199 protein-coding genes and 6 tRNA genes (2 of these 205 cut by a window edge) are annotated in these 230,053 nt (G+C 68.5%); 70 read left to right on the top strand and 135 right to left on the bottom strand.

From position 1 onward, the window contains the following. Together treY and treZ are read left to right on the top strand one after the other, a co-directional pair. Positions 1-719, top strand: the end of a protein-coding gene (gene treY / locus ACFQY2_RS05655; RefSeq protein WP_378744672.1) for a malto-oligosyltrehalose synthase. It extends 1,630 nt beyond the left edge of the window; the window shows 719 of its 2,349 coding nt (coding positions 1,631-2,349); its start codon lies beyond the left edge, outside the window; it ends in the stop codon at positions 717-719. Continuing rightward, positions 716-2,482, top strand: a complete 1,767-nt coding sequence (treZ, locus tag ACFQY2_RS05650; RefSeq protein WP_378744671.1) for a malto-oligosyltrehalose trehalohydrolase — start codon at positions 716-718, stop codon at positions 2,480-2,482. The genes treY and treZ overlap by 4 nt, the downstream gene beginning before the upstream one ends. Positions 2,483-2,509: 27 nt before the next feature. On the opposite strand, the gene ACFQY2_RS05645 is transcribed toward treZ, so the two are convergent. The 14 genes from ACFQY2_RS05645 to ACFQY2_RS05580 all read right to left on the bottom strand — a co-directional run bounded on the left by ACFQY2_RS05645 (position 2,510) and on the right by ACFQY2_RS05580 (position 18,369). Beyond that, positions 2,510-3,796, bottom strand: coding sequence for an ABC transporter ATP-binding protein (locus tag ACFQY2_RS05645; protein ID WP_378744670.1), 1,287 nt, complete (start codon positions 3,794-3,796; stop codon positions 2,510-2,512). 204 nt (positions 3,797-4,000) lie between these two features. Next, complete coding sequence (locus ACFQY2_RS05640) at positions 4,001-4,576, bottom strand: TetR/AcrR family transcriptional regulator (protein WP_378744669.1); 576 nt, start codon at positions 4,574-4,576, stop codon at positions 4,001-4,003. Positions 4,577-4,660: 84 nt separating this feature from the next. Next, positions 4,661-5,014 (bottom strand): hypothetical protein, encoded by a 354-nt coding sequence (locus ACFQY2_RS05635; RefSeq protein ID WP_378744668.1) that lies wholly within the window; start codon positions 5,012-5,014, stop codon positions 4,661-4,663. 112 nt (positions 5,015-5,126) lie between these two features. Further along, positions 5,127-6,557, bottom strand: coding sequence for an amidohydrolase family protein (locus ACFQY2_RS05630; protein WP_378744667.1), 1,431 nt, complete (start codon positions 6,555-6,557; stop codon positions 5,127-5,129). A gap of 44 nt (positions 6,558-6,601) precedes the next feature. Further along, positions 6,602-7,339, bottom strand: a complete 738-nt coding sequence (locus tag ACFQY2_RS05625; protein WP_378745036.1) for a GntR family transcriptional regulator — start codon at positions 7,337-7,339, stop codon at positions 6,602-6,604. A 79-nt stretch (positions 7,340-7,418) separates the two neighbouring features. Beyond that, on the bottom strand, positions 7,419-8,237 hold the full coding sequence (locus ACFQY2_RS05620; protein ID WP_378744666.1) for a hypothetical protein: 819 nt from the start codon (positions 8,235-8,237) through the stop codon (positions 7,419-7,421). Next, positions 8,234-9,796: a hypothetical protein gene (locus ACFQY2_RS05615; protein ID WP_378744665.1), complete on the bottom strand. Its 1,563-nt coding sequence runs from the start codon at positions 9,794-9,796 to the stop codon at positions 8,234-8,236. Before ACFQY2_RS05615 ends, ACFQY2_RS05620 begins: the two co-directional genes overlap by 4 nt. Before the next feature lie 57 nt (positions 9,797-9,853). After that, positions 9,854-11,164 carry a 2Fe-2S iron-sulfur cluster-binding protein gene (locus ACFQY2_RS05610; RefSeq protein WP_378744664.1) on the bottom strand — a complete coding sequence of 437 codons (1,311 nt, stop codon included), beginning with the start codon at positions 11,162-11,164 and terminating at the stop codon, positions 9,854-9,856. Next, positions 11,161-12,318, bottom strand: a complete 1,158-nt coding sequence (locus tag ACFQY2_RS05605; RefSeq protein ID WP_378744663.1) for an amidohydrolase family protein — start codon at positions 12,316-12,318, stop codon at positions 11,161-11,163. Before ACFQY2_RS05605 ends, ACFQY2_RS05610 begins: the two co-directional genes overlap by 4 nt. Before the next feature lie 70 nt (positions 12,319-12,388). Continuing rightward, entirely contained in the window at positions 12,389-13,210 is an 822-nt protein-coding gene (locus tag ACFQY2_RS05600) for a carbohydrate ABC transporter permease (RefSeq protein ID WP_378744661.1), read from the bottom strand. Positions 13,211-13,213: 3 nt separating this feature from the next. Further along, on the bottom strand, positions 13,214-14,215 hold the full coding sequence (locus tag ACFQY2_RS05595; RefSeq protein WP_378744660.1) for a carbohydrate ABC transporter permease: 1,002 nt from the start codon (positions 14,213-14,215) through the stop codon (positions 13,214-13,216). Positions 14,216-14,234: 19 nt separating this feature from the next. Then, positions 14,235-15,500: an ABC transporter substrate-binding protein gene (locus ACFQY2_RS05590; protein ID WP_378744659.1), complete on the bottom strand. Its 1,266-nt coding sequence runs from the start codon at positions 15,498-15,500 to the stop codon at positions 14,235-14,237. Between the two features lie 401 nt (positions 15,501-15,901). Beyond that, a complete protein-coding gene (locus ACFQY2_RS05585; RefSeq protein WP_378744658.1) occupies positions 15,902-16,585 on the bottom strand; it encodes an N-acetylmannosamine-6-phosphate 2-epimerase in 684 nt (227 codons plus the stop codon). Positions 16,586-16,761: 176 nt separating this feature from the next. Further along, the gene (locus tag ACFQY2_RS05580; RefSeq protein ID WP_378744657.1) at positions 16,762-18,369 is read right to left on the bottom strand and encodes an MFS transporter; all 1,608 of its coding nucleotides are present in this window, start codon (positions 18,367-18,369) and stop codon (positions 16,762-16,764) included. A gap of 145 nt (positions 18,370-18,514) precedes the next feature. Here ACFQY2_RS05580 and ACFQY2_RS05575 point away from each other — a divergent pair, with 145 nt between their 5' ends. From ACFQY2_RS05575 to ACFQY2_RS05540, 8 genes are all read left to right on the top strand, one after another. Next, positions 18,515-19,453, top strand: coding sequence for a sugar-binding transcriptional regulator (locus ACFQY2_RS05575; RefSeq protein WP_378744656.1), 939 nt, complete (start codon positions 18,515-18,517; stop codon positions 19,451-19,453). After that, positions 19,450-20,844, top strand: coding sequence for an FGGY-family carbohydrate kinase (locus ACFQY2_RS05570; RefSeq protein ID WP_378744655.1), 1,395 nt, complete (start codon positions 19,450-19,452; stop codon positions 20,842-20,844). Before ACFQY2_RS05575 ends, ACFQY2_RS05570 begins: the two co-directional genes overlap by 4 nt. A 144-nt stretch (positions 20,845-20,988) precedes the next feature. Continuing rightward, entirely contained in the window at positions 20,989-22,554 is a 1,566-nt protein-coding gene (locus ACFQY2_RS05565; RefSeq protein ID WP_378744654.1) for a sugar ABC transporter ATP-binding protein, read from the top strand. Then, entirely contained in the window at positions 22,551-23,540 is a 990-nt protein-coding gene (locus tag ACFQY2_RS05560) for an ABC transporter permease (protein WP_378744653.1), read from the top strand. Before ACFQY2_RS05565 ends, ACFQY2_RS05560 begins: the two co-directional genes overlap by 4 nt. 48 nt (positions 23,541-23,588) lie before the next feature. Beyond that, entirely contained in the window at positions 23,589-24,644 is a 1,056-nt protein-coding gene (locus ACFQY2_RS05555) for a substrate-binding domain-containing protein (RefSeq protein ID WP_378744652.1), read from the top strand. 8 nt (positions 24,645-24,652) lie between these two features. Next, positions 24,653-26,359, top strand: coding sequence for a dihydroxyacetone kinase family protein (locus tag ACFQY2_RS05550; RefSeq protein ID WP_378744651.1), 1,707 nt, complete (start codon positions 24,653-24,655; stop codon positions 26,357-26,359). 32 nt (positions 26,360-26,391) lie between these two features. After that, the gene (locus ACFQY2_RS05545; protein ID WP_378744649.1) at positions 26,392-26,853 is read left to right on the top strand and encodes a ribose-5-phosphate isomerase; all 462 of its coding nucleotides are present in this window, start codon (positions 26,392-26,394) and stop codon (positions 26,851-26,853) included. Between the two features lie 2 nt (positions 26,854-26,855). Then, positions 26,856-27,599 (top strand): GolD/DthD family dehydrogenase, encoded by a 744-nt coding sequence (locus ACFQY2_RS05540; protein ID WP_378744648.1) that lies wholly within the window; start codon positions 26,856-26,858, stop codon positions 27,597-27,599. Here the strand turns inward: ACFQY2_RS05540 and ACFQY2_RS05535 are convergent. Both ACFQY2_RS05535 and ACFQY2_RS05530 read right to left on the bottom strand, forming a co-directional pair. After that, entirely contained in the window at positions 27,566-28,528 is a 963-nt protein-coding gene (locus ACFQY2_RS05535; protein ID WP_378745035.1) for an aminoglycoside phosphotransferase family protein, read from the bottom strand. The genes ACFQY2_RS05540 and ACFQY2_RS05535 overlap by 34 nt on opposite strands. Positions 28,529-28,618: 90 nt before the next feature. Then, the gene (locus tag ACFQY2_RS05530) at positions 28,619-28,978 is read right to left on the bottom strand and encodes a winged helix-turn-helix transcriptional regulator (RefSeq protein ID WP_378744647.1); all 360 of its coding nucleotides are present in this window, start codon (positions 28,976-28,978) and stop codon (positions 28,619-28,621) included. Positions 28,979-29,073: 95 nt separating this feature from the next. Here ACFQY2_RS05530 and ACFQY2_RS05525 point away from each other — a divergent pair, with 95 nt between their 5' ends. The 5 genes from ACFQY2_RS05525 to hrpB all read left to right on the top strand — a co-directional run bounded on the left by ACFQY2_RS05525 (position 29,074) and on the right by hrpB (position 35,685). After that, complete coding sequence (locus ACFQY2_RS05525) at positions 29,074-30,063, top strand: alcohol dehydrogenase catalytic domain-containing protein (protein ID WP_378744646.1); 990 nt, start codon at positions 29,074-29,076, stop codon at positions 30,061-30,063. Positions 30,064-30,284: 221 nt separating this feature from the next. Continuing rightward, the gene (locus tag ACFQY2_RS05520; RefSeq protein WP_378744645.1) at positions 30,285-30,713 is read left to right on the top strand and encodes a MarR family winged helix-turn-helix transcriptional regulator; all 429 of its coding nucleotides are present in this window, start codon (positions 30,285-30,287) and stop codon (positions 30,711-30,713) included. Between the two features lie 119 nt (positions 30,714-30,832). Then, on the top strand, positions 30,833-32,437 hold the full coding sequence (locus tag ACFQY2_RS05515) for an SPFH domain-containing protein (protein ID WP_378744644.1): 1,605 nt from the start codon (positions 30,833-30,835) through the stop codon (positions 32,435-32,437). 91 nt (positions 32,438-32,528) lie between these two features. Continuing rightward, positions 32,529-33,059 carry a hypothetical protein gene (locus ACFQY2_RS05510; RefSeq protein WP_378744643.1) on the top strand — a complete coding sequence of 177 codons (531 nt, stop codon included), beginning with the start codon at positions 32,529-32,531 and terminating at the stop codon, positions 33,057-33,059. 94 nt (positions 33,060-33,153) lie between these two features. Continuing rightward, positions 33,154-35,685: an ATP-dependent helicase HrpB gene (gene hrpB, locus ACFQY2_RS05505; protein ID WP_378745034.1), complete on the top strand. Its 2,532-nt coding sequence runs from the start codon at positions 33,154-33,156 to the stop codon at positions 35,683-35,685. Positions 35,686-35,812: 127 nt separating this feature from the next. Here hrpB and ACFQY2_RS05500 read toward each other — a convergent pair whose 3' ends face one another. The 5 genes from ACFQY2_RS05500 to ACFQY2_RS05480 form a co-directional block, all read right to left on the bottom strand. Continuing rightward, positions 35,813-36,547, bottom strand: coding sequence for an ABC transporter permease (locus ACFQY2_RS05500; protein ID WP_378744642.1), 735 nt, complete (start codon positions 36,545-36,547; stop codon positions 35,813-35,815). Further along, complete coding sequence (locus ACFQY2_RS05495; RefSeq protein WP_378744641.1) at positions 36,544-37,338, bottom strand: ABC transporter ATP-binding protein; 795 nt, start codon at positions 37,336-37,338, stop codon at positions 36,544-36,546. The genes ACFQY2_RS05500 and ACFQY2_RS05495 overlap by 4 nt, the downstream gene beginning before the upstream one ends. A 102-nt stretch (positions 37,339-37,440) precedes the next feature. After that, positions 37,441-38,028 (bottom strand): TetR family transcriptional regulator, encoded by a 588-nt coding sequence (locus ACFQY2_RS05490; RefSeq protein ID WP_378744640.1) that lies wholly within the window; start codon positions 38,026-38,028, stop codon positions 37,441-37,443. Positions 38,029-38,076: 48 nt separating this feature from the next. Further along, positions 38,077-39,582: an L-serine ammonia-lyase, iron-sulfur-dependent, subunit alpha gene (locus ACFQY2_RS05485; protein WP_378744638.1), complete on the bottom strand. Its 1,506-nt coding sequence runs from the start codon at positions 39,580-39,582 to the stop codon at positions 38,077-38,079. Positions 39,583-39,673: 91 nt separating this feature from the next. Then, entirely contained in the window at positions 39,674-41,404 is a 1,731-nt protein-coding gene (locus ACFQY2_RS05480; RefSeq protein WP_378744637.1) for an L-aspartate oxidase, read from the bottom strand. Between the two features lie 71 nt (positions 41,405-41,475). On the opposite strand from ACFQY2_RS05480, the gene ACFQY2_RS05475 reads away from it, so the two are divergent. Beyond that, complete coding sequence (locus ACFQY2_RS05475) at positions 41,476-42,405, top strand: LysR family transcriptional regulator (RefSeq protein ID WP_378744636.1); 930 nt, start codon at positions 41,476-41,478, stop codon at positions 42,403-42,405. A 44-nt stretch (positions 42,406-42,449) separates the two neighbouring features. On the opposite strand, the gene ACFQY2_RS05470 is transcribed toward ACFQY2_RS05475, so the two are convergent. The 3 genes from ACFQY2_RS05470 to ACFQY2_RS05460 all read right to left on the bottom strand — a co-directional run bounded on the left by ACFQY2_RS05470 (position 42,450) and on the right by ACFQY2_RS05460 (position 43,937). Then, positions 42,450-42,525, bottom strand: a tRNA-Arg gene (locus ACFQY2_RS05470). A gap of 65 nt (positions 42,526-42,590) precedes the next feature. Continuing rightward, positions 42,591-43,226 (bottom strand): asparagine synthase, encoded by a 636-nt coding sequence (locus ACFQY2_RS05465; RefSeq protein WP_378744635.1) that lies wholly within the window; start codon positions 43,224-43,226, stop codon positions 42,591-42,593. Positions 43,227-43,277: 51 nt separating this feature from the next. Continuing rightward, complete coding sequence (locus ACFQY2_RS05460) at positions 43,278-43,937, bottom strand: GntR family transcriptional regulator (protein WP_378744634.1); 660 nt, start codon at positions 43,935-43,937, stop codon at positions 43,278-43,280. Positions 43,938-44,003: 66 nt separating this feature from the next. Here ACFQY2_RS05460 and ACFQY2_RS05455 point away from each other — a divergent pair, with 66 nt between their 5' ends. Then, complete coding sequence (locus ACFQY2_RS05455) at positions 44,004-44,819, top strand: alpha/beta hydrolase (protein WP_378744633.1); 816 nt, start codon at positions 44,004-44,006, stop codon at positions 44,817-44,819. A 3-nt stretch (positions 44,820-44,822) separates the two neighbouring features. Here the strand turns inward: ACFQY2_RS05455 and ACFQY2_RS05450 are convergent, their stop codons facing one another. The 3 genes from ACFQY2_RS05450 to ACFQY2_RS05440 all read right to left on the bottom strand — a co-directional run bounded on the left by ACFQY2_RS05450 (position 44,823) and on the right by ACFQY2_RS05440 (position 47,466). Beyond that, positions 44,823-44,957: a methionine/alanine import family NSS transporter small subunit gene (locus tag ACFQY2_RS05450; protein WP_378744632.1), complete on the bottom strand. Its 135-nt coding sequence runs from the start codon at positions 44,955-44,957 to the stop codon at positions 44,823-44,825. Continuing rightward, the gene (locus tag ACFQY2_RS05445) at positions 44,954-46,576 is read right to left on the bottom strand and encodes a sodium-dependent transporter (RefSeq protein WP_378744631.1); all 1,623 of its coding nucleotides are present in this window, start codon (positions 46,574-46,576) and stop codon (positions 44,954-44,956) included. The genes ACFQY2_RS05450 and ACFQY2_RS05445 overlap by 4 nt, the downstream gene beginning before the upstream one ends. A gap of 107 nt (positions 46,577-46,683) precedes the next feature. Further along, positions 46,684-47,466, bottom strand: a complete 783-nt coding sequence (locus tag ACFQY2_RS05440; RefSeq protein ID WP_378744629.1) for an SDR family NAD(P)-dependent oxidoreductase — start codon at positions 47,464-47,466, stop codon at positions 46,684-46,686. 85 nt (positions 47,467-47,551) lie between these two features. Between ACFQY2_RS05440 and ACFQY2_RS05435 the strand changes: the two genes are divergently transcribed. Then, on the top strand, positions 47,552-48,409 hold the full coding sequence (locus tag ACFQY2_RS05435; RefSeq protein WP_378744628.1) for a helix-turn-helix transcriptional regulator: 858 nt from the start codon (positions 47,552-47,554) through the stop codon (positions 48,407-48,409). Between the two features lie 9 nt (positions 48,410-48,418). Here ACFQY2_RS05435 and ACFQY2_RS05430 read toward each other — a convergent pair whose 3' ends face one another. The 5 genes from ACFQY2_RS05430 to ACFQY2_RS05410 all read right to left on the bottom strand — a co-directional run bounded on the left by ACFQY2_RS05430 (position 48,419) and on the right by ACFQY2_RS05410 (position 53,220). Further along, entirely contained in the window at positions 48,419-48,985 is a 567-nt protein-coding gene (locus tag ACFQY2_RS05430; protein ID WP_378744627.1) for an NADPH-dependent FMN reductase, read from the bottom strand. Between the two features lie 54 nt (positions 48,986-49,039). Continuing rightward, on the bottom strand, positions 49,040-49,255 hold the full coding sequence (locus tag ACFQY2_RS05425; RefSeq protein ID WP_378744626.1) for a multidrug transporter: 216 nt from the start codon (positions 49,253-49,255) through the stop codon (positions 49,040-49,042). Positions 49,256-49,332: 77 nt separating this feature from the next. Beyond that, complete coding sequence (locus ACFQY2_RS05420; protein WP_378744625.1) at positions 49,333-51,837, bottom strand: FtsX-like permease family protein; 2,505 nt, start codon at positions 51,835-51,837, stop codon at positions 49,333-49,335. After that, positions 51,831-52,616, bottom strand: a complete 786-nt coding sequence (locus ACFQY2_RS05415; RefSeq protein ID WP_378744624.1) for an ABC transporter ATP-binding protein — start codon at positions 52,614-52,616, stop codon at positions 51,831-51,833. Before ACFQY2_RS05415 ends, ACFQY2_RS05420 begins: the two co-directional genes overlap by 7 nt. Before the next feature lie 181 nt (positions 52,617-52,797). Beyond that, positions 52,798-53,220, bottom strand: a complete 423-nt coding sequence (locus ACFQY2_RS05410) for a VOC family protein (RefSeq protein WP_378744623.1) — start codon at positions 53,218-53,220, stop codon at positions 52,798-52,800. A gap of 248 nt (positions 53,221-53,468) precedes the next feature. Between ACFQY2_RS05410 and ACFQY2_RS05405 the strand changes: the two genes are divergently transcribed. Further along, positions 53,469-53,759 carry a hypothetical protein gene (locus tag ACFQY2_RS05405; RefSeq protein ID WP_378744622.1) on the top strand — a complete coding sequence of 97 codons (291 nt, stop codon included), beginning with the start codon at positions 53,469-53,471 and terminating at the stop codon, positions 53,757-53,759. Between the two features lie 69 nt (positions 53,760-53,828). Here the strand turns inward: ACFQY2_RS05405 and ACFQY2_RS05400 are convergent, their stop codons facing one another. Next, positions 53,829-54,107 carry a hypothetical protein gene (locus tag ACFQY2_RS05400; RefSeq protein ID WP_378744621.1) on the bottom strand — a complete coding sequence of 93 codons (279 nt, stop codon included), beginning with the start codon at positions 54,105-54,107 and terminating at the stop codon, positions 53,829-53,831. Between the two features lie 38 nt (positions 54,108-54,145). Next, positions 54,146-54,586, bottom strand: a complete 441-nt coding sequence (locus ACFQY2_RS05395; RefSeq protein ID WP_378744620.1) for an Hsp20/alpha crystallin family protein — start codon at positions 54,584-54,586, stop codon at positions 54,146-54,148. 110 nt (positions 54,587-54,696) lie between these two features. Between ACFQY2_RS05395 and ACFQY2_RS05390 the strand changes: the two genes are divergently transcribed. Then, on the top strand, positions 54,697-55,002 hold the full coding sequence (locus ACFQY2_RS05390; protein ID WP_378744619.1) for a MerR family transcriptional regulator: 306 nt from the start codon (positions 54,697-54,699) through the stop codon (positions 55,000-55,002). Positions 55,003-55,098: 96 nt separating this feature from the next. Further along, positions 55,099-55,371, top strand: a complete 273-nt coding sequence (locus ACFQY2_RS05385; protein ID WP_378744618.1) for a hypothetical protein — start codon at positions 55,099-55,101, stop codon at positions 55,369-55,371. 6 nt (positions 55,372-55,377) lie between these two features. On the opposite strand, the gene ACFQY2_RS05380 is transcribed toward ACFQY2_RS05385, so the two are convergent. From ACFQY2_RS05380 to ACFQY2_RS05365, 4 genes are all read right to left on the bottom strand, one after another. Continuing rightward, positions 55,378-56,259: a manganese catalase family protein gene (locus tag ACFQY2_RS05380; protein ID WP_378744617.1), complete on the bottom strand. Its 882-nt coding sequence runs from the start codon at positions 56,257-56,259 to the stop codon at positions 55,378-55,380. 178 nt (positions 56,260-56,437) lie between these two features. Continuing rightward, on the bottom strand, positions 56,438-57,178 hold the full coding sequence (locus tag ACFQY2_RS05375; protein ID WP_378745033.1) for a MerR family DNA-binding transcriptional regulator: 741 nt from the start codon (positions 57,176-57,178) through the stop codon (positions 56,438-56,440). Positions 57,179-57,681: 503 nt separating this feature from the next. Next, positions 57,682-59,379: an alpha/beta fold hydrolase gene (locus ACFQY2_RS05370; RefSeq protein ID WP_378744616.1), complete on the bottom strand. Its 1,698-nt coding sequence runs from the start codon at positions 59,377-59,379 to the stop codon at positions 57,682-57,684. A gap of 374 nt (positions 59,380-59,753) precedes the next feature. Next, the gene (locus ACFQY2_RS05365; RefSeq protein WP_378744615.1) at positions 59,754-60,815 is read right to left on the bottom strand and encodes a 2,3-butanediol dehydrogenase; all 1,062 of its coding nucleotides are present in this window, start codon (positions 60,813-60,815) and stop codon (positions 59,754-59,756) included. A 355-nt stretch (positions 60,816-61,170) separates the two neighbouring features. Between ACFQY2_RS05365 and ACFQY2_RS05360 the strand changes: the two genes are divergently transcribed. Beyond that, positions 61,171-61,410 carry a hypothetical protein gene (locus tag ACFQY2_RS05360; RefSeq protein WP_378744614.1) on the top strand — a complete coding sequence of 80 codons (240 nt, stop codon included), beginning with the start codon at positions 61,171-61,173 and terminating at the stop codon, positions 61,408-61,410. A gap of 175 nt (positions 61,411-61,585) precedes the next feature. On the opposite strand, the gene ACFQY2_RS05355 is transcribed toward ACFQY2_RS05360, so the two are convergent. From ACFQY2_RS05355 to ACFQY2_RS05275, 17 genes are all read right to left on the bottom strand, one after another. Next, positions 61,586-61,677: transfer RNA gene (locus ACFQY2_RS05355), tRNA-Ser, on the bottom strand. Positions 61,678-61,752: 75 nt separating this feature from the next. Then, entirely contained in the window at positions 61,753-62,754 is a 1,002-nt protein-coding gene (locus ACFQY2_RS05350; RefSeq protein ID WP_378744613.1) for a LacI family DNA-binding transcriptional regulator, read from the bottom strand. Between the two features lie 87 nt (positions 62,755-62,841). Beyond that, a complete protein-coding gene (locus tag ACFQY2_RS05345) occupies positions 62,842-64,125 on the bottom strand; it encodes an ABC transporter substrate-binding protein (RefSeq protein WP_378744612.1) in 1,284 nt (427 codons plus the stop codon). A 50-nt stretch (positions 64,126-64,175) separates the two neighbouring features. Then, the gene (locus ACFQY2_RS05340; protein ID WP_378744610.1) at positions 64,176-64,829 is read right to left on the bottom strand and encodes a hypothetical protein; all 654 of its coding nucleotides are present in this window, start codon (positions 64,827-64,829) and stop codon (positions 64,176-64,178) included. A 2-nt stretch (positions 64,830-64,831) separates the two neighbouring features. Then, positions 64,832-65,731 carry a carbohydrate ABC transporter permease gene (locus ACFQY2_RS05335; protein WP_378744609.1) on the bottom strand — a complete coding sequence of 300 codons (900 nt, stop codon included), beginning with the start codon at positions 65,729-65,731 and terminating at the stop codon, positions 64,832-64,834. Further along, the gene (locus ACFQY2_RS05330; RefSeq protein ID WP_378744608.1) at positions 65,728-66,723 is read right to left on the bottom strand and encodes a carbohydrate ABC transporter permease; all 996 of its coding nucleotides are present in this window, start codon (positions 66,721-66,723) and stop codon (positions 65,728-65,730) included. Before ACFQY2_RS05330 ends, ACFQY2_RS05335 begins: the two co-directional genes overlap by 4 nt. Before the next feature lie 77 nt (positions 66,724-66,800). After that, a complete protein-coding gene (locus ACFQY2_RS05325) occupies positions 66,801-68,093 on the bottom strand; it encodes an ABC transporter substrate-binding protein (RefSeq protein ID WP_378744607.1) in 1,293 nt (430 codons plus the stop codon). A 177-nt stretch (positions 68,094-68,270) separates the two neighbouring features. Next, entirely contained in the window at positions 68,271-69,176 is a 906-nt protein-coding gene (locus tag ACFQY2_RS05320) for a hypothetical protein (protein WP_378744606.1), read from the bottom strand. Continuing rightward, positions 69,173-70,276 (bottom strand): Gfo/Idh/MocA family protein, encoded by a 1,104-nt coding sequence (locus ACFQY2_RS05315; protein WP_378744605.1) that lies wholly within the window; start codon positions 70,274-70,276, stop codon positions 69,173-69,175. Before ACFQY2_RS05315 ends, ACFQY2_RS05320 begins: the two co-directional genes overlap by 4 nt. 23 nt (positions 70,277-70,299) lie before the next feature. Then, positions 70,300-71,229 (bottom strand): PmoA family protein, encoded by a 930-nt coding sequence (locus ACFQY2_RS05310; RefSeq protein ID WP_378744604.1) that lies wholly within the window; start codon positions 71,227-71,229, stop codon positions 70,300-70,302. A 91-nt stretch (positions 71,230-71,320) separates the two neighbouring features. Further along, entirely contained in the window at positions 71,321-73,159 is a 1,839-nt protein-coding gene (locus tag ACFQY2_RS05305) for an ABC transporter ATP-binding protein (protein WP_378744603.1), read from the bottom strand. A gap of 49 nt (positions 73,160-73,208) precedes the next feature. Further along, entirely contained in the window at positions 73,209-75,161 is a 1,953-nt protein-coding gene (locus ACFQY2_RS05300; RefSeq protein WP_378744602.1) for a DUF6807 family protein, read from the bottom strand. Continuing rightward, entirely contained in the window at positions 75,158-76,294 is a 1,137-nt protein-coding gene (locus ACFQY2_RS05295; RefSeq protein ID WP_378744601.1) for a mandelate racemase/muconate lactonizing enzyme family protein, read from the bottom strand. The genes ACFQY2_RS05300 and ACFQY2_RS05295 overlap by 4 nt, the downstream gene beginning before the upstream one ends. 8 nt (positions 76,295-76,302) lie before the next feature. Then, positions 76,303-77,181: a carbohydrate ABC transporter permease gene (locus tag ACFQY2_RS05290; RefSeq protein ID WP_378744600.1), complete on the bottom strand. Its 879-nt coding sequence runs from the start codon at positions 77,179-77,181 to the stop codon at positions 76,303-76,305. A 2-nt stretch (positions 77,182-77,183) separates the two neighbouring features. Further along, positions 77,184-78,122 (bottom strand): carbohydrate ABC transporter permease, encoded by a 939-nt coding sequence (locus ACFQY2_RS05285; RefSeq protein ID WP_378744599.1) that lies wholly within the window; start codon positions 78,120-78,122, stop codon positions 77,184-77,186. A 1-nt stretch (position 78,123) separates the two neighbouring features. Then, positions 78,124-79,440 (bottom strand): ABC transporter substrate-binding protein, encoded by a 1,317-nt coding sequence (locus ACFQY2_RS05280; RefSeq protein WP_378744598.1) that lies wholly within the window; start codon positions 79,438-79,440, stop codon positions 78,124-78,126. Between the two features lie 83 nt (positions 79,441-79,523). Continuing rightward, complete coding sequence (locus tag ACFQY2_RS05275) at positions 79,524-81,056, bottom strand: serine hydrolase domain-containing protein (RefSeq protein ID WP_378744597.1); 1,533 nt, start codon at positions 81,054-81,056, stop codon at positions 79,524-79,526. A 122-nt stretch (positions 81,057-81,178) separates the two neighbouring features. On the opposite strand from ACFQY2_RS05275, the gene ACFQY2_RS05270 reads away from it, so the two are divergent. From ACFQY2_RS05270 to rhaI, 15 genes are all read left to right on the top strand, one after another. Continuing rightward, positions 81,179-82,084, top strand: coding sequence for a LysR substrate-binding domain-containing protein (locus ACFQY2_RS05270; protein ID WP_378744596.1), 906 nt, complete (start codon positions 81,179-81,181; stop codon positions 82,082-82,084). A gap of 112 nt (positions 82,085-82,196) precedes the next feature. Beyond that, positions 82,197-83,534 (top strand): Gfo/Idh/MocA family protein, encoded by a 1,338-nt coding sequence (locus ACFQY2_RS05265; protein WP_378744595.1) that lies wholly within the window; start codon positions 82,197-82,199, stop codon positions 83,532-83,534. Then, complete coding sequence (locus ACFQY2_RS05260; protein ID WP_378744593.1) at positions 83,531-84,454, top strand: NAD-dependent epimerase/dehydratase family protein; 924 nt, start codon at positions 83,531-83,533, stop codon at positions 84,452-84,454. Before ACFQY2_RS05265 ends, ACFQY2_RS05260 begins: the two co-directional genes overlap by 4 nt. Next, positions 84,451-85,350, top strand: a complete 900-nt coding sequence (locus tag ACFQY2_RS05255) for a 5-dehydro-4-deoxyglucarate dehydratase (protein WP_378744592.1) — start codon at positions 84,451-84,453, stop codon at positions 85,348-85,350. Before ACFQY2_RS05260 ends, ACFQY2_RS05255 begins: the two co-directional genes overlap by 4 nt. After that, a complete protein-coding gene (locus ACFQY2_RS05250) occupies positions 85,347-86,429 on the top strand; it encodes a mandelate racemase/muconate lactonizing enzyme family protein (RefSeq protein WP_378744591.1) in 1,083 nt (360 codons plus the stop codon). The genes ACFQY2_RS05255 and ACFQY2_RS05250 overlap by 4 nt, the downstream gene beginning before the upstream one ends. Positions 86,430-86,439: 10 nt before the next feature. Further along, complete coding sequence (locus ACFQY2_RS05245; protein ID WP_378744590.1) at positions 86,440-87,114, top strand: rhamnogalacturonan acetylesterase; 675 nt, start codon at positions 86,440-86,442, stop codon at positions 87,112-87,114. A 50-nt stretch (positions 87,115-87,164) separates the two neighbouring features. After that, the gene (locus tag ACFQY2_RS05240) at positions 87,165-88,916 is read left to right on the top strand and encodes a beta-galactosidase (RefSeq protein ID WP_378744589.1); all 1,752 of its coding nucleotides are present in this window, start codon (positions 87,165-87,167) and stop codon (positions 88,914-88,916) included. After that, the gene (locus ACFQY2_RS05235; protein ID WP_378744588.1) at positions 88,916-89,884 is read left to right on the top strand and encodes a serine hydrolase domain-containing protein; all 969 of its coding nucleotides are present in this window, start codon (positions 88,916-88,918) and stop codon (positions 89,882-89,884) included. The genes ACFQY2_RS05240 and ACFQY2_RS05235 overlap by 1 nt, the downstream gene beginning before the upstream one ends. Then, on the top strand, positions 89,881-92,070 hold the full coding sequence (locus tag ACFQY2_RS05230; protein ID WP_378744587.1) for a beta-galactosidase: 2,190 nt from the start codon (positions 89,881-89,883) through the stop codon (positions 92,068-92,070). The genes ACFQY2_RS05235 and ACFQY2_RS05230 overlap by 4 nt, the downstream gene beginning before the upstream one ends. A 190-nt stretch (positions 92,071-92,260) precedes the next feature. Beyond that, a complete protein-coding gene (locus ACFQY2_RS05225; protein ID WP_378744586.1) occupies positions 92,261-93,292 on the top strand; it encodes an autoinducer 2 ABC transporter substrate-binding protein in 1,032 nt (343 codons plus the stop codon). Positions 93,293-93,368: 76 nt separating this feature from the next. Next, positions 93,369-94,910 (top strand): sugar ABC transporter ATP-binding protein, encoded by a 1,542-nt coding sequence (locus ACFQY2_RS05220; protein ID WP_378744585.1) that lies wholly within the window; start codon positions 93,369-93,371, stop codon positions 94,908-94,910. Further along, the gene (locus tag ACFQY2_RS05215; RefSeq protein WP_378744583.1) at positions 94,907-95,926 is read left to right on the top strand and encodes an ABC transporter permease; all 1,020 of its coding nucleotides are present in this window, start codon (positions 94,907-94,909) and stop codon (positions 95,924-95,926) included. Before ACFQY2_RS05220 ends, ACFQY2_RS05215 begins: the two co-directional genes overlap by 4 nt. Continuing rightward, positions 95,923-97,026 carry an ABC transporter permease gene (locus ACFQY2_RS05210; protein ID WP_378744582.1) on the top strand — a complete coding sequence of 368 codons (1,104 nt, stop codon included), beginning with the start codon at positions 95,923-95,925 and terminating at the stop codon, positions 97,024-97,026. Before ACFQY2_RS05215 ends, ACFQY2_RS05210 begins: the two co-directional genes overlap by 4 nt. A gap of 86 nt (positions 97,027-97,112) precedes the next feature. Further along, positions 97,113-97,478: an L-rhamnose mutarotase gene (locus ACFQY2_RS05205; protein WP_378744581.1), complete on the top strand. Its 366-nt coding sequence runs from the start codon at positions 97,113-97,115 to the stop codon at positions 97,476-97,478. Continuing rightward, complete coding sequence (rhaI, locus tag ACFQY2_RS05200; protein WP_378744580.1) at positions 97,475-98,638, top strand: L-rhamnose isomerase; 1,164 nt, start codon at positions 97,475-97,477, stop codon at positions 98,636-98,638. The genes ACFQY2_RS05205 and rhaI overlap by 4 nt, the downstream gene beginning before the upstream one ends. 103 nt (positions 98,639-98,741) lie before the next feature. Here the strand turns inward: rhaI and ACFQY2_RS05195 are convergent, their stop codons facing one another. Next, a complete protein-coding gene (locus tag ACFQY2_RS05195) occupies positions 98,742-99,728 on the bottom strand; it encodes an aldo/keto reductase (protein ID WP_378744579.1) in 987 nt (328 codons plus the stop codon). 169 nt (positions 99,729-99,897) lie between these two features. Between ACFQY2_RS05195 and ACFQY2_RS05190 the strand changes: the two genes are divergently transcribed. Both ACFQY2_RS05190 and ACFQY2_RS05185 read left to right on the top strand, forming a co-directional pair. Beyond that, entirely contained in the window at positions 99,898-101,934 is a 2,037-nt protein-coding gene (locus ACFQY2_RS05190) for a bifunctional aldolase/short-chain dehydrogenase (RefSeq protein WP_378744578.1), read from the top strand. Beyond that, positions 101,931-103,334 carry a rhamnulokinase family protein gene (locus ACFQY2_RS05185; RefSeq protein ID WP_378744577.1) on the top strand — a complete coding sequence of 468 codons (1,404 nt, stop codon included), beginning with the start codon at positions 101,931-101,933 and terminating at the stop codon, positions 103,332-103,334. The genes ACFQY2_RS05190 and ACFQY2_RS05185 overlap by 4 nt, the downstream gene beginning before the upstream one ends. 38 nt (positions 103,335-103,372) lie before the next feature. Here the strand turns inward: ACFQY2_RS05185 and ACFQY2_RS05180 are convergent, their stop codons facing one another. From ACFQY2_RS05180 to serS, 4 genes are all read right to left on the bottom strand, one after another. Next, positions 103,373-104,620, bottom strand: coding sequence for an LCP family protein (locus ACFQY2_RS05180; protein WP_378744576.1), 1,248 nt, complete (start codon positions 104,618-104,620; stop codon positions 103,373-103,375). Positions 104,621-104,640: 20 nt separating this feature from the next. Beyond that, a tRNA-Ser gene (locus ACFQY2_RS05175) sits at positions 104,641-104,725 on the bottom strand. Positions 104,726-104,839: 114 nt separating this feature from the next. Continuing rightward, positions 104,840-105,634, bottom strand: coding sequence for an HAD family hydrolase (locus ACFQY2_RS05170; protein WP_378744575.1), 795 nt, complete (start codon positions 105,632-105,634; stop codon positions 104,840-104,842). Next, positions 105,631-106,989 (bottom strand): serine--tRNA ligase, encoded by a 1,359-nt coding sequence (gene serS / locus ACFQY2_RS05165; RefSeq protein ID WP_378744574.1) that lies wholly within the window; start codon positions 106,987-106,989, stop codon positions 105,631-105,633. Before serS ends, ACFQY2_RS05170 begins: the two co-directional genes overlap by 4 nt. A gap of 97 nt (positions 106,990-107,086) precedes the next feature. On the opposite strand from serS, the gene ACFQY2_RS05160 reads away from it, so the two are divergent. Then, the gene (locus tag ACFQY2_RS05160; RefSeq protein WP_378744572.1) at positions 107,087-108,085 is read left to right on the top strand and encodes a diacylglycerol/lipid kinase family protein; all 999 of its coding nucleotides are present in this window, start codon (positions 107,087-107,089) and stop codon (positions 108,083-108,085) included. A gap of 9 nt (positions 108,086-108,094) precedes the next feature. On the opposite strand, the gene ACFQY2_RS05155 is transcribed toward ACFQY2_RS05160, so the two are convergent. From ACFQY2_RS05155 to ACFQY2_RS05145, 3 genes are all read right to left on the bottom strand, one after another. Then, positions 108,095-108,838: a hypothetical protein gene (locus tag ACFQY2_RS05155; protein WP_378744571.1), complete on the bottom strand. Its 744-nt coding sequence runs from the start codon at positions 108,836-108,838 to the stop codon at positions 108,095-108,097. A 53-nt stretch (positions 108,839-108,891) separates the two neighbouring features. Further along, positions 108,892-110,355, bottom strand: coding sequence for a cardiolipin synthase (gene cls, locus ACFQY2_RS05150; protein ID WP_378744570.1), 1,464 nt, complete (start codon positions 110,353-110,355; stop codon positions 108,892-108,894). Between the two features lie 94 nt (positions 110,356-110,449). Beyond that, positions 110,450-110,626 carry a hypothetical protein gene (locus ACFQY2_RS05145; RefSeq protein WP_378744569.1) on the bottom strand — a complete coding sequence of 59 codons (177 nt, stop codon included), beginning with the start codon at positions 110,624-110,626 and terminating at the stop codon, positions 110,450-110,452. 120 nt (positions 110,627-110,746) lie between these two features. On the opposite strand from ACFQY2_RS05145, the gene ACFQY2_RS05140 reads away from it, so the two are divergent. Then, positions 110,747-111,865, top strand: a complete 1,119-nt coding sequence (locus ACFQY2_RS05140; RefSeq protein ID WP_378744568.1) for a DUF4192 family protein — start codon at positions 110,747-110,749, stop codon at positions 111,863-111,865. 6 nt (positions 111,866-111,871) lie between these two features. Here ACFQY2_RS05140 and lysS read toward each other — a convergent pair whose 3' ends face one another. Further along, entirely contained in the window at positions 111,872-113,401 is a 1,530-nt protein-coding gene (gene lysS / locus ACFQY2_RS05135) for a lysine--tRNA ligase (protein ID WP_378744567.1), read from the bottom strand. An 82-nt stretch (positions 113,402-113,483) separates the two neighbouring features. Here lysS and ACFQY2_RS05130 point away from each other — a divergent pair, with 82 nt between their 5' ends. Next, positions 113,484-115,310, top strand: a complete 1,827-nt coding sequence (locus tag ACFQY2_RS05130) for a DUF2207 domain-containing protein (RefSeq protein ID WP_378744566.1) — start codon at positions 113,484-113,486, stop codon at positions 115,308-115,310. A gap of 270 nt (positions 115,311-115,580) precedes the next feature. Here the strand turns inward: ACFQY2_RS05130 and ACFQY2_RS05125 are convergent, their stop codons facing one another. The 10 genes from ACFQY2_RS05125 to hpt form a co-directional block, all read right to left on the bottom strand. Continuing rightward, entirely contained in the window at positions 115,581-116,282 is a 702-nt protein-coding gene (locus ACFQY2_RS05125) for a DUF2520 domain-containing protein (protein ID WP_378744565.1), read from the bottom strand. Positions 116,283-116,286: 4 nt separating this feature from the next. Next, complete coding sequence (locus tag ACFQY2_RS05120; RefSeq protein WP_378744564.1) at positions 116,287-118,269, bottom strand: PH domain-containing protein; 1,983 nt, start codon at positions 118,267-118,269, stop codon at positions 116,287-116,289. Next, positions 118,266-118,901 carry a PH domain-containing protein gene (locus tag ACFQY2_RS05115; RefSeq protein WP_378744563.1) on the bottom strand — a complete coding sequence of 212 codons (636 nt, stop codon included), beginning with the start codon at positions 118,899-118,901 and terminating at the stop codon, positions 118,266-118,268. The genes ACFQY2_RS05120 and ACFQY2_RS05115 overlap by 4 nt, the downstream gene beginning before the upstream one ends. Continuing rightward, positions 118,870-119,334 (bottom strand): DUF3180 family protein, encoded by a 465-nt coding sequence (locus ACFQY2_RS05110; protein WP_378744562.1) that lies wholly within the window; start codon positions 119,332-119,334, stop codon positions 118,870-118,872. Before ACFQY2_RS05110 ends, ACFQY2_RS05115 begins: the two co-directional genes overlap by 32 nt. Next, positions 119,331-119,885: a 2-amino-4-hydroxy-6-hydroxymethyldihydropteridine diphosphokinase gene (gene folK, locus ACFQY2_RS05105; protein WP_378744561.1), complete on the bottom strand. Its 555-nt coding sequence runs from the start codon at positions 119,883-119,885 to the stop codon at positions 119,331-119,333. The genes ACFQY2_RS05110 and folK overlap by 4 nt, the downstream gene beginning before the upstream one ends. Continuing rightward, on the bottom strand, positions 119,885-120,253 hold the full coding sequence (gene folB / locus ACFQY2_RS05100) for a dihydroneopterin aldolase (protein WP_378744560.1): 369 nt from the start codon (positions 120,251-120,253) through the stop codon (positions 119,885-119,887). Before folB ends, folK begins: the two co-directional genes overlap by 1 nt. Before the next feature lies 1 nt (position 120,254). Next, positions 120,255-121,064, bottom strand: a complete 810-nt coding sequence (gene folP, locus ACFQY2_RS05095; RefSeq protein WP_378744558.1) for a dihydropteroate synthase — start codon at positions 121,062-121,064, stop codon at positions 120,255-120,257. Continuing rightward, on the bottom strand, positions 121,061-121,747 hold the full coding sequence (gene folE / locus ACFQY2_RS05090) for a GTP cyclohydrolase I (protein ID WP_378744557.1): 687 nt from the start codon (positions 121,745-121,747) through the stop codon (positions 121,061-121,063). Before folE ends, folP begins: the two co-directional genes overlap by 4 nt. A 1-nt stretch (position 121,748) precedes the next feature. Then, positions 121,749-123,749, bottom strand: a complete 2,001-nt coding sequence (gene ftsH / locus ACFQY2_RS05085) for an ATP-dependent zinc metalloprotease FtsH (RefSeq protein WP_378744556.1) — start codon at positions 123,747-123,749, stop codon at positions 121,749-121,751. A gap of 94 nt (positions 123,750-123,843) precedes the next feature. Then, the gene (gene hpt / locus ACFQY2_RS05080; RefSeq protein ID WP_378744555.1) at positions 123,844-124,395 is read right to left on the bottom strand and encodes a hypoxanthine phosphoribosyltransferase; all 552 of its coding nucleotides are present in this window, start codon (positions 124,393-124,395) and stop codon (positions 123,844-123,846) included. Positions 124,396-124,524: 129 nt separating this feature from the next. Between hpt and ACFQY2_RS05075 the strand changes: the two genes are divergently transcribed. Then, on the top strand, positions 124,525-125,127 hold the full coding sequence (locus ACFQY2_RS05075; protein WP_378744554.1) for a DUF937 domain-containing protein: 603 nt from the start codon (positions 124,525-124,527) through the stop codon (positions 125,125-125,127). A 45-nt stretch (positions 125,128-125,172) separates the two neighbouring features. Here the strand turns inward: ACFQY2_RS05075 and tilS are convergent, their stop codons facing one another. Next, positions 125,173-126,165: a tRNA lysidine(34) synthetase TilS gene (gene tilS, locus ACFQY2_RS05070; protein ID WP_378744553.1), complete on the bottom strand. Its 993-nt coding sequence runs from the start codon at positions 126,163-126,165 to the stop codon at positions 125,173-125,175. Between the two features lie 104 nt (positions 126,166-126,269). On the opposite strand from tilS, the gene ppa reads away from it, so the two are divergent. Continuing rightward, positions 126,270-126,761, top strand: a complete 492-nt coding sequence (gene ppa, locus ACFQY2_RS05065) for an inorganic diphosphatase (protein ID WP_378744552.1) — start codon at positions 126,270-126,272, stop codon at positions 126,759-126,761. Between the two features lie 82 nt (positions 126,762-126,843). On the opposite strand, the gene ACFQY2_RS05060 is transcribed toward ppa, so the two are convergent. The 3 genes from ACFQY2_RS05060 to ACFQY2_RS05050 all read right to left on the bottom strand — a co-directional run bounded on the left by ACFQY2_RS05060 (position 126,844) and on the right by ACFQY2_RS05050 (position 130,090). After that, positions 126,844-128,124 (bottom strand): RNA polymerase sigma factor, encoded by a 1,281-nt coding sequence (locus tag ACFQY2_RS05060; protein ID WP_378744551.1) that lies wholly within the window; start codon positions 128,122-128,124, stop codon positions 126,844-126,846. Position 128,125: 1 nt separating this feature from the next. Further along, complete coding sequence (locus ACFQY2_RS05055; RefSeq protein ID WP_378744550.1) at positions 128,126-128,548, bottom strand: YciI family protein; 423 nt, start codon at positions 128,546-128,548, stop codon at positions 128,126-128,128. Between the two features lie 129 nt (positions 128,549-128,677). Further along, on the bottom strand, positions 128,678-130,090 hold the full coding sequence (locus ACFQY2_RS05050) for a M23 family metallopeptidase (RefSeq protein WP_378744548.1): 1,413 nt from the start codon (positions 130,088-130,090) through the stop codon (positions 128,678-128,680). Between the two features lie 208 nt (positions 130,091-130,298). Between ACFQY2_RS05050 and ACFQY2_RS05045 the strand changes: the two genes are divergently transcribed. From ACFQY2_RS05045 to ACFQY2_RS05035, 3 genes are all read left to right on the top strand, one after another. Then, positions 130,299-130,371 (top strand) — tRNA-Glu (locus ACFQY2_RS05045). 27 nt (positions 130,372-130,398) lie between these two features. After that, positions 130,399-130,472: transfer RNA gene (locus ACFQY2_RS05040), tRNA-Asp, on the top strand. 67 nt (positions 130,473-130,539) lie between these two features. Further along, positions 130,540-130,612 (top strand) — tRNA-Phe (locus ACFQY2_RS05035). A 488-nt stretch (positions 130,613-131,100) separates the two neighbouring features. Here ACFQY2_RS05035 and ACFQY2_RS05030 read toward each other — a convergent pair. Next, positions 131,101-131,541, bottom strand: coding sequence for a hypothetical protein (locus ACFQY2_RS05030; RefSeq protein ID WP_378744547.1), 441 nt, complete (start codon positions 131,539-131,541; stop codon positions 131,101-131,103). Positions 131,542-131,858: 317 nt separating this feature from the next. Between ACFQY2_RS05030 and ACFQY2_RS05025 the strand changes: the two genes are divergently transcribed. The 3 genes from ACFQY2_RS05025 (at position 131,859) to ACFQY2_RS05015 (ending at position 135,889) form a co-directional block, all read left to right on the top strand. Then, on the top strand, positions 131,859-133,559 hold the full coding sequence (locus ACFQY2_RS05025; RefSeq protein WP_378744546.1) for an AIPR family protein: 1,701 nt from the start codon (positions 131,859-131,861) through the stop codon (positions 133,557-133,559). Between the two features lie 395 nt (positions 133,560-133,954). Then, positions 133,955-134,149: a hypothetical protein gene (locus tag ACFQY2_RS05020; RefSeq protein WP_378744545.1), complete on the top strand. Its 195-nt coding sequence runs from the start codon at positions 133,955-133,957 to the stop codon at positions 134,147-134,149. A gap of 228 nt (positions 134,150-134,377) precedes the next feature. Continuing rightward, positions 134,378-135,889, top strand: coding sequence for a DUF1524 domain-containing protein (locus tag ACFQY2_RS05015; RefSeq protein WP_378744544.1), 1,512 nt, complete (start codon positions 134,378-134,380; stop codon positions 135,887-135,889). Positions 135,890-135,964: 75 nt separating this feature from the next. Here ACFQY2_RS05015 and ACFQY2_RS05010 read toward each other — a convergent pair whose 3' ends face one another. Beyond that, entirely contained in the window at positions 135,965-136,351 is a 387-nt protein-coding gene (locus ACFQY2_RS05010; protein ID WP_378744543.1) for a DUF898 family protein, read from the bottom strand. Positions 136,352-136,515: 164 nt separating this feature from the next. Here ACFQY2_RS05010 and ACFQY2_RS05005 point away from each other — a divergent pair, with 164 nt between their 5' ends. From ACFQY2_RS05005 to ACFQY2_RS04985, 5 genes are all read left to right on the top strand, one after another. Beyond that, positions 136,516-137,493: a DUF732 domain-containing protein gene (locus tag ACFQY2_RS05005; RefSeq protein ID WP_378744542.1), complete on the top strand. Its 978-nt coding sequence runs from the start codon at positions 136,516-136,518 to the stop codon at positions 137,491-137,493. Positions 137,494-137,839: 346 nt separating this feature from the next. Further along, positions 137,840-137,968 (top strand): hypothetical protein, encoded by a 129-nt coding sequence (locus ACFQY2_RS05000; RefSeq protein WP_378744541.1) that lies wholly within the window; start codon positions 137,840-137,842, stop codon positions 137,966-137,968. 95 nt (positions 137,969-138,063) lie between these two features. Beyond that, positions 138,064-139,563, top strand: coding sequence for a deoxyguanosinetriphosphate triphosphohydrolase family protein (locus ACFQY2_RS04995; protein WP_378744540.1), 1,500 nt, complete (start codon positions 138,064-138,066; stop codon positions 139,561-139,563). 2 nt (positions 139,564-139,565) lie between these two features. Further along, on the top strand, positions 139,566-139,880 hold the full coding sequence (locus ACFQY2_RS04990; protein ID WP_378744539.1) for a hypothetical protein: 315 nt from the start codon (positions 139,566-139,568) through the stop codon (positions 139,878-139,880). Positions 139,881-139,942: 62 nt separating this feature from the next. Beyond that, on the top strand, positions 139,943-140,863 hold the full coding sequence (locus tag ACFQY2_RS04985) for an NADP-dependent oxidoreductase (RefSeq protein ID WP_378744537.1): 921 nt from the start codon (positions 139,943-139,945) through the stop codon (positions 140,861-140,863). A 39-nt stretch (positions 140,864-140,902) separates the two neighbouring features. Here ACFQY2_RS04985 and ACFQY2_RS04980 read toward each other — a convergent pair whose 3' ends face one another. The 7 genes from ACFQY2_RS04980 to ACFQY2_RS04950 form a co-directional block, all read right to left on the bottom strand. Next, entirely contained in the window at positions 140,903-141,958 is a 1,056-nt protein-coding gene (locus tag ACFQY2_RS04980; RefSeq protein WP_378744536.1) for a sugar ABC transporter substrate-binding protein, read from the bottom strand. Beyond that, entirely contained in the window at positions 141,955-142,263 is a 309-nt protein-coding gene (locus ACFQY2_RS04975; protein WP_378744535.1) for a hypothetical protein, read from the bottom strand. The genes ACFQY2_RS04980 and ACFQY2_RS04975 overlap by 4 nt, the downstream gene beginning before the upstream one ends. Positions 142,264-142,319: 56 nt before the next feature. Then, positions 142,320-143,273, bottom strand: coding sequence for a carbohydrate ABC transporter permease (locus ACFQY2_RS04970; RefSeq protein ID WP_378744534.1), 954 nt, complete (start codon positions 143,271-143,273; stop codon positions 142,320-142,322). Next, a complete protein-coding gene (locus ACFQY2_RS04965; RefSeq protein WP_378744533.1) occupies positions 143,273-144,301 on the bottom strand; it encodes a carbohydrate ABC transporter permease in 1,029 nt (342 codons plus the stop codon). The genes ACFQY2_RS04970 and ACFQY2_RS04965 overlap by 1 nt, the downstream gene beginning before the upstream one ends. Before the next feature lie 186 nt (positions 144,302-144,487). Continuing rightward, on the bottom strand, positions 144,488-144,751 hold the full coding sequence (locus ACFQY2_RS04960; protein WP_378744532.1) for a DUF6458 family protein: 264 nt from the start codon (positions 144,749-144,751) through the stop codon (positions 144,488-144,490). A gap of 140 nt (positions 144,752-144,891) precedes the next feature. Next, positions 144,892-146,064, bottom strand: a complete 1,173-nt coding sequence (locus tag ACFQY2_RS04955) for a low temperature requirement protein A (RefSeq protein WP_378745032.1) — start codon at positions 146,062-146,064, stop codon at positions 144,892-144,894. Positions 146,065-146,086: 22 nt separating this feature from the next. After that, entirely contained in the window at positions 146,087-147,286 is a 1,200-nt protein-coding gene (locus ACFQY2_RS04950) for a glycosyltransferase (RefSeq protein ID WP_378744531.1), read from the bottom strand. 143 nt (positions 147,287-147,429) lie between these two features. Here ACFQY2_RS04950 and ACFQY2_RS04945 point away from each other — a divergent pair, with 143 nt between their 5' ends. From ACFQY2_RS04945 to ACFQY2_RS04930, 4 genes are all read left to right on the top strand, one after another. Next, positions 147,430-149,724, top strand: a complete 2,295-nt coding sequence (locus tag ACFQY2_RS04945; protein WP_378744530.1) for an ABC transporter substrate-binding protein/permease — start codon at positions 147,430-147,432, stop codon at positions 149,722-149,724. A gap of 8 nt (positions 149,725-149,732) precedes the next feature. Next, positions 149,733-150,512 (top strand): amino acid ABC transporter ATP-binding protein, encoded by a 780-nt coding sequence (locus tag ACFQY2_RS04940; protein WP_378744529.1) that lies wholly within the window; start codon positions 149,733-149,735, stop codon positions 150,510-150,512. A gap of 34 nt (positions 150,513-150,546) precedes the next feature. After that, positions 150,547-150,810 carry a glutaredoxin family protein gene (locus ACFQY2_RS04935; protein ID WP_378744527.1) on the top strand — a complete coding sequence of 88 codons (264 nt, stop codon included), beginning with the start codon at positions 150,547-150,549 and terminating at the stop codon, positions 150,808-150,810. 212 nt (positions 150,811-151,022) lie between these two features. Next, positions 151,023-152,804, top strand: coding sequence for an aldehyde dehydrogenase family protein (locus tag ACFQY2_RS04930; RefSeq protein WP_378744526.1), 1,782 nt, complete (start codon positions 151,023-151,025; stop codon positions 152,802-152,804). 84 nt (positions 152,805-152,888) lie between these two features. Here the strand turns inward: ACFQY2_RS04930 and pip are convergent, their stop codons facing one another. Both pip and ACFQY2_RS04920 read right to left on the bottom strand, forming a co-directional pair. Then, a complete protein-coding gene (gene pip, locus ACFQY2_RS04925; RefSeq protein WP_378744525.1) occupies positions 152,889-153,854 on the bottom strand; it encodes a prolyl aminopeptidase in 966 nt (321 codons plus the stop codon). Between the two features lie 84 nt (positions 153,855-153,938). Continuing rightward, entirely contained in the window at positions 153,939-154,808 is an 870-nt protein-coding gene (locus tag ACFQY2_RS04920; RefSeq protein WP_378744524.1) for a neutral zinc metallopeptidase, read from the bottom strand. 52 nt (positions 154,809-154,860) lie between these two features. On the opposite strand from ACFQY2_RS04920, the gene ACFQY2_RS04915 reads away from it, so the two are divergent. After that, complete coding sequence (locus tag ACFQY2_RS04915; RefSeq protein ID WP_378744523.1) at positions 154,861-155,850, top strand: malate dehydrogenase; 990 nt, start codon at positions 154,861-154,863, stop codon at positions 155,848-155,850. Positions 155,851-155,976: 126 nt separating this feature from the next. Continuing rightward, positions 155,977-156,435, top strand: a complete 459-nt coding sequence (locus tag ACFQY2_RS04910) for a recombinase family protein (RefSeq protein WP_378744522.1) — start codon at positions 155,977-155,979, stop codon at positions 156,433-156,435. A gap of 85 nt (positions 156,436-156,520) precedes the next feature. Here the strand turns inward: ACFQY2_RS04910 and ACFQY2_RS04905 are convergent, their stop codons facing one another. The 3 genes from ACFQY2_RS04905 to eccCa form a co-directional block, all read right to left on the bottom strand. Then, positions 156,521-156,811: a WXG100 family type VII secretion target gene (locus tag ACFQY2_RS04905; RefSeq protein WP_378744521.1), complete on the bottom strand. Its 291-nt coding sequence runs from the start codon at positions 156,809-156,811 to the stop codon at positions 156,521-156,523. Positions 156,812-156,830: 19 nt separating this feature from the next. Next, positions 156,831-157,142 (bottom strand): WXG100 family type VII secretion target, encoded by a 312-nt coding sequence (locus ACFQY2_RS04900; RefSeq protein WP_378744520.1) that lies wholly within the window; start codon positions 157,140-157,142, stop codon positions 156,831-156,833. 146 nt (positions 157,143-157,288) lie between these two features. Beyond that, complete coding sequence (eccCa, locus tag ACFQY2_RS04895; protein WP_378744519.1) at positions 157,289-161,296, bottom strand: type VII secretion protein EccCa; 4,008 nt, start codon at positions 161,294-161,296, stop codon at positions 157,289-157,291. Positions 161,297-161,380: 84 nt separating this feature from the next. Here eccCa and ACFQY2_RS04890 point away from each other — a divergent pair, with 84 nt between their 5' ends. Both ACFQY2_RS04890 and ACFQY2_RS04885 read left to right on the top strand, forming a co-directional pair. Beyond that, positions 161,381-162,718: a hypothetical protein gene (locus tag ACFQY2_RS04890; protein ID WP_378744518.1), complete on the top strand. Its 1,338-nt coding sequence runs from the start codon at positions 161,381-161,383 to the stop codon at positions 162,716-162,718. 65 nt (positions 162,719-162,783) lie between these two features. After that, positions 162,784-164,253 carry an FHA domain-containing protein gene (locus ACFQY2_RS04885; RefSeq protein WP_378744517.1) on the top strand — a complete coding sequence of 490 codons (1,470 nt, stop codon included), beginning with the start codon at positions 162,784-162,786 and terminating at the stop codon, positions 164,251-164,253. A gap of 89 nt (positions 164,254-164,342) precedes the next feature. Here the strand turns inward: ACFQY2_RS04885 and ACFQY2_RS04880 are convergent, their stop codons facing one another. From ACFQY2_RS04880 to ACFQY2_RS04755, 26 genes are all read right to left on the bottom strand, one after another. Next, complete coding sequence (locus tag ACFQY2_RS04880) at positions 164,343-165,671, bottom strand: hypothetical protein (protein WP_378744516.1); 1,329 nt, start codon at positions 165,669-165,671, stop codon at positions 164,343-164,345. 12 nt (positions 165,672-165,683) lie between these two features. Then, positions 165,684-166,067: a hypothetical protein gene (locus ACFQY2_RS04875; protein WP_378744515.1), complete on the bottom strand. Its 384-nt coding sequence runs from the start codon at positions 166,065-166,067 to the stop codon at positions 165,684-165,686. Positions 166,068-166,177: 110 nt separating this feature from the next. Then, positions 166,178-166,948 carry a DUF2510 domain-containing protein gene (locus tag ACFQY2_RS04870; RefSeq protein ID WP_378744514.1) on the bottom strand — a complete coding sequence of 257 codons (771 nt, stop codon included), beginning with the start codon at positions 166,946-166,948 and terminating at the stop codon, positions 166,178-166,180. A 114-nt stretch (positions 166,949-167,062) separates the two neighbouring features. Further along, positions 167,063-167,833 (bottom strand): hypothetical protein, encoded by a 771-nt coding sequence (locus ACFQY2_RS04865; RefSeq protein ID WP_378744513.1) that lies wholly within the window; start codon positions 167,831-167,833, stop codon positions 167,063-167,065. After that, positions 167,830-168,696: a hypothetical protein gene (locus ACFQY2_RS04860; RefSeq protein WP_378744512.1), complete on the bottom strand. Its 867-nt coding sequence runs from the start codon at positions 168,694-168,696 to the stop codon at positions 167,830-167,832. Before ACFQY2_RS04860 ends, ACFQY2_RS04865 begins: the two co-directional genes overlap by 4 nt. Before the next feature lie 26 nt (positions 168,697-168,722). Beyond that, complete coding sequence (locus ACFQY2_RS04855; RefSeq protein ID WP_378744511.1) at positions 168,723-170,402, bottom strand: hypothetical protein; 1,680 nt, start codon at positions 170,400-170,402, stop codon at positions 168,723-168,725. A 15-nt stretch (positions 170,403-170,417) separates the two neighbouring features. After that, entirely contained in the window at positions 170,418-171,167 is a 750-nt protein-coding gene (locus ACFQY2_RS04850) for a hypothetical protein (RefSeq protein WP_378744510.1), read from the bottom strand. A gap of 100 nt (positions 171,168-171,267) precedes the next feature. Continuing rightward, complete coding sequence (locus ACFQY2_RS04845) at positions 171,268-172,551, bottom strand: S8 family serine peptidase (RefSeq protein ID WP_378744509.1); 1,284 nt, start codon at positions 172,549-172,551, stop codon at positions 171,268-171,270. After that, positions 172,551-173,867 (bottom strand): type VII secretion protein EccB, encoded by a 1,317-nt coding sequence (gene eccB / locus ACFQY2_RS04840; protein ID WP_378744508.1) that lies wholly within the window; start codon positions 173,865-173,867, stop codon positions 172,551-172,553. Before eccB ends, ACFQY2_RS04845 begins: the two co-directional genes overlap by 1 nt. Positions 173,868-173,870: 3 nt before the next feature. Beyond that, a complete protein-coding gene (gene eccD / locus ACFQY2_RS04835) occupies positions 173,871-175,223 on the bottom strand; it encodes a type VII secretion integral membrane protein EccD (protein WP_378744507.1) in 1,353 nt (450 codons plus the stop codon). A gap of 109 nt (positions 175,224-175,332) precedes the next feature. Then, a complete protein-coding gene (locus tag ACFQY2_RS04830) occupies positions 175,333-176,043 on the bottom strand; it encodes a hypothetical protein (RefSeq protein ID WP_378745031.1) in 711 nt (236 codons plus the stop codon). Next, positions 176,040-177,701, bottom strand: coding sequence for a protein kinase (locus ACFQY2_RS04825; RefSeq protein WP_378744506.1), 1,662 nt, complete (start codon positions 177,699-177,701; stop codon positions 176,040-176,042). Before ACFQY2_RS04825 ends, ACFQY2_RS04830 begins: the two co-directional genes overlap by 4 nt. Then, positions 177,698-179,104, bottom strand: coding sequence for an FHA domain-containing protein (locus ACFQY2_RS04820; RefSeq protein ID WP_378744505.1), 1,407 nt, complete (start codon positions 179,102-179,104; stop codon positions 177,698-177,700). The genes ACFQY2_RS04825 and ACFQY2_RS04820 overlap by 4 nt, the downstream gene beginning before the upstream one ends. Beyond that, positions 179,101-179,919, bottom strand: a complete 819-nt coding sequence (locus ACFQY2_RS04815; protein ID WP_378744504.1) for a PP2C family protein-serine/threonine phosphatase — start codon at positions 179,917-179,919, stop codon at positions 179,101-179,103. The genes ACFQY2_RS04820 and ACFQY2_RS04815 overlap by 4 nt, the downstream gene beginning before the upstream one ends. Beyond that, complete coding sequence (locus tag ACFQY2_RS04810) at positions 179,916-181,340, bottom strand: RDD family protein (protein ID WP_378744503.1); 1,425 nt, start codon at positions 181,338-181,340, stop codon at positions 179,916-179,918. The genes ACFQY2_RS04815 and ACFQY2_RS04810 overlap by 4 nt, the downstream gene beginning before the upstream one ends. Beyond that, positions 181,337-183,730, bottom strand: a complete 2,394-nt coding sequence (locus ACFQY2_RS04805) for a transglutaminaseTgpA domain-containing protein (protein ID WP_378744502.1) — start codon at positions 183,728-183,730, stop codon at positions 181,337-181,339. Before ACFQY2_RS04805 ends, ACFQY2_RS04810 begins: the two co-directional genes overlap by 4 nt. Then, positions 183,727-184,986, bottom strand: a complete 1,260-nt coding sequence (locus ACFQY2_RS04800) for a DUF58 domain-containing protein (RefSeq protein WP_378745030.1) — start codon at positions 184,984-184,986, stop codon at positions 183,727-183,729. The genes ACFQY2_RS04805 and ACFQY2_RS04800 overlap by 4 nt, the downstream gene beginning before the upstream one ends. After that, positions 184,986-185,957: an AAA family ATPase gene (locus ACFQY2_RS04795; protein WP_378744501.1), complete on the bottom strand. Its 972-nt coding sequence runs from the start codon at positions 185,955-185,957 to the stop codon at positions 184,986-184,988. Before ACFQY2_RS04795 ends, ACFQY2_RS04800 begins: the two co-directional genes overlap by 1 nt. A gap of 54 nt (positions 185,958-186,011) precedes the next feature. Further along, positions 186,012-192,107, bottom strand: a complete 6,096-nt coding sequence (locus tag ACFQY2_RS04790) for an Ig-like domain-containing protein (RefSeq protein ID WP_378744500.1) — start codon at positions 192,105-192,107, stop codon at positions 186,012-186,014. Positions 192,108-192,262: 155 nt separating this feature from the next. Beyond that, positions 192,263-198,322 (bottom strand): Ig-like domain-containing protein, encoded by a 6,060-nt coding sequence (locus tag ACFQY2_RS04785; RefSeq protein WP_378744499.1) that lies wholly within the window; start codon positions 198,320-198,322, stop codon positions 192,263-192,265. A gap of 144 nt (positions 198,323-198,466) precedes the next feature. Further along, complete coding sequence (locus ACFQY2_RS04780) at positions 198,467-199,048, bottom strand: DNA-3-methyladenine glycosylase I (RefSeq protein WP_378744498.1); 582 nt, start codon at positions 199,046-199,048, stop codon at positions 198,467-198,469. A gap of 47 nt (positions 199,049-199,095) precedes the next feature. Further along, positions 199,096-201,153, bottom strand: a complete 2,058-nt coding sequence (locus ACFQY2_RS04775; protein ID WP_378744497.1) for an acyl-CoA dehydrogenase — start codon at positions 201,151-201,153, stop codon at positions 199,096-199,098. A 335-nt stretch (positions 201,154-201,488) separates the two neighbouring features. Beyond that, positions 201,489-202,922, bottom strand: coding sequence for an MFS transporter (locus ACFQY2_RS04770; protein WP_378744496.1), 1,434 nt, complete (start codon positions 202,920-202,922; stop codon positions 201,489-201,491). A gap of 67 nt (positions 202,923-202,989) precedes the next feature. Further along, complete coding sequence (locus ACFQY2_RS04765; RefSeq protein ID WP_378744495.1) at positions 202,990-203,808, bottom strand: MetQ/NlpA family ABC transporter substrate-binding protein; 819 nt, start codon at positions 203,806-203,808, stop codon at positions 202,990-202,992. 43 nt (positions 203,809-203,851) lie between these two features. Next, a complete protein-coding gene (locus tag ACFQY2_RS04760; RefSeq protein ID WP_378744494.1) occupies positions 203,852-204,523 on the bottom strand; it encodes a methionine ABC transporter permease in 672 nt (223 codons plus the stop codon). Further along, positions 204,520-205,299 (bottom strand): methionine ABC transporter ATP-binding protein, encoded by a 780-nt coding sequence (locus ACFQY2_RS04755; RefSeq protein WP_378744493.1) that lies wholly within the window; start codon positions 205,297-205,299, stop codon positions 204,520-204,522. Before ACFQY2_RS04755 ends, ACFQY2_RS04760 begins: the two co-directional genes overlap by 4 nt. 101 nt (positions 205,300-205,400) lie before the next feature. Here ACFQY2_RS04755 and ACFQY2_RS04750 point away from each other — a divergent pair, with 101 nt between their 5' ends. After that, positions 205,401-205,829, top strand: a complete 429-nt coding sequence (locus ACFQY2_RS04750; protein WP_378744492.1) for an OsmC family protein — start codon at positions 205,401-205,403, stop codon at positions 205,827-205,829. Positions 205,830-205,879: 50 nt separating this feature from the next. On the opposite strand, the gene ACFQY2_RS04745 is transcribed toward ACFQY2_RS04750, so the two are convergent. The 3 genes from ACFQY2_RS04745 to recQ all read right to left on the bottom strand — a co-directional run bounded on the left by ACFQY2_RS04745 (position 205,880) and on the right by recQ (position 209,509). Continuing rightward, positions 205,880-206,497: a class I SAM-dependent methyltransferase gene (locus ACFQY2_RS04745; protein WP_378744491.1), complete on the bottom strand. Its 618-nt coding sequence runs from the start codon at positions 206,495-206,497 to the stop codon at positions 205,880-205,882. Positions 206,498-206,547: 50 nt separating this feature from the next. Then, a complete protein-coding gene (locus ACFQY2_RS04740; protein ID WP_378744490.1) occupies positions 206,548-207,150 on the bottom strand; it encodes a hypothetical protein in 603 nt (200 codons plus the stop codon). Between the two features lie 367 nt (positions 207,151-207,517). Continuing rightward, entirely contained in the window at positions 207,518-209,509 is a 1,992-nt protein-coding gene (gene recQ, locus ACFQY2_RS04735) for a DNA helicase RecQ (RefSeq protein ID WP_378744489.1), read from the bottom strand. A gap of 99 nt (positions 209,510-209,608) precedes the next feature. Here recQ and ACFQY2_RS04730 point away from each other — a divergent pair, with 99 nt between their 5' ends. Then, positions 209,609-209,905: a GNAT family N-acetyltransferase gene (locus ACFQY2_RS04730; RefSeq protein WP_378744488.1), complete on the top strand. Its 297-nt coding sequence runs from the start codon at positions 209,609-209,611 to the stop codon at positions 209,903-209,905. 98 nt (positions 209,906-210,003) lie between these two features. On the opposite strand, the gene ACFQY2_RS04725 is transcribed toward ACFQY2_RS04730, so the two are convergent. Further along, positions 210,004-213,036 carry a S8 family serine peptidase gene (locus ACFQY2_RS04725; RefSeq protein WP_378744487.1) on the bottom strand — a complete coding sequence of 1,011 codons (3,033 nt, stop codon included), beginning with the start codon at positions 213,034-213,036 and terminating at the stop codon, positions 210,004-210,006. A gap of 156 nt (positions 213,037-213,192) precedes the next feature. On the opposite strand from ACFQY2_RS04725, the gene ACFQY2_RS04720 reads away from it, so the two are divergent. After that, positions 213,193-213,738, top strand: coding sequence for an ECF transporter S component (locus ACFQY2_RS04720; protein WP_378744486.1), 546 nt, complete (start codon positions 213,193-213,195; stop codon positions 213,736-213,738). 64 nt (positions 213,739-213,802) lie between these two features. Next, on the top strand, positions 213,803-216,217 hold the full coding sequence (locus ACFQY2_RS04715) for an energy-coupling factor transporter ATPase (protein WP_378744485.1): 2,415 nt from the start codon (positions 213,803-213,805) through the stop codon (positions 216,215-216,217). 67 nt (positions 216,218-216,284) lie between these two features. Here ACFQY2_RS04715 and ACFQY2_RS04710 read toward each other — a convergent pair whose 3' ends face one another. The 6 genes from ACFQY2_RS04710 to ACFQY2_RS04685 form a co-directional block, all read right to left on the bottom strand. Continuing rightward, positions 216,285-217,448, bottom strand: a complete 1,164-nt coding sequence (locus ACFQY2_RS04710; protein WP_378744484.1) for an acyl-CoA dehydrogenase family protein — start codon at positions 217,446-217,448, stop codon at positions 216,285-216,287. A 164-nt stretch (positions 217,449-217,612) separates the two neighbouring features. Continuing rightward, positions 217,613-218,536, bottom strand: a complete 924-nt coding sequence (locus ACFQY2_RS04705) for a M15 family metallopeptidase (RefSeq protein ID WP_378744483.1) — start codon at positions 218,534-218,536, stop codon at positions 217,613-217,615. 47 nt (positions 218,537-218,583) lie between these two features. Beyond that, on the bottom strand, positions 218,584-219,579 hold the full coding sequence (locus tag ACFQY2_RS04700; RefSeq protein ID WP_378744482.1) for an aldo/keto reductase: 996 nt from the start codon (positions 219,577-219,579) through the stop codon (positions 218,584-218,586). Next, positions 219,564-220,322 carry an SDR family oxidoreductase gene (locus ACFQY2_RS04695; RefSeq protein ID WP_378744481.1) on the bottom strand — a complete coding sequence of 253 codons (759 nt, stop codon included), beginning with the start codon at positions 220,320-220,322 and terminating at the stop codon, positions 219,564-219,566. The genes ACFQY2_RS04700 and ACFQY2_RS04695 overlap by 16 nt, the downstream gene beginning before the upstream one ends. Further along, positions 220,319-221,365, bottom strand: coding sequence for a zinc-binding dehydrogenase (locus tag ACFQY2_RS04690; RefSeq protein WP_378744480.1), 1,047 nt, complete (start codon positions 221,363-221,365; stop codon positions 220,319-220,321). The genes ACFQY2_RS04695 and ACFQY2_RS04690 overlap by 4 nt, the downstream gene beginning before the upstream one ends. A gap of 91 nt (positions 221,366-221,456) precedes the next feature. Continuing rightward, positions 221,457-222,611 carry a mandelate racemase/muconate lactonizing enzyme family protein gene (locus tag ACFQY2_RS04685; RefSeq protein WP_378744479.1) on the bottom strand — a complete coding sequence of 385 codons (1,155 nt, stop codon included), beginning with the start codon at positions 222,609-222,611 and terminating at the stop codon, positions 221,457-221,459. A 110-nt stretch (positions 222,612-222,721) separates the two neighbouring features. On the opposite strand from ACFQY2_RS04685, the gene ACFQY2_RS04680 reads away from it, so the two are divergent. After that, a complete protein-coding gene (locus ACFQY2_RS04680) occupies positions 222,722-223,474 on the top strand; it encodes a FadR/GntR family transcriptional regulator (RefSeq protein ID WP_378744478.1) in 753 nt (250 codons plus the stop codon). A gap of 89 nt (positions 223,475-223,563) precedes the next feature. On the opposite strand, the gene ACFQY2_RS04675 is transcribed toward ACFQY2_RS04680, so the two are convergent. From ACFQY2_RS04675 to ACFQY2_RS04655, 5 genes are read right to left on the bottom strand one after another with little or no spacing between them, the layout of a single operon-like run. Continuing rightward, on the bottom strand, positions 223,564-224,403 hold the full coding sequence (locus ACFQY2_RS04675) for an amidohydrolase family protein (RefSeq protein ID WP_378744477.1): 840 nt from the start codon (positions 224,401-224,403) through the stop codon (positions 223,564-223,566). Positions 224,404-224,433: 30 nt separating this feature from the next. Next, on the bottom strand, positions 224,434-224,760 hold the full coding sequence (locus tag ACFQY2_RS04670; RefSeq protein ID WP_378744476.1) for an L-rhamnose mutarotase: 327 nt from the start codon (positions 224,758-224,760) through the stop codon (positions 224,434-224,436). Beyond that, positions 224,757-225,698, bottom strand: coding sequence for a carbohydrate ABC transporter permease (locus ACFQY2_RS04665; protein ID WP_378744475.1), 942 nt, complete (start codon positions 225,696-225,698; stop codon positions 224,757-224,759). Before ACFQY2_RS04665 ends, ACFQY2_RS04670 begins: the two co-directional genes overlap by 4 nt. After that, complete coding sequence (locus ACFQY2_RS04660) at positions 225,685-226,623, bottom strand: carbohydrate ABC transporter permease (RefSeq protein ID WP_378744474.1); 939 nt, start codon at positions 226,621-226,623, stop codon at positions 225,685-225,687. Before ACFQY2_RS04660 ends, ACFQY2_RS04665 begins: the two co-directional genes overlap by 14 nt. A 24-nt stretch (positions 226,624-226,647) precedes the next feature. Next, on the bottom strand, positions 226,648-228,006 hold the full coding sequence (locus tag ACFQY2_RS04655; RefSeq protein ID WP_378744473.1) for an ABC transporter substrate-binding protein: 1,359 nt from the start codon (positions 228,004-228,006) through the stop codon (positions 226,648-226,650). Between the two features lie 161 nt (positions 228,007-228,167). On the opposite strand from ACFQY2_RS04655, the gene ACFQY2_RS04650 reads away from it, so the two are divergent. Together ACFQY2_RS04650 and ACFQY2_RS04645 are read left to right on the top strand one after the other, a co-directional pair. Then, positions 228,168-229,223, top strand: a complete 1,056-nt coding sequence (locus ACFQY2_RS04650; RefSeq protein ID WP_378744472.1) for an Rv2578c family radical SAM protein — start codon at positions 228,168-228,170, stop codon at positions 229,221-229,223. A gap of 35 nt (positions 229,224-229,258) precedes the next feature. Next, positions 229,259-229,678 carry an ASCH domain-containing protein gene (locus tag ACFQY2_RS04645; RefSeq protein ID WP_378744471.1) on the top strand — a complete coding sequence of 140 codons (420 nt, stop codon included), beginning with the start codon at positions 229,259-229,261 and terminating at the stop codon, positions 229,676-229,678. Between the two features lies 1 nt (position 229,679). Here the strand turns inward: ACFQY2_RS04645 and ACFQY2_RS04640 are convergent, their stop codons facing one another. After that, complete coding sequence (locus ACFQY2_RS04640; protein WP_378744470.1) at positions 229,680-229,871, bottom strand: hypothetical protein; 192 nt, start codon at positions 229,869-229,871, stop codon at positions 229,680-229,682. Between the two features lie 82 nt (positions 229,872-229,953). Continuing rightward, positions 229,954-230,053, bottom strand: partial view of a DEAD/DEAH box helicase gene (locus ACFQY2_RS04635; protein WP_378744469.1) — the end only. It continues 2,081 nt past the right edge of the window; the window shows 100 of its 2,181 coding nt (coding positions 2,082-2,181); the start codon falls outside the window, past its right edge; it ends in the stop codon at positions 229,954-229,956.

The raw sequence follows: 230,053 nt of genomic DNA, 5'->3' as shown, positions 1-230,053 counted from the left end.
TCGGCGCCTGGCCCATTCCGACGGACCGACTGCTCGAGTACGCGACGAAGGCCGCCAGGGAGGCATCGGAATCGACGCACTGGCAGCATCCGGATGCCGATTTCGAAGCCGGCCTCGCCCGGCTGGCCGAGGCGGCGAACGGAGCCGCACAGCCCATCATCACCGGATTCGTGGACGAGATCATCGGATTCGGACGCTCGAACTCGCTCTCGGCGAAGCTGCTGCAGCTGACCGGCCCGGGCGTGCCGGACGTGTATCAGGGCACGGAGCTGTGGGATCTGTCGCTGGTCGACCCCGACAATCGGCGGCCGGTGGACTTCGCGGCCCGGGAGCGGATGCTGGAGGAACTGGACGCGCAGGTCGCGACAGGCACGCTGCCCCCGGTGGACGATTCCGGCCGCGCCAAGCTGCTCGTGACCTCGCGCGCACTGCGCCTGCGCCGCGATCACCCGGAGTGCTTCACCGCGTACCGCCCCGTCACTGCGCAGGGCACGGCATCCGCGCATGTCATCGGCGCGCACCGCGGTGGCGTGACGGCCGTCGCGACGCGGTTGCCAGCCGGTCTCGCCCGCAGAGGCGGCTGGGGCGACACGGTGCTGATGCACTCCGAGCTGCCCACGACGGATGTCCTGACCGGACGACGGTTCGACACGGGTCCGATCCCGCTCGTGGAGCTGCTCGCGCATTATCCGGTCGCCCTGTTGCGGGAGCTGCGATGATCTCGGTGTGGGCTCCGCGAGCGGAGCGGATGCGAGTGCGTCGCCTCACCGCCGACGGCGCCGTCGCCGACGAGCGCGACCTCGCCGCCTCCGGGGATCGGACAGGCTGGTGGTCGGGCGATATCGACCTCGCGGACGGCGAGCGCTACGGGTTCGTGATCGATCACGGCGATGAACTGCGCGCGGATCCGCGCTCGCGCCGGCAGCCGGATGGCGTGCACTCCGCGTCGGCCGCCTTCGACGCCGGCGCGTTCGAATGGACGGATGCCGCCTGGACCGGGCGGCAGCTGGCGGGCGGGCTGATCTACGAACTGCACCTGGGGACCTTCACACCCGAGGGCACGCTCGATTCGGCGGTCGACCGGCTCGATCATCTCGTGGATCTCGGGGTGACCCACGTCGAGCTGCTTCCTGTGAACGCCTTCAACGGGCGGTGGAACTGGGGATACGACGGCGTGCTCTGGTACGCCGTGCACGAGGGGTACGGCGGGCCGCGCGCCTATCAGCGCTTCGTCGACGCAGCACACGCCCGTGGCCTCGCAGTCATCCAGGACGTGGTCTACAACCACCTGGGTCCCAGCGGAAACCACCTGCCGGAGTTCGGTCCCTACCTGCGTGACGGCGCGGGCAACACCTGGGGCGATTCGATCGACCTCGACCAGCACGAGGTGCGCGAGTACATCATCGGCAACGCGCTGATGTGGCTCGACGAATACCATGCGGACGGGCTGCGACTGGATGCCGTGCACGCGCTGCAGGACGACGGTCCGACGCACATCCTTCAGGAGCTCTCACAGCGGGTGGACGCTCTCTCGGCAGCGGTGCGCCGTCCGCTGACGCTCATCGCCGAGTCCGATCTGAACGACCCGACGCTCATCCTGCCGCGCGAAGCAGGCGGCTACGGGCTGACCGGCCAGTGGTCCGACGACTGGCACCACGCCGTTCACGTCGCACTGACGGGCGAGACGACCGGCTACTACGCCGATTTCGCCGCACCGGACGCCCTGGCGAAGGTCACCCGCGGCGGCTTCTTCCACACCGGCACGCACTCCTCGTTCCGGGGCCGCGAGCATGGAGCGCCCATCCCGGACGCAGTGCCGGCTTGGCGACTGGTCACGTTCGCGCAGGATCACGATCAGATCGGCAATCGTGCCGCCGGCGACCGGCTGAGCGCGACGCTGTCCGAGGACAGGCTCTCCGTCGCCGCGGTGCTGACCCTCACCGCGCCCGGCACACCGATGCTCTTCATGGGCGAGGAGTGGGGCGCCTCCACACCATGGCAGTTCTTCACGTCGCATCCCGAGCCCGAGCTGGCTCGAGCCACCGCAGAGGGACGCATCAGGGAATTCGCGCGGATGGGCTGGGATCCTGAGCAGGTGCCGGATCCGCAGGATCCCGCCACCTTCGAGCGCTCGCGCCTGGACTGGAACGAGCTGACGAACCCGCGGCATGCCCGGCTGCTCGTGCTGTACCGCGAGTTGGCCGCGCTGCGGCGGGACCGGCCGGAACTGACGGATCCGGATGCCGCGCGCAATGCCGTGACGCTGCTGGCCGGCGATGCGCCCGATCGGCGCGCCTTTCTCATCGAGCGCGGTGAGGTGTGGGTGCTGGTCAACCTCACCGCCGCTGCGGTGGAGTACGTGATCGATGACGGTGCGGAGGTGCTGCTCGCAACCTCGGAGCCGTCGCGGACCGGTGACCGCTTGAGCGTCGCCTCCGACTCCGCGGTCATCGTGGGCCCGCGATCGGTCCGTCGCCGGTAACCGGTTCGGGCCGCTGAGACCGCCGGGTCAGGCGGGGCTCAGCGCGACGGCGTCCAGCCGCCCATCGACCATCTCGAGGGTCCGGTCGCAGTGCCCCAGCATGTCGCGGTCGTGGGTGACCATGACCACGGCCACGCCGGACTGATGGGCTCGCTGCGCGAGCAGCTCCACCACCTCGTGGCTGCGGCGACGATCCAGTGCGGCGGTGGGCTCGTCGACCAGCAGGAGCGACGGGTCGTTCACCAGAGCACGCGCGATGCCCACGCGCTGACGCTCGCCCCCGGAGAGCTCCCCCGGGCGGTGCTTGGCGCGGTGGTCCATGCCCACGGATGCCAGCAGAGCGGCCGGGTCGACCCGACGGTTGCCCGCCAGTCGCCCCGCCAGCCGGAGCTGGTCTCCCGCGGTGAGCGCGGGGAGCAGGTTGCCCGACTGGAAGACGAAGCCGATGTTGCGCAGCCGGAATCGGGTGGTGGCCCGGTTGGACAGCCCGGCGACGTCCGTGCCGTGCACGCGGACGGTCGTCCAGGCGGTGAAGAACGCGCCGACCACCAGCGCACAGATCGCGTAGAGGAAGACCTGGATCATCGACAGCGTGAGCGTCTCGGCCTCATAGCCCGGCGAGGCGTTGAACGACTCGGTGAGGGACATCGTGGTCGTTCCGCCCTTCGAATCGATCGCCGCGTAGTCAGGTTCGGCCCCGTCGTCCGCCCGCAGCGCGACGACGCTGGAATAGGAGAAGTCCGCCGCCTCCACCTGCTCTGCGGTGGGAGCTCCGGCCGCCGCCTCGCCCGACGCGAGAAGCTGCCAGGTACCGATCGGGAGGTAGGCGATGTCGACGTGACCGAAGGTGGCCTGGCCCTCGGTGAAGCCGATCACCGTGAGCTCGACATCCAGCCGATCGAGGGTGATGACGGTGCCGATCTCGACACCCTCGTCGCGCAGCGGCTCCGACACGATGATGCCGTCGGGAGCGCCCAGCCGTTCACCGCTGGAGACCGAGGGCGAAAGGAACCCGCCCGGATCGACGCCGAAGAGCGTCAAGTCGATCTGCTCGTCGCCGTCCGTGACGCCGTTCACGATGTTGACGCCCATCGGCTCGGCGTCGGCGATGCCGTCCGCATCCGCCCAGACGGCCAGCTGATCCTCATCGACGACGGAGCGACTGAACGCGTTGTCCGTCATGGTGCCCTCGTCGAAGGCGAATGCCGTGGCCGGCATCGTCTTCAAGCCGGAGACGCCGTCGTTGACGAGGCCCGAGGAGAGACCGGACAGCAGCACGACCAGCACGGAGATGAGGGCTATGACGACACCCATCAGCGCGAATCTGCCGCGGGCGAATCGGAGTTCGCGCAACGCGAGGAACATGAGAGACCTTCGGATTCGGAGATTTTGCCGACACAGTGTCGGCAACCTTGAACACTGTTCCACGGCCTTCGGGACACGCAAAATCGAGGGCCCGGAACGTCGGGGTCGACGACGGTCCGCGCGGGTGACGTCATCGACGCCGTGCCCGACGGATCAGTCGAAGAGGCCGCGTGTGAGCAGGCGATAGACCTGGTCCGCGGCGACGCGATGATCGACTCCGTGCGTGACCAGCTGGACGCCGGCGCCCAGCACCCCCTGCGCGAGCGTCGCCGTGGTCATCGCGTCCTCGACTCCGAAGTCGGACAGGACGCGGAGGACCGGGCGCATCAGCACCTCGTGGAGCGCCATGAGATCGTCGAGTCTGCTCGGGCTGAGATCGGCCTCACGCAGGGCCCCCGCGATCGCATGTCGACCCTCCGCCGTCATCGCCATGGTCGCATCGACGAATGCCCGCAGCTCGGCCAGCCCGGGTTCGACCTCCGACAGAACTGCTTCGATCTCGGCATCCCACCGCTCGATCGCCGCGATCGCAATGGCGACGAGAAGGTCGTCCCTGGTCGCGAAGTAGTCATAGAAACTGGAGCGCGCGAGACCCGCACGCTCGCACACCGTGCGAGGAGAGACCCCCGCGAGCCCCGACTCCAGCAGCACCGATTCTCCCGCGCTCAGCAGCGCCGCGCGCTGAGCGACGCGATGCTCAGCGACGGTTGGAGCGGAGATCTTGGGCATGCCGCCATTATCCTCGGTGCACGACGGTGATGTCCGGATGCGGCGCCCGCCGGGGGCGCCGCATCCGCAAGACCGGTCCGGGGATCAGCGCCAGACCGTGGCCAGCAGGATGTTCACTACGGTCAGGCCGCCGATCGCGGGAAGGATCCATGCCGCGATCGTCTCGCGCTTGCGGTTGACGAGGACCAGGACGATGATCGCGATGAGCACGACGAGCTTAACGGAGATCTTCACGTTGTTGACCTCGTGACCGAGCGGGTACTGCAGGCCGACCAGCAGCACGCCGGTGATCAGCATGGTCCAGGCGGAGTGCATCATCGCGGGGATGATCCGTGCCGCGCCGGAGCGCATGGCGCCGGCCTGATACATCACACCGCCGAGCAGTCCGGCGACGCCGATGATGTGCAGGGCCAGGATCACGTTCTTGAGAATCTCCATGCCCGAATCTTACCGACATTCTGTCGGCAAACTACCACGCTCGACCCGGGCAGCGACCTCCAGCGATAACTACCCGTCGACTCGGGCGCGGCGGGAAGCGACGCCGCCGGGCTCAACCTCCGAGCGCGCCCGTGGCCCTGCGTTCGCCGTGAATCGGCCAGGCGTGGGGAGTGGACCAATTCATCCTCGCGGACAGCCGCGACGCCGCCGCGTCGACGCGCGCAAGCACCTCCTGCTCGTCGATCAGCGTGCATCGCCCATCTCGTAGGACCACCCTGCCCCCGATGACGACGGTGTCCACTGCGGAGGACTGGGTCGCGTATACGAGGGTGCGCACGGGGTCGTAAAGGGGATGCATCGCGGCTCTCCTGGACGAGTGGATGACGAGGTCGGCCTTCTTCCCCACCTCGATCGAACCGAGGTCGTCCTGCACTCCGAGGGCCCGAGCGCCGTTGATCGTGGCCATCTCAACCGCCTGCTCAGCAGTCACCGAGCGCTCGCCCAGCGACGATTCACGGTGGATCGTGGCGGCCAGATACATCTGCTTGCCCACGTCCAGGAAGTCGGAGTAGTTGCCGGAGTCGGATCCGAGTGCGATGTTGACGCCGCGGGACAGCGCCGTGGGAACGAGGCCGGTGGTCGAAACGCCCATCCCCCACCGGAGGGATGCGGACGGACAGTGCACCAAGCTCGTGCCCGACTCGGCGAGGAGCTCGATCTCGGCGGGGCTGTTCCGGATGAGATGGACCAGATGCAGGTCCGGGCCGAGGATCCCGAGCGCATTCAGGTGAGCGACGGCGGAGGCGCCCCCGGCCCTGCGACGGAAGTCCTCGGTGTCGCTGTGCCCGAAGGATTGATGCATGTACATGACGGCACCGTGCGACACCGCCAGCTCCTTCGCTCGTCGGAGCAGGTCATCGCTCGCAGTCCCCATCCCCGCGAGCCCGACTCCCGCCCAGGTCAGCCGGTCCTCCCGGTAGGGGAAGCGCTCCAGCAGGGACGCCAGTGCGTCGACGCACTGGTTCGTGCCCCCTGTCGCGACGGAGTCGTCAGGGGGCAGATCCCATACGGTCTCCGAGACGATCCCGCGGATGCCGACGGCGTGCGCCGCTCTCGCCTGGATCTCCGCCGAGAACCGTCCGCTCATGTCGCTGAAACAAGTGCTGCCCGCCTGCAGCATCTCGATGCATGCCAGCTGAGCGGAGAGCTCGGCGTCCTCCTCCGTCATCAGCTTCCAGTACGGCAGCCAGTGGTCGTGCTCCCGATGCTCGGGCCAGGTGTCGGGCAGGACCGAGCGGCCCAGATGCTGCGACAAGTGGACGTGAGCCTCGATGAACCCCGGCGTGATCAGCCCGCCCTCAGCATCGATCACCTCCGCTGCGTGACCGAATTCCCGCACGATCGACTCCGAGTCCCCGACGGCGAGGATCCTTCCGCCGGCGATCGCGACGGCGCCTGCCGCGTAGACCTTCCGCGCCCCGTCGACGGTGACGAGGGCGCCGTTATGCACCAGCAGGTCGACGGCGGTCAATGATGCATCCACGATCGGGGCTCTCTCCTCACGCCGCGTTCCGGCTGCGGCATCCATCACTTCTCCACCTGCAGCGACGCGGTGAACGCGTATCTGTCCCCGCGGTAGATCGCACTGGTGTGCTCGACCGCCTTTTGGTCTGCACCCCAGATCACACGGTCGACGATGAGCGCGGGACTCCCCGTGGGGACACGGAGGAGTGCCGATTCATCCGCGTCGGTGAGCCTCGTCTCGATGCGCTGACGGCCGCCTGCCAGGCTGAGCCCGAAATGCGATCGCAGTGCGTCGTAGAGCGATTCGCGCTGCAGGTCCTGAAGTTTCGCACCAGGTACGACATCCACGGGAATCGACACCCACTCGATCGCGATGGGAAGGTCGTCGGCCAGGCGCAATCGACCCAGGTTCCAAACCTCCAGCTCCGGCGGAATCCCCAGCTTAGCGGCAAGGTCCTCCCCCGCGACGCGCTTGCCACCGCCGAGGTTGATCGTGGACGGCGACATGCCCAGCTGCTTGATGTCCTCCGTGAACGACGTGATACGCAGCTTGTGATCGAGCTTGCGCACACTGGCGAAGGTGCCTGCACCCTGCCGCCGCTCGACCTCGCCGTTCCGCTCCAGCACGGACAGCGCCTGACGGATGGTCATCCTGGCCATCGCGAACTCCGCGGCGAGGCTTCGCTCCGGCGGCAGTGCGCTGCCTGGCGGCAGCTGCCGGATCAGTTTCCGCAGCTGGTCGACCAGCCAGTCGTGCTTCGTCTGCGTTGTTCCGGCTGGGTCGTTCTCCGCGCCTACCATGGTGATCACTTGTCTAGTCCAATTTTTCTGTGGTTTCAAGTGCGGACCCGATGGCGCACAGCGAGCGGGGTCAGGGCACTCAGAAATGATAGGAGACGCTCCACGACACCGATTCCCCCGCTGCGAGTGACCGGTCGTGGTGCGGTTCCCAGGAGAAGGTGCGGTCGTTGCCCCAGATCGGCAGCAGCGTCGGCGAGAAGTCCATGTCGGCCGCGACGAGACCCAGGAGAGGATGCCGCTGGATCACGGTCAGACCTCGCCCGGACTGATGCGAGAGCGCCGCATACTCTCCCTCCGCGGGGACAGCGCCCCTCCGGCAGATGAAGCCGTTCGTCGACGACTCGAAGACGCGGCCTTCAGGTACCGACACCGGAGTGGAGAAGCGGACCAGTTCGGCCGAGCGAGGATAGGGGAAGAACGGATGCGGGAACCAGCTGAAGGCGAACTGGTCATCGCTCAGGTTCGAAACCGTGGTCGAGGAGACGACGGTGCGCCCCACGAGCGAGACCGCTCGCCGGATCCGGACCTCGATGTGCTCGAGGCGATGCAACACCGTGCAGACGATCGCGTGACCGCTCTGTGTCTCTACGCTCCAGTCGTCGAAGCAGAGCACGCTCGAGAGGTCCCGGGTGCACAGGCCGACGCCCAAGACGAGCACCGACGGATCGTCCACCCGCTGAGGATGCAGAGGACTCGCCGCGAAGGAGTCGGGGATGCCCTGGCCATTGAACCAGTCGAAGGCCTCCGGATAGGTCGGACCCGACATCAGGGGTCCGAGCTCGGGGTCCTCGATCTGGAAGATGTATCCGGCTGCGCAGTACCGGGTGCCAAGCAGATGCCGGTCGCGGTTCGCGTCGAGCACCGTCACCACCAGTTCGCCGTTCGCGAGCTCGATCACCTGCCACCTCCCTCAGGCGCGGTCCGCGCCAACCGTGCGACATCCGCGTCCGACAGCGCGGCATCGTGCCAGCCTGCGTCCGAGAGTCCGTGGCTGGACCGCGAGGCCGACCGCCCGGCACGGATCTCGCCCCCGATGTCTCCAGCGCGAGTCGCGACGAGCACACCATCGACGAACAGACGGAGAACGTGTCCGGCTCGCACCGCGGCGATGTGACGCCGTCCGACGGCGAGATCCCTGCCCGACGTCGCTACCGTGCCCACCGACAGCGCATACACGGCTCCGAGCCGCGAGTCGGCCCCCGAGTCCTGGTACGAGCTCGTGCAGTTCCCCGTTGAGACGAACAGCTTGCCCTCGTGCTCGACCATGCTCGTCGCGCGGCCCCACTCGCGCATCGCCTGGTCGGGTGCGGGGCTCTCGTCGTCCGATTCCATCTCCTGCCGTGACCGCCATCCGCTGTCGCCGACGCCGACGGCTCGCCATCCCGCCGGCGAGTGCAGTCGGCGCACGGTCTCCCATCGCTCGGCGCCCCGGTATCGGGAGACCTCCGCATATGGGAGCGACCCGGCGTACAGCGATCCGTTGTACATCTGCAGTGCATTGATCTCGGTGGCCTCATGCGGCGCGCCCAGACTGCGCCACCGTCCCGTCGCGCGGTCGCGGAGATCCACGTAGCCGAAGGGCCAGGATCCGACGGCGAGGTCCCCGTCCATGCGCACGAACGAATGGAGCTGACTGGCCTCGTCCACCTCCGCGCGCGGATTGCCCTCGTCCCGCCACTCCTGGCCGTCGAACGACCACAGTCGTCCCGGATCCAGGGTCCCCGCCCACAGCCGGCCATCGTACGAATGCAGTGGATGGGCGTTCGCCGGCAGCCGTTTCGACACCGACCAGTCCTGACCCCCCTCGTAGACGTGCACGCTGTCGTCGTCGCCGGAGGCATAGAGCCGACCGCCGAAGGACGCCAGTGCGGTGATCCGCCTGCACTGCCCGGGTTGGCCGCAATCGACCCATTCCCCCGCGGGCGTCAGACGATACACGTGGACGAACGACAGCGGAAGGTCCTGCACGACGGTCCAGTCGTACGTCCATGGAGCCACGAACAGCTCATCGTCATGCACCAGCATGGGGCCGATCCCATGGGCGTCCACTCCCGGTGGACGCCCCAGACTCTCCCAGCGGTCTCCCCCGAGATGCCGATGCACCTGCGCACGCCCGGCCTCGGCGCGGGAATCCGTCGTCGCCGCGAACAGCGCGCCGTCGAAGACGGTGAGCGAGTTGCTGACGTAGCGCGACTCGGGATCAGGCGTGCCGCAGTCCTCCCATGCGGGAGGCGCCCCGTCGTCGATGCCGAAGCTCACCCGGACCGCGGAGCCCTGGGCGGAGTACCCGCCTCCTCCGGAGAGGAGTGAGAGGGTCACGCCGCGACGCGTCCCGCGGTCGAAGCAGCTCAGCAGGGTGCTGTGCAGACCCTCTTCCCGCTCTCCCACATCGATCCACCCCGTGATCGAGAATTCCGCCGGAAGCGCATCCGGTATCGAACGAAGCCATGCAGACACGACACATCCTCACCGGCCTCCGCAGCCGCACACGAGTGCGGGTGCGGGGCCACCTGCCTAGAGATCCAGAACGAGCACATCGGACTGCGCGCGACTGACGCACACCATCATGGATGCGCCGGAATCGCGCTCATCATCGGACAGCACCGTGTCACGGTGCTCGATGACCCCTTCTCGGACCGGCGTCTCGCACGTGCCGCACCATCCGTCCTCGCAGGACGAGGGCACCGAGATGCCGGCGTCGCGCATGGTCTTCAGGATGCTCTGTCCCACGGGCACGGTGAGCGAGCGCTGCTGCCCGGCCAGCTCGACGACGAACTCCTGATCCGCGGACCCGCGCGGGCGGCTCGGAGGGGACTGGAACGCCTCGATGCGCAGGTCCAGCGGCTTGTCGACGCGCGAGACCTCCTCCCGCAGAGCTTCGAGCAGGCCGGACGGTCCGCACGCGAAGATGGCCGTGCCGGGCTCGGCGTCGCGGACGATCGCGTGAACGTCGATCCGCGGATCGCGCGAGGTCTCGACGACCCTCGCTCCCGGGAGGGCGGCGACGGAGGATACGAACGCCATCGACTCGCGGGACCGCCCCGTGTAGATCAGATCGAACTCCTGACGTCTCCTGGTCAGCGCGGTGACCATGGGCAGCAGAGGAGTGATCCCGATCCCTCCCGCGATGAAGACGTACTTCTTGGCGAGCGACAGCCTGAACCTGTTGCGGATCGCTGTGACGGAGAACGACGCGCCCACGCGGGCCAGTTGATGGAACTCCTCCGACCCGCCGGTGCCGTCGGGTTCGCGGAGCACCGCTATGCGATAGGTGTGCCGATCCTCTGTCTTCCCGCACAGCGAATAATGCCTGACCCGGCCTGAGGGCAGCAGCAGCTCGACATGCGTTCCCGGCGTCCAGGCAGGCAGCCGCGACCCGTCCGCCGCCGCGAATTCGACCACCAGGATCCTCTCGGTCTCCTGCACCACACTGGTGACCCGGAGCGCCAGGTCCACCCTGTTGGGTGGCGTGCCGTCGTATATGACGCCGTCCTCGATCCGCAGCGGATAGCTCCTCAGCCGCACGGCGGATCCCTCCGCGAGGTGCTTCCCGTCTACGAGGTCGAACTCCCAGCCATGCCACGGGCACCGCAGCACCTCCTGGTCCCGCCCGTACCGGTACTCATAGACCTTCGAGGTGAGCAGCGTGCCGCCGACGACCCCCCGACACACCGGAGCGGCGGCATGGGGGCACACATCCCGCCAGGCGACGATGTCCTCGCCTACACGGAACAGGCCGATCGGGACGTCGCCGACCGTCAGGTGCAGCGCGCCCTCGCCCTGTTCCGGCACCTCTACGACCTTCGCAAGCGCGACATCGCTCATTCCACGGCCCTTCCTGCCGCCGGCCGGTCCGAGAACACCGGGGCCCTGTTCGAGTGCGGCGGCAGGGAGACCTGCTTGGGCTTCCGGTGCAGTCCGTACAGGTCCATGGCGGTGCCCCCCATGATTCGGCTGCGCACGGCGGGGTCTATGTGCGTGAACACGACGTCCGGGTTGTCGAAGTCCCAGTGCGGATAGTCGGAGGAATACATCAGCGTCCGACCTGCATCGATCATCTCCAGGATCTGGGCGAGATGCTCCGGATTGTCCGGCTCCTCGATCGGCTGAGAGGTGAGACGGACATGATCGAGTATGTACTCCGACGGCAGGCGCTTGAGCCACGGCGTCGTGTGCCGAAGCGCCTTGTAGTTCTTGTCCATGCGCCACATGAGATGGGGCAGCCACGCGACTCCGCCCTCGATCGCGACGAACCTCAGCGAGGGATACGTCTCGAAGACCCCCTCGGTCACCAGACTGTTGATCTGGGCCATGTACCCGGTCGGCAAAATGTTGTGCCACTCCATGTACCGGGACGGCCAGCCGACCGGGGTCGGCGGGTGCGAGATTCCGGTGCCCTCGGTGCCCGGGTGCATCGCGAGCGGAAGGCCCACTTCGCTGACGGCTTCGAAGATGGGGCGGTACATCCGGTGCCCGATCGGGCGACTCGTCGCACCGGCGATGATGACCTGGGCGAAGTCCGCCAGACCGGCGCACCGGCGGATCTCCGCAGCGGCGTTGGGCGGATCGTCCGCGTTCACGAGGATGGATCCACGGAACCGCTCGGACACCGGCAGCCAGGTCTCCATCGTGCAGTCGTTGTACGCCGTGGCGATGGCGTTCATGTAGTCGGGATCGGATGCCAGGGGGATCTGCTCGGGGCCGGTGAGGATGACGTAATCGATCCCGTAGTGGTCCAGGTGGCTGCTCAACAGGTAGTACGGGTCACTCCCCGGTTCGCCGCCGTTAGGCGGCAGCACGTCCTTGCGCATCACGCCGCCGGGGTTCTCGTAGTTCGTTCCCGCAACCATTCCCATGGTGGTCCAGCGTTCTCGCCAGATGCGGGGCAGATACGAGCTGACGTCGGGCATCGCGTTATGGACGTCCGTGTCGATCCTGAGCGCGACGGGAGCCGCCGCCTCGCTGGCTGCTGAATTCATTGCATTGCTCCTTTCGATGCGAACGGTCGTTGACCGCGGATTGCGTGTCGAGTGCTCATCGTGCCTGCGACTACTTGATGCCACCGGCGCCGACGCCCTCACGGACCTGACGGGAGAGGACCACATATGCCAGGGTGAGCGGCAGCGTGGAGATCGTGAGTCCGGCGAACAGCAGACCCCAGTTCGTCGAGTACTCCCCCGTGAAGCTCGCCAGCCCCAGGGGGAGCGTGCGGAGGTCGGGGTCGAAGATGAACATGAGAGGGAAGAAGAAGTCGTTCCACACCGCGATCGTCGTGAAGATCGCGACGATGCCCACGGCCGGCTTGATCTGCGGCACGAGCACGCTGAGCAGCAGCCGGAGGTCACCTGCCCCGTCGATGCGCGCCGCATCCTCGAACTCCTTCGGCACCGCCCGCATGAAGCTGCTCATGATGAGGATCGCGAAGGGCAGCCGGATCGCGGTGTAGACGAGGATGAGTCCCAGATGGCTGTCCAGCAGGCCCAGCTCCTTCATCAGCACGAACATCTCCACGGACCCGAGCCTCACCGGGATCATGAGCCCGATCAGGAAGAAGCCGAGGACGGGGGTGACCCACCACACGCTGAGTCGGCTGAGCGGGAACGACGCCAGCGCCGCCAGCACGATCGTGAGCAGCACGGCGCCGACCGCGACCACCACGCTGTTGAACGTGTAGACGTCGAAGTTGGCACGCACCCACGCCTCAGTGAAGTTGCCGAAGTCCCAGGACTCGGGCAGTGCGAGCGGATTGCGGTAGATCTCCTGCGTCGTCTTGAAGCAGGAGACGATCATGATGTACACCGGGATGGCGATGATCACGGTCCACGCGGCCAGGAGCAGGTTGGCAGGAAATCGCAGAGCGCTGCGTCTCATCGTCTACCCTTCCACCAGAGCTGAGCGCCGGTTGAAGTACCGGAGCGAGAGCAGGGACACGAGCACGAGGAACAGGAACAGGAGCGTGCCCAGTGCGAGCGCCAGTCCCACATCGTTGATCCCGACCGAGCCGGTCGCGCCGAACGCGAGCCGGTAGAAGAGGGTCACGAGCGTGTCCGTCGCCCCGTTGGGACCGGCCTGTCCTCCCTGCATGATGTACACGAGGTCGAACTGGCTGAAGCTGTTGATGAACGTCAGGATCGTGAGGGTGCTGACCGACGGTATGAGCAGCGGGACGGCGACCTGCCACAGGGTTCTCCCGGCGGAGGCACCGTCGAGACGCGCCGCTTCATAGATGCCGGGGTCGATGGCGTGAAGACCTGCCATGAAGATCAGGATGGGAAGCCCGATCCAGTTCCAGATGTCCACCAGGATCAGCACCCACAGCGCCCAGTTCGAGTCCCCGAGCACGGTGACCGGTTCCTGCGAGACGCCCGTCGTGCGCAGCAGCCATTCCAGCGGCCCGCCAGGAGCCAGGAGCAGCTTCCACAGCGCGCCTACCACCACTGGGCTCAGGATGGCAGGGAAGAAGAACCACGCCTGGAAGAACGAGAAGCGCGGACCGCGCAGGAACAGGATGTACGCGAGAACGAGCCCGAGCACGTTCTGAACCAGGAGGATGGCGAAGAACCACATCACGTTGTGGAGCGAGGCGGCCGTGACGAGTTCCAGGTTCCGGCCCTGGAAGAGGCGGAAGAAGTTCTCCAGGCCGGTGAACCCGACGGTCCGGAACCCCTTCCATTCGAAGAGGGACCCCACCAGGGACTTGAGCAGCGGGTAGACGAGGAAGACGGAGTAGACGGCGGCCGCAGGGACCAGGAAGCCCACGTGCGCCCACGTCAGCCGTCGCCGTCGGTCGCCTCTTCGGCCGCCCGCGGAGCGGGCCGCTGCGGTGTTTGCAGCGGCCTGCTCCTGAGGAACCGGAGTCTGTGTGGCCGATTTCATGACATTGTCCTCGGATGGGCTAGAACTTATTCGGCTCGAACCAGGCCTCCACGCCCTGCTGCATGTCCTCCGCAAGCTTCTGCGGCGTGACCTTGCCGACGATCATGTCGATGATCGCGGGCTGCAGGATGGACGACCCGGTCGGGTTGTCCCATCGGTAACCCACCAGGGTCACGTTGGGCATGCTGTGCTCCTGCATCGTCAGCATCTGCTGAACGACGGGCTGGTCGTCACCGATCGCCACGTCGTCGCGCACGGGGAGCCATTCCAGCCGGTCGGAGAACTTCTGGGCGAACTCCTGGGTCGCCATGTAGTTGAGCACCTTGATCGCCGCATCGCGGTTCACCGCGTCCGTCGTGAGTCCGTAAGACCCGTCCACCCAGGAGGACGTGTAGGCCGGCTGACCGGCCTCGTCCGCGGGGAAGGTGAAGACGCTGAACTTCAGATCATCGCCTCCTTGGGAACTGAAGCTGCCGTTCTCATACGACCCCCCCATGAACATCGCGGCCTGTCCGGTGATGAACTGCTGGGTGGACGCGTCGTAGTCGACGCCCTCGAATCCGGGAGAGAAGTACGGCAGCAGGTCCGACATGCGCTGCATCGCGGCGACATAACTGGGGTCGGTCAGCTTCTTCTTGCCCGACATGAGGTCGTTATAGAAGTCGGGGCCTGTGAGCCCCGGCGTGAGGACGTTCAGGGCGACTTCCAGAGCCCAGCCCTGACCATTGGCGCCTCCTGCGGCGATGGGGACGACTCCTGCCTCGAGGAGCTTGTCGCACGCGTCGACGAACTCCTGGTACGTCTGCGGGACCTCGATCTCGTGCTCGGCGAAGATCTCGGTGTTGTAGAAGACGCCGAGGTTCACGGCCGCGTAGGGGACCCCGTACAGCTTTCCGTCATTGAGCCCCTTGACCGCGATCTTGGCGTCGTCCGAGAAGGAGCCGAGCTCCGGAACGAGGTCGTCGAGAGGCTCGAGATACCCGGCGTCGACGAACGGCTGCAGGGCACCGTAGGGATTGAGCTGTGCGATCTCCGGCCCCTTCCCGCCCTGCAGAGCCGTCGACAGCTTGTTCGCGTAGCTGTCGGGGTCGAGCGGATCGAAAGTGACTCGGATGTCGGGATTCTCGGCGTTGAACTCGTCGAAGATCTCTTGCATCGCAGCCTTGTCCTCGGTTCGCCAGCTCCAGATGGTCACCGTTGTGGGTGAGCCGTCCGAGGCGTCGGGAGCCGCAGCCGCGCATCCACCCAGCGACAGCACCATGGCCGCACCCACGCCGAGTGCCACCCCCGCGCGCCTGACTCGCGCAGCGAGACCGCCCGCATTCGCTCCGGTCCGTTCGGGTCTCTCCTCGGCGAAGAGGTCATCGGGATGCTTCATTGCAGTCCTTCGCTTTCTCAGTTGTTGTCGGAGCCACCGCAACGTCGCGCCCGCATCGATTGCTCGCACCTTCGTCGGGTTACGGTCGACGCCGTCTCGGCCTCCGCTTTCCGACATGCTATCTATTGGACTAGACCTCCGCAATCTTTTCGATCCGGAAAGGTCACATTGAAGCGGACACCAACATCTGGGCCTGGAAGGCGAGCCGAGGACGCGGTTGCATGCTGACGTGCCACTCGGAGGACCAACACCTTGATCGGCCGAGCGGGGAGAGAGGAGGGAGGATCAGCGGCGACGGCGGACCAGGCTCATTCGGGCGTGCCGATCGCCGTGACGAATCGCTTGGTGATCGCGATAGGATCGGTGATCGCTCCGCCCACGACCACTGCGTGCGCTCCGAGTGAGATCGCCCGGCGGACGTCGCTCTCGGTATGGAAGCGCCCCTCCGCGATCACGGGGACGTCCACGCGAGCCACCAGTCCCTCGAGAACCGAGAAGTCGGGCCCGACTGGCCTGGCGCCGCCGGTGTACCCCACAAGGGTCGTCGCGATCAGGTCCGCTCCGTTGTCTCCCGCTCGGATGCCCGCATCAACGGAATCGACATCCGCGAGGATCGGGACGCGGAGGGTCTCCTTGAGTTCCCGGAGGAACTGATCCGTCGACGCCGAGTCCGGTCGCGGGCGCAGCGTGGCATCCACTGCCACCACATCGGCGCCGGCGTCCTCGAGATCCAGCGCATCACGCAGACAGGGTGTGATGTACACGCCCTCTGCGCCTCGTTTCGTCAAACCGATGAGCGGCACGCTCACCACCCGTCTTACCGCCGCGACATCGGACACGCCGCGCACTCGTACGCCCACAGCCCCTCCGGCCACTGCTGCCTGCGCCATGCGCGCCATGGGCTCAGCGCCGTGCAGGGGCGTTCCCGGCGCCGCTTGGCAGGAGACGATCAGACCATGGCGGATCCTGTCGATGAGCGTAATTTCCGTCATGCGCGTGATCAGCCTCACCATCTCAGTCACCGGCAGCTAGTCGACCGTTCAGGTGGACTATACCAGTTTGGAGGCGTCTGCGATTGTCTCACTTCCAGATGGCGCAGCCGCCGAATCGGTGCTGTGGCTTGTGGCCGAACACGGCTCGCACCGCCGGATCGAGCGCCTGAGTTGAATCAGGCTGTGCGGTCGTCCGCGACGACCTCGTCGGTCCGACGCTCTGGGCGGCCGAGCGGAATCGTCGTCGCGAGGCCTACGAGGAGGGCCACGACACCGACCCACGCCGCCACGGCCACGCCCTGGGTGAGTGCCTCGCGCGCAGCATCCGCCACCGCCCGCGTCGCCGGGCTCGCGGCGAGCTCGGCGATGAGGGCACCGCCGGAATCGGAGACGCCGTCGATGAGTCCTGCGATCGACGGGTCAGCCGCGACGTGATCGCTGAGGCGCGCCTCGGTGCCCACTCGCAGCGTCGCGAACAGCGCAGTGCCGAGCAGTGCGATTCCCAGAGCGGAGCCCACCTGCCGAGCGGTGGACTGGGTGGACGACGCCTGACCGGACCTCTCGACCGGGACGTCGGCGAGGATCAACTGCGTCAGCTGCGCCGTCGCGAAGCCGACGCCGGCGCCGTAGAAGAAGAGCGGGATGCTGGTGACCCATGCCGCGGAATCCGGACGGACGACGAGCGCGACGGCGATCAGAGCGACGACCTCCATGACGATGCCGATACGCACCATCTGGACCTGACTGAGGTGCTTCGACAGGGATCGGATCGAACCGCTCGCGATGAACGAGCCCACGGCCAGCGGGAGCAGGGCCAGGCCGGCTTGGAGCGCATCCAACCCCAGGGCGAACTGGAACCACAGCGGCAGAGAGAGGATCAGGCCGAACTCGCCGAGCGCCACGGTCAGCGCGGTGACATTGCCGTTCGCGAAGGTAGGGATGCGGAACAGCGAGACATCGAGCAGCACCGACCTGCCGGCGGCGCCCCGCGCGCGTTCCCGCAGCACGAGCAGAGCGAGCACCACGAGGGCGACGACAAAGGCCAGCGGGATGATGCTGAAGGCGCCGAGGCTCGCCGGCGCGGAGTCGGTCGCCTCCCACCACCCGTAGGAGCGCCCCTCGATGAGCGCGAAGACAAGAAGCCCGAAACCCACGATGGAGGCGAGAGCGCCGATCCAGTCGGTGAAGCGCTGGGAGCTGCGCTCGCGCGACTCCGCCACGCAGAGCAGCACACCGATGATCACGAGAACACCGAAAGGCAGGTTGGCCCAGAACGCCCAGTGCCACGAGAACGCCGACGTCAGCCATCCGCCCAGCACCGGACCGACCGCCGCCATCGAGCCGATGGTGGCTCCCCAGACCGCGAACGCGATGCTGCGTTCGGTTCCGCGGAAGGTGGCGTTCAGAAGCGCGAGGGTCGTGGGCAGGATCATCGAGCCGCCGATCCCCTGTAGCGCACGGGCCGCGATGAGCCATTCACCGGTGGTCGCCGAGGCGCAGAGGATGCTGGCGCCCACGAACACCACCAGGCCGATCACGAGCAGCCGACGTCGTCCGATCCGGTCGCTCAGCGTGCCCCAGACCATCAGCAGGGCTGCGAACACGAGGGTGTAGACCTCCTGGATCCACTGCGCCTGGGTGCTCGTCAGATCGAGTGAATCGATGATCGCGGGGGTTGCGACGGAGACGATGGTCGCGTCCATGATGATGAGGGCCACGCCGACGGAGATCGCGGCGAGGCCCCACCAGCGGAGGTGGTGGCGGTCCTGCGTTTCGTGAGTCACGAGACGCCACGATACTCCTGATTCCGACAGAGTGTCGGGATCTTCTGAAGAGTCTCGGGAAGGGATCCGTGCCCGCTCAGTCGTGCACGGAGGCGCTATCGTGAGCGGAGCCGATCTCTCACCACGCACAGTCGAAGGAGATGCGATGGCCGACGCCGGACCGCTCTCGAACATTCAGCTCGCGCATGTCGCACGAGAGCACTTCGTCAACGGCAAATCGCGCGTGGAGATCTCGAAGGACACCGGGCTCAGCCGCTTCAAGATCGGCCGAATGCTCGATGAGGCCCGTGAGCGGGGAATCATCCGCTTCGAGATCGTCAGCACACCGGGCATCGACCTCGACCTCTCCATGCGTCTGCGGCGGCGCTACGGTCTCGAGCATGCCGTCGCCGTCGAACTCCCGGTGGACACCGACGAAGCCGCGCAGGCCGCCCTGGGCGCGGCGGCTGCGGGGATCCTTCACGAGATCATCGACCGCGACGGCGTCCTCGGGCTGACCTCCGGACGCACCCTCAATGTGATGGCGCGGCAGCTGCACGAGCTGCCCTGCCGCGCCGTCGTGCAGCTCGCCGGTGTTGCCGGCCCCATCCAGGAGAGCGGTCTCGAAGTCATCCGGCGTCTCGCGAGCTTCCCCGGCGTCCAGCCCTGGCCCATCTACGCGTCCCTGGTGATGAGCGACTCCGAGACAGCGCGCGGCACCCTCCGGCAGCCTGGAATCCGCGCCGCGGTCGAGATGTTCGACGAGGTGACGGTCGCGCTCTGCGCGATCGGGTCCTGGGCGCCGCCGAATTCGCTGATGATGATGAATCCCGCGATCGACGACGACGACCGCAGCAGACTCCTCGGGCTCGGCGCGGTGGCGGAGATCGCCTCGACGGTCATCACCGACGCGGGAGAGGTCATCCATGACCTCGACGACCGCTGCATCGCTGTGAGCGAGCGTCAGCTTCGGGCGATCCCCTCCCGCGTCGGGGTTGCGGGCGGCTCCTCCAAGACGCGCGCCATTCGCGCCTCCTTGGCATCGGGTCTCCTCACCGGACTGATCACCGACGCGTTCACCGCAGCACGACTGCTGGCCGGATGACGATGTCGCCGACGCTCGTAGCGGGAGTCGACTCCTCGACGCAGCAGACGAAACTCGTCGTGCTCGATCTCGCCTGCGGCGACCTGGTCCACTCGAGCGCACTCCCCCACCCGGATGGCACCGAGCTCGACCCGGCGCACTGGTGGTCCGCACTGCATGGATCAGGCAGCGCAGAGCCTCCCGGGACCGCAGCCATGAGCATCGCCGCACAGCAGCACAGCACCATCTTTCTCGACGCAGATGGCGATTCCGTGCGGCCCGCACTGCTCTGGAACGATCTGCGCGCTTCCGAGTCCGCCCGTCGACTCCGCGAAGAACTCGGCGACGCCGCCTGGCTGGACGCCACCGGGCTGCTACCGGACAGCGCGCATCCCGTGAGCAAACTGCGCTGGATCGCGGAACACGAGCCCGAGAACGCCGCCCGGATCGCATCGGTGCTCCTGCCCCATGACTGGCTCACCTGGCATGTGACCGGCCGTCGCGGTGCCCCCGTCACCGACAGATCCGACGCCTCTGCCACCGGCTACTGGTCACCTCGGACGGAACGGTTCCGAGACGATCTGGTCGCTCGCGCGCTGGGACACCGCACGCGAGTTCCGACCGTGCTCCCGGTGTCAGGGCGCGCCGGCGAGACAGCCGCGGGCACGCTCGTCGCACCAGGGTGCGGGGACAACGCCGCAACCCACCTCGCACTCGACACCGTTCCGGGGGACGTGATCATCTCGATCGGGACGAGCGTCACGGTCTCGATGCGCACGCTGCATCCGGTGAACGATCCCACCGGGACCATCGATACGATGGCGGACTCCCGCTCGGGGTTCATCCCGATCGTCGTGCTGCTCAACGGCGCGCGGGTCCTGCTGGGCACCGCGCGCATGCTCGGCATCGGGCTGAAGCGGCTGGATGAACTGGCGGGAAGTGCGGCGCCGGATGCGAATGGGGCCCTGCTCATCCCCTATCTGGACGGGGAGCGCAACCCGTCCGCGGCCGCATCGTCGGGGATGCTCGTGGGACTCAGCCGGAAGTCGATGACCCCTGCCGACATCGCGAGAGCGACGGTGCTCGGACTGGGATGCGCGATCTCGAACGCCTTCGACACCATGACGCGCTCCGGTGCGTCACCCCGACGCATCCTCCTCGTCGGCGGAGGGGCGCGGGCAGCGTGCGTCCGCCAGGTGATCGCGGACCTCATCGGGCACCCGATCGAATGGCCGACCCACCGCGAACATGCCGCCTACGGCGCCGCACGGCAAGCCGCGTGGGCTCTGACGGGTGCACCGCCGGACTGGGCCCCGTTGCCGACCCTCACCGTGCACCCCTCCGCCGGTGGCGATTGGGTGCACGGGGTGCGTGAGCGGTACGCCGCCGCGACCACCGGTCGCCGCGGCTGACCCTCCAAACCCCCAGACGCTCAGCCCTGCCTGTCGCCGTGTCCAGGTGTTGCTCATGTGAGCATGATGAGTTGCAGTCTGCAAATACATCGCATAATGTCTCTGTGTTGCACATCTGTGCGACCCAGAGCGAGGGAGCCGAGCGTGCCTGATCCTGTGGCTGACGCGAACCACGAAGCCGCGATGCTGCGGTGCAGCGGCATCGAGATGTCGTTCGGCGGCGTGCCCGTTCTGAAGGGCGTCGATCTTCGCCTCGAACCGGGCACGGTGACCGCACTGGCCGGCGAGAACGGTGCCGGTAAGTCCACTCTGATGAAGATCGCCTCAGGCCAGTACCGTCCCGACGCGGGCCACGTCCACGTCCGCGGGCAGGAACTGCCCGCGGGAAGCACCAAGGCCGCCTCGGCCCTCGGAGTCGCGATCGTCCCGCAGGAACTGGCCTCGATCCCCGAGCTCACGGTCTATGAGAACCTCTTCGTCGGCCGCGAGATCCGCACAGCGGTCGGCACCCTGAACCGTCGGGCCATGGCGAACAGGGCCCGGGAGGACCTGCAGGCGTTCGGGCTGAAGCTCGATCCCCACGTGCAGATGGGCACCCTCGCCGTCGGCGTGCGGCAGATCATCGAGATCGTCAAGGCGACCAGCCGGGGCGCTCGGGTGCTGCTGCTCGACGAGCCCACCAGTGCCATCGCCGAGAGGGAGGTCGCCCACCTCGCCGAAGTGGTGCGCAACCTTCGGAACCAGGGCGTCGCGGTACTGTTCACCACGCACAAGATGGAAGAGATCCGGGCCATGGCGGACCGTGTCGTCGTACTTCGCGACGGCAAGCTCATCACCGACTCGGCACTGTCCGAGATCAGCGACGACGGAATCGTCACCGCGATGATCGGGCGCGAACTCGAGAGCCTGTTTCCCGACCTCAATGAGCCCAGTGACGAGATCGTCCTGACGGTCGAAGACCTCGTCGTCGCCCCGGGCGCCGACCCGGTCTCGTTCTCCGTGCGCCGGGGCGAGATCCTCGGACTCGCCGGTCTTGTGGGAGCCGGACGCTCCGAGCTGATCGAGTGCATCTACGGCCTTCGCACCCCCGTCTCCGGCACGGTCACCGTCTCCGGCACGGACATCCGCCCCGGAAGCCCGCGCGACTCGATCGCCCAGCACGTCGCCATCGTGCCCGAGGACCGTAAGAGAGCGGGCGCGGTGCTGCCGATGAGCGTGCTCGACAATGCCACGCTTCCCCGCATCGCCGCCTTCTCCCGCTTCGGACTGCTCAGCGAGCGCAGGCGCAAGTCGGCGGTCAGCGAGGTCATGGCCTCGATGCGCCTGAAGAGCAACGGGCTCGGCCAGCACATGGAGAACCTCTCGGGCGGCAACCAGCAGAAGGTGGTGCTGGGACGCTGGCTCACCGGTCCCGTCGACGCGCTGCTGCTCGATGAGCCCACCCGAGGCGTCGACGTCGGCGCCCGCAGCGAGATCTACCGGATCATCGTCGACCTCGCGTCCCGCGGGATGGCGGTGGTCATGGCGTCCAGCGACATGCCCGAGATCCTCTCGCTCGCCCACCGGGTGCTGATCATGCGCGACTTCGGGGTCGCCGGACGACTCAGCCGCAGCGACCTGGGCCGACCCGACGCACAGGACAAGATCTTCCGGCTCGCCTCCGGGCAGGAATCCGGAATCGACCAGACCAACGAGGAGACCGCATCATGACCACGAGCGTGACCACGGCTGTCCCGCAGACGAAGCGCAGCGCGTCCGCCCGCATCACGGATGTCCTGATCCAGAACATCATGATCGTGGTGATGCTGCTGATCGTCGCGTTCTTCGCGTATCGCAGCGCCCGGTTCGCGACACCCGACAACCTGCTGACCATCCTCATCGCCGCGGCGCCGTTCGCGCTGATCGCCCTCGGACAGACGCTGGTGATCCTCACCGGCGGCATCGACCTCTCGGTGGGCAGCGTCATCGCCGCCAGCGCCATGGCCGCCGCCTGGACGGCGAAGAACGTCGGAGACAATCCGGCGCTCCCGCTGATCGCCGCGGTCGCCACCGGTCTCATCGCCGGAGCCCTCAACGGGTTCGTCGTCAGCAGGATGAACGTTCCACCGTTCATCGCCACGCTCGGCATGCTGACCCTCGCATCCGGCGTCGCCTATGTCATCGGCGACGGGGCGCCGATCAACGGCCTGCCCTCGTCGTACGGCGTCTACGCGAACACCTCGGTGTTCGGCCTGACCATCCCCGTCATCCTCATGATCGTCGCGATTCTGGCATTCGCCTTCATCATGAAGCGCACCAGCTACGGTCTGCGCGTCTACGCCGTCGGCGGCAATCTTCTCGCCGCGGAGATCGCCGGTGTGCGTTCGAAGAGCATCCTCTTCAGCGTCTACGCGATCAGCGGCCTGCTGGCGGGATTGTCCGGTCTGATGCTCTCCTCACGTGTCATCACCGGAGCCCCGAACCTCGGCCAGGGCTACGAACTCGATGCCATCGCCGCCGTCGTGATCGGCGGGGCCAGCCTGATGGGCGGGCGCGGCACCATCTGGGGCACCGCGATCGGCCTGCTGCTGATCCAGACCATCAACAACGGCCTCGATCTGCTGCTCGTCCCTGCGTACTGGCAGAACGTCATCAAGGGCGTCATCATCGTCGCCGCCGTCGCGGTCGACGTCTGGGCCGCCAAGCGACGCAAATAGCTCTCTGCACTCCACCATCCCATCCCCTCACTGTCGAAGGACCACATCATGAAGAGAAGACTCAGCACCTCCCTCGCCGCCGCGGCGATCGCGACCAGCACCGTACTGGCCCTCGCGGGCTGCGGCGCAGGCGACCCCGATGCCGGCGGCGCAGACAACATCACCGTGGGCGTCACCGTCTACGACATGTCATCGTTCATCACGCAGGGCAAGGAGGGCATGGAGGCGTACGCCAAGGCGAACGACATCACGCTGCAGTGGAACTCCGCCGGTGGCGACGTCTCCAACCAGGCCAACCAGGTCGACCAGTACGTCAGCGCGGGCGTGGACGCCATCATCATCGTGCCTGTGCAGGCGGACTCCCTCGCACCGCAGGTCGCCGCGGCGAAGGCTGCGAACATTCCCGTGGTCGCGGTGAACACCTCACTGACCGGCGTCGAGGTCGACGCGAGCGTGCAGCCCGATGACGTGGCGGCCGGCGAGCAGGAAGCCACCCAGATGGCCGATGCGCTGGGCGGATCGGGCAACGTGGTCGTGCTGGAGGGCCCGCTGGGCTCGTCGCCGCAGCTGGACCGCGGCAAGGGCATCGAGAACGTGCTCGCCGAGAGCCCCGGGATCAAGGTGCTGGCCAAGGACACCGCGAACTGGAAGCGCGATGAGGCCGTCAACAAGATGAAGAACTGGATCTCCGCATTCGGATCCGACATCGACGGTGTCATCTCGCAGAACGACGACATGGCGCTGGGCGCGATCCAGGCCCTGCGCGAAGCCGGACTCTCCGACGTGAAGGTCGTCGGCGTGGACGGCATCGAGGACGGGCTGAAGGCCGTCAAGAACGGGGAGCTCATCGGCACCTCGCTGCAGCACGGCACCGTCGAGATGGCGGCCGGCCTGGCCGTCGCGGCGAAGATCGCCCGCGGCGAGAAGGTCGACACCGAGCCCGTCTACGTCATGCCCGCCATCACGCCCGAGAACGTCGACGACGCCATGAAGAACGTCGTCACCGACCGCGCGGCGTTCCTCGATGGGCTGGCCGACCTGGTGGACGAGAACCTGACGTCGGGCGACATCGCCTACGAGGGCCTTCCCGGCCAGAAGCGCTAGGAGCACCGATGACCACTCTCTACAACGACCCCGCCGAGTTCGCCGAGGATCAGCTCGCCGGTTTCGTCGATCTGTACTCCGACCGGCTCCAGGGAGTCCCCGGTGGTGTCGTCAGCCACCGGGGCCCTGCACCCATCGTCGCCGTCGTCGTAGGGGGTGGCTCGGGCCACTATCCCGCTTTCGCCGGGCTCGTCGGGCCGGGGTTCGCCTCCGGCGCCGTCGTCGGCAACATCTTCACCTCACCATCGGCCGCGCAGGTCTACTCGGTTGCCAAGGCCGCCGATCAGGGTCGCGGCGTGATCCTGACCTTCGGCAATTACGCCGGCGACGTGATGAACTTCGGGATCGCCGCCGAGCGGCTGCGACGTGAGGGTATCGACACTCGGATCGTGCTGGTCACGGACGACGTCGCCTCGTCGGGCATCGAGGAGCAGCGGCGAGGCATCGCCGGCGACTTCGCCGTGTTCAAGGCGCTCGGCGCCGCCGCCGCGGCCGGCGCGGACATCGACGAGGTCGAGCGGATCGGCCAGGCGGCCAATGCCGCGACCCGGACGTTCGGCGTGGCCTTCTCCGGCTGCACGATGCCCGGTGCCCTCGAGCCGCTGTTCTCCGTCCCCGACCGCCACATGGGGATCGGCCTCGGGATCCACGGCGAACCGGGCATCCAGGACGCACCGCTGATTCCCGCTCGTGACCTCGCCCGCCTCCTCGTCGATGGCATCCTCGACGCGCGTCCGGCTTCGAACAGCCGCCGCGTCGCCGTCATCGTCAACGGTCTGGGAACGACGAAGTACGAAGAGCTCTTCCTGCTGTGGAACGACATCCGGGTGCTGCTCGCGGATGTCGGGCTGGTCCCCGTCGAACCGGAAGTGGGTGAGCTCGTCACGAGCCTCGACATGGGCGGCTGCTCCCTGACGCTGATGTGGCTCGATGAGGAGCTCGAGTCCACCTGGCATGCCGACGCGTACGCGCCCGGCTACCGCAAGAGCACAGAAGCCGTCGCCGACCTGCGTCCCGCCGTCTTCGGTGCCGCGGCCTCGGAGGATGCGGTGGCACCGCAGCCGTCGGCGGCCGGCGCCGCCGTCGCGACTCTGGTCGAGGCCGGTCTGCGGGAGCTGCAGCGCACGGTGCACGCGAATGAGCAGGAGCTGGGCCGCATCGACGCCGTCGCCGGTGACGGCGACCACGGGCGCGGGATGGTCAAGGGAGCGGATGCCGCGATCGCGGCCGTCGACGCGCTCGGCGGCACCGGACCGGCCTGGCTGCTGCGGGCTGCCGGGCGCGCCTGGGCGGCCGGCGCCGGCGGCACCTCCGGTGTGCTCTGGGGAGCGGGGCTGGAAGCTGCCGGTGAGGCCCTCACCGATGCGCGCGACGTGTACGACGCCTCCGCCGCCACGGATGCCGTGACGGCGTTCACCGACGCGATCATCGATCTCGGTCGTGCGGAGCCCGGCGACAAGACACTCGTCGATGCTCTTCTGCCCTTCCGCGACACGCTCCTGGAGCAGGTCACGGCGGGGACGCCGCTGCCGGAGGCCTGGCGTTCAGCCGCGGCATCCGCCGTCGCCGCCGCGGGAGCCACGGCGAGCCTGAGTCCCAAGAAGGGACGCGCTCGCCCGCTCGCGGAGAAGAGCGTGGGAACTCCGGATGCCGGAGCGACCTCCCTGTCCCTGATCGTCGAGGCTGTGGGCGAGCTGACGCCCGTCGCCGACTGACCGCACACCCCCATCTGAAAGAAGGAACCACCATGAGTGACACCCCGTTGCGCCTCGTCGTCGGCTCGGACGACGCCGGGTTCGACTACAAGGAGATCCTCAAGAACGACCTCCAGAACGACTCGAGGGTGGTCTCCGTCGTCGACGTCGGCGTCTCCGCCGACGGCCACACTGCGTACCCGCACGTCGCAGTCGAGGCGGCCCGGCTCGTCGCGGAGGGCAAAGCGGACCGCGCCCTGCTCGTGTGCGGCACCGGCCTGGGCGTCGCGATCGCCGCGAACAAGGTTCCGGGCATCCGGGCCGTCACCGCCCACGATTCGTACTCGGTCGAGCGGAGCGTGCTCTCCAACGACGCTCAGGTGCTGTGCTTCGGTCAGCGCGTCGTCGGCATCGAACTGGCTCGCCGTCTTGCTCGCGAATGGCTGGGCTACACCTTCGATCCGCAGAGCCCGTCCAATGAGAAGGTACGCGCGATCTGCGCGTACGAGGAATGAAGATGAATCAGGAATTCACAGGCAGGATCGCGGTCGTCACCGGGGCCGCGAGCGGCATCGGCTACACCGTGGCCCACCATCTGGCGGAGCGCGGTGCCCGCATCGTCGGCATCGATCTGAATGAACGCGTGCACGAGCTCGTCAGCGATCTGCCGGGCAGCGGGCACCACAGCATCGTGCGGGATCTCACCGATCCCTCGGCTGCGGGCACGGCGATCGCCGAGACCGTCGAGATCACCGGCGTGCCGCACATCCTGGTCAACTCGGCCGGGCTCGCGCTGCTCGACCCCGCGGTCGACGTAACGCCTGAGCGATGGAAGCTGACCCTGGACGTGAACCTCAGCGGCACGTTCTACATGGCTCAGGCTGCGGGGCGCGTGATGCTCGAGGCCGGTTACGGGCGCATCATCAATCTCGCGTCGCAGGCGTCGGTGATCGGTCTCGACCAGCATGCCGCCTACTGCGCCAGCAAGGCCGCCGTCGTCGGCCTCACCCATGTGCTCTCGCTGGAGTGGGCCCGCCGGGGCGTCACGGTGAACGCCGTGTCGCCGACAGTGGTGGAGACCCCGCTCGGCAAGGCCGCGTGGGCCGGTGAGAAGGGCGAGAAGGCCAAAGCCGAGATCCCCGTGGGGCGCTTCGCGCAACCTGAGGAGGTCGCCGCGCTGATCGCCTTCCTGGCCAGCGATGACGCCGCGATGATCACAGGAAGCAACTATGTGATCGACGGAGGATTCACCACAGTGTGAGTCGACTGCGACTGCGAGACCCTGGACAGCCTGTCCAGTGGCTCGCCGTCGCCGAGGATGCGGGTCAGCGTGCTGCGCCCCAATCCGCTCATGGCGGCGTTCGACTCGCGGTAGTACCAGACCAGACCCATCGCCTGCTGGAACGCCCAGGCCGTTCCGCGGCACCATTCGAGATCGCCGACGTCCAGGCCGTCTCGAAGGACGGCACGCGCTTCGGCGTCCAGCAGGTGCCACGCTGCGACGAGGTCGAGCGCCGGGTCTGCCGGGGCGAAGCCGCCGCCGTCGAGGACCCCGACGAGCCGTCCGTCGTGGACGAGCAGGTTGCTGGGGGTCAGGTCGCCGTGCGTCATCACATCAGGGCCCGAGGGCGGGAGCATCCGGAATCGCTCCCAGAGCGCTCGCAGCTTCTCGACCGGGAGCAGGCCCTCGCTCTCGCGGAAGCAGATCTCCATCCAATCGTCCGAGTCGCGCAGATCGCCCCCGCGGCCGGCTCCGGAGAACCGGCGTCCACCGGTGTCGACACTCCGGAACGAGCAGATCAGGGTGACCAGGTCTTCGGCGAAGCGGATGGAGTCGGCGAGACCGTGCGGGGTGCACACCGCGCCTGCGATCCAGGTCTGCACCGACCACGGCAGCGGATATCCCCCGCCCGGCATGCCCCGAGCCACCGGAACGGGAGTCGGCACGGGGCAGACGGCGGCCAGCTGCCGCATGGCAGCGGCTTCCCGGGCGAGTTCCACGGCGGCCGCCGTCGGATCGGTCGGGTTCAGAGGGAAGCGGGCCGACAGCTCCTCACCGACGCGGAAGATCGTGTTCACCGTGCCATCGGTCTCGAGGAGCCGGACGGGCTCATCCCGCCACCGCGGGAACTGCTCGGCGAGCAGACGGCGGACCAGGCCCTCGTCGACGTCGAGCTGGTCCGCGTGCATCTTCACCCCCGTGACGCTACTCGCCTGCAGACGACTCTGTACGTGAAGACGAGGACTCGTCTCCCCACCACGGGTCTGCCGCGACACTGCTCACGCTCGGGCCGCGTGCGCCTCCTGGAAGTCCACGATCGCGCCGGCGTTGTCACGCGCCCAGTCAGTGAGCACCTCGATCGGTTCGATGAGGGTCTGTCCCAGGGCCGTCAGCCGGTACTCCACGTTGCGCGGGGTATGCGCGCGCCGCTCGATGAGGCCATAATCGGCGAGGCGACCGAGCGTATCCGTGAGCACTTTGCGGGAGATGCCTCCGATGAGATCGATGAGTTCGCCGTGCCGACGGGATCGCCCACTGAGCGCGTGCAGGACCAGCACGGACCATTTGCCGGTGACGATCTCGATCGTCAGCCGGGTCGGACAGTCGACGAGGTGATTGTGACCGGCTTCGTTCTGCATCCGCTTTACGTTACTCCGACGTAACCGACGCCTGCTTAGCGTGAGAACACCGCCGGCATCCGATACGCCGGTGACGTCTCGCGAGAAGGAGTCACATGTCACGAACGATCATCCACGAAACCTTCGGAGGGCCCGAGGTCCTGCAGGTCGTCGACGAGCCCGTCAGCCAGCCGGCCGCCGGCGAGGCTCTCGTGCGGATCGAGGCCTTCGCGATCAATCCTCTGGATGCCATGATGCGCGCCGGGAACGGACCGGCCGGCTCCCACCCCGCGCCCGCGCGCTCACGTCTGGGCATTGAAGGCACCGGCGTCATCGAATCCGTCGGGCCGGGCGTGACTTCGGTGCGGGTCGGCGAGCCCGTGATCATCACCGCCATCCCTGACGCGACCGTTCGAGGCAGTCACGCGCAGCACACCACTCTGCCCGTTGCTTCGCTGATCCACCGCCCGGCACAGCTCGACCCGACGCACGCCGCGGCGATCTGGGTCGGTTTCTCGACCGCCTACGGTGCGCTCGTCGAGACGGCGAGGATGCGGCGCGGGGACAGGGTGCTCATCACTGGAGCATCGGGGAGCGTAGGTCGCGCCGCCCTGCAGATCGCGGAGCGGATCGGCGCCGAGGCTGTCGGCGTCACCCGGGACGGGTCGAAAGCCGGCCTGCTGCGCGAGGCCGGTGCAGCCGATGTGATCGTGGTGGGCCCCGACGGTCTCACTTCCGCCATCCGTCAGCGCGACCGGCAGGAGGGGGTCGACATCGTCCTGGACCTCGTGCGGGGTCCCGGTCAGCAGGATCTCCTCTCCGCGACTCGCACCGACGGTACCCTCGTCGCGGCGGGATTCCTCGACTCACGGCCCACGCACGCTGTGCCCGACGATCGCGTCCGCATCGTCGACTATCGCGGTTTCGACCTGCTCGCCGACCAGGCGACCGTGCGGCGCATGACAGCCTTCCTGGAGGACGGAGTACGTGAAGGAGCCCTTCTTCCCGCTCTGGACGAGGTATTCGACATCGATCACGTCGTCGATGCGCATCGCCGCTTCGACGACGGTCTGCATGCGGGTCGCAAGATCGTGGTCCGTGCGTGAGACAGGTCAGCAAAGACTCGCCAAGGATTTCCGTAATCAAACCGTTGCATTCGTTACCTGGCCGTTATACACTCATCACACGGTGAATGTTTGCTGTGGCATACACCGCATGTGATTGCAGGACACTCTTGGTGCAAGGGACAAGGGCCGGTCGGAAGCCTCTCCGACCGGCCCTTACTGCACTCATCACGGATGTCGGGCCGCGCCAGTACGCTGAGACCATGACCGACCGCCAGCTCGCCCTGAAGGCCTGGGAGAGTCTGTTCCGCGCGCAGCATGAACTCTTCGGCCAGATGGCCTCCGACTTCGACGGTGCAGAGATCACCCAGGCCGAATACGACGTCCTCCTCACGGTCGTCCGCGCCCGCACGATGTCCGCCCGCCTGCGCGACATCACCGCGAACTCGCTCGTGAGCCAGCCCAGCGTCTCGCGCCTGATCGATCGCATGGTGGTACGAGGCCTCGTCACCAAGGCATCCGATCCCGACGATCGCCGCGGCGCCATCGTGACGGCGACCGACGCCGGCTCACGCGCCTTCCGCACGCTGGCGGCATCACACGGCCGCACCATCGCCGAGCTGATGTCGCCGCTCGACGATGACGAGCTCCGCGCCCTGCTCGCGCTGACCGACAAGCTGCGCGAGGGCTGAGCCCTTCGCCAGGGTCAGGGGCCGCGACGGGGAGAACGACCCATTCGCCGCCCTTCGCCGATCAGCCGATCTCTGGCAAGGTTGACGAAACCAAACTTTCTGAGGGGAAAGGTTCACCTATGGAGATCGCCGGAGCAATCGGCATCCTGATCATCATCGGCATCGTCGTGGTCGCCGTCGTCGTCATCGGACTGATCCTGCTGCTGTTCGCACGCAGCTGGATCAAGGTCGCGCGCGCCGACGAGGCGCTGGTGATCTCCGGCCGCAAGCAGAAGGTGCAGCGGGCGATCATCAACGCCGACGGCAGCACCAGCTCCGAGATGGCCGAGTCGCCCGTGACGGTCATCGTCAACGGCAAGTCCCTCGTCAACCCGATCACCCAGCGCCACGAGATCATCTCGCTGCGCTCGCGCCAGGTGTCGCTCAACGCCGAGGCGCAGTCGCTGGACAGCGTCACCCTGAACGTCGACGGCGTCGCCATCGTGAAGATCGGCTCCGACCCCCTCTACGTGCGCCGCGCCGCTGAGCGCTTCGCATCGCAGGACAAGGCGATCGAGCAGTTCACCACCGAGCAGCTCGAGGGCGCCCTGCGCGGCATCGTCGCAACTCTGTCGGTCGTCGAACTCATGCGCGAGCGGAAGAAGTTCTCGGACCAGATCGCCGCCGACGTCTCGCAGGAGCTCGCCGAGCAGGGGCTCATCCTCGACTCGTTCCAGATCAAGGGCATCACCGACAAGGTCGGCTACATCCAGTCGCTCGGCGCTCCCGAGATCCAGGCGAAGCGCCAGGCGGCGGAGATCTCGCAGACCAACGCCGACCGTGCGATCAACCAGAAGAACATCGCCAACGACGAGGCGAACCTGGTCGAGCAGACCGCACTCGACACCAACACGGCCAACGCCAACGCCGGCATCGGCCGTGCGCGTGCAGAAGCCGAGCAGGCTGAGCACCTCGCCCGTGCTCAGGCAGAGCAGGCCGTGCTGCAGCAGCAGGCAGAGAACCGCCAGGCTCAGCTGGATGCCGACGTCAAGCGCGTCGCAGACGCACAGCGGTATGAGGCCGAGACCCGCGCCCAGGCCGAGCTGTTCACCCGCGAGAAGGCGGCCGAAGCGGCCGCCATCGAGCAGGTCAAGCAGGCCGAGGCCCGGACCCGCATCGCCGAGCAGCAGGCCGAGGCCGACAAGGCCCGCGCCGCCGGTGAGGCCGCCGCGGCCGAGGCGAAGGCCACCGGTGAGGCCAACGCGCTGCGCGCCCAGGCGGATGCCGAGGCGGAGGCCCGTCGTGTGCGCGCCAATGCCGAGGCCGAGGCGATCCGCGCCGAGGGCGAGGCCCGCGCGGCCGCCGTCGAGGCGGAGGCCAAGGCCATCGCCTCCAACCAGGAGGCCTTCCTGTCGCAACGCGTGCTCGAGACGCTGCCCTCGATCATGGCCGAGTTCGCCAAGGGCTACGCCGCGATCGGCAACGTCTCCATCATCGGCGGCTCCGGCGAGGACGGTGCTTCCAGCGTCGTCGGCGGCGACAACGCCAAGGCCATGCGCGCCGTCTTCGACAGCGTCAGCTCGGCCACCGGCCTCGACCTCGCCGCGATCATCCAGGGGCAGGCGGTCGGACGCGGCTTCGGGAACGGGCTCGCGCAAGCGGCGGACACCGCTCCTGCGGCATCCGCCTCCCCGGCGGCGAAGTCATCGGAACCCGCTTCCTCCGCGGTGCCCGCCGCGGAGTGAGCTGATCCGTGAGAGGAGCCGTCCCGTCATCGGGGCGGCTCCTCTTGCATGACGACTGAGGGCTTCGCGTGCCGATTTGTAGACTCGCATGATGACCTCGCCCCCGCTGCCCTCGTCCGCCGTCTTCGTGGGCGCACTCTGCGACAGTGCCACCGGCCAGTGGCACCACGCTCAGGTGGCCGTGAACGGGGGCATCGTCACGCTCTGGGTGGCAGCGCCCACCGGGTGGGTGCAGCAGTTCAGCGTGCCCGCCACCGAAGTCACCGTGAAATCCGCCGCTCAGCGCATCACGCTGAACGTCCGCGGGCACAGCTACCCGCTTCTCGCCGACCCCGCCGCGGTGAACCGCGCACTCGGGCTCTCCGCCTCGAACATCGCCGGCAACATCGCCGGCGTCACCGGCGTCTCGCTCGCCGGCAACGTCGGACGCGGCGTGAACCAGGCGGCCGCGGCGCAGGCGTTCCACGCGCAGGGCGGCGGAGAGTTCCTCGCCGCGATGCGCGCATCCGGAGCGCGCGTCTCCCGCCTCGGCTACGGCGCCATCGTCGCCCTGGGCTGCGGCGGTGGTCTGCTGGTGGCGGTGATGATCGTCGTCATCACGGTGGCGACTTTCATGCTCTGACGCCACGGATGCTGCGCGCAGACATCGCGCGGAAGTCCGAGCGGAGCCGGGAGCAGGGCAGACTGGTGGGGTGACAGCAGCGGCGTTCGATCTGATGCGGATCGGGGAGGGTCTCAGCTTCGCCGCCGCGCTTGATACGCTCTCAGCCGCACTCGATGCGCATTCGTCGACGATCGTGTCCGCTCCACCGGGCACGGGGAAGACCACCCTCGTGCCGCCGTTGCTGGCATCGCGCACCTCCGGTCGCGTCATCGTCACGCAGCCCCGTCGGGTCGCCGCCCGCGCCGCCGCCCGCCGCCTCGCGCAACTCGACGGCACGCCGCTCGGCGATCGCGTCGGCTTCACCGTCCGCGGCGAGCGCTCGGTCGGCGCGCGGACGCGCATCGAGTTCGTCACCGCGGGCGTCCTGCTGCGCCGGATGCTGAATGACCCGGGGCTCGACGGCGTCGACGCTGTCGTGATCGACGAGGTGCATGAGCGCGCCCTCGAGACCGACCTGCTGATCGGACTGCTGGGCGAGGTGCGCGAGCTGCGCGACGACCTGGTGCTCGTCGCCATGTCCGCCACCCTGGACGCTCAGCGCCTCGCGGCCGTGATCGGCACGGAGTCGAACCCCGCCCCGGTCGTGGACCTCACGGTTCCGGCCTTCCCGCTCACCGAGCGCTGGGCCCCCGGTGCCGCACCTCGACTCGACGAACGCGGCGTCACCTGGGCCTTCCTCGACCACGTCGCCCGCGTCACGGCATCCGCTGCCGACGATCTGCGCCGCAGCGACCCCGCGGCCGATGTGCTCGTCTTCGGGCCAGGTGCCCGCGAGGTCTCCGAGATCGCGCGCCGCGTCCGCGATGCCGCCGGTGGCTTCGACGTGCGCGAGCTGCACGGACAGGTCCCTGCAGCCGAGCAGGACGCCGTCATCCGCGGTCGACGACCGGACGATCCGCCTCGCATCATCGTCACCACCTCACTGGCGGAGTCATCGCTGACCGTTCCCGGCGTGCGTCTCGTCGTCGACAGCTGCCTCTCCCGCCATCCGCAACGCGACGCCTCGCGCGGCATGAGCGGACTCGTCACCACCAGCACACCGCGCGCCTCCGCCATCCAGCGCGCCGGCCGAGCCACTCGCCAGGGCCCCGGCACCGTCATCCGATGCGTGGACGAGCGCACGTTCGCCGCCGCCCCCGCCAGGCCTGCTCCGGAGATCGCGACGGCCGACCTCGCGGATGCGGCTCTGCTTCTGGCCTGCTGGGGTGCTCCCAGTGGGACCGGACTGCGTCTGATCGACCCGCTTCCGACAGACAGCCTCGCCGACGCGCTCCAGGTGCTGCGCGCCCTCGGTGCGATCGACGACGACGGGCGGGCGACGGACGAGGGGCGCGCGCTCGCCCGCATCCCCGCCGACCCGCGTCTGGCGCGCGCTCTGCTCGACGGCGCCTCGCTGGTCGGCGGGCAGCTCGCCGCTGAGGTGGTCGCGCTGATCGGAGGCGACCTTCGCATCGGCGATGCCGATGTCGCGGCTGCCGTCGTCGCGCTGCGCCATCGCCGGGGGCCGGATGCCGCGCGCTGGGCGCGTGAGGTCGAGCGGATGCGACGCTTCACGCCGGTCGATGACCGCACACGCGCGAACGTGGATGACGTCGGCCTCGTGATCGCCCTCGCCTTCCCCGAGCGAGTCGCGCGGCGCGTGGACCGCTCGTCCGAGGGAGCGACGTTCCTGCTGGCATCCGGAACCCGCGCCGCCGTACGCGGCGCACTGGCCGGCGCGGACTGGCTGGCCGTCGCCGACGTCACGCGCGCATCCGGGCGTGCGGCCGCGGGCTCGGGTGCGGTCATCCGGGCCGCGGCATCCCTCACGGAGAGCCAGGCCGTTCAGGCGGCCGAGCCACTGGTGACCGATCGCATCGAAGCGGAATTCGTCGACGGCCGGGTCATCGCCCGTCGCGAACGTCGCCTCGGCGCCATCGTCCTGAGCGCCGTGCCGATGCGCGCGACAGTCGAGGAGGGTCGCGGTGCGGTGCGACGCGCCGTACAGTCACAAGGGCTGGACCTCTTCACCTGGTCGGAGGCCGCCACCGACCTGCGCCGCAGGCTGGCTCTGCTGCACCGCGAGCTGGGAGCGCCCTGGCCGGATGTGTCGGATGCCGCGCTGCTCACTGATCTGGACAACTGGCTCGCCCCGGAGGTGGACGCCCTCGCATCCGGGACACCCGCAGGACGACTGCACCTGGCAGCTCCGCTGCGCCGCCTGCTCCCGTGGCCCGCCGCCACGAACCTGGATGCGCTGGCGCCCGAGCGGCTCGAGGTGCCCAGCGGCAGCCGCATCCGCATCGCCTATCCGCCGCTGGATGAGCCGACCGCGCGGCCCGTGGTCGCCGTGAAACTGCAGGAGTGCTTCGGCTGGGTGGAGACGCCCCGCCTGGTGGACGGCCGGGTCCCGGTGCTCTTCCACCTGCTCTCCCCCGCCGGCCGGCCGCTGGCGGTCACCGACGATCTCGCCTCGTTCTGGTCGGGTCCGTACGCACAGGTGCGGGCCGAGATGCGGGGTCGGTACCCGAAGCATCCGTGGCCGGAGGATCCGTGGGCGGCCATCCCGACACGGCACACGAAGAACCGCTCCGCGCGCGATTGAGCCGCCCGATCTGCGGACGTTGCCCCGATCAGCGGACTGATTCGCGGCATCCGCCGGCGAAACGGGCACCTGTCCGCGGATCGGGCGCACGGCGCGGCCCCCGACAGTCAGGACCTGCAGAGCCCGACTACGGGGTTCGGCGTCGCAGGGTGAGCGGCGCGAGCACGAGGAACCCGACCGCGAACGCCGCGACGACCAGCAGCGGGGCGCCGACATCCCCGCCCTCGTCTCCTGCCGCAACCGCCTGGATCGCGTCGATCGCGTGGCTCAGGGGCAGCCAGTCGGAGATCGCGTAGAGCACATCCGGCATCTGGTCGCGCGGCATGAACAGTCCTCCCAGAATGATCTGCGGGAAGACGAGCACCGGCATGAACTGCACGGCCTGGAACTCGGTCGACGCGAAGGCACTGGCCAGCAGCCCGAGGGCGGTGCCCAGCACGGCATCCACCACCGCCACGAGCCCCAGCTGCCAGAGCGGGCCGTCGACCGTGAGTCCGCAGACGTACACGGCGAATGCGACCGTGATGGCGGCCTGCAGGATCGCCATCAGACCGAAGGCGAGCGCGTACCCGAGAATGAAGTCCGTCTTACCCAGCGGAGTGGTCATCAGCCTCTCCAGCGTTCCGGACCGCCGTTCACGCAGGGTGGTGATCGAGGTGACCAGGAACATCACGATGAAGGGGAACAGGGCGAGGATCGCCCCGCCGAACCGGTCGAAGACGCCGTCCTGGTCTGCGAACAGCCACGCGAACAGTCCCACGAGGAGGCTGGGCGCGATCAGCATCAGCGCGATCGAGCGTGGGTCGTGCCGCAGCTGCTGCAGGACGCGGCCGGCGGTGGCGAGAGCCCGGCGCCCGTTCATCGCTCCTCCTCCCGGCGGGAGCGGCGCGTCTGCTGGTTCTGGCCGGTCGCGCGTTCACCCGTGTCGCGTTCGATGAGCGCGAGGAAGGCGGCTTCGGCATCCGTCTGCCCGGTGCCTGCCAGCAGCTGCGCCGGCGTCGTGTCGGCGATGATCCGCCCGTCGCGCATCAGCAGCAGCCGGTCGCAGCGCAGCGCCTCGTCCATGACGTGACTGGAGACCAGCATCGTCGTACCCGATTCGGCGATCCGGCGGAACAGCGACCACAACTCCGCGCGCAGCACCGGGTCCAGGCCCACGGTGGGCTCATCCAGCACGACGAGTTCGGGCCGGCCGAGCAGCGCGACGCCCAGTGAGACGCGATTGAGCTGACCGCCGCTGAGCACATCGACCGACTGGTTCGCATGGGTAGTGAGGCCCACCTGCGTCATGACGCGATCGACATCGGCCCGCGGAGCACCGAGAGCGGATGCGAAGTAGCGCAGGTTCTCGCGCACCGTGAGGTCGGTGTAGACGGCCGAGCCCTGGGTGCCGTAGGAGACGCGGTTGCGCAGGCTGGGAGAGCCGGCGGGCTCACTGAGCACTTCGACGGTGCCCCCGTGGGTGCGCTGCACCCCGACGATGGAGCGCATCAAGGTGGTCTTTCCGCAGCCCGAAGGGCCGAGCAGCCCGATCACCTGACCGCGCGGGATGCGCAGCGAGAGCCGGTCGAACACGTCATGGCGTCCGCGCCGCACGCGCAGCCCGTCGATCACCACCGCGTCCGCGTCCATGACGTCCACACTATTCATCATGCGTTGAATTATCGTTCCGGCAGGGGCTCGGGTCAACGCCTTGACGGTGCGCACGTCCAGGTCGCGGAGTGCACGGTCGGGCGGGTTCGGATGCCCGGAGCGTCAGCCGAACAGGTATCGCTGGATGGTGGGGCCGACCTGCGCGACGAGTTCATCCGTGGTGGCATCCACCATCGCGGGCAGCTTCACGACATATCGGGTGACCAGCATCCCGGCGATCTGAGAAGCGACCAGCGATGCGCGCAGCGTCGCGTCAGGGGCGTCCAGCTCGGCGGCGATCCGCGGCAGCATCTCGCGCGAGAGGAATCCCGTCAGCAGCGGCGCGGTCAGCCTGCCGCTGATGGCGGTGCGCAGCACGATGACGCCGCGCTTGCGCACCTCGGGTCGCTCGAAGGCCTCGAGCACGAAGCGCACGATGCGCTCGCCGGCCTGATCCCGCGGCCCGCGCAGGATCCGCGGGACCTCCAGGTCGGGCCGCAGGGGGAAGTCCGTGATCTCGGCGAAGAGGTCGGCCTTGGTGCCGAAGTAGTGATGCACGAGCGCGGCATCCACGCCCGCCCGCGCGGCGATCGCCCGCACCGTCGCACCCTCGTAACCGCGCTCCCCGAACTCGTGCACGGCAGCGGCCGCGATCCGCGCGCGCGAGTCGGACTCCCCCGGGGGACGCCCCCTGCCACGCCTGGACACCATGGGCTCAGCCTACGACCCGCCGTCGGCGCCGGTCCGCCGCTGAAACGCTCAGCACTCGATGACGTTGACGGCGAGGCCACCCTCGCTGGTCTCCTTGTACTTCGTCGACATGTCCAGCCCCGTCTGGCGCATGGTCTCGACCACGGCATCCAGAGACACGTAGTGCTCACCGTCGCCGCGCAGCGCGAGTCGGGCGGCGGTGACGGCCGTGGACGCCGCGATCGCGTTCCGCTCGATGCACGGGATCTGCACGAGACCGCCGATCGGGTCGCAGGTGAGGCCCAGGTGATGCTCCATCGCGATCTCGGCGGCGTTCTCGATCTGTCGATTCGTGCCGCCCATCACCGCGGTCAGCCCGCCCGCCGCCATGGCGCATGCCGAGCCGACCTCGGCCTGGCATCCGCCCTCGGCCCCGGAGATCGACGCGTTGGCTTTGAACAGCGACCCCAGTGCGGTCGCGGTCAGCAGGAAGCGACGGATGCCGCGGCGACGGTTCGCTTCGGCCGTCTGCTCTTCGTTGAGGCCATTCGACAGGCTCAGGGACCCACCGCCTGCCGCATCTCCCCCGAAGCCGAGCAGCGCGCTGCCGACGAGTTCGCCATGCGGGGTGACGGCGTTGCCGACGCCGAGGCCGGAATCGGCGAGGAAACGCCACCAGTACATCCCGACCGCGGGCAGGATGCCGGCGGCGCCGTTGGTGGGGGCGGTGACGACGCGACCACCCGCGGCGTTCTCCTCGTTGACGGCGAGCGCGAAGGCCCCCAGCCACTCACCGGGCAGAGCCTGGTGACCCTCGGCTTCAGCTGCCTCGAGCTGCTCGCGGATGTCGGAGGCGCGACGCTTGACCTTGAGGATGCCGGGCAGCGTGCCGCCGGCATGCAGGCCTGCCTCCACGCAGGCGCTCATCGCGTTCCAGATCGTGTCCAGACCCCTGGCGACCTCCTCTTCGCTGCGGATGCTGGTCTCGTTCAGCCGCGCGATCTCAGCGATCGAGAGGCCGTTCTCGTCGCAGAGGTCGATGAGCGCCGCCGCCGAGTCGTACGGGTACGGCTGCTCGGCCGCCGTGAGCCGCGCCTCCTCCCCCTCGCGGCGGATGAAGCCGCCGCCGATCGAGTAGTAGGTCTGCTCCAGCAGTGCGACGCCGTCGGCATCCAGCGCACGCAGCGTCATCGCGTTGGGGTGGCCGGGCAGGCGTGTGCGCGGAATGAACGCGACGTCGTCCTTGGCGAAGTCGATCGAGTGTCGGCCCGCCAGCGTCAGCCGTCGCCCTTCCGGCCAGGTCTGCCAGAGAGCGCGCACGTCGTCCGGATCGCAGGTCTCGGGATGCAGATCCTGCAGTCCCGCCAGGACCGCATCGGGGGTACCGTGGCCGAGACCGGTGGCGCCCAGCGAGCCGAACAGGTCGCACGTGACCCGGCTGACGCGTTCGAGGAGTCCTTCCGACTGCAGCCGCGCGGCGAAATCGACGCCGGCCCGCATCGGCCCCACGGTATGGGAGCTCGAGGGCCCCACTCCGATGGAGAACAGGTCGAAGGCCGAGACGTACGCAGTCACACCCCCAGCCTACGTGCGCAGCAGACCGGTCGGTCGGGTATTCGGATCGGGGCCCGCTCGCGCGTGCGCAGCCGACGAGCTGCGCACACAGTCATTCGACGAGCTTGCCCGCCGAATCGACCTCGCGCATGAGCTCGGCGATCTCCTCGGGGATCGGCGCGATCGACTCCCGCGTGACACCAGTCTTGGGCGACCAGACCAGGTTCACCTGCAGGGCCGGATCGGTGTCGGGGAAATCGCTGCGGTTATGGCATCCGCGGGTCTCCCGGCGCTCCAGCGCCGCCTCGAGCGTGGCGCGCGCCGCGATCGCCGACGCCTTCAAGTCGAAGGCGTGCGCGAGGTCCTGGAAGCCGGCGATGTCCGGGTGGATGCCGACGTCCTTCATCCGCACCTCGATGGCATCCAGCCGCCGGAGCCCCTCCAGCAGCCCGGCTTCGTCACGGACCACGCCGGCGTGCTCGGTCATGGTGTTGCGGATCGCTCGCTGCAGTGCGCGCACGTTCTCGGTTCCGTCTGCGGTGAGCAGGTCGTCGATCTCGGCACGGGCGCGCGCCACGGCATCCGATGACCGGTGCTGCGCGTCGAGGCCGCGGGCGTGCGCCATCGCCGCCTGCGCGACGATGCGGCCGTAGACCAGCAGCTCGATGAGCGAGTTGCCGCCGAGGCGATTCGCGCCGTGCAGACCGCTGGCTGCTTCGCCCACCGCGTACAGTCCGTCGACGTCGGTGCTGTGGTCGTCGGCGCGCACCCAGACGCCGCCCATCGAGTAGTGCGCGGTGGGTGCGATCTCGATCGGATCCGAGGTGATGTCGAGCATCTGCAGTTCGAGCAGCGTCTGGTACACGCGCGGCAGCCGGTTCATGATCGTCTCGCGCGGCAAGTGCGAGACATCGAGCCACACGCCCCCGTTCTCGGTGCCACGACCCTGTTTGATCTCGGTGTAGGCCGCGAGAGCGACACGGTCCCGGGTGGACAGCTCCATCCGCTCCGGGTCGTACTTCTCCATGAAGCGCTCGCCCAGAGCATTGCGCAGGACACCGCCCTCGCCGCGCGCGGCCTCGGAGACGAGAGTCCCCGCGGCGTTCTCGGGCTCGATGATGCCGGAGGGGTGGAACTGCACGAGCTCGGGGTCGCGGATGCGGGCGCCGGCGTCGACGGCCAGGCGGAACGAGTCCCCGGTGTTCTCGTCTCGCCGCGACGACGTGCGACGCCAGATGCGGGTGTGGCCGCCGGCGGCGAGGATCACGGCGTCCGCGTGGATGAGATAGCGCGTGCCGTCGCTCTGATCGAACCCGTAGGCCCCGAAGACGACGTTGTCGCGCACCAGGATGCGGGTGATGTAGACACCGTCGAGGATCGGCACATCCAACTCCTCGGCCCGACGCACCAGCGTGCGCTGAATCTCCAGTCCGGTGTAGTCGCCGGCGAAGGCCGTGCGGCGGAAGGTGTGTGCGCCGAAGAAGCGCTGCGAGAGGCGCCCGTCGTCCTCGCGCGCGAAGCCCATCCCCCAGCGCTCGAGGTCACGGATGCCGCGCTCGGCGCCCCTCGTGACGACCTCGACGGTCTGCGGGTCGGCCAGCAGATAGCTCTCCTTGATGGTGTCGGCCGCGTGCTGCTGCCAGCTGTCCCCCGCATCCATCGTGCCGAGTGCCGCGTTGATGCCGCCGGCCGCCAGCGAGGTGTGCGCGTCCTGGCGAGGGCGCTTGCCGACGGCGAGGACGTCGATTCCGTGCTCAGCCACCTCGATCGCGGCTCGCAGGCCGGAGCCCCCGGTGCCGATGACCAGGACGGTGGTGGAGATCTGTCGTTCGCGAGCATTCATACTCTTCACGCTAGGCACCTCCCCTCGATAACTCCAATGCATAATGCGAGTGATTCCGATAGCCTGAGGACATGAATCTCGAGCAGCTCCGAGGGTTCGTCGAGGTGGCCCGTGAGGGACACTTCACCCGGGCGTCCGAAACATTGCATCTGGCGCAGCCCTCGCTCAGCCGGCAGATCTCCACGCTGGAGCGCGAACTGGGGACCCGCCTCCTCGATCGCGCCCGCGGGCACATCTCGCTCACTCCCGCAGGAGAGGCACTCCTCCCTCGCGCGCGGCGGATCCTCGCCGAGGTCGAGGCCATCGGCGAGGAGATCGATGAGCTCGCCGGGTTGCGCCGAGGTCGTGTGCGGCTGGGCGCGCCGCCGACGCTGTGCGTCAGCCTGGTCGCCGAGGCGATCAGCACCTTCCATCGGGCCCACCCCGGCGTGGACCTGCATCTCGCGGAGGGCGGCTCGCGCTCACTGGTCGATCGGCTCGCGGTCGGCGACCTGGACATCGCGCTGATCACGGCCTCCGACGCCCGCCCGCCGCACGGCGTCACCCTGAGCCGCGTCGCCCTGCTCGAGGAAGAGCTCGTCGTCGTGACCTCATCGACCGACCCGCTGGTGCGACCTGGCTCCTCGATCGGGATGGCGGAGCTCGCCGGCCTGCCGCTGATCGCACTGGATCGCAGCTACGACCTTCGCGCGACCACGGACGCCGCCTTCCGGGCCGCCGGCCTGGCACCCGATCCCGTGCTCGAGGGTCCTGAGATGGATGCCGTGCTGCGCTTCGTGGAGCGCGGCCTCGGAGTCGCGGTGGTGCCGGCGATGGTCCTCACCGACCGCCCTGAGCTGTGCTCGGCTCGCCTGTCGGACCCCCTCATCCGGACCGTGAGTCTCGCACATCGCTCGGATGTCTCACCGGGAATCGCGGTGGCCGTCATGCGGGATGTGCTCCTCGCGACGGCTGCCGGCTTCGCGGAACGCGATCCTGCGCTGCGCTCCGCGCGCGGCTGAGACGACGAAACCCCCGTCACTGCTGCGACAGGGGCCTCACGCACTGGTGCGCCACGAGGGACTCGAACCCCCAACCTTCTGATCCGTAGTCAGATGCTCTATCCATTGAGCTAGTGGCGCATGGCCCCGAGCGGGCCAGGGAACAGCCTACAACACGGCGATCCGAGAAGTGAAATCGCAGCAGGTCACGCTCTGCCCGTCTGCCGCGCACCGCGTCGGCTGCCGCGCTCGCCCCTGCCCACCTCTTTTTCGGCTGCCTTCTCCGCGGCCTTCTCGCGCTTGCGACGAGCTCGCTGCTCGGACGACAGCGCCTGCAGGTCGACGAGTCTGAGGGCCTGCATCCGCGCGTCCCGCATCCGCTCGTAGTCCGGGTCCTGGTCCGGTCGCATGCCCTCCACCCGCAGACGGCGATCGAGGTTGCTCCGCACGTCGGCCCATGCGGCCGACCGAGCCTCTTCGACGAGCGCGCCGAGGGCCGCGGGATCCTCGGTCATCTTGCGCAGCCGCTCCGCGACGCCCGTGGACTGCTTGGCTCTGCGGCGCAGGTTGCGCACGTCGCGATCCCGGTAGTCGTGGGTGCCATGCGGGTCGGAGTGACGACCCTTGGCGCGCTTGCGCAGTGCGGCGAGGTGCTCGGCCGCTTCGTCGGACTCCTGCGCCATGTCGAGCAGGGCAGTGCGGGCGACGTCCATGTAGTGGTCGAGTTCGAAGGTGCCGCCTCCGGCGATCGTGCCGACGAGGATCTGATTGCGCACGGTCAGCCTCGCGGCCGCGGTGGCGATCGCCACACCTTCGGCGATGGCATCCCCTGTCCGTCCCACGTGCACCTCCCTCTCCGAGCGTACCGGCAGGCACCGACCCTCAGCGAGGGATCAGCCGACATCGTCGACGTCGCCGAAGAGGCGCTTCTCGGCGGCGATGCGCCCCTCGGCGAGATGGGCGGGGATCAGCTGCCGGATGCCGTCGACATCACCTCGCCCCATGGCCGCGAGGATCTCACGGTGCGCGGCTGCCATCTCGGGCAGGTGGTCGTGCTGCCCGAACAGCCAGCGCAGCCGGGTCACGAGAGAGTCCGCCAGCTCGGACAGCATCGCATTGTTGGCGAGCTGCACAGCAGTCAGGTGGAACTTCGCGGATGCCGCCCGGGATGCGTCCACGTCACCCGCCGCCGCAGCCGCGGCCTCCTCGTCGACGATGGAGCCGAGCAGCCGCAGACCGGATGGGCCGGCGCGCTCCGTGGCGAGCTCGAAGGCAAGAGTCTCCATCGCCTCACGCACCTGGGCGAAGTCCTGCAGGTCCTGACGGGAGAAGGTGCGCACCACGGCCCACGTCCGCGGTGTGGCGACCACGATCCCCTCGGAGACGAGAGCCCTGATCGCCTCGCGCACCGGCAGTCGCGACACCCGGAGCTCCGCGGCGATATCGCGTTCCACGAGCCGCGAACCGGGAAGCCGCCGCCCGAAGACGATGTCCTCGCGCAGGATGTCGGTGACACGCGTCGACTCGAGTTGGGTCGCGCGTTCCATCACCATGCACGAAGTCAACCATCCGGTCCGGACATATACCAGTATTCAGGCCGCAGGTGCCATCCTGGAGCGATGACATCGCCTTTCGCCGCTCTCGACGGCATGCTCCGCATCTACCCCGCAGGCTCCGGATCTCTCGAGGGGATCGGGCTGCTCTGGGCGCATGGCGGAGGCTTCATGCACGGAGACCTGGACATGCCCGAGGCGCACGCCGTCTCGCGCGCCTTCGCCGACCGCGGCGCGGTCGTCGCCAGTGTCGACTACCGGCGCGTGGTGGACGGCCAGGGACGCTTCCCCGCCGGGTCCGACGACATCCTCACCGCCTGGAGGTGGCTGGTCGCGCAGGCGGCCGAGCTCGGAGCCGACCCGGCGCGGCTCTTCGCCGGCGGGGCGAGCGCGGGCGCCAACCTCGTCACCGGTGCGGTACTCCGGATGCTCGGACATGAGCCCGCCACGCCATCCGCTCCCCTCCCCGCCGGCCTCTTCCTCGCCTACCCGACCCTGCTGGCCGTCCAGCCCGCTCCGGATGCCGAACTGCGCGCCGCCCTGGATGCGGATCCGGATGCTGATCGCTTCCCCGCCTCGGTGGTGCGGGAGATGTACGAGAACTACCTGGGTCGTGACCCCGAGAACGCACCCATCTCCGCCATCCCGGGGCTCGCCACCGCCGCGGAGCTGGCGGGGTTCCCGGCGACGATCATGGTCAACGACGACACCGACGAGCTGCGGGTCTCGGGCGAGGCGTTCGCGGCGACCCTGGCGAAGGCGGGCGTCTCCATCGAGGTGTCCCGCGAGCCCGGGACCACCCACGGGCACCTCAACCGTCCCGAGGGACCGGGCTTCGAAGAGACCATCGAGCGCGTCGCCGACTGGATGGCGGCGCGCTGAGCGTCAGAGCTCGGCCGGCGGGTTCGGCTCGGCGTCCGCGACCTCCGGATGCCGGGCGAGGTTGATGATGCCGGCGACGAGACCGCCCCAGACGGTGACCATCGCGATGATCATCATGATGACGGCGACGGGGGTCATGACCGTGCTCCCTTCGAGGTGTCCGCAGGCAGCCTGACGGTTCCCGTCTCGGCGTCCGGCTCGTAGCTCTCATCGACGAGGAACTCGTCGTACTCCGGGTCGTCCTTCGCGTGCGAGCGGCGGCTCCACGGCAGCAGCGACAGCAGGATCGCGAGCACGACGAGACCGATGACCATGCCCCAGCCGAAGATGGCCAGGAACCAGTCGGGGAACTTGCCGTACGGCGTCGTGATCTTGGCAATCACCTCGCTGACGAACAGGTAGCCGAGCACGATCGGTGCGAGCGCGCCGACCAGCAGCATCCAGAACCACCCGATCTTGAAACTCGACCGGCGGTTCAGGTGCTCGCGCAGCACCGGCAGCTTGTGCAGCAGCCACGCCACGACGATGACCGCGACGAGGGCCACGGCCATGATGCCGAAGGCGTTGACGAAGGCATCCGTCGTATCGAGCACGGCGAGCGCCGTCGTCGTGGAGAAGAGGGCGATCGAGACGAGCGCGACCGGAATCGACACGGTCAGCGTGGTGCGCACGCGCCCCCAGCCGAGCTTGTCCTGCAGGGCGGCGACGACGACCTCGAGCACGGAGATGAGCGAGGTGATGCCGGCGAACACCAGAGCACCGAAGAACAGCACGCCGATGATGGAGCCGCCGGTGGCCTGCGAGACGATCGTCGGGAACGCGACGAACGCCAGGCCGATGCCCGAGGCGGCGACGCCGGCGACATCCGTCGCCTGCGACTGCGCCATGAAGCCCAGGGCGGCGAACACCCCGATCCCGGCGAGGATCTCGAAGCCGGAGTTCGCGAACGCGACCACGAGACCGGAGCCGGTCAGGTCGGTCTTGCGCTTGAGGTACGAGGAGTAGGTGACCATGATCCCGAAGGCCACCGACAGCGAGAAGAAGATGTGCCCGTAGGCCGAGGCCCACACGCCCGGGTCGGCGAGCGCCTCCCAGTTCGGCGTGAAGAAGGCGTTCAGGCCGTCGACCGCACCGGGCAGGAACAGCGACTGCACGACGAGCACCGCGAACATCACGGTCAGCAGCGGCATGAGCACGGTGTTCGCCCGCCCGATTCCGCGCTTGACCCCGAGCGCCATGATGATGATCACGACCAGCCAGACGGCGATCAGCGGGTAGCCGACCTGCGGCACGAACTGCGTCGAGACACCGCTCTTGCTGACGTCTCCCATCTGCAGGAAATCGGTGAAGAAGTAATTCTCCTCGTTGCCCTTTCCCCAGCTGAGCTGTGCGGAGAACCAGGTGTACATCGCCGCCCACGCGATGATGACGGCGTAGTACGTGGCGATGACGACGCAGATGAGCACCTGCCACCATCCCAGCGGCTCGGCGATCCGGTGCATCCGTCGGAAGGCCAGCGGCGCGGATCCGCGGAAGCGGTGCCCGATCGCGTAGTCGAAGAACAGCAGCGGGATGCCGGCGGTCAGCAGCGCGCAGAGGTACGGGATGAGGAACGCTCCACCGCCACCCTCATAGGCCACGTAGGGGAAGCGCCAGATGTTGCCGAGGCCGACCGCCGAGCCGATGGCCGACAGGATGAAGACGTTGCGGGACCCGAAGGCCTCACGTCGGGAAGTCTGCGTCGTCGCGTTCGCCATGCTCACGAGGGTACCGGAGGGGTGCGGCCCGCACCGAGGACGATCCGGTGCGGGCCTATCGCGTCTCGGTACGGGCCGATCGCGTCTCGGGACCGGCCGATCGCGTCTCAGGCCCCTGCGCCGCCGTCCACGGGCAGGATCGCGCCCGTCACCATCGAGGCCCGGTCGCTGAGGAGCCAGGCCGCAGCCTCCGCGATCTCACGGGACTGCGCCATCCGTCCCAGCGGCACCGACGCCGTGATGCGCGCGGTGACTCCCGGGGTGGCAGCCTCCCACGCGTCGATCATGTCGGTGGCCGTGCCACCGGGAGTGATGCCGTTGACGCGGATGCCCTGCGGACCCCAGGTCGCCGCGGCCGTCTCGGTGATGCTGTTCAGGGCCCGCTTCATGGCCCCGTAGGCGGGCAGCGCGGGGTTCGCCCGACGGCTGCCGATGCTGGAGGTGTTGACGATGGCGCCCCCGCCCGCGCGCCGCATCAGCGCTGCCTCCGCGGTCATGGCCGTCCAGTGGGCTCGGAAGTTCACCATGAACTGCTCGTCGATGTCCTCATCGCTCGTCGTGTCGAGAGGGCCGGGGTGCTGGATGGTCGCTCCGTTGTTGAACGCTCCGTCCAGACGTCCGTGGAGCTCGTCGACGCGCTCGACCGCGGATCGGATGCTGTCGGCATCCGCGAGGTCCATGACCACGCTGTCGGCCGAGCCGCCGTCGGAACGGATCTCCGCGACGAGGCGGTCGAGCGCATCGGTGCCGCGCGCGGCGAGGACCACCGAGGCTCCCTCTCGGGCGAAGAGCCGAGCCGCGGCGGCGCCGATGCCGCGGCTCGCGCCGGTGATGAAGACGACCTTGCCGGTGAGCAGGCCGAGGGGTGCGAGGAAGTTCTGATCTGTCATGGCTTCAGTCTTGAAGCGTCTCCGTGCGGAAGGCAGGCACAGACGGTACTACGATCCGGGCTGGTAGGAGGCGCACACTGTAGTCATGGACAAGACGGAACTCGGAGCGTTCCTGCGCACGCGACGCGAGCGCCTCCATCCGGAAGACGTCGGTCTCCCCTCCGGGCCGCGACGTCGGACGCCGGGCCTGCGCCGGGAGGAGGTGGCAGTCCTCGCGCACATCTCCACCGAGTACTACGTGCGGCTCGAGCAGGGTCGTGCTCCCCGTCCCTCGAGTGAAGTCCTGGCCGGCATCGCCGGAGCACTGCGGCTCTCCGAGCCGGAGTCGGATCATCTTCACATCTTGGCCGGAACCGCTCGGATGCGCACCGCGCTGCACCGCCGCGAGGTGCGTCCCAGCATCCTCGCCCTGCTCGACCGTCTGCCGCAGACCGCCGCCATGGTCACGTCGGCCATCTTCGAAGTCCTCGCATGCAATGATCTCGCCGCCGCACTCATGGAGGACTTCGCCGTCCTCCCACCCGATGACCGCAATCTGGCACGCAAGGCGTTCCTGCGCGGACCGGACGACAACGCCGAGCTCTACGGGATCTCCGACGGGAGGGAGTTCCGCCACCACGTGGTGAAGGAGCTGAGATCAGCGCTGTCCCGCTATCCGCATGACCCGGACGTGGCTCGACTCATCGACGACCTCAATGCGGGCAGCGCCGAATTCGCGCGCCTCTGGGACAGACACGACGTCGAGCCCGCGCCGATGCTCACCAAGACGTTCACGCATCCCACCGTCGGGCCGATCACCGTCGATTGCGACTCCATGACCCTCACCGACCGCGACCAGCACCTGGTGCTCTACACGGCGCCGGCGGGATCGCGCAGCGCTGAAGCACTGGCGCTGCTGAACGTGCTGGGTCCGGAAGCCGCCGCATCGAACCGGATCGGGTGATCGTGCGGCCTACGAGCGGGGCAGCACCGTCAGCACGCGCCGGATGTGCTCGTGGAACTCCTGCATGAAGTCGCGCAGGAACTGCTCGGTACCGGGATTCGTGACGGTCCCGTCGTCGAGGAACACCTCCGGTGTGTAGTGGATGTACGCCTCGGGGGCCGTCATCTGACGTGCGTTGCAGAAGGCCATGACAGAGCGCAGGTTCTGCTGGGCCACCGCCGTGCCGATGACGCCGATGGACGCCCCGATCACCGCCGTCGGCACGTGGTGGAACGAGTTCTGACCCCACGGCCGCGAGGCCCAGTCGATGGCGTTCTTCAGCGCACCGGGGATCGACCGGTTGTATTCGGGGGTGACGAAGAGCACCGCGTCACTGGCGTCGATCGCCTCCTTGAGCGCCTGGGCGACCTCGGGATAGTCCGCGTCGTAGTCGGGACTGTACAGCGGCAGCTCGCGAATGGTGATCTCCGTGAACTCGAGATCATCGGGGGCGAGAGCGATCAGCGCCTTCGACAGCACTCTGTTGACAGACGTGGACGACAGGCTTCCGACGAAGTATCCGACCTTGTACGACATGGCAGCTCCCTACGACCCGATATCCCTCAAGTGTGCGCCCCGTGGACGCGACTGTCAGCCCGCTGGCTCTTCCGCACCCTCCGCGCCCGGCCCCGGCCCCGGCCGCACCGCCGCAGTGTCGGCGACGTCGATACGCACGTTCCCCTCATGCTCGGACACCCGGATGCGCGGTGCGGCGTCCGCCTCGGTGGAGTGCTCGGCGCGCAGCAGCTGATCGCGTCGCTTCTGCTCAGGGCTCATCGGACTGGGTTCATGCGTGTTCTCGGACATGGACAAGATGATGGACCTCATCATCCGAGATCCGCGATCCCCTGGTCGCCGCGTCCGCGGTCTGCTAGCACATGGCGCTACTGACGCGCCCCGATCTCCGCGATCGGCGCCCTGCGCATCGCGGCGCGCGTCGCGAGCGCGAGCGATATCACGCCGATGAGGCTCAGCACGCCCACGATCGCCGCGCTCTCGGTCAGTGAGACGCTCGGCAGCAGGCGCCCCGAGATGCCGAAGCTGATCCCTGCCAGTGGCGGTGCGGCCACCAGCACGCCGAGTGCCGCAGCCAGCAGCACCACCATCACCGACTCGGTGCGCATCATCGCCCGGACCTGCCTGCGCGTGGATCCGACCAGCTGCATCAGGGCGAACTCGCGCCGCCGCTCCCCCGTGGCCATCACGAGTGTGTTCACCACCGCGATGGCGATGTAGCCGAGGATGACGGCGAGCGCGATGAGGTTCACGAGCGAGTTCGCATCGCGTGCGCTGTCACCCGCCGCACGCAGCTCGCCGCGATCGGCGACCGTGAACCCCGCTGCCTCCAGCGACGCCTGCACGTCCGCCGACTGCCCCTTTCTCGCGCTGACCAGCACGTAGTCGCTGAGACCGGTCGTCGTGCGTGCCAGCAGGGCATCGCTCGACAGGGTGACGTCGCCGAAGCCCAACCCGCGCGTGTAGAGCGCGACCACGGTGGAGGTCAGCGCGGATCCGTCGCCGAGGTGCCCGGTGATGCTGTCGCCCACGCGCACGCCGGCAGCCGATGCCGCATCGGAGCTGAGCGCGATGGTGTCCTCACCGGTGAGCTCCTCGAGCGCGCCCGTGACCACCCCCAGGTCCATCGTCGACGCGGTCGCGACCGGGTCGAGCCCCTGCACCGTGTACTGGTCCGACGTCGGATCGCCCAGCTGCACGAAGCTGAAGACCATCTGGCTGAGCACCACCGGGTTCGCTGCGGTCACGCCGGGCGTGCGGACGATGGATGCGACCGCTCCGTCCGACAGTCCGGACGCCCCGCCGGTCACCATCATGTCGGCCGTCACCCCGGCGCGGGACTGCGTGGTCGCTTCGGCCGCGAGGATCGACTGGGTGCCCACCTGTACGAGCCCGAGTCCGATCCCGAGCGCGAGCGGAATGATGGCGGCCGCGAGACGACGCGAGTTGCTGCGTGCGTTGGCTGCTGCGAGGAAAGCCGAGGCCGACTTCAGATGCCGCAGCGGTCCGCCGAGGATCGTGACGGCGACGCGCACCAGTCGCGGCCCGAGAAGGCCGGTGGCGACGATGAGCAGGAGCGCTGCCCCAGCGGGGCCCGCGACGGCGATCGTGCCGGGGACGAACAGCGGCACGGCACTGGCGAGCAGACCGATGATCCCGAGGCTGACTCCGGTGATCGCCCGCCCGCGCCCGATTCTGCCCGGTGTGGTCGACGCCTCCTGCAGCGCTTCGACGGGACTGATGCGTGCGGGGCGCCGGGCGGCGACGGCGGCGGCGAGTTGGGAGGCGGTGACCATGGCGACGACGGCGACGAGCGCCGGCACCGCACCGTAGGTGAGCGCGAAGTCCTCGGGGATCACACCCGCCTGCGCGAAACCGAACCGCATCGCACCGGCGAGGAGGAAGCCCGGGATCACTCCGGCGACAGCGCCGGCTCCCGATACGAGCAGGATCTCCTGCGCCACGATTCGATGGATCTGACCGGGCGTCGAACCGACGGCGCGCAGCAGCGCGAAGTCCCGCCGGCGCCGCTGGATGGACAACGACAGCGTGCTCGCGACCACGAAGAGGGCGATCAGGATCGCCGTGCCGGCGAACGACGAACCGATCGAGACGAGCGTCGCGCGTGCCGCGCCGGCGTCGAGGAACTCCGCAGCGCCGCGATCCTCGCCGGTGTACGTCGCCACGCCGGGCACCGCCGCATGAATCTGCGCCGCGAGGTCGTCGGGCGCGACGCCGGGTCGCGCGAACACTCCGACGACGTCGCTGTTCCGGACGTGCGGCGAGAAGGCGGTTGCCGCGTCATCGGCCAGGAAGACGTGCGCGGCGCGGGAGGGTTGGTCTCCGGCCGCGGACGTGGCGATTCCGACCACGCGGTACGCGTGGTCGACGCCGCCATGGGCCAGTTCGATGCCGGCGCCCAGGTCGGTCCGCGCCGCCAAGCCGGCATCGACGACGACCTCGTCGGCGCCGTGGGGGGCACGACCATCACTGATCCGATACGGAGTGAGCGAGGCGGAGCTCCAGGCGTGCGCTTCGATCGCCGATTCTCCCCAGGACATCGGAACCGTGGAGTCGGCGACGATTCCCTCGGTGCCGGGAAGCGCCCGGATCGCGTCCACTGCGTCGGCGGGGAGCGGGACCCGCTCGGGAAGCCGGTATGCCGCCTTCTCCGGGGTCTCGAACGTCTGGTCGCCGCCGACGATCACGTCGGCGGCGGCATAGCGCTGCGGGTCGACTCCACCTCGAGAGCCGGATTCGATCAGCACTCCCAGGCCCGTGGCGAGCATGGTGGCGGTGAGGACGGCCACGAAGACGCCGACGAGCGCACCCTTCTGCTGGCGGATGCCGGCCCAGATGAGGGCGTTCACCACTTGCCCGACTCGGCCATGCGATCCATGATCCGCTGGGTCGACGCGCCCGCCTCCGAGCCGACGAATGCGCCGTCGGCGAGGAAGACGACCCGATCAGCCCGCGATGCGACTGCGGGGTCGTGCGTGACCATGACGATGGTCTGATGCAGGTCCTGAGCCATCTGGGCGAGCAGATCCAGTACCTGCCGGCCGGTCCGGGAGTCCAGTGCCCCCGTCGGCTCGTCGGCGAAGACGGCATCCGGCCGGGTGATCAGGGCGCGTGCGATCGCCACTCTCTGCTGCTGGCCGCCGGAGAGCTCCGCCGGTCGCCGCCGCCGGAGCTCCTCGAGTCCGATAGAGCGTGCGATGCGGTCGAGCCAGTCCCGGTCCACCCTCTTGCCCGCCAACAGCAGCGGGAGGGTCACGTTCTGCTCCACCGTCAATGCCGGTAGCAGGTTGTAGGCCTGGAAGATGAATCCCACGTGAGTGCGACGGAACTTCGCGAGCCTGTTGGCGCGCATGCGCGAGATGTCGGTGTCGCCGATCCACACCGCACCGCTGGTGGGCGTGTCCAGTCCGGCCGCGGTGTGCAGGAAGGTGCTCTTTCCCGATCCGGAGGGGCCCATCACCGCTGTGAACGAGCCCCGCTGCAGGGCGAGATCGATGCCGCGGAGTGCGACGACCGCCGACGCGCCGGAGCCGTACTGCTTGACGACGGACTCCAGACGGATGGCGGGTACCGCCCCTGGTGAGACGTCGTCCGGCGTTCTCGATCTCAATCTGCTGGTGGTGCCGCTCATGCCGTGCCTCCTGGTCTGGGTCTGGCCGGGGGCGACTGGCGCGGACACTGAGGCCGACGAGAGGTGCTTCCGGTCCCCTTAAGAACCGGAGGGGTGCCTCAGGTATTCCGGTCGCGGTGGCAGGCCGAAGGATCATGCGAGGCCCACGTGGACCCGACCCGGCGACCGCAGCTGCGGCGGTTCAGTCGGCGGCGCTGGACTTCTTCAGCATCCGCATCATCTCCGCGGTCGGCTCGCCGATCGCGATGATGTTGCCCTCGCTGTCACTGAACCACGCACTGCGGAGGCCGTCCATATCGGCGATTCCATCGACGGTCTCCAGCCCGGGGAGGTCGTAGTCGTGGAAGACGACACCGCGCTCACGCAGAGCCGGGACGTCACGGTCGAGGTCGTCGGTCACGAGGTTGAGCGTGGTGTTCTCAGCCGTGCCCGCGAAGACGGTCCGATACACCAGCACCGTCATACCGCCGACGTCGAAGAACAGATTACCGATCTGCGCCTGCGCGTAGACCGGATCGCGTCCGAGCACGTCGTGCCACCACCGCTTCGCGCGGTCGAGATCCGATGCCGGTAGCACGGCCGTCGCCATGAGGTTCTCGAACATGATGAATCCTCAGTTCCAGAGCGTTGTCATGCGGGCGCCGGCCCGGCATGACGCCACGGCGACTCGGGCGCGGGATGTGGCTCCGCGCGCAGTATACGCCTCGGGAAGGCGCCGCAGAAGAGCCCTCGGAGCGCTCGATCACGAACGTCTCGCCAGCCGGCGGGACACCGACTCGCACCGTGCTCGGCGACACGGATGCCGGGTGAGAATTCACACTCTTTCGGACGCGTTCGGTCTAGAGTCACCCCATGGGCACCCTCGAATACAACAGCTCTCACCCTCCCATCGACGTCGAGGACGAGTTGCTCGTGCACCTGAAGGTCATCATCGGCACGAAGCTGCGCCGCCAGGAGAGTTTCATGATGACCTGGACCTCGCTGCCTCCCGCCGACGAAGGCCGCATGAGCGCGTGGATTCACCCGGCGATCCCGTTGGTGCTCGTCTTCGACAGCGCGTCGCCGCCGCCGGTCGACCCCGAGCGGGTCACCCGCATGATGAACAAGCTGAACGCGCGCGGCGAACTCATCGTCGACCGGTAGGCCGAGCGGCGATACCAGCCGAAGCGCGCCGCCCGGAGCCTCCGGCGGGCTCCGGGCGCCGCATGTGGATCACGGTCGGCCCGGAGGCGACCGGACGCGCGATCGGACACCGGTGGTCACCGCCGTCTCCGCCGCCGCACACCTCAGCGGCGATGCGCCGACGGGCCTCCTGCCTCGCGACGGCGGATCCGGCATGATGCCGGTGACCGTGCGGCGGCCGAAGCCCGCAGCGGTCATCATCTCGGCGAATCGCGCCGTGACCCATTCGGGGTCGTCCAGCACGACGGTCAGCGGGTCCATCTGGGCGACCGATGAGTCAGCGGCGAGCACTGCGACGACTGCGCTCATATCCACCTCCCTTCCGTTGGTCGTCGGAGCGACGCGGCTCAGGCGTCGATGCTCTTCACCTCGTGCTTGCGATCGCCGCCGTCCCGGCTGCTGATGCTGATCTTGCGCGGCTTAGCCTGCTCTGCGATCGGGATGCGAAGGCGCAGCACGCCTGCGGTGTAATCCGCATCCACGTTCTCGGTGTCCAGTGCGTCGCCGAGCACCAGCTGTCGGCTGAACACACCCCAGGGGCGCTCCGCGGCAACGGCATCGGCGGCGTCCGGAATGTGGCTGAGGCGCTCCGCCCTGATCGTCAGGACGTTGCGCTCGACGTCGATGTCGAGCCGGTTCGGATCGATACCGGGCAAGTCGAGCTCGACGACGAACTCGTCGCCGTCTCGCCACGCATCCAGCGGCATCCCGGAGGGTCTCGCGACGGTCCCGAAGACCTGCTGCGTGAGCCGGTCGAGGTCACGGAATGGGTCGTGTTGCAACAGCATGTGGATCTCCTCCATCCTCACTATCGTTGGCGTCCCACGCGACGATCTGTATCGCGTGGTATAGGTTTTATACATCGATAGAGACAGGTACGCAAGTGGAAGAGGATGACGTGGTTCCTGACGACTCGTCCGAGTCGCCGAGTTCGCGCGGGGTGTACGGGATCACCGTCGCCGCCGAGCTCGTCGGTCTCGGGGAGCAGACGTTGCGGCTGTACGAACGCAAAGGGCTGCTCGAGCCGAGCCGCACCGCGGGCGGCACCCGACGCTACAGCGAGGACGACCTCGCCGTCCTCCGTCGGGTCAGCGAACTGATCGACGCCGGGGTCAACCTTGCCGGGGCCCGGCACGTTCTCGAACTGGAGGCCGCCAACGAGCGGCTTCGGTCGCAGATCGACGATCTCACCGCGGGGTCTTGATCCGAGCGCTTCGTCGCGCTTCCTGCCACACCGTCGCCCGTGATGCAAGTGGCTGGCGGCGGAACGGCGGCTCGCTAGCGTGGACGGATGGGCGGGATGGAGACGATGGTACAGGTGCAGATCACGATCGACGGCGTGAGCTCGCTCGTCGCGCAGGGTCAGGATGTCGACGACATCCGCCGGCGGATCGAGGAGGCTGCCGCGACGACAGGCAAGTTCGTGGACTTCGTCGTGGTCGGGGACCGGACGGTGGCGGCGCTCATCACGCCGACCTCTCGCGTGACGATCAGCGCCGCCCCCGTGCGGTCCGATCCCCTTGATGCCGGCGACGCGTCCTACGCGTACGGCACGTACTTCGACCTGCTCTGACGGGACTCACTTGTCGCTGAGCTTGTCCTTGATCACTCCGGCCGCCTTGTCCACGATGTTCGGCTTCGCGTCCGTTCCGTAGAACCGGGGGTCGGGCTGGGTTGCCGGCGGCATCGGCACAGACGAGTCCGGCCCGTCGAGGTAGGAGAACTCCCCCTTCCCGTCGGGCGTCGGACCGGATGCCCACTGGCCCTCGGCAGCCGTCTTGCCGTCGGAGAAGTTGATGTACTGATAGCTGACGTCGCGGGCTTCCTGCGACAGCGGGAAGTTGATCGGCACCGGAATGTCCTCGGTGCCTTCTTCACGAAGCTCCTGCGCGGCGCGGATCCACTGGTTCTGGTGCATGGTGTCACGTGCCAGGAGGAAGGACAGCAGATCGCGCACCCCCGGGTCGTCGGTCATGTTGTAGATGCGCGCGACCTGCAGGCGCCCCTGCATCTCCGCGTTGGCGTTGGCGGTGAAGTCGGCCAGAAGGTTCCCGCTGGCGGTCACATACGACCCCTGCCACGGATTGCCGTTGCTGTCCACCGGGCGTGCACCGGCACCGGCCACGATGGCGGCCTGGACGTCCATGCCGCCGATCACTGCACCGAGCACGGGGTCGGCCGCCGCGGCCTCCTCGGACTGCTCGACGGGAGCCTTCTCCAGCAGCTGGGCGATCATGATGGCGAGCATCTCGACGTGGCCGAACTCCTCGGCACCGATGCCGTAGAGCAGGTCTCGATACTTCCCGGGGATGTGCGCGTTCCAGGCCTGAAAACCGTACTGCATCGCCACGGTGATCTCCCCGTACTGACCACCGAGCACCTCTTGCAAGCGGCGCGCGAAGATGGCGTCGGGCTTGGCGGGCGTCGCGTTGAACTGCATCTCCTGCTTGTGAAAGAACATCGAGTTTCCTCTCGTCGTCGTCGAACCGTGACGGCGACTGTACGACCGGAGACGATGTCGCTGAACGGGCTGGCACACGCCCCCGTAGGGGCGTATTCTGGCGCGCTGTTCGAGTGGCCTGTCCGGGCACTCCGCAGGACGCTCCGGACAGCACCCTTCAGATGATTTCGGCGCACGCTCACCCGTCGAGGGCCCGGATCCGCGTCCGTGCGATCTCACCGGCACGAGCGATCACGTCGAGCTGAGCGGGGTTGTACAACTCCGAGACCGCCTCTACGAAGACCCCCCGCGCGACAGTTTCATCCCGCAGGAGGTGATCGACGGGATCACCGATCCACGGGTGGTTCAAGAGGTTCCGGGCGAGGATCGGTGCGAGGTCATCCGCGAGCCGTTCACGAGTGTCTGCGTCCGCGGACGCGGGAAGCCGGTCGATCTCCCGAGCAACGCTGCCGACGTCAGAATCGAGCTCCACCATCTTCCGCAGCCCCGACATCGCCCGTTCGTCGTAGAGCTGACCGGCGATGTGGAGCATCGCGGTGTCAGACTCCGAGAGGCGTGCCGCGACGTCGGCGAACCGCGGGGGAGCATCGGGCGGGGCGTCGTCGCGAAGAATCGCCGCGACCTCGGATCTCGCCTGCTGGATCCGTTCGACATGCGCCCCGAGGTCGGCGTCGACCTGCCGCATGATCTCGCTCGCATCGGATCCGGTACCTGCAACCTCGGGGACCTGCGAAAGCGGAACGCCGAGCCTCACAAGCCGGAGCACGCGAAGCAGCGATACCAGTTCCCGCACACCGTACTGTTTGTACCCGTTAGGCCTTCTCGCCGGTTGCTCCAGCAGGCCGACGGCATGGTAGTGGCGGATGGTGTTCACGGTTGTTCCTGTGAGTTCAGCCAGCTGACGTGTACTCCAACCCACCGATCTCACCCCACCCGTCCTGGCCGCCCGGGAACGTCCGCTCTCAGGCTCAGCATGAGCGACCCGAGTGCGGGAACCATGCTGACAACGTCGGCGACTTGACCTCGCGTACCTGGTGAAAGCTGCGCGAGGGCTCGCAGGTCGGATCGCCGGTGCTGTGCTCGGGGTCGGGAGTCGAAATTTCTCTTCGGCACGGTGAGCGTTTCCATCGGTTCCTGTTCCTTCTTCTCTGGACTCGGTATCCACCCGGCTCAGTCCCGAGCGCCCCCGCCGACTTTCATCTGGTCGGATTCAGAATGCAGCGACCACCGCCGACATCGCATCGGTGGAACCTACCGACGCGCACCCTTATCGGTGACGCTGCTGAGGGATGTCAGCGAGGCCTCTGATCAAGGCGGTGGACAGGTGCTCCGAATGCGCACGGCCGCAGGGACGCACCCGTGGCGCGCTGTCCCTGCGACCGTGTCGTTCCGTCGTGCCGACGGAGAACCCTGCTCTGCTGTCTACTTCGCGGGCTGTTTCAGCTTCGCCGTCTCGGCACGTGTGGTCGGGTCGGTGAACGTCGGATTTCCGGAGTGTTCGCCCTTCTCGTTCAGAGCTGTCCACGACTCGTACGTCACATCCTCGAGCGGGAGCGGCTTGCCCGGTGCGACGATGGTGCGCGCCGGTCGCGCGCCCCCGAGGAGGAACTCGATCACGGGTCCATCCACCTCCTCCGTGCCGTAGGGGAAGACCCCGTGGATGCTCTCATTGTCGACAGCGATCAGGCTCGTGTTGGGAAGTCCGACTCCGGCGGCCCATCCCTGCTCGAACGGGGTCATCGAGTCGAGCTCACTCTGTACGACGATCGTCTCCGGGAAGCTGGCATCCACCTGCGGCTTGGTGGAGTCCGTTGGCCAGAACGCGCACGTCGGCGTCAGAAGCAGACCGAACTGCTCGGTCAGCGGAGCAACCTCGGCGGTGCGCTCCAGGAAGTCGTCCCAGTAGTCGAGCCCCTGCGTCCACTGCCCGTCGGTGCACGCGGTGAACTCGATCACGTAGTCATGGGTTCCCCTGATGAGCTCACCCGGCTGGGTCGCCGGAGGGCTGGCCAACAGGGCGAGCCGCTGATCTGCGATGCCCTGCAGTGGTTCTGGAAGATCTGTGCTCGCGACGATGCGCGTAGCCAGCTCGATCGGATCGACGACACCGGTCGCGGCTTCCGCCTCGGCGATCACGCTCGCGACAAGGCTTCCCGCAACCGGATACAGTGCCGGGGTCGAGAACGCGAGAGAGCCACTGGCTGCATTCCAGGCGTACTGCGCCGCGAGCGATTTCTCGGCCGGCTCGGTGGCCGCGAAATACCGCTCCCAGATCTGTTCAGGATCTGCCCCGAGCCCGATGGTCGCATCATTGCGCGCGATCCAGTTCATCAGATGAAGACGGAACTGGCGGTCACGCCCCTCATGAGCCGAGTTGTAGAGCGTCTGAATGGACGGCTGCGTCGAGTCCGTCGCCGAGTCCAGAACCATCCGCTCGATGTTGTCGGAGAAGAGCGCCCCGTACCAGGCTCCGAGCCAGGTGCCGTACGAGTAACCCATGTAGGTCACCGTGTCGAGGCCGAGAAGATGACGCATGAAGTCCATGTCATACGCGGCCTGCTCTGTGGTCATGGTGGCGACATCGGAGTTCTGGGAACACGCTTCGCCGATCGCCTCAGCTGCGGCCGAAGGACCGCCCGCAGGGTCGTACTCGTAGTCGCATGAGGCGTGGCTCGACTGGCCGAGTCCTCGCTGGTCGAAGCTCACGTAGTTCGTGGTCGCCCGCAGTTCGGGCGTGTACAGCTGGACGGCGGTGCTGTAGGAGAGGCCGGATGAGTACGGTCCACCCGGGTGGGCGATGATCGTCGTGTGGTACTCGGGGTCGGTCGCCTCGATGTTCTTGGCGTGGGAGATTCGGACATCCCAGGTGCTCTCGGGGTCAGGATTCAGCCAATCCCGCGGAACCTGGATGGTGGCGCACTCGACGTTGGACACGTCGGCTCCGGGGATCGGAGGGCCGTCCTCATTGAACTCGCACGCCTCCCACACCACCGTCTGCTCCGCCAATGGTCCGGCGAGGGCCACGACATCGGGGATGCCCTTGCCCGCGGTCTCAGATGGCGAGGCGTCCACTGGGCTGCAGGAGACGAGCACACCGGCCACCAAGGCAATGGCCGCCACGACGGCAGCCGCTCCGGCGATCGTCGGTATCCTTTGTCGGTTCTCCCCGGGGGAAGAGGTAGATCTCTCGTCGAACATGTCATTCTCCTGTCAGCTCATCACTCGATCGTTGGAATGAGTGCCGACGTCGTCCCTCGGCCACCCACGGACACAGCACACACGGTGTTCCCACCACAGAGTCAAGAGATCGTCTCTCCGTCGGACCGGAGACCTCCAACTGCGCAGTGCGCAGATGGAGGTCTCGCCGGTGTCTCTCATCTCGATCGAGACGTCGGCCGTGCCGGCGTGGGGCATCCGTGTGACCGGCGCTCCGACGTGTGAGAGTCCTCAGATGTGCAGCACGACCTCGTGTCGTGCATGCCGGGAGACGCGGCTCACGGCTTGTCGGGCTGAGGGGATACCAGGATCTTCGCGCCCAGTCCACTGCGCAGGGCATGTATCGCGTCGACGACGCCTTCCAGGGCGACTTCCTCGACCCAACCGGTCGTGTCGTAGAACCCCTCCGACATCGCATGGATCACCGCGTCAAAATCTGCCGGAAGATACGCGACTGCCCCGATGATCTCGGCCTCGGAAGTGACGAGGGGAGTGGGGAAGAACTCCATGGAACGCTCATGCAGAGCGACGACGACGACTCGCCCGCCCGGTGTCAGGCTGGCGAGCGACGAAGTGATGGCCGGGCCGACGCCGGCGGCATCGAATGCGACGTCCACTCCGTCACCATCGCTGATCGCAGCCACCGCTTCCGCGAGATCTTCGTTGACGGGGTCGACGACTATCGCACCGAGGGCCGCGATGGTCGCCCGCCGATCGGCGCTCGGCTCCGACACGAGCACCCTCTGCACGCCTCGGGCTTTCAGCGCGAACCAGACGCCGATGCCGATAGGACCCGCGCCCGCGATGAGGGCAGTTCCTCCGGACTCGACCCGGCTGCGCTCGACCGCATGCCAGCCGACCGCCATCGGCTCCACGAGCGCACCCAGCCGGAGGTCGACATTGTCCGGCAGGACATGGAGCATCGAGGCTGCGACGGTGGTGTACTCGGCCATGCCCCCGCCGTCGGACGTGACTCCGTGGAAACCGATGTTCTCGCAGATGTTGTACATCCCTCTTCTGCACGCCGCGCACTCGCCGCAGTAGTAGACCGGCCACACCGCGACTCGGTCGCCGACAGCGACATCAGTCACTCCCTCACCCAGTTCGGTCACCGTGGCCGAGAACTCATGCCCGAGGATCTGTGGCAGCGTCGAGCCGGTCACCGGATGCGGAGTCGTGAAATCCAGGCCCGCCGCTTCCGGCGAGTAGTACAGGTGCAGGTCAGAGCCGCAGATCCCCGTGAACGCGTTCCTCAGCTTCACCTGACCGCGACCGGGGGAAGGCTCTGTCACCTCCTCGATTCTCAGATCTTCCTTCGCGTAGAACTTCGCTGCTCTCATTTCTTCCTCCTCAGTGGATTGAGCACTCTGCCTTCTGACGGCAGGTACTCGCCTTCTGACGCAATGGGACACCCTGTTGTCGGCACAGGGTCAAGTGCGAGCGATCAGGTCGCGCTACTGCGACAGAATGAACTGGTGACGTCGCGCCCGACCCGGCGACATCTCGCTCGGGCCCAGCTGCGCTTCATTGAGCTCGTCCGACGCGCCCTGGCTCCACGGCTTCGGGCTCGAACCTGAGGTGATGACGCGGCACGCTGCCACGCGTCCCGTCGGGCTTCCAGGCCCAGACGCGAATCCTCTCCTGGACGCGCCCGAGGTCGGCGGCACCAGAACGCGCGCCGTTAGGCTGAGGTCCATGCCTGATGTCGTCCGATTCATCCGTGACACCCCGCTGGGGACGCGGATGACCGTGCGCAAACGGATCCCGGGCGGGTTCACCGACGCCGTCGGATACCTGCGGGCGTGCGGTGACCAGGAGTGCGTGGTGGAGACGCGGCGCGGACCGGTCTCCATCCGGCTGGACGAGGTGACCGCGGCGAAAGTGGTTCCTCCCCCGCCGCCGCGACGCGCACCTCGGTACTCGCCGCTCAGCTGATGGCGCGCTCGCGGACGCCCGACTGCCGACGCGGGTCTTTCGCCCTGCGGGGGCGAGAGACATCCGCGCACGGAACCGCGGACGCCACGCTTACGGAGCACGCCCGCGTCGAACCCCACCAACAGAAAATCCCGAGACGCGACAAGTTCATGAACTATGCAGCGACTCGGGAAAGTGGCGGAGACGGAGGGATTTGAACCCTCGGTCCCCTTGCGAGGACTCCACCTTAGCAGGGTGGTGCACTAGGCCTGACTATGCGACGTCTCCAGGCATCCGACTCGAATCCGAGCGCAGATGCGCCCTGCAATCATAACGGTTCCGCAGGCCGGCCACGAATCGGGATCAGCCGCCGCTGGAGTCCCTCGCGACCAGCTCCGGCTGGAAGCGCACCCGCCGCTCGTGCGGGACTCCTTCGAGCCCCTTCAGCAGCAGGTCCACCCCCGTCCAGCCCAGCAGTCGAGCGGGCTGGTGCACCGAACTGAGCGGCACGACGGTGGCCGACGCGAAGTCGATGTCGTCGTAGCCGACCATGGCGATGTCCTCGGGAACACGGATGCCGGAGCCGAAGCTGAACGCCTGCAGCAGCCCGACCGCCAACAGGTCGTTGGCCGCGAAGACGGCGTCCGGTCTGTCCTGGTCGACCCGCGCCACGAGCTGTTCACCGGCCGCACGGCCCTGCAGCACGGTCAGCGACGCCTGCTCGATGACCTCGAGTGACGCGCCGGGGGTGGCGGTGACGGCGGCTTCCGCGCCGCGCAGGCGGTCGGCGACCTGCTGCACGCTGCGCGGACCGCACACGAAGGCGATCCGTCTGCGACCCGCAGCGAGCAGATGCTGCACCGCGAGCCGACCGCCCTCGACGTCATCCACCGAAACCGAGGGATAGTCGTCGGCATCGACCTCTCGGTCGACCAGGACCACCGGCATCCCGCCCGCCGCGAAGCGGTCCAGCGATCCGAGGTCGTCGGAGGCCGGCGTCAGCAGGACGCCGTTCACCCGCTGCTCCTGGAACAGGGCCAGGTGCGCGTCCTGCCGCTCGACCTTCTCATCGCTGTTTCCGAGCAGCACGGTCATGCCCGCATCCGCGGCCCGGTCCTCGGCCCCCCGCGCGACCTCAGCGAAGAACGGGTTGCCGATGTCCGGCACCACCAGTCCGATGCTGCGGCTGCGTCCGGCCCGCAACTGACGCGCCGCGTCGTTGCGCACGAACCCGAGTTCTTTGATCGCCGCCAGCACGCGCTCCACCGTGCCCGCCGAGACGCGTTCCGGCCGGTTCAGCACATTCGACACCGTTCCGACCGACACGCCGGCCGCCGCCGCGACATCCTTGACGCCCACTGCCATGCAGCTTCCCTCCCCCTGCCGCCCATGAAGGGCGGGGACTCCACCTTCTCATTCCGAATGGACCTCACCCGGCAATGACGACCGATCTCATTCGAGAATGACGTCGGCCTCGTCGAAGAACTGGTCCACCGCATCATCGACCGACACGGTGCCGAGCCCGATTTCGCGGCCGAGGTCCCAGAACTTCTGTTCCAGCGAGCCGTACCCGACGACCGGCACCGGCGGCGCCTCGCCGACGCGATCCGCGACCGAAGCGATGTAGTCGGCCACCTGCTTGTCGACGCCTTCGAGGTCGGTTCCGGCCAGCTTGCTCGACGACGCGGGGAACCCCAGCGTGGTGCCGAAGATGCGCCCGGCCTCCTCGCTGTTGACGATGTAGTCCAGGAAGATCGCGGCCGCTTCGGGATGCTTGGTGTTCGGCGCGATGGCGATCTGCAGTCCACCCTGCTGGTAGAGGTCCTTGGATCCTTCGACCGCCGTGGGCGGTGCCACGATCGACATCGCCTTCGCTCCGGAATCGGCGAGGTACCCACCGAGGAAGTTGCTCCAGCTCATCTCGCTCGCGGTGAGCTGGGCGCCCAGACCGGACTTCGGGCTGATCTCCTCCAGCCGCTGCTGGGGCACCGTCACGCCGTCGCGCAGCTCTGCGCCGCTGGACCAGTAGTCCTTCAGCTCCTGCTTCGTGAAACCGAGCTCACCGTCATCCGTGTACAGGTTCTTCCCCTCGGCACGCAGCACGAGCTCGAACCCCTGGATGCGCTGCGTGTAGTCGGTGCCGCCGAAGACCTTCCCGTCGGACGCCGCAGTGAACGCCGCCATCCAGTCGTTGAAGTCCTCCGGACTCGAGCCCTCTTCGGGCGCGTCCACGCCGTACTCGGTGAGGAGATCCTCGTTCACGAAATTCGCCCACATGCTGTACCCGGTCGGCAGGGAGTACTGCACGCCGTCCAGTCGACCGGTGCCCAGCAGCGAGTCATCGAACGTCGAGAAGTCGATGTGGTCCTTCACCGTCGCGAGATCCAGCACGTGACGGCTCTCGGCGTACTGGCGCAGATAGCTGTCGGAGAACTGGAACACATCCGGCAGGCCCCCGCCGGCCGCTTCGGTCGCCCGCTTCTCCCAGTAGCTCGGGAAGTCGGTGAACGTCACCTTGACGGCGATGTTCGGATGCTCGTCGTTGAACGCCTCGATCAGCTGGTTGTAGCGGTCGGCCCGGTCGTCGTTGCCCCAGAAGGCGAAGTCGAGCGACACCTCCGCATCGGGGTCGTACGTGGTCGCGGGCTCGGCCGCAGCGCAGCCCGCCAGTATCAGCGCGCCGACGGCGACCGTCGCCGCACTGCCTGTCAGACGCGGGGTGTAGGACTTTCTCATCTCCGGGACCTCTTCCATAGAACTCTCGAACGGTGTGACGACAGACGATCTCAGCGGCGGCGGCGCACCGGTACGGCGACGACGGCCAGTGCGGCGCAACCGATCGCCGGGATGAACAGCGGGATCAGCGCCCAGGTCACCACGCCGACGAAGACCGCCGTGGCCGCGAGGTAGAGCGCGCCGACGGCATCCGCTCGCACGATCCCGGGAACGGCACGCACGGCCGCGCGCCACCCGGCCTGCGGTGACCATGCGCCGGCCGCGACCAGCACGCCGACCGAGAGTACGACGAGCCCCGCCCAGCCGACGACGCCCACGATCTCGCCGCCAGGCAACGCGCCCGTCCGTGCGAGCACGACGTCCACGGTCAGCACGGTCGCGATCAGCGCGGCCGGCACTCCGACGATCAGCGAGGGGAGGATGCCGACCCGCACGTCCTCCCAGAAGAGCGCTGCTCGGGAATCCGACGCCTGCACGAAGCGCCGCAGCTGGCGGATGCCGGCGGCCAGTGCGATGGGCAGCGTGACCACCGCCAGCGAGACGAGGGTGATCAGCAGACCGATCGTGAGGACCTCGCCGAAGAGCCCGAACTTGGCCTTCGCCCCGGGATGGGGGCCGGGCGTGAAATTCGCGTCGACGGGGCCTGCTCCCGAGCGCGCCTCGCGCGCTGCGGCCCTGCCATCACCTCGACGACGCGACGACATGCTCAGCCCTTCAGGCCCTGGGTGGCGACGCCGTCGACGAGGAAGCGCTGGAAGACGACGAAGAACAACAAGATCGGCACCAGAGCGACGAACGATGCGGTCACGGTGGCGCCGTAGTCGGCGCCGCCGGAGGAGGCGTCGTTGTAGAGCCGCAGGGCGATCGGGAGCGGATAGTTCTCCGGGCTGGTCAGATACAGCAGGGGGCTGAGGAAGTCGTTCCACGTCCAGATGAACGCGAAGATCGCGCAGGTGATCAGGGCCGGCCGGATCAGGGGCAGGATGATCGACCAGAAGATGCGCATGTGGCCGGCGCCGTCGATGCGCGCCGCCTCGTCCATGTCGCGCGGCATCTGCCGGATGAACTGCACCATGAGGAACACGAAGAACGCCTCGGTGGCGAGGAACTTCGGCAGGATCAGCGGGATGAAGGTGTCGATCCAGCCGAGCTGATTGAAGATGATGTACTGCGGGATGATCACGACGTGGAACGGCAGCAGCAGCGTGCCGATCATCGCGGCGAAGAGGATGCCGAGACCCTTGAACTGCACGCGGGCGAACGCGTAGGCCGCGAGCGCGGAAGAGATCACCGTGCCGACCACCGCGGACGCCGCGAGGATGAACGAGTTCAGGAAGAAGCGCCACATGGGCACCCCGGCGATGCCCTCCATGACCTTGCCGTAGTTGTCGATCGTGGGGTTGATCGGCAGCAGTCCGGGGTTCTGCCCGAACTCGTCGTTGGGCTTGAAGGTCGAGAGGAACAGCCAGACCAGCGGGTAGAGCACGATGACGGTCAGGATGATCAGGCCGACCATCCAGATCGCCGTCTGGACGCTCTTGCGCTTGACTCGGCGCGGTTCGGGGACGGCCACCCGGCCGGTGCTCTCGGCGGTCGTGGAGGTCATTTGTCGTCTCCTGCGTAGTGCACCCAGGACTTCTGCGTGCGGAAGAGGATGAATGCCAGCAGGGCGACCACGATCAGCAGCACCCAGGCGATCGCCGCCGCGTACCCCATCTGCCCGTCCGAGAAGCCGCGCTTGTAGAGGTAGACGGTGATGAAGTTGGTCATGCCGGCGGGTCCGCCGGTGCCGTTGGAGATGATGTACGCGGATGCGAAGACCTGGAAGGCTCCGATCAGCCCCAGCAGCAGGTTGAAGAACATCACGGGCGAGAGCATCGGGATCGTCACCGCGCGGAACCGGCGCCAGGCGCCCGCTCCGTCCATCTCGGCCGCCTCGTACAGCTCCTTGGGGATCTGCTTGAGGCCGGCGAGGAAGATGACCATGGTGGAGCCGAAGGTCCACACGTGCAGCAGGATCATCATCGGCAGCACCATGGCGGGGTTGCCGATCCAGCCGCCCAGGTTGATGCCGAAGATCTGCAGACCGCTGTCGACGGGTCCGTCTGTGGCGAACATCGCACGCCAGACGATGGCCACAGACACCGAGGCTCCGATGAGCGAGGGCGCGTAGAACGCCGAGCGGAAGAAGCCCGAGCCCTTGTCGCGGTAGTTGAGCAGCATGGCGACGCCGAGGGCTGCGGCGAGCGTGATCGGGGTTCCCACGAACACGTAGATCAGGGTGATCTCGGCCGACTGCAGGAACACCGGATCCTTGGTGAACAGCCGGATGTAGTTGTCGAAGCCGATCACGCGCGGCGGCTGGAAGATGTTGTACCGCGTGAACGACAGGTACAGCGAGTACACCATCGGCACGAGAGTGAGGCCGAGGAAGCCGATCAGCCAGGGGGTGAGGAACGCGTAGCCCGCAGCGGTCTCGCGACGGGCGCGCAGGCGCTGGCCGGGGCGGACCGGATTCAGGTCGCGGCGGCCCTTGCGCAGCAGGTGCGCGCTGGGCCGGTCTTCGGTGACGACGACCCTTGTCGCTGTGGTGCTCACGGGGCTCTCCTTCCGGGGGTGCGGGCAGGGGGGAGGATGCCGGCGGGTCGAAATCGTGCCGACCCGCCGACGATGCCTCACTGGTTGAGGACGACGTCCATCTCGGCGAAGAACTGCTTCACAGCATCATCCACCGTGATCGTCCCGAAGTTGAGCTCGGTGCCCAGCACACGGAACTTCTCCTCCAGGCTGCCGTAGCCGACGATCGGCACGGGCGGCGCGTCGCCGAGGCGGTCGGAGATCGACTCCTCGTACTCCTTGATCTGCGTGCTCAGGGGATCGAGGTCGGCCGCTTCCAGTGCGGTCGTGGAGGCGGGAAGACCACGGTTCGTGCCGAAGATCTTGCCGGATTCCGGCGAGTTGATGAGGAAGTTCACCAGCGTCGCCGCAGCCTCGGGGTGCTTGGTCTTCGCCGAGATGGCGTGCAGCATCGACGGCTTCAGATACAGGTCCTTCGCACCGTCCTCGGTCACCGGCGGGGCGACGAGACCCAGTTCGGTGTAGCCCTCACCCAGATTGCCCAGGTATCCGGCGCCGAAGTTGTCCCACGTCAGCTCGCTGGCTGTCTTGGCCGAGTCGAACGGGCTGAGCGGCGAGATCTCCTCGACCTGCTGCTGGGGAACGACGACACCGTCGCGGGCGTCGTCTCCCTCGTTCCAGAACTCGGCGAGACGCTTCTCATCGAAGCCCGCGGTGCCGTCCTCGTTGAACAGGTTCTTGCCCTCGCTGCGCAGCTGCAGTTCGAAGTTCTGGATGCGACCGGTGTAGTCGCTGCCGCCGTAGAAGGCGCCACCGGCGGCGTCGGTGACCGTCTTCATCCAGTCGGTGTAGTCGCTCCAGCTGCCGCCCTCGAAGTTCTCGACTCCGGCGGTCTCGAGCAGCTTCGGGTTGGTGAACAGCCCCCACGCGTTCGTGGAGGTCGGGATCGCATAGGTGGTGTCCTCGACCACGCCGATCTTGAGGATGTTGTCGGCGAGGGACTTCTTGTCGATGATGCCGCCGATGAACGGGTCGAGATCCAGCAGCAGACCGTTCTGCGCGTACTGACGCAGGTAGGAGTAGTCGAACTGCATGACGTCGGGCAGGCCGCCGCCGGCCGCCTCGGTCTGGCGCTTCTCCCAGAACTCGGGGAAGCCGAGGAAGGTCGAGTTGACCTTGATGTTCGGGTACTCCTCGTTGAACGCGTCGATGGCCTGGTTGTACAGGTCGGCGCGCACGTCGTTGCCCCAGAACGCGAGGTTCAGTGTCACCTTCTCGTCGGGGTTGTACGTGGCTCCGGGTTCCGCCGTGTCTCCGGCGCAGCCGGCCAGAACCAGCGCCGCGCCGGTCGCGAGCGCGGCTCCGGCCACCAGTCGCTTCTTGCTGAACATCGTTGTCCTCTCTGTGAACGTCCGCCTTCGGCCGAGCCGAGGGACGCCCATGTCCATGTAGGGTGCGGGCGCGCTGTCCGAGGGTCCGTGGGAAAGCGCTTCCCTGCAAACTAACCCAAATTGAATCGTTTTTCAACACCACTCCTGACACGCCAGAACACCGTGTCCCAACCGTGACTATATGGCTCGGAGTCGCCCGTCTTCGACCACGAGCCGCGCACGGTGCACCGCGGAGCGACGCACCTCACCGCTCGCCGCGTGCACCGGGGCATCGGCACGCCCGAAGTAGTAGAACCAGAGGTCCCCACCCGCGCGCACATGAGCACCGTGATGACCGTGGCCTCCGTTCGGCGCCGATGCGAGGATCACGTCATCCGGACCGCCCTGACGGGACCAGCGGATGCCATCGTCGGAGCGATGCACTCCCATCCCCCGCCATTCGTCCACGATCATCCACCAGTGCCCGCCGAGTTCGAACACATCGGGCCCCTCGTGCGGGTTCCCGCCGACCGCGACGCCCTCCAGGTCCCAGTCCCGAAGGTCGGGCGAGGACGCCACCATGGTGACCGAGTCCGCGGCCTCGTCTTTGTACCATAGCCGCCAGAGCCCGTCGGGGGTTCGCGCGGCCGCCGCATCGATCACCCGATCGCTGCTCAGCGCGAGCGGCCCGACCCGTCGCCAGGCGCGCAGATCATCGGAGACGTACTCGACGATCTCGCGCACATGACCCGGCCAGCGGTCGGGGATGCCGTCGATCTCGGTCAGGTGCATCCGCCACTGCCCGCCGTCCCAGATCACTTCCGGCGCCCAGTGGGTGCGATCGACGAGGGCCGGCGGCGGTCCGGGCTCGAGGAGGAGTCCGGATGCCGTCGGCTCGAGCGTCCCGACGTACTCCCATGCCAGTCCGTCCGCGGACGCAGCGACGCCGATGCGGCTGCCGTGCACCCAGGCGACCCCCGGTCCGGGATCCGCCAGGCTCGCCCTGCGCTGGGTGTAGAACATCCACCAGCCGCCGTCCTCGTCGGTGACGACGCGGGGGTCGGTGGCTCCGTCGTACACGGGATCGCGATAGAGATCGCTCATCGCCGCAGGTCCTGCACGGGGCTCGCGAAGCCGGCCCTATGGGTCGGGTGCGACGCCAGCAGCTGCGGGGTGATCACCGCTCCGTCGGCGGCCGCGGATGCATAGATCGCGGCGACGAGCTCGAGGGAGCGGGCAGGCGCGTCAGCCGTCGGGGGCAACGGGGTGCCGTCGAGCAGGGCGTCGAAGACGTCGCGCAGCAGCGGCGCGTGGTCGCTGCGCTCCTCGGCATCCGGGAACGCCCATCCTTCCGCCTCGGCCTCGAAGCCGGGAGCCGCGGTGATGCGCCAGTCGTCATGGCCGTGGCCGTAGAGGTGATCGACCGTGACAGTCGCCTTCTGCGTGTCGATGCGGATCGAGCTGGTCTCCCGCGGCGACACTGCGCTGGTGATGACCTGCGCGACGACCCCGGCCTCGAACACGATGGTCGCCGTGGACACGTCCTCGGTCTGCGTCTCGCGGTCCAGGCGGAACAGGCGCCCCTGCACGCTGGTCCAGGCGCCGAGCAGGTGGGCGAGCAGATCGATCTGGTGGATCCCGTGTCCGAGTGTCGTACCGCCGCCCTCGGTCTCCCACTTCCCGCGCCACGGCACGGCGAAGTAGTCGGCGTCGCGGAACCACAGCGTCTGACACACCGCGACCAGCGGACGGCCCAGCGCCCCGCTGGTGAGCAGTCCGCGCACGTGGGCTGCAGCGGTGCCGGTGCGCTGCTGGAAGACGACGGCCAGCTGCCGGTCGGCGGCGAGCGCAGCAGCGCGCATGTCGTCGAGCTCGTCGAGCGACGGCGCCGGCGGCTTCTCGACGATCACGTGTGCGCCGGCGGCGAAGGCGGCCAGCGCCTGCGCGCGGTGCGGTCCGGGAGGAGTGCAGATCAGGACGACATCCGGATGCTGTGCGGCGAGCATCTCCTCATAGTCGCCGTACGAGTCGGGTACGTCGTACTCGGCGGCGAACCCGGCCGCGCGTTCGGCGCTGATGTCGGCGACAGCGACGAGTTGCGCGCGGGGGTGCGCGGCGACAGCCTTCGCGTGCAGGTTGGCGACGGATCCGGTGCCGACGAGCACGCACCGCAGCCGGCGGTCGGATGGGGTGCGGGGCGACATGATCCTCCTCGGGGACGGATCGATCATAACGATTCAACCGATGCGTCGCGTGCGATGCGGAGGAGCTCCCGCAAGGCATCGGCGATGCGCGGCGCGTCGTCGGCATCCGCGTCCGCGATCCCCACCGCATAGCGGAACCGGATGGTCTCCCCCGCCGGCACCTGCACTTCCTCGCTGAAGAACGGTGCAGGGTTCAGCGCAGCGTACTCCTCGGAACGGGCGAACCACTGCGGTGGATGGTGGGGGTTGTCCTCGGCATCCGCCATCACGATCAGCGACGTGTCGTCGGTGACGTCATGGCGACCCGCGAAGCCCATCCACGTGTACCGCTGCCCCCGCACGTCCGAACCGGTCGCGATGCCGTCGACCGTGACCACGCGTCCGTCGGTGAATGAGCGGGGTCCTCGCCAGAACAGGCCCCCGTAACCGGCGTTCTCGCGGCCCCTCGTGGTGGGCGAACCGATCGCGATGGTCGCGTCCGTCACGTTCGTCATCGCCGTCTCGAAGGTGAGCGCCCAGGTGGCGTGGTCAACGATGCGAGCCGTCAGCGTGCGGTCCTCGGTGAACATGCGGCGACCGGCCTGCGAGATCCAGTCCAGGTCGTGCGCGAACGTCACGACGCCGCCCTCGACGATCGCGGACGTCGCGTCGAGGTGATGCTGCGTGCCGTCGTTCGGCAGCTGGACATAGCCCTCCCCTCGCACGTAGGTCGGTCCGCCCCAGAAGTTCTCGTGATCGACGACCGGCAGTGACCAGGCGAGACCCTTGTGCCAGACGTGGTCCCAGGGGCGGAAGAGGCTCACCACGCGCCCCGCACGGGTGCGGATGGGGTCGAGGTACGGCTTGGGCGACTCCAGCTGCGGGGAATCCGGGCTGGTGACGTAGCGAAACAGATCGACGTCGCCGTCGGAGACGACGATCGCGGTGTCGGAGCGGGTGAGCGCCAGGGTCATCGGTGGTCTCCTTCGAGAGGATGGGATGCCACCTCGACGGTGGCGCAGACGAAGACCGAGCGCAACCGCGCACGCCGCGGGTGAGGCTTGGTCATGCTGTTCCTCCCCGCTCGTCCCGTGCCGCATCCGGCAGCGGGATGGCGCCGGTGATCACCGGCGGTCGGCCGTTCTGAGCCTGATGCAGTTGGACGTAGCGGCCGCCGAGGGTCATCAGATCGGCATGGGATCCCTGCTCGACGATCCGCCCGCGCTCGAGCACGGCGATTCGGTCGGCCCGCCGCACGGTGGAGAGCCGGTGGGCGACGATGAGGGTGGTGCGGCCGTGCATGAGCCGTTCGAGCGCCTCTTTCACGAGCACCTCGGATTCCGGGTCGAGTGCACTGGTCGCCTCGTCGAGCAGCAGGATGCGGGGATCCCGCACGAGAGCGCGGGCGATCGCCAGCCGCTGACGCTGCCCGCCGGACAGGCGCGCGCCGCGCTCACCCACGACGGTGTCCCAGCCGTCGGGCTGACCGTGCACGAAGTCCCACGCGTTGGCGTCGCGCAGCGCCTTCTCGACGCGCTCCGGTGTGGCCTCCGGTAGCCCGTAGGCGACGTTGTCGAAGATCGACCCTTCGAAGAGCACCGACTCCTGCGGCACGACCGAGATCGACCGCCGCACGGTGCGCACGTCGAGTTCCTGCAGGTCCTGACCGTCGATGAGGACGCGACCACTGCTGGGGCGCACGAATCCGAGCACGAGGTTCAGCAGCGTGGATTTACCCGATCCGGACGATCCGACGAAGGCGACCGTGTCGCCGGGAGCGATGCGCAGATCGATCGCCCGCAGGGCGTCCTCGCTGGCGTCCGGATAGCGGTGGGTCGCGCCGTCCAGCACGATCTCGCCGCGCACCTCGCCCACCACGCGCTTGCCGGAGTTGTGCTCGACGTCGGGGTCCTGAAGCACCTCAGCGATCGAGCGGACGGATTCCAGTCCGCGGGCACCGACCGGGATCAGCATGAGCAGCTGCGTCAGTCCGCCCGTGAGCAGGGTGAAATACGTCGAGAGCATCACCACCTCACCCGGCGAGATCGGCAGGATCCCCGTGATCGCGAACACCGCGGCGAGCATCAGGCACGCTGCGCCGAGCAGCTGCATGGCCACCCACGAGACCGAGGCGACGCGACCGTTGAGCAGGTCGAGGTCCAGTCCGGCGCGCCGCACACCGTCGGCGCCATCGGCGACCCGGGTGATGGCCGTCTGCTCGAGTCCGTGCGCGCGAGTGACCGGGATGAGCGAGGCCATCTCGCCGACCCGCGCCGAGAGCGTCTCGATCTCACGGCGGAACACCTCGTTGCGACTCTGGGAGCGCTTGCGCATGCCATAGCGGATGCCGATGGCGATCGGCACAGCCAGGGCGTACACCGGCAGGAACTGGGGCACGGCTATCGCCGTCATGCTCAGCGCGCCGAGCATGACCATCGTCGAGGAGAGCAGTGGATGCGTGACCTGCTGCAGCATCAGCTCGACGTTCTCGACATCGCGCACCAGCTTGGTCTGCACGATCGAGGCGCTCACGCGCGTGTGGTACCCGATTGACAGGCTCTGCAGCCGGGCGGTCAGGGCGTTGCGCAGGTCGGCGCCGAGATCGCGCACCACGGTCATGAAGTTGCGCGTGTAGATGAGGTGATTCGGGTAGTTCTGCAACAGCAGCACGGCGGCGAGTGCGAACCACCACAGCACGTCGGTCACTTCACCGCCCGTGGCGACGATGTCGATGATCGCGGCCGTGATCACCGGCAGGAACCACACCGGCGTCTCCTTGACGGCGAAGGCCAGCACGGCCGCCGCGAGGCGCCACGGTCGGCGCGTGACGAGGCGGAGCGTCGAGCGCGTCGGATGCCGTCCGTCAATCAGCGCCGCCGGATGGGAAAGCGCTTTCTGACACATGCGTCCATCGTACGGTGATCGCACGGTCCCGCCAAGTGGCGACCTTTCCTCACTGTCGCGAGAGCGCCTCTTCACCGGATCGGGCGCCTGCCACCCACGTCCGCACGGCTTCATCGTCCAAGACGCCGTCCGCCACCATTCCGAAAAAGCGCCGCCGCAGCTTTTCTCCCGGACGCAGCTCCACCGCGTCCTTCCACGCCACCGCCGAGCCGATTCCGGGGTAGCTGTCGACCCGGACGAACCACGGGTCTATCCGGGTCACGGCGTCCGCACCGGCGAGCACGATCGTCGCCCTGCCACGGGGAAAGGATGCCGAGAGCGCGAGCCAATCCGCGACGCTCCCGTGCGTCTGGGCCTCGCCGCGGCCGTCCGGAGTGCGCACCCGCACGTCCTCGACGGGTGGGAGCCGCCAGGCGAGCCCGCCGTATCCTCCGCCGGGCCTGCCGTTCGGTCCGGGCCCCGACAGGACGACCGTCTCAGCGCCGCTGGGCTCGAGGACAAATTCGAAGGAGAACTGCCATGCGCCCTCCCCGCGCTCCACCTCGAAGACGTCCCGCTCGCGCAGGAGGTCACGGTCGTCGGGGCCCCGCCAGACCGATTCCAGGCGCAGCAGCCCCACACGGTCCTCGATCACTCGCGGCACGATGCGTCCATGGTCGGCGAGCCACCGGTAGCCGCGCTCTCGCGTGTAGGTGCGTCCTCCCCAGAAGTTCACGCCGGACACATCCTGCAGCGCCACGGAGAGCCCGAGGTGCCAGTCATGATCGACGGGGTGGGCGTCGGTCACCACGACCCCTGCCGGAGTGGCCAGCGGGTGCAGGAACGGACGCGGCCCCGAGGTCTCCGCGACGTCCATTCCGTCCTGCCACGAGCCGACCGTCGTGACGCTGTCTCCGTCGACGGCGGTGATCGTCCGCGGGGTGGTGGGTGCCGGCGCCCAGGGCGCACGGAGCTCCGAGAACAGGGCGCCGGCCCGCGCGGTGCGCTTCATCCATTCCTCGGCGTCCTCCAGCACCCAGCGCTCCCCGTCACGGCGCACACCGGCCGACCCCGGGGGCACTTGGCGCGGTGCGTGCGCCCGTCGAACGGCCTCCATCACCGTCATGAAAGCGCCGACGTCGCTGAGAGCCGCCGACATCGGCGTTCCGGAGCGCCGATGCTCCACGAGCTCGGCGAGCAGATCTCCCGGATCGTGCTCGGTGACGACACCGTCGATCTCCACGGTGTCCTCCTTGTAGGAGTACACCGCGTCGCACTGCCCGGTGCGCACCTCGATCAGGGGGATCCGCTGCTCTGCCGCACACAGGGTCAGAGCCGCCGAGACGACTCGCCCGTCGTCGAGCCTGATCCGGACGCTGGAGAGGTCGTCGGCCTGGATGTCGTTCAGGTGCAGTAACTCCACCTCGACCGATGCCACCTGGTCGGCTCGGCGTGCCCCTGCCACGCGCAACGCCGTGATGACGGCATGCGACAGGGGGTTGGTGACCACACCGTCCAGTACCGGCTTCCCGTCCATCTCGCGGCGACCGGCCCAGACGGATCGCCGCCAGTACTGCGGTGCTCGAGTCCAGGAGCCCCACGCCGCGACCGAGGTGACGGGTCCCAGCGTCTGCAGGTGCCCGATCGCGGAGGACGCCAGGCTTTGGAAACCCACCTGCACAGCCCTCCCCGTGCGCTGCTGCGCGGCCAACAGCTTCAGGTAGTCGCTCCAGGTGGGAGTCGGCGGCTTCTCCAGGTACACATCGCACCCCGCAGTCATCGCCAGTTCGGCCAGCGCGGCATGCGTGCCGATCGGCGTGGCGATGATCGCGATGTCAGCGCGGACGCCGGCGGCGATCGCCTCCTCGAGTGATGCCCACCAGAGCTCCAGCGGGACTGCTTCGACCGGGCCGGCCGGGTCCACGAGGCCCACGAGCTCGAAGTCGGCGGTGCGCGCGGACAGCCGCTCGAGATGCACCGCGCCGTATCCCCTCGCACCGACCAGGAGGATGCGAGTCCTCACCGGAGCGCCCGGGCGTCGATCAGCACGGCGTCTGTCGTCCAGCGGCGCGCGTTCTCGCTCAGGGTCAGTCCGAGACCGGGTCGATCGGGCACCAGCATCCGCCCATCCCGCAGTTCGTACCGTTCCTCGAAGAGCGGATCGAGCCATTCGAAGTGCTCGAGCCACGGCTCCGTCGGGTACGTCGCGGCGAGATGCAAGTGGATCTGCATCGCGAAATGAGGCGCGAGGGTCAATCCGGCCTTGGCCGCCGAGGCGGCGATCTGCAGGAACGGCGTGATCCCGCCGACGCGAGGCGCATCCGGCTGGATGATGTCGCATGCCCTCGCATCGATGAGGCGTTCGTGCTCCAGCAGCGACGTCAGCATCTCACCGGTCGCCACGGGTGTGTCCAGCCGGCGAGTGAGGTCGGCGTGGCCCTCCGCGTCATGGGCGTCGAGCGGCTCCTCGATCCAGACCAGGTCGAACTCGTCGAGCGCGCGCCCCATGCGCAGAGCGGACGCTCGATCCCATTGCTGGTTCGCGTCGACCATCAGAGGCACATCGTCGCCCAGATGCGCCCGGATCGCCGTCACCCGACGCAGATCCTCAGCGCGGTCGGGCTGGCCCACCTTCACCTTGATCCCCGCGATCCCCTCGGCCAGCGAGGCGTCGGCACGATCGCAGATCTCGGACACGGAGGCATGCAGGAATCCGCCCGAGGTGTTGTAGACCCGCACCGAGTCGCGGTAGCCGCCCAGCAGGTTCGCCAGCGGAAGATCCGCCCTGCGCGCCTTCAGGTCGTAGAGGGCGATGTCGATCGCGGCGAGGGCCTGGGTGGCAGCACCCGATCGGCCCACCGATGCCCCGGCCCACAGGAGCTTCTCGTAGATCCTCGGGATGTCGCTCGGGTCCTCCCCGATCGCCTCTCGGCCGACTTCGGCGGCATGGGCGTACTGCGCCCGTCCCCCCGCGCGCTTCGAGTACGAGAAGCCCAGCCCTTCGAAGCCCTGCTCGGTGTGCACCTCGGCGATGAGCATCGCGACTTCCGTCATCGGCCGTTGCCGACCGGTGAGCACCTTCGCATCGGATATCGGCGTGTCCAGGGGGAGCGTGACCGCCGACAGGCGCACCTCACGAATTCGGTCCTTCACCATCGAGCCCATCATCCCTTCACCGCTCCTGCACTCAGGCCCTGCACGAGGTACTTCTGAACGAACGCGAAAACCAGCACCACGGGCAGCGCCGCGACGACCCCACCGGCAGCAAGCGCACCGAAGTTGACGCTGAACTCGCCGAGCATGTAACTCAGCCCGATCGGGATGGTGAAACGATCCTGGATGCTGATGAACATCAGCGCGAACAGGAAGTTGTTCCAAGCTCCGATGAAGGCGAACGCCCCGATCGCGACGATGGCGGGGCGCAGGAGCGGCAGCACCACCACCCGGAACGCACGCAGGCGGCTGCAGCCGTCTACCCAGGCCGCCTCCTCGAGTTCCCGCGGGACGTTCCGGATGAACCCGGACATCAGGATGATCGACAGCGGAAGTTGGAAGGCCGTGTCGGCGATGATCAGGCTGAACAGGTTGTTCACCAAGCCGAGACCCGCGAACACCTGGAAGAGCGGGATCAGCATCATGGCACCCGGCACGAACTGCGTGCACAGCAGGAAGAGCATGAACGCGGTCTTCCCCCGGAACGTGAATCGTGCCATCGCGTACCCACCGGCCAGCGCGATGACCGTCGTGAAGACCAGAGTCAGCACCGCCACGTACACGCTGTTCAGGAAGAAGACGTCGAATCCGATCGACTGCCACACGACGAGGAAGTTGTCGAGGCTGAACGGAATCGGCACGGGCGCGTTGGAACCCGGCTCGCGGAACGCGAACAGGAACATCATGTAGAAGGGCACGAGCGTGAACAGCAGGTACAGCCACAACGGACCGAAAACGTGCAGCCGCAGCGGACGCTTCCGACGTCGCACGGGTCGGCCGACGACCGACACATTGAGGATCGACTGCGTCTCCGAAAGTGTCTGAGACATCGTCAGTCCTCCTTTCCGAATCCGGTGAGTCTGAGATAGACGACTGTGACGGCGGCGAGGATGACGAAGCCGACGACCGTCAGCGCCGAGCCGTAGCCGAAGTCATTCGACCTGATCGCAGTGTTGGCGATCAGAAGCGGCAGTGTCGTGGTGGCGCCGGCGGGACCGCCACCGGTGAGCGTGTAGAGAAGATCGACATTGTTGAATTCCCAGACCCCGCGGAGCAGTGTCGCCAGCACGATGGCATTCCGCAGGTGCGGCAGAGTGATGTGCAGGAATCGCTTCCAGGAGTTCGCACCGTCCACCTCGGCGGCCTCATGCAGCTCCTTGGGGACGGATTGCAGATCGGCCAGGATCAGGATCGCGAAGAACGGCACTCCGCGCCACAGCTCCGCGACCACGGCGGCCCAGAAGGCCGATTCCGTACCCGCCAGCGGCGATACGCCGTGCTCGACGGCACCCAGATTCGCCAGCACTCCGACGAGACCGGCACCCGGGTTGTAGAGCAGGAGCCAGATGGTGGTGGTGAGCACACCCGACACCGCCCATGGCGAGAAGATCAGGGCGCGTGCCAGCCCTCGGCCGATGAAGGTCTCGTTGACGATGAGGGCCAGGATGAGGCCGAACACCAGCTGCAGTCCCACCTCGACGACGACCCACTTGAACGTGACCCAGAGACTCTGCCAGAACGCCGCGTCACCGGCCATTCGCACGAAGTTGTCGATGCCGACGAATCCGTCGTCCCACGGCTGCGCCAGGTTGTAGCTCTGCAGGCTCAGCGCGACCACGTTGATGATCGGGTAGATGAAGAGGACGACGAGCAGGATCATCGTCGGCGCGATCAGCAGGTACGGCGTGGATACGCGCGAGTGCCAGCGCGGGGGCCGCACCCCGGCGAGGCGCGGGCCTCGCCGGGGACGGACGATCGTGGTCCCGGTCACGTCACTTGCCGTTCCGGTCGCGGTAGGCGGCCTCGGCTTCTGTGAACAGATCGGCAGCCTGGTCGAGGAACTTCTTCACGGACAGTTGACCCTGCAGCACCTGCTGCCACGGCGTCTGCAGCGTGACCTTGGCGATCGTCTGGTACTCGGGCAGGTAGAACGGCTCGTGCAGCACCTGCGTCTGCGGGTCATCGATCGCGGCGATCGCCGCGACCAGCGGCTGGCGGTCCTTGACCCATGCATCGTCGAAAGCGGGCTTGCTCATCGGGATGTAACCGAGCTCCTCGGAGATGTACGACACGTTCTCCGGCTTCATCAGGAAGTCGACGAACTTCCAGGCCTCCTCCTTGTGCTCGCTGCCCTTCATGATCGCGTTGCCCAGGATCGTCTGCCCGGATACGGTGACGGGTCCCGCTTCTGAGGGGAACGGCTGAACGCCGGCGACGTTCTCCGCTCCGAACTTCTTCACGTTGTCGGTGTACGAGCCGAGATTGTGGTTGAACATCACCCCCTTGCCTGCACCGAACTGCGCCACCATCGCCAGATAGTCGGCATTGAGGTCCGATTTCGCCGTGACCTTGCCGTACATCTCGACGTAGCGCTCGAGCGCGGCGACGTTGCGGGGATCGTTAAGAGTGGACTTGCCGTCGTCGTCGATGAATGAGCTCACTCCCGATTGCCCGTACATCGCGTCGAGCAGCTGCGGGAAGAAGCCGTTTCCACCGCGGATGATGTAGCCGAACACACCCTTGTCGGCGTCGGTCATCTTCTCTGCCACTTCGTAGAAGTCGTCCCAGCTCTTCGGCTCGGCCACGCCGGCGTCGGCCAGCAGGTCCTTGCGGTACCAGAGCACGTTCGCGAGCCCCATGGTCGGCGTGAAGTACAGCTTGCCGTCTGGATCTGCCGTTCTCGCGTTGGCGAGGGCGGACTCGGGGATGTTCTCGGCATACTCGCTCTGCGCGAACCAGTCGTCGAGCGGCTCGACGGCATCGCGTGCGGTGAGATTGGAGACGTTCACGATGCCGGTGTCCAGGATGTCCGGGACCGAGCCGGTGGAGACCGCGTTGCTGATCTTCTGCTCGGCGGAGTCGCCGGGAAGGTAGAGCAGTTCGACCTTGATCTCCGGATTCTGCTCCTCGAAGCGCTTGATCAGCTCGCCGTTGACGCGATTGGCGGTCTCCGGGTCCCCTCCACTGGTCCACCACTGCAGGGTGACATCACCCTGCTCCGCGGCGGGGGTCGCGGAGCAGGCCGTGCCCACGGCAAGAGTGGCGGCCATGATCGAAGCGGCCAGCAGACGACGGTGTTTACTGTTCATGAGGTGGTTCCTTCGTGGGTGTCGGACATGGTCTGCGCGGAAGCGCGGTGAGATCCAGGACGGAATCGGCGATGGTGGAACGGTCAGCTCCGCCGACCAGACGCCGTCCCGCGGTATTCGTCGGCGAAGAGCTCCGCCGAACGGTTCATCACGATGGAGACGGCGTCACCGTCGGTTCCGAGCGTGAATTCGAGCTGTGCGAGATAGTCGCCGTCGACGTGCGTGCGCACGTACAGGGTTGTGGCGTCGACCCAGGCTCCCGCGCTGCGCGAGGGGTATCCGTAGCCGGGAAGATGGTGTTCGACGAAGTCGCCGATCCCGAAGGGGATCTCCCGGACGGAACCGGAGACCGTGGTCATCACCAGCTTCCCGTGCGTCGTGTCTGTGACGGCCTCGACGCGGACGAGGTCCGTCTCGCCCGGCAGAAGCGTCCACGCTCTGCGAACGGCCGGCGGAGGCTGCATGCCGCGCGGAGCGGCTGGTGCGAATGAGGACGATCTCGACAGCGTTGTCGTCGCAGGTGCCTGGGGTACGATCGCCGGCAGCAGTTCGTCCCACACGGCGTCGAGGAGCGCGTCGAAGCCGAGGCCCTCCGGCTGGTTGTCACCCGTCGCGACGACAACCAGGTCTGCTTCGGGAATGCAGAGCGCGACTTGGCCGCCCATCCCGAGCGCCGCGAAGCCGCCATGTCGCGTGCGCCAGAACTGGTATCCGTATCCCTGCCTCTGGTCAGGATGTCTGTTCGGGCTGGAAAGGGTCGACACCTGATACGACGTCGCCGCACGCATGTACCCCTGCGAGACGATCTCCCGGTCGCCGCAGCGACCGGCGCGCATGCAGAGCAGAGCGAAGCGCGCGAGATCCCGCGGCGTGCTGAAGAAGCCGGATCCGCCGTGGGAGACTCCCGCGTCATTGTGCTGGATCTCACGCCACGACGGACCACCGCCACGCGCGGCGGCGTCGGCGCCCTTCGGTGTCTTCAGTGACCGCAGCGGTGTCTGGCAGCCGATCGGCCCGAGCACGCGGTCCTGGAGATGCTCGGTGATGGACCGCCCGGTGAGCCGTTCGACGATCGCCGTCAGTACGACCGTGCACGACGTGTCATACGTGAACGTCGTCCCGGGGTGCTTTCCCGGCGGCAGGGTGACGAACGTGCGCACCCAGTCCGGGTCGGCGGTGCGCTTGTAGGTGGTGGACAGATGCGGGCCGGTCATGGTGAGCAGATCTCGCACACGCGAAGCGGCGATCCAGGGGTGCACCGGCAGATCGTCGTGCTCGTCGCCGAGAAGGTCGAGGATGCGATCGTCCAGGTCCAGCAGGCCGTCGTCGATCAGAGTGCCGACGGCTACCGCCACATACGACTTGCTCACCGAGTACAGCCGATGCGATGTCTCGCGCAAGTACGGCATCCCGTACTGCTCGAACGCGACACGCCCCTCTCGGATCACAAGCAACGAATGCATGACCAGCCCGCGTTCGACGAGCCTCTCGCACAGTCGGCGGAGCGCACCGGCAGGAATTCCGACCGCCTCCGGGCTGATGCTCGGGAGGAGAAAGCCCGTCTCGTCGGCGACCTGATCGCGAATGCTGTTCGTCGATGGCACGGCGTCTCTCACTTTCGGGCTTCTCTGCTCGGCGTGGATCGGCGTGACAGCGGATCCTCTTGAGGCGAGACTAGGCCGCAGGCAAAATACCCCCCAAACTAATCTCGACACTGATCAATACCCAAAGGGACTCAATGTTCACACTGTTGCAACTCGAATCCTTCATCGCCGTGGCCGAAGAGCTGCACTTCGGACGCGCGGCCGAGCGCCTGCGAATGACCCAGCCACCGCTGAGCCGACAGATACAGCAGCTCGAGCGCAATCTCGACGTGACGCTCTTCGTCCGAACGAGCCGGCGCGTCGTCCTGACCCCAGCCGGCTCCGTGCTGCTGCCTCGAGCTCGAAGGATCGTCGACCTCGCAGCCCAGACGGTTGCGGACGTCGCCGCCGCCGCAGATGGGCGGGCTGGCACGATCACCATCGGCTATACCGCGATGGCCGGGCAGGTGATCCTGCCTCCGCTGCTCAGGTTGTGCCGGGAAGCACTGCCCGACGTCACCTTCCTGTTGCGCGAGCTCGTCACCCGCGCGCAAGTATCCGAGCTCGAGAACGGAGGAATCGATATAGCGATCCTGCGGTCCGCGGAGGACACCTACGACTTCTCGACCCGTCTGATCATCGAGGAGCCCTTGGTGGCTGCGCTGCCCGCGATGTGGGACGAGGCCCAGCAGCCCGATCCCGTCTCTTTGAGCGCCCTTGCCGCACGGCCGCTGCTGATGTACTCACCTGGCGAATCCGCCTACTTCTACGACGTCGTGAGCGCGATGTTCCGCGAGGCGGCCGCGACGCCCCGCGTCACTCAGTACGCAGGACAGGTGCTGGCCCTCCTTGGCCTGGCCAGCGCGGGGATGGGTTATGCACTCGTCCCTGCATCCGCCCGATCCACGGCCCTACCCGGCGTCGCGTATCGGCCGGTGCACCAGAACAGCTCCCGATACGACGTGCGGCTGCACGCCGCCTGGCGCACGGTGGAGCACAACCCGATCGTGCAGACTGTCGTCGGCCTGCTCGACGCGCTGCCTGCCTTCGACGATCAATAGCAAACAGGAATCAATCCATGCTTATTTCGCGCTTGCTGGCAACGATCGGTACTCTCTAGCCTGATCTTGAGCGGTCGGCCGCACGCTCGATGCCACCGCTTTCAGGAGGACCATGACCACGCGATACGCCATCGTCGGCGCCGGACACCGATCGCAGATGTACAGCGATGCCATCGTGGGCCCGCACTCCGCGCGAGCCGCACTGGTCGCGATCTGCGAGCCGAACATCGCGAGGGCCGAGTTCGCCGTCGCGCATGTCATCGCCTCCGGAGCGAACCGCCCGACCGTCTGGCCCCCGGCCGACCTCGAGCGCATGATCCGCGAGGAGAGGGTCGACCGGGTGATCATCACGGCCCGCGACGACCTGCACGCCGAGCTCATCGTGCGCTCCCTCGAGGCCGGTGCCGACGTCGTCGTCGAGAAGCCGCTGACGATCGACGCCCCCAGCGCGGCACGCATCGAAGAGGCGGTCGCGCGCACCGGCCGCAACGTCGTGCTCACGTTCAACTACCGCTACTCCCCGCGCAACAGCGCCCTGCGGCAGGTGCTGCAGGATGGCGAGATCGGCGAGATCACCTCGATCGACTTCTCCTGGATGCTCGACACCAACCACGGCGCCGACTACTTCCGCCGCTGGCACCGCGAGAAGAAGAACTCCGGCGGTCTGCTCGTGCACAAATCCAGCCACCACTTCGACCTCGTCAACTGGTGGCTGCGCGCGCAGCCGCGCCGCGTGTTCGCCTCCGGCGCTCTGCGCTTCTACGGAGCCGAGAACGCCATCGCCCGTGGAATGGGCGAACGCCCCGCCCGCGGCACCCACGACGGGGGCGACCTGTTCGAACTCGACCTGCGCACCGACCCCCGGCTGAAGGCCCTGTACCTCGACGCGGAGCAGCACGACGGCTACCTGCGTGATCGCGACGTGTTCAGCGACGGCATCACGATCGAGGACAACCTCGCTCTGATCGTCGACTACGACTCCGGCGCGACCCTGTCGTACTCGCTCAATGCGCACTCCCCCTGGGAGGGCTACCGCGTCGCGGTGAACGGGACTCTCGGTCGCGCTGAACTGGAGGTCGTGGAACGCGGTGCCGTGCTGGCCGGCGAGGGCCTGCATCCCGCCATCGATCCCAGCCTCACGGGCACCGAACGCGCCGCCAGCCTGCGCCCCGAAGGCGAACGCCTTCTCGTGCAGAAGCACTGGGGCGAGGCGTACGAGGTCCCGATCATCAGCGACACCGGAGGACACGGCGGCGGCGATGTGCTGCTGTTGAACGACGTCTTCGTCGGCCCTGGCGACGACCCGCTCTCGCGTCCGGCGGACTGGAGCGACGGCATCCGCTCGATCGCCGTCGGCATCGCCGGCAATCGCTCACTGGAGACCGGGATGCCGGTGCAGATCGCCGACCTCGGCATCCACCTGCTCGAGAACGCCGGCCGCGCACGATGAGCCGTATCGTCGTCACCGGGGGCGCCGGGCGTCTCGGACGGAGCCTGGTCGCAGGTCTGATCGGGCACGGGAATGAGGTGCTCTCCTTCGACCGCGCGGTGTCGGACGCGCCCGAGCTCGGCGCCGCGCAGCAGCGGGCCATCGACCTGACAGACGCGGATGCCACGGTCGCCGCATTGCAGGAGGCCGAGGCGGATGCCGTCATCCACCTCGCCGCGATCGCCGTGCCGTTCAGCGCCCCCGAGGACGTGATCCTGCGCACCAACGCCGCCCTTGCCATGAGCGTCCTGGGTGGAGCGGTGCGCGCGGGCATCGGCCGCGTGGTCGCCGCCTCGAGCCCCACCGTGCTGGGCTACGGTGCGCCGAACTGGCTTCCCGACCGCTTCCCGCTCGATGAGCAGACCGCCCCGCAGCCCTTGCACGCGTATGCGCTCTCCAAACTGCTCATCGAGCAGACCGTCGCCATGCTGCAGCGCCAGCGCGACGACATCCGCTTCGCCTCCTTCCGCCCGTGCTATGTGATCGCCCCCGAGGAGTGGGCGGGTGCGCCGACCCAGCAGGGCCACACGGTGCGCGAGCGCCTGGACGATCCCGCGCTGTCGGCCCCGGCACTGTTCAACTACGTGGACGCGCGCGACGTCGCCGATTTCGCCGACACGCTGCTGCGGGCGATGCCGGAAATCCCCAACGGCGAGACCTTCTTCGTGGGCGCTGACGACGCGCTCGCCCGGGAACCTCTGGCCGAACTGCTCCCCCGATTCCTTCCCGGCAGCGACGCGCTCACCGCCGGGCTGACCGGTACGACACCCGCGTTCTCCAACGCCAAGGCTCGCCGTCTGCTCGACTGGCGGCCGGTGCGCTCGTGGCGCACCGAACTCGCCCCCCTTCCGCACACCCAGACTCCGGGAGCTCACGCATGAACTTCGACGGCATCCTCTTCTTCCCCGTCACCCCCTTCCGTCACGACGGCACGATCGATCACGAGCTGCTGGCTCAGCACGTAGGCCGGGGTGTGGACTCGGGCGCCGGTGGCGTGTTCCCGGCCTGCGGCACGGGCGAGTTCCACGCCCTCTCCGCCGGCGAGGCGGCGTCGGTGGTCCGCACGGCGGTCTCGGCCGTCGCCGGCCGGGTCCCGGTCATCGCCGGCGCCGGCGGCACGCTCGGACACGCGATCGAGGTGGCGAAGGCCGCTTCGGATGCCGGAGCCGACGGCCTGCTCGTGCTGCCGCCCTACATGGTCAGCGGAACCCAGGCGGGACTCATCTCCTATGTGGAGCAGATCGCCGCGGCAGCCGAGCTGCCGGTCATCGCCTACCACCGGGGTATCGCGCAGTACTCGGTCGACATGATGCGCCGCCTCGCGCAGAACCCTCGCGTCGTCGGATTCAAGGACGGCACCGGCGACATCGGCGCCGCCCAGCTGATCGTCCGGGCCGTCGCGGAGGCGGGACGCGACGACTTCGCCTTCTTCAACGGGCTGCTCACCGCCGAGCTGACCCAGGCCGCCTACCGCGGCATCGGCATCCCGCTGTACTCCTCGGCGGCCTTCGCGATGATCCCCGAGGTCGCGAACGCCTATTACCGCGCCTACGTGGGCGGCGACGAGACCCGCCGCCTCGAGCTGCTCGACGGCTTCTACCGTCCGCTGGTCGCCCTGCGGGACGAGACCCCGGGATTCGGCGTCTCGCTGATCAAGACCGGATTGCGCCTGCAGGGTATGCCCGTCGGCTCGGTGCGCGCACCGCTCGTCGACCCGACGCCCGACCAGGAGCGCCGGCTCGCCGAGATCCTCGACGCGGGGCGCGCGCTGCTGTGAGCACGATCGCGCGGTTCGACGCCCGGCTGCTGCGGGTGCCGCTGACGCGCCCGTGGGGTGCGGACGTCACCTCGGTCGGCGTCATCGAGACGCATGTCGTGCGTGCCGACGGCGCAGAGGGCTGGGGCTTCTCGTGGACGCCGCAGATCGGCGCCGAGGCCGTGCACGCGCTCCTCGCGCATGACATCGCGGCCGCCGCGATCGGTCGCTCGGCCGTGCCGTGCGAGGCATGGCAGGGCCTGTGGGAGCACCTGCACGAGGCCGGCGGCGGGGGCATCACGACCATCGCGCTGGCGGGCCTGGATCTTGCGCTGTGGGATGCCGAAGCGCGCAGCCGCTCACTGGCCGTGGCGGAGCTGTTGGGCCGGCGTCGTGATTCCGTGCGCGCCTACGGCTCGGGTGTGAACCTGCACTACTCGCTCGACGACCTGGTCGCGCAGGTGCAGCGGTGGGTGGATGCCGGATTCACGGCCGTGAAGATCAAGGTCGGCAAACCGTCTCTGGACGAGGATCTGGAGCGCGTGACCGCCGTGCGCGACGTGCTGGGATCGGACCGCGAGCTGATGATCGACGCCAATCAGCGCTGGGACCTCGACCACGCGACACGGTCGATCGATGCGCTCTCGGCGTTCGAGCTCTCCTGGATCGAAGAGCCGCTGCGCGCGGATGATCTCGCGGGGCACACCGAGCTGGCTCGCCGACTCGCCGGCTCCAGCGCCGTGCCGATCGCGCTCGGCGAGAACGTGCACACCGAGCACCGCTTCGGCGACTTCCTGCGCGCGGGCGCGGCGCAGATCGTGCAGCCGAACGTCGTGCGGGTGGGCGGCATCACGCCGTTCCTGCGCATCGCCGAGCTGGCCGAGCAGCACGGCGCGGCGCTGCATCCCCACCTGCTGCCCGAACTGTCCGGGCAGCTCGCGCTCACCCTCCCCGGTGCTGCGGCAGAGCCGTGGGCGGAGGACGTCGAGGACGCCGGGTTCGGCGAGCTCGGCGCGCTCATCGAGCCCTCGCCCGTCACCGTCCGCGACGGCCGTCTCACTGAGACGCCGCACGTCGGACTCGGCATCCGCTTCCGCTGAGAGGACCGTCATGACGTATCACCTGGCCGGCGACTCCACGGTGTCGCCGATGCAGGCCGGCGAGGAGCCGATGGCGGGCTGGGGCGAGTGCCTCGGAGCCCTCGTCGACGCCCCGGTGCGCAACCTCGCCTTCGGCGGCGCGACCACCGAGTCGTTCCTGGGCTCGGGGGCGTGGGCCGGCCTGATCGAGCAGGTGCGGCCAGGAGACACCGTCATCATCCAGTTCGGGCACAACGATCAGAAGGAGCCCGAGCTGCTGGCCTCCCGCGGCGGATACAGCGACCGGCTGCGGCGCTTCGTGCGCGAGACCCGCGAGCGCGGAGCAACGGCGGTGCTGTGCACGTCGGTGGAGCGGCGGCGGTTCGGCGGCGACGTCGTCGCGGCCACGCACGGCGACTATCCGAACGCGGTGCGGGACCTCGCTCACGCGCTCGATGCCCCGTTGATCGATCTCACCGTGTTCACCAGCTGGTTGTACGAGGATCTCGGGCCCTCGGCATCCACCGCGCTGTTCTCGCACTTCGCACCCGGCGAGACCTCCGGGTGGCCGGAGGGCCTGACCGACGACACGCACTTCCGCCTCGAGGGCGCCCGGCGCATCGCGGCCTTCGTGGCGCGCTCGCTGCGCGCTATCGAGCGGCGCGACGGCGACGTGCCGCCGCTGGGCGGCCCCGGGGTGCCTTGAGCACCATTCGGACCCTGAAACAGAAAGCGCTTTCCAGTACGCTGGCGGACATGACATCCCGCTTCGCGATCGGCGAGACCGACTTCCTGCTCGACGGCGAGCCGCACCGCATCATCTCCGGTGCCATGCACTACCCGCGCGTGCACCCGGATCTGTGGCGCGACCGCATCCGCAAGGCCCGCCTGATGGGCCTTAACGCCATCGAGACCTACGTCGCCTGGAACGCCCACGAGCCGGTCAAGGGGCAGTGGCGTCAGGACGGCGACGTCGATCTCGGCCGCTTCCTCGACATCGTCGCCGAGGAGGGGATGCACGCGATCGTGCGCCCGGGCCCGTACGTCTGCGCCGAGTGGCACAACGGCGGCCTGCCCACCTGGCTGACCGCCGACAAGAGCATGAAGCTGCGCAGCAGCGATCCGGCGTACCTGGCCGAGGTGACCTCGTACCTCGAGAAGGTCAACGCGATCATCGCGCCGCGGCAGGTCGACCGCGGCGGCAGCGTGATCCTCGTGCAGATCGAGAACGAGTACGGCGCGTACGGCGCCGACAAGGACTACCTCGAAGCGCTGATCCGCGTCACCCGCGACGGCGGCATCACCGTGCCGCTCACACAGGTCGACCAGCCGATCCCGCACATGCTCGAGAACGGCGCCCACCCCGAGCTGCACAAGACCGGTTCCTTCGGCGGGCGCATCGACGAGCGTCTGGCCACGCTGCGCGAGTACCAGCCGACCGGGCCGCTGATGTGCATGGAGTTCTGGTGCGGCTGGTTCGACCACTGGGGCGAGAAGCATCACACCACGGCGTTCGCCGACAGCGCGGCGGATCTGGACCGTCTGCTGTCGGCCGGGGCATCCGTGAACATCTACATGGTGCACGGCGGCACGAACTTCGGCCTGACCGCCGGGGCCAACGACTCCGGCCGGTACCTGCCGATGGTCACCAGCTACGACTACGACTCCCCCATCACCGAGTCCGGCGACCTGACCGAGAAGTTCCACGCCTACCGCGAGGTCATCGCCAAGCACGCTCCGGTGCCCGACCTCCCGATCACGGAACCGGTCGATGCCCCGACGCCGCAGGCCGAGCTCGAGGCGGTCGCCGCCCCGCTCGACCTGGTCGCCACCGACCACGGCGCCTTCGCGACGCCCCCGACCATGGATGAGCTCGGCTCCGACGTGGTGCTGGCGGAGTACACGACGGATGCCGTGGGCGCGGGCGTGCTCGAGGCCGAGGTGCGCGACTACGCCTGGGTGCAGCGCGACGGGCTCGACATCGGGCGCCTGCAGCGCACGATCGGCGACGCGTCCCTGACCATCGGCGAGGGGCGGGCGCTGCGCCTGCTGGTCGAGGAGACGGGCCGGGTCAACTACGACCAGAAGATCGGCGAGGCCAAGGGCCTGATCGGCGTCCCGCTGCTGGACGGCACGGCTCTGGAGGGCCCGTGGCGCGTGCGCACCTTCGACGTCGCCGCCCTCGGCGCCGCGGTGTCGGAGGCCGCAGAAGCGACCCCCGTCGCGACCGGCCGCGCCGCAGGACCCGTGGGCCTGCGAGGGAGCTTCGACCTGGACGAGCCGGCCGACCTGTTCCTCGACACCGCCGGCTGGGGCAAGGGCTACGCCTGGGTGAACGGGTTCTTCCTGGGCCGCTACTGGCGCCGCGGCCCGCAGCGCACCCTCTACGTCCCCGGGCCGGCGACCCGAACCGGGCGCAACGAGGTCGTCATCGTCGAGCTCGAAGCGGTGACGGACGCCACGGCGCGCTTCCTCGCGCGCCCCGATCTCGGACACGAGGTGGAGTGATGACCGCGTACACGGCAGCGTTCGATTGGGCACGCCGACACGTGCAGGCGGAGCGCCTGCCCACCGCCGTGGTGGGTGTCGCGGATGCCACCGGCATCGTCGCGCTGGATGGATTCGGTGCGGCGACGGATGCCGTGTACCCGCAGTTCTCGGTCACGAAGGCGCTGGTGGGCATCACCGCCGCCCGCGCCGTGGAGCGCGGCCTCCTCACGCTCGAGACCCCGCTGACTGCAGCCCTGCCGGAGTTCGGCAGCGATCGAGACGACGTGGTGCGGCTGGGTCACCTGGTCAGCCACACCTCCGGCATCAGCGAACCCGCACTCGACACAGACGTGCCGCTGCGCACGGAACTGCTCACCCAGGGCCGCGACTTCCGGGCGGGTACGGCATCCCGGTACTCGACCCTGGCGTTCGAGGGCGTCGCCGCCCTCACCGAACACGCCACCGGTGTCGCATGGCACGAGGACACGATCGCCTGGGCGCATTCGCTCGGCGCCGACGGCCTCACTCTCGACCACGCGGGATCGATGGACGTGGTGGATGCCGCCGAGGCGGGCCTCGACATCGACCGCTTCCGCGCGAACCGGTCCGCCGGCGCCGGACTGCTCGGCCGTGCCGAGGATCTGCTGCGCATCGGCTCCGAACTGCTGCGCATCCACGCCGGCGAGAACGACGGCATCCTCGCCCCCGCGACGCTGCAGATGATGCTGCGCCCTCTCACCGGCGACATCCCGCGTCTGGACCCCTACCCGATCGAGCGCGGTCAGGACTGGGGCTTCACCTTCAACCTGCGCACGCGCGCCCCCGGACTGGTCGACCGCGACGTGTACGGGCACGGCGGCTGGGCGGGCACGGAGTTCTGGGTGCACCCGAGTGCCGGGCTGTGCTGGGTGCTGCAGACCAACCGTGCAGAGCGGCCGGGCGTCGACATCGACGAGCTCGACAACGCGGTCGTGAGCGGACGATGATCCACTCCGTCCGTCATCGGGGTTGGCCGACCGCCCCCTCGCCCGGTCCGCTGCCCGACCCCGCCGAGGCGGCGCGCGGCATCGCTCTCACCGACCGCGCCGTGCTGCGCGACGGCGTTCCGGTCGTGCCTGTGTCCGGGGAGATCCACTTCAGCCGTGTGCCGCGCGGGCGCTGGGGCGAGCGGTTGCGCCAGATGCGCGCGAACGGGATCACGCTGGCATCCGCCTACGTGCTCTGGCTGCATCACTCCCCGGAACGCGGCGTGGCGCACTTCGACGGCGCCCGCGACGTGGCCGCCTTCATCGACGAATGCGCCGCGGCCGGGCTCGAGGTCGTCCTGCGGATCGGTCCGTGGGCGCACGGCGAGGCGCGCAACGGCGGCTTCCCCGACTGGGTGCAGTCGGCCGGTGTCGTGCACCGCAGCGACGACCCGCGCTACCTGGAGCTGGTCGCCGAGTGGTTCGGGCAGCTGGCCGCGCACCTCGACGGACGCGTGCAGCCGGGCGGCCCCGTGGTGGCGATCCAGCTCGAGAACGAGCTCTACGACCGGCCGGAGCACCTGGTGACGCTCAAGCGTCTCGCCCGGGACGCCGGGATGTCCGCGCCCCTGTGGACGGCGACCGCCTGGGGCGGCGCCCAGCTGCCTCCCGGCGAGGTGATGCCCCTGTTCGGCGGTTACGGCGACGGCTTCTGGGCCGACCCCGCCGACGGCTGGGACCCCTCCTTCCGGGCCCACTACTTCCCTTCGCACATCTGGGACGACCCCGGTGTCGGCGCCGACGTGCGGGCGACGCAGGGATTCGATGCCGCAGGCGTGACCGCATCGGCAACCGATGCCCTCGGCGGGTTCCCACCGGCGACCTGCGAGCTCGGCAGCGGCATGGCCACGGCCTATCACCGCCGCCCCGTGCTGACCGGCCGCGACGTGGCCGCCCTCGCCCAGGTGAAGATCGGCAACGGCTCGGCGTGGCAGGGCTACTACATGTTCGTCGGCGGCCGGAATCCGGGCCCGGCGATGCAGGAGACGCAGGCCACCGGCTACCCGAACGACATGACCGAGTGGAGCTACGACTTCCACGCGCCGATCGGCCAGTCCGGTGACCTGCACGAGTCCGCGGCCCTGCTGCGCGCGCAGCACGCGTTCCTGGCCGCATTCGGCGATCGACTGGGCACGATGACGTCGAGCCTCCCCGATCTGCAGCCGACGGGTCTGGACGATGTCAGGACTCTGCGCTGGGCGCTGCGCTCGAACGGGTCGGAGGGCTTCTGCGTCATCACCCACCACCAGCCGCATCGGCCGCCGCACCTTCCCGTGCAGAGCGTGCCCGCCGTGCAGCTGCAGGTGGAGCTGCACGGCGAGACGCTGCTGCTGCCGAGCGCGCCCGTCGAGATCCCAGCGGGCACGATCGCCCGGTGGCCGGTCGGACTCCGGATCGGCGACACGCGTCTGCACTGGGCGACGGCATCCGCTCTGACGGTGCTGCCGGACGACACGCTCGTCCTGGCAGCCGATCCCGGCATCCCGATCGAGGTCGCCGTCGGCGACGCCGAGCCCCGGGTCATCCGACCGGGTGTGCACGAGATCGGGGGGCTGTCGCTGCTGGTGCTCGCGGGCGCGCACGACGCCTGGGTGCTCGGCGACGAGCTGTTGCAGTGCGACGGGCAGCTGCTCTGGGACGGCACGACCGTCGAAGCGCGGGATGCCACGTACCTGCGCCGGTTCGATGCGGCCTCGCGGGCGTGGATGTCGGTGCCGGTGGCCGCCGCGGAGCCGGCGCAGACACTCGGGGTCCGCCGCATCAGGGATGCCGGTGAGGTGCCTGCGGACCATGGTTTCGGCGGGGCCCGGCACCGCGCCCCCGACGCCGAGGTGTTCGACGAGCTCGCCGCCGTCTTCGCCCTGGATCTCCCGCCGGTCGACGGCGACACCGTGCTCGACATCGATTGGGCGGGTGACACCGGTCAGCTGCGGGTCGACGGCCGGACGGTCGATGATCGGTTCTGGGACGGCACGCGCTGGTCGGTGTCGCTGCGCGACGTGAGAGCGGATGCCGGCAGTGCGATCACCCTGCATGTGCTGCCGCTGTCTGCGGAGAGCACGGTGCGTCTGCCCGACGCGGCGGCGGCGTGGCGCGCGGATGCTGCGCGCGGTGCCGTGCGGGCCGTTTCGCTGCGGGGGCGGTGATGCGATCCGTCGGCAGTAGTGAATCGTTGCAATGTCGTGACGATGACCGCCCTTCCTGAACTCCTTGAATCGTGTCAGCATGGCCTCACGCCGGTACGACGAGGCCGTTTCTCGTCTTCGGCGTCCATGAATGCGTCGTCATGACGCGATCCCGCGGGCGATGTCGCCCCGGCATCAACAAGGAGGTTGCATGAAGATCATCGAGAAGATCGTCGCCGCCACCGCGGTGGCAGCCCTCGCCACCACCGCCCTCGCAGGCTGCACGCAGCGCGGGAGCACTGACGGCGCATCCGAAGAGCCGGGCACGTCGGCCAAGGAGGTCTCCGTCGCCTTCGTCCCCAAGTTGCAGGGCATCCCGTACTTCGAGGCGATGAACACCGGAGGTCAGGCCGCAGCCGAGGACCTCGGGCTGAAATGGCTGTACCAGGGGCCGACCTCGGCAGACGCCGCGGCGCAGGCCGACATCGTCCGCTCGTACATCCAGCAGAAGGTCGACGTCCTGTTCGTGGCACCCAACGACCCGAACTCGATGGCGCCGGTCCTCCAGCAGGCCAAGGATGCCGGCATCCACGTCGCCACCGCCGACACCGACGCTCCTGACTCCGTGCGCGAACTGTTCGTCAACCAGGCCTCCACCGAAGGCATCGGCGAGACCCTGACGGATCAGCTCATGACGGCCATGGGCGGCAAGGGCAAGTACGCGATCGTCTCCTGCGGCGAGACGGCCGAGAACCTCAACTCCTGGATCGCCGTGCAGAAGAAGTACACGGCCGAGAAGTACCCGGATGCCGAGATCGTCGACATCGTCTACGCGGGTGAGGATCAGGCCAAGGCGACTCAGATGGCCACCGACCTCATGAACGCCCACCCCGACCTGACCGGTCTCGTGGGCGAATGCACCTCGAGTGCTCCTGGCGTCGCACAGGCCGTCGCCGACGCCGGCAAGGTCGGCACGGTGTTCACGGTCGGACTCGGCACGCCGCAGGCGATGAAGCCCTACCTCGACGCCGGATCCTCCAGCGCATCCGTGCTGTGGGATGTGGAGGCGCTCGGCTACCTCACCGCCTGGGCGGGCCAGCAGCTCGCCGAGGGCAAGGAGATTCCGGCCGAGCCCGACGTGAAGGCCGCTCCGGAGGCGAGCTACGACGCCGATACGAAGGTGCTGTTGCTCGGACCGCCGCTCGTCATCACGAAGGACAACGCAGGAGAGTTCTCCTACTGACGACCCGCATGCGTGCGCCGCACCATCCCGGTGCGGCGCACGCGTCGACGTCCGAGACCGACGCAGGAGAGTGGCAATGATGCAGCCCCGACTTGAGATGAGTGGGATATCCAAGCGGTACGGCGGTGTGCGCGCGATCCGCGATGCACAGCTCGAGGTCCCACCCGGATCCGTCCACGCCCTCGTCGGTGAGAACGGTGCGGGCAAATCAACCCTCATCAAGATCCTCGCCGGGGCGGAGCAGGCCGACACCGGCACGATCCGCATCGACGGAGCTCCGGTGCACATCGACAGCACCGGTGACGCGATCGCCCTGGGCGTCCAGACCGTGTACCAGGAGCCGCACCTGTTTCAGGATCTGTCTGTGGCCGAGAACTTCTTCGTCGGGCGGGAAATCACCCGTGGTCCGATGATCGACTGGCGCGCGCAGGCGCCGCGGATGCTCGAACTGCTCGACGTCGTGGGCCTGGATCGCACTGTCGCGTCCCAGCCCGTCCGCTACCTGTCGATCGCCCAGCAGCAGCAGGTGTCGATCGCCAAGGCGCTGCTGGAGGACGCCAAGGTGCTCATCCTCGACGAGCCCAGCGCGATCCTCACACAGAGCGAGATCGACGTACTGTTCGACGTCGTCCGGCGACTGGCCTCGGACGGCGTCTCGATCATCTACATCTCTCATCGTCTGGACGAGCTGTTCCAGATCGCCGACTCGGTGACCGTGATGCGCGACGGACGCACCGTCTCGACCGATCCGATCGGCGACCTGACCGTGCGCGATATCGCCGAGCGGATGGTCGGCGGCGAACTGTCCAGCGGCGTCCGCTCGCCCGGGCCCACAGGCGAGACCATGCTGTCGCTGGAGGGGCTCACTCTCGAGGGCGCGTTCACCGACGTGACGTTCGAGGTGCACCGCAACGAGATCGTCGGACTCTACGGTCTGGTCGGCGCCGGCGCTGCCGAAGTGGGCGATGTGGTCTACGGGATGCGCCAGCCGGACTCCGGCACCATGCGCGTCGTCGGCAGTCCGCGCCCCGTGCGCAGTCCACTGCAGGCCAAGCACCGCGGCGTGCGGATGCTGCCGGCCGACCGCTCCAGCCAGGGAACGTTCTCCTTCCAGTCGATCGCCTTCAACATCACCATCGGCTCGCTGAGCCTGCTCTCGGACATCCCCGGCTGGATCAGTCGACGCCGCGAACGACGCACCGCCCAGGACCTCATCGACCGCCTGGCCGTGAAGACCCCCAGCTCCCGTCAGCCCGTGCGCGCGATGTCCGGCGGCAACGCGCAGAAGGTCGTGCTCGCACGGCAGCTGGTCGAACGCCCTGACCTGCTGGTGCTGGCCGAGCCCACCCAGGGCGTCGACGTCGGCGCGAAGGAAGAGATCCATCAGATCGTCTCCGACCTGGCCGATGCCGGAACCGCGGTGCTCATGATCACGACCGACCTGGCCGAGGTTCTGCGCGTCTCGGACCGCATCATCGTCTTCCGCGGAGGCCGCGTGGCCGCCGAATTACCGCCCACCGCGACGCAGAGCGACGTACTGGCGCTCGCGGCGGGCCACGAGCGATCGCAGACGGCGCACGCCGGGAACCCCGACCAGGAAGGCGGCGCGCAGGCATGACCACGCACCTCGAACAGCGGCCGGCCAACGTCTCGCTCAAGCGGATCCTTCCGCCGGTGATCACCGGCCAGGAGGTCGTTCTGGTTGCGGTGATCGTGGTGCTGTGGGTGCTGCTGGGCATCTTCACCCCCTCTTTCCTCTCCCCCGGCTCGATCGGGCCACTCCTGGTGGCCGTCGCCCCCGTGGCACTGATCGGGATCGGCATGACGTTCGTCATCATCACCGGCGGCATCGATGTGTCGGTCGCAGGCATGACGATGGTCTGCGCGGTGATCACGGCGCGCCTGCTGGTCTCGTTCGACATCCCGCTGATCCTGGCGGTTCTGGCGTCGATGGCGGTGGGTGCGGCACTCGGCTCGCTCAACGGATTCCTTGTCGCGTACGCCCGCGTGCATCCGATCATCATCACCTTCGGCACGTGGAATCTGTTCCTCTTCCTCGGGTACCGCGTGTTCGATTCGTCGACGGTCAACGGCATACCGCGCACATTCGAGGTCTTCGGCAAGGGAGCAGCAGGCACCACGCTGGGAGTGCCGAACGCCTTCGCGATCGTGGTCGTTCTCGCCATCGCGGCGTGGTGGTTCCTGAGGTACACGCGCGCGGGCCGCAACCTCTACGCGATCGGCGGCAACGCCGAGGCCGCACGCCTCACCGGCATCGCCGTGCAGCCGCGACTCGTCTGGGTGTACGCCATGACCGGCCTGCTCGTGGGTCTGGCGGCGTGCATCACCATCGCCTCGGGCACGTCGTCGCTGGACCAGTCGGTCGGCAACGGCCGGGAACTGGAGGTGATCGCGGCCGTGGTCATCGGCGGGACCTCCATCATGGGCGGACGCGGCTCGGTCGTCGGCACCCTGCTGGGAGCCCTGCTCGTGCAGACGGTCTCAGTGGGCGTGACGCAACTGGGGTGGCCATCGCAGCTCTCCCGACTCTTCGTCGGCGCGTTCATCATCATCGCGGTCGGCACCGACCTGGTGCGAGAGCACGCCCGCCGCAACGCGTGGAGGAAGTCATGAGCGCCGCCGCACAGCCCACCGGGCTCGTCACACGTGTGCGCACCTGGTTCACCGACGGAGGACTGAGCGATCGGCGCAGCGTGCTCGTACTGCTGCTGCTGGTGCTGCTCATCGCGATGACGATCCTCGACGGGGCGGGAGCCACGTCGGCCTCGTTCAACTCCGACTACCTCGCATCCGCGCTGATCAATCTGGTGCCGCTGGCGCTGCTGGCCATCGCCGAATTGTTCGTGATCACCACGGGAAACGGCAGCATCGACCTGTCGGTGGGATCGATGGTGTCTCTGGTGGGCATGGTCTTCGGCATCCTCTACGGCGTGGCCGAGTGGAGCTTCCTCGGCGCCGCCGCGGCGGCTCTGCTGCTCGGCGCGCTGCTCGGTGCGATCAATGGCGTGCTGACCGCCTACTTCCGCTACCCCGCACTGATCACCACTCTGGCGACCTACTACGCCTTCGCGTCCATCGCCCTGGTCATCACCAACGCCTCGCCGGTCTCGGGCGGCCGCATCCAGGGCCTGTACAGCGCGGCGCAGTCCATCGAGCTGCCGCTGATCGGCGCTTACCTGCCGCTGGTGCCGCTGGGCGTCTTCACATTCCTGCTGCCGGTCGTGGTGATCACCTGGATCGTGCTGAATCGCACGACGTACGGACGGGCGCTGTACGCGGTCGGCACGAACGAGACCGCCGCCCGTTGGGCGGGTATCGACACGCGCCGCACCCAGTTGATGGCATTCGTCGCCTCCGGCCTGATCAGCGGGCTCGTCGCGATCTACACCGTCGCACAGTTCGCATCGGCCAGACCGGATGCCGGGACGAGCGGCGCCGGCATGGCCCTGCCTGCGATCACCATCGCCGTCCTCGGGGGTGTCGCCATCACCGGTGGGGTGGGCCGGACCGGGGGCGTCGTCCTGGCAGCACTGCTGATCGTGTGGACGAACGCGTCGATCCTCATCGTCGTGCCGGGCAACACCGGAACGCAGCTGCAGTTCCTGGCGCTGGCAGTCGTGCTGCTCGGCGCATCCCTTGTCGATGCCCGCAGCAACAGGCCGCGACGACAGCGTCGAGAGACGCCCGCACCGCGCGCGACGGCAGTGAGGTGATGGTGGACGAAGAAGCGGTGCGCGCTTCTTGCGTCCACCTGATCCAGCCGATAGGCTGTTGAAACGATTCACGCTCTGGAGGAACGATGCCGCCCCCGACCACCACCCGCGTCGCCTTCACGCTGCAGGTGCGCCCCGAACTGCTCGACGAATATCTCGCGCGCCACTCCCCCGTCTGGCCGGAGATGCTGGCAGAGATCGCCGCGTCCGGTCGCCGCAACTACTCGCTCTTCCTCGCCGAGGGCGGCCGCCTGATCGGCTACTACGAGACCGACGACGATGCCGCCGCGCAGGCGTACCTCGCCGCGTCCGAGGTCGCCGGTCGCTGGGAGGCGGAGATGGGCCGCTTCTTCATCGGCCTGGACGGCCGCCCCGACCAGGCGGCGACGCCGCTCACCGAAGTCTTCCACCTCGAAACACAGCTGGCTGCAGCAGAAAGCACCGAATCATGAGCATCCTCACCCCCGAAATCCTGGCCGAGCTCGAGAAGCAGTCCATCGAGCTGCCCTCCTGGGCGTTCGGGAACTCCGGCACCCGGTTCCGTGTGTTCGGCACGCCGGGCACGCCGCGCGACCCCTTCGAGAAGATCTCCGACGCCGCCCAGGTGCACAAGCACACGGCGCTCGCTCCCAGCGTGGCGCTGCACATCCCGTGGGACATGTGCGACTTCGGCGATCTGCGCAAGCACGCCGAGGACCTGGGTGTGCAGCTGGGCACGATCAACTCGAACACGTTCCAGGACGAGGACTACAAGTTCGGGGCGCTGACCCACGAGGATGACGCAGTCCGACGCAAGGCGATCGATCATCACCTGGAATGCATCGAGGTGATGGATGCCACCGGCAGTCGTGACCTGAAGATCTGGCTGGCCGAAGGTTCCAACTACCCCGGCCAGACCGACATGCGCGCCCGGCAGGACCGGCTGCACGACTCGCTCTCGACCATCTACGCCGCGCTCGGCGATGACCAGCGCCTGGTGCTGGAGTACAAATTCTTCGAGCCGTCGTTCTACCACACCGACGTTCCGGACTGGGGGACCAGCTACACGCAGGTGGCCGCGCTCGGGGACAAGGCGATGGTCTGCCTGGACACGGGCCACCACGCCCCCGGCACCAACATCGAGTTCATCGTCATGCAGCTGCTGCGCCTGGGCAAGCTCGGCTCCTTCGACTTCAACTCGCGCTTCTACGCCGACGACGACCTGATCGTCGGTGCCGCCGATCCGTTCCAGCTGTTCCGCATCCTGTTCGAGGTCGTTCGCGGTGGCGGACTGAACAACCCGGACGTGGCCTTCATGCTCGACCAGTGCCACAACATCGAGGACAAGATCCCCGGTCAGATCCGCTCGGTGCTGAACGTGCAGGAGATGACCGCACGGGCACTGCTCGTCGACCGCGAGGCTCTGGCGAAGGCGCAGAAGGCGAATGGCGTGCTCGCCGCCAATGCGGTGTTCATGGACGCGTTCTACACGGACGTGCGGCCTGCCCTGGCGCAGTGGCGGGAGTCGCGCGGACTGCCCGCCGACCCGATGGCGGCGTTCGCGGCATCCGGATACCTGTCCCGGATCGCCGCCGACCGCGTGGGAGGCACCCAGGCCGGCTGGGGCGCCTGACCCCGCTGCTTCCCCAAGACCGTCCATGGGGCGTAAACGTCGGCTTCCGCACGGCTGAAGCGGACGTTTGCGCCCCACAGACGGGTTCGTCAGGGCGTGGAGATCACCAGCGCGGGTGCACCGCGGCGCGCAGGCGGCGCTCGTAGATCTCCCGCACCGCGGCGGTGAACTCCGCTCCGAGGTCGGGGATGGAGCCGGCTGCGGCATTGGACGTCGCCTGCGCGACGCTGCGGGCACCGGGGATCACGGTGGAGACGCCGGGGAGCTGCGACACCCAGGCCAGTGCGGCCGCGGCGGGTTCGAGCCCCGCCGTCGCGGCGAGCGCGGCGAACTCACGCGCGGCCTCGACGCCGTCGTCGTAGTCGACGCCGGAGAACGTCTCGCCCTGGTCGAAGGCCTCGCCGTGACGGTTGAAAGTCCGGTGATCGTTCGCGGCGAACACCGTGTCGTGCGTATAGCGCCCGGAGAGCAGGCCGCTCGCGAGGGGCACGCGGGCGATGATGCCCACACCGGCATCGCGGGCCGCCGGCAGCACGCTGTCGAGCGGCTTCAGCCGGAAGGCGTTCAGGATGATCTGCACCGTCGCGACACCGGGGCGCGCGATCGCGGTCAGCGCCTCGTCGGCCGTCTCGACGCTCACGCCGTATGCGGCGATCGCCCCTTCCTCCACGAGCGCATCCAGAGCGTCGAAGACGGCATCGTCGGAGTACACCGCAGTCGGCGGGCAGTGCAGCTGCACGAGGTCGAGCGTGTCAACCCCGAGATTGCGGCGGCTGCGGTCGGTCCATGCGCGGAAGTTGTCCAGGACGTAGTTCTCGGGGATCTGATCCACACGGCGGCCCATCTTCGTGGCCACCGTCAGCTCGGCATCCGGATGGTCGCGACGCCAGGCGCCGATGAACGACTCGCTGCGCCCGTCGCCGTAGACGTCCGCGGTATCGAAGAAGGTGACTCCGGATGCTGCACTCGCGTCGAGAACCTCTCTCGCCTCTGCTTCGCTCACGTCACCCCAGTCGGCGCCGAGCTGCCAGGTTCCGAGACCGATGAGGGACACGTCGCGGCCGGTGCGGCCCAGAATGCGATGCTGCATGGCACGAGCCTACCCAGGTCTCGCGGAGACACTCCGGGCGACGTGGAGCGGATGCCGCCCCGCGCCGCCTCTGCCGCGCGCGGGAGGCATCCGCAGTCCACCGCCTTGCGCTCATCCCGCGCATCTTCTATTCTTGAAACGATTCATCAGTCCGATCGACGGAGCTCACATGACGAACCCCACTGCCGCCGCTCTCCTCGCGCGCTCGAACCGCCTGGGTGCAGACCCGAAGAACACGAACTACGCGGGCGGCAACACCTCGGCCAAGGGCACCGAGACCGACCCCGTGACAGGTCAGCCCGTCGAGCTGCTGTGGGTCAAGGGATCCGGCGGCGACCTCGGCACACTGAAGGAGCACGGGCTGGCCGTGCTGCGTCTGGACCGCATGCGCGCGCTCGTGGACGTCTACCCGGGTGTCGACCGCGAGGACGAGATGGTCGCGGCATTCGACTACTGCCTGCACGGCAAGGGCGGCGCGGCTCCCTCGATCGACACCGCCATGCACGGCCTCGTCGACGCCGCGCACGTCGATCATCTGCATCCCGACTCCGGCATCGCCATCGCGACCGCCGTGGACGGTCCGGAGCTGACCGCGAAGATCTTCGGCGAGAAGGTCGTCTGGGTGCCGTGGCGGCGCCCAGGGTTCCAGCTGGGCCTGGACATCGCCGAGATCAAGAGGCAGAACCCGGATGCCATCGGCTGTATCCTCGGCGGCCACGGGATCACCGCCTGGGGCGAGACCAGCGAGGAGTCCGAGGCGAACTCGCTGTGGATCATCGACACCGCCGCGGACTACATCGCCGCGCACGGGAAGGCCGATCCGTTCGGCGGCATCCGCCCCGGATTCGCGGCTCTTCCGAAGGTCGAGCGCCGCCGCCGCGCCGCGGAACTCGCGGCGACCATCCGCGGCATCGCCTCGCACGACAGGCCGATGGTCGGGCACTTCACCGACGCCGACGTGGTGACGGACTTCCTGGCCTCCGAGAAGGCGCCTGCACTGGCCGAGCTGGGCACCAGCTGCCCCGACCACTTCCTGCGAACCAAGGTCAAGCCGCTGATCCTCGACCTGCCGGCCACGGCGACCACCGCGGAGCAGGTCGCCCGCCTGCATGAGCTGCACGAGCAGTACCGCACCGACTATCAGGCGTACTATGACGCGCACGCGACGGCCGACAGCCCCGCCATCCGCGGCGCCGACCCCCTCATCGTCCTGGTCCCCGGGGTCGGCATGTTCTCGTACGGGGCGAACAAGCAGACCGCCCGCGTCGCCGGGGAGTTCTACGTCAACGCCATCAACGTGATGCGCGGCGCCGAGGCGCTGTCGACCTACGCGCCCATCTCGGATGCCGAGAAGTTCCGCATCGAGTACTGGGCGCTGGAGGAGGCCAAGCTGCAGCGGCAGCCCACGCCGAAGTCGCACCAGGGGCGTATCGCGTTCGTCACCGGCGCGGCATCCGGCATCGGCAAGGCGATCGCCACCCGTCTGGCGGCCGAAGGCGCCTGCGTCGTGGTCGCCGACCTCGACCTGGAGAAGGCGCAGGCCGCGGCCGCCGAACTCGGGACGACGGATGTCGCCATCGGCGTGGTCGCCGATGTGGCGGACGCGGATGCCGTGCAGGCCGCGCTCGACGAGGCCGTGCTGGCCTTCGGCGGCGTCGACCTGGTCGTGAACAACGCCGGCCTGTCCCTGTCCCGGCCGCTGCTGGAGACCACCGAGAAGGACTGGGACTTGCAGCACGATGTGATGGCCAAGGGGTCGTTCCTGGTGTCGAAGGCCGCCGCGAGGATCCTCATCGAGCAGAAGCTCGGCGGCGACATCATCTACATCTCCTCGAAGAACTCGGTCTTCGCCGGCCCGAACAACATCGCCTACTCCGCCACGAAGGCCGACCAGGCCCACCAGGTGCGCCTGCTGGCCGTGGAGCTGGGCGAGTTCGGCATCCGCGTCAACGGCATCAACCCCGACGGCGTGGTGCGCGGCTCCGGGATCTTCGCCTCCGGATGGGGCGCGAACCGCGCCGCGACCTACGGCGTCGCCGAAGAGGATCTCGGCCAGTTCTACGCGAACCGCACCATCCTCAAGCGCGAGGTCGTGCCCGAGAACGTCGCGGACGCCGTGTACGTGCTCACCGGTCCGGAGCTCTCCCGCACGACCGGCCTGCACATCCCGGTGGACTCCGGCGTGGCCGCCGCCTTCCTGCGATGACCCTGAGCGCGCGCGCGTTCGCCGCCGTCGACCTGGGCGCGACCAGCGGCCGGGTCATGATCGGCCGGGTCGACGAGGGACGGATCGACCTGGAGCTTGTCTCGCGCTTCCCCAACGGACCGGTCGAGCACGAGGACGGCCTGCACTGGGATTTCGACGCCCTCTTCGACAGTGTCGTGGCGGGCCTCGCCGAGGCCGTGCGCCGTGAGCCCGCGATCGAGAGCATCGGCATCGACTCGTGGGCGGTCGACTACGGTCTGCTGCGGGACGGGATGCTGCTGGCACAGCCCTTCCACTACCGCGACGATCGCACGCGTCGTGGTGTGGACGAGGTGCATGCCGTCGTCCCGTTCAGCGAGCTGTACGCCCGCAACGGACTGCAGTTCCTGCCGTTCAACACGCTCTACCAGTACCGCGTCGACCGCCGGCTGGCGGAGGCGGATGCGGCGCTGCTGATCCCCGATCTGATCGCGTTCCTGCTCACCGGACGACAGGTCGCGGAGCGCACGAACGCGTCGACGACCGGACTGCTCGATGTCCGCACGTCCGAATGGGATGTGGATCTCGCCGAGCGTCTGGGCATCCCGTCGGCGGCACTGCCGCGACTCGTGGATCCCGGAACGACGATCGGCACGCTGCGTGCGGAGTCGGCCGAGCGCATCGGAGCCGAGCTGCCCGTGGTGGCGGTGGGCTCGCATGACACGGCGTCCGCCGTCGTCGCCGTTCCCCTTGCCTCGCCGAATGCGGCGTACATCTCCTGCGGCACATGGGGCCTGGTCGGTCTGGAGCTGGCCGAACCCGTCGTCACGGATGCCGCCCGAAGAGCGAACTTCACCAACGAGCTCGGTGTGGACGGGCGTATCCGCTTCCTGCACAACGTCACCGGGCTCTGGCTGCTCAGCGAGACGGTGCGCGCCTGGGAGGACGAGGACGGCGCTGCGATCGACCTGCCCGCACTGCTCGCCACCGCGGCCGAGGTCACCGGCGACGTGCCGCTGTTCGATGCCGACGACCCCTCCCTGACCGCTCCGGGTGGCATGCCCGCCCGGATCGCGGCGCTGCTCGGCGACGCGGCGCCTGCCACCCGACCAGCGTTCGCCCGCAGCATCGTCGAGTCGATCGCGGCGGCGTTCGCGGATGCCGTGGACACGGCATCCGCACTGTCCGGTCGCCCGGTGGACAGCATCCACCTCGTGGGCGGCGGTTCCCTGAACGGCCTCCTCTGCCAGGCGACGGCCGACCGGACCGGAGTCCCGGTGCTGGCCGGTCCTGTGGAGGCGACGGCGCTCGGCAACGTCCTCGTGCAGGCACGCGCCGCCGGTGCGGCTCCGGCTGCGCTGGAGCAGCTGCGCGGAATCGTCACCGCGGTCCACGCGCCGACGAGGTACACGCCGCGCTGACCCAGCAGGCTCTCCGCCGGTTCCGCCGGTCGCAGGCGTCAGCCCCGGGTCTTGCCGTTCGAGCAGGTCTGGACGGCCGCCGAGTTGCCCTTGATCGACGAAGGCAGTTCGACGACATCGCCGGGGGTCTTCGTCGGAGTGGGCGCCTGCGTGGCTCCGGGCTCAGGTTCCTTGACGACCACACCATCGTTCTTGGTGTTCTTGTGCGTGATCTGCAGCTGCTTGTTGGCCTTGATGGCATCCCACAGCGCGGTGGCCGCAGACGTATTCGGGACCACCTTGTTGGGGTTGTCCGGATCCTCGAGCGTGGGGTACTGCACGAAGACGATGTCCTCGAACGGCACGTCCTTCACCGCCAGAGCGATCTGGACGATCTTCATCGGGTCCGCCAGCGAGGTGGATGCCTCGAGGTTGTTCAGACCGGTGTCGGCCAGCTTCAGCATGGTGCCGACGTTGCCGAGCACCTCGCCGCTGATGAGCTTGCGGACCAGGCTGGACATGTACTGTTGCTGGTTGCCGATGCGACCCAGGTCGCTGCCGTCGCCGACACCGTGGCGCGTGCGCAGGAACTGCAGCGCCTGCAGACCCTGCACCGTGTGGGTGCCGGCCTTCATGTCCAGGCCGGTGTAGCGGTCCTTGATCGGGCTGGCCAGGCAGACCTCGACGCCGCCGATGGCATCCGTGATCTCGATGACGCCGCCGAAGGTGACCTTCGCCGCGAACTCGATGTCCTCACCGGTGAGGTCGGAGATGGTCTTGGCGACGCAGTTCAGACCGCCCTTCTCACCACCGTGCTCGTACGCGACGTTGAGCGGCTGCTTGCTCATCGCAGAATACGTGCGGTCGTTCGCGTCGGTGCACTCCGGGATCCCGATCATGAGGTCTCGAGGAAAGCTCACCACCGTGACCCGGCGCGGCTCCGCCGACACGTGTACCAGGAGGTTCACATCGTTCAGGGTGCCCCGGGAGTCCTTGCCCGTGCAGCGCTTGTCGAAGAGGTGCGCGTACTTGGCCTCGCAGGTGTCCACGCCCGTCAGCAGGATGTCGAATCCGCCCGTGTACGCCGCGATGTCGGGCGGGAGCTCCTTCTGGTCGTCCAGTTCGACGGCGTTCGCGCTGACGGTGTTGACCAGCCCGCCCACGACGAATCCGGCCACGCCGAGACCGCTGACGAGGATCACGGCCATGGCGATCCCGATCAGCTTCAGCAACTGTCCGGCGGCAGCGGGCGAGCGCAGCTGTCCATGACGCGCGACGGGTCTGCGTCGCTTGCTCGAGTCGCTCACTCAGTGCCTTTCACGAAATGCGGAGGGTGTGGGATTCGAACCCACGGGACATTGCTGCCCACTGGTTTTCAAGACCAGGTCCATCGGCCGCTCGGACAACCCTCCCTGGTCCGGCTCGCACCGGACGGTCAGGCGTCGAGTCTATCGGCTCCGGGGGGAGCCGCGTTCGCCGCGCCAATTCTCGCGTGCTCACCTGGGGAAGCGCTGGATCGGCACGCCTCAGAGCAGGGTGCGCAGCGCCGTCGCCAGCCCGCCGTCGTCGACCACCCCGGTCTCCTCGCCGGCAGCCGCCTTGACCTCGTCGGGCGCCTGACCCATCGCCACGGCGCGCCCGCCCCCGGCGAGCGCCCAGTCGAACATCCCGATGTCGTTGCGCCCGTCGCCGGCGACGAAGACCCGATTCGCGGGGATGTCCAGCTCCGCGCGCACGCGCTCGAGTGCGGTTCCCTTGTCGATGCCCAGCGGCGCGATGTCGAGCCAGGCGGTCCAGCCGATCGCGTAGGAGACCTCGTTCAGCCCGGCCTCGGCGACCAGCCGGTGGAAGTCCGCCTCGTCGTGCTGGGGCGAGACGACGACGATGCGCGACACGGGCTGCGCGGCGAGATCGTCGAAGTCGACCTGCCTGCCGTCGTCCAGCGTCCAGTCGTCCAGCACGGCGGTGTACAGGCGCTGTCCGGAACCGAGCTCCACCATGTAGCGCGCCTCCGGAAGGCGGTCCCGCAGCAGAGCGAGGACCGGCGCCGGATCGAAGACCTCGATCATCCACCGCTCCCAGTCATCGCCCTTCCGGCGCAGCACGACGGCGCCGTTCGAGCACACCACGAAGTCGGCGTCCAGCTCGAGCTCTTCCACGTAGCGACGGGTGCCGCCCCAGCTGCGGCCGGTTGCGAGCATCACCTCGTAGCCGGCATCCCGCACCTCGCTCACCGCTTCGACGACTCCGGGACTCAGCGTCTCATCCGGCAGCAGGATGGTGCCGTCGATGTCCAGCCCGACGAGGCCGCGGACGCTCACTCCGCCGCCTGCGCGTCGCCGGCCGCGACCGGCGAGCCGGCGGGCGCTTCGGGCTCAGCCGACCAGCCCAGCGGCCGCAGCACGTCGAGACCGCCGAGATAAGGGCGGAGCACCTCCGGCACCGTGACCGAGCCGTCGGCCTGCTGATGCGTCTCGAGCAGCGCGACGATCCAGCGCGTGGTCGCGAGGGTGCCGTTGAGCGTCGCGACGGGCGTCGTCTTGTTCGATACCCCTTCCTGCGTGCCTGAGCCGGTCGAAGGGCGGTAGCGCATATCCAGCCGACGCGCCTGGTAGGTGGTGCAGTTCGAGGTCGAGGTGAGTTCGCGGAACGCGCCCTGGGTGGGCACCCACGCCTCGATGTCGAACTTGCGGGCGGCGCTGGAGCCGAGGTCACCGGCGGCGACGTCGATCACGCGGTAGGACAGGCCGAGCGCGGTGAGCATCTCCTCCTGCAGAGCGACGAGACGCTCGTGCTCGGCCTCAGCGTCCTCCGGGGCCGTGTAGACGAACATCTCGAGCTTGTTGAACTGGTGCACGCGGATGATGCCGCGGGTGTCCTTGCCGTAGGACCCGGCCTCGCTGCGGTAGCAGGTCGACCAGCCGGCGTAGCGGAGCGGGCCGGCGGAGAGGTCGAGGATCTCATCCTTGTGGTAGCCGGCGAGCGGGACCTCGCTGGTGCCGACCAGGTACAGGTCCTCCTTGTCGAGGTGGTAGACCTCGTCGGCGTGCTCGCCGAGGAATCCGGTGCCCTGCATGATCTCGGGCCGCACGAGCGTGGGCACGATCATCGGGGTGAAGTCGTTCTGCAGAGCCTTGTCGAGCGCCATGTTCATCAGCGCGATCTCCAGTCGCGCGCCGACGCCCTTCAGGAAGTAGAACCGGGCTCCCGAGACCTTCGCTCCGCGCTCCATGTCGATCGCGCCCAGCATCTCGCCGAGCTCGAGGTGGTCGCGCGGTTCGAAGTCGTAGGTCGGCACCTCGCCGACGCGGCGCAGCTCGACGAAGTCGGCCTCGCCGCCGGAGGGGACGCCGTCGATGATGACGTTCTCTATCTTCGCGAGAGCGGATGCTGCGGCGTCCGCCGCCTCGTTCGACGTCTGCTGCGCGGCCTTGACGCTGTCGGCGAGCTGCTTGGCCTGCGCGACGAGCGCGGCCTTCTCTTCCTTCGGCGCCTTCGCGACCGTCTTGCCGAAGGCGTTCTGCTCGGCGCGCAGCGACTCGAACGCGTTCAGCGCGTCGCGGCGCGATCGATCCGCCTCGATCGCCGCGTCGACGGTTTCGGGCGCGTTCCCGCGCGCGATCTGTGAGCGTCGGACGAGCTCGGGCTCGTCGCGGAGAAGGGCGAGATCGATCATTGTGCAAGTCTACCGAGCGGCGCCGTCGCCTCGATCGAGCGACCGGGTACGGCGTCGTGGCGCCGCGTGCGCGCACGTTCGGCCGTAGAGTGGCGGCATGTCGGCAGCCGGGACGCAGAGCGCGCACGCGGCGCTCGTGCTCAACCCGGTGAAGGTGGATGCCGAGCGTCTGCGGTCGATCCTGCGCACACTGTCGAAGAAGCACGGCTGGGCCCCGCCGCGGTTCTACGAGACCAGCATCGAGGACCCCGGCCAGCACATCACCCGCACGGCGCTCGCCGAGGGAGCTGCGGCCGTGCTCGCCGCCGGCGGTGACGGGACGGTGCGCGCCGTCTCCGAGGCGATGGCAGGCACCGGCATCCCGTTCGCGGTCGTCCCGGGCGGCACCGGCAACCTATTCGCACGCAATCTCGGGCTTCCGCTGCTGAATCCCACGCGGGTCATGGAGGGCGTCTTCGCGGGTTTCACGCACCCCGTGGACATCGGCTGGGCGACGCTAACCCGCGAGGACGGATCGCAGAGCGAGCACGCCTTCGTGGTGCTCGCCGGCATGGGCCTGGATGCGGACATGATCGCCAACACCCGTCCCGACCTGAAGAAGTCGGTCGGCTGGGTGGCGTACCTGGACGGCGCCGCGCGCTCGCTTCCCGGCGCGAAGCCCTTCCGTGTGGTGTACCAGCTCGACGACGGCAGGCTGCACTCCACCAAGGTGCACAGCATGCTGTTCGCCAACTGCGGCATCCTTCCCGCGGGCATCGCGCTGATGCCGGACGCCTCCCTGGACGACGGCACGATGGACATCGCCGTGATCCAGCCGACCGGGCCTCTCGGCTGGATGGGCATCTGGCGCAAGATCTGGTGGGACAACTCCGTGCTGCGACGCACCAGGGCGGGACGGCGCGTTCTGGAACGGCGGGGTCGCAACGCGTCGATCCGCTACCTGCGCGGCCGCAGCGCCGAGGCGGCGATGGTCGCCCCGACCTCGATCGAGCTCGACGGCGACGAGTTCGGCACCGCGGTGCGGATGCTCTGCCGCATCCAGCAGGGCGGTCTCACGCTCGCGCTGCCCGACGGCCACGACGTCTCGCGCTTCTGAAGACCCGCCTCACCCGAGGACCGTGACCTCCCCGTCGAGGTTGTCGCCGATCAGCGTCAGCGTGAAGGGGTCGTCGTCGTCGTGCTCGCCGGTGAGAGTGATCACGGTCGCCCGCGGCGCGAAGTCCATGGTGCAGACGCGGTCCGCGTCGGCGGAGAAGGTCACGGCGGCACCCGCATCCGTCATCTCGACGTCGCTCACGATCGGCGGGCAGGAGCTGGAGCCGTAGGTCAGCAGCACGATGCCGTCGTCCTCAAACCATCCGGCCGACGGCTGCTGCTCGCCCATGCCCTGCGGTGCGGCATCCAGGCCGTCGAGGTCGGTGTCGGCCTCGAGGTCGCCGTACGTCACCAGGAGGTCGACATCCTTCGTGACGTCGACGCCTTCGGGAACCGTCACCGCGACCGCGCGAGGGGCGAGGTCTTCGGTGCACGCCTGCTGTTTCTCGTCGGCCACCGTCACCGCGACCGACTGGCCGTCCGCCATCACGTCCTCGACGTGGGGCCGACAGCTCGACGACCCCCACGTCACGAGTCCGATCATGCGGCCGTCGTCGAGCCACGCCGCCTCGACGTCGTCCGCCATCCGTTCCACGGGCGCCGCACCGGCGTCCGCCCCCGCCGTGCTCGACGGCGAACCCGCCGTGCTCGTCGGTGCCGGGGATGCCGGCGTGGTCGTGCATCCCGCTGCCAGCAGCGCCACTGCGGCGAGCGCGAGGGCGGAGGGGATCAGTCGGACTCGCGAAAGGCTCATACCCCCAAGTGTCGCCCCCGAGACGTTCGTCTCAAAGACCCTCGTGAATCGGATCACTGCAGAGCGGAGGTGAGCCGGGCGAGGTTGTCCAGGATCGTGGAGCGCAGCGGCTGCTTCTCCCATTCCTCCAGCGTGAGCTCGCGGCTCAGCGAGCGGTACTCGTCCTCGACCATGCGCATCTCCGCGACGAACTCCTCGCCGCGCACGAGCATGGACACTTCCATGTTGAGACCGAACGAGCGCATGTCCATGTTGCTCGAGCCGATCACCGCGACCTCGTCGTCGATCGTGAGGCTCTTGGTGTGCAGGATGTACGGCTTGGGGTACAGCCAGATGCGGACGCCGGCTCGCAGCAGCACCTCGTAGTAGCTGCGCTGCGCGTGATAGACCATCGCCTGATCGCCCTGCTCCGAGACGAACAGCTCCACCTGGACCCCCCGGTCCACGGCGGCGGTCACGGCCAGCAGCAGGGCTTCGTCGGGGACGAAGTACGGGCTGACGATCATGATCCGCTGCTTGGCCGCGTACAGCAGACCGAGGAAGAGCCGCAGGTTGTTCTCCGCCTCGAACCCCGGGCCGGAGGGCACGATCTGGCAGTCCAGGTCGCCGTCGCCGAACTCCACCCGGGTGATGTCGACGCTCTCCGGGACCCGGTCGGTCTCGGCGTAGTAGTCGCTCAGGAAGATCGCATTCAGGCTGGCCACGACCGGCCCGCGGACACGCACCATCAGATCCACCCAGTGCAGGCCGTGGCGGATGTTCTTGGGCAGGTTGTACGACGAGTCGGTGACGTTCTGCGAACCGAGGAATCCGACCCGCCCGTCGACCACCAGCAGCTTGCGGTGGTTGCGCAGGTCGGGACGCTGGATGCGCCCGCGCAGCGGCTGCACGGGCAGCATCAGATGCCAGTCGGCGCCCATCGCGTCGAGGCGGCGGACCGTCTCGCGATACTTCGGCTTCCAGCGGTTCGCCCAGTAGTCCAGCAGGACGCGGACCGGGATGCCGCGCGCGGCGGTCTCCTCCATCGCCCGGAAGAAGTTGTCGGTCGACGTGTCGGCCTGCAGGATGTAGAACTCGATGTGGGCGTATTCCTCGGCTCCGCGGATCGCCTCGGCCATGGCATCCAGCGATTCCTGATAGTCGCTGATGAGGTGCGCGTCGTTGTCCCCGGACTGCGGCGGGGCCCCCAGTGCGTCGTTCATCCTGACCAGGGGCGGGAACCAGCGCGGCGGATCCGGTCTCAGCGAGCCCAGGTACAGCCCCTGTGCGGTCTTGGCGATGTATGCGTTGATCTGGTCCTGCTTGCGGCGCCGGGCGCGGGGCAGCTTGGGATTTCCGATCAGCAGGAAGATCAGGATGCCCACTATCGGAATGATGAAGATGGCCAGCAGCCAGGCCATCGCCGAGGTGGGGCGACGGTTGCGGGGAACCACGATGATGGCGAAGACGCGCATGCTGATGTCGACGATGACGTACCCGAGCACGAGCCACCACGGCCAGTTGTCGACGTTGAACATCACACCCCCGCCCGTCCGCCTGGGATCAGCGTAGCGGGAGCCGCGGACTTCGCGGGCAACCGCGCGTTCTCAGGCGAAGCGCGGCGCGAGCGGGTCAGAGCGACCTGGGGGGAAGACCGCGGGCCGCGCGCTCTTCGGCCTCGATGCGGGCGTGCACCTTGCGCTCGGTGCGGTCGAAGCGCAGGATGCCGCGCAGCACGATCACGAAGACCGCGCTGACCGCGATGGTCGGCAGAATCGACCAGGCCGCCGAGATCCAGAAGTTGTCCACGCCTTCATGGTACGCCGTGCAAGCTGTCAATCTCCCTGCACAATCGCACCCACGGATGACCTGTGCACAATCACTGGGATCGACCGTTTCGAGGTCGGTGCGAGCAGGCAGGCTCCGTGCATGAACACGATCATCCACGCCACAGAACCCGCCGAGCTGCTCGGCATCGTCCCGGCCCTGGCCGGCTTCACCCCACGGCAGAGCATCGTCCTGCTGCCATTCCACGGCACGCGCGCCTCGGGCGCGATGCGCATGGACCTGCCCGATCCTCAGACGGAGGCCGACGACTTCGCCCCGGTCGCTCTGCGTGCGCTGCTGCAGGTCAGCGGGGTGGATGCCGTCGCGGTCGTCGTGTACACCGACGACGCGCCGCAGGATGTTCCCGACGGCATCCTGCTGCCGCATCTCACGCTGATCGAAGCGCTGCTCGACGTCGCCACCGACGCCGGGCTGCGCATCGTGGACGCCCTGTGCGTGACGCCTCACGGCTGGGGCGAGTACCTCGAGGAGACCCCGGTCGTCCGGCTGCTGGACGAGATCCCGGACGCCCCGGACATCGCAGGCATCGGCGATGTCAGCGGCGACCAGCTGTCGGGTGCGGAGCTTCCCGCCAGCGACCTCGTCCAGCGCGAACAGGTCGGTCGCGCCCTGCGGGAGATCGAGGATCTGCTCGAGCGGCACCGCCTGGGCAGCGGCCGCGTCACGGCCGCCGACAGTCCGTTCGCACTGTCGGCCGCGTGCATGCTGCTCGATGACCTGCCCGCCTTCGCAGAAGAGCTGCTGGATGCTCCGGGCGGCGACGACGCTTACGACTGCGCGGCCCTGCTGTGGTGCCTGAACCGACCGGTCCTGCGCGACGCAATCCTCGTGCAGTGGGCGACCGATCTGGAATTCGGCGAACGCGCCCTCGATGCGCAGCTGGCTTTCTCCGGCACAGGCACGGGCATCCCGGATGCCATCGGCGAGATCTTCCTGGGACGCGGGCGGCGCCCGGACCCCGACCGGCTCGGCTGCGCGCTGCAACTGGTGCGGACCGCGGCATCCCGCGCACCGCGCGATGCGCAGGTCGGTGCTCTCACAGCCGCCGGATGGCTCGCCTGGGCGCTCGGACGCGCCTCGCACGCAGGGACGTACATCGACCGGGCACTCGAGATCGATCCGCAGCACAGCATGGCATCGCTGATCTCGACGATGCTCTCCGCGGCGCTTCTGCCGGAGTGGACGCTGCAGCGCGGCTGAGACGTCTTACTTGACCAGGGGGAACAGGATGGTCTCGCGGATGCCGAGGCCGGTGATCGCCATGAGCAGCCGGTCGATACCCATCCCCATGCCGCCCGACGGCGGCATGCCGTGCTCGAGCGCGCGCAGGAACTCCTCGTCGACGGGCATGGCCTCCACGTCGCCCCGAGCGGCGAGCTTCGCCTGCTCGACGAAGCGCTCGCGCTGGATGACCGGGTCGACCAGCTCGGAGTATCCCGTGGCCAACTCGAAGCCGCGGATGTACAGGTCCCACTTCTCGACGACCCCCGCGATCGAGCGGTGCTCGCGCACCAGCGGTGACGTGTCGACCGGGAAGTCCATCACGAAGGTGGGGCGCACGAGGTCGCCCTTCACGAAGTGCTCCCACAGCTCCTCGACGAGCTTGCCGTGCGTGGCGTGCGGGGGGATGTCCACGCCGCTCTCCTCGGCGAACGCGATGAGGTCCTCCACGGCATCCCCCGGGGTGACGGTGCGCCCGGATGCTGCCGACAGCGATTCGTACATCGACACGCGATCCCACTCGCCGCCGAGGTCGTACTCGGTGCCGTCGGCCCACGTGACCGTCGTGGAGCCCGCGACGGCGACCGCGGCGTTCTGCACGAGCTGCTGCGTGAGCTCGGCCATCTGGTTGTAGTCGCCGTACGCCTGATAGGCCTCCAGCATCGCGAACTCCGGCGAGTGCGTGGAGTCCGCACCCTCGTTGCGGAAGTTGCGGTTGATCTCGAAGACCCGCTCGATGCCACCGACGACGGCCCGCTTGAGATACAGCTCCGGCGCGATGCGCAGGAACAGCTCGGTGTCGAAGGCGTTCGAGTGCGTGACGAACGGGCGAGCGGACGCGCCGCCGTGCTGCACCTGCAGCATCGGCGTCTCCACCTCGAGGTAGTCATGGCTTGTGAACGTGGCTCGCAGACTGGCGTTGACCGCGGCGCGCGCACGGACCGTCGTGCGGGCCTGGTCGCGCACGATCAGGTCGAGGAAGCGGCTGCGCACGCGCGTCTCCTCGTTCAGCTCGCCGTACACGTTCGGCAGCGGCAGGAGCGCCTTCGAGGCGATCCTCCAGTCGTCGGCCATGACCGACAGCTCGCCACGGCGACTGGAGATCACCTCGCCGTGCACGAAGACGTGGTCGCCCAGGTCGACGAGCTCCTTCCACGCCGCCAGCGACTCCTCCCCGACGTTCGCCAGCGAGACCATCGCCTGGATGCGCGATCCGTCGCCGGCCTGCAGCGTGGCGAAGCAGAGCTTGCCGGTGTTGCGGCTGAACACGACCCGGCCCGCGATGCCGACCGTCTCACCCGTCTCGGCACCGGCCTCCAGCTCGCCGTACCGGGCGCGCAGCGCGGGGATGGAGTGCGTGACGGGAACCGCGACCGGGAAGGCTCCGCCGCCGGCATCCGCCCGGTTCGCGATCAGCTTCTCCCGCTTCGCCAGACGCACGGCCTTCTGCTCGAAGACGTCCTCCTCCTGGCCGGCAGGGGCGGACGAGGGGTTCGGCGCAGACGCGTCAGTCATGAGTGGGGGCTCCTTGAGAAAGTCGGCTCCAGTCTACCGGCGCGCGCACGACCGCCGAGCGGCCCGGGTTAGCCTCGATGGCATGCGACCTCTCGGACATCTCCGCCGGCCGAACACCCACCACCGCGTCCTCGCGACTCTCGCCCTTACCCTCGTCGCGGCCGCCGCGACCCTGCTCCCGGCAGCCGCCGCGAACGCGGATGTCGACGACTTCTCCTACGCGTCGTGGGAGTCGCAGTACGACGTCTCGCTCGACGCCGACGGCCGCGCGCAGGCGCACGTCACCGAGACCGTGGTCGCCGAGTTCCCGGAGTTCGACCAGAACAAGGGCATCATCCGCGGGTATCCGGAGCGCTACGAGGGTGCCGGGCTCAGCATCCGGATCCTGTCGGTGATGGACGCCGACGGCCGCGACGTGCCGTTCGAGACCGAGAACGAGGACGGCATGCTGCTCGTGCTCACCGGGGACGACGACTACGTGCACGGACCCCGCACCTATGTCATCGAATCGACCATGAGCGACTTCATGATCCACGGCAGCGAATCGGGGAACGACGAGTTCTACTGGAACCTGCTACCACTGAACAGCACGCAGGACATCGGACGCTTCCACGCCACGATCCACTTCGCACCCGAGCTGGCCGACGCCCTCACGGGAGACGTCGCCTGCTACCGCGGCCAGGCCGGCGAGCGACTCCCCTGCACCCTCGACGGACCGGCCGTGAGCGCGGACGGCGCGAGCTTCACCGTCGAATCCGCTGCGCGCGCCGCCGGTGACGGCGTCACGGTCGCCATCGGGTTCGCCGCGAAAACGGTCAGCCAGCCGGAGGCTCGCGCAGCGGACCCCGTCGCGGACTTCGGCCCCGCGGTCACCGGACTCGGTGCGATCGGGCTCGCCGTCGGCGCCTGGTCATCCGTCGCCGCCCTCAAGCGGCGTCGCCGTGTCGCCACCGGCATCATCGTCGCCCAGTTCGACGTGCCGACCGACCTGCCGCCGCTCGCGGCCGCCCCGCTGCTGCCGGGGGCGCCGAATCCGATCCCTGCACAGATGGTGCATCTCGCCGTGCAGGGCGCGGTGCGACTGGAAGAGGATCAGCGCGAGCCGGATGCCAAGAAGCGCCCGGCGCTGCGGCTGCGCGACCGCTCGCCGGCGCGTGATCCGCTGGACATCGCCCTGCTCGATGCCGTGTTCACCGGCGACACGACCCTCAGGCGCATACCGCGCTCCAGTACGAAGTTCGCCAAGCGGATGGACAAGCTGGTGCGCAAGGGCAGCTCCGAGGCTCGACGGCGCGGGTGGCTGACCGAGGAGCGCAGTCGCGCCGCCGTGGCCTTCGGCTGGGCGTCCGTGGGCATGGTCGCCGTGACACTGGCCTTCGTGGTCTGGTCTGCGACGAAGGACCGCGATCTGCTGCCGCTTTCGATTCTCGCGCTGGTCTTGGCGATGACGATCGTCGGGATCTCCTCGTTCGCGGCCTTCAGCAAGCACACGGTACTGACTCCGGCCGGCGCGGAACGCTATGAGCATCTGCTCGGCGTCAAGGAGTTCATCCGCGTCGCCGAGGCCGACCGACTGAGGATGCTGCAGTCATACCAGGGCGCCGAGCGGCGCAGCGACGGCACGATCGACGTCGTGCACCTGTACGAGAAGCTGCTCCCCTACGCGATGCTGCTGGGCCAGGAGAAGAGCTGGACCCGGGTGCTCGAGACGACGTACTCGAACTCGGGCACGGGCCCCGGCTGGATGGAGGTCGCCGTGGGAGCGTCGATCAGCTCCCGCCTGTCCACGTACTCGACGTCGATGAACGCCGCGGCGACCTACAGCCCCTCCAGTTCCTCGAGTGGTGGCTCCACCGGCGGCGGGTTCTCCGGCGGCGGGGGCGGCGGCGGGTTCTCCGGCGGGCGCTGACCCGGCGCGCACCGGGTCGTGCCGGCCGGGCGCGACGCACGCGGCCCCGCCACCTGGCGCGACGCACCCGGGCGTCACCACCGGGCGCGCGAAGATGGAAAACGCTGGTGGAAGGGCCGCGTCACCGACGTTTTCCATCCGCGCGGCCGGGACCCGGATGGAAAAGGTCGGTAGGAGTGCCCGGGAACCGACGTTTTCCATCCGCGGGCGCAGCGGTCGGTGGGCGCAGCGGTCCGCGGGACCAACGGCTGCGGGCGCCGACGCGTGAGGTCAGAGTGCGATCGGCGGGTCCAGCGGGCCCGAGGCCTCGCGCAGAGCCTGCTCCACGGTCGACGAGACCAGTGCGGAGAGGTAGCCGCCGGGATTCTCGACGCCGACGTCGCGCAGCAGCGAGGTCGCCTGGCCCACGATGGCTCGTGAGAACTCGGATGCCGTGGCGATGGCCTCGCCGTACACGGCACGGTCCTGCTCGGCGATGACCACCGGTTCGCAGCCCATCTCGACGGCCAGGGCCTGCGCGATGGGCAGCACGGCCGCCGGAGCGGTGACGCCGGCGAACGCGGCCTGCAGCTGACGCAGGTCCATCGTCGTGCCGCTGAAGGCGATCGCGGGATGCACGGCCAGCGGGATCGCACCCTGCTCGGCGGCGGGGCGCAGCACCTCGATGCCGTGCAGGGGGTCGGTGTGCAGCACCAGTTGGCCCATCTGCCATCCGCCGACGTCTGCGATGCCCCTGACGAGACCGGGGAGCTCGTCGTGCGGTACGGCGATGACGACCAGCTCGCTGCGTCGTACGATCTCGAGCGCGTCGAGCAACGGAGCCCCGGGCAGCACGGCCGCCGCCCTGTCGTCATCGGACCCCGAGGTGATGCCGGTGATGGCATGCCCTGCCCCGGCGAGCGCGGCGCCGATCACCGGTCCCACCCGCCCGGCGCCGATGATCCCGATGCCCAGTCGTCCGTCGCGGTTCATCGGCTCACTCTGCCGGCGGGGCCGCCGGGGCCGGCGGGGCGGGCGGGGCCGGCGGCGTCGGGGGTGCAGGAGGCGGCGCCGCAGGCGGGGAAGGCGCATCCGAAGGCGCGGGAGCTTGAGCCGGCGGCGGAGCCACGGGCGGGGTCGGCGCCTCAGGGAACGAAGGCGCAGCCGGAGCCGGAGGCGCGGGAGGAGCGGCCGCGGGCGCAGGCGCGTCCGGAGCCGGCTGAGCCACAGGGAGCCCAGGCGCGGGAGGAGCGGCCGGCGTCACGGCATCCGTCTCCGCCGTCGTCGCCGTCTCCGCCTGCCACTCGCCCCAGCGGTGCGTGTGATCGCGGGACGCGGCGAGCGCGGTCGCTCTGCTGACCCGGTCGAGCAGGGCCAGGGCGTCGTCGCGTTCCAGCCCCGACAGGGTGCCCGAGATGGGGCCCGTCACCGAGTGCACCTGCCCGCCGGACACACGCTGCCAGCGGTCGATCGGTCCCTGGCTGATCGAGACGCCCTGCAGGCGCGCGAGCGGGAAGATCGCGAGCTTGCGCCACACGAGCCCGCGGCGCAGCAGCACCCCGAAGTCGGTGATCGTGTACCCGTGACGCTTCCACGACAGCGGACGACGCCACCAGGCGCGCGCAGGAATGGTCTTGTAGGGGTCGTCGGCGACCGGCCCCAGGATGCCGTGCCGCCATACCAGCGGGATATCGGCCTGCGGCGTGTCCGGAAGGATGAGCGAGAGCACGCGCTCGACATCCGCCCGCGTGCCGACGGGCAGGACGATGTTGAACTGCTGCGCGTTGCCCGACTGCTGCTGGCTGGCACTCTTGCCGCTCATGCGGTTGATCTTGATCGCCCACCATCCGAACGGCCGCCACAGCAGCGACTGGGTCACCTCGACCGCGAAGATGCGGCCGGGCGGCAGGGTCTCGGTGACCGTGGTCAGCAGTCCGTAGGTGATGCGCACGCCGTCGGGCGTGGGCGCGATCGCGTAGCGCAGCGACTTGGATATCTGCGCCCAGGTGATGCCGACGATCGCGACGATCAGCGGGATTCCCATGCCGAGCGCGATGCCCACCATCGCGATGACGATCTCGCCACCGTTGTCCCCATCGGCGGTCATGCCGAGATAGGTGGCCGACAGCGAGATGACGAAGATGGCTCCGAAGAACAGCACCCACGGCACGGCCGAGATCAGCTGCGCTCCGACGAGACGGCCGGTCGGGATCTTGACCACGCTCTCGGGGGCGACGTCGGCCAGGTCCACGCCGGCGATCAGGTCCGTCACGCCGACGTTCATCGAGCCGACGAGCTGGGCGCCCCGTCCCGTGGGCGCGGGTGCCCCGGTGCGCGCGTGTTCGCGTGCGGCACGGGCACCGGATGCCAGTCGCAGGATGTCCGCCCGCACCGACTCCGCACGGGACGTGGCCAGATACTCCAGGGCGACGTTGGCGTCGTTGCCCGCGCCGACGACCTCGAGCTTGGCCAGCCCGATGATCCGGGCGGGGAAGGGGCGGGTGAGGTTCACGCCCTGCACGCGGTCCAGCGGCGCGCGGCGGTGCGAGCGGAACACCATGCCCTTGCGCACCTCGACGTGCTCGCCGGTGACGCGGAACTGCTGGAAGCGCCAGACGAACCAGAAGATCGCGACCAGCACGATCACCAGCGCGAGCACGCCCAGCAGCGCGAAGAGCACGAAGTTGTTCGCGAGCACCCAGTCGACCGGGTCACCGCCGTAGTCCAGATAACGCGCTTCCTCGGGCGCGAACAGGCTCACGACCCAACCGATCACCCGATCGCGCATGTTCGAGATCACGATGCCGATCACGATGATCAGCGCGAGACCGCCCTTGAACAGGGGCGTGAGCGGGTGCATCCGGTGCCATTCGCCGTCGGCGAGGGCGGAGGAGCCGCCCTCGGGCAGCACCGTCACCGGCTGTGCTGCGGACGCGTCGGCGTGGGGGCCGGTGCCGTCCAGGGGTCCGGGCGTGCTCACAGGCCGGTCCGGCGGGTCTCGGCGACCTCGATCAGCGTGTCGCGCAGCGCCTCGGCGGCTTCCTGGCTGAGCCCGGGGATCTGCACGCCCGTGGTCGCCGCCGCGGTGACCATCTTCAACTGCGACACTCCGAAGGCGCGGTCCAGCGGACCCTGCGTGATGTCGACGAGCTGCATCCGTCCGTACGGCACCGCCACCATGCGCTGCCAGAGGATGCCGCGGCGGAACACCACGTCGTCCTCGCGCAGCATGTAGCCGAGCGCCTTCGCCTGCCGCGGCAGGATGATCAGCGTGATCAGGGTGACGGCGATGACGATGCCGGCGGGAATCCACACCCAGCTCTGGTCCAATGCGATGCCGACGATCAGCGCGGCCACGACCAGGACGGCGATGAAGATGCCGTTCTGCACGAACTGCGACACGACGTAGCGCGGCGAGATCTGATGCCAGGAGCCGTCGAGGACGAGCGCGCCCGAGCTTCTCGGAGTGCGCAACGCCGTGTAAGTGCCGGCGTCCAGCACCGGCGGGGCGTCGCGGGTGGGCTGGGACGCTGGTTCGGATGCCGGCGGCGGAGTCACCGGCACGTCGAATCCCTCGGGGTCACGGGGCGGGGTCGTCGGGCTCTCGGTCATCGGAATCCTTCGGCAGAGTGCAGAACTGTTCGGCGACCATCGCCGCGCTGATCAGCACCAGAGCGCCGACGATCAAGGCGGTCATCGCCACAGTCGACCCTACCTGCGCGGGCACCGGTCGGGTGGTGAGGAACGCCAGCAACCCGGCGCCGAATCCCAGGAGGATCGCTCCGAGCAGGCTGGAGGCGCGCGCGAGCGTGGCGGCGCGCAGCGCGCGGAAGGGGTCGATCCGCGCTCCCCCGCGCACGCTGCGTCGCACCGGCCAGGCCAGAGCCAGCACGAAGACGGCGAGCAGCACGAGCAGCACCGGCAGGAACACCGAGGGGACGAAGGTGGCGCGACCGGCGGCCGTCAACATGTGGTCGAAGCCGAAGCCTGCTCCTGCCGACAGCAGCGCGAGCACTGCGAGAACGGCGATGGACGTGCGTCTCACAGTTCGGTCCCCGAGCCGGACGGAGCGCCCTTCAGCTCTCGGATCAGCTCATCGACCCGACCGACCCCGGGCAGCACGGCATCCGGATCGATGCTCAACCATGGTTCCAGCACGAACAGCCGCTCCGCCGCCCGCGGATGCGGCACCATCAGGTGCTCCTCCTCGCTGCGGAAGTCGCCGTAGACGATCAGGTCGAGGTCGAGGGTGCGGTCGCCCCAGCGTTCGAGGCGCACACGACCCTGCTCCTCCTCCACGGCATGCAGCATTCCGAGCAGCACCTGCGGCGCCAGTCGCGTGGTCAGCAGCGCGACTGCGTTCAGGTATGGCGGAGCAGCCGGATCCGCGCCGTCGAGCTTGACCGCGACCGTCTCGATCGGCTCCGACATGACGAAGTCGTCGACGAGCGGAAGCCTGCGCAGCCGGTCGGCGGCCGCGCGCAGCATGTCACCGCGGTCGCCCTCGTTCGACCCCAGTGCGACCACGGCGACCTGCGGCTCTCGGCCCGGACGCGGGTCCGGCGGCGGGGTCAGGTGCGTGAGGCGGCGATCCATCAGATCCGCCCCCGGTGCACGGTGACGGCGACGTCCGAGAACGTCTGCGCGATGGGGGCGTGCGGTTTGTGGACGGTGACGGTGACCAGCTGCACGCGCTCGTCCCCCAGCACGGCATCCGCGATGCGCTCGGCGAGCGTCTCGATGAGGTTCACCGGCTCGCCCGCCACGATCGCCGCGACCCGGTCGGCGAGCTCGCCGTAGTGCACGGTGTCGGCGACGTCGTCGGATGCCGACGCCGACCGCAGCGACAACCGCAGCACGAGGTCGATCATGAACTCCTGGCCGTCCCGGCGTTCGAAGTCGAAGACGCCATGGTGGCCGAAGACCGTCAGGCCGGTCAGGGCGATCTCGTCGAGCTGTTCCATGTCAGGCTCCGTCCCACGCGGCGACGACCGCCAGCGCATCCCGTGTCGCCGCGACGTCGTGCACGCGGACCGCCCACGCACCCGCCCGCGCCGCCAGCGCGCTGGTCACCGCGGTGGCGAGGTCGCGTCGACGCGCACTGAGCGGATCCGGGCCGGAGACCTGGTGCAGCGCGTCCGCCAGCAGCCGCTTGCGCGACGTGCCGATGAGCACCCGGTGGCCGAGCCCGGCGATCTCATCGAGCCCGCGCAGCACCTCCCAGTTCTGCTCAGCGGTCTTGGCGAACCCGATGCCGGGGTCGACGATGATGCGCGACGGAGCGATGCCGACGGATGCCGCCGCCTGCACGCGCTCGCGCAGTTCTGCGCCCACCTCCCGCGCCACCCGCACGTACTGCGCGCGGGCGTACATGTCATCAGACGGTCCGCGCCAGTGGCCGATCGCGATGTCCGCATCGAGCCCCGCGACGGCGGGCAGCATCCGCTCGTCGGCCAGGCCGCCGGACACGTCGTTCACGATGCGGGCTCCGGCGCGCACGGCCGCGACGGCCGTGTCGGCGTTGAGCGTGTCGATGGAGACCGGGATGCCGGCATCCGCCAGCGCTTCGATGATCGGAAGCACGCGCGCCTGCTCGACGGTCGGCGCGACCCGGACGGCGCCGGGGCGCGTGGACTCCCCGCCGACGTCGATGACCGCCGCGCCCTGGGAGCGCATCAGGTGCGCCTGCGCCAGGGCCTTCTCGGGCTCGGTGTAGCGTCCGCCGTCACTGAAGGAGTCGGGGGTGACGTTGAGGATGCCCCAGATGCCGGTCATTCGTCGCCCCCTGGCCGTATGACACGGGTCCCTGAGTCGGGCCCCCGCGCCCCCGAGGCTCTGGACGCCGCGGAGCGGGGTTCAGAGTGGGGCGTGGGGATCGAAGAGCCGATCAGCGCGATCAGTTCCGCCCGTGCCGCCGGCTCGGTGAAGGCTCCGCGGGCGGCGATGGTGAGAGTGGATGCCATCGGCTGGCGTCCGCCGCGCATCGTCACGCAGCCGTGCTCCGCGTCGAGCACCACGAGCACGCCGCGGGTGTCGAGATTCTCGTCGATGGCGTCGGCGACCTGCTCCCCCAGCCGCTCCTGCACCTGAGGTCGAGCGGCGAGCGTCTCGACGACCTTGACCAGCGCACCGAGCCCGACGACCTGCTCGCCGGGAAGGTAGGCGATGTGGGCGACGCCCGCGAAGGGAAGCAGGTGGTGCTCGCAGACGGAGCGGAAGCGGATGTCGCGAAGCAGCACCGCACCCGAGGGAAGGGTGTCCGGCGCCGGGCCGCGCGAGACGCTGATGGTCCTCTCGAGATGGACCGCAGGGTCCTCGCCGATCCCGGCGAAGAACTCCGCATACAGCGCCCCCATCCGCGCAGGGGTCTGCCTCAGCCCGGGACGGTCCGGGTCCTCGCCGATCGCGTCGAGCAGCTCGCGGGTGAGCCGTTCGACGCGTTCCCTGTCGACGGACACGTCAGGCCGTCGCCGGTCGGGCCTGTCCGCCGGCGGCCTTCGGGCCCGCGGTGCGTGCCGTGCCGCCCTGGTCGGGCGTCTGCGCCGCGATGACCTCGGGACGGACGGGCACCTCGACCGGGGGCAGCGTGGAGACCGGTCGTTCGGTGCTGGACAGCCACTGGGGACGCTCCGGGAGCTTGCGCACCTCGGTGAAGATCTCGGCGATCCGGTTGTGGTCGAGGGTCTCCTCCTCGAGCAGGGCGAGAGCGAGGCGGTCGAGGATGTCGCGGTTCTCGCTGATGACCTGGTAGGCCTCGTTGTGCGCCTGCTCGATCAGCGCGCGCACCTCGTTGTCCACGCGCTCCGCGATGGTCTCCGAGTACTCGCGACCGCGACCCATGTCCCGGCCGGCGAACGGCTCGCCGCCCTCGGAGCCCAGCTTGACCGGTCCGAGCTCGGTGGTCATGCCGTACTCGATGACCATCTTGCGGGCGATGCCGGTGGCCTTCTCGATGTCGTTCGACGCACCCGTGGTGGGGTCGTGGAAGACGATCTCCTCGGCGACCCGGCCGCCCATGGCGTAGGTCAGCTGGTCCTGCAGCTCGTTGCGGGTGACCGAGTACTTGTCCTCGAGGGGAAGCACCATCGTGTAGCCGAGAGCCCTGCCGCGCGGCAGGATGGTGATCTTCGTGACCGGGTCGGTGTAGTTCATGGCCGCCGCGGCCAGCGCGTGCCCACCCTCGTGGTACGCGGTGATGAGCTTCTCCCTGTCCTTCATCACCCGGGTGCGACGCTGCGGTCCGGCGATCACCCGGTCGATGGCCTCGTCGAGGGCGCGGTTGTCGATCAGCTGCGCGTTGGAGCGCGCGGTCAGCAGCGCAGCCTCGTTGAGCACGTTGGCCAGGTCGGCACCGGTGAAGCCGGGAGTCTTGCGCGCCACGATCTCGAGTTCGACCGACTTCGAGAGCGGCTTGCCCTTGGCGTGCACCTCGAGAATGCGCTGGCGCCCCTTGAGGTCGGGCGCGTCCACGCCGATCTGACGGTCGAAACGGCCGGGACGCAGAAGGGCGGGGTCGAGGATGTCGGGACGGTTGGTCGCCGCGATCACGATGACGTTCGCGTTGGGGTCGAAACCGTCCATCTCGACGAGCATCTGGTTCAGCGTCTGCTCGCGCTCGTCGTTGCCGCCGCCCATGCCGGCGCCGCGGTGGCGGCCGACCGCGTCGATCTCGTCGATGAAGATGATGGCGGGGGCGTTCTCCTTGGCCTGGTTGAACAGGTCGCGCACCCGCGAAGCGCCGACACCGACGAACATCTCCACGAAGTCCGAACCGGAGATCGAGTAGAACGGGGCCCCCGCCTCACCGGCGACCGCGCGCGCGAGCAGCGTCTTTCCGGTTCCGGGAGGGCCGTACAGCAGTACGCCCTTCGGGATGCGGGCGCCGATGGCCTGGAACTTGGCCGGGTCCTGCAGGAACTCCTTGATCTCGTGGAGCTCCTCGATCGCCTCGTCCGCACCGGCGACGTCCTCGAACGTGACCGTCGGGGTCTCCTTGCTGACGAGCTTGGCCTTGGACTTGCCGAACTGCATGACCTTGCTGCCGCCACCCTGCATCGACGACAGCAGCCACCAGAAGAGCAGGCCGAGCAGCACGAGCGGCAGAAGAAGGGAGATGAAGCCGTCGAACCACGTCGCGCGCGGGACGACGTCGTTGAACCCGTCCTCGGGCGCGGCGGCATCGATGGCCTTGACGACCTGGTCTGCGCGCGCTTCGACGTAGTAGAACTGCACGTTCTTGGAGCCCTCGAACTCCTTCGAGAGCGTGAGGTCGACGCGCTGGTCGCCGTCGGTGTTGATGGCCTTGGTGACCGTGGTGCCGTCGAGCAGTTCGAGCCCCTGCTGCACCGTGACCTGCTTGGGCGCCGCCAGGTTCGAGATCAGCAGGAAACCGGCGAAGAGCAGCACGCCGATCAACGCCACGTAGATCAGCGGGTTCCGGGAGACCTTCTTCACATCCATGATGCGTTCAGCGTACCGTTCGGCTGCTTGCCCCCTGCTGTGCGTTCACCGACGGCGTACCCTCCCGCCTCCTCCCACGCGGGGCGGGAGTCCGTCAGCTGTAGACGTGCGGGGCGAGCACGGCGACGTCGCGCAGGTTGCGATAGCGCTCGGCGTAGTCGAGGCCGTACCCGACGACGAACTCCACCGGGATGTCGAAGCCCACGTACTTGCAGTCGATCTCGACCTTGGCCGCCTCCGGCTTGCGCAGCAGCGCGAGCACCTCGATCGACTCGGCGCCCCGGGACTGGAAGTTCTCCAGCAGCCAGCTCAGCGTCAGTCCGGAGTCGATGATGTCCTCGACGATGAGCACGTGCTTGCCGTGCAGGTCGGTGTCGAGGTCCTTGCGGATCTGCACCACACCGCTGGACTTGGTGCTGGCGCCGTAGCTGGAGACCGCCATCCAGTCCATCGGCGCGTGGAACGGCAGAGCCCGGGCGAAGTCGGCCATGACCATCACGGCGCCCTTGAGCACGCCGACCAGGATCAGATCCTTGCCCTCGTAGTCCGCGGTGACGCGCGCGGCCAGTTCGTCGAGCTTGGCGTGGATCTCCTCCTCTGTGACGAGGATCTGGGAGAGGTCTGCTGAGATGTCCGCTGCACGCATGTCTCGATTTTAGGCCGTGCCACCTGGGCATCCGGACGTCGCACTTTCCGGCATCCGCACTACTGCCCGACCGCGCATCCCCACTACTGTGAGCGGTGGAGCGGGCAGGCGCCTGCGGGGAAGGAAGACATGAACCTCGACGACATCCTCAAGCAGGTGCCCGTCGGCGACATCGCCGAGAAGTTCGGCGTGAGCCAGGACGTGGCCCGCCAGGCGGTGCAGGAGGGCGGCGCAGTCCTGCTGGGCGGCCTCGCCAAGAACGCCCAGACGCCCGAGGGCTCCTCCGCGATCGAGCAGGCGCTGAACCGTCACGGCGGGTTCTCCGGGGCCTCGAAGGTCGACGATGTGGATCAGGCCGACGGCGACAAGATCGTCAAGCACGTGTTCGGCGACAAGAAGGGCGAGGTCGTCGAGAGCCTCACCCAGAGCGAGAAGACGGCCGGCGGCATCGACTTCGGCAAGCTCCTGCCCATCCTCGCGCCCATCATCATGGGCGTGATCGCCAACGCGAAGGGCTCCTCGGGCTCCAGGGGCGGGCTCGGCGGCATTCTCGGCGGACTGCTCGGCGGCGGCCAGCAGGGTCAGGCCTCCGGCGACCAGGCATCCGGTGGCGGGATCGGGGACATCCTCGGCGGACTCGGCGGCCTGCTGGGCGGCGGCGGTTCGACCTCGGGCGCACAGGGTGGCGGCATCGGCGACATCCTGGGCGGTCTCTTCGGCGGCAAGAAGTAGCCGCACCCCACTCGGGTCGTCTCGGGACCGTTCCCGGGCCGAGACTCAAGCCCGGGCGGCGAACACGATCTGTCCCGCCGCGCGCCTCGCCGTGCACCCGGGCAGGTCGATCGGCCCCTGGCCCGACCAGTCGGTCACGAGCCGTGCGACCTCGAGGGTCTGCACCCGCGTGAGGCCGACACCGAACTCGCTGTCCACGACGAAGCGGATGATGCGGTTGCGCAGCGCGGCCGGGTTCGCCGCGAGCGCGGCGACACTGACCGAGATGCCCGCCTCGGCGTGCTCGACGATGTCCTCGATGGTCTCCCGGATCATGTCGTCGAACGCCTCGGCATCCTCCCGCAGCTGCTCGGCGGTGCGGGCGAGCGCCTCCGCGATGCCCGGCCCGAGCTGCTCCTCGATGACCGGCATCACCCGCTCGCGGGCGCGCACGCGGGCGAAGCGGGGATCGACGTTGTGCGGGTCGTCCCAGAACTCGAGTCCGGATGCCGTGCAGCTCGCGCGCGTCGTGACGCGTTTCACGCCGAGCAGGGGACGCAGCCACAGCATCCCGTCCTCGTCCCGCCGCAGCGGCGCCATCCCCTGCAGGCTCGCGGCGCCGGAGCCGCGGGCGAGGCCGAGCAGCACGGTCTCCGCCTGATCGTCGAGGGTGTGCCCCAGCAGCACGGCCGAGGCGTCGAGCCGTGCCGCGCACCGACGGAGGGCCTCGTAGCGTGCGGCGCGGGCTGCGGCCTCGAGCCCGTCGGGATGCTGCGGCGCGACCTGCACGGTCAGCACCTGCGCGTCGGCGCCGAGATCACGGGCCTGCGATGCGGCCCGCTCCGCCACGGCATCCGATCCGTCCTGCAGCGCATGGTCGACGACGGCGGCCGTCACCGAGATGCCGATCTTCGCCGCCTCGAAGACGGCGGCGGCAGTCAGCGCGAGCGAGTCGGCGCCGCCGGAGAGGGCGACCACGACCCGGCCCGCACGATGCGGGGCGAGGGCCGCGCGCACGGCGCGGCGGACTTCGGCGATGGCGGGATCCAGGGACGGCACCCCTCCACGGTACGGGCAGCCGGGTCCGACGATCAGGTCCCTCGCCGCGCGCGAGTAGGCTTGTCCCGGCATCCCAACCGACATCTCTCCCGAGGAGCACACGCATGGGCGCACACGACGCCGTCATCGAGATCCCGCGCGGCAGCCGCGTGAAGTACGAGGTCGACCACGAGACCGGCCGGGTCCACCTCGACCGCGTGCTGTACACGACCTTCGGCTACCCGGCCGACTACGGCTACTTCGACAACACGCTCGGAGAGGACGGCGATCCGCTGGACGTGCTCGTGCTGCTGGATCACGCCATCTACCCCGGCGTCGTGGTGAACGTGCGACCGGTGGCCGTGCTGAAGATGAGCGACGAGGCCGGCGGCGACGACAAGCTGGTGGCCGTGCTGTCGAAGGACCCGCGCTGGGAGCACATCCAGGACATCGGCGACCTGGCCGAGTACACCAAGAAGGAGATCGCGCACTTCTTCGAGCACTACAAGGATCTCGAGCCCAACAAGTGGGTCAAGGTCGACGAGTGGGGCGACGCCGCAGAGGCTCAGCGCATCCTCGACGAGGCCATCGAGCGCTTCGCCGCCGAAGGACACTGACCTTCCCGGTCTGGCCGACCCGGTCTCGCTGACGAAACCCCCGGTTCGCGCCGGGGTCTCGTCATGTCCGGACGGCGGATGACTACGGATGCGGAGCGGAGGCCTTCGCCTCGAGAAGAGCGCGTTCCCTGTCGTTGCCCGCGAGGCGTGCGGCGGCCAGGAACTCCGACCGCGCCTCCTCCTGCCGTCCGAGACGCAGCAGAAGCTCGCCGCGCGTGGCCGGCAGCAGGTGATATCCCCGTAGCGCTCCGGTGTCCGCCAGCGCGTCGACGATGCGCAGAGCGGATGCCGGCCCGGTGGCCATGGCGACCGCGGCGGCCCTGTTGAGTTCGACGACGGGCGAGGGCGCGATGCGGCTGAGCGCCTCGTACAGCACGACGATCCCGTCCCAGTCGGTGTCCTCGACGGAGGCGGCGATCGCATGCTGTTCGGCGATGGCCGCCTGCAGGCCGTAGGCCGTGCGCCCACCGGGAAGCGCGTCAGCCCGGGCGAGGGAGGCACGACCACGAGCGATGCGGCTGCGGTCCCATCGGGTGCGATCCTGATCGGCGAGCAGCACGGGATCGCCCTGGGCATCGGTGCGGGCGGGGAACCGGGCCGCGGTGAGTTCCATCAGTGCGAGCAGGCTGTGGGCATCGCGTTCCGCGGGGACCAGCGCGGCCAGCACGCGGGCGAGGCGGATGGCCTCCTCGGCCAGGTCAGGACGCATCCAGTCCGCCCCGCTGCTGGCTGCATGGGCCTCGTTGAAGATCAGGTAGAGCACTCCGAACACGGTGCCCAGCCGCTCAGGATACTCCTGCGCGGACGGCACGTCGAACGGGACGTGCGCGGCGGCGAGCGTGCGCTTCGCGCGGACGATGCGCTGCTGCACCGTTCCGACCGGCACCAGGAACGCGCGCGCGATCTGCTCGGTGCTCAGTCCGGCGACGACGCGGAGGGTGAGCGCCACGCGCGCCTCCCGCGCGAGCACCGGGTGGCAGGCGACGAACACCAGACGCAGCACGTCGTCGTCGATGGCATCCGGGTCCCACGGCTCGCGGTCCGCGGCATCGGCCTGCTCGCGTTCCAGGTCGTGGGCGAGCAGGGCGATCCGATCGTCGAGACGCTCCTGACGGCGCCAGCCGTCGATCGCCTTCCGCTTGGCCACGGTGGTCAGCCAGGCGGCGGGGTTGCGGGGCACGCCGGACTCGGGCCACTGCGTCAGCGCGTCGACGAGTGCCTCCTGCGCGAGGTCCTCGGCGAGCCCGAAGTCTCCCGTCATCCGCGTCAGGGTCGCGACGATCTTCGCCGACTCGATGCGCCAGACCGCAGCGATGGTGCGCTCCGTCGGAGAGCGCACCATCGCATCGTCGGAGTCGAGCATGTCACTGGTGCGCGCGCTCGACCTCTTCGCGCCAGCGCGCTTCCTTCTGGATCCACTCGTTGTCGGCGGGGAAGTCCTCCTCCGCGGTCACGCGGCGCACTTCCAGGAAGGAGCCGGGGCCGAGGGGTGCCCGCTTCGCCCACTCGGCGGCTTCTTCGCGGGTGGACACCTCGATGATCCAGAAGCCGTTGAACAGCTCCTTGGTCTCGCCGTAGGGACCGTCGGTGACCAACGGCGCTTCCGCGGAGAAGTCGACGACGAACCCCTCATCCGCATCTGTCAGGCCCTCGCCGGCGACCAGCACCCCGGCCTTGATCATCGACTCGTTGTACTTGCCCATGGCCTCGATGACCTGCTCGAACGGGATCTTCTTGAATGCCTCGACGCCCGCGTCGTCCGCCCGCATGATCAGCATGTACTTCATGATGTTCTCCTGTGTTCGGGATCGCTTATCGACCCTCTCACTGAAGACGTCGAACAGGAAGGCGTCAGATCGACAGCCTCCGAGAAATTCTCGAAGAGATTCTGAGCGCTGCTCGACAGTGCCGCGATGTCAGAGCGCGCCGCGCGCCGCCAGGAAGCCGTACGGGTTCGTCGTGCCGCCGTTGATGTACACCTCGAAGTGCAGGTGGCATCCCTGCGACGCACCGGTGTTGCCGGCGTAGGCAATCACCTGACCGGCGCTGACGTGCTGACCGTACGACACGGCGAAGCGGGCGATGTGTCCGTAGCCGGTCGCGACGCCGCCACCGTGCTGGATGCGGACGTAGTTGCCGTACCCGCCGTTGTAGAACGCCGCGTCCACACGTCCGGAAGAGGCGGCGTAGATCGCCGCGCCGCATCCGTTGGCGAAGTCCAGGCCCCGGTGGAACGTCGACCGCCACACGCCGTTCTCGAAGCGCGCAGGACGTGATCCGTAGCCCGAGGAGATCCGGCCGCCGTGCGGGCGTCGCCACGCGCCACCACCGCCACCCCCGCCGGAGCCACCACCGCCGGAGCTGCTTCCGCCTCCACCGCCGTGGTTGTTCTTGGCGGCTTCGGCTTCGCGGCGACGGCGCTCTTCCTCTTCGCGGCGTCGTCGAGCCTCTTCAGCCCGGCGGCGGCGCTCCTCCTCCTCCTTGCGCTTGCGCTCGCCCTCCTGGTACGCGGCGACCGTGGCGGCCGTGGTGTCCTTGAGGGCGGCGAGCTGCGCCTGAAGAGTGGTGAGGTTGTTCTGCTTCTCGTCGAGAGCGGCCTGCGCGGCATCCGCGGCCTGCTGCGCGCGGATCATCTTCTCTTCGGCGACCTTCTGCAGGCGGTCGCGCTCGTTGCGCGCGCTCTTGGCCTGGTCACTGAGCGACTGGGCGGAGTCGCGTGCTGCTGCCGCCTTCTCGGCGACCGTGCTGCTGTACTCGAGCAGCTGGTCCATGCTGCCCAGGCGCGAGAGCAGATCGTCGGCGCCCTGGGATGAGCCCGAGAGGAACACCTCGAGTGCTGCCTGGTCCCCGCCGTTGCGGTACAGCTGCGTGGCGACCTGTCCGGCCTGGCGCGAACTCTCATCGGCGATCTTCGCCTGATCGTCGGCCTGCTCCTGCAGTGAGTCGGCGCGGCCGGCGGCTTCGAAGAAGGCCTGCTGGGCGGCGTAGAACTCTTCGCCTGCCGCACGGGCGGCGGCTTCGGCGTCAGCGGCGCGCTGGGTGAGCGAGGCGATCAGGTTCTGGATGCGGGTGATCTCGGCGCCCTTGGCTGCCTCGTTCGACTTCGCCCGCTTGACGTCGTCCCAGCTGGGGTAGTCGGCGGCGTGGGCGACCTGAGCGCCGGTGGAGACACCGAAGGCGGTGAAGGCGAAGGCGCTGAGGGCGCCGACCGTGATCGCTCCGCGGCGGGTGACCTTGGAGGCAGGCCAGAGCGCGCGCCGCTCGTCTGGCGTGGGCGCGCAACCGCAGTCGTCGGATGCCGCGGCATCCGCGTTGGGAAAGTCGTTCACTCGGCCCCTTCCGCCGGTTTCACAAGTGCCACACTAACAACATTCGTCACATCCGCAACAGATCTGCTGATGTCTGCGGGCACAGGCGGCACTGCCATCGTCCTCCCGAAACGCCCGGGAAGGTAGAGGACCCGCCCTCGATTTCGTTTTTCGCCAGCGCTTCGCTTATGCTTGAGCGTCGGCAAGAGAACCCCCAGGGAGTCTCTGCGGCCCCATCGTTTAGCGGCCTAGGACGCCGCCCTTTCACGGCGGTAGCACGGGTTCGAATCCCGTTGGGGTCACTCTTACCGGTACAATTGAAAAGTTATGGCCCTGTAGCGCAGTTGGTTAGCGTGCCGCCCTGTCACGGCGGAGGTCGCGGGTTCAAGTCCCGTCAGGGTCGCTCTAAGCGAAGAGCCTTCTTTCGAGGAGGCTCTTCGTCTAGGACGCGACAGGCTCGCCGGTCGCACGGCTCTGTAGCTCAGTTGGTAGAGCGTTCGACTGAAAATCGAAAGGTCACCGGATCGATGCCGGTCGGAGCCACACGGATCATCATTACAGTGATCCCAGAAACCCTCGCCTAGCTTCTACATGGCGGGGGTTTTGCTTTGCCCTGATGAGGCGTGGTTTTGGGGGGCGCTCCCGCTGCGCGGTTGCGCGGGTCTCGTAGCCTGTCGAAGCACCGGACGTTGAGCGAGCGAAGCGAGACGAAACGCGGTCGCGGGAGCTGGTGCCGGGTTTGTGCCGGTAACGGATGCGCATCCGACCCGCCTCCGACGATGACCAACGACCCATCAACGGTTCGTTTGCCTGATGGACGTCGAACTAGATATCGACAACATGCGTTGCGCGGACTGCCTCTAGGTAACTACGCGATTCGACTCCACGCCTGAACCTATTCGACGCGTACGTCGTAGAGCGTTGCGGTGGAGTGAGCACGCTAAGAGTCACCGTCATCGGCGAGTACATCGCCACTCCCAACCGCAACCCGGGCTTCGTGCGCTCCTCTCTGATCTCGGCGACGATCCGCGCTATGCGGGCAACACCGCCGTTGCTCGCCGGTTCCCGCCGCACTGCTCCGAGCCGTCGATTCGAACCCAGTTCACTTGCACGTGCCCCTCGCGCACAACCGTTCCGGCTTCGTCCGTCAGCCGGTACCCCAAGATCGGCCCGCCGCCAAAGAAGCGGGCGGACCATCCGGTCTCGCTCGACCTGTTTAAATCCTGAAGGGCGACGTCGTCCGGTTGGTGACTCGTGTCCGTCTGCGCAGGGTCAATCGGCGGCTTGGGTACGCACCTTTCGCCATCGCAGACATCGAGCATCAGACCGGGTCGAGGATGCTCCATAGTGATCGTCACGGTGCTCGAGTACGCGACAGCGGGACAGGAAACATCCGTGAACGGACTGCAGGCGGTCAACACTGCCAGCCCTGCCGCGAAAGATACAGCAGCTCTGGCGATCTTTCTGCGCATGAGGTGAGGCTAGCCGACTCCCGGGCCGCGGAAACGTATTACCTCAAGGGCATCTCCCCGAGATTGATGAAGCACTCGAGAAAGCGCTTGATGACCCAAAGCTTGCTGCATGGCATCAGACACGAGCGGTGTGGTTGAGATTCACCACTCCGATCACCCCGTCGAGTTCAGCCCTGGTTCCCCGCTTCGGCGCAACGACCTGTGAGAAACTGCGGTCCGCGCGCTCCTCGGCATCTCAAGCACACTGCATCACCGCCATGGGGCTCCCTGAATCGGATCGCACCGCCGCGAGCATCTCGAACGCTAGTGTGCTGTCTATGCCGCTTGATCTCAGCTATCCCGCCGTGCTCGACCAGTTCGGACGACACCGAGTGCCCGGCCGAACAGACTCCCGCGCGTTTTTGGGCTGGTTCCTTGAGAACTACTTCCGACTTGAGGCACTCACCGTTGAAGACTCAATCTGTGACGGCCCCGACGACAAAGGCATCGACGGGATCTACGTCGATGACACGTTGGAAGTGGTCTACGTGCTTCAGGCGAAGCTCCTTCAGAACCCATCGAAGACAGTTGGCGACGGAACGCTGCGAGACTTCTCGGGCGCAATCCAGCAGTTAACCACCCCAGAGGGAGTTGAAGCTGTGGCGGGCTCCACGGGAAACGTGGAGCTCAAGAACCTCCTCGCGGACGCGGACGTTGCAGCAAAGGTCAAGGCCGGTTACGAGGTCCGAGGGATCCTACTGACGAATGCTCCGCTCGACGCCAACGGCCTAAACTTCGTGGCCGCCCATGGCGCTATCACGGCATACGATGCTGATCGCCTCCAGAAGGACTGGCTCCCTCTCGGTGATACTGAGCCCGTCGAGAAGGAGGTCACATTTCACCTAGATAGCTTGGGCCACATCACCTACAAAACTGAGGCCGCAACCGCGCACTTCGTGTCATTGCGAGGCTCCGAACTTGTCCAGATGGCAGGGATCGAGAACCAAGCACTTTTCGCTTGGAACGTACGCCAATCCCTCGGTCGGACCAAGGTCAACCGCGCGATCGCCACAAACGTCCAGACGCAGCCCGAACACAAGAACTTCATGCTCTATCACAACGGTCTCACCATCCTGGCGCGCACAGTGCACCTCGACGAGGAGAACGACACTCTCACGATCGACCAGTACAGCGTCGTGAACGGTGCTCAGAGTTTGTCGACCTTGAATGAAAAGAAGGATTCGCTGAGCAACGACCTTCGGCTTCTCGCACGGGTCGTCGAACTTGACCCGGCGTCGGACCTCGCAGGGATGATCACCCGCAACAGCAACAACCAAAACTCCATCGGCGCCCGCGATCTCCAGTCAAACTCTGTAATCCAGAAGCGGTTGAAAGAGGACTTCAAGCGCTCCTTCGGTGACCAGTTCGACTACGAGGTTAAGCGTGGTGAGGCTTCGACAGCGGCGCGCGTCATCACAAATGAGGACGCAGCCAAGGTTCTCCTAGCCTTTGACCTCGAGCAGCCTTGGAGCTGCCACCAGTCCTATCGGTATTTCGACGACCTTCACGCCGACATCTTTGGTCGTCCGGTGGTTACCGCAGGGCGAATCGTTGCGCTGATCGCAGTCCGCGATGCGGCGATCGAAAGCCTTGCAGCTCTGGATAACCAGCTCGTCGCCCGTTACTCAGTCACACCGTACTTCTTGATGTACCTACTCAAGCAAGCCCTCAAGATCGATGACGTCGGCGAGGAATTCTGCAAGGACCCCAGCGCCTTCCTTGCCGAAAAGGGCTACGCCGCTGTCGCAGCGGTGATCAAACGTGTTGCCGATGATCTTGTCGTAGATCTCAACTCGGAGATTGAAGAGCGAGACGAAGCCGGAAACCCGTTCGACCACAAGCGCGAGCTTAAGAGCCCAACCGCGGTTCGGGCGCTCAAGCAAGCCGTGATTCCGATCTACCAGAAGGCCGTTCAGCGGAATCGCGCAACTTCATTCGCTGAGGAGTGGAACGCCGCAGAGTCGAGCGAACCCGCATGACTTTGTGCCGGTCCCGTGCAGGTAGCTCCGCTGAAACCACCCCAAACCAGCCGCGACCAACGATGACGACTTCCGCGGAATCACGCGGCGAACGGCGACCAACAAGCACACGATGCCTCGCCGCATCCAACTGAAAATCGAAAGGTCACCGGATCGATGGCGGTCGGAGCCACACGGATCATCATTACAGTGATCCCAGAAACACTCGCCTAGCTTCTACATGGCGGGGGTTTTGCTTTGCCCCGATGAGGCGTGGTTTCTGCGTCTGCAGAGCTCGGTCCCTGAGCCTTCGCTCTGTTCGATTCCGCCCAGTTGTTCGCAGCCCGTTGGCGCAAGCCAACCGAACCTCGAGCCGACGCAGAGCACGTTTCGAACACCCAGATATGGTCGCGTCTATGACCTTCGAATCCCAGGTCACCCTGTTCTGGATCCTCAACATCACGATCAGCGTGCTTGCGGTCGTCATCGCCTGCCTGCTGCTGTATCTCGTCATTCGCATGGGAGTCTTCCACGGACTCCGTGCGCACACCCGGTGGATCGACAGCGGAAAGGACTACGAACCCGCGGAGAAGTTCATTCCGCGACGGTGACGGCGCTGCCCTGCCCCAGCACCCCGCGAGAACTCGATGGTGCTCACAAGCGTGCGCGGCCCCCACCTGCTCCTATGATGAGCGAGAAGCTGCTCTGAGCAGTGGAGGCGACCTGATTGAGGGGCATGACGGTTCGCCACATTGGAACGTGCGCGGTGCGCACCTGACAGCCAGCCTTCCCGCGTTCTGAACAGCGCTCGGGCGTGCGGGCAGAGCGGTTGACAACAGATGACGAACACGCCCACTGCCGGATGGTACCCGGACCCGACGGATAGGACGCGGATGCGCTGGTGGGACGGCAATGTGTGGGGCGATCAGGTTCAGCAGCTGCCGTCGGCACCATCTGCTGTGCAGTTGCTCCCTCCGCCCACTGGGGACTCAGTGCTCGTGGTCGGGGGAGGACAGAGCGCGGCGACGGGGACGAAGAGGAAGCTGCCGGCGTGGGCGTGGATCGTGATCTGCGTCGTGGCGCTGGGGATCGGCATCTTGCTCTCGCCGATCTTCACGGTGCTGTGGTTGGTCGTGCTCATCACTGGGCTCGTCGCACTGGTGAAGAACACGCCCACCTGGCTGCGATTCTCCAACCGCAAGGTCGCCACCGTCGTCACAGCGATCGCCGCGGTCTGCTTCCTGCTCACCGGCAGCGTCGCCAACGCCGTCATCGGAGACAGCACCAGCAAACCGGCATCTCTCGCCCCAACGCTGGCAGCTCCCAAGGCACCTGAATCTGAGTCAGCGACGCCGACCGCGACGCCCTCCGCAACCCCTACGGCGTGGGACGAGGACGCAGAGCCGGTGCCGTTCGCCGGCGACGCGTCGACGATCGCCGACACCTCGAGCACGGAAGGCATGGCCGCGCTGAAGGTGCTGGCAACTCTGCCTGTGAAGGGCCGCGCCGCGAAGACCGGGTACTCGCGCGATCAGTTCGCCCAGCGCTGGCTGGACGTGGACCGCAACGGCTGCGACACCCGCAACGACATCCTCGCCCGCGACCTGACGGATATCACTCGCTCAGGCACGTGTCGGGTACTCACCGGCATGCTCGCAGATCCGTATACGGCGCAGTCGATGAGCTTCGTGCGCGGGCAGGGCACCAGCGAGCTCGTCCAGATCGACCACGTCGTCGCCCTCTCGGATGCCTGGCAGAAGGGTGCCCAGCAGCTCACTGCCGACCAGCGCGCGACGTTCGCGAACGATCCGCTGAACCTGCTCGCCGTCGACGGCTCGGCCAACGCGCAGAAGAGCGACGGCGACGCAGCGACATGGCTGCCGAAGAACAGGGAATTCCGCTGCGCGTACGTCGCACGCCAGGTCGCGGTGAAGGCGACCTACGGTCTATGGGTCACACGGGCCGAGCACGACGCGATCGCACGGGTCCTGGGCGCATGCCCCGACGAGCAGGTGCTCACCTCGACGTTCGCGAAGGTTGAACCGGTGAAGCAGGAGACTGCGCCTGTGAAGGAGCAGCCTGCTCCCGCTCCGGCACCTGCTACCCCGGTTCCGTTCGTGCCCGCTCCGGCGCCTGCTCCGGTCGAGAAGGCGCCCGTCGCTCCCGCGCCTGCTCCGGTCGAGAAGGCGCCCGTCGCTCCCGCGCCGGCTCCGGTCAAGAAGGCGCCGGTCGACGTCTACTACGCGAACTGCACCGCGGTCCGTGCCGCGGGAGCGGCACCGATCCGTGCCGGCGACCCCGGATACTCCTACAAGCTCGATCGCGACAAGGACGGCATCGCCTGCGAGTAGCAAGAGCCCTGCTCCGGTGCGGCGTATCGAACACGTCACACCGGAGCAGTGCCAGCTCGCTGGGTCAGCCCAGCCTCAGCTGGTCGGGTCAAGCTCCTGGTGCTCGACGATCCACTTCTGAAGACGCGGGTACACCCAGAACGAGTAGATGCCGATCGTGATGATGCACAGGAAGAACCACTTGATCCACATGCCGAACAGCCGCGGCGCCGTTCCGGTGAAGCGCAGGCGCTGACCGTTGATCCACGTGTGCTTCGTCTTCCAGCGGTAAGTCATCACGACCGCCCACGGGTAGCAGATGCCGAGCGTGATGAGCGTGATGAAGAAGCCGCCGATGCCGACGCCCAGCCAGCCGGCGGCGCCGCCGGTGAAGCCGAACTGCAGCTGCGGCAGACGCGAGTTGGTCGGGACGGCGGGCCCGGCAACGGTGCCGACGGGAGAATTCTCGATAGGTACAGACATGGTGCGGCGTTCCTTTCGTGCTGCTGGGTGCAGCAGTGGTGGCTCAGAGAGTGGTGAGCCGGGTGAGTGCGAGGGGCACGTTGGGGACTATCGGCGCGCTGGGGCGGATAGTGAAGGCGTATCCGCGAACCCTGGCGTCGGTGACCTCCAATATGCTCAGATCCATGGCGATGAATGCAGACGGGGACAGCACCGCAGCGCAACCGATGTGGAAGCGACCGAAGTTCCTGATCACAGTCGCAGCCCTAGCAGTGTTGGTCATCGGCGGCTCCGTCACCGCGAGCGTGATCGCACAGAATGCGGCGGCAGCACAGGCAGCTACCCATGCTGCCGCGGACAAAGCTGCCAAAGCCGCCGCGGATAAGGCTGCCGAGGCAGCGCACCAGGCCGAACTCAAAGCCGCGCACGAAACCTCAATCCGCCTCGGGAATGAAGCTCTTGTCGCGTACGAGGCTCGGTACACCGAGTCGGTCGACTATGGCGCCCCCGACGCACGAGCGAAACTGCGCGCGACTCTCGATGCTCTCAGCGCGATTCTCGAGCAGCCAGATGCAACGACGGACGACTTGGATATTGCTCGCGGAGCGGCTAACGCTGCCTTCAGAACCGTGGGGAGCCATGAGGACGCTGAAGCACAGATCGCTAAGGCAGCTGCAGAGAAGGCGAGGGTCGAAGCCGATGCTCTGGACAAAATATTCACGACTCTGGTCAATGCTTCTGATCCGGACGCTACCGCTGTCTATGACTTCACCGCTATCGCAGAGGGCCAGACCTACTGCGCAGACCTCGCGAAGTCGTCCACTCCGGATAACATTATCTCCACCCAGTGGTCAGGCGGACCTGCCTTCTCTGACATACAGAATGCTGCGATCCGCGTCTATTGTCCACAGTTCGTTCCCCCCATGGAGCTCCTGTTGTCAGGTTTCGGAGGCGGTGATCATGTCGTCGGAGGTGACATCAAGGCAGGCACGTACAAAACTGTCGGTTCTGTGTCGGATTGCTACTGGGAGCGCAACGATGGCTCAGGGCAAATCATCGACAACAACTTCGTCACTGCGGCGCACAAGGGGCTGACCGTGCGCGTGAAAAACGGCGAAGGCTTTAGCTCCTCGGGCTGCGGATATTGGTTGCCGGTGAAGTAGTAGTTCCCGTGACCTTGCGGCGATCCTCACCTGGGCCAACGCGAGCCACCAGGTCTCAGACCAACGAGGAACAACGGCTGCTTATGACAGAACGCGCCTATACCCGGCAGTGAGTATTGCCTTGGGCAAATTCTGATCCTGTGTCCCAGCGGCGTCAAGACTCTTCCGGGAGACACGGCCTTTGCGTCACCGCGGCCATCGCTGAGACGTGAGAATGCTGTTCCCGCCCGAGACGGGGCGTGCGAGGGCAATTCTCGAGCGGGAAGAGAATTCTCGCGGTGCAGCGGCAGCGGCATCCACCGCGCGGGGGATGTGCGGCCGGACGACGGCTTGTAGCGTCGTCGCCATGGATATCGCATCGATGATCATGGGCGGCGCGATCGCATCCGTCGGGTGGATCGCCCTCACACCCTGGACGAAGCTCAAGCGACTGAAGGAGCTGGACGAGCGCGACGGAGGAGCCGACCGGCAGTAGCGGGCGGCTTCGCCGTCCCCGCCGGGCGGCTCCCCCGCCCAGCCACCCGCACGGCCACGCCTCCCGTCCGCACCGCCCCATGCCACACTGATTCCATGGCCGCGCAGCAGACCTCCGACTCCCGCCAGGCACGACGCCTGCCCGAGACGCTCGACGAGTTCCAGCAGGCCGAGGGGTATCCCGACTTCCGGGTCGACGTCGAGCGCATCCGCTTCTCCCCGTACTACTCGCGCCTCTCCGCGGTCACGCAGGTCATCTCGCAGACCGGAGCGGGCCTCGCGGTGCACAACCGTCTCACGCACTCCATCAAGGTCGCCGCCGTCGCACGCGCGATCGCCACGCACCTCTCCACCCGCGGCGACGAGTCGGCCCGCATCATCGCCGAGCTGGGCGGCGCGCATCCGGTCGTCGTGCAGGCCGCTGCCGCCGCGCACGACCTCGGGCACCCTCCTTTCGGGCACCTCGGCGAGTACACCCTCGACCGCATCGCCCGCACCCGCTTCGGGCTGAGCGAGGGCTTCGAGGGCAACGCTCAGACCTATCGCATCCTCACCCGCCTCGACGAGCACGACCGCCCGGGCGTCGGCCTGAACCTCACCGCCGCGGTGCGCACAGCCGTGCTCAAGTATCCGTGGCGCCGCGGTGAGGGCGGCGAGCGCCGCGGGGGCGCGAGCAAGTTCAACTACTACGCGATCGATGAGCAGGATGCCCTGCAGGCGGCATCCGCCTATCCGCTGATCGAGCCCGGACAGCAGAGCGTCGAATGCTCCATCATGGATATCTCCGACGACATCGCCTACTCGCTGCACGATCTCGACGACTTCTACCGCGCCGGACTCCTCAACCAGGCCACGCTCTCGGCGGAGTTCCGCTCGTGGCATCGCCACCTCGCCAAGCTGCGCGCCGCCGACACGACGACCCTGGCAGCCGACACCCGAACTCCCGGGCACTCGCTCGAGCTCCTCTGGCGGCGACTGCAGCACAAGGACGCCTGGATCGCCGACCCCGATGCGTTCAGCGGCGCCGTCGCGAAGGTCGCCGCCGAGGTGATCGACGGTCTGGTGGCAGAACCCTTCGACGGTTCGCTGGCCAGCGAACGCACCCTCGCCCGCTTCACCACCGGATGGATCGCCCGGCTGCAGTCCTCGGTCGAGGTGCACCGCCATCCCGACATCCGCTCCGGGCACGTCAGCCTGAATCGCCAGGCGTGGCACGAGGTGGCGGTGCTGAAGTTCCTGCACCAGCGGTTCATCCTCGAGCGTCCCGACCTCACCGTGTACCAGCGCGGACAGGCGAATCTTCTGGAGAGGCTCGTCAACGGCTTCACCGCGTGGCTCGACGACCCGCGCGACGCGCGACGCGCCCCCCGCCGCCTCATCGACCTCGTCGACCTCGCCGTCGACGACTACCGCCGGCTGCGGCAGGAGGCGCCGCACCTGGTGGGCCCGCGTACGGATGCCGATCTCGACGCGCTCGCGCGCGGCCGCGGCATCATCGACTACGTCGCCTCGCTCACCGACTCGCAGGCCATCTCTCTCGACGCGCTACTGGCCGGACACACCGAACGGCTCTGGGATGCCGGGCAGGGGCTGTGACCGTGGGCACTGACCCCTCGGGCACTGACGCCCCGAGCTCGCGGCGCATCGAGCTGACTCTGCGCCGGCCCTGGTTCCGGCTGTACGCCGGCATCCGTCCGACACTTGTCATCCGGGGCCAGGGCCAGCCCACCCAGTGGGGTCACGGCACCTGGCAGGTGCCCGCCGACGAGAGCGTGACGCTGGGAGTCTTCCTCTTCAACCGGGTGTGGCGGTTCGGGCAGGCCGAGATCGCGATCGAGCCGGGCATCACCGCCACGATCAGCTATCGCGCCCCCGTCCTGCCGTTCGGCCGCGGCCGGATCAACGTCTCCTGAGCCCGGCCCCCCATCGCGTGGGAGAGTGGAGGCACCTGCCCGCCGCACTCCAGGAGGCTCTCATGCGCGCTGTCGTCTACGACCGATTCACCGATGATCTCGACGCTCTCGAGGTCCGCGAGATGCCGGAACCCAAGGTGACACCGGCGTCCGTTCTCATCGAGGTGCGCGCCGCCGCGGTGAACCCCGTCGACTGGAAGCTGATGGCCGGCAACCTGGACGCGATCATGCCCGTGCATTTCCCCGTCATCCCGGGGTGGGATGTCGCGGGCACCGTCATCGCCGTCGGCCTGGACACCCCCGAGTTCCAGGTGGGTGACGAGGTGATGGCGTACGCCCGCACCGATGTCGTCGGCGGCGGCACCTTCGCCGAGCGGGTCGACGTCCCGGTGCGGGCAGTCGCCCACAAGCCGGCATCCCTGTCGTGGGAGCAGGCCGCCGCACTCCCCCTCGCCGGCGGGACGGCACTGCGCACCATCGACGCCCTCGGCGAACTGCATGCCCGCACGCTGCTCATCCATGGCGCATCCGGAGGCGTGGGCAGCTTCGCGGTGCAGATCGCGATCGCCCGCGGTGCACGCGTGATCGGCACAGCCTCCGAGGCGAACCACGACTACCTGCGCAGCCTGGGCGCGCACCCGACGACGTACGGCGCCGGGCTCGCCGACCGCGTGCGCGACCTGGCCGGCGGACCGGTCGACGCGGTCGCGGACTTCGTCGGCGGGATGCTGTCGGTGACGCTCGATGTGCTCGCCCCCGACGGCGCGCACGCCTCCGTCGCGGACTCCTCGGTCACCGAGAACGGTGGCCGTCATATCTGGGTGCGCCCCGACGGTGAGCAGACCGCGCGGCTGGCCGCCCTCGCCGCCGAAGGCACCCTGCACGTCGAGATCGCCGAGACCTTCCCGCTCGAGCGTGTGGCGGACGCCTTCCGCGCCAGCCAGACACATCACGTGCGCGGCAAGCTCGTCATCGTGCCGTGAACGTGACGCGGGCGGCGGCGAGCGCCGCCCGCGTGGATCTCAGTCGTCCGCCACGTTGTCGTACGCCCGCATCGCCGCCTTCTGCGCGTCCGCCAGGGCCCTCTCGGGGTCCTTGTCGCCCAGCAGCGCTGCCGTGATGGCGTTGTTCAGCTCGTTCTCGATCTCCTGGCCCGCGGGCGAGGCGCCGAACGACTGACCGTAATCCACCACGTCGTAATAGGTCGAGATGACCTGGTCGAACCCGGCGTTGCCGCTGTCCTTCACCCACTTGTCGCGAATCGCCTTGTCCGATGCCGGCGAACCGGTGAACAGCCCGGTGTTGACCCCGCCGTCCTTCGCACGGGTCGCGCCGCGCGCCTCTCCCGCAGCTTCCCACGCCGCATCAGAGGTCAGGTCGATCATCCAGGCGCACGCCGCCGCCGGGTTCTTCGCCCCCACCGGGATGACGAACGAGGTGCCGGAGGCCACCGAGAAGGGATCCCCATTGGCATCCCGGAACGGCACCGCCTCCAGGTCGAGCTTGTCCATGTAGGGCGCCAGCACGTTCGGGTACCACTGCGCATTCACCTGCGCGCCGACCTGCTCGGCGACGAACTGGTTGTTGTCGCCGAACGTGTCGAACGAGTCGGTGAAGCTCTTCACCGCAGCGAAACCGCCCTGCGCGTCGGTGATCTTCTTCAGCATCTCGATGCCGGCGACGTTCTTCGGGTCGTCCAGCGTGGGCGCGCCCTTCTCGTCGGTCAGCTGCCCACCCATCCCGAGTATCCACAGCCCGCCCTGGCCCGTGGCGACCGGATCGAAGCCCAGCCGGGTCGGCACGCCGCCGGACTCCTGGTACATCTTGCCGATCGCGCTGAGCAGCACGTCGGGCTGGGAGGTATCGATGTCGTTTGCGCTGACCCCGGCCTCAGCGAGCACCTTCTTGTTCACGAGGATCGCCGGTGGCTGGTAGAACTGCGGCACCGCCCAGATCTCGTCGTCGTAGGTGACGTCATCGACGACGAACGGATACCAGTGGTCGCGCGGCTCGACGTCCTGCGCGTCGAAGCACTCGTCCAGCGGCATGATGAGGTCCTGGGCGGCGTAGGTCGTCACATAGCGCCGGTCCATCTGACGACATCGGGCACATCACCGCTCGCGAGACGGGTGGTGAACTTCTGCGCGTCGAACGCCGTCGCGTCGAGGTCGACCTTGACATCCTTCAACTGGGCGGCGGCGTAATCCAGACGGGACGTTCCGACGTCATCCGCGTTCTCGAACCCCCAGGCATTCAGCGTGCCGGTGGGTTCGGAGTCGAAGTCGACGTCACCGGCATCCCCGCCCCCGCCCGTGCCGCATCCCGTCAGCACCACCGCGGATGCCGTGAGCACCGCGGCGATCCCGAGAATCTGCTTGCGCATGTCGTTCCTTTCTCTTGAGCCTCGCCGCCTGACTTGTGATCATGGCGGCGCGGCGATCATCCTTTGCGGCCCTGCGTGGCCACGCCCTCGATGAAGTAGCGCTGGCCGAACGCGAAGAGGATGAGCATCGGCAGCGTGATGATCAGCGACGCCACCATGACGTACTGGTAGTCGCCGTGACCACCCGCGGTGGGGCTGTACTTGGTCATCGCGTACGCGATGCCCAACGGTGCGGTGAACTCGTCCACCGACCCGGCGTTCAGATAGATCAGCGCGGCCTGCAGGTTGTTCCAGCTCGCCTGGAACTCGAACAGGAAGACGATGATGAACGACGGCACCGACAGCGGCATCGCGATCCGCCAGAACAGGCCCCAATAGCTGGCGCCGTCCAGGCGTGCGGCTTCGAAGAGCTCCTTGGGCAGGCCGAGGAAGAACTGTCGCTGCAGGAAGATGTAGAACGCCGAGCCGAACAGGTTCATCCCCCACAGGGGCACCCACGTGCCCAGCAGGCCGGTCTGCTTCCAGATCAGGTAGATGGGGATCATGGTCACCGCGCCGGGCAGCATCATGGTGGCCAGCACCAGGCCGAACAGCAGCCCGCGACCCGGGAACCGGAAGTACGCGAACCCGAACGCCACGATGGAGCTGGACACGGCGACGGCGGTGGCGGCGAGCAGGGCGATGCCGATGCTGTTGCCCATCCAACTGAGCAGCGGCAGCTGACTCCAGACCTCCGCGTAGTTGCCGGGGGTGAAGGTCTTGGGGATGAGCGCGTTGTCGAACACCTCGCCGCGCGGCTTCAGGCTGGCGGCCACCAGCCACGCGAACGGGTAGAGGAAGATCAGGCTGAATCCGACGAGCACGATCGCCAGCACGACCCGGGCGGCGAAGCTCTTCGGCCTGGCGACGGTGCGACGCCAACGGGATCGCTGCGGCACGGTGGCGACCAGGGTCTCCGGCACCCGCTCCGCTCGCGGCTGCGGCGGAAGAGGTCGCAGCGATGTCGACATCAGCGGTCCCCCTCGTAGTAGACGAACCTGTTGCCGAACTTCACCTGGATCACGGTGATGATCAGGATGATCACGAACAGCAGCCAGGCCATGGCCGCCGCGAAGCCGAAGTCGAACTGGCGGAAGGCCTGCTGGAACAGGTAGATCGCGTAGAACAGCGAGGCCTCCGGCGAGGAGTTGCTCTGGTCGCGCCAGAACAGCACGTACGCCTGGTCGAAGACCTGGAACGCGGCGATGGAGAGCACGATGACGTTGAAGAACATCGCACCGGAGATCATCGGGAGCGTGATCGCGAAGAACTTGCGCACCGGCCCCGCCCCGTCGAGCGAAGCGACCTCGTACAGCTCCACCGGGACGGTGTTCAGCGCCGCGAGGAAGATCACCATCGTTCCGGCGACCGTCCACAGCGTCATGATGACGATGCTCGGCTTGACCCACGCCGGGTCCACCAGCCACTGCGGTCCCTGGATGCCGAACAGCCGCAGGAACTGGTTCACCGCGCCGTTGTTGCCGTTGAGCAGCAGGAAGAACATCGACGCCGTCGCGACCGCCGGGGTCATCTTCGGCAGGTAGTAGAGCGTGCGGAAGACCCCGGCGCCGCGCCCGACGCGGTTGAGCAGCATGGCCAGGACCAGGGCGACGACGATCTCCAGCGGCACCGCGAGGACCGCATAGAAGAGCGTGTTGGCCAGCGAGACGCCGACCCGCGGGTCATCGAAGAGGTTGGCGTAGTTGTCGAACCCGACAGGGCGCGCGGCGTTGGTCGCGAGGTTGTAGTCGCTGAACGAGATGTAGAGGCTGTAGATCATCGCCCCGGCGGTGAAGACGGCGAAGCCGATGATCCAGGGGGCGATGAAGAGGTAGCCGGCGATCGACTCGCGGCGGTTGTAGTGGTCTCGCGCGCGGCGGGGTCGCCGAGCCCTGTCGACGGCTTCGTCCCGCGGCGGAGAGACCGCTGTCGCGGCTGCCGAGCCGGGTGCAAGACGGGATTGCTCCCCGCTCCCCAGACGACGCTCGGCATTGACCATGGAGGGAGAGTAGGACCGCCGTCCCCGCGCGTCTGGGGGCTTGCGGGAGCCGACGTGGTTGTGCTTCTCCGGTCGCGAGTCCGCTCCGAGCGGCGATACCGTCCCGCGGGCGGTGATCCCGCGCACGCAGAACCGGCCGGGTCATCGCGACCCGGCCGGTTCTGGGATGGTCAGAAGACCTCGGTGTCAGAGGACTTCGTCTCCTGCGCCGGGTTCGCGCACCGTGCGACGTGTGGCACTTCCGCCGTCGACCGTGCCCTCGGTGCGGGTGACGACGTCGGTCCTGCGGCGACGTGCCATCAGGATGATGCCGACGAGGAAGACGATGACGCCCGCGCCCATCAGGATGTATCCGATCAGGTCGAGATCCGCCCAGTCGACCTGGATGTTCAGGGCGAAGGTGAGGATCGCGCCGATCACGAACAACACGATTCCGGTACCGATGCTCATGGCCTGCTCCGTTCGTATCTGCGGCGCCGGGGTGCCGCCGCGCCCCTCAGGCTGGCGGACCCGACGCCCGTCCAGAAGGGCCTTGACAACGGGTTCGACGCGCAGATTCCGCCCGGTGGGCGCGGGTCCGCCGCGCCCGGTCAGGTGTCGCGGCGCACCGGAGGACGCAGCACCAGCACGACCACCACGGCGACGAGGATGACGGCCGTCAGCGTCACCGGCACGGGCAGCAGGGGGTCGAGCAGCACGAGCACCGCCCCCAGCGGCACGACCGTGTTGACCAGTCGATCCGCGTTCGCGCGGATGGCGACGAGCCAGATCCCGAGCAGGAACACGGTGATCGGAACACTGGTCGCGAACGACGTGACGATCGGCGGCAGGTCGGTGCGACCGGTGAGCTCGTCGATCCACAGCTCGATCCCGGCGGAGAACGCGCCTGCCGCGGCGAAGACGAAGTAATGGGTGTAGCCGTAGAGGAGCGAGCGGCGCAGCGTGGTGATGGCCGTGTGGTGCGGCGGCCAGAAGTAGATCCACCACATCGCCGCCGTCGAGATCAGCGCGACCACGGCCACCCAGATCAGCGGGCCGAGCGCGTCGACCTCCTCGCGCGCACCGATGATCGCCGTCGCCGAGGCCAGCAGGCTCTCGCCGAGCACGATGAGAGTGAACAGGCTGTACCGCTCCGTGACATGGTGCGGATGCCACGGCGTGGCGCCCCGGCGCTCCGCGACCACCGGGACGGAGATCTCGGCGAGCATCAGCACCAGGAAGACCGCCGTCCTGGCCTCGTCCGGCACGAGGAGGAAGCCGATCCACAGCACCTGCACCGTGCCGATCGCCGCCGCGTAGACGCGCGTGGTCCGCCGGAGCGCCTGGTCCTCCCTGGAGGCGCGCAGCCACTGCACGATCATCGCCAGGCGCATCACGACATAGGCGACCACGACGATCGTGAAGTCCGGATCATGCTCGTCGAACACAGGCCCGATGCCCGCCGCCAGCACCAGCACGCCCGCCATCTGCACGATCGTGATCACCCGGTACAACCAGTCGTCGACGCCGAAGGACGTCGCGAACCAGGTGAAGTTCATCCACGCCCACCAGATGGCGAAGAACACCATCAGGTAGGCGGTGATCCCCGGACCGGTGTGCCCGGCGGACAGGGAGTGGTGCAGCTGGCTGGACGCGATGCTGACCGCGATCACGAAGACCAGATCGAAGAACAGCTCCAGCGAGCTCGCCACCCGATGCGGCTCGTTCGGGTCACGCGGCAGCATCCGCTCCAGCCGGAGGCGCGGACCGGGTGCCTTCTCCATCACCGGAAAAGAGTAGCGCGGGCTACAGCTCGCCCGGGCGCATCGCCTCCGCGTCGATCGCACGGATCACCCGCAGCGCCCCGGTGTCGGTCGGCGCCTCCTCCGCGGCATCCGTCTGCCGTCTGCGGCGCGGGGCGTACACCACCAGCGCGTGGAAGAGGAAGCGCGCGAAGAACGCCGCGACGAGCGAGATCGCCGTGGCGATCACGCTGGAGATGTGCCAGGACTCGACCATGAGCGCCATCACCGGGATGCGCAATGCGGCCTCGATGCCGTTGAAGGACACGGATGCCGCGAAGCGCACCCACAGCCGAGGGGCGTCCTGCCGCTCCTCGCGGAAGACGAACAGCTCCTGCAGCACGAAGTTGCCGATGATGGTGACGCCCGCGCCGACGATCGCCGCGAGCACATAGTCCACCCCCAGGTGCGTGAGCAGCCACATGATGCCGATGTTCGCGACCGCACCGATGCCGCCGATCAGGGCGAACAGGCCCATCTTGCCGAACCTCAGCCGGGCGAGATGCGCGAGGAAGGTCGCCCCCTGCCTCATGCTCGCCTTCGACGTGCCGTGGCGACGCTCGCCGAAGGACAGCGGGACCTCGGCGATGCGCAGCTCCCGGCGCTCGCCGCCGCGCACGAGGATCTCCAGAAGGATCTTGAAACCCTGCGGCCGCAGCTCGTCGAGATCGAAACGCGTGCGGTTCACGAGGAAGAAGCCCGTCATCGGATCGGTGCTGCGCCACAACCGCCGCAGGAACATCGCCTTGGTGACCGCGGTCGCTGCCTTCGAGACGCCGAAGCGCACGGCCGTGCCCAGCCCGGCGGAGTCCCCGCCGCCGATGTAGCGGGACGCGGCGACGACATCCGCTCCCCCCTGCGCGTAACGGGTGAGCAGGGCGGGGAGGAGTTCCGGCGGATGCTGCAGATCACCGTCCATGACGACGCACACGTCGTGCCGTGCCTCGGCGAGACCGAGTGCGACCGCGCCGCCGAGACCCCCGGCGTTGTGCTCGCGATGGATCACGCGCACCGGGAGCGGCGCGGCTGCCGCCACCCGGGCGATCTCCGTCGCGGTGTCATCGGAGCTGTCGTCGACGAAGAGGATCTCCGCGTCGACTCCGCCCAGCGCGGCGGCAGTGCGAGCGACCAGTTCGGCGACGCTGTCGCGCTCGTTGAAGGTCGGGATGATCACGGTGACCGGATCGGTGATCGGAGCGTTCATGTGCTCCCCTCCATCCGGTTCATGCGACGCGGGAACAATCGTGCCATCTTTCACTGTGCGCCGAGTCCGCCTTGCCCCGATCCGACGGCCGGATAAAGTGGCACAGGCCACGCAACACGGTCGACGACGACGAAGAGGACTCCATGACTCTGCTCAGACAACCGGCGAACTGGTGGCGCGAGAACCGTCTCGCACTGCTCGCGAGCATCACGGCGATGTTCATCCTGCTGTTCACGGTCGGCGGTGCGGTCGGCATCGCGAATGCGGCCACGAAGCCCGCCGCAGCGGACGACGGCGTGAAGGGTCAGACGTTCACGATCGCCACCGACACGACGTGGGCGCCGTTCGAGTTCCAGCGCGACGGCGAACTGCGCGGCATCGACATCGACCTGATCAAGGCGGTGGCCGAGGACCAGGGCTTCGACGTCAAGATCGACGTGCTCGGCTTCGACGGCGCACTCGCGGCTGTCACCGCCGGCCAGGCGGATGCCGTCATGGCGGGCATGTCGATCACCAAGGAGCGCGAGAAGACCTTCGACTTCTCCAACCCGTATTTCGACTCCGGCATCCAGATGGCCGTCGCCTCCAGCAACACCTCGATCTCCGGGTACGAGGATCTCAAGGGCTCCTCCGTCTCGGCGAAGACCGGCACCGAGGGCTTCGCCTTCGCCGAGAATCTCGGCAAGGAGTTCGGCTTCACGGTCACCGGCTTCCAGGACGCGGCCGACGCCTACAGCGATGTCACGGCAGGCAATTCGGCGGCCGTGTTCGACGACTATCCGATCCTCGCCTACGGCATCGCCACGGGCAACGTCGACCTGAAGACGGTGACCGAGCAGGAGAAGGCGTCCAGCTACGGCATGGCCGTGAAGAAGGGCCAGAACGAAGCCCTGCGCAAGGCCTTCAACGAGGGTCTGAAGAACCTCATCGAAGACGGCACCTACCAGAGCATCCTCGATGACTACCTCGGCGACAATGCCCCGGACGCGACCGGCATCGGCGGCGGCAAGGCCGCGCTGGGCAACAGCACACTCGACCCGGGGGAGCCGGGCGACCTGCCGAAGAACCCCGCGTTCGCGACCGACACCCCTCAGACCAACGGCGCCTTCACGATCGCCACCGACACGACCTTCGCGCCGTTCATCTTCCAGGTCGACGGCAAGAACATCGGCATCGACATGGACCTGCTGCGGGCGATCGCCGCGAACCAGGGCTTCACCGTCGACGTGAAGACCCTCGGATTCGACGCGGCGCTGCAGGCGGTGACCGCCGGCCAGGCCGATGGTGTGATCGCCGGAATGAGCATCACCGACGAGCGCAAGCAGGTGTTCGACTTCTCGGAGCCGTACTTCCAGTCCGGCGTGCAGATGGCGGTCTCCCAGGACAGCGACATCAGCTCGTACCAGGACCTCGAGGGCAAGAACGTCGCCGTCAAGACCGGCACGGTCGGCTTCGACTTCGCCCAGCAGCTGAGCGACGAGATCGGCTTCACGATCAACGCGTTCCAGGACTCGGCCGACATGTACAACGACGTGGCCGTAGGCAACTCGGCGGCGACATTCGAGGATGCACCGGTGCTGCAGTTCGGCATCGCCTCGGGCGCCGTCCCGCTGAAGATCGTCACCGACGCGGAGCCCGGCTCCGACTACGGGTTCGCCGTGCAGAAGGGCGCCAACGCCGAGCTGCTGAAGATGTTCAACGACGGTCTGCAGAACGCCAAGGACAGCGGCGCCTACCAGCAGATCATCGACCGCTACCTGGCGATCGACGACGCGGAGACGGCGGACAACTCGTTCTGGTCGCTCCTGCAGACCTCGATCGGCCCGCTCTCGCAGGGCCTGGTCCTCACCCTGCTGGCGACCGCGCTGTCGATCTTCTTCGCCATGGTGCTCGGCATCCTGTTCGGCATCCTGAAGCTGTCGACCAACCCGTTCCTGCGGGGCTTGGCGGGCGCGTACGTGAACATCTTCCGCGGCACCCCGGTGCTGGTGCAGGCGTTCTTCTTCTACTTCGGCGTGCCGGCCGTCACCGGTCAGCCGCTGGACGCGCTGACCGCCGGTGTGATCACCCTCTCGCTGAACGCCGGTGCCTACATCACCGAGATCGTGCGCGGCGGCGTGCAGGCGGTCGACCCGGGGCAGATGGAGGCCTCGCGCTCGCTGGGTCTCGGCTGGGGCGCGTCGATGCGCCGCGTCGTGATGCCGCAGGCGTTCAAGATCATGACCCCGAACCTCATCAACCAGTTCATCATCACCCTCAAGGACACGTCGCTGCTGTCGGTGCTCGGCTTCGCGGAGCTCACGTACCAGGGCCGCATCGTGATCGCCTCCACCTTCCGCTCGTTCGAGATCTGGATCATCGTCGGTGCGATGTACTTCGTCGTGATCTGGCTGCTCACGGTGCTGTCCAACTGGGTCGACCGCAAGTTCAACAAGTAGGGATGATCATGACGAACAATGAACCGACCTACACGCGCCCCGTCTCCACGGCATCGGGCGACCCGATCGAGGTGCGCGATCTGCACAAGTCGTTCGGCAAGAACCACGTGCTCACCGGCATCGACCTGACGGTCGGCAACGGCGAGGTCGTCGCCGTGATCGGTCCCTCCGGTTCGGGGAAGTCGACGCTGCTGCGCTGCCTGAACCGGCTGGAGGAGGTCACCAGCGGTGAGGTGCTGATCGTCGGCGAGAACATCGCCGTCGCCAAGGGCAAGCGGCTGGACGCGGTGCGTCAGCGCGTGGGCATGGTGTTCCAGCACTTCAACCTGTTCCCGCACATGACGGCGCTCGAGAACGTCGCGCTGGCGCCGATCGAGCTGAAGATGCTGAGCAGAGCCGACGCGCGCAAGCGAGCGGTCGAGCTGCTCACGCGGGTCGGCCTGGAGGACAAGGTGGATGCCAGGCCGGCGTCCCTCTCCGGCGGTCAGAAGCAGCGTGTGGCCATCGCCCGTGCGTTGGCGATGAGCCCGGAGATCATGCTCTTCGACGAGGCGACCAGTGCACTGGACCCCGAGATGGTCGGCGAGGTGCTGCAGGTGATCCGCGACCTGGCCGCATCCGGCATGACCATGGTGCTGGTCACCCACGAGATGGGCTTCGCCCGCGAGGTCGCCGACCGGGTGGTGTTCATGGCCGACGGCAACGTCGTCGAGTCCGGCGCTCCTGCCGACATCTTCGACAACCCGCAGGAGCCGCGCACGCAGGACTTCCTCTCGAAGGTGCTCTGACGCCCACGCCCCACTCCGGCCTTAGGCTGGAGGCATGACTTCCCCCGCATCCGACACCATCACCATGTTCGGCGCCGAGTGGTGCAGCGACTGCCGCCGCACCAAGAAGCAGCTCGATGAACTCGGCATCCCGTTCACGTATGTCGACCTCGAGGCGGAGCCCGCCGCGGCCGATGTCGCCAAGGAGATCTCGGGTCGCACGAACATCCCCGTGGTGGTCTACCCCGACTCCAGCCACCACGTCGAGCCGAGCAACGCCGACGTCGAGGCGAAGCTGCGCGAGCTCTCGCTGATCTGAGGCCTGACCGCCGACGCGGCCGGGCTTTCCTGTCGCGTCCGCCGCACGGTCGTGTCCCAGAAGATGCGGGTGCGCACCCGCCGCACGCGCCCTTTCTGGGACACGACCGACGGGATGTCCCGGAAACGGCGGGTCCGGGCACCCGAGCAGGGCCCGTCGGGAACCGAGTCTCACGAGCACTTAGGCTGGGTGCCATCGCGAAGGAGACGACGATGACTCAGGATGCCGCAGTGAACGCCGTGCAAGAGGCCGCGCCCGCCGGTGCGCCGGCCGAAGACGAGCACCGGTCGCTGGATGCCGGCATCGCTCTGGTGCAGCAGGGTGCGCGCACCTGGTCGAACCTGACCGTCGCACAGCGGGCGACGCTGCTGCGCGCGCTGCGCGTCAGTGTCGCGGCGGCCGCGGAGGACTGGGCGAACACCGCCGCCGACTCCAAGGGTCTGCGCGCCGGTCATCCGCTGCGCGGCGAGGAATGGCTGAGCGGCCCCTACTCGGTGCTCGGGGCGATAGACGCGTACGCGGACACGCTCGACAGGCTGTCCGACGGGCGCGGCGCGCTCGACGGCATCCGCATCGGACGCGCCCCCGGCGGGCGCACGAAGGTGGACGCGTTCCCGCTCACCGGCATCGACCGGTTCCTGCTGTCGGGCTTCAGCGGCGAAGTGTGGCTCGAACCCGGCATCACCCCGAGGACCGCACGGGCTGCGGCGGGCCTGGCCCAGTTGGCGCCCGCAGCATCCGGTGGCGTCGGCCTCGTCCTCGGGGCCGGCAACGTCACCGCCATCCCCGTGCTGGACGTCCTGTACGAGCTGCTCGCCCACAACCGGGTGTCGATGCTGAAGGTGAACCCGACCCAGGATGCCCTGGTGCCCGTGTACGAGCGGGCGCTCGCACCGCTGATCGAACCGGGATTCCTCCGGATCGTGCGCGGCGGTCCCGCCACCGGTGCCTATCTGACCGGGCACCGCGACCTCGTGCACGTGCACATCACCGGATCGGCGGCCACGTTCGACACGATCGTGTGGGGCCAGGGTGCGACCGGCAAGCGTCGCCGCCGCGAGAACCGCCCGCAGCTGAAGAAGCCGATCACCGCCGAACTGGGCGGCGTCTCGCCGATCATCGTGGTGCCCGGCGAGTGGACCGATGCCGACCTCGCGTTCCATGCGGAGCACATCGCGACCATGCGCCTGCAGAACTGCGGGCACAACTGCATCGCCGGCCAGGTCGTGATCATCTCCTCCGACTGGCCGCAGGCCGAGCAGTTCCGCACGGCGCTCCGTCGCGCCTACGCCGGCGCTCCCGAACGGCCGGTCTGGTACCCCGGGTCGCCTGCGCGCATGCGTCAGGCCGGTTCGGACTATCCGGATGCGCTGGTGCTCGCCGACCGGCTGCTGGTGGACATCGACGACGCGGCTGACGCCGAGGCGCTGCAGACCACGGAGTACTTCGCCCCGGTGCTGGGCGTGGTAGAGGTCCCCGGCGTCGGGCAGGCGTTCCTGGATGCCGCCGTCGCGCACGCCAACGAGCGGCTGCAGGGCACCCTCGGCGCGAACCTCCTCATCGACCCGGCCACGCAGGGGTCGCTGGGCGCCGGGTTCGAGCGGGCGATCGCCGACCTGCGCTACGGGTCGATCGCGATCAACGCGTGGACGGCGTTCGGCTTCATCACCCCGACGCTCACCTGGGGCGCCTTCCCCGGCAGCACGATCGACGACGTCGGCAGCGGGATCGGCGTGGTGCACAACGCGCTGCTGCTCGACCACGTGGAGCGCTCGGTGGTGCGCGGGCCCTTCCGGCCGTTCCCCCGCTGGGTTCCGGATCGCATCCTGCACCCGCGCTCCCTGCGTCTGTCCAGGGGCACGATCCTCCCCACGCCGCCGTGGTTCGTCTCGGCGCGCACGGGAGCCGCGGTGAGCGAGGGCCTCACCCGCTTCCGCGCCCACGGCGGCGTCCTGGGCCTGATCCGCACGCTCCTCCGTGCGCTGCGCGCCTGACCCCGCTTCGCCGGGACCGTCTGTGGGGCGCAAGTGCATGCTTCAGGACAGCTGAAGCCGACGTTTGCGTCCCACAGACGGGCTTCAGGGAGTGGCGAAGCGGTCGGTCGCGGCGCGCAGCGCGCGGGCGATGCCCGGCTCGGATGCCGAATGCCCCGCGTCGTCCACGATCACCAGCTCGGCCTCCGGCCAGGCCGTGTGCAGATCCCAGGCGGTCATCATCGGCGTGCACACGTCGTAGCGCCCCTGCACGATCACGGTCGGGATATGACGGATGATGCCCGCGTTGGCGATCAGCTGCCCCTCTTCGAGCCAGCCGGCGTTGATGAAGTAGTGGTTCTCGATGCGTGCGAACGCGGTCGCGTGCGTGGCATCCGTCGCCTCGGCCACATGATCGGCATCCGGGCGCAGCGTGACGGTCGACGCCTCCCACTTCGTCCACGCGACCGCAGCCGGCACGTGCACGGCGGGATCGGGGTCGAAGAGCCGCCGGTGGTACGCCTCGATCATCCGCCCGCGCTCCAACGGCGGGATCACGGCCTCGTACTCCGACCAGAGATCGGGGAAGAGCGCCGCCGCACCACCCTCGTAGAACCATTCCAGTTCGTGGCGGCGCAGCGTGAAGATGCCGCGCAGCACCAGCTCGCTGACGGAATCCGGATGCGCTTGCGCGTACGCCAGCGCCAGGGTGCTGCCCCAGGATCCACCGAACACCTGCCAGCGCGGGATGCCGAGGTTCTTGCGCAGCAGTTCGATGTCGGCGACCAGATGCCAGGTGGTGTTGAAGCGCAGGTCGGCGTGCGGTTCGCTGGCATGCGGGGTGCTGCGACCGCATCCGCGCTGATCGAACAGCACGATCCGGTAGACCTCCGGGTCGAAGAAGCGCCGGTGCCAGGGTGAGGTGCCGCCCCCGGGCCCGCCGTGCAGGAAGACGACCGGCTTGCCGTCCGGGTTCCCGCTCTGCTCCCAGTGGATGCGATTTCCGTCGCCCACCAGCAGATCGCCGCTGTCGTACGGCTCGATAGGCGGATACAGTCCGTCCGGTTCCATGTCCCACTCCCCCGAATAACCCGCCGATCGGGCACCTTCACCGTATCCCGAAATTGGTATACCGGCGGGGCGCCCCGCCTGTCGCTACAGCTTCACCCCCGGCGCGAACGTGTCGCAGGCGCCCAGCCCGTTCTTGTAGCCGTTCGCGAACCAGCCCTGCCTCTGCTCACTGGTGCCGTGCGTGAAGCTCTCGGGGTTCACGAAGCCGGACTGCTCCTGGATGTGGTCGTCGCCGACCGTGTAGGCGGCGTTCACGGCATCCGCCAGCTGCGTCTCGGTCGGCGCATTCAGCATCTGATCACCGTCCGCGTCCTTGGTCTTGGTCACGTCCTTCAGCCACGCACCCGCATAGCAGTCGGCCTGCAGCTCGGTGCGCACACTGTTGCTCGCGGGGCCGGTGCCGTTGTCGGGGTACCTGTCCATGACCCCGGTGATGTTCTGGATGTGGTGGCCCCACTCGTGGCCCACGATGTAGAGCTGTGCGAGCTCGCCCGCCGACGCACCGAACTGCTGCTGCATGAGCTGGAAGAACGACGGATCGATGTACACGCCCTGCTCGGGCGGGCAGTAGAACGGGCCGACGGCGTTGGACGCCGTGCCGCACTGCGTGGGCGTCTGCCCGTCGACGACCGTGAGGCTCGGCGCGACGTAGCCGTCCACGTGCTGTGACCAGTAATCGTTCAGCAGCAGCTCTGCACCGGCCATGCGGCAGTCATCGTTCGTGTTCGCGTCCTGACCGGTGTCGCACTCGCTGAGCGTGTTCTCCCCGGTCGCCGCCGGCTGGTCGCCGCCCGGTGCCCCTCCGACGAGTCCGGTCAGATCCGGACCGCCGAGCATCGCGACGACCAGTGCGACGAGGCCGAGCACGCCGACCCCGCCGCCCGCGATGGCGGCGGTGCGCCCGCGGCGGCGGGTGGTGTTGCCCGAGATGTCGGCGTCGGGGTTGAAGGTCATGCAGAAACGGTACCCTGCCCACCGCCGCCGTGCACGGACGTAGGCTCGGAGCATGGCGACGACGATCACGATCACGGGAGCCGGCGGACAGATCGGCTATGCACTCCTCTTCCGCATCGCGGCGGGAGACATGCTCGGCCCGGATGAGAGCATCCGGTTGCGACTGCTGGAGATCCCCCAGGGGCTCGGCGCCGCGGAGGGCGCAGCGCTCGAGCTGCAGGACGCGGCCTTCCCGCTCCTCGAGCACGTCGAGGTGACCGACGACGCCGCGAACGGATTCGACGGCGCGAACCTCGCCCTGCTGGTCGGTGCGCGCCCGCGTGGGCCGGGCATGGAGCGCGGCGACCTGCTCGCCGCCAACGCCGGGATCTTCGGGCCGCAGGGTGCGGCCATCGCCGCGCACGCGGCATCCGACATCCGCGTCACCGTCGTGGGCAACCCCGCCAACACGAACGCGCTGATCGCGGCATCTGCCGCCGACGGCGTCCCTGCCGAGCGCTTCACGGCGTTGACCCGCCTCGACGAGAACCGCGCCCGCGCGCAGCTCGCGCTGGCACTGGACGCTCCGGTCGCGAGCATCGCCCGCGTCCCGATCTGGGGCAATCACTCCGCGACCCAGTTCCCCGACATCTCGCACGCGACGATCGACGGTCAGCCCCTCGCCGATGCGCTGGCCGCTCGCGTGGGCGACGTGCGCGCCTGGCAGGAGCGGGAGTTCATCCCCCGGGTGGCGAAGCGCGGCGCGGAGATCATCGAGGTGCGCGGTTCGTCATCGGTCGCATCCGCGGCGAGCGCCGCGATCGACCACGTGCGCGACTGGGTGCACGGCACCGACGACTGGACCAGCGCCGGCGTGGTCTCTCACGGAGAATACGGCGTGCCCGAGGGTCTGATCTCCTCCTTCCCCGTGCAGTCGACCGGTGGCGCGTGGCAGATCGTCGATGGCCTCCCGCTGGACGACTGGGCGCGATCGCGGGTGGATGCCTCGATCGCGGAACTGGTCGAGGAGCGCGACGCGGTGCGGGCTCTCGGGATGCTGTGACCCTTCGATCCCCACGCCCCACTCCAGCCGCCGCTCCGCGCCGACCGGAGCCTCGGGGGCGCGAGGATCCGGCTCAGGGAACGGACTTCGGCGGACTCAGGCACAATGGATGCCGGAGGTAGGACGATGAGCGACGCGAAGAACACGACGGAAGCCGGGCCGGGTGAGCCGCTCACCAGCCCGCTGCATCTGCCGCACGCCGCCGCTTCATGCCCGAAGTGCCTGGCCAATGACGATCACGACTGGTGGTCGGCCCGGCCGGAGGGCGCCCGCCTGGTCGGCCTGGTCGTGTCCCGCGAGGGGATGCCGTCGGTCACCCAGCAGCGCGAGGATCTGACCCGCTTCGGCGTGCCGATCGAAGGATTCCGGCATCCCGCGCCCGAGATACTCGAGAGCTGGGGCGACCGCCTGTCCCGCCTGCTGGACACGCTGCAGCGCGGTGATGTGCTCGTCGTCGCGAACGTGCACGCCCTCGGGCGCGACCTGGACGAGGAGACTCGCACGGTGGCCGAGCTGCGCCGCCGCGGCATCATGGTCAAGGTTCTCAGCCACCATGCGCGGCACCTCGCCGACGCAGGCCGCTGAGTGCGCCGGGCACGAGAAAGCCGGCTGCCACCCGAAGAGGGATGACAGCCGGCGGAGCGTCACCGTGCTGGCGGCGCGGGGAACATCACCAGCGGTTCTTGTTCCGGTTCTCGTTGGCCTGACCGTCAGCGGAGTCCTGCGACACCTGACGACCGATGTCGTGCAGCAGCACCTTCATCTCGGTCAGCGCCGTGTTCCACTTGGCCTTCGCCTGAATGTAGGCCTCGGAAGCCGAACCGGTCCAGTCGGCCTGGAGCGGCCTGAGCGCCGTCTCCATGTCGCTGAGCTTGGTCTCGATGTTGCCGGCACCCCGGACGAGGTCGGTACCCGCCGCGTCGACGGTACCGAAATTCATTTTGTAGCCGTTGCCACCCATGTTCTGTCTCCCCTCCGTCTCAGCCGAGACGGCCCATGAACTTGTTCTGAGCCTGGGCCGACGTGTCGTCGGTCTGGCTGTAGGTCGTCTGCGAGTCGCGCAGGTTCTGCTCGAACTCGTCGAGCGCATTCGTGATCCGGGTCGACTTCTCAGTCCACGCCTGGAACGTCTGCTGGAAGGCAGTCGCTCCCGATCCGGTCCATGCTGCACCGATGCCGGCGAGCTGGTTCGAGATCGACTTCAGCTCCGTGATGATCTCGGTCTTCGACTGATTGACGATGCTGGCGCCACGCTGCAGGGCTCCATCCGCTGCAGAAATCTCTCCGCCCACGGTCACCTCCTGGTCCTGAGGGCTCTCCGCCCCGATGCTTCAGCCCTGTGGGCCGTGACGCCGATGCCCGGCGACAGATAACACCTTACGGTTCGCCGCGGTGCACGCCTATGGGTAGCTCTGCCCACGGGCGTCCAGCTGTCAGGTCAGAGCTGAGACGGCGGCGCGTAGGCCAGCTGCATGACCTGCAGGCCGCGTTCACGGGTGACCACCTTGGCCCTGCCCGGCACGGCGAACGTCGCCTTGAGGTTGCCGATGAGCGCGCCTTCGTCCGGGCTGCCGGAGAGCAGGATACCCGGCGCCGCCAGGTCGCGCAGCGTCTGCATGACCGGCTCGAACGTCGAGCGCGACGCGCCGCCGGACCGCCGTGTCAGCGTCAGGTGCAGTCCCACGTCGATCGCCTGGGCGAGCAGGGGCTGCAGCACGGCGATCGGGTTGCCGGACTGCGTGTTCACGAGGTCGTAGTCGTCGACCAGCACGAACACCTCGGCTCCCGACCACCAGGAGCGATCCCGCAGCTGCTGGGGTGTGACGTCGGGGCCGGGCAGCCGGCCGCGCAGGTACTCGGCGAGCCCGCCCAGTTCCTCGGACGCCTGCTGGGCCGTCGTGTAGTAGCCGGCGAGGTACTCGTCCGGGATCTCCGAGAGCAGGGCACGCCGGTAGTCGACCACGAAGAACTGCGCCTCCTTCGGAGTCTTCGTGCGCATGACCTCACGCGCGAATCCTCGCAGGAAGCTCGACTTGCCCGACTGGCTGTCGCCGAACAGGTAGACGTGCGGGTTCCGCGCGATGTCGAAGGAGGTCGGGGCGAGCTCCGCCTCGTCCACGCCGAGCAGGACCTGCTGCTCGGCGGGCGCGCCCGCCGAGATCCGCCGCAGCTCCGACAGCTCGAGCATCTCGGGAAGCAGCCGGAGCTTGGGCCCGCGGGGGCCCTTCCAGGCCGCGTTCACCCGTGCGATCAGGTCTTCGACGCCCTCGCTGAGCATGTGGGGATCGCCGGACCCGTCGATGCGCGGCAACGCGGTGAGCATGTGGTGCTTGGAGGGGGCGAGTCCTCGACCCGGGCGCCCCTGCGGCACCCCCGCCGCCACCTTGCGGTCGATCTCCGAATCGCTGGTGTCGCCCAGGCGCAGTTCGAGCTTCGAGCCGAACGTGTCGCGGATGGCGGTGCGGAAGTCCATCCAGCGTGTCGTCGTCGCCACCAGGTGCACGCCGTACGTCAGCGCCCGCCCGGCGAGCGCCTGGATCTCGAACTCCATCTCGTCGAACTCCGCGCGGATGGTGGGCCAGCCGTCGATGATGAGGAACACGTCGCCGTACCCGTCATCCGCGCGGCCCTGCGCCCGCATCCGCCGGTAGGTCTCGATCGAGTCGATCGCGTTGGCGGTGAAATACCGCTCACGCGCGTTCACGATGCCCACGACCTCCTGGAACATCCGCCGCAGCACGTCCGGCTGGTTCCTTCCCGCGACACCGGCGACGTGCGCCATCTTCGAGAACGGCGCGAACGTGCCGCCGCCGAAGTCCATCACGTAGAACTGCACCTCGTGCGGGGTGTGGGTCAGCGCGATGCCGGTCAGCACGCTGCGCGCCAGGGTGCTCTTGCCGCTGCGCGCCCCGCCGACGATGGCGAGATGACCGCCGGCGCCGACCAGGCTCATGACGAGACTGTCGCGGCGCTGTTCGAGCGGACGGTCCACAATGCCCAGTGGGATGGTCAGCGGCCCTGCCTGGCGCCACCGCGGGGAGATCAGGCCGAGCTGCAAATCCTCGGTGAGGTCTCCCAGCAGCTCGTCGAACGTGGGCGGCACGTCCAGCGGCGGCAGCCAGACCTGGTGCGCCGGCATGCTCCTGCCCTTCATCAGCGAGACGGCGATGTCGAACGTCACCCGCTTCTCGGGCGCCTCACCGCCGCCCGAGACATCGGAGACCGCGGCCTGTTCGACCTCGGGCTGCTCCTGGACGATGACCGGTGCGGCCGTGAAGGCCCGTGCCTCGATGACGCGCGTCGGCTGCTCGTTCTCGGTCGACTGCGGCGACGATCCCGCGCGACGCCTGCGCGTCTTCGGCGGTGCCGAGACGTAGGCGGCCCGGAACTGGGTGAGCGTCTCGGCGTCCGATTTCAGGATGCCGTGACCGCCGCCGCCGGGCAGGGTGAACGCGTCCGGCACGCCGATCACCGCCCGCGAGTCCGCACCGGAGAAGGTCTTCAGGCCGATCCGGTAGGACAGGTGGGATTCCAGTCCGCGCAGCTTGCCCTCCTCGAGCCGCTGAGTGGACAGCAGCAGATGCACCTGCAGGGAACGGCCCAGTCGACCGATGGCGACGAAGAGCTCGGTGAAGTCCGGTTTCGCCGCCAGCAGCTCCGAGAACTCGTCGGCGACGATGAGCAGCGCCGGAAGCGGCTTGAGGTCGGTCCGGCCGCCCCTGCGCGCGGCCTCGTAATCGGTGACGTTCGCGAAGTTCCCCGCGTCGCGCAGCAGCTCCTGGCGGCGGGTCATCTCGCCCTGGATGGCGTCCTGCATGCGGTCGACGAGCGTCAGGTCGTCGCCGAGGTTGGTGATGACGGCGGACACATGCGGCATGTCGGCCATTCCCGCGAAGGTCGCACCGCCCTTGAAGTCGATCAGCACGAAGTTCAGCGACTCCGAGGAGTGCGTCATCGCCAGGGAGAGCACCAGGGTGCGCAGCACCTCCGACTTGCCTGACCCCGTCGCACCGATCAGCATGCCGTGCGGGCCCATGCCCTGCTGGGCGGACTCCTTGATGTCGAGGATCATCGGCTGGCCGCCCGCGGTGAGACCGATCGGCACGCGCAGGCGGTCTCGCGCCGACCGCGGCTTCCACGCCACGTCGGGGTCGAAGTCACGCACATCGGGCAGCCCGAGCAGATCCGTGAGCTCGGCTGAGATGGTGCGGGCGCCGCCGCCGGAGGCGTCCTCCTCCTCGACCGCGTCGACCAGCCCGGTCAACCGCCGGGCGACGGCCTCCGCCGAGGCGATGCCCAGGAAGTCCGGGGCCGCCTGGACTGTGCCGACGCCGCGCCGGGCGACAGTGAGCTGCGGTGCGCCGTCGACCGCGTCGTCGATGACCAGCCGGATGGTGAACGAATCCACCAGCTCGCCCCAGCTGCGCGGGATGTCGATCACGGTGACGCCATCCACCCCGCCCTCCTCGGTGAGCGGATGACCGGCGGGCAGCCCCGCCCCGTCGGTGATCACCACGAGATGCGGCAGGGAGCGACCGCTCTGGCCGCTGACCGGCCCCCGCGAGCGGATGTCCGTCACGAGCGGTTCGATCTGCGCCCACGACGAGCCGATCCGGCGCGCGCCGCCGACGGCATCCGAGACGCTGTCGGAGTGCGCGTGCGGAAGCCACTTCATCCATTCCCAGTACGGCAGGTCGCCCGGTGTCGCGATGACGGCGATCTGCAGGTCCTCCGGGGCCACGAACGTCGCCAGGTGCGCGACGATCGCACGCACCTGTCCTCTGGCGCGCACGGTCTCACCGACCACCTCGAGCTTCGCGCACGAGGCGATGTCGACGGAGAAGGGCAGGTCGGTGACCTGGTCGTGCGTGAGCACGAAGCGGTGCGCAGCCGACGCGCTGACCGGGTCCAGTTGAGCGAGGGCGGGGATCGGAGCCTCGTCCAGTGTCATCGCGAGCGGCTGGGTCGCCGTGCCCAGCCGGGCCGCGAGCATCTCGGGGTCGCCCACGGTGCGCTCCCATACCCGCGAACCCTCCTCCACGATGAAGGGAAGGGTCTCGGGCGCCGGCAGCATCCATTCCTCGTACCGGCGCTGGCGCGTGGCGACCTCGCGAACGGCGTCCCGGGTCTCCGACAGGTAGGCGAGGTACTCGCGTCGGGTGTTCTCCACGTTCGTGGCGTGCTGCGACTTCTGCCGCCACATCTGACCACCGACCATGGACAGCGCCATGAAGAGGAACAGCCCGCCCATGATGTAGGTGCGGGTGGGGTCGCCGCCCTGCGTGAGCGACAGCACGGCCACGGAGCCCAGGCTGCCCACCATCGGCAGGGCCATCATCAGTGTGTTGGAGGCGCCCTCGGGCTTGGGCAGTTCCGGTGCCTGCTGCAGGGTGAGTTGGCCGCCGGCCGGGGGTTTCGGCGCACGTCGGCTGGTGGTGCTGCTCACGACAAGCCCTCCTCAAGTCGCTACTATTGTGTCAGGATGCGGGCATGAAACGGTCTCGTGCCGAGGATCGTCGAGGGGCTGGGCATGGCAGCGAAGACAATTCGCCTCACTGTCGCCGATGCGCACAGCCGTCATGATCTGGTGGTGCCCTCCGATTCCACGGTCGCCGAGCTGCTCGCCGTGGGAGGGGTCGATCTGTCGCGCTACGTCGGCACGACCACCTCCGGGGCGGCCCTCCAGCTCGACAGCGAGGTCTCGGTCACTCCGGGTGACGGCGGGGTGATCTGGCTGTTCGACCGCGCAGCCGCCGGCGCACCGCCCGCGCGGTCCTCCTCCCGAAACGACGGCACGCGCGCCGTGAGCCTGCGGGGCCGCGGCGCGATGCTGAGCCTTCTCCTCGCGCTCGCCACGAGCCTGGTCCTGAGCACGATCATCGCCCGTTCCCCCGGGAGCATCCTCGTCTCGGCCGTGGCCCTGCTGGCCGGCTCGGTCGCACTGCTCGCGCAGCCCGTGCGGGACGAGAACGCGTACGTCGCCTTCTTCGCTCCCCTGCTCGCCGCCGCCGGTGGCGCCGTGGCGCTCTCCGGCTTCGGCGACGCGGGCGCGATGATGGCTGCGGGCACGGTCGCCGGCGCGACGATCGCGTGCATCCGTCACGCTCGGGCACAGGTGCACGGATCGGACGCGACAGCCGTGACGGCGGTGATCGCGGCCCTGTGGGCGGTCTTCGCCGTGGTGAACGCGGCCGGATTCATCGCCGAGGTCTCGGCGGCGTCGCTCACGGCCGTGCAGTTGGCGTGCGCCGCGCCGATCTTCCATTACATGCGCAGCGGCGCGCTGGATGCCGATGCGGACGATCTGATCGACACACCGTTCGTCATCCGCGATGCCCTGGGCATCCGAGCCCGGACGCCGGTCGAGCCCGCCGAGATCCATGCGGATCGAGCGACACAACAGGTTCTGCGTGCGCGGCGGCGCTCCGAAGCAGGGACGGTCACGGCGGGCGCCCTGGCACTGCTGTCGGCGATGTACACCCTGCCGACCGTCCAGCCCGGCTCGCTCGAGGGATGGTGCGTCCTGGGCGGCGCATTGGGCGTCGGATGCTACTTCCTGCTGACCTCGCGCAAGGTGCGCGACCGGTTGTCGCGGGGGGCGGCGCTCGTCGTCGGCGCGCTGATCGCGGTGCTCTCCGCGGTCGCGCTGGTCGCGGCGCTGCAGCTGAGCCCTCTGCTCATCGCTCTCGCGCTGGTGGTCACCGGCACGGTCATCGGATGCCTGACGGTGCCCCTGTCCCGCGATTGGCGGTCGCTGGGATGGTCGAGGACCGGCGACATCGTCGAAGCGCTGCTGCTCGGCCTGTCTCCTGCCGCACTGGTGTACGGTTCCGGGATCGCCGGACAGATTCTGGAGGTCATCCCTTGACGCTCTCCCCGCCTCAGGCGCACCCGTCTCCTCCGGCGGCACCGCCGCCGCGCACGCGCAGTGCGGTGACCACGCGTGTGAACGCCTCGGCCGGCAAGCGCGCCTGCGCCTACCTCATCGACGTGACCATCGTCGCCGTGGTCGCCCTGCTCGTCTGGTTCTTCACCGGGTCCCTTCTGCTCGTGGCCGTCTCGGTGCTCGAGCTGTGGGTCGCCGCCTGGATCTGGGAGGGCCACACCGGTGGGACGCCGGGGAACCTCCTCTGCGGCATCCGCACCGTGCAACGGGGCAGCCTGCTGACCGTCGGGGCGCCGCGACTGCTGCTGCGCAGCCTGGTGATGGGACTCGCGCACGTCATCCCGGTCCTGCTGCCACTGGGTCTGGCGGCCTCAGGTGCTCTGGACGGCCTCGCGCGCGCACGCGTGATCGACGTCCGACTGGTCGATGCCTCGGCAGGAGCCGGCTCGAGCGGACCACCGAGCCTGGAGACGCGCATCAGCGCCGCGTCAGACGCCTCCGTCCCTCAGGTGATCACCCGTGCACCACTGAGCGAACCCCGTGCGCTCGATGCCGCGTCGGCCGCGCCGCTCGTCCCCGAATCGGCGGTCGAGCCGCCGTACATCCCCACCGGCGCGGCCACCGTCCCCGTGCTGCAGCTCCGTGACGGCACGGTCATCCGCGTGACCGGCCTGGGCTTCATCGGCCGGGCGCCCCGCGCACCCGAGTCGATCCCCGAAGCCATCCTGGTGCGGGTGCCGGACGGAGCCCGATCGCTGTCGCGCACACATGCCTCCTTCGGCGTCGAGGAAGGAGAGCTGTGGGTGCAGGACCTCGGATCCGCGAACGGCGCCTCGGTCCGTCATCTCGGTGGCAGCGTCACCGAGCTCTCACCGCAGACGCCCTTCTTCCTGGTACCGGGTGATGTGCTCGTCCTCGGCGGCGACGCGGAACTCGCCTTCCGTCGGGTCGTCGACCGATCCGCGTCCGCAGTCGACGTCGCGCCAGCCGCACAGACGCCCGCGGCACCGGACATGTCGGTCGCGCCCGCGGCACCGGACATGTCGGTCGCGCCTGCGCCCGCGGCGCCCGCGGCCTCGGTGCAGGAGCGACTCGAGGCCGCTCCGGGCCCGCAGCGGCAGGTCGCGGCGGAGCCGGATGTCGCGGAGCAGGCGCCCGTCGCTCCGAGCTCGCTCGTATCCGCCCCCGGCATCGCGCTGCAGTTCCAGAACGGCGTGACGGTCCCGATCACGGGGACCGGGTACATCGGGCGGGCCCCCACTCTGCCCGAGGACGAGCGGGCAGATGCTGTGCTCGTCGCGGTGCCGGATGGGGACCGCTCCGTGTCGCGCACACACGGGCGCTTCGGGATCGTCGAGGACCAGGCGTGGTTCGAGGACCTGGGCTCGGGCAACGGTTCCCTGCTGCGCACCGGGGACGGGCGCTCCGGTCCCATGACACCGCACCAGCGCTTCAGCCTGGTGCCGGGCATGACGCTCCAGCTGGGCGACTGCGTCATCCGCATCGTCGCCGCCTGAACCCCGTCCGTCCGCATGTGCGGCGGTGTCAGGACGAAGAAGCGCCCACCCGCGTGACGCGGGTGGGCGGTTCTCGGTCAGTCAGTCGGTCACCAGCCGAGCTCTTCGCGCCCATCGGAGTCCGAATGACCGGCAGCGCCCGCCGCTCCGAGCTCCGCGACGACGTCGTCATCCTCGTGCTCGAGTTCGTACGCCATCAGGTCCTGGCCACGACGGCGGTTCTTCCGACCGCCCTTGCCCGTGCCGGCAGCGGCGTGCCCGCCGGCCGCGATCATGCCGCCACGACCCGTGCTGCCGGCTGCACCTGCGCCTCCGGCTGCACCGGCGCCGGAAGCTCCTGCTCCCGCCGCGGCGTTGATCGCACCGGCGGGGTTGATGCCGCCGGCGCCGGCGAGCCTGCCGACGCCTCCTGCCAGGCCGCCGGCGACCCCGCCCGCGACACCGCCGACACCGCCGACACCGCCGGGAGCGGTGATCCCGCCTCCTGGGCCGGTGATCCCGCCGCCGGGGCCGGTGATCCCGCCGCCGGGGCCGGGGAATCCGACCGGGCCGGGACCGCCGGTTCCGGGGGTCGGAATCACGCCGGTGCCACCATCGATGTTCGGCCCTTCGGGCGGGTACGGCGTGGGGTAGCCGGTCGGGAGCTCCGGCTGATGCGGCTCTCGGATGATCGGAGGCACGGGGGGATTGCGGATGATCGTGCTGTTCGAGCCGTCATCGCCTCCCCCGCCGGTGTTGGTCCCGATGCCGGTGCTCGTGCCCGGGTTGACGACGCCGGGCCCGGTGTATCCGCCGGATCCCCCTGTTCCGGGGCCGGAAACGGTCCGACTGCCACCGGGGCCGCCGTCGTTCTCGTCCTCGGACGACGGGGGCTTCTCGTCGTAGTCCGACACGGGCAGCGCGCCGATGATCTCGAGGAGCCGGGCGTCGAGCGCCGCGGTGAGCTTGCGGGCCGCTTCCTCCTGCGCCAGCTCAGCCTGCTGCTGGTAGTACTGCGTGGCCTGAGAGGGAGTCATCGTGACCCCCGGTGACACCTGGACCGGGCTGTCGGTCTTGGCTGCCATGTCGATGGTGTTCTGCTGTGCGCTCGTCAGACCGCCGTCCGGAATGCCGCTCGCTCCCGTTGCGGTCGTCTGCAGAGCCTCGTTGGCGAGCGTGATCGCCTTGTTGAGCTTGGCCTGATATTCCGTGAAAGCATCGATGTCCTTGTGGATCTCGCTGAGCCGCGCCTTGATCCTGTCGCCGAGACCCCCCTCGAAACCCTCGGTCCGTGCGGCCTTCTGAACGCCGACCGAAGCCGTTTCTATCGCCTCGGCCGTCGACTTCCGCTGCACGGTCTGCACGTTGCGGAAGACACTGGCGAACATGTCGCTGCGGTTGCTCTGCAGGCGCTTGAGTCGTTCCAGATTCTGTCCCATGGTCTACTCCCCTCAGACGGCGATCGGGCCCTGAGGCGTCGTGCCGACGGTCCGGTACAGCAGGTTCTGGTACTGCACCTTCTGGTCTGCATCGAGCTGCGTGGTCTCCGAAATCGCCTTGCTCAGGTTCCGCGCCGCCTCGTCGAGGTCTCTGTCGATCGAGTCGAGCCACAGCTGCGCCGCCTCGTATCGCGCTCTCAGTTCCTTGATGAGGTCAGCGGACCTTCCATCCTCCGTCCACAGCAGCGCCGTCTGCCCTTCGCCGAGACTCGCCATCACCTTGCGCGAGTCCGCGACCGCCTGGCGACTCTCGAGAATGAGCTTGGTCTGGCTGTCGGCCGTGTCCGCGTCCATGCGCACGCCGCCACCGCCGACCGCCTCTCTCGCCTTGACCATCACGTGCCCCCTCCATCGATCTTGCCCGCGATGATACTAACGCGAGCGTCCCGCGATACCCATGGGGAGCAATCCCCATGGGTATCGGGTTGTGCGACTCAGCTCCCCGTCTACTGCGAAACGCACGCGAATCCGGCGTCTGTCAGCACCTTCTTGAGCAGGTCCGCGACCTGCGGCTCCAACGATTCCTCGGTGATGACGTCACCGGAGGCGACCCGCTGAAGCAACTCGTCCGGGAGGTCGGAGTCGTAGAGGTGCTCGCCGATGCAGGCAGCCGCTTCGGGTGTCTTGAACTCGTCCAGGTCGGGCTCATCCTCCAGGTTGGCGACATAGCCCGCGCCGATCTCCTCCGGAGACGGACGCTCCGCGGACGCGTCGTCGCCGGGCGCATCCGACGGCTGCTCACTGGTGATGGAGGTCGGGAAGTCCGTCGGGAGCTGCCCGTTCGCGGTGTTCACCAGCGACACGAACAGCACGACCGAGAACACGATGCTCCCGATGATCCCGCCCACCACCGACAGGACGATGCCCACGATCGAGGGCCACTTCCTGGTGTTCTTCTTGAACACCGCGATCACCGACACGACGAGCGCCGCCAGCAGCACCACGAGGCCGATGATGAAGACGACCACCACGGGAATGCACGCGAGGATCGTGCCGACCACGGCCAGACCGAGACCGATGAACCCGAGGGTCGGAGTCGACCGCGGCTCGGGGGCGGCGGAAGCGACAGGAGCCGCCGGTGCCGCCGCCACGGCGGCACCGGTGCCACCGGCGGCTTCGCCGCCCTGCACGGGCGCATAGTTCTCGGTCCACTGCGTGCCGTCCCACCAGCGCTGTCGTCCGGACCCGTCGTCGTACCATCCTGCCGGAGTGCTCATCCGGTATCCTCCTCGTCGTCCTGCGCGTCACCGACGCGCAGCCCCTCCTCGTGGCGTGGGAACCGCCACTGCGTGTCTACCAGTTCCGTCCTGTGCGATCGCACGGCACGATGCTCACACTCCGGCGACGACGCCGTCCTGCGCGACGAATGCGTCGAGCAGAGCCAGGTCATCGGTGGTCACGATGCGCGCGCCCACCGCGTGTTCCACCAGGCGCGAGCGCTGCGAGGCGAGGACCGGGCCGTCCTTCTCGCGGCCGAGACCCCGGATCCCGATTCGTGCGAACTTGTCGCACAGGCTGCCGACGCGTCGCTCGAGCTTCTCCACGGGCCAGCCGAGGCGGCTCGCCACCTCCTCGAGCGATGACAGCTGCACCGACCCGTCGGCACGCCGTCGCAGCAGCGGCTCAGCCAGTGCGGTCAGGACGATGCGCTGCATCGGAGAGAGCATCTCGGCGACACCCTCCGTCGCCGCGGCGGGACTCCACGACGTGGACACCTGATAGAACGGTGCCTCTGCGGTCAGCGCGAGCTCGTAGGTCGTCGCGCCGGCGGTGAACATCACGGTGGTCGCTGCGAACACGAGAGGCATCGACGCCCCGGGCGCCAGCCACGACTGGGCGAGTCCGTCAGCCGAAGCCACGGATGCGGTGAGACCCGAACCGACATTGGTCAGCCACCAGATGCCGTCGCGCTCCGCGATCTCGAGGAACCGCCGATGCACGTACGGGTTCGAGTCGATCGACAGATCCGTGCCCCGTCCGATGACGAACGTCGTGCCCGGCGCGATCCTCTCGGTCCGGCCCCCGAAATCGAGCAGCAGCGCACCCCCGGTCGCCTGCTCCGCCAAGCTCGGTACGGGCTCCTGCGCGTCGGACACGGTCACGCCGCCGCGTGGCGAGGCCAGGCCCCGCCGGGGAACGCGCTGGTCGAGCCGAGCGAGTGGGTGACCTCCATCATGAAGCTCGCCGCCGCCTCGTTGGCCGTCATGATGATGTTCACGAGCGAGATCACGTCGGCGATGAAGGCGACGACATCCACGATGATCGTTCCGATGCCGACCGGCGCCGCGACGACCGACGTGATCTCGATGATGGCGGCGGCCACGCCGATCGCCGCTGTGAGCACACCGAGCGAGAAGCCGACCCAGAAATCGACGATGGCATCGGCGAACGTGTTCAGCTGCTCGTCGATCATGACGCATTTGCTGTAGACGTCCTCCGCCGCAGGCTGCTGCAGCTCGACCCGCGCGATGTAGGCGTCGTGCGCCTTGCCCTCCCAGTGCCCCGTGCTGGGCAGCGCCGACTTCACGATCGTGGCCGTGGCCTGCGTGGCGGGCGCGCCGACGCTCTCCACCCAGCTCAGACCGGCCTGGCGCAGGGTGGTCGGGCTGCCGACGTACGCGAAGATCTCCGCGGTCTTCGCGATCGCTTCGTTGACCTTCTCGAACATCTTGCTGACCAGGTCCTGGATCCTGGAGATGATGTCGCCGATGAACGGGATGTGGCTCGCGAGCTCGAGCAGTCCGTTGATCAGTCCGATGACGGAGTTGGCGCCGTCGAGGATCTCCTGGAACTTCGAGGTGGAGTTCGCGACATCCGAGGCGTTGTCCCGACCGCTGCCGGACGACCCGCCCCTGCGCGAGGAGGATGGGCCGTCGGCTCCGGGGCCGAACGCACTGGAAGGACGGTTGGGAGACCCCGACGGGGTGCCGTGCGGACCATGCGGGATCCGGGGACGTATTGCCATGATTGCGTCTTCTTCCAGTCGGGATGTCAGCTGCTGAGTCGGGTCTGCCAGGACGAACCTGCGGAGACGGATGCGGTGTCACCGGCGCCATCCGCCGTCCGGGACCCGGTGCTGCCCTCTGCGGGCGGGGATTGCTCCGGTTCGGCGGCGGCGTCCGCGGGGTCGCCCGCCTGATCGTTGCCGTCGCCCCCCTCACCATCGACAGGCGCGGCGTCGCCGTCACCGGGAACGGCGTCGCCGTCCACCGGAAGGCCGGTGCCGTCACCGGGAACGGCCTCGCCGTCCACGCCGCCATCGACATCGGGGGCGCCGTCGACACCGGCGTCTGCGGCAGCATCCGGCTCCACGGGAGCATCCGGCTCCACGACGACCTCCGGCTCCGCGACGACCTCCGTCTCCAGATCGGCGAGAGCGGCGGCCGAGTCGTCCCGGGCCGCCACGTCGCGCAGCTCGGCGGCCCGGTCGCGCAGATCGGCCGCCTTGTCGCGGAGCTCTGCGGCGTCCTCGCGGGCGTCGGTCATCTCCTCGTACGCGCCGTCCTGCTGCGCCTCGAGCTCTTCGATCTTCAGCCGGATCTCCGCGGCCTGCGCACGCTGAGCAGCCGCCTCGGCCCGCAGGCCCGCCGACTCGGTGCGCGTCTGCAACGCGGCATCCGGGTCTCCTGCAGCTGCCTGCTGCTCGGACTTGAGATCCAGCTCCGTCGCGCGCCGCTCCAGATCGGTCGCGCTGCGATCGAGCGCTGCGGCCTGATCCTCGAGTCCATCGATCTCGGCCTCCAGCGCCTCGACCTGCTGCTGCGCCCTGTCGGCGTGCTGATCGGCCTGGTCGGCCTGTCGATCCAATGCGTCCGCTCGCGCGTCGAGCTCGTCGGCCCTCGCATCCAGCTCCGCGTCCACAGCCGCATCGTCCAGACTGCCGTCGACCGCTCCGTCGACCGTGGGCTCCTCGATCCCGCCGACTCCCCCGCCTCCACCGCCGATGCTTCCGCCACCGCCGACTCCGCCGCCACCGCTGCCGGAACCCCCGCCGCCGGTGCCGCCACCGGTCCCGCCACCGGTGCCGGCCGCGTCGACGTCGCCCGGATTGTGGTGATCCGCCACCTCGGCGTCGTGCTCGTCGTAGGCGTCGGCCGTCAGGCGCAGCGACTCCGCGAAGAGCGCATGCGCCTCCGGGGCCGTGCCCAGCAGCTGCACCATGGTCGCCTGGAAGGTCTTGTAGGCGCTCGCGGCCTTCCCTCCGATGAAGGAGAACGCCGCCGCGTCGATGTCCAGTGCTTCGGCGCTTCCCGTGATGCTCGCGTAGGAGCTCGAGGCGGCATCCCACAGCCCGGCATCCGTACGGAGGTACGACGTTTCGACGTCGACCTCGCCTTCGGGGCCGAACGAGGATGCCGCGGGCGGCGCCGGCGGTTCCGGCAGAGCGGACTTCCCCTGTGCATCGGGCAGCGGGGCGGGGTTGGCCTGATCGATGCCGCCGCTGTCCACACCACCCCCGCCGAACGGCTTGCCGAGGAGGTCGTTGCCCGCGCCGATGATCTCATCGAGCGGCGTGGCCGCGTCGAGACCCGCCTTGACGACGCCGAGAAGGTCTCCGTCGAGTGCGGACTTGCCTGCCTCGACGATCTCATCCACCGGGTTGACGGCGTCGACGAGCTTGCTGCCCGCGTCCTTCACGTCATCCCAACTTGGCACACTGGGCCAGCCCATATCAAAACTCCTGTCTCAGCGGATGACGCCCATGCGGCGCATCAGCTCGGTGGGGTTGTGCCCGATCTTCGTCAGCTGCTCGATCGCCGGAAAACCCTCATACTTGTTCTCGCGCTCGCGGGCGGCCAGCGCCATGACGCCGTTGATCGCCTTCACGATCTCGCGTTCGATCACGTTGTCGTCCGTGTTGCGGACCCACCGCTCGTCCAGCTTCACGTCGGTGACCGTGTCGCCCGTGCGAGTGACGGTGACGGTCTTCGACGCGTTGACGCCGTCGCGCGCCTGCCGGGCACGCTGCCCGCGGTGCTCCACGTACGCCTGCTGCTCGGCGGCTGCCGCGTCGTACATCGCGCGCAGCTGCTCGCGCCCCTCGAGTGCCCAGTCGGCGCTCGGGTCGCCCAGCTTCACCGCCGGGAGCGGCGGAACAGTCACGTTCGCGTTCGCGGACCCGTTCTCCGCAGCTTCGGTGTAGGACCTCATCCAGCGTCCGATGCGCTCTTCCAAGGCCCGGCGGTAGCAGGAGCTCACCGCAGCGGCGAGGGACTCCTCGCCGATCTTGTCACGCCAGTCCTCGTCGAGCACGAGAGCCTCCACGGCACCGTTGCGGGCAAGGGTGAGCTTGACCGCCTTCTTCTCGTCCTCCACGGTGACGGGGATCATCTCGTCCGAAGCGGCCGTCAGCGCCGTCAGTTCCCGCTGCAGCTCCGCCGCAGTCTCCTGCAGCTCCGCCATCAGCCGGCCGGCATCCGCCATGTCCAGATTCACGACGACCTCCCTCTCTTGTGGACCGATGTGGCAATCCTACGGAGCATGACAGGAGCGACATAGGGGGAGGACTCCCCATGCCGGCGCTGCGCGGACCGGCTCAGTGACGGACGCGCCCAGACCGGCCGCGCGCCAGAAGCAGCACGATCGCCGAGACCGTCGCGGCCGCGCCGAACGCCCACCCGACGATCGCGCGCGCGGGGTCCAGCGGATCCGTCACCGGGTCGAGGTCTATGGTGCGGGCGGCTTCCGGCGCGGGAGTGGGAGCGGGATGTGCGGCGGAGGGCGGACCGGGCAGCATGCCGTCGTCGACCAGCGCGAGCGCCTCCGCGGGACGGACCTCACCCCAGCCGACCGTGTCGTTGCGGTGCGCCGGGGACACCCGCAGCGCGGACTGCGTCAACCGGAACGCCCACTGATCGGGGGACTCCTCCGGAAAGCGCGAGGCGATCAGCGCCGCGGCCCCCGAGACGACCGCCGTGGCGTAGCTGGACGACGCCGAGTCGCCGTTGAAGATGCAGTCCCCGCCGGAGATGTACGTCGAGGGCATGGCCTGTCCTGGAGCGGCGATGTCGACGTGCTCTCCGGCATAGGAGGAGTCCCGGTCCCACGTCCCGTCACGCATCAGCCCTGCCACTGCGAGGGCGCCGGGGAGCTCTCCGGGGTAGAAGTGCACGGGGTCGGAGCGCTCGGGGTCGGCGGTCTTGCGGTTGCCGGCGCTGGCGATGACCAGCGCACCGCGCGAGCGCGCGAACGCCACCGCGCTGCGGTACGTCGCCGCCGACTGATCATCCGACAGGGACACGTTGATGATCTGCGCCCCGTGCTCCGCGGCCCACCGGATGCCGGCGGACACCGAAGCGGCGGACGGCGGGGTCAGGTCGCGGGAGGACTGCCCGTCCTCGGGAGCGGATTCGAAGGCGCGGACGGGCATGATCCTTGCCCCGGGCGCGATGCCCACGACGCCAGAACCGTCGACAGGGCGGGCCGCGATGAGGCCGGCGATGGCCGTGCCGTGCCCGAAGAGATCATCATCCGGCCGCGCGGATCCGTCGCCGAAGGTGGTGTGCCCCGGCACCAGCGCGCCGGACAGGTGCACGTTGCCCGCTTCCACCCCGGAGTCCACCACGGCGACCGTGACGCCACGGCCGCGGCTGAGGGTCCACGCGTCCTGCAGGCCCAGCCGCTCGACGAGATAGCTGGGGGCCGGAGCGAGGACCCGCTTGCCCGGCGTGCACTGCTCGGACGTCGCGTCTGCGACGGGGGCCGAGACGGATGCCACGCTCGGCGACGATGCGCCGCTCGCCGCGCCGATGCCCGCGGTGGCGAGCACGGCCAGCATCCCGGCGACGGCCGTCGCTCCGCGCAGCGCACGGGTGGGCATCACTGCCCCTGCCCCGGCGCCGTCCTCTGCGCGGCCGCCCGGCTGAGTGCGGGGCCCTGCTCCAGCAGCTGGGTCCACGACGCGGGTACCCGCATGGACTGGTCGGCGGTGTAGCCGAGCAGCTCGAGATCCGCCGCGGACTCGACCGGGAAGAACACCCCGGCCTCCGACACGAAGCCGTGAGTGGCGCCCTGGCCGGTGCGCTGCGCGGTGACGGCGACTCCCGCGCCGGGCTTGACGGCGGTTCCGGGAGCGAGCTCGAGCGGAGCCGACGCGACCGACACCTCGGGGCCGTCGGCCGTCGGATTCATCTGCAGGCAGGTCGAGGAGGGGTTCTCCGAGGCGGCCGGCACCTGCGTCGGCCAGTCCTCCGGCACGGCCTTCGAGTTCACGTTGCGCAGATCCGTGGCCTCGGCGACGGTCATGACGGCAGGATCCACCCCCACGTACGCGGTCAGCAGGGTGCGCGCGAACGGTGTCGCGGGCACGAGGTCTCCGCGCCCGTCGACGATGTACTCGGCCACGACGGCGCCGTCGGCCTGGGTCTGCACCGCCTGCCCGACGAGCAGGCCCGCCGTCCCGGCATCCGACCCGAGCTCGCTGCCGAGTTCCACACCCAGCGGGGTACCTGGCACGAGCAGGTTCAGCCACAGCGCCGACACCGTCGGCACCGACTGCACATCATCGATTCCCAGGAACACGCTCGCCACCACCGCGACGTTGTCCGCATCGACTGCATAGCGGTGCGCGCCCTGGATGAACCAGTGCTCGCCGTCGTCGTCCTTCACGAGGGCCGCCTGTTCCTCCGGGCCGGACGGGTCATCCAGCAGACGCGTGGAGATCTCCAGCGGCCGGTCGGCGGCGACGCAGCTGAGCCAGCGCCCGGTGTACTGCCGATCGGGGGCGGGCAGGTAGTCGGGGGCGCCGTCGATTCCCACCGGGTTCGGGTCGCGGTCGATGCCGTCGAGCTTGCCGGCCGGCACCGAGGTGATCGTCGTGGTCCCGACGAGCAGCCGCGCACTGGCCAGGTTCTTGACGGGGTACAGGGTGTCGCCGAGGGCGACGTAACGCGAGCCCTCCCCCTGGACGACGATGATCGACCCGTCGCCCCAGCCCTTCGGCAGGCTGCCGGTGAACGTGCCGATCAGCAGCGAGACGATGACGGTGAGGATCGCCAGTGCGACGCTCACGACGACCCCGCGCAGGGGCTTTCCCGGCGGAAGCTCGCGGCCCCCGGGCGCGCCGCTGGTGAACGCGGTGCGCAGGCGACGACGATTGAACGCCTGCGCCTGGAGCAGTTCGGACTTGGATGCCATGGACTAGAACCAGCCTCCGGCGATGATGGCCAGAGGCAGGAGCAGGGCGATGGTGGCCCACTCGGCGAAGTCCGCGAATCGCGTCAGGCCCAGCCGCACCCTGGGACTGAGCAGCACCACCACGATCACGCAGACCGCGGCGGCCGTGAGTCCGATCACCAGCGCGCCGATCCATTCCGGGTGCGCGACGAGCGCGGTCACGACTCCCACCCCGACGCCGAGCAGAACACCCGATACCACAGCGATGATGTCGAACCGGGAGTAGACCTGCCTGGTGCCGAGGAACATCCCGACATAGGTCACCGCGGTCAGCAGCAGCCCCCAGAAGCCGGACCCCACCACGGGGGCCGTGGCGACCAGCACGATCAGGCAGACGGCGATGCGCAGCGAGACCTGATACCGGTGGGCACGCACGTAGAGCTTCGCGACGTCCTCGGGGGAGATGCGGGACGGGGCGTCATAGACCTCGGAGTCGTCCCGCGCGGACGTCACCCTCAGCGGCACCGAGGCCAGGGCGATCCAGGGTGCGCCGAGACCGGCGATGCCGGCGATCGCCATCGCGGCGGCGAGGGTGGCTGCGGGAGGAGCGGCGACCCACGCGATCAGCGCGCCGAGCACCAGAAGGACTCCGCCGACGGTCACGGGGATCAGCCCGTATTCGCGCAGGCGCTTCAGCGCGAGCATGGTGACGGCGCCGAACAGCAGCATGGCGGTGCCGCCGCTGACCAGCGGCATCCCCCATCCGTCATCGGACGCCAGGATCGTGTACCCGGCGACGCCGGCGTAGACGGAGGACACCAGGGCGAGCGCCATCGACGCCTGTTGCGGAGCGCCCGTGCGATCCATGACCAGGGCGCAGATCATCAGGACCACTGCGGCGGCGCCCGCGCCGACCGCGGTGATGATGGTTCCGGTCTCGACCCACGACCAGACCGCCGGCGCGAGCCCCAGCAGGAGCAGTACCGACGCCACGACGGTCGCGGTCGTGACCGTGTTCTGCGCGGACCATGCCGGAGCGTTCTCCTCGACCACATCCGCCACTGCTTCGACGAGGTCGTCGTACCGCTTGGAGGCCGCAGCGGTCGCACCCTGCTCGAGGATCAGGAAGTCTCCGTCGTGCACGGATTGGGCGGCCAGGGTGCGGTCGCCGTCCAGCGCCGTCCCGTCGGCGCGCACCAGCCGGAATCCGGAGGAGGCGGAGACGCTGTCGAGGAGGCGGAGGCGCCGAGTGAGCGAGGGCAGCAGTTCGGCGACGGGGACTCCGCCGGGAACGGAGACGTCGATGCGCTGGGACTCCGCCTGCACCGAGATGCGCAGGAGCTGAGCCGGCGCGACAGCTGTCGTCTGAGGCGACATGAATCCCCGCTTTCATTGAACACGCGCGCTTCACATTATCGCGTGGCCGACATCCTCTGCATACGCGGCGAGCGCGCGGCCTTCAGCCGTCCGCGCCGCGTCCCGCGCTTCAGTCGTCCGCACCGCGTTCGCGGGCGGGGACATCGAGGAGGTGAAGGTCCTCCCTGGTGACCAGTCGACTCGAGACCGCGTGCTCGACGAGCCGCGCGCGCCGATTGGTGGCGAGGCGGCCCTGTCCCCCGCGCATGCCCTGCACACCGATGCGATCGAACTTGTCGCACACGTTGTCGAGTTTGCGATTGAACCGTGTGCTGGTCCAGCCGAGTCTCTCGGCCGCCTGAGCGGAGCTCGGGATCTCGCTCGTACCCGTGCCCTCCCGCCGCAGCACCGGCTCCGCCAGCGCCAGGATCAGCAGCTTCTGGCTCTCGGTGAGCGGGACGTGACCGATCGTCGACTCGCCGGCCTCCGCACTGTCGCGCGGTGCGATCCGGAATGCCGGGCCCTTCGCGTGGATGGTGAGCTCGTACGTGGTGGGGCCGGCGGTGAAGACGACCGTGGTCTGCTCGAACACGATCGGCAGGCGCGCGCCGGGAGCCAGCCAGGCATTGACGCCGCCCGAGGAGTCGGTCACGGTCGCCGTGAGCCGTGCCCCGACGTTCGACAGCCACCACAGGCCCTCGGCGCGGGAGATCTCGAGGAAGTGCCGGTGCAGGAAGAGGTTGTCGTCCAGCTCCAGGTGTCCTTGACGCCCGACGTAGAACGGTTCGTCCTCCTCGAGGGAGAAGTACTCCCCTGCGTACTCCACTGTCAGTTCCATCAGCCCACGCACCCCCTGACCGGTTGCGGTGACGACCGGCCGTCGTCCCGTTTCAGCACGACCTCGATGCAGGTGCGCTCCGAACGCGCACCCTCGAGTGTGACGGCATCCTCCGCCGTGTTCCTCGGCTCGCCCGCTCCGTCCAGCGTCACCTCGTACCAGACGAAGGAGTCGCCCTCCTCGGGATCGGGGTTCGTCCAGCTGAAGCTCACGACGCCGCCCGCACTGCTGCCCTTCAGATCCTCGACAGGCGGCACGATGCCGGCGATCGGGTCCTGCGGCCGCGGCGTGTCCGCCGTCGTCGGCTCCGGCTCGGGCACGAGCGCGTCGGTGATGGCGCCCGAGAAGATGATCCCGAGCACCACCGCGACCACGCCCAGGGCGCTCACGACCCAGCCCCACCACGGCATCCCGGAGCGCTTCCGCGCGTGCGGCTCGTCCGGGAGCGAGGGTGCGGCCGGTGCGGGACCGTCGGCCCGTGCGGGTGGCGCATCCGGTGCGACGACCCGGGGACGACGCAGCAGCGTGGGCTCGTCGTCCTCCGAGACTCCGGAGGACGCGGCCGTCGCGGGCGCAGCGGATGCCGGCGCGTCCCGCCGCTGGGTCTCCTCGAGCTCCGACGGCGCCGGCGCGCTCTCGAAACGCGGCACGTCCGCCGTCACGTGCGGCTGCTTGCGCAGCGTGGTGGCCGACGGACGCGTCGCGGACTGCGTGTCCGGGTTGATCGAGCGGACCTCGCGGACCCGGGTCAGGCCGTCGTCATCGTCGTCGTCCCCCTCGTGCTGGGGATGCTCGTCGACGATGTCGATCGGAGTGACCGAATGCGCGAGCTCGATCTGCACCTTCTGCAGTGCACGGGCGAACGCCACGGCGCTCGGATAGCGGTCGTCCGGGCGCTTGGACATCGCCCGTGCGAGGGTCGCCTGCAGGCTGTCGGGGACGTCGGCACGGCCCAGGGACGGCACCGCCATGCGCTCGATGCGCTCGATGAGGTCGGCGCTGGTGTTGCGCTCGCCCTTCCGCTCGAACGGAGAGCGCCCGGAGAGCAGCGTGTACACGGTCGCACCGAGGGCGTACACATCGGTCCGCACCCCCGTGCTGGGAGTCTCGGCGAACGATTCCGGCGGCGACCACGGGATGGACATGCCCGCGGCTTCGCTGTCCGTGGCGGAGGCCGTGGTCGACGCGATGCCGAAGTCGGTCAGCGCAGGACGGTTGTACGCCGTCACGAGGATGTTGGCGGGCTTGATGTCGCGGTGCAGCACTCCGGCCCGGTGCGCGGTCTCCACCGCCCCGCTGACCTGCACACCCACGCGCAGCGCCTCGGCGACCGAGAACGGCTCCTTGCGCGTGCGGATCTGCAGGTTGGGCTTCGGGCAGTACTCCATCACCAGGTACGGCCGGCCGTCGGCTGCCACGCCCGCCTGATAGATGGTGACGATGGCGGGGTGCGTGGAGAGCAGCGCCATGACGTTCGCCTCGTTGGTGAACTCCTCGGCGGCGCCGGCGGTCAGGCGATCCGCGAGGAGCACCTTGACGGCGACCTCCCGCTTGGGAAGCTGCTGCTCGTACAGGAAGACATCGGCGAACCCGCCCGTCCCCAGCGGGCGCACATAGGTGAAGCCCGGAAGCTCGGGCGGCGGAGAAGGGGCGCGCGTCATCCGAATTCCTCGATCGCGACCGTCACGCCGTCGCCGATGTCGATGACGTCGCCGCCCAGGACGAGCGTCTGCTCGCCCGGGTGCAGACGCACCGGGTCCGCACCGGGACGCAGCAGCGTGGAGCCGTTCGTCGTGTGCAGATCGATCACGACGACAGAGTCCCCCTCCGGCCGCACTTCCAGGTGATTGCGGGAGATGTCGGACTCCGGGCTGTCGACGGCGATCAGGTGCGGCATCGTCGACCCGCTCGCCCGGGTGGAACGGGGCTTGCGGCCGATGATGACCACGCGATCCAGCTCGACCACCTGGCCTGTCGACAGCCGGATCCGCGCCGAGGTCGACCCTGCGGCGTCGCTGGGGAGGGTCGGCAGCACTTCGGTCGGCGCGTCGGGCGCAGAGGTCGTTGCGCGCAGCCGGCGAGCCTCGGACAGCGAGATGGTGGCGCCGTCGTGGTCCCCGATGTCGAGACCGGGTGCGGCGGGCGGCGCAGGGGGCACCACTGCGGGTGCGGCCGCGGGCGGTGCAGGAGCGAACGGCGCGGATGCCGGCTGCGGCTGCTCGTCCTGAGCCGGCGGGACGATCGTCGCCCCGAGATCCGGCTGCGCGAGCGGATCGTTCCACGGCTCCTCGTGGGCATCCGCCCGAACCAGCGCGAGCTCGTCGGGGGCGATCGTCTCGGTCGGCACGTCGTCCGACTCGTCCTCGTCCTGGTTCTCCGGCTCTGCGGGCACGGCCGGCTCCCCCTCGGACTCGGCCGGCTCCCCCTCGGACTCGGCCGGCTCCCCCTCGGACTCGGCCGGCTCTGCCTCGGGCTCCGCCGTCGGCGCGTCGGGCGCCGTCTCCGCTTCGTCCGTCTCGGGCTCGTCCGTGGCGGCACCGGTCGGGGCATCGTCCACTGCGTCCGCCCCGATGGGCAGTGCGGCGAGGTCGGCCGCACCCCGATCGGCATCCTCGGGAGCATCCGCCACCGGCTCCGCGAACGGCTCGCCGACGCGCACCCCGGAGGCCAGCACCACCCCGGAGCGGATGGGGTATGCCACTGTCTCGGCCGGATCGCCGAACCCGATCTCGAACCGCGCCGGCTCGGCGATGAAGCGCTCGCTCCAGGTGGTGATGTCCTCACCCGAGAAGCTGGCGTCCCATCCGGTGGTCACCGTCACGGAGCCTCGTACGGCGAAGCGCGTGCCGGTCGGACCGATCAGGGCGACCGCGAACGAGCCGAGCCCGGTGATCGCCCCGCCGGAGAGCACATCGATCACCTCGGTGAGCTCGGGGACGCCCCGGCTCAGCATCGCGGACAGCGCGACGACCTTCTCGGCGCTCGCGTCCGCCGGGAGGGCGGCGATCCCGGATTCCTCGACGACGACCTGCCATTCACCGGGTCGGTAGACAACGTCACTCATCGCATTCCTCCATCCACTGCGGCACGCGGACGCGTGTCGGCCAGCTCATCTGCTTCGTCTGCCCGCACGTGGACGCCGCGGACGGATGCCACCGTCACCGCGTCGACGATCACCACGGTCACGTTGTCGCGCCCCCCGGCGCGGACGGCATCCGCTGTCAGCACCTCGGCCGCCCGTTGCGGGTCGGCCTCGTCCCTGAGCACCTCGGCGATGCGCTCATCGGAAAGCTCGGTGGTCAGGCCGTCCGAGCACACCAGCATCCGATCGCCGCCTTCTGCGGGGAACAGCCAGTAGTCGGCGTCGCCGACGCTTCCGGCGCCGATGGCCCGGGTGATGATGTTGCGACGGGCGTCGGACCTGCCCTGTTCGGGCGTGATCTCGCCCTCGTCGATCAGCTCCTGGATGTAGGAGTGATCGACGGTGATCTGCTCGAGCTCACCGTTGGAGAACTGGTAGGTGCGGGAGTCGCCGATGTTCAGCACGAGCCAGTAGCCGAGCCCGTCGACGGTCGCGATGGCGACGCCGCTCAGTGTCGTCCCCGCCCCGGCCGTGCCGTACTGCCCCAGGGCGCCGACGGCCGTCCGGGCGGACGCGAGCGCGTCGCTGACGTCTTCGATCGACAGTGCCTCGCGCCCGACCAGTCGGGAGAAGTGCTCGATGACGGTGGCGCTGGCGACTTCACCGGCGTCGTGGCCGCCCATCCCGTCCGCGACGATGAACAGCGGCGGCGCGGCGAGGAACGCGTCCTCGTTGAGCTTGCGGCGTGCGCCGACATCGGTGGCGCCGGCGCTGGCCGTGACGATGGGGGCGGTCACACGTACCCCCCGACGGTCACGATGCGGTCGCCGATCTCGAGCGCGTCGCCGAGCCGTACCGGCACACGCTGCCCGGGCGGGCACGCGATGCGGACGCCGTCGCGCACGATGGTCGTCCCGTTCGTCGACTGACGGTCCATCACCCAGCCGCCCTGCGCGTTCGCCCCCGCCTCGAAGTGGGTCTTCGACAGCGAGCGGGTCTCGTCGCGCACGGGAACGTTGGTCACCGACCCGGACTCCTCGGGGTTGCGTCCGAACACCGTGCGGCCGGAGACGGTCGCCCGCTGGCCGTCATCCCAGGTGAAGACCAGACGATGACCGGGCACGCTGATGCGGGTCGATTCGATGTCCTCATCGTCCTCGGCCGCCGGAACGGGCTGCAGCACGGATGGCGTCGACGCGACGACGGGGCCGGGAGCCGTCACGGGCGCAGCGTCCGGGGTGGGCGCTGAGACGGGCTCGACGGGTGCGGACGAAGCGGGTGCGGACGAAGCGGGTGCGGACGAAGCGGGTGCGGACGCCGGCGCCGAAGACGCGGACGGCGTGGGCTCCGGCGGGGCGGATTGCTGCGGCGGCTCCTGGGTCACCCCGGGCACGAAAGAGATGAGCGGATCATCGGGAAGCTCGCGCTGGATGCGCGGCGACAGCACCGTGTGCTCTGCGAACTCCTCCTCGGTGGGCTCCTGGAACACCGGCGGCTGCGGCGCGCTGTATGCCGGCGGAGCCGCGGCGACCTCCGGCGTCGGAGGGACGACCTGCTCAGCCGGACCGGCGCCCGGCTGCGGCGGGAGGAACGCGCCGGGAGCCTGCCCGAACCCGGGCATCGAAGTGGGTGCGGCGGGTGCGCCGAATCCCGGCATGGCGGTCGGAGCCGCCGTCGTCGCGTCCGGCCGGTGATCGGCGGGGACCAGTGGCGCCTGCGCGGAATCCTGCACCCGCGACGCGGGTGCGGGCCCGGATGTGCGCTGGTCGAGCATCACGGAACCCGCTGCTTTGTCGTGCCAGCCCTGGAATCGACCCGATCCGTCGAACAGTGCGCTGAAGTATCCCACCACGATGGCCGCCGCCAGGCCCCAGATGACGTTGCGCAGCAGCGCCCGCCCGAAGCCGAGCTCCCCACCGTCGGACGCATCGGCGAGCCGGAGGCCCTGGGCGCGCATGCCGATCGAGCCGCGCCCGGCCTGCATGACCGTGTAGACGATGAACCATCCGAGTTCGAGCAGGCCGATCACCGGGAAGAGGATCGTCGTGACCGCCAGAACCCCCGCGGCCGGTTCCGGTCCGGCGAGCGCGGACGTGATCATCACGACGGCGATGATCATGCCGATCACCGGGATGATCGCGGCGATGAGCGCGTCGATGACGTACGCCACGGCGCGTCGCTTGATCGGCGCCACCTCGCCGAAGGGAAGCATCGTCATGGGGTCTCGCTCTCGGATCGCGTCGTCTTCTTGTCGATGGTGCCAGGTTCGCGGCGCACGCGCGCTGTCGCGGCATCCCTGAGTTCCTGCATCCGTGCCGCCATGCGGCCCTTCCCGGTGAGCGAGCGCAGACTCAGCCGCGCTTTCAGCCGCTTCCAGAAGCCCGCCTCTCGAGCCAACCCGTCGACGGCCTCGTCCACCTCGGCCCAGAAGGCGTCGACCTCCTCCTGGGTCGGCTCGCCCGGGCCGAACACCTTGCCGTCGGCGCGATCGGCGAGCGCCGTGGCGGTCGGCAGCGCCAGCGCGGTCGAAACCGTCGCGGCCTCCTCGACCCGCGTGGCGCCGGGCGCGAGCCGGGCGCCGTAGTCGATCGCGCGATCGGTGAGCTCCTCCCAGCCGCCGCTGATCCGGTCCGGTGCCGTCTCGGCATGGCGGCGCTTGCGCCGCTTGGTGGCCTTCCAGGCACCGATCACGATGAGCGGCGAGCTGAGGATCAGCAGGACCAGCAGAGAGATGCCGCCGATGGCGAGGATGAGAGCGATGATCCCGAGAATGTTCGGGGTGTCGTCCTCGGCCTCGCGGTCGTCGGGGACGGTCGGGGGCAGGTCCACCGGTTCCTGCGGCGGAGGCGGCGGCTGCAGCACCTGCGGTTTGGGGTCGACCTTCGGCTTGGTGTTCTGGTCCTGCGGCACCTGATCCTCAGGCGGAGTCGGATCGAACGGCAGCCAGCCGTAGCCGGTGAAGTTCACCTCCACCCAGGCGTGCACGTCGTCACCGGTGGCTGTGAAGGCCCCGCCGTCGCTGTCCTTCTTCGGGTAGTAGCCCATCGCCACCCGTGCGGGGATGCCGATGGCACGGGCCATCAGTGCCATGGTCACCGCATACTGCTCGTCGTCGCCGACCATCTGGTCGCCTCCGATGAGGGTGGCGATGCGCTCCGCGGTGTGGCCGGCGCGGGAGAGGTGGGCCTGCGAGCCCAGACCGTGGCTGAAGAATCCCGACTTGGAGAGGTAGGTCTCCAGCGCCCGCACCTGGGCGATCGGCGTCTCGGCGTCGACCACGGTCTCCGCGGCCAGCGTGCTGAGCTCTTCGGGGAGATGCTGCGGTTCGGGCAGCTTCATCTTGGCGATCGGGGTGTCGCCGAGCTGCTCGTCGGTCGGGGTCTTCGGGAACACCGCGTCGACGACGTACGTGTCCCCCTTGCGCAGCCCCGCGGTGACCACCGTCGTGCCGGTCGCACTGTTGTGGAAGCCGCTGCGGCGCAGGGACTCGGAGCGATCGCCGTCGAAGGTGATCTGCTGGATCTCCTCGGGCCCGGGCACCCAGACGCCGCTGTACTCGTCGATCGCGAACTGCAGGGTGGCCGGTGTCCCCTCGACGTCCGCGGCCATGTTGGAGCGCAGCGGCGTGAACGCGCTGGACGTGCCGGGGCCTCCGTCGGTGACGTTGTAGACGACGCCGTCCCAGTGGTCCATCGCGGCCAGCCGCACGCGCGCACCCTTCGGCAGTCCGGTGACGGTGAAGAGCGTCTTGTCGACCTCATCGCGCACGTTCTTGCGGAATGCCTGCAGCGGACTCACATAGTCGCGGATGTCGAACGGCGGGATGATCGCGTCGCGGAACACGTGGCGCGGCTCCGCCGGCGAGGCGACCGCACCGAGCCCCGCACCGGCGACACCCGACACCACCAGCACGGCCACACCGCCGAGCAGACGACGGGTGCGCATGTGCGCTGCACGCGTGGGGTCCGCCTCGGACACGTCGACCGCGGTGCTCTGCGGCGCCCACCAGGTGCGCAGCGACATCCACACGACCGTGGCCGCAGCGAAGACCACACCCTGCACGAGGGGGAACGCGGGGTCCGGAACGCCGAGCGCGATGATCAGCAGCAGGGCGGATGCCCCGGGAATCAGCGCCCACCACACCTGGCGCAGCCGCAGTGCGAGCGAGGCGGCGGTCACCGAGGCGACCAGCCCCAGGATGAACGGCACCACGAGGTGACCGTCGGAGGCGGAGACCGGTGCGACCGTGGTGAGCAGCTGCTTCCACGAGGTGATCGCGCCGAGGGCGAGTCCGGTGAGCGTGTCCAGCGTCGGGACGAAGCCGGCGATGGTCGTCGCGGGCAGCGCGAGCGCCCCGCCGAAGAGGAAGTACACGGCGATGACGAGACCGGTCACGACGAGGATGCCCCAGCGCCGCCATGTGCAGACCGCGGCGACGGCGAGCCCGAGCAGCACGCCGCCCAGCGCCGCCCCGAGGAAGGAGGGGCCGGCGAAGCTCGGCCAGAAGCCGACCAGCGCCACGACGGCGAGCACCGCCGTGGCGGAGAGGTCCAGGATCCACCGGCGCCGCGGAAGCGCGGCATCCGTCGAGGTCGGCGCGGAGGTCATGCGAGCACTTTCTGCAGAGCGAGGGGAAGCTGATCGAGCGCACCGATCGTGACGACATCGGCGTCTCCGATCCTGCGCAGTCCCGGCTGGTCGATTCCGGATTGCACGACCACCGCCATCGTGCGGGCGCCGAACGGCATCCGGGAGCAGGCGAGACGCAGATCCTCCGTGGAGACGGCCGACCCGCACACCAGCGCGACGACGCTGGCCGAGGGCATCGTCGCGGCGAGCACACCGGCGAGCTCGGGCACGCCGCCTTCACGGGGCTTGGAATGCTCCACCATCGCGAGGGAGTCGAGCAGGCGCTTGCCCGTGCCGGATGCCAGTTCCCGGCCCTGCACACGCACATCGACCTTCTGAGAGTCGCGCAGTGCACGCAGCCCGATGGAGCCCGCGACCGAGATCGCGAGCTCGAAATCCTCGTCGGTGCGGTAGTCGCGCGGCGAGCGGGACAGGCCGATCACGAAGTGGGAGCGGCGCGTCTCCTCGAACTGGCGGACCATCATCGTGCCGGTGCGTGCCGTCGAACGCCAGTGCACGTGCCGCAGGTCGTCGCCGGGCTGGTACTCGAGAAGCGCGTGGAAGGACACGTCGTCGCGCGACAGGTCGGCGGCGGGCAGACCCTCCAGATCCCGCAGGAAGCCCAGCGACTGCCCGCCGAAGAGAGTGGTCTTCGGGTGCACGTACAGGTCGACGGGGTCGTCGCGGCGATGTGCGCGCTCGAACAGCCCGAGCGGGTCGCCGCGGACGACACTGACAGGGCCGACCTTGACGACGCCCCGTCGCTGCGTGGGGATCGTGAACAGCTCCTCGGCCTCCTGACCTGGTGCGAGACGCTGGATGGAGAACTCGCCGCGACCGCCGCCGACAGGCAGCACCACCCGGGAGGGCAGGATGGCGCGCGTACTGCTGTTGTGCAGTGTGAGCGCACCGACGGCGCGCTCACCGACGACGACGCGGTTGCGGGCCAGATCGAGCGAGACCTCGTACTCGGTGCGGCCGACGAGGAACAGGGCGCAGATCACGGCGATCATCGTCAGCGCCAGTCCCACGACCACGACCTCGTGCCATCCGAGCAGCTGCCCGGTGATGAACGCGGCCAGGGCGAGCGTCATCACCGTCCAGCCGAGAGGGCGGATGACGGCCGCGACGAGCCGCAGACGGTCGAGCACGCGAGAGCCGAGGACGGCGACGACGTCGCGCCATCCTGCCTCGCGGTCGGCCGCACCGGGTGCCGCGGTCGCATCCGTCGTCATCACGCGCTGGCCCGGGCCTGCGGTGCGGCGACGGTCTCCAGGACGCGGGCGATGACGGAGTCGGGGGTGGAGCCGGCGAACTCCGCCTCGGCGTCGAGCATGAGGCGGTGCTGCCAGACCGGGCGTGCGAGCGTCTTGATGTCGTCGGGCAGCACGTAGTGACGCCCGTGCGCGGCCGCCCACACCTTGGCGATGCGGATCATCGCGATCGCGCCGCGCACCGAGACGCCGAGCTTGATCGAGCTGTCCTTGCGCGTCGCCTCCGTCAGCTCGGCCGTGTACCGCAGCACGGCCGACTCGACGTGCACGGTGGCGGCCAGGTCGGCCATGTCGGCGACGGCGCTGGTGGTGATGACCGCGGAGAGCCCCGACGCAGGGTTGCGCTGCGCGGCACCGGCCAGGATGCTCTCGGTGACGGCGAGGTCGGGGTAGCCGATCGACGTCTTGATGAGGAAGCGGTCCAGCTGGGCCTCGGGAAGCTTGTACGTTCCGGCCTGCTCCACCGGGTTCTGTGTGGCGATCACGAGGAACGGACGGCCCGTCTCATGGGTGACGCCGTCGACCGTGACCCGCGATTCCTCCATCACCTCGAGCAGCGCGGACTGCGTCTTCGGCGAGGCGCGGTTGATCTCGTCGGCGAGCACGATGGAAGCGAAGATCGGCCCCTTATGGAACTCGAACCTGTGATCGCGCTGGTCATAGATCGTCACACCGGTCACATCGGAGGGCAGCAGGTCTGGCGTGAACTGGATGCGGGAGCTGCTGCCCTGCACGGTGGCGGCGACCGCCTTCGCGAGCTGCGTCTTGCCGGTGCCCGGGGCGTCCTCGAGCAGCACGTGGCCCTCGGCGAGCATGGCGGAGAGGACCAGGCTCACCACCTCGGGCTTGCCCTGCAGCGCCTTGTCGATGTTCTCCACGAGCCGCTGGAACGTGCTGTGGAACCAGGCGGCCTGTTCCGTGGTCATTGTCATGTCAGTTCTCTTCTTCTCGAGTGATGAGGGGTGGGAAGCGAGCCGCGCGATGCGTCAACCGAAATTGGCGCTCACGCTGGACGGATCCCCGCCGATGATCTTGAGCGTCTTGTTCCGGTTGTAGCCCGAGTAGCACTGGAACTGCACGCTGCCGCCGGACGGTATGTGGACCTTGTATCCCGCGTTGTTGCCGATTCTGTCGTTACCGGCCCAGCACTCGATGTTGTAGCTGCCGGCCTTGAAGGCGCTGGTCGTCGTCAATTTGAAGCGGTGACACGTCCCGCCTCCCACGACGGTGCATCCCGGTACTTCGGCGCCAGGACCCAGCGTTGCTTTGACCGGCGGCGGCGGCTGCGGACCCGAGGTTGCGCTGTACGTGCCGGACTCCGCCGAGCCGCCCTCGCTGGCCGTGGCGCGCACCTTGATGGTGTGCTTGGTGCTGTAGCTGTTGCCGACCGTCCGGTTGCCGCTCGTGGCGACCTTCTCCCAGCCGCCGCCGTCGATGCTGATGTATGTCGTCACCGGGCGGCCGTTCTCAGAGCCCCCGGCGTTCCAGGACACCTTGACCGACTTGTCACCCGACGGCACCGCATTGCCGGTGGGTGCCTTCGGCGCCCCGAATGGGATCACCTGGTTGGAGGCAGCCGAGGCGGGACCGGGCTGGGACTGCTGACCGCCGACGATCGAGTAGGCCCGAAGCTGCACCGTGTAGTTCCTGCCGTTCACGGCGGCGATCGCTCCACCGTTCCAGTTCGTCCAGCTTCCGCCGGTGATCAGGTACTGGTAGCGGATCTCGCTCGAGTTCGCGCCGTTGAGCGCTGACCCCGGCATCGTGTAGGTGACGGTGATCTTGTTGTCGCCGTCCACCGCCTTCACATTCGTCGGCGCTCCCGGCGTGCCGAAGGCGCGCTGCGGCGCTGACTGCGGGCTGGTCTCGCCTGTGCCGGCCTTGTTGGTGGCGCGCACGGCATAGGTGTAGTCAGCCGAGCTCGTCGGCACGGACACCGTCTTCGAGGTCGCCGTTCCCACCGCGATCGGCTCGCCGTACAGCGCACCGCCGCGATAGATCAGCAGGTCGTAGTTCTTGACCGCATCCCCGTTCGGGTCGGCGTTGCCCCAGCTGACGCTCATCTGCGCCTCGCTGCCGACCGACGGCGCGCTCTGGACCGAAGGCGCGGCGACCGCACCGGGCACGCCCGCCGGTGTCTCGCCGAGCGACCACAGGCTGAAATCCGACGGGTCGGGCGCCTGGTTGTGCGCCTGGATCCGCACCTGGTAATTCGTGCCGTTCTCCAACCCGTCCCAGGTCAACGTGTTGACGTTGCCTGTCACCCGCTCCGACGATCCGCGCAGCGGTGCCGGTGAGATCTGCAGGGTGTACGAGTCCACAGGAGAGCCGTTGGACTGCGGAGTCGTCCAGCTCACGGCCAGCGACTTGTCACCGAAGACGAGCTTCGGCGGCAGCGGCGTCTCCGGCCGCACGTCCGGCCGCGCAGGCTCCGACAGCGGCGACGGCTTGCCGTCGCCGACGCGATTGTGCGCCACGACCTGGAATGTGTACTCGACATTGTTCGTCAGCCCGTCCAACGTGCAGGTGGTCGTCTCGCACGTCTTCGAATAGGGCCGCCCTCCCACCGAGGTCACCGTGTAGTGATCGATCTCGGCGCCGTTGTTCGACGGCGTCGACCATGCCAGCACCACCGTGCGGTCCTCCACGGTCGTCACTCGCGGGACGCCAGGAGCTTCCGGCACGCCCTGCACGACCACGGTGATCCGCCCGTCGACCTCACGGTCGGGATCCTTCGTCGCATCCTGGATCCGATACCGCACCGACATGACCCCCACGAAGGTCGCACCTGACGTCACGGAGACCTGATCGCCGACGACCGCGGCGGTACCGCTGCCGCTCTCGACCGTGGCGGAGAGGATCTCCAGCGGTGTGCCTTCGGCTTGGAAGGGGTTGATGTCGTTCTCCAGCACCGGCACGGTGATCGTCTTGCCCTGATCGGCCTCCTCGACCCGGTCCGGGCCGGCGACGGCGAGGCTGCGCGTGGAGGCGGTCACGGTGACCGATACGGTGCCCTCGACCCGCTCGGTCGTGCCGTCGGTGATCGTCAGGCCGACCATCGATGTGGTGCCCTTGGGTGTGCTCGCGGACGCCTCGACGAAGAGGGTGCTGCCATCCAGCCGCGCGTCGATGCCTGCACCCGGCTGTGCGGCGATGCGGTACTGGATCTTGTCGGCGTCCTCGGGATCGGGATCGGTCGTCAGCGCCGTGAGGTCGAGGGAGGTCGCGTCCTCGCCGGGGGCGACCTCGACCTGGCCGTTCACGAACACCGGTGGCTGGTTCTCGGGTGGCAGTACGAGGATCGGGATCGACAGGGTGCTCTTGCGGCCCTTCGGATCCTCGACGGTCTTGCCGTCGGTCACCTCGAAGCTGAGGGATTCCTTGCCGAAGTACCCCTTCTCCGACGTGTACACCAGGGTGGTCTCGTCCTTGATCAGCGAGTCCCCGTTGCCGTGCGCGGAACTGACCTTCGACGCCTCCGTCAACCGGACATCGCCACCGCCGGCGACGGCGACGTACTCCGACAGCGGCAGCTCCTTCGTCTCGCCGCTCTGCACCTCGACTGGTTTCGTGGACAGCAGCGCGGGACGCAGCTCGCTGACCGCGGGGACGAAGATGAACGCCGACGCGACCAGATCATCCTGGTCGGTCACGGTGTACTTGATCAGCTGACGCTGCTCCGTCACCGTCACCCGGGCCTTGCGGTCGCCCACCAGACGCGCGCCATCCTCGAGCGCCACGGTGAGGCCCTCTGCCGTGCCGTCGGGATCCTCATCGTTCTCGAGGATGTCGATGTCGGCGGTCAGGGAATCCTTCAGGTCCTCGACTCGAAGCCGGTCGTCCCGGGCGACCGGCGTCATCAGCGGCACGTCCTCGTCGACCGTGACGAGGATGGCGGCCTGCGCCTCGGCGCCCTTCGCGTCGCGGATCGTGTACTGCAGCGCCGCCTCCAGCTCGTGATCCGGCACGGTCACGATCACGCGGTCTCCGGAGACCTTGGCCTTCAGACCGGAGTCCTTCGGGACCTCGAGTCCGTCCTTGACGAGGCGGATCTCGTCGCCCTCCGGGTCGGAGTCGTTGGCCAGCACGGGCACGGCCACGGAGCGACCCGGCCGCACCACGACCGCGTCCTTCACCGCGAACGGCGCTTGGTTCATGGCCTCGGCGGGCGCGATGCCGATGCGGATGGTGGCAGTGCCCTCCGCGCCCAGGCGGTCGCGCACGCGGTAGATCATGGTGTCGACGCCTGTCGAGCCCTCGAAGGCCTCGTACTCCAGGTAGTTGCTGCCGGTCTCGGTGATCTGTCCCTTGGTGGGCGCGACGTCCTGCCCGAGCAGTTCGACCGAGTCACCGTCGACATCGATGCCGTCCAGCGGAACCGGGATGCGGATGGTGGTGCCGGACAGCGCACGGGCGGTCAGGTCGTGCGGGCGCGGCGGGGCGTTGACCTCCGCGTCCAGCGGCAGGATCTGCACGGTGACGTGCCCGCCGGCCTTCTGCCCCATCGAATCCAGCGCCTCGTAGGTGAGGTAGACGGTGCGCGCCTCCGGCCCGGCACGGAAGCGCACCTGGTCCTGCGAGACGAACGCCTCGCCGTCCGCCGGGTCCACCAGCGGTTCGATCAGATCCGGCGCGACGTGCAGCGCGTCTCCGTTGGGGTGCACGTCATTGTCGAGCACGGGGATCGTCACCACGTCGCCGACGCGGACCCGCGCCTCATCGTCGTGGGCGACGGGGGCGGCGATCTTCGACGGTGCCGGGATCGGCACCACGGTCACATCCGCATCGGCGGACTTCGAGCCGTTGGAGATGCGGTAGCTGATCTTGACGGGTTCGGTGAGCCCGCCCTGGTCGCTGATGCGCAGCGTCTCATGATTCAGCACCGACACGGCGATGCCGCTGTGCGGCGGGACGGTCACCGACTGCACCACGAGGACCCCGCCGCCCGGGTCGGAGTCGTTCGCCAGCACGCCGACCAGCGCCTCACTCCCCTGCGGCAGAAGCGCCACGTCGCGCACGGCGACCGGCGGCAGTTCGGACTCCTGCTTGTCCAGCACGTCCACCCGCACGATGCCCGGGGCATCCGACTGCCCCGCCGACACCAGATACTGCACGTAGTACACGCCCGCGGCCGGGGACTTGAAGGTGAACTGCTTCTTCGGGTAATCCGGGTGGATGCTGACCCCGTCCAGCGGATCGACGCGGGTCAGCCGCAGCTCGTCGCGGCCGGAACTGGTGTCGTTCGCGAGCGGCGACACAGTCGCGGTCTCGCCGACCCGGGTGACGATGTGGTCGGCGTTGGTGACCGGGACCGTCGTCCCCGGGGGTTTCACGTCGAGCAGGATCTTGCCGTTGGCAGTCTCGCCGAGGGAGTCCGAGACCGCGACCTTGATCTCCTTGCGTCCCTGCAGGCTGCCCAGCGCCCGGTACGTGATCTGGCCGTCGGTGGTGAACTCCACCTCGTCGCCCTCCGCGGCCACGACCTCCTTCAGATAGAGGTCGTCGCCCTCGGGGTCTAGCCAGTCGGGCAGCAGGTTGTATGCGAGGGTGCCGCCGGACTCGACGGACAGTTTGGTCTGACGCTTCGGCTTGGGGGCGGTGTTCGTGTCCCAGTCGTAGACGGTCGCGGTGACCTTCGCCTCGTCGGTGCCGTTCGGGCGACCGTCGTCCACCTGGTACGTGAACGACGCCGTGCCCGTCGCGTCCTCGGGGACCATGATCTGCAGCGCCCCGCCGTTCAGGATCGGCTGCACCTCCCCGATCGACGGCTGCGCCCCCACCAGCGAGGCCACCAGCACGTCGCCGTCGGAGTCGTTGTCGTTGTCCAGCACCGGAAGCAGCGTGGTCCCACCCGGGCGCGCTCCCAGTCGATCATTCTCGGCGACCGGGGGCGTGTTCTCCTCTTTGCGCTCGGGGAGGGAGGATTCCACCGTCTCCTGGGTGGATTCGTCAGTGTCCTCGGACTCGCCCTCCGGCGGGGTGAGGATCGACCAGTCGTCCACGCGCTGCAGGCTCTCATCGGCCAGCCACGCCTCGCCGCCGATGACATCGTTCAGCACGATCACATCGCGATTGACGCGGAAGACCAGTCGCGAGGTCTTCTGACCGCCGGGGATCTTCTCGGCGACGTCGTCGCGTTCGCCGGCGCAATCGCGCAGGAAACGTCCGGAGCCGCTCCAGGCTCCATAGGTGCAGCCGTGGAGGAACACGGGCGCCGCCGGGGTTCCCGTCCCGCCTGCCTGAGTGACGACGATATCGCCCCCGCCCAGCGGTGCCGACAGCAGCGCTGACCGTGTGGCGATGGCGACCGAATCGGACGCCGCCGACGCCTGCTGCAGGACGGCGTCCTCCCCGCCGTCGATCTTCGCATTCAACCCGCCGGGCGCCACGACGAGTCCGCTGTTCGTGTCCAGCACCACAGGCACATCACCGACGACGGTGATCGTGGGAGTGGAGTCCTCGTCGATCGCCTCGACGGATGCGGTGGTCGGCTCCTCGGGCGACCCCTGGGCATCGACCGGGATGGTGACGATCTCCGCATCCTTCGCAGAGACCGCATAGACCGTGCCGTCGCGCCCGACGGTCACGTCGGCGTTCTTGCCGAGTTCGAGGAGAGGATCGACGGCCTTGATGTCGAAGCCGGCGATCTCATCCGCGCCGAGCACCCACAGGGCACCGGAGGTGCGATCCAGCACGGCCGTGGTGCGGTCGCCGAGCTCCACCTTGGCATCGCCGGGAATGGTGGCGCTGTCGGTGAGCGAGACACGGGCGGGATCGATGGCGGTGAGAGTGGAGCTGCCCTGGTCGACGACGAGCACCGTCGCGGCATCCTGCCGGATGTCGTAGTCCTCGCTCGAGGTGCGCAGCCCGCCATCGAGCACGGTGGACTCGTGATTGAAGTGTCCGACCAGCAGGCTGGACGACTTCGTCAGCCACACGCCGGCGTCGTTGAGCTCGACCTTCGCGGTCGGAAGTCCGTCATAGGCGAGCGCCATTCCGGTGAGGACCACACTGCCCGCCAGCACTCCCGCGGTGGCGGCGAAGGTCTTCGGGCGTGCCCGAACCCATGACAGTACCCTCATTCAGCGCTCTCCCCCCGGGGTGCCGGCCGCGCACACCCGTGCACGCTCGTGCCATTGTAACCGGCTGATCGTGCGGGGAAAAAGGTGGACGCATGGGCAGAAGTACCCCAGTCGCGGGAATCCGTGCGGACCGAATACCTCGTCGTGTGGATGCGTCAGTACCAGGTCATCGCCCCGGCGTCGCCCCATCCGCCGATCGTCACCCAGACCCTCGTGCCGGGGCTCCCATAGAAGCAGGTGAGATTCACCGTGCCGTTGGAGGGCACGTAGACCGTCCTTCCTCCCCAGCGCTGCCCGGCACCGGGTCCGTCATTGCAGTAGAGCGAGTAGTTGCCTGCGGGGAAATCCTTCACCGCGATCGCCATGTACGCACAGGACGCGGTCGTGCACGAACCGCTTCCGCCCCAGCCGACCGGCCAGTAGCCGGGGGTCCCCTTCACCGTCGTGGCAGTAGGCACCGGCGGCGCGTCGGTCGTGGCCGAGTGCGTCCCGGATTCCGCTGTGCCACCCGGCGATGCGACGGCGCGCACCTTGATGCTGTGTCTCTGGCTGTAGCCGTTGCCGACATCCCGGGTGCCGCTCGTGGCGACCTCCTCCCAGCCGCCGCCGTCGACGCTGATGTAGGTGGTGACGGGGCGACCGTTGGACGAGCCGCCTGCGTTCCAGGTGAGCCGGACGGAGGTGCCCTGGTTCACAGCGGTGCCGGTCGGCGCGAACGGCGTGCCGTACGGAGTGACCTGATTCGAGGCAGCCGACGCCTCGCCGGGCTGCGACTGCTGACCGTCGATGACCGAGTAGGCCCTCACACGAACGGTGTAGTCCGTGCCGTTGGTGGCCGGGATCGCGCTGCTGCCGTTCCAGTCCGTCCAGCTTCCGCCGCTGATCAGGTACTGGTAGCGCAGTTCGTTCCGGTTGGCGCCGTTGAGCGCCGACTCCGGCATCGTGTAGGTGACGGTGATCTGTCTGTCGCCGTCGGTCGCCTTGACGTTCGTCGGTGATCCCGGCGTGCCGAACGCACGTCGCGGCGCGGACTGCGCACTCGTCTCGCCGGTGCCCGCCTTGTTGGTGGCGCGGACGGCATAGGTGTAGTCGGCCGAGTTCGTGGGCACGGACACTGTCTTCGACGTCGCCGTGCCCACGGCGATGGGGTCGCCGTACAGGGCGCCGCCGCGATAGATCAGCAGGTCGTAGTTCTTGACGGCGTCACCGTTCGGGTCGGCGTTGCCCCAGCTGACGGCCATCTGCGCCTCGCTGCCGACCGACGGCACGCTCTGCACCGAAGGCGCAGCGACCGCACCCGGAACCCCGGCGGGTATCTCGCCGAGTGACCACAGGCTGAAGTCCGACGGGTCGGGAGCCTTGTTGTGGGCACGCACGCGGACCTGGTAATCGGTGCCGTTCTCCAAACCGTCCCAAGTCAAGGCGTTTCCCGTCACCCCGGTCTTCTCCGACGCGCCGCGCAGCGGCGCGGGTGAGATCTGCAGTGTGTAGGACTCCACGGGCGAGCCGTTGGACTGCGGAGTCGTCCAGCTCACCGCCAGCGACTTGTCACCGAAGACGAGCTTCGGAGGCAGCGGCGTCTCGGGCCGCACATCCGGTCGCGCCGGCTCGGACACCGGCGACGGCTTGCCGTCACCGACCCGATTGTGCGCCGTCACCTGGAACGTGTACTCGACATTGTTCACCAGACCATCGAGCGTGCACGTGGTCGTCTCGCACGTCTTCGAGTACGGGCGACCGCCGACCGAGGCCACCGTGTAATGATCGATCTCCGCACCATTGTTCGACGGCGTCGACCACGCCAGCACGACCGTGCGATCCTCCACCGTCGTCACCCGCGGAACACCCGGAGCCTCCGGCACCCCCTGCACGACCACCGTGATCCGCCCATCGACCTCACGATCCGGATCCTTCGTCGCATCCTGAATCCGATACCGCACCACCATCACCCCGACGAAGGTCTTGCCGGGCGTCACTTCGACCTCGTCACCCGTGACACGCGCTTCGCCGGAGCCGCTCTCCACGGTCGCGGAGATGAGCTTCAACGGCGTGCCATCGACCTCGAACGGGTTGATGTCGTTCTCCAGCACCGGCACCGAGATCGTCTCGCCCTGGTCGGCTTCATCGATCGTGTCAGGGCTGGCCACGGGCAGGCTGCGCGTGGAGGCGGTCACGGTGACCGACACAGTGCCCTCGACGGGCTCGGTCGTACCGTCACTGATGGTCAGTCCGACGGATGTGGTGGTGCCCTTCGGCGTCGTGGTGGTCGCCTCGACCCGAAGCACGCTGCCATCCAGGCGGGCACTGACCCCGCCGGTCGCCTGCTGGGCGATGCGGTACTGGATCCTGTCGACGTCGTCCTTGTCGGGATCGGTGGTGAGGGCAGCAAGGTCCAGTGTCGTCGCGTCCTCGCCGGGGGCGACCTCGACCTGGCCGTTCACGAACACCGGCGGCTGGTTCTCCGGCGGCAGCACCAGGATCGGGATCGACAGAGTGCTCTTGCGTCCCTTCGGATCCTCGACCGTCTTGCCGTCCGTCACCTCGAAGCTGACCGACTCCTTGCCGAAGTACCCCGTCTGAGAGGTGTACACCAGGGTGGTCTCGTCCTTGATCAGCGAGTCCCCGTTGCCGTGCGCGGAACTGACCTTGGCAGCCTCGGTCAGCCGGACCGTGCCCCCGCCCGCGACGGTGACGTACTCCGACAGCGGCAGCTCCTTCGTCTCGCCGCTCTGCACCTCCACCGGCTTCGTGGACAGCAGCGCCGGACGCAGCTCACTGACAGCCGGCACGAAGATGAACGCCGACGCGACCCGATCATCCTGGTCGGTGACGGTGTACTTGATCAGCTGACGCTCCTCGGTCACCGTCACCCGAGCCTTGCGGTCACCGACCAGACGCGCACCCTCCTCGAGTTCCACCGTGAGGCCCTCGGCGGTGCCGTCGGGATCCTCATCGTTCTCGAGGATGTCGATATCGGCCGTCAGGGAATCCTTCAGGTCCTCCACCCGCAGCCGGTCATCACGAGCGATCGGCGTCATCAGCGGCACGTCCTCGTCCACGGTGACCAGGATGGGCGCATCCGTTTCCGCACCCTTGGCGTCGCGGATCGTATAGCGCAGGGAGGCTTCCATCTCGTGATCCGGCACGGTCACGATCACACGGTCACCGGAGACCTTCGCCTTCAGACCCGAGTCCTTCGGCACCTCCAGTCCGTCCTTGACGAGACGGATCTCATCACCCTCCGGATCGGAATCGTTCGCCAGAACCGGCACAGCCACCGAGCGCCCCGGCCGCACGACCACCGCGTCCTTCACCGCATACGGCGCCTGATTCGTCGCTTCCGGTGGGGCGATGCCCACCCGGACGGTCGCGGTGCCTTCAGCGCCCAGGCGGTCGCGGACGCGATACGTGAACGTGTCGACACCGGTCGATCCCTCGAAGGCCTCGTACTCCAGATAGTTGCTGCCGGTCTCAGTGATCTGTCCCTTGACCGGCGCCACATCCTGCCCCAGCAGCTCGACGGAGTCACCGTCGGCGTCGAGCCCGTCCAGCGGAACCGGTATCCGGATCATGCCGCCGCCGAGCGCCCGGGCGGTCACATCCCGGGGCCGCGGTGGTGCGTTGACCTCGGCATCCAGCGGCAGGATCTGCACGGTGATATGGCCGCCCGCCTTCTGCCCCATCGAATCCACCGCCTCGTAGGTCAGGTATACGGTCCGTGCCTCCGGCCCGGCACGGAAGCGCACCTGGTCCTGCGAGACGAACGCCTCACCGTCCTTCGGATCCACCAACGGCTCGATCAGATCCGGGGCGACGTGCAGCACATCCCCGTCGGGATGCACGTCGTTGTCGAGCACCGGAATCGTCACCACATCGCCGACACGCACCCGCGCCTCATCGTCATGCGCGACCGGTGCGGAGATCTTCGACGGCGCCGGGATCGGCACCACGGTCACGTCGCCTTCAGCCGAGTTCGAGCCGTTCGAGATCCGATAGCTGATCTTCACGGGCGCGTCCAAAGCACCCTGATCACTGATGCGCAGCGTCTCATGGTTCAGCACCGACACGGCTATTCCGCTGTGCGGCGGAACCGTGACCGACTGCACCACGAGGACCCCGCCGCCCGGGTCGGAGTCGTTCGACAGCACGCCGACCAGCGCCTCGCTGCCCTTGGGCAGGAGGGCGACGTCGCGTACCGCCACCGGTGGCAGCTCGGACTCCTGCTTGTCCAGCACGTCCACGCGCACGATGCCCTTGGCATCCGCCTGTCCCGCCGACACCAGATACTGCACGTAATAGACGCCTGCCGACGCGGCACGGAATGCGAACTGCTTCTTCGGGTAGTCCGGAACGATCTGGGCCGTGTCGAGAGGATCGACGCGGGTCAGCCTCAGCTCGTCGCGACCCGAGCTGGTGTCGTTCGCGAGCGGTGACACAGTGGCCGTCTCTCCCACCCGGGTGACGATGTGATCGGCGTTGGTGACCGGGACAGTCGTCCCCGGAGGTTTCACATCGAGCAGGATCCTGCCGCTCGCGGCTTCTCCCAGCGCATCGGAGACGACAACCTCGATCTCCTTGCGTCCCTGCAGGCTGCCCACCGCGCGGTAGGTGATCTGGCCGTCCGTGGTGAACTCCACCTCGTCGCCCGGCGCCGGAATCACGTTCTGCAGATACAGGTCGTCACCCTCGGGGTCTATCCAGTCGGGCAGCAGGTTGTATGCGAGGGTGCCGCCGGACTCGACGGAGAGTTTGGTGGCGCGTTTGGCTCGAGGGGCGGTGTTCGTGTCCCAGTCGTAGACGGTCGCGGTGACCTTCGCCTCGTCGGTGCCGTTCGGGCGACCGTCGTCCACCTGGTACGTGAACGACGCCGTGCCCGTCGCGTCCTCGGGAACCATGATCTGCAGCGCCCCGCCGTTCAGGATCGGCTGCACCTCCCCGATCGACGGCTGCGCGTCGATCAGCGACGCGACCAGCACGTCGCCGTCGGAGTCGTTGTCGTTGTCCAGCACCGGAAGCAGCGTGGTTCCGCCGGGGCGGACACCGAGATCGGGATCGTCCTCGGCGACCGGAGGTGTGTTCTCCTCCTTACGGTCGGGAAGAGAGCTCTCGATCGTCTCCTGCGTGGAGTCCTCCTCATCCTCGGTCTCACCCTCCGGCGGGGTGAGGATCGACCAGTCGTCCACGCGCTGCAGGCTCTCGTCGGCCAGCCACGCCTCGCCGCCGATGACATCGTTCAGCACGATCACATCGCGATTGACGCGGAAGACCAGATGCGAGCTCTCCTCCGCTCCGGGAATGTCGGCGGCGATGTCGTGCGCGTCGCCCTCGCAGTCGCGCAGGAACCGTGCCGACCCTCCCCAGGCGGCGTACGTGCAGCCGCGCAGGTAGACGGGTGCGGCCGGATCGCCCGCGCCACCGGCCTCGAGCGTCACGGGGTCGGCCCCGTCCAAGGGCACCAGGATCAACTGGCGCGCGCCGGCGAGCGCGACCGCATCCGTCTGCGCGGAAGCCTGCTGGAGCACGAGATCCGTCGGGTGGCCTGTGCCCAGTCGTCCCAGCGCCGTGCGGAATCCGCCGGGAGTCGTCACCAGCCCCGCAGCGGCGTCGAACACCACGGGGACGTCGCCGACGGCCGTGATCGACACTCGCTCGGAGGCGTCGATCTCACCGACCGAAGCGGTCTTGGGCTCCAGCGGGTCGCCCTGCGCGTCGACAGGGACGGTGACGACCTGGCCCTGCTCGGCGGACACCGCGAACACGGTGCCGTCGCGCGCGACGACGGCGTCGGAGTTCCTGCCGAGCTCGACCAGGGGCTCGGTGGTCTTGATATCGAAGCCGGAGATCGACGCCGTGCCGACGACCCACAGATCACCGGAGGTGCGGTCGAGCACGGCGGTCGTGCGGCCACCGAGCGACACCTTCGCATCGTTCGGGATCGGCGCGCTGTCACTCAGTGACACGCGGGCAGGGTCCACTGCCGTCAGTGTCCTGCCGCCCTGATCGGCGACCAGGATGGTACCGGCGTCCTGCAGGATGTCGTAGTCCTCACCCGAGGTTCGCAGTCCGCCGTCGAGCACCGTGGACTCGTGGTTGAAGTGACCGACCAGCAGACTCGAGGTCTTCGTCAGCCAGACCCCGGCGTCGTTGAGTTCGACCTTCGTGGTGGGCAGCCCGTCATAGGAGAGCGCCAGACCGGTGAGTGCGACTGCCCCCACGACGACTCCCGCCGTCGCTGCCATGCTCTTCGGGCGCGCTCTCATCCGTGCCAGCACTCGCATACTGCTCTTCCCCCCTGGGCGCGCGCCGCGCGCCGCGGACAGCCTACCGTGCCGCCAGGAATGACGGGGAGAGCGAAGTGTTCAACGCGCGACCGCGCGCCAGCATCCGTCGATGTGGTCGTCGACCATTCCCGCCGACTGCATCAGCGCGTACATGGTCGTCGGGCCGACGAAGCGGAACCCCCGCGCGCGCAGGGCCTTACTCAGCGCCGCGGACTGCTCGGTCACCGCGGGGATGTCGGCGAGCGTGCGGGGACGAGGGCGGACGGATGCCGACGGCGCGAACGACCACATCAGGGCATCCAGTTCCCCGTCCGTCATGTCGCGCACGAGGGCGGCGTTGGAGATGGTGGCCAGGATCTTGGCGCGGTTGCGGATGATCCCGGCATCCGCCATCAGGCGATCGACGTCGTCCGGGCCGAACTCCGCGACCCGGTGCGGATCGAACCCGGCGAAGACCTCGCGGAAGCGGGGGCGCTTTCGCAGGATCGTGATCCAACTCAGTCCCGCCTGGAAGCCCTCCAGCGCCATCTTCTCGAACAGCGCGCGATCGCCGTGCAACGCGCTTCCCCACTCCTCGTCGTGGTAGCGACGATACTCGGCATCCTCGCCCGCCCAGGCGCAGCGCGCACGTCCATCAGGGCCGGTCAGAAGCGAGGTCATGCGTTCACGCTACTGCGCCCCGACGACACCCGCTGCGGGGTGAGTCCTCAGCCCTGCTTCTTCTTCTTGTGCAGGGCCTTCTCGGAGATCGGTGCCTGGCCGGACGCCTCGAGCGCCGCGTAGTGGGCGCGCGCTTCATCCTGACGCTGCTGCTCCACACCGCTCGCGATGGGCGCGCGCACGTGCTCGGGCTCGTAGCCGAAGGCGCCGACCAGGTCGAGCGCGTGCGGGCGCAGCCGCGCGCACAACCGATCGATGTAACTGGAGACGGCAGCGGCGCGCTGCGTCGACAGGCGTCCGTTGATGAGGTACCAAGCGAGGTGCTTCTCGATCACCGTCAGCCCGAACAGATCGCGCAACCAGGTGAGCACGGTCCTGGTCTGCCCATCCTCGATCCGGCCCGCGGCGTCGGTGAACGCCTCCCAGAGCAGCAGCTCACCGTGCGCGCGTGCGGCCTCGATCAGCTCGGCCTGATTCTCGTTGAAGAGCTTCTCGCCGAGCACCTTGTCCTTGCCTGCCGGGCGGAGGCGACCGGCGATGTCGGCGACCATCTGCTGCACGCGCTCGGTGAGCAGCTGATGCTGCTGCTCCTCGCGCAGACCCAGCTCCACCGAGCGGGCAGTCGAGCCCAGGTCGGCGACCGCCTGGCCCAGCGCGCGCAGGCCTGCGCCGTGGAAGACCTTGCCCGCCGTCTGGCCGACGGCGTACTTGGCGAGGGCCGTGGCGTCCTTGCCCGTGAACTGCTGTGCGAAGTCGGTGAGCAGCCGCTTGCCGACCAGCTGCAGCAGCACATTGTTGTCGCCCTCGAACGTGGCGTAGACGTCGAGGTCGGCGCGGAGGCCGACGAGACGGTTCTCGAACATATAGCCCGCGCCGCCGCACGCTTCGCGCGCCTCCTGCAGGGTGTCGAGAGCGTGCCAGGTCGAGAGCGGCTTGAGCGCGGCGGCGAGTGTCTCGAGGTCTTCGCGGTCGTCCGGGGTGTCGGAGCGGCCGGAGAAGACGCCGTCGAACTTCTGCAGGAATTCGTCGTGCGCGAAGATGTGCGCGTAGGTGGTCGCCAGGCGCGGAAGCAGTCGGCGCTGATGCTTGCCGTAGTCGAGCAGCACCACCTCCTGGCCGTCGGCGCCCTCGAACTGCCGACGCTGCGTGGCGTAGGTGATCGCGATGTGCAGGCCGAGAGCGGATGCCCAGGATGCTGCGCCGTCGAGCGACACGCGCCCCTGCACCAGGGTGCCGAGCATGGTGAAGAACCGGCGACCGGGGCTGTCGATCGGGCTCGTGTAGGTGCCGTCGGACGTGACGTCACCGTACTTGTTCAGCAGATTGGTGCGGGGGATGCGCACGTGGTCGAACGAGAGCCTGCCGTTGTCGATGCCGTTCAATCCGCCCTTGAGTCCATCGTCCTCGCGGGTGACGCCGGGGAGGTCGACTCCGTCCTCACCCCGCAGCGGCACATAGAAGCAGTGCACACCGTGGTTGACGCCGTTGGTGATCAGCTGGGCGAAAACGGTGGCCGCGACGCCGTGCAGTGCGGCGTTGCCGAGGTACTCCTTCGTCGCGGCGCGGAACGGCGTGTTGATGACGAACTCATCGGTCTCGGGGTCGAAGGTCGCCGTGGTGGCGGCAGCGGCGACGTCGGAGCCGTGGCCGATCTCGGTCATCGCGAAGGCGCCCGGGATCGACAGGTCCATGATCCCGGGAAGCCACCGGTCGTGGTGCGTCTCGGTCCCGAGCTGCAGCACGGCGGAGCCGAAGAGGCCCCACTGGACGCCCGCCTTGATCTGCAGGCTGGGATCGGCGGTCACCAGTTCCTCGAACCCGGCGACATTGGCGCCGTTGTTCTCCTCCCCGCCCAGCCGCTTCGGGAACGCGCGGTGCACGGCGCCGTTCTCGACCAGCAGATGCAACTGGGTGAGCACGCGCTCGCGATGGGCGTCCTTACCGAGGCTGTCGTCGCGCCAGAACGCCGGATCCTTGATCAGTTCGCGCGACTCGCGGCGGGTGTCGGCCCAGGTGCCCATCAGCAGCCCGGTGACCTCGGCGACATCGATGTTCTCGATCTCGTCGGCGGCTGTGGTGGTGGATCGTACGGCGGCGTCGACCATGTCGGGTCCTCTCGGAACGGAACGGGGGCACCCCAATGGTAGGTCTGCGACAAAGCGGAGTGAACTCACCTGTGGGTCACGGACAACACCTGACGGCCACGCCCTCCGGTCGTCTTGTCGCGACCCCACAGCATCCGACCCTGCGGCGGCTCGCCTGCCTCTCCTCGCCTGCCGTGTCTCAGAAGTGGCGGGTGCGCCGCGGCGCCACCCACCGGTTCTGAGACACGAGCCAGACCAGGCTCCAGAAGAAGCGACTGCGCCGCGGCGCCACCCGCCCGTTCTGGAACAAGGGGCGCGCGAGTCGTGCGAGACCGCCGCCCCGGCATCCGATCGGTTCAGCCGTCGAGGTCCTCCGCGTCGACATCCTTGCCCGTCGGATCCCACTTGATGATCAGAAGCGATACGAAGCCCACCAGCGGTGCGAGCGCGACGATCCAGAACACCCCGGTCGACAGCGACGCCGCGAGCACGGGGAAGAAGACCAGCGAGACGATGGAGAAGACGCGCTTGACAGCCTCGTTGAAGCCGACCCCGACGCCGCGCAGACGGGTCGGGTACGACAGCGTCGCGTAGCTCATCAGGTTGGCGCCCGGTCCCCCCGCCTGAGCGAACACGAAGGCCGCGAGCATGGCGATCGAGATGAGCACGAGGGCACCGGTGGGGATGCCGACGAAGGCGAGCAGCAGCAGGGAGACCGCCTGGATCGCGAAGCCGATGATCGTCATCCGTCGCGCTCCGACGCGGTTGATGAGACGGACTCCCAGGAGTCCACCGGCCGCGCCGAAGCCGAGGTTGATGACGAGGGCGGAGAGGATCGTCACCAGCGGCCCCTGCTGGAAGAGCATCGCGATGATCAGCGGCGTCCCGTAGGCGACGGCGTTGTAGCCGAAGGTGGAGAACACCGACACGCACAATGCCGCGATGGTGCGCAGTCGGTAGCGCGCGGCGAACAGCTCACCGTACTGGCGCCAGTGGCCGGTGCGCCGGTTCGTGGTGCGAACGGTGTCGGCATCCTCGGCCAGTTCGACGTCGAGCCCGTGGTGCGAGCGCATCACGTCGACCGCCCCGCGCAGGTCGCCCTGATCGGCCATCCACTGCGGCGACTCGGCCATGTACTTGCGGCGCACGAGCAGCACGATGATGGCGGGCACGGCACCGAAGCCCACGACCACCCGCCACAGCAGACCCTGCTGTGCGACCGGCAGCAGGAGGAACACGACGAGCACGAGCAAATACCCGAAGCCGGTAGCGATGTACCAGGCCGGCGACCACGCGTTCACACGCTGAGAGCGGCTGCCGAAGCCGGTCAGTTTGGAGAACTCGGCGAGGAAGGCCATCGCGACCGGAAGATCCAGGCCCACGCCGACGCCCATCACGAAGCGGAAGAAGATGAGGATCCACTCGTTGGGTGCGAGGGCGCAGCCGATGGCGGCGACGACGAAGAAGGCCATGTCGGCCATGAACAGCTTGTAGCGGCCGAACCGGTCCACCAGCATCCCGCCGAAGAGCGCCCCGACCACCGAGCCGACCATGATCGCCGCGTTGACGACCCCGGTCATCAGGGGGTCCAGGCCGAACTCCTCCTTGACTGCGGTGATGCCGAACGCCAACGACGAGAAGTCGTATGCATCCATGAAGATCCCGCCCAGGGCGAGGACGATGATGGCCTTGGTCTTCGCTCCCTGAGAACCGCGTTCGGCGAGCAGCGCATGCACGTCGCGTGCGGTGCGGATCGTCACCCGGGTGCCGGTGGCCTGGTCGATGCTCATGGACACCAACGCTAGAACCGGATGACGCCGCGCGACGGTGTCGATCGTCACGCGGCGTCATGAAAAGTCACCAGGCGGTCTGGATGGTGCCGTTGCCCTCGATGACCTCGCGAACCTGGTCGCTGGTGAACGCCTTCTTCAGCGCCGCGGTCGCCGCGCTGTCGGCATCCTTCTTCTGCACCACGAGGTTCAGCGCGAACCGGTCGTCGAGCTCGGTGATCAGTCCGTCCTTCTGCGGGGTGAGTCCCAGGGCGATGATGTGGGACGGCCACTGGAAGACCAGGTCGGCCTCTTCGTATGCGGCATTCAGCGAGGCGATCGGCACCTGCAGGAACTCGACGTGCTTCGGGTTGTCGGCGACGTCCTTCACGGTCGCGGCGTACGGGTCGACCTTCGGATTCAGGGAGATCACGTCGTGGGCGGCCAGCAGCTTGAGGGCGCGCCCCGTGTTCGACGGGTCGTCGGGGATGGCGATGGTCGCGCCGTCGGGAAGGTCGGCGATGTCATCGAGAGTCTTGGAGTAGAACGCGATGAGGAAGTTGTACACCGGCTGCACGCCGACCAACGTGCCGTCGTTGCCTTCGTTGAAGGTCTCCATGTAGGGGATGTGCTGCGAGAAGTTCGCATACACGTCACCACTGTTCAGGATCGTGTTGGAGGTGATGTAGTCGCCCACCTCGACGAGATCGACCTTGTAGTCGCCCTCGATGGCCTCACCGGCTGCCTTCACGACATCCGTCATCGGTGCGGTGACCGCAGCGACCTTCAGCACCTGAGGGGCCGCGGCATCCCTCTTCTCATCCCCGGGCGCGGAGGCTGCGCAGCCGCTCACGACCAGCGCGAGCCCCAGGGCCGCCGCCACCATTCCGACGCGTGACTTCTTCATTGTTCTGTTCTCCTTGTGGGTGTTCGGGTCGGTGGTGCGGCGATCAACGATGATCGAGCCGGACGGAGGTGCGGTGCCCGATCGCCTGGATGGCGAGCACGCACACGATGATGATGACGATGACCAGATACATCAGGTTGTCGTTGTAGACCTGGTAGCCGTAGCGCATCGCGAAGTCGCCGATGCCGCCGCCGCCGACGACGCCCAGCACGGTCGAGTACGACAGCAGGCTGATCGCGGCGGAGGTGAGCGCGTAGACCAGCCCGGACCGGGCCTCGGGCAGCAGCATCCGGAACACCGCCTGCGGAACCGTCGCGCCCAGCGCTCTGGCCACCAGCGGGATGCCGGTGGGGATCTCCCGCAGGATCTGCTCGGTGAGACGGGCGTAGATCGCGACCGCGACGAAGCAGAGCGGGAAGGTGGCGGCGGTGGTCCCGAAGCTCGTGCCGATCACGGCGCGGGTGAACGGGATGAAGAACACCACCAGCAGCAGGAACGGAAAAGAGCGCACGACGTTGATGTAGAGGTTCGCGATCATGTTCACGGCGCGATTCTCGGCAATGCCGCCGCGCTCGGTGAGATACACGGTCACGCCCAGCGGCAGACCGATGAGCACTGCCGCGAGCAGGGACGCCAGCATCATGTACCCGGTCTCGGCCATGGACTTCGCGATGTCTGCGCCGTACTCGGCGAACAGGTCGGTGAGCCAGCTCATGACATCAGCTCCCGCTTGACCTGCTCGTAATAGCTGGGCAGTGTGCGGTCCGCCTCGGTGCGCGTGATCGGGAAGACCTCACGCAGCCGCCCCCTCTCCAGCAGGGCCGCCCGGTCGCAGAGCACCTTGACCACATCGAGGTCGTGGGTGATGACGATCACCGTGGTGCCCAGCTTCTCGCGTGCGTCGGACAGCACGCGCAGGACGTCTCCGGTGGTGGAGGCGTCCAGAGAGGAGGTCGGCTCGTCGCAGAGCAGCAGGGGCGGGCGGGTGACGAGGGCCCGGGCGAGCCCGACGCGCTGGCGCTCACCGCCGCTGAGCTGGGCGGGGTAGTGGTCGGCGCGGTGGGTGAGGCCGACGAAGCTCAGCATCCGATCGACCGCGTCCTTCTGCTCCCTGCGGGTCATCGCCACGCTGCCGTCGCGGCTGCCGAGGCGCAGGGGCAGGCGGATGTTGTCGCGCACGGTGCTGTTGCTGAGCAGATGCACGCCCTGGAAGACCGTGCCGATGCCGCGGCGCAGGGCGCGCATCCCCCGCGTGTCGAGGGCGGCGACGTCGGTGCCGTCGACGGTGACTGTTCCCGAGGTCGGTGCGGTCAGGCCGTTGACCAGTTCGAGCAGCGTGGACTTGCCGGCCCCGCTCTCGCCGACGATGCCGAAGATCTCGCCGGCGCGGATGCTGAGGGTGATGTCCTCGAGGGCAGCGGGCTCGTCGATGCCGGGGCGGAACCGCTTGGTGATGCTGCGGAACTCCACGATCGTGGAGGAGGGGGACATTGCGGAGGCTCTCGTGCTCTCGTATGGAGGGGCGGGCCGGCATGCAGGCCCGACAGGGCCCGAGCAGCCCTTTCTGTACGTGATCCAATTATAGTTGAAGGATGAGTGCGAGGTACCGGACGGAAGCCATCAACACCGAGGGCGGGGACGGCACCAGCCGGATCATCGACGGCATGGAAGTGGCAGTGTCCTCGCCGCTGGGCGCGGCGTTCGATCCGGCCGCTTCGAACCCCGAGCAGCTTCTCGCCCTCGCCTGGGTCACGTGTTTGAACGCGACGGCGCAGGCGATCGTGCGCGGCGAACGTCGCACCACGGTGCGGGTCGAGGTGGAGTTGCATCCGGTCGAGTCCGGGCCGGGGTACGAGTTCCACGTCGACGGGTATCTGTCGGCCGACGGGCTGTCGGATGCCGAGACCAGGGAGCTCGCCGCCGCCGCGCATGCGCGCTGCCCGGTGTCGAAGCTCATCGGCGGCGCGGCCACGGTGCATCTGCACGCCGAGGCGTACGCCGGCGTCGTGGCCGGATCCTGAGCGTGCTCGGCACTCCCCTCACTCGGGGTCCGGAGCATCACCCCGGGGCTTCAGCGATCCGGCATCGGACCCGGTCTCGTCCAGATCACTGCGTAGCGCCACAGGGGAAGTCGCGACCACTGGGCGCCGGGCAGCATCCGTGCAGCGCTGCGTCGCACCTCCGCATAGCTGTGGGGAGGCGGCCAGACCGCCGGGGCTGAATGCTCCCAAAGTCCGAAGCGCCGCGTGTAGCGCCGGTGCTGCACCAGACCCGCGATGTCGAAGACCAGGTCGAGCGGTTGGGACGATCGCGCGAGTCCGACGATCGCCACCACGCCACCCGGGGCCGTCAGCATCGCGAGCCGTCGCAATGCAGCATCGAGGTCGGGCAGATGATGCAGCGTCGCCACCGAAGCCACCACATCGAACTGAGCTTCCGCGAACGGGTAGGTCATCACGTCACCCTGGAGCCATCTCACCCCTTCGACCTCTCTCCGGGCGGAATCCAGCACTCCGGAGTCCGTGTCGAGACCCGTCACATGCGGTACGCGGCGGTGCAGGTCGGCCGCCAGTAGCCCGTTGCCTGTGCCGACGTCCAAGGCAGTGCGGGCTGCGGCGGGTACGGCGTCGAGGATAAGGCGGTGATAGTGGATGTTGTGGTTCCAGCGCACCCCTGGCCCGTTCGTCATCCGCCTATCGTTCCCCTGCAGCGCAGCGGCCGCAATCGAACGTCCTGACGTCAGCCCTGACCCGGCGCGCCGTATTCCCCGCCGTCGGGCAGGTCTGGACACGACGCTGTCGCGGTCTGAGCGGCGATCTCGGCGCGAACGGCCACGCCGTCTGCTGTCCTCTGCACGGTGTACACGATGCCCTCCTGCGCGCCTTCAGAGGGAACGTACCCGACGATCGCCGACTCATACATCGGATCATCGGAGACCGACCCGACCGCGGTGGTGATGAGGTCACCAGTCGGATGCTGTCGGATCCAGTTCGCGGTATCGCTCACGGTTGCACCGGGAATCGACCAGAACGCCTCCAGCTCGGCCACGGGACCGCACGGCCAGCCTGTGGAAGAAGTGAACCTCGCCACCCGCGCATCACTGCGAACCGCGCCTTCCGGGAGAGCCGCGACCTCGAGCCAGGCGCGCGCTTGCGCCCGCGCCTCCCCGTCCGCGCTGCCCGCCTCGACGACCTCGGGCACCGGGACGCTCTCCTCCGCGGTCTCAGCGGGCGACGGCCCGCCCGAGGTCGGGGAGCCGGCAGAGGTCTCCTTCGGCGTTGCGCAGCCGGCCACTGTCAGGGCGAGGAGAACGGTGAGGATGATAGCTGGGCTGCGCCGCATGCCCTCACTGTAGACGACGGCAAAGACAGGGGGAATGACCCATCCGCCTTACCGCCGCGCAGATGGAGTACGTCGGTCCACGGCATCCCGAACCAGCGGAATCCATCCGCGGCACTCGCCGGAAGGGCCCGGTTCGGCTCGCGCTGCCCGGTTCGGCTCACGCTGCGCGGTTCGGCTCACGCTGCCCGGTTCGACTCGCGCTGCGCGAAGCGGCTCACGCTGCCCGGTTCGACTCGCGCTGCGCGAATATGCGCCGCGCGAGCAGAGAACAGCAGCGCGCAGAAGATGACTGCGGCGCCGCGGCGCGGGCCGACGCGGAACGTCACGCGCGGGCCGACGCGGAACGCGCGGCGGGTGGGTCGTCGGGTCAGTGCCCCGCGATCACCTCGAGCACGGCCTCGCCGTAGGCGTCTCGCTTCTTCTCGCCGATGCCCGTGATGCCGGCGAGGCCTCCCATGGTGGTCGGCCGGGCCTCGGCGAGCGCTCGCAGCGTGGCATCGCCGAACACGATGTACGCCGGTTTTCCGATCTCGCGGGCGGTCTCCGCACGCCAGGCGCGCAGCGCCTCGAACAGCGAGCGATCCCCGGAGGCGACGGCATCCGACGCCGCACTCGTCTTGCGCGCACGACCGGCGCTCACCCGCCCGATCGTGTCCTTGCGCAGTGGCACCGAGATCTCGCCGCGCAGCACACCACCCGCGCTGTCGCCCGGAGCGAGCGTGCCGTACTCCCCCTGCGCGACGAGGATGCCGCGTGCCAGCAGCTGCCGCACGACGCTGCGCCAGTCCTGATCCGACAGGTCGGCCCCGATCCCGTACGTGGCGATCTGCTCATGCCCCATCTTGCGGATGCGCTCGTTGGACGCTCCGCGCAGGATGTCGATCAGGTGCCCGGCTCCGAAGGCCTGATTGCGCTCTCTCTTCAGACGGATCACCGTGGACAGCAGCTTCTGCGCCGGGACGAGGCCGTCGAAGGTCTCCGGTGCCTCCAGGCAGGTGTCGCAGTTCCCGCACGCGTCCGAGTCCTGCCCGAAGTATCGCAGCAGGTTCTGGCGGCGGCAGGCCACCGTCTCGCACAGCGCCAGCATGGCATCCAGATGCTGACCCATGCGCATCTTGAACGTTCGGTCGCCCGGACTCTGATCGATCAGTCGTCGCTGCTGCACGACATCCCCGAGACCGTACGCCATCCACGCCACCGCGGGTTCGCCGTCGCGACCCGCACGGCCGGTCTCCTGGTAGTAGCCCTCGACTGACTTGGGCAGGTCGATGTGCGCCACGAAGCGCACATCGGGCTTGTCGATTCCCATTCCGAACGCGATCGTCGCGACCATGACGACCCCGTCCTCGCGCAGGAATCGCGACTGGTTCGCCGCACGCACCTCCGCCGGTAGACCGGCGTGGTACGGGAGCGCATCCAGGCCCTGCGCGGCGAGGTGGGTCGCGGTCTGCTCGACCGACTTGCGGCTGAGTGCGTAGACGATGCCCGCCGCGCCCTCGGGCTGAGAGCGGATGAAGGAGACGAGCTGCCTGCGCGGATCGACCTTCGGCACGATGCGGTACTGGATGTTGGGCCGGTCGAAGCTCGCCACGAAGTGCTCGGCGCGATCCAGACGCAGCCGCTCGGTCAGCTCCTGGTGGGTGGCCCGCGTGGCGGTCGCGGTGAGCGCCATGCGCGGCACACCGGGGAACCTCTCGCCCAGGTCGCCCAGCGCCAGATAGTCCGGGCGGAAGTCATGGCCCCACTGCGACACGCAGTGAGCCTCGTCGATCGCGATCACACTGAGCACACCCCGCTGCAGCAGCCGGGTCGTCGCCGCCGACGACAACCGCTCAGGAGCGACGTAGATGAGGTCCAGCTCGCCGGCGATGTACGCCCGCTCGACCTCGCGGCGCTCCTCGATCGACTGCGTGGAGTTCAGGTAGGCGGCGCGCACGCCGTTGGCGCGCAGCGCGTCGACCTGGTCGTGCATCAGCGCGATCAACGGGCTGATGACGAGCCCCGTGCCCGCGCGCACGAGCGCGGGCACCTGGTAGGTGATCGACTTTCCGCCACCGGTGGGCATCAGCACCACGGCATCCCCGCCGCCGATCACCTGCTCGACGATGGCCGCCTGGTCGCCGCGGAACGAGTCGTAGCCGAAGACCGTGCGCAGCGCCTCGAGCGCGGTCGGGTATCGGGACGGGGTGGCTGACGCCACGACGGGGGCTGATGCCACGACCGGCGTCATCGGCGCGGTGCCCCAGTCGACGGGCGGCGTCCAGCCGTCCTCCGGCGGGACCCAGTCCATCTCCTCCGGGTCGCCCCATGGCTCATCCGCGTAGGGCAGGTCCTCGTACGGATCGGATGGCATCGACATCCCTCCAGGGTATCGATCGCCGCCGACGTCGGGGACGAGCCCTCCCCTGCCCTGCGCGTCCCCTGAACGCGTAGGTTGGACGAAACCGAAGGAGGAGCAATGCCCGACATCACCGTCAGCCGCAACGATGAGGCCTCGCGCTACGAGATCCATTCCGACGGCACGCTCGCCGGCTTCGCCGAGTTCGATCGGCGCCCCGGCGAGTTCCGGTTCACGCACACCGAGATCGATCATGCGTTCCAGGGCCGGGGCCTGGCCCAGCAGCTCGCCTCCGAGGCGCTCGCGGATGCCGCGCAGACCGGCGACACGATCGTGCCCTACTGCCCGTACATCGCCGCCTACCTCGAGAAGTTCCCGCTCGACGGCGTCGAGGTGCGCGTGCCGAAGCAGGGCTGAGCCGCGGCGGGAACCGGCGCCCATCGGAGCGCAGGCCGCCCCCGCGACGAACGGGGCCGGATGCTGTTCGGCATCCGGCCCCGATTGTCGCTGTGTGACTAGCGGGCGTCGACCGTCACGATCGTGCGCACGTCGGAGTCGCCGTACTGCACGACGCCGAGGTATTTCGCCGCATCCAGTCCCGACCAGGAGAGGTCGTACGAGCCCTTCTCCCCGCGCGTGACGCTCAGCGGGTTCGGAGTCGCAGTGAACGCACCCTGATCCGCGCCCGCAGCCACGTTGGCGTAGGTCATGTCCCACGTCATCGGGTTCGGTGCCGAGTAGATGTTCGCGATGACCAGGTAGGTGCCCGCGGTGGGTGCCGTGACCGTCACCTGCTCGTCCGCCGATGCCGTCGCCGACTGCCACCTCTCGTAGTAGCGCAGATCGGTCGGCGAGACCACGCGGTAGACGGTCAGATCCAGGTCGCTACCGGTGTCATCCGACGAGTCCAGATCGAAGCGGCTGAGGGTGGTGCCCTCGGGCACATCGACGATCCACGCCACGTCCTTGTTCTCGTCGCCGGACTTGTCGTCGCCGGAGTGACCGTCGACGGGGTTGTCCTCGTCGACGAGCAGCTGCAGCGGGGTCAGGCCGTTCAGGTTCAACGGCAGCGTGCCGTCGAGCCCGGGGATGATCTCGACGGAAGTGGAGCCGTCGGTCCCGGTCGCGGCGACCTCGGCGGGCGCGTCAGCGGTCACCGGGAAGACGGCCAGCGGCGAGCGCACGTCGCCGGCCGAGCTCTTCCACGTCAACGAGCCGGTCGCCCACTTCTCGACGGGGGCGGAGGTGCTGTCGAAGGTGACCGTGAAGGTCTTCGACTGTCCGGCCTTCGAGAAGCTCAGCGTCGACGGCTCGACGGTGACGTCCACCCCCGGGACCGAGGCCTCGGCGGTGAACGTACCCGCAGCGGTGGAGGTCACCGTGCGGGTGACCGTCTGCGCACTGGCGAGCGTGCCGATGGCGATCGACGCCCCGTTGAAGTCGCTGGCATCGACGGGGTCGACTCCGGTGAAGCTTCCCGGGAGCACGCCCTCGATGTACGACGCCCAGTCCTGCACGTCGTTCAGGTACAGCAGTCCCGGCTCGAAGTAGCGCTTCGCATCGACCTGTCCCGCACCCTGGGCGAACACGTCGGTGCTCGTCGAGCCGTCGGCGTTCACCGTGTCATAGGCGGTCGTCATCAGCGCCGACTTGATCTCGGCGGGCGTCGCGTTCGGACGCTCACCGAGGTAGAGCGCCCCGAGTCCCGCGACGTGCGGGGATGCCATCGACGTGCCGGAGAGGATGCCGAAAGTCGGCTTCGCCTTGCGCGCGTTGTTCGTCGCGGCCAGGATCGCCACGCCGGGTGCGGCCACGTCGGGCTTGATGATGTCGGAGCCCGCAGCCTTCATCGGGCCGCGGCTCGAGAAGCCGGCGATCTGCGGCACCGGCGTGCTGACACCGGTGGTGTTCTCGCCGATCAGCGTGACCGGGCGGTCGACGCCGCCGCGCACGTACTCGAGCACGGCCGCACGGTTCGCCGCGGCGAGGTGCACCGTCGGGATGACGTGGAAGTCGTTGTCGAGCGAGTCGGCGCCCCCTGGCACGTTCACCAGGACCATTCCGATGCCACCCGCGGCCTTCACGACCTCCGACTTCTCCGCACGCGCGTTCTCACCACGGTCGCAGACGACGATGTGGTCCTTGACCTCGGCCGCGTCCAGCGTGCCGGGCAGGCACAGCGCGGCGCCCTCACCGGCCGCCGCGTCACCGGCGTAGATGGACGGGCCGTTGATCTGGCTCCCGAACGGAACACTCACCGAGGCGCCGGCCTTCTCGAAACCGGGGAAGCGGACCGTGCCCTCCCAGGTCGGGATGGTCGACGCCGCGACGGTCATGTACCAGGGCGAGGCGTGATCGGCGGTGATCGGGTCGGGACCGGCGTTGCCTGCGCTGACCGAGACGAAGACGCCTGCCGCCGCCGCGCTGAGGAATGCGAGGTCGTCGGGCTCGACGACCCCCGTGGCCGCGCCACCGCCGATGGAGTAGTTGATGACGTCCACGCCGTCCTCGACCGCCGCGTCGATGGCGGCGACCAGGTCGCTGAGGGCGCAGATGTCGTCTGTGGTGACGGCGGGATCCGGGCCCTCGTAGCAGGCCTTGTACATGGCGACCTTGGCCGCAGGAGCGACGCCGGAGATCGTACCGAGGTCGACTCCGGAGACCGACGCCTTCACGCCGAAGTTCCCGGCCGCGGTGCTCGCCGTGTGCGATCCGTGCCCTGCTCCGTCGCGCGGGGAGAGGTAGTCGTACTGGAAGTCGAAGCCGGCTGCCTCGGCCCCCGAGGAGAAGTACTGCGCGCCGACGAGCTTGGTCGAGTAGTCGTGCTTGTCCCACTCCTGGCCGCTGACGATCGGACTCTGGAACGTGTTGCCGTCGGCCTTGTCGAAGTAGACGTACGCGCCGTCGGTGTAGGGCTGGCCCTTCGACTTCTTGTTGTTCGCCTTCTTGAGCTTGTCGCCCGCGAAAGACGGGTTCTCTGGCGCGATGCCGGTGTCGATGACCCCGACCACGACGCCCGCGCCTGCGGTGCCGACGCCGCCGGTCTGCTGCCACACGCCGCCCAGCCCCTTGGCGTCGTCGCCCAGACCGAGGAACTCCGTGGAGGACTGCGCCTGCGGATGACGGATGGTGTCGGCGAACACGCCCAGCACATCCTTGGACGCGCGCAGCTTGCCGACCTGCGCCGCGCTGAGGTCAGCCGCGAAGCCGTTCAGGGTGACCTGATAGTCGGCGTCCGGTGTGACGCCCTCCTTCTTGGCGAGCTTGCGCTGCTCGTTCTTGAGGTGGGCGATGTACTTCTGCGAGTCGGCGGAACGCGCGTCGAGCCTGTCGCCCTTGTCGGGCTTGGTGGCCCGCAGGCCTTTGGTGTCGCCGTCGTAGGTCGCCAGCGGGTCGCCCTTCATGACCACGATGTAGTGGCCAGGGGTCCCGTCGACCGGCGTGGGTGTCGTCACCCCCTCCGCTGCGAAGCCGGAGGTCGCCGTGCATCCGATGAACAACGCGGCCAGGGATACGGTCGCTGTCACTCTGAGGGGGGTTCTTCTCATGAGGTGCTCCTCTTCCGGATGCGGCTGCTCTGCCGCATCGCCGTAAAACCTAACCCTCGCCGGAAAGCGCTGGCGACTGATTCACCGAAGGTCTGGCCGAAAGTCACCATCCGTGCACGCGGATCTGGCGCACTCTCCATCGCGTAGCCTGGAGCGGTGTCCTCCGCTGCCCTCCTGAGCACGCGCACGCTTCTGGTCTGCGCGGCGATCGGCGTCGCCACGGGCATCGTCGCGGGCATCGCCAGCGCCGTGACGCTGGGCGTGCTCACCCTCACCCCCTATCTGTACGGCCTGGTGCTGGGATCGCACGTCCTGCCAGGGATCATCGCGCAGGAGGTGCTGCGCCGTCCGCTCGTCGCACTGATCACGCACCTGTTCGCCGCCCTGGTCGGCATGGCGTTCAACCCGGCGTGGGCGATGCGCTTCATCGGCACGGCGCTGCTGTTCGGCGCGATCCAGGAGGGCATCGCGGCGCTGACCCGATACCGTGCCTGGGGTCGATGGAGATTCTTCGCCTCGGCGGTGATCATCGGAATGATCGTCGCCGTCGTGGTCGGCCTGGTGGTGGACCTCGGTCAATTCGCCCCCTGGGTGCAGGTGGCCTACCTGGCCATCTCCGTGGTGGGGCCGGTCGCATGGACCGCCGTCGGCATCGCCATCGGCGACGCCCTGCGACGGGCGGGCATCACCTCGAGGCGCTGATCATCGGCACGGGTTAGGCCCGGCTAAGTTTGTAAGTATCGACCAGCCGACAGAGGACTCCCCCGTGCGCACTCCCGCGCCGCTCCTTCGCGTGCAGAACCTCAGCATCACGCACGTGGATGCCGCGCGCCCCGCACCGCAGAACCTGTCCTTCGACGTGCAGGCGGGTGAAGTCGTACTGGTGCTGGGTCCGAGCGGCGCCGGCAAGTCGACCCTCACGCTGGCGCTGAACGGCCTCATCCCGCAGTCCGTCGAAGCCGAGGTGACCGGAACGGTCGAGGTCGCCGGACGCGACGCGCGCACGACGCCGGTGGCGCAGCTCAGCACCGACATCTCGATGGTGTTCCAGGACCCCGATTCCCAGCTGTTCACCGGAACCGTGCTCGATGAGGTCGCCTTCGCGCTCGAGAACCTGCTGCTGCCGGCATCCGAGGTTCTGGGGCGCGCGGAGCGCGCTCTGCGTCAGGTGGGTCTCTGGGGCCGGCGCACGTGGAACCCCGACCTGCTCTCGGGCGGCGGACGCCAGCGACTCGCGATCGCGTGCGCGCTGGCGATGCGCTCCCGAGTGATCGTGCTGGATGAGCCCACCGCGAACCTGGACCCTCAGGGCGTGGCGGATGTCTACCAGGCGCTCGGCGAGCTCACCGGGGATGCCGATCGTGCCATCGTGCTCGTCGAGCACAATCTCGATGCGGCCGTCGAAGTCGCGACGAGGGTGATCGTGCTGGACAGGGACGGGCGGATGCTGCTCGACGGCCCGGCGAGGCACACCATCCACGACAACGCGCAGCGGCTGCGGGAGCTCGGCGTGTGGCTGCCCTCCGAACTGCTGACGTCGGAGGGACGGGGCCCGCGCTCCTCTGGCGACCCGCACTCCTCCGAGCACCCGCGCTCCTCCCAGGACCCGCCGAGTGCAGCGGGATCCGCGATCGCCGTGCGAGACCTGATCGTGCAGAAGGCGCGCGAGACGGTGCTCGGCATCCCCTCGCTCGACATCCCGGCCGGCTCGTTCACCGCCATCGTCGGGCCGAACGGGGCCGGCAAGACGACGCTGCTGCAGGCACTGGGCGGCGTGGTTCCCGCCGGGCGCGGGACGGTGATGATCGGCGAGCTGGACGCCGCCCACGCGACACCACGTCGGCTGGCCTCGCGGGTGGGCTTCGTGTTCCAGAACCCCGAGCACCAGTTCATCGCCCACACCGTGCGGGACGAGCTCGCGCACGGACTGCGCCTGCAGCGCGTCGACACCGCGGAGATCGATGCGCGAGTCGACGAGATGCTCGACCGGTTCGGGCTGCACTATCGGGCCGATGAGCACCCGTTCCTGCTCTCCGGCGGTGAGAAGCGTCGCCTGTCGGTGGGCACGGCGCTGATCACGCGACCCCAGGTGGTCGCCCTCGACGAACCGACGTTCGGCCAGGACCGCGCCCGCGCGGCGGAGCTGCTCGACCTGCTCCAGGACCTGCAGCGGGCGGGCACGACGATCGTGATCGTCACGCACGACCTGAACCTGGTCGCCGAATACGCCACGCACACGGTGGTGCTCGGCGACGGTGCCGTGCAGGCCGCCGGTCCGACGGCAGAGGTGCTCGACATCGCACGTCCCGCCGCCGGTGCGCGCGCGGAGTCGGCGATGGACGCCCACCCCGTCACCGAACCGTCGCCCATCGATCCGTATGCCGACACGCAGGCGCCCGCCCGGTACTGGCTGCACCATCTCAATCCGCTCGCCAAGATCGCCGCGGTGATCCCTGCGATGGCGCTGCTCCTCGCGACACGCGACCTGATCACGCCTGCGGTGTTCCTCACCCTGTCGTACCTGCTGGTCCTGACCGGGGCACGCCTCACGAGGCGCTCCGCCGCCCTGCTGCTCGCTCTGCCCGTCGGCATCGCCGTGCTCGCCCTCGGCTTCAGCATCTGGATCGATCCCGACCAGGTGACCGGCACGGCGGTGGTGCTGCGGATCGGCGACTGGGCACTGCATCAGGGTGCGCTGCTGACCGGCCTGGCGACCGCGCTGCGGCTGGCGGCGATCCTCGGGCTCGCCCTCATCGGCGGACTCACCACCAGTGGACCCGACCTGGTGCGCGCCGCCGTGCAGCAGCTTCGCGTGCCTTATCGGATCGGCTACACCGCGCTGGCCGCGTATCGGTTCGTGCCCCGCTTCGGGCACGAGCTGGCAGTGATCCGCGCGGCCCACCGGGTGCGCGGTCACGGCTTCGGCGGCCCGTTCGGGGGCCGCGGTCCCGTCTCGCGCCTCGTGCGCGGGTGGGGCTACATCGTGCCGCTGCTGGCATCCGGCATCCGGCATGCCGAGCGCGTCGCGCTGTCGATGGATGCCCGCGCCTTCGGCGCCCACCCCGCGCGCACCGAGCGGCACGTCACACCGTTCCGCAGGCGCGACGTGGTCTTCCTCGTCGTCGTGCTCGTGGCGTCCGGCGCAGTCTTCACCGCCACCTTCCCCTGGCGAATCGGCTGAGTGCGACGAAGGGCCGCCCGGACACAGCATCCGGACGGCCCTTGCGGCCTGCAGCGCGCGACGCGCGTCAGCGCTTGCCGGCGATCTGGCGTCCGACCAGATCGCGCATGATCTCGTTGGTGCCCCCGTAGATGCGGTGCACGCGGGCGTCGGTGAAGGCCCGGGCGATCGGGTACTCCATGATGTAGCCGTAGCCGCCGTGCAGCTGCACGCCCATGTCGAGCACCTCCCACTCGCGCTCCGTCGCCCAGAACTTGACCTTCGCGGCGTCCTCGGCGGTGAGCTTGCGCTCCTGGTAGGCGCGCAGCGCCTGGTCGACATACGCCCACATCACCTCGGTGGTGGTGACCATGTCCGCCAGACGGAATCGCGTGTTCTGGAAGTCGGCGATGCGCTCGCCGAAGGCCTCGCGGTCCTTCGTGTAGGCGATGGTCCAGTTGGTCGCAGCCTCCGCCGCGGCAGCAGCGGCGACCCCGATCGAGAGGCGCTCCAGCGGCAGGTTCATCATCAGCTGGATGAATCCCTGTCCCTCCTTGCCGCTGATGAGGTTCTCCTCGGGCACGAAGACATCCGTGAAGCTGAGCTCCGCGGTGTCCCACCCGTGGAAGCCCATCTTGCTGAGCTTCTTGCCCTGGTCGAACCCCTCCATGCCCTTCTCCACGATCAGCAGACTGAACGCGTCGGGGCGGTTGCCCTCGCCGGTCTTGACGAAGGTGACCACGATGTCGGCGGTCGTGCCGGACGAGATGAACGTCTTGGCGCCGTTGAGGATGTAGCCGCCGTCGACCTTCTTCGCGTTGGTCTTGATGCCGCGCAGATCCGATCCGGCACCCGGGTCGGTCATCGCCAGGGCTCCGAGCACCTCGCCGGTGGCCATCCGAGGCAGCCACTTCTCCTTCTGCTCCTGCGTGCCCATGTGGACGAGGTACGGCACGGCCAGATCGTCCTGGATGCCGAAGGCGCCTGCCAGGGAGCCGGCTCCCGCCGCGATGACCTCTTCCATCACGATCGTGCGGAACCGGTAGTCCTGCAGCATGCCCGCGCCGCCGAACTCCTCGGGGACGGAGAGCCCGATCAGGCCGGCTTCTCCCGCGGCGAGCATGGTCTCGCGGTCGATCTCACCGGCGGCATCCCACTTCTCGATGTTCTCGTTCGTGGCGTGGCGCTTGACGAAGTCCTTGACCAGGTCGCGGAAGGCCTCGTGGTCTTCTTCGTAGATGTCGCGTTCCATGACGTCCTCCTGAAAGTCGTGTGCGTCTTCGCATCCGCGAGTCTACGGATCGGATGCAGCGACGCCTAGCCGATTGTGGGAATGCGTCTCACCACGCGTGACACTGCGTGCCGCCTTTTGTCGATGCCCTCAGTCGGGCTCGGGAGCGGACGCTCGGCGCGTCCTCAATGGGCGTAGTCCGCCGCATCGGGCAGGCCGAAGAAGTCCTCCAGGGTGTGGAACCCGCCCGCGTTGTACGCGGCGGCGAGTTCGGGACCGATGTAGCGCAGATGCCACGGCTCGGGGATGTACCCGGTGGTCCCGGTGGCGCCCCGCTCGTACCGCACGATGAATCCGTGCTCCCAGGCGTGCTCGGCCACCCAGGCGCTCTGCTTCGTCTCGCCGAACCGGCCGATCTCCCCGCACCTCGGGCTGCAGGCGACGACGTCGACCGCGAACCCGGTCTGATGCTCGCTGTGACCTGGCCGAGCCGAACGGGCATCCGCGCCGTCCCTGCCGTCCGCGCGCACGATGGAGCCGTAGGTGACCTGCTGCATGCGGTAGGAGCGGTAGGCATTGTTGACGCCGATCGTGCCGGCTCCCGCCGATCGCGCGGCGTCGGCCATGCGGCTCAGCGCCTCAGCCGCCTCGGGATGCATGCTGACCGAACCGGACGTGGCGTCCAGGCTCGAATCCGTCACCGACGACGGTGCGTAGTCGATCCGGTTCAGCGACCTCTGCTTGTTCACGACCACCCAGACGTGTCGGGGATCGTCCAGCGGAACGCATCGCGCGTTGCCCGCCGCCACGGCCGCCCGGAACTCACCGCCCCCGCCGAAGGCTGCGATCGTCGCCGCGTCATCACCGGCGTCGAGAGCGGTCAGCACCGCGTCCTGCGTACAGGGGTCCGCCGCAGCGGTGCCGTCCACCTCGACCTGCGGGAGCGCCATCGCCGCCATCGGGGCCGGCAGCTCGACGACAGGCGGATCCGCCAGCACCCCGCCCAGCGCCACCAAGGACGCGACCGCGGTGAACAGCACGCCGATGGGCAGGGCGACCCTGACGGCGAGCGGTCCACGCGACGCATGCCGGGAGTGCGTGGCGCTCATCTGTCCATTGTGACGCACGGATGGCCACCTCGACACGGCAGTCCGGATCAGCCGAAGACACCCTCGGGCAACAGGCCGCGGGTGATCATGGTCGCCCAGAGCTCGTCGTCGACGAGGGCCTCCATCCGATCGAGGTTCGATGCGACCTGCGCGCCGTCGCGGCAGCCGAGCACGATCGATGAGACCGCGGGATGACGCAGGCTGAACTGCATCGCCGCCGTGGGCAGGTCGGTCCCGAACTCCTCGCACACCGCCGCGAGGCCGGCGGCCCGCGCGATGAGCTCCGTCGTGGCCGGCCGGTAGTCGTAGGTCGCCTCCGCGGCGACGCGAGGCGTCGCCAGCAGACCGGAGTTGTAGACGCCGACGTTGACGATCCCGACGCCCCGCTCCCCTGCGGCCGGCAGCAGATCGTCCAGAGCCTTCTGGTCCAGCAGCGTATACCGGCCGGCGAGCATCACCACGTCGATGTCTGTCTCCCGCACGAAGCGCGCCGGCATCGCCGACTGGTTCATGCCCACGCCGATCGAGTCGACGACGCCCTGGTCCCGCAGCTCGACGAGCGCACCGATGCCCTGCGTCGACGCGGTCGCCCAATCGTGGTCGGGGTCGTGCAGGTAGACGATGTCGAGACGATCCACACCCAGCCGGTCCAGGCTCTGCTCGACTCCGCGCAGGATCGCGTCACGCGAGAAGTCGAACCGGCGACGGAATGCCGCGGGCACGACGAAGCCATCGTCATCGAGCTGGCCGTCCGCGTACTCCTGCGGAATGAGGTCACGTCCTGCCTTCGTGGAAAGGGTGTACTCCTGGCGCGGATGCTCGGCCAGCAGGGCACCCAGGCGCTTCTCGGACAGCCCGAGACCGTAGTGCGGGGCCGTGTCGAACAGTCGCACCCCCCGCGCCCACGCGGTGTCGACAGCGGAGCGCGCCTGCTCCTCTGTGGTGACCCTGCCGAAGTTCCCGAGCTGGGCGCCGCCCAGACCGAATCGGCTCAACGGCGTGCCGGTGCGCAGTGCGCGGACCTGCATCAGCGGCCCAGCCATCCGCCGTCGACGGGAAGCACGACGCCATCGACGTAGTCCGACGCCGCGGATGCCAGGAACACGGTGGCTCCGCCGATGTCGGACGCCGTGCCCCAGCGGCCGGCCGGGATGCGGTCGAGGATCGCCCGGGAGCGGTCGGGATCGGCACGCAGCTGCTGTGTGTTGTCCGTAGCGATGTAGCCTGGGGCGATCGCGTTGACGTTGACCCCGCTTCCGGACCATTCGTTGGACAGCGCCTTGACGAGGCCCGCGACGCCGGACTTCGCCGCCGCGTAGCCGGGGACGTTGATCCCACCCTGGAAGCTCAGCAACGACGCGGTGAAGATGATCTTCCCGCGACCTCGTTCGAGCATTGAGGCGCCGACCGCCTGGGCGAGAGCGAATTGGCTGGTCAGATCGATCCGCACGATCCGTTCGAACCACTCCATGGGGTGCTCGACGGCTGGGGCGCGAAGGATGGCGCCGGCGTTGTTGACGAGGATGTCGGCCTCCGCCGCGCGCAGCTCGGCGGCCAGGACGGCAGTGGCAGCGCTGTCCGACAGGTCGCACGAGATTCCGTGGAACGAGCGCCCCTTCGCAGTGACCGCTTCCTCGATCGCGCTCCCGGAAGCCGGCATCTGCGAGCTGACGCCGATGATGTCGGCCCCCGCCTCGGCGAGCGCCTCTGCCATGCCGAACCCGATTCCGCGGTTGGCGCCGGTCACGATCGCGCGGCGCCCGGTCAGATCGAAGAGCGCGCTCATCGGGCGGCCTCCGCGTCATCGGCGTTTCCGGCCTGCACGTCGACGAGGATCTTCATGGCTCGGCCTGCCTCGAGCTCGGCGAAGGCAGCCTGCGTCTCCGCGATCGGCACCACGCGCGTGATGACGAGGTCGGTAGGGATGACGCCGTCGGCGAGGAGCTCGACGGCGGTCTCGAAGTCGGTGCGCTGATACACGCGGGCTCCCAGCAGCCGCAGCTCGCGCCAGAACATCCGCTGCAGGTCGATCTCCCGCGGAGTCGGGTGGATCGCGACGACGACGATCGTGCCGCGTACTTTGGCGAGCGCGGTCATGCCGCGCACCGCGGCCGCGGCGCCGGAGACCTCGAAGACGACATCGGCACCGGTGCCGCCGGTCCATTCCTCCACCCACGCGGTCTGGTCGACGGCGGTCGGATCGATCGTGGTGAAGCCGAGCCCTTCGGCCTGCGCGCGGCGCTCCGGGTCGATCTCGATGACGACGACGTCCGCACCCGTGTGGCGGGCGACGGTGGCGATCAGGGTCCCGATCGGGCCGCCGCCGATCACGACCGCCTTGTCGCCCGTGACGAGCTCGGAACGGCGCACGTCGTGCACCGCGACCGCGACCGGCTCGACGAGTGCGGCGTGATCCAGCGGCACCCCTGCGGGCACCGCGACCAAGGTCTCCGCCGGGACGTTCCAGCGCTCCTGGAGGGAACCAGGCGAGTCGATGCCGATGAAGTTCAGGTTCTGACAGATGTGCTCGTTCCCGGCCAGGCAGGCCGGACACGTGCCGTCCCAGGCCAGCGGCATGACGGTGACCTTGTCGCCGATGCGCCAGCCGCTCACGCCGGCACCCAGGGATGCGACCGTTCCGCTCATCTCATGCCCGAAGACGAGCGGCGTCGTCACGCGAGCGTCCATGTTCCCGTGCAGGATATGCAGATCCGACCCGCAGAGCCCGGTGTAGGCGACCTCGATCTGCACCTCGCCAGGCGCGGGACTGGTGGGCTCGGCCTCGCGGATGTCGATGGTCCGGTCGCCGATGTAGTTGGCGGTCAGCATGGCAGCTCCTTGTTCGGTCGTGAGGTCTTCGGCCGCCCCGCATTCGCGGTGTCGCCGGTTCCGGGGACTCGTCCGGGCGGACGCGCAGCCATCATTCCTCCCAGGTGCCGCGATCCACGAGTCGGAGGCCGGCGCGCGGCGAGCGCACGTGCGGCCCGGCGGTCTCCAGCCACGTCCCCGACCGCTGCGACTCCGTGATCGCCGCCTCGTCGATCTCGATGCCGACACCGGGACGATCGCCCAGGACGATCCCGCCGTCGGCGAACTCCTGGTCGAGGACGACACCGACGGGTGCGCCGAGATCCTGCACCTCGGCGGTGAGATGGTTGGGAACGGCGGCGGCCGCCGCCGCGATGGTGTGATTCGCGGTCAGTCCGATCGGGCTGACCGGCAGGTCGCGGCTGTGCGCGGTGACGGCGACGCGCAGGAAGTGCGTGATACCCCAGACGGCGGCGGCCTGGACGATGTCGACGCCGCCTGCGTCGAGGAGCGGCCGGAACTGCTCCAGTCCGGTGAGGTTCTCGCCTGTCGCGACGGATGCGCGAATCGATCCGCTCAGGCGAGCATGGCCGTGCGCGTCCCATCGACGCAACGGCTCCTCGATCCAGGTGAGATCGATGCGCTCCTCGATGGCGCTGACGTAGCGCACGGCCTGCTTGAGGTTCCACGATTCGTTGGCGTCGAGCATCAGTGCGGGTGTCGCACCGTTCGTCGCGAGGATGTCCGAGATGATGTCGAACCGCCGCATATCCGCCTCGAGATTGCGTCCGCCCTTGAGCTTGCCCGCGGAGAACCCGCGCTCGGCGAAGCGCCGATAGAGTGCGGCGAGCTGCTCGTCGGACAGTGCCGCGTCGAGGCCTGATGCGTAGCCCGACACGAAGCGGTCCCCCGCGCCCAGCACCCGCCACAGCGGTTCGCCGATGAGCTTGGCCTTGATGTCCCAGAGGGCGGTGTCGAAAGCGCCGATCCCCCCGAAGGTCGCGCCGCCGTGCGAGGACTTGAACACCTGGGCGAGCATCGCGTCGTAGAGGGTGGACACGGCGCGGGGATCACGCCCCTCCAGGGCGGGGAAGAGTCGGTCGAGGTCGGCGTGCGCGCCCATGCCGATGCCCTCGACTCCTTCATCCGTCTCGAGTATCACCAGCGGCACCTCGGTGACGCCGGAGGCGATGAAGCCGTTGACGTCACCGACCGGGCGCCCCCAGTCGTGAACGGTGCGCAGCGTGCGATAACCAGTGATCTTCATGTCGACCTTGATTGTGAGACTGATGGATACCTAAACAACATACATCATATGTCTGCTCTTTACAGCATGGGATCCTCGCGATTCCGCTGCGCCGTCCTAGAGTATGTGCCATGCCACCACGGGAGAATGCAGAGCCGCGTCGAAGCATCCGCGCGCCGATCGATCGCATCGGAGCGACCGTGCTCAGCGAACTCGTGCAGTCGATCGTGTCCGGGCAGATCCCTCCCGGCGAGGTCCTGCCGCCCGAGAGCGAGCTGAGCATCCAGTTTGGCGTGAGCCGCACGGTCATCCGGGAGTCGATGAAGCGCCTGCAGGAGAAGGGCATGGTCACCGTCGCGCAGGGGCGCGGCACGCATGTGAATCCGACGACGAGTTGGAACGTGCTCGACCCGCTCGTGCTGACCACGATGATCCAGAACGACAGCACCCTCGATGTGCTCGACGATCTGACGGTCGTGCGCGCCTCCCTCGAGTCGGCGATGGCTTCGGCCGTCGCCGTCGCAGTGGACGACGAGGTCCGCGACAGGCTTGCACGCAGCCTCGCCGCGATGGCCGAGAGCATCGACGACGCACCGGCCTTCAACGAGGCCGACGTGCAGTTCCACCTCGCCGTGATGTCCATATCCGGCAACCGCCTCGCCGAGAACATCGGCCGCGCCCTCTACGTGCACGCCACCCGAAGCGACCGCTTCGTCGGCATCACCCGCGAGCACGCTTTCGAGATGACCCTGGCCGAGCACACGCGCATACTCGAGGCGATCTCCGCCGGAGACCCCGAGGCAGCTCGAGTCGCCATGGGCGAGCACATCCTCGGCTCCTGGGAACGCCGCAGGCTGCCCTCGGCCCGCGACGCGCGCCGCTGACCGCCGCACGGAGCGGCTTCTCGCCACGCTCACCGTGCACCCGCGCACGTCGCGCCCGCCTTCTTCAGCACTCTCCACGGCTGACGCCTTCAGGTGATGCGGTACACCGCACGCGCCGTTGCCGACAGGACTGCCGCACGCTCGCTCGCGGAGGCACCGGCGAGCACCCGCTCGGCGATGCCGACCGACTCCTGATATGACCGCAGCGCCGTACTCACCGGCCAGTCCGTGCCGAACATCGAGCGCGACGCGCCGAACACGCGCAGGGTCTCCTCCGCATAGCGCACCGCAGGATCGCCGCCCACGGCCCCATGCCAGGCGGACAGTTTGCACCAGACGTTGTCTCGCGCGACGAACCGTCGAAGGGCATCCACCCACCCGTCCCACTCGCCGGCGGCGATGTCCGGTATCAACCCGTGGTCGATCACGAAACGCGTGTCCGGACATGCGTCGACCAGTGCGAGAGCGACGTCGGTCTGGTCGCGCTCGACGATCAGGTCGAAGACCGCTCCGACCTCGCCCATCGCCCGTACAGCCGTGCCGACGACCGGGCGGCTCAGCCAGTCACGCTCCGCCTCCATGTGCGCAGGATGCCTGAACCCCACCAGCGCGTTCTGGTCCGCGACGAGCCGGGCGATCTCCTGCGGTGCTTCCGCCGCCGTGAGATCGGTCCATCCCACCACCGCGATCACCGGGCTCGCCGACGAGGCGGCGAGCTCCAGAAGCCATTCCGTCTCAGCGGTCGCCTGCAGAGCCTGTACGGCGATCACGGAACGGACCGGCGTATCAGCCATGGCGACGAGCAGTGACTCCGGAGTCGCGCGGGCGGCGAGTCCCTCGAGGCGCCCGGTCGCCCATTCGTACTCGAACCTCGACGGGTCCATCACATGAACATGGGCGTCGATCATCTGTTGCTGCGCATCGGGCATCCGATCATCCTCCTCGCGTCGCACGACGCGTCAGTCGAGATGCCACACCTCGTCGAGCATCTCCCAGTTCGGGGCTGTCGATCCCTCGTGGAACGGCAGTTGGCAGGGCGCGGTCCGAGCCCACCAGCGCTGGGTCGCCTCGTCCGCGGCCATGACCGCCTGGTCAGCCTCGTAGTCGTCGCCGATGTACTCGTAGTACCCGACGATGACGTCGCCCGTCACGAAGATCGTGAAGTTGCGGATGTTCGTCTCGGTGATCGTCGCCTCGACCTGCGGCCACACGTCGGCATGGAGTTCGAGGTACTCCGCCCGCATCTCCGGACGCAGCCGCGCGATCATCCCGAAGCGAGTCGTCATTCCTTCGTACCTCCGGCAGTCAGCCCGCTGACGAGGAATCGTTGCGAGAACAGGAAGATGAGCAGGACCGGTGCCACCGAGATGATGGTCGCGAGCGCGAGGACAGGCAGGGAGATGGTCACCGATCCGGCCGTCGTCGGATTGAACAGCGGCACGTTGGACAGCAGCTCCGCGAGCCCGACCTGGATGGGCGATTTGCGTCCGGGCACCATCACGAAGGGCAAGAAGTAGTTGTTCCAGTTCGCGACCAGGTTGAAGAATCCGACCAGGGCGATGACCGGGATCGCGAGCGGCATGGCCACCTGCGCGAACACCCGGAACTCCCCGGCGCCGTCGATGCGGGCCGCGTTCAACAGGTCCTTCGACACCGCCGTCGAGAAGTAGATGTAGGTCAGATACACCCCGAACGGATAGAACGAGAACGGCAAGATCACCGACAAGGGAGTGCCGACCAGCCGCACGGCGCTGAGCTCGAGGAACACCGGCAGCACGAGCGCCGTGTTCGGGATCAGCATCACGATCAGAGTCACGATCAGCAGGGTGCGGCGGAACCTGAAGTCCACCATCGCCAGCGCATAACCGGCCGGGATGCTGACCAGCAGCGTCACGACCAGCGCGACGCCCGAGTAGAGAGCGGCGTTCCCGAGCCAGACCCAGACGATGCCGTTCTGGAACTCCATGAGCTGATTCCAGTTGTCGGCCAGCGTCTGGAATGCGCCGATGCTGAACGGCGGATCGCTCGCCAGCTCCTTCGGCGACTTCATCGGCGCCAGCAGCAGCCAGATCATCGGGATGACGAAAACCAGCAGGAACAGGATCATCACGGACCAGGCGAGCGCCCTGCCCATCCACCGCGAGGGCGAGACGGCGCCCGAGCGCACCTCGTCCAACCGCTTCTCCCGCGCGTTCGGATTGACGATGAGTTCAGTCGCGCTCAAAGAGTCCTCCTCGGAAGACGAACAGGGCCGAGAACCCCGCGGCGACGACCAGCAGCAGCAGCGAGATCGCCGCGGAACCGTTGAAGTCGTTCTGACGGAAGGCGAACAGATAGGCCAGCTGGTTCAGCGAGTACTCCTGCGGCACGACACCCTTGGACGCCTGCGAGAGCACGCGAGGTTCGACGAACAGCTGAGTGCCCGCGGCGAGCGACATGACGACCATGTAGGAGATCCACTTGCGCATGAGCGGGATCTGGATGTACCAGGCCGTCTGCGCGGGGCCGGCGCCATCGATGCGCGCCGCCTCCATAATCTCGACGGGGATGTTGTTCAGCGCCCCGTACATGATGATGATCCAGCCGCCCGCGCCCGCCCAGAAGGCGATGAGGGTGAAGATGACCGGGAGGTTCTCCAGCGCGACCGTCTGCACGAAGGACTCGAGCCCGAACAGCTGCAGGATGAAGGCGACCGGGCTGACTGTCGGGTCGAGCAGGAACAACCAGAGCATCACGCTGGATGCGCCGGCGAGCGCACCCGGGATGTAGTACAGGAAGCGCACCGATGACGACAGCCAGCGTGCGCGGATCGCGTGCACCAGCAATGCCAGCAGTACGACGATGATCGTCATCGAGATCAGCCAGACCAGGATGAAGAGCCCGACGTGCTGCACGGCCGGCCAGAAGCGGTAGTCGCCGAAGACCCTCACGAAGTTGTCGACGCCGGCGAAGGCGCCGTCCTTGGTGAAGGCCAGGAACACCGCGTAGAGAGACGGTATGAGGCCGAACCCGATCAGCAGGAGTGTATAGCCGCCGCTGAAGGCGTAGCCGATCCTGGCCTGACTCCGGTCGGGCCTCTTCTTGCGGACCGGCCGCTGCCGACGCGCGTCGGTGCGCGAGTCGGCAGCGGTGATGGTGGCGGATGCCATGGTTCGATGTGCTCCTGACCGGCCCTACTTGACCGAGTATCCCTGGACCTGAGCCTCGTTGAGGATCTGCTTCTGCCAGTCGGGCACGACGTCCTTGATCGTCTTGCCCGCGGCGAGAGCGGGGATGACCACGTTCGCGTACGCGGTCTCCGGCGAGAACCTCGGGAAGGCCCAACCGTCCCACACGCTCGCCGCCGCCGTCTGAACAGCACCCTTGAAGTCACCGGCGTAGTACCCGCTGGAGGCCTGGTTGTCCAGCCACTTCGACGCGGCGTCCTCGTACGCCGGAAGTCCGGCGTTCAACTCGATGGCCTTGTCGGACGCGATGACGTACTCGAGGAACGTCTTCACGGCGGCCAGATTCTTGGAATGACTCGATCCGTACCAGACGCCGCCACCGACATTGCCGGTGGTCTTGTCGCCATCGGCCCAGTGCAGCGGAGCGGCCGCGCCGATCTCACCCTTGGGGTTGTTCAGGCTCTCCGGGTTCTGGAACAGCGCGCCCGAGTACCATGCCGGACCGGGCATCGCGACGATCTTGTCCGAGTACTTGTTGAAGGCGCCGCTGAAGACGCTGTCCTGCACGAGCGTCTTGTTCGCGATCATCTTGTCGAGCATGGTCGTCATCGCCTTCGAGTTCTTGTCGTCGAAGTCCGACGAGAACGTGTCGCCGTCGAGCTGGAAGATCGGCGCCTCCGCACCCCAGTAGTAGACGTACGGGCCGACGAACGAGTCGCCCACCGTCCCGAGGATGTATCCGGGGTGATCGGCGGCGAGTTTCTCGCCGAGGCTCTCGTATTCCTCCCAGGTGGTGGGGATGTCGTAGCCGAACTCGTCGAGGAGCTTCTGGTTGTACCAGAGCACCACCGGGGCGAGGTCGTTGCGCAGACCGTAGACGGAACCGTCGACGGTCACCGGGTCGTTGGCGCCGGCGGTGAAGCCGTTGAGGAATTCATCGTCGAGCAGGCCCTTGTTGAGCGGGGCGGCGAACGCCTGCGCGCCGTTGATCTCCTTGGCAGCCCACGAGGCATCGTTGTTCTGGGTCGAGAAGACGACATCCGGCCAGCCTTCTCCTGACTGGTCGAACAGGGCCACCTTGGTCTGGAATGAGCCCGAGTTGCCGGAGTTCCCGTCGTACGTCTCGATCTTCACCGCGATGTCGGGGTTGTCCGCCACGAAGGCATTGGCGATCGGCTCCCGGGAGGCGTCGACCCACACGGTGATCGGACTGTCCTTCTCCTGCTCGGCGGCCTGAAAGCCGTACTTGCTGTCGCTTCCTTCACCGCTGTCACCGGTGCTCGGACCCGAGCATGCGGTGAGGGCTGCGAGGCCCACGGCCGCAACGCCGGCGAGTGCGACTGAGCGCAGTGCCTTTCGGTTCATTGCTGTGATCTCCCTAGGGTCGACTTCTTCGGCGACCGTGTCACACGGTCATTGGTAAAACATCATACCTCCTATCACTGCGCAGACACAATGTCGAGACAATGAACGATAGAGATCGCCAGGAGCTTGCCGTGTCTTCGTTTTTTTGTTCTAATAAAGGGATGCGGTGGCAGGGTCAGAGAATCGAAGACACGGATGCCGATGCGCTGCCCGGTCTGGAGAATCGTCACGCCGTGGTGCAGTCGGTGACCACGCCCGAGTTCGCGGGGATGACGTTCCACGAGGTTCTGGCGAAGTCCGCGCTGAACGCCGTTCCCGGTGCGTCCCGGATGCCGTTCAACTGGACGATCAACCCCTACCGCGGGTGCAGTCACGCGTGCGTCTACTGCTTCGCCCGCGGGACCCACCAGTACCTGGACCTCGACGCGGGGGCGGACTTCGATTCGCAGATCGTCGTGAAGACGAACGTCGTCGAGGTGCTGGAGCGCGAGCTGCGTCGCGGGTCCTGGAAGCACGAGACCGTGGCGCTCGGCACGAACACCGACCCCTACCAGCGGGCCGAGGGCCGCTACCGACTGATGCCCGGGATCATCCGTGCGCTCGCGGACTCCGGTACACCGATGTCGATCCTCACCAAGGGCACGCTGATCCGGCGCGACATCCCGATGCTCGTCGAGGCGGCGAAGCAGGTGCCCGTCGACATCCAGATGTCCATCGCGATGTACGACGACGCGCTGCAGCACTCGGTGGAGCCGGGCACCCCGAGCACGCAGGCGCGGCTCGACACGGTGCGCGCCCTCACGGATGCCGGCTTCCGCGTCGGCGTGTTCCTCATGCCGGTGCTGCCGCACATCACCGACTCGGTCGCCGCGATCGACGAAGCGCTGCGCCGGATCGCGGATGCCGGAGCCGACCACGCCGTGTACGGCGCACTGCACCTGCGCGCCGGCGTGAAACCGTGGTTCTTCGATTGGCTGCAGCGCGAGCGCCCCGACCTCGTCGCCTCGTACCGCGGCCTGTACCCGGGCGCCGCCGCGGAGGCACCCAAGGGATACCGGCAGTGGTTGGCGAAGCGGGCGCGACCACTGATCCACGCGCACCGACTGCAGGCCCAGTCCGAGGAGGAGCACGACCGGATGCGAGGCATCATGCGTGCCCGGATGCAGCCGGCACCGGCATCCGCTCCCCCCGCTCCGCAGCCGGAGATGCTCTTCTGACGGCCAGGAGCCCGCCGCGCGCCTAGGCTTGCCCCATGTCCTCGCATGACGACCTGCCGGTCTCGGAGTACGCGTTCCCCGGCCCGCTCCGCGACCGTCTCGTGGCGGCCATCGTCGCCGGGGAGAAGACCACGACGACGTTCCTGATGCGCGAGGTGGAGATCGGCGGCGAACCGATGCCGCAGGTCGGCGATCGGGCATCGGTGATCGACTCAGCGGGCGAGCACGTCGGCATCGAGACGATCGAGGACGTGCGGGTCGTGCGCATCGCGGACGTCGACCTCGCACACGCCATCGACGAAGGCGAGGGCTATCGCAGTGTCGCCGAATGGCGTGCAGCGCACGAGTCGTTCTGGCACGGCGACGAGTACCGCGCATTCGCGGGCGATCCCGGATTCCGCATCGACGACGACACGATCGCGGTACTCGTGCGTTTCGGCTTCGAAGCCGGCTGAGTCAGGCCGCGTCGTCTCGCGACAGGGGCTTGGTCCAGATGGCAAGGAAGAACAGCGCGAGCGGACCGAAGATCATCGTGATGAAGAACCACCACAGCTTCCCTCGCCCCTGCATGCCGGCGAGTCCACTCGCGAGCAGGGCGACCGAGACCCACACCGCACTTCCCACCGAGGCCGTCTGCTGCCAGTCCATCGTCTCAGCCTAGGCGCCGGAGGACGCGAGAAGCCGCCACCCGGCCCATCGGGCACAGGCGGCGGCCTCCGGGGCGCCGGCCTCAGGCGGTCAGCTCGGCCGCGGTCGGAACACGACCGGCGATCTCCTCGATCACGTCGTCTCCGGGCTGAGCCGACTCGAACGGCGCCTCGATCTCAGCG

Source organism: Microbacterium sp. GCM10027623, from assembly GCF_042666935.1.
In the GTDB taxonomy this organism is placed as follows: domain Bacteria; phylum Actinomycetota; class Actinomycetes; order Actinomycetales; family Microbacteriaceae; genus Microbacterium.
The sequence above is the reverse complement of the archived record's forward strand: the minus strand, read 5'-3'. Positions and strand labels throughout refer to the sequence as shown.

Coding starts and splice junctions, on each gene's coding strand:
- treZ (WP_378744671.1), top strand. CDS start 716: ATGATCTCGGTGTGGGCTCCGCGAGCGGAGCGGATGCGAGTGCGTCGC.
- ACFQY2_RS05645 (WP_378744670.1), bottom strand. CDS start 3,796: ATGGGTGTCGTCATAGCCCTCATCTCCGTGCTGGTCGTGCTGCTGTCC.
- ACFQY2_RS05640 (WP_378744669.1), bottom strand. CDS start 4,576: ATGCCCAAGATCTCCGCTCCAACCGTCGCTGAGCATCGCGTCGCTCAG.
- ACFQY2_RS05635 (WP_378744668.1), bottom strand. CDS start 5,014: ATGGAGATTCTCAAGAACGTGATCCTGGCCCTGCACATCATCGGCGTC.
- ACFQY2_RS05625 (WP_378745036.1), bottom strand. CDS start 7,339: ATGGTAGGCGCGGAGAACGACCCAGCCGGAACAACGCAGACGAAGCAC.
- ACFQY2_RS05610 (WP_378744664.1), bottom strand. CDS start 11,164: ATGAGCGATGTCGCGCTTGCGAAGGTCGTAGAGGTGCCGGAACAGGGC.
- ACFQY2_RS05605 (WP_378744663.1), bottom strand. CDS start 12,318: ATGAATTCAGCAGCCAGCGAGGCGGCGGCTCCCGTCGCGCTCAGGATC.
- ACFQY2_RS05600 (WP_378744661.1), bottom strand. CDS start 13,210: ATGAGACGCAGCGCTCTGCGATTTCCTGCCAACCTGCTCCTGGCCGCG.
- ACFQY2_RS05595 (WP_378744660.1), bottom strand. CDS start 14,215: ATGAAATCGGCCACACAGACTCCGGTTCCTCAGGAGCAGGCCGCTGCA.
- ACFQY2_RS05585 (WP_378744658.1), bottom strand. CDS start 16,585: ATGACGGAAATTACGCTCATCGACAGGATCCGCCATGGTCTGATCGTC.
- ACFQY2_RS05575 (WP_378744656.1), top strand. CDS start 18,515: ATGGCCGACGCCGGACCGCTCTCGAACATTCAGCTCGCGCATGTCGCA.
- ACFQY2_RS05570 (WP_378744655.1), top strand. CDS start 19,450: ATGACGATGTCGCCGACGCTCGTAGCGGGAGTCGACTCCTCGACGCAG.
- ACFQY2_RS05560 (WP_378744653.1), top strand. CDS start 22,551: ATGACCACGAGCGTGACCACGGCTGTCCCGCAGACGAAGCGCAGCGCG.
- ACFQY2_RS05555 (WP_378744652.1), top strand. CDS start 23,589: ATGAAGAGAAGACTCAGCACCTCCCTCGCCGCCGCGGCGATCGCGACC.
- ACFQY2_RS05550 (WP_378744651.1), top strand. CDS start 24,653: ATGACCACTCTCTACAACGACCCCGCCGAGTTCGCCGAGGATCAGCTC.
- ACFQY2_RS05545 (WP_378744649.1), top strand. CDS start 26,392: ATGAGTGACACCCCGTTGCGCCTCGTCGTCGGCTCGGACGACGCCGGG.
- ACFQY2_RS05540 (WP_378744648.1), top strand. CDS start 26,856: ATGAATCAGGAATTCACAGGCAGGATCGCGGTCGTCACCGGGGCCGCG.
- ACFQY2_RS05535 (WP_378745035.1), bottom strand. CDS start 28,528: ATGCACGCGGACCAGCTCGACGTCGACGAGGGCCTGGTCCGCCGTCTG.
- ACFQY2_RS05530 (WP_378744647.1), bottom strand. CDS start 28,978: ATGCAGAACGAAGCCGGTCACAATCACCTCGTCGACTGTCCGACCCGG.
- ACFQY2_RS05525 (WP_378744646.1), top strand. CDS start 29,074: ATGTCACGAACGATCATCCACGAAACCTTCGGAGGGCCCGAGGTCCTG.
- ACFQY2_RS05520 (WP_378744645.1), top strand. CDS start 30,285: ATGACCGACCGCCAGCTCGCCCTGAAGGCCTGGGAGAGTCTGTTCCGC.
- ACFQY2_RS05515 (WP_378744644.1), top strand. CDS start 30,833: ATGGAGATCGCCGGAGCAATCGGCATCCTGATCATCATCGGCATCGTC.
- ACFQY2_RS05510 (WP_378744643.1), top strand. CDS start 32,529: ATGACCTCGCCCCCGCTGCCCTCGTCCGCCGTCTTCGTGGGCGCACTC.
- hrpB (WP_378745034.1), top strand. CDS start 33,154: ATGCGGATCGGGGAGGGTCTCAGCTTCGCCGCCGCGCTTGATACGCTC.
- ACFQY2_RS05500 (WP_378744642.1), bottom strand. CDS start 36,547: ATGAACGGGCGCCGGGCTCTCGCCACCGCCGGCCGCGTCCTGCAGCAG.
- ACFQY2_RS05495 (WP_378744641.1), bottom strand. CDS start 37,338: ATGATGAATAGTGTGGACGTCATGGACGCGGACGCGGTGGTGATCGAC.
- ACFQY2_RS05490 (WP_378744640.1), bottom strand. CDS start 38,028: ATGGTGTCCAGGCGTGGCAGGGGGCGTCCCCCGGGGGAGTCCGACTCG.
- ACFQY2_RS05480 (WP_378744637.1), bottom strand. CDS start 41,404: ATGAATGCTCGCGAACGACAGATCTCCACCACCGTCCTGGTCATCGGC.
- ACFQY2_RS05475 (WP_378744636.1), top strand. CDS start 41,476: ATGAATCTCGAGCAGCTCCGAGGGTTCGTCGAGGTGGCCCGTGAGGGA.
- ACFQY2_RS05460 (WP_378744634.1), bottom strand. CDS start 43,937: ATGGTGATGGAACGCGCGACCCAACTCGAGTCGACGCGTGTCACCGAC.
- ACFQY2_RS05455 (WP_378744633.1), top strand. CDS start 44,004: ATGACATCGCCTTTCGCCGCTCTCGACGGCATGCTCCGCATCTACCCC.
- ACFQY2_RS05450 (WP_378744632.1), bottom strand. CDS start 44,957: ATGACCCCCGTCGCCGTCATCATGATGATCATCGCGATGGTCACCGTC.
- ACFQY2_RS05445 (WP_378744631.1), bottom strand. CDS start 46,576: ATGGCGAACGCGACGACGCAGACTTCCCGACGTGAGGCCTTCGGGTCC.
- ACFQY2_RS05440 (WP_378744629.1), bottom strand. CDS start 47,466: ATGACAGATCAGAACTTCCTCGCACCCCTCGGCCTGCTCACCGGCAAG.
- ACFQY2_RS05435 (WP_378744628.1), top strand. CDS start 47,552: ATGGACAAGACGGAACTCGGAGCGTTCCTGCGCACGCGACGCGAGCGC.
- ACFQY2_RS05430 (WP_378744627.1), bottom strand. CDS start 48,985: ATGTCGTACAAGGTCGGATACTTCGTCGGAAGCCTGTCGTCCACGTCT.
- ACFQY2_RS05425 (WP_378744626.1), bottom strand. CDS start 49,255: ATGTCCGAGAACACGCATGAACCCAGTCCGATGAGCCCTGAGCAGAAG.
- ACFQY2_RS05415 (WP_378744624.1), bottom strand. CDS start 52,616: ATGAGCGGCACCACCAGCAGATTGAGATCGAGAACGCCGGACGACGTC.
- ACFQY2_RS05410 (WP_378744623.1), bottom strand. CDS start 53,220: ATGTTCGAGAACCTCATGGCGACGGCCGTGCTACCGGCATCGGATCTC.
- ACFQY2_RS05405 (WP_378744622.1), top strand. CDS start 53,469: ATGGGCACCCTCGAATACAACAGCTCTCACCCTCCCATCGACGTCGAG.
- ACFQY2_RS05400 (WP_378744621.1), bottom strand. CDS start 54,107: ATGAGCGCAGTCGTCGCAGTGCTCGCCGCTGACTCATCGGTCGCCCAG.
- ACFQY2_RS05395 (WP_378744620.1), bottom strand. CDS start 54,586: ATGCTGTTGCAACACGACCCATTCCGTGACCTCGACCGGCTCACGCAG.
- ACFQY2_RS05385 (WP_378744618.1), top strand. CDS start 55,099: ATGGAGACGATGGTACAGGTGCAGATCACGATCGACGGCGTGAGCTCG.
- ACFQY2_RS05380 (WP_378744617.1), bottom strand. CDS start 56,259: ATGTTCTTTCACAAGCAGGAGATGCAGTTCAACGCGACGCCCGCCAAG.
- ACFQY2_RS05365 (WP_378744615.1), bottom strand. CDS start 60,815: ATGAGAGCAGCGAAGTTCTACGCGAAGGAAGATCTGAGAATCGAGGAG.
- ACFQY2_RS05360 (WP_378744614.1), top strand. CDS start 61,171: ATGCCTGATGTCGTCCGATTCATCCGTGACACCCCGCTGGGGACGCGG.
- ACFQY2_RS05350 (WP_378744613.1), bottom strand. CDS start 62,754: ATGGCAGTGGGCGTCAAGGATGTCGCGGCGGCGGCCGGCGTGTCGGTC.
- ACFQY2_RS05345 (WP_378744612.1), bottom strand. CDS start 64,125: ATGAGAAAGTCCTACACCCCGCGTCTGACAGGCAGTGCGGCGACGGTC.
- ACFQY2_RS05340 (WP_378744610.1), bottom strand. CDS start 64,829: ATGTCGTCGCGTCGTCGAGGTGATGGCAGGGCCGCAGCGCGCGAGGCG.
- ACFQY2_RS05335 (WP_378744609.1), bottom strand. CDS start 65,731: ATGACCTCCACGACCGCCGAGAGCACCGGCCGGGTGGCCGTCCCCGAA.
- ACFQY2_RS05325 (WP_378744607.1), bottom strand. CDS start 68,093: ATGTTCAGCAAGAAGCGACTGGTGGCCGGAGCCGCGCTCGCGACCGGC.
- ACFQY2_RS05320 (WP_378744606.1), bottom strand. CDS start 69,176: ATGAGCGATCTCTATCGCGATCCCGTGTACGACGGAGCCACCGACCCC.
- ACFQY2_RS05315 (WP_378744605.1), bottom strand. CDS start 70,276: ATGTCGCCCCGCACCCCATCCGACCGCCGGCTGCGGTGCGTGCTCGTC.
- ACFQY2_RS05310 (WP_378744604.1), bottom strand. CDS start 71,229: ATGACCCTGGCGCTCACCCGCTCCGACACCGCGATCGTCGTCTCCGAC.
- ACFQY2_RS05305 (WP_378744603.1), bottom strand. CDS start 73,159: ATGTGTCAGAAAGCGCTTTCCCATCCGGCGGCGCTGATTGACGGACGG.
- ACFQY2_RS05295 (WP_378744601.1), bottom strand. CDS start 76,294: ATGGTGAAGGACCGAATTCGTGAGGTGCGCCTGTCGGCGGTCACGCTC.
- ACFQY2_RS05290 (WP_378744600.1), bottom strand. CDS start 77,181: ATGTCTCAGACACTTTCGGAGACGCAGTCGATCCTCAATGTGTCGGTC.
- ACFQY2_RS05280 (WP_378744598.1), bottom strand. CDS start 79,440: ATGAACAGTAAACACCGTCGTCTGCTGGCCGCTTCGATCATGGCCGCC.
- ACFQY2_RS05270 (WP_378744596.1), top strand. CDS start 81,179: ATGTTCACACTGTTGCAACTCGAATCCTTCATCGCCGTGGCCGAAGAG.
- ACFQY2_RS05265 (WP_378744595.1), top strand. CDS start 82,197: ATGACCACGCGATACGCCATCGTCGGCGCCGGACACCGATCGCAGATG.
- ACFQY2_RS05260 (WP_378744593.1), top strand. CDS start 83,531: ATGAGCCGTATCGTCGTCACCGGGGGCGCCGGGCGTCTCGGACGGAGC.
- ACFQY2_RS05255 (WP_378744592.1), top strand. CDS start 84,451: ATGAACTTCGACGGCATCCTCTTCTTCCCCGTCACCCCCTTCCGTCAC.
- ACFQY2_RS05245 (WP_378744590.1), top strand. CDS start 86,440: ATGACGTATCACCTGGCCGGCGACTCCACGGTGTCGCCGATGCAGGCC.
- ACFQY2_RS05240 (WP_378744589.1), top strand. CDS start 87,165: ATGACATCCCGCTTCGCGATCGGCGAGACCGACTTCCTGCTCGACGGC.
- ACFQY2_RS05235 (WP_378744588.1), top strand. CDS start 88,916: ATGACCGCGTACACGGCAGCGTTCGATTGGGCACGCCGACACGTGCAG.
- ACFQY2_RS05230 (WP_378744587.1), top strand. CDS start 89,881: ATGATCCACTCCGTCCGTCATCGGGGTTGGCCGACCGCCCCCTCGCCC.
- ACFQY2_RS05225 (WP_378744586.1), top strand. CDS start 92,261: ATGAAGATCATCGAGAAGATCGTCGCCGCCACCGCGGTGGCAGCCCTC.
- ACFQY2_RS05220 (WP_378744585.1), top strand. CDS start 93,369: ATGATGCAGCCCCGACTTGAGATGAGTGGGATATCCAAGCGGTACGGC.
- ACFQY2_RS05215 (WP_378744583.1), top strand. CDS start 94,907: ATGACCACGCACCTCGAACAGCGGCCGGCCAACGTCTCGCTCAAGCGG.
- ACFQY2_RS05210 (WP_378744582.1), top strand. CDS start 95,923: ATGAGCGCCGCCGCACAGCCCACCGGGCTCGTCACACGTGTGCGCACC.
- ACFQY2_RS05205 (WP_378744581.1), top strand. CDS start 97,113: ATGCCGCCCCCGACCACCACCCGCGTCGCCTTCACGCTGCAGGTGCGC.
- rhaI (WP_378744580.1), top strand. CDS start 97,475: ATGAGCATCCTCACCCCCGAAATCCTGGCCGAGCTCGAGAAGCAGTCC.
- ACFQY2_RS05195 (WP_378744579.1), bottom strand. CDS start 99,728: ATGCAGCATCGCATTCTGGGCCGCACCGGCCGCGACGTGTCCCTCATC.
- ACFQY2_RS05190 (WP_378744578.1), top strand. CDS start 99,898: ATGACGAACCCCACTGCCGCCGCTCTCCTCGCGCGCTCGAACCGCCTG.
- ACFQY2_RS05185 (WP_378744577.1), top strand. CDS start 101,931: ATGACCCTGAGCGCGCGCGCGTTCGCCGCCGTCGACCTGGGCGCGACC.
- serS (WP_378744574.1), bottom strand. CDS start 106,989: ATGATCGATCTCGCCCTTCTCCGCGACGAGCCCGAGCTCGTCCGACGC.
- ACFQY2_RS05160 (WP_378744572.1), top strand. CDS start 107,087: ATGTCGGCAGCCGGGACGCAGAGCGCGCACGCGGCGCTCGTGCTCAAC.
- ACFQY2_RS05155 (WP_378744571.1), bottom strand. CDS start 108,838: ATGAGCCTTTCGCGAGTCCGACTGATCCCCTCCGCCCTCGCGCTCGCC.
- cls (WP_378744570.1), bottom strand. CDS start 110,355: ATGTTCAACGTCGACAACTGGCCGTGGTGGCTCGTGCTCGGGTACGTC.
- ACFQY2_RS05140 (WP_378744568.1), top strand. CDS start 110,747: ATGAACACGATCATCCACGCCACAGAACCCGCCGAGCTGCTCGGCATC.
- lysS (WP_378744567.1), bottom strand. CDS start 113,401: ATGACTGACGCGTCTGCGCCGAACCCCTCGTCCGCCCCTGCCGGCCAG.
- ACFQY2_RS05130 (WP_378744566.1), top strand. CDS start 113,484: ATGCGACCTCTCGGACATCTCCGCCGGCCGAACACCCACCACCGCGTC.
- ACFQY2_RS05125 (WP_378744565.1), bottom strand. CDS start 116,282: ATGAACCGCGACGGACGACTGGGCATCGGGATCATCGGCGCCGGGCGG.
- ACFQY2_RS05115 (WP_378744563.1), bottom strand. CDS start 118,901: ATGACCGAGAGCCCGACGACCCCGCCCCGTGACCCCGAGGGATTCGAC.
- folK (WP_378744561.1), bottom strand. CDS start 119,885: ATGGATCGCCGCCTCACGCACCTGACCCCGCCGCCGGACCCGCGTCCG.
- folB (WP_378744560.1), bottom strand. CDS start 120,253: ATGGAACAGCTCGACGAGATCGCCCTGACCGGCCTGACGGTCTTCGGC.
- folP (WP_378744558.1), bottom strand. CDS start 121,064: ATGACCGGCATCTGGGGCATCCTCAACGTCACCCCCGACTCCTTCAGT.
- ftsH (WP_378744556.1), bottom strand. CDS start 123,749: ATGGATGTGAAGAAGGTCTCCCGGAACCCGCTGATCTACGTGGCGTTG.
- hpt (WP_378744555.1), bottom strand. CDS start 124,395: ATGCGTGCAGCGGACATCTCAGCAGACCTCTCCCAGATCCTCGTCACA.
- ACFQY2_RS05075 (WP_378744554.1), top strand. CDS start 124,525: ATGAACCTCGACGACATCCTCAAGCAGGTGCCCGTCGGCGACATCGCC.
- ppa (WP_378744552.1), top strand. CDS start 126,270: ATGGGCGCACACGACGCCGTCATCGAGATCCCGCGCGGCAGCCGCGTG.
- ACFQY2_RS05060 (WP_378744551.1), bottom strand. CDS start 128,124: ATGCTCGACTCCGACGATGCGATGGTGCGCTCTCCGACGGAGCGCACC.
- ACFQY2_RS05055 (WP_378744550.1), bottom strand. CDS start 128,548: ATGAAGTACATGCTGATCATGCGGGCGGACGACGCGGGCGTCGAGGCA.
- ACFQY2_RS05030 (WP_378744547.1), bottom strand. CDS start 131,541: ATGCGCAGAAAGATCGCCAGAGCTGCTGTATCTTTCGCGGCAGGGCTG.
- ACFQY2_RS05025 (WP_378744546.1), top strand. CDS start 131,859: ATGCCGCTTGATCTCAGCTATCCCGCCGTGCTCGACCAGTTCGGACGA.
- ACFQY2_RS05020 (WP_378744545.1), top strand. CDS start 133,955: ATGACCTTCGAATCCCAGGTCACCCTGTTCTGGATCCTCAACATCACG.
- ACFQY2_RS05015 (WP_378744544.1), top strand. CDS start 134,378: ATGACGAACACGCCCACTGCCGGATGGTACCCGGACCCGACGGATAGG.
- ACFQY2_RS05010 (WP_378744543.1), bottom strand. CDS start 136,351: ATGTCTGTACCTATCGAGAATTCTCCCGTCGGCACCGTTGCCGGGCCC.
- ACFQY2_RS05005 (WP_378744542.1), top strand. CDS start 136,516: ATGGCGATGAATGCAGACGGGGACAGCACCGCAGCGCAACCGATGTGG.
- ACFQY2_RS05000 (WP_378744541.1), top strand. CDS start 137,840: ATGGATATCGCATCGATGATCATGGGCGGCGCGATCGCATCCGTCGGG.
- ACFQY2_RS04995 (WP_378744540.1), top strand. CDS start 138,064: ATGGCCGCGCAGCAGACCTCCGACTCCCGCCAGGCACGACGCCTGCCC.
- ACFQY2_RS04985 (WP_378744537.1), top strand. CDS start 139,943: ATGCGCGCTGTCGTCTACGACCGATTCACCGATGATCTCGACGCTCTC.
- ACFQY2_RS04975 (WP_378744535.1), bottom strand. CDS start 142,263: ATGCGCAAGCAGATTCTCGGGATCGCCGCGGTGCTCACGGCATCCGCG.
- ACFQY2_RS04970 (WP_378744534.1), bottom strand. CDS start 143,273: ATGTCGACATCGCTGCGACCTCTTCCGCCGCAGCCGCGAGCGGAGCGG.
- ACFQY2_RS04965 (WP_378744533.1), bottom strand. CDS start 144,301: ATGGTCAATGCCGAGCGTCGTCTGGGGAGCGGGGAGCAATCCCGTCTT.
- ACFQY2_RS04960 (WP_378744532.1), bottom strand. CDS start 144,751: ATGAGCATCGGTACCGGAATCGTGTTGTTCGTGATCGGCGCGATCCTC.
- ACFQY2_RS04955 (WP_378745032.1), bottom strand. CDS start 146,064: ATGGAGAAGGCACCCGGTCCGCGCCTCCGGCTGGAGCGGATGCTGCCG.
- ACFQY2_RS04950 (WP_378744531.1), bottom strand. CDS start 147,286: ATGAACGCTCCGATCACCGATCCGGTCACCGTGATCATCCCGACCTTC.
- ACFQY2_RS04945 (WP_378744530.1), top strand. CDS start 147,430: ATGACTCTGCTCAGACAACCGGCGAACTGGTGGCGCGAGAACCGTCTC.
- ACFQY2_RS04940 (WP_378744529.1), top strand. CDS start 149,733: ATGACGAACAATGAACCGACCTACACGCGCCCCGTCTCCACGGCATCG.
- ACFQY2_RS04935 (WP_378744527.1), top strand. CDS start 150,547: ATGACTTCCCCCGCATCCGACACCATCACCATGTTCGGCGCCGAGTGG.
- ACFQY2_RS04930 (WP_378744526.1), top strand. CDS start 151,023: ATGACTCAGGATGCCGCAGTGAACGCCGTGCAAGAGGCCGCGCCCGCC.
- pip (WP_378744525.1), bottom strand. CDS start 153,854: ATGGAACCGGACGGACTGTATCCGCCTATCGAGCCGTACGACAGCGGC.
- ACFQY2_RS04920 (WP_378744524.1), bottom strand. CDS start 154,808: ATGACCTTCAACCCCGACGCCGACATCTCGGGCAACACCACCCGCCGC.
- ACFQY2_RS04915 (WP_378744523.1), top strand. CDS start 154,861: ATGGCGACGACGATCACGATCACGGGAGCCGGCGGACAGATCGGCTAT.
- ACFQY2_RS04910 (WP_378744522.1), top strand. CDS start 155,977: ATGAGCGACGCGAAGAACACGACGGAAGCCGGGCCGGGTGAGCCGCTC.
- ACFQY2_RS04905 (WP_378744521.1), bottom strand. CDS start 156,811: ATGGGTGGCAACGGCTACAAAATGAATTTCGGTACCGTCGACGCGGCG.
- ACFQY2_RS04890 (WP_378744518.1), top strand. CDS start 161,381: ATGGCAGCGAAGACAATTCGCCTCACTGTCGCCGATGCGCACAGCCGT.
- ACFQY2_RS04880 (WP_378744516.1), bottom strand. CDS start 165,671: ATGGGACAGAATCTGGAACGACTCAAGCGCCTGCAGAGCAACCGCAGC.
- ACFQY2_RS04875 (WP_378744515.1), bottom strand. CDS start 166,067: ATGGTCAAGGCGAGAGAGGCGGTCGGCGGTGGCGGCGTGCGCATGGAC.
- ACFQY2_RS04870 (WP_378744514.1), bottom strand. CDS start 166,948: ATGAGCACTCCGGCAGGATGGTACGACGACGGGTCCGGACGACAGCGC.
- ACFQY2_RS04860 (WP_378744512.1), bottom strand. CDS start 168,696: ATGGCAATACGTCCCCGGATCCCGCATGGTCCGCACGGCACCCCGTCG.
- ACFQY2_RS04855 (WP_378744511.1), bottom strand. CDS start 170,402: ATGGGCTGGCCCAGTGTGCCAAGTTGGGATGACGTGAAGGACGCGGGC.
- ACFQY2_RS04845 (WP_378744509.1), bottom strand. CDS start 172,551: ATGCCCACCCGTGCGCTGCGCGGAGCGACGGCCGTCGCCGGGATGCTG.
- eccB (WP_378744508.1), bottom strand. CDS start 173,867: ATGGCATCCAAGTCCGAACTGCTCCAGGCGCAGGCGTTCAATCGTCGT.
- eccD (WP_378744507.1), bottom strand. CDS start 175,223: ATGTCGCCTCAGACGACAGCTGTCGCGCCGGCTCAGCTCCTGCGCATC.
- ACFQY2_RS04825 (WP_378744506.1), bottom strand. CDS start 177,701: ATGACGCGCGCCCCTTCTCCGCCGCCCGAGCTTCCGGGCTTCACCTAT.
- ACFQY2_RS04820 (WP_378744505.1), bottom strand. CDS start 179,104: ATGAGTGACGTTGTCTACCGACCCGGTGAATGGCAGGTCGTCGTCGAG.
- ACFQY2_RS04810 (WP_378744503.1), bottom strand. CDS start 181,340: ATGACGATGCTTCCCTTCGGCGAGGTGGCGCCGATCAAGCGACGCGCC.
- ACFQY2_RS04805 (WP_378744502.1), bottom strand. CDS start 183,730: ATGACCTCCGCGCCGACCTCGACGGATGCCGCGCTTCCGCGGCGCCGG.
- ACFQY2_RS04800 (WP_378745030.1), bottom strand. CDS start 184,986: ATGACGACGGATGCGACCGCGGCACCCGGTGCGGCCGACCGCGAGGCA.
- ACFQY2_RS04795 (WP_378744501.1), bottom strand. CDS start 185,957: ATGACAATGACCACGGAACAGGCCGCCTGGTTCCACAGCACGTTCCAG.
- ACFQY2_RS04790 (WP_378744500.1), bottom strand. CDS start 192,107: ATGAGGGTACTGTCATGGGTTCGGGCACGCCCGAAGACCTTCGCCGCC.
- ACFQY2_RS04780 (WP_378744498.1), bottom strand. CDS start 199,048: ATGACCTCGCTTCTGACCGGCCCTGATGGACGTGCGCGCTGCGCCTGG.
- ACFQY2_RS04775 (WP_378744497.1), bottom strand. CDS start 201,153: ATGGTCGACGCCGCCGTACGATCCACCACCACAGCCGCCGACGAGATC.
- ACFQY2_RS04770 (WP_378744496.1), bottom strand. CDS start 202,922: ATGAGCATCGACCAGGCCACCGGCACCCGGGTGACGATCCGCACCGCA.
- ACFQY2_RS04765 (WP_378744495.1), bottom strand. CDS start 203,808: ATGAAGAAGTCACGCGTCGGAATGGTGGCGGCGGCCCTGGGGCTCGCG.
- ACFQY2_RS04760 (WP_378744494.1), bottom strand. CDS start 204,523: ATGAGCTGGCTCACCGACCTGTTCGCCGAGTACGGCGCAGACATCGCG.
- ACFQY2_RS04755 (WP_378744493.1), bottom strand. CDS start 205,299: ATGTCCCCCTCCTCCACGATCGTGGAGTTCCGCAGCATCACCAAGCGG.
- ACFQY2_RS04750 (WP_378744492.1), top strand. CDS start 205,401: ATGAGTGCGAGGTACCGGACGGAAGCCATCAACACCGAGGGCGGGGAC.
- ACFQY2_RS04745 (WP_378744491.1), bottom strand. CDS start 206,497: ATGACGAACGGGCCAGGGGTGCGCTGGAACCACAACATCCACTATCAC.
- ACFQY2_RS04740 (WP_378744490.1), bottom strand. CDS start 207,150: ATGCGGCGCAGCCCAGCTATCATCCTCACCGTTCTCCTCGCCCTGACA.
- recQ (WP_378744489.1), bottom strand. CDS start 209,509: ATGTCGATGCCATCCGATCCGTACGAGGACCTGCCCTACGCGGATGAG.
- ACFQY2_RS04730 (WP_378744488.1), top strand. CDS start 209,609: ATGCCCGACATCACCGTCAGCCGCAACGATGAGGCCTCGCGCTACGAG.
- ACFQY2_RS04725 (WP_378744487.1), bottom strand. CDS start 213,036: ATGAGAAGAACCCCCCTCAGAGTGACAGCGACCGTATCCCTGGCCGCG.
- ACFQY2_RS04710 (WP_378744484.1), bottom strand. CDS start 217,448: ATGGAACGCGACATCTACGAAGAAGACCACGAGGCCTTCCGCGACCTG.
- ACFQY2_RS04705 (WP_378744483.1), bottom strand. CDS start 218,536: ATGAGCGCCACGCACTCCCGGCATGCGTCGCGTGGACCGCTCGCCGTC.
- ACFQY2_RS04700 (WP_378744482.1), bottom strand. CDS start 219,579: ATGGCTGGGCCGCTGATGCAGGTCCGCGCACTGCGCACCGGCACGCCG.
- ACFQY2_RS04695 (WP_378744481.1), bottom strand. CDS start 220,322: ATGAGCGCGCTCTTCGATCTGACCGGGCGCCGCGCGATCGTGACCGGC.
- ACFQY2_RS04690 (WP_378744480.1), bottom strand. CDS start 221,365: ATGCTGACCGCCAACTACATCGGCGACCGGACCATCGACATCCGCGAG.
- ACFQY2_RS04685 (WP_378744479.1), bottom strand. CDS start 222,611: ATGAAGATCACTGGTTATCGCACGCTGCGCACCGTTCACGACTGGGGG.
- ACFQY2_RS04680 (WP_378744478.1), top strand. CDS start 222,722: ATGCCACCACGGGAGAATGCAGAGCCGCGTCGAAGCATCCGCGCGCCG.
- ACFQY2_RS04675 (WP_378744477.1), bottom strand. CDS start 224,403: ATGCCCGATGCGCAGCAACAGATGATCGACGCCCATGTTCATGTGATG.
- ACFQY2_RS04670 (WP_378744476.1), bottom strand. CDS start 224,760: ATGACGACTCGCTTCGGGATGATCGCGCGGCTGCGTCCGGAGATGCGG.
- ACFQY2_RS04660 (WP_378744474.1), bottom strand. CDS start 226,623: ATGGCATCCGCCACCATCACCGCTGCCGACTCGCGCACCGACGCGCGT.
- ACFQY2_RS04655 (WP_378744473.1), bottom strand. CDS start 228,006: ATGAACCGAAAGGCACTGCGCTCAGTCGCACTCGCCGGCGTTGCGGCC.
- ACFQY2_RS04650 (WP_378744472.1), top strand. CDS start 228,168: ATGCGGTGGCAGGGTCAGAGAATCGAAGACACGGATGCCGATGCGCTG.
- ACFQY2_RS04645 (WP_378744471.1), top strand. CDS start 229,259: ATGTCCTCGCATGACGACCTGCCGGTCTCGGAGTACGCGTTCCCCGGC.
- ACFQY2_RS04640 (WP_378744470.1), bottom strand. CDS start 229,871: ATGGACTGGCAGCAGACGGCCTCGGTGGGAAGTGCGGTGTGGGTCTCG.